Below are 188,051 nucleotides of genomic sequence, written 5' to 3'. Positions count from 1 at the left end.
CCAACAGCTCCAGGAACCGAACACGAGACGCAGAAGGGCGCCGCCCCCGATAGGGGCGACGCCCACCTTGATCCTGCATGGCAACTCCCGATCACTCAGGCGTTGCATCGACCCCTAGAACTCAAGTTCGGCGGGGGCCCTGAACGTTGCGCGAGACGTCCCGGCGGGAGCCGCGGCATCCGCACTCCCCCAGCTCAGCGGAAGTCCCGCGAACGATGCTGCACCCCCACCCTGAGGTCTTCGAACCGGTCGGCGAGCAGGTTCGTCACCCCTTCGACCGAGCGCTCGAGCACGCCGCGCACGATGAGCGCCGGCGCATCGCGCACGACCCGCCGGTACCTGTTCCACACTCCGACCGAGCAGATGACGTTGACGAGACCGTGCTCGTCTTCGAGGTTGATGAACGTGATGCCGGATGCCGTGGCCGGCCGCTGCCGGTGCGTCACGAGTCCGGCGACCTCGATGCGTCGCCCCGACTCATGCGTGCGGAGCCCGATCGAGGTGAGCACGCCCCGCGCATCGAGCCCGGACCGGTAGTGGGTCAGGGGATGATCGTCGGTCGAGACCCCCGTCGCCCAGAGGTCCGCGGCGAGCACGTCGTAGCTCGTCTGATCGGTGAACAGCGGCGGCTGCACCGACACGAGCGAATCGGGCAGGAACTCGATGCGATCCTGCGCCGCCGACCCCGCGAGCCAGATCGCCTCGCGCCGGGTGAGCCCGAGGCACTCGAAGGCCCCCGCCGTCGCGAGCGCCTCGAGCTGCGCGGCCGTGACGCCCGTGCGGCGCACGAGATCGCGGAGGTCACGGAAGTCACCCTCGGCATCGCGCGCGGCGACGATCCGCTCGGCGACCGGCGTGCCGATGCCCTTGACGGATGCCAGGCCCATCCGCACGGCGAAGGCGCCGTCGCGGCGATGGGCGGCGTCCTCGTTCGGTGCGGCGCGGTCGAAGAGGCCGACGGGAGGCTGGATGCGATGGGTGCAGGCATCCCTCCCGTCCTGTACGGCACCCTCGATGCCTTCGAGGACGGCCTCGACGCCCGAGAGGTGCAGATCGGGCCGACGAACCTCGACACCGTGATGACGGGCATCCGACACGAGGGTCGCGGGCGAGTAGAACCCCATCGGCTGCGCCCGCAGCAATCCCGCGAGGAACGCGCCGGGATAGTGCAGCTTGAGCCACGAGCTCGCGTACACGAGCAGTCCGAACGAGAGCGAATGCGACTCGGCGAAGCCGAAGTTCGCGAATGCCTGGATCTTGGCGTAGATCGCATCAGCCTCGTCGCCGACGAGCCCGTTCGAAGCCATGCCCTTGTAGAGCTTCTCTTTGAGCGAGTCGATGCGCTCGACTCCGCGCTTGGATCCCATCGCGCGGCGCAGGAGGTCGGCATCCTCCCCCGTCAATCCCCCCACCGCCATGCCCATCTGCATCAGCTGCTCCTGGAAGACGGGGATGCCGAGCGTGCGCTCGAGCACGGGCTTCAGCTTCTCGTGCGCGTACGTCACGGGTTCGAGCCCGAGCTTGCGTTTGACGAACGGATGCACCGCCCCGCCTTGGATCGGCCCTGGCCGGATGAGCGCGATCTCGATCACGAGGTCGTAGAACCTGCGCGGCTGCAGGCGCGGCAGCAGTCCCATCTGCGCGCGGGACTCGACCTGGAAGACGCCGATCGAATCCGCCCGGCACAGCATGTCGTAGACCCCCTTCTCCTCCTTCGGGATCGTCGCGAGCTCCCACGCCTCTCCCGTCGCACCGCGGATGAGATCGAAGCAGTACTGCAGGGCCGCCAGCATCCCGAGCCCCAGCAGGTCGAACTTGACGAGCCCCATCCACGCGGCGTCGTCCTTGTCCCACTGGATGACCGTGCGATCCTCCATGCGCGCGTGCTCGATGGGCACGACCTCGCCGACGGGCCGGTCGGTGAGCACCATGCCGCCGGAATGGATGCCGAGATGCCGCGGCGCCTTGAGCAGCTCGCCCGCGAACTCGAGCACGCGATCGGGGATGTCGTGCCCGGCGCTCGTCTCGAGCAGGGCGCCCCAGCCCTCGACCTGCTTCGACCAGGCGTCCTGCTGCCCCGGTGAGTGCCCGAGCGCCTTGGCCATGTCGCGGATCGCGTTCTTCGGACGGTACTGGATGACGTTCGCGACCTGCGCCGCGCGATCGCGTCCGTACTCGCGGTAGACCCACTGGATGATCTCTTCGCGCCGATCCGAGTCGAAGTCGACGTCGATGTCGGGCTCCTCCTCGCGCAGCGAAGACAGGAACCGCTCGAACGGCAGGTCGTAGGCGATCGCGTCGACCGCCGTGATGTCGAGCAGATAGCAGATGGCGCTGTTGGCCGCCGAGCCGCGCCCCTGGCACAGGATGCCGCGGCGCCGCGCCTCCTGCACGATTCCCCACACGATCAGGAAGTACCCGGGGAAGTCCTTCATCTCGATGACACCGAGCTCCTTCTCGATGCGGGCACGATCCTTCTCGTTCAGATCGGGATACTTGTGCTCCGCGGCCTCCCACACGAGCTGACGCAGATACGACATCGGCGTGTGGCCCTCGGGCACCTTCTGCTTCGGCAGGGCGGGCTTCGCGCGTCGCAGGGGGAAGGCGAGCTCGGCCGCGAGCGGGACGGTGCGGGCGACGGCATCCGGATGCCGCGCGAACCGCTCCGCCATCTCGGCCCCCGACCGCAGATGCGCACCCGCGTGCGCGGGCAGCCAGCCGTCGAGCTCGTCGAGCCCGCGATTCGCGCGGACCGCGGCGACCGCGGCAGCGAGCAGCTGACGCTGCGGCACGGCGTAATGGACGTTGTTCGTCGCGATGAGCGGGAGGCGCCGTTCGGCGGCGAGCCCTGCGAGCACGTCGTTGTGACGGGTATCGAGCGGATTGCCGTGGTCGATGAGCTCGACATGCACGGCATCCCTCCCGAACAGGTGCACGAGCCGGTCGAGCTCCTCCGCCGCGGCTGTCGGTCCGCCGTCTGCGAGAGCGCGCCGGACGGCGCCCTTGCGGCATCCCGTCAGGATCACGGCGTGATCGTCGAGCTGCGCGGCGAGCTCGTCGAGGTCGTACACCGGCCGCCCCTTCTCGGCCCCCTGCAGCTGGGCGTGCGTGATGGCGCCCGCCAGCCGGTGATAGCCCTCCTCCCCTCGTGCGAGCACGAGCAGGTGCGCGCCGACGGGGTCGGCCTCGCCGTTCTGGGGCCCCGGCAGCTCGAGCGACAGCTCGGCCCCGAAGACGGTCTGAAGGGCGAGGGTCTCGGATGCCTCGGCGAACCGCACGATGCCGTAGAACCCGTCGTGGTCGGTGATCGCCAGAGCGTCGAGACCCAGCCGCTCCGCCTCTTCGGCCAATTCTTCGGGCGAAGACGCCCCGTCGAGGAACGAGTACGACGAGTGCGCGTGCAGCTCGGCATACGGCACGGTCTCGACAGGACGCTCGATCTTCGGCGCGACGTACGGGCCCCGCTTGCGCGACCACGCCGGGCTGTCGCCGCCGTCGGCCCCGACCGGCGGACTCGCACCGGGGCGGCGGCGATCGCTGAGCACTCGCTCCATCTCGGACCACGGCACGGACGGATTGTTGAACCCCATCAGGCGTACCGCCTAGTCATAGCTGCCCTCGATCGTCCACGACCCCCGGTCGCACACGAGAAGCCAGGCGCCCCCGTCGTCGTCGACCACCTGGAACCGATGCGCGCGGCGAGCGCGTGCGGGATCCCATCCCCTCTCGACGACGGGCCACGGGCCCGCCCACACCTCGATCCGCCGCACGCGCCCGCCCTCGACGAGCACGGCCGGCACCGCCGTGACCGCGCCCCGGTCGTCGACCTCGACCGCGTACCCGCCGAGGGTCAGCACCTCGACCGTCGGCGGCTCGGCGAACACCGTCGTCGGCAGCGGATCGGGCAGGCTCCCCGGCCACGGCCGCGCGCGCTCCTTCGCGACGACGGCGCGATCGCCCCACGGCACGAGCACCTGCCGCTCGGTCAGCCATCTGCCGCCGCCGACCGCGGGCGTGACGACGGCGCGATGACCGAGCATCGCCTGCACGCGCGAGAGCGCGTGGTGCACCTTCTCTTCGGGCGCGGAGCCGAAGATCGCGGGGCGATGGTGGGATGCCGCATCCACCGCCTCGGGAGTGATCCGCACGAGCGTGACTCCGCTGCGCAGGCTCTCGGTGTCTTCGCCCAACTGCCAGCGCACGCGGTCGACGACCGCCGCCGCGTCGAACGAGGCGGGATGCAGCCACACCCGCTCGCTGCGCTCGCCCCGGTCGCCGACGAGCTCGACCCGCAGCTCGGTGCACACGAGATCGATCGCGCCGAGCCCCGCGATGAAGTCGTCGGCGACGACGCGCATGCCGAACGCGACCTGATCGGCGATCTCGAGCGGAGGCTCGAAGGCGACGTCGCGCTGCAGCTCGGGCGGAGGCGTGCGCGGCTGGACGGGTTGCGAATCGCGCCCGCCGGCGAGGGCATGCAGGCGGATGCCACGCCCCCCGAAACGCTCGCGCACGCGATCGGGAGGCATCGCGGCGAAGTCGCCGAGCGTCTGCACGCCGAGCCGGGCGAGGAGGCCCACGAGGTCGTCGCTCGCGGGGCGACGGCTCTCTGGGGCCCCGAGCGCTGCTTCTTCGAGCACCGCGACCGAGAGCGGCGCGAGGAATCCGGCCGCTCCCCCGGACGGCACGACGAAGACGGGATCGCTCCGCACGGCACCCGCTCTGGCCGCCTGCTCGGCCGTGAAGGGGCCGTCGGCGATCCCCGCACGAACGTCGCCGAACCCGATCTCGCGCAGCTCGGCGATCAGCATGCGCGCCGCTTCGCTCTCTCCGCCGTAGTAGCGGGCGGGTCCGCGTGCGCGCAGCGCGCAGAGCCCGGGGCGCACGAGCTGCACGCCCGGTGCCTTCTCTTCGATGTGCGCGATGACGGGTGCGAAGGCACGGTGATCCCGGGCGATGTCGGCGGGGATGATCCGCAGCCCCGGGCACCGCGACTGTGCGTCACGGCGGCGCTGCCCGCGCCGTACGCCCTCCGCCCGCGCCGCCGCCGAGCAGGCGACGACCGCGTTCCCCTCGACGACGGCGATCGGCAGGGCGGGATCGAGCGTCTGTACCTCAGGAGGGGGCGCAGGGGCGCGCACACGACCCCGTCGCGGCGGCTCGGACGCCGACGCGCGGGTGAGCGCCGTCACGGGCCAATCGGGGAACCACAGCACGAGACTGCGGACCGGAGCATCCATCACCGCACTCACCCCGCCCTCGACCACTCGACGCCGTGTTCCTCGACCGCAGGCTCTTCTCGGTGCTCGAACCGGGGCTCGATCCGGCTGAGGATCACCGGCGCCGTGTCGACCGCGCCCGAGGCATCCGGCAACAGCACACGCGTGCGCCGGGGAGTCGGCCACCGCCTGCTCGCGGAGGTGATGGTGATCCTGCGCTCCTGCAGATAGCCGTGCCCGCGGCCGATGCCCGTCCACGCCTGTTCGCCGAGTTCGAGCACCGCCTCGGTCTGCGGCCACGGACCCTGCACCAGCAGCACCGCTCCGCGGTCGCGCAGCCGCGCGGCGAGCCGCGCGACCTCGCCGTCGGGGGCTCGCCCGCTGGGACGGACGGCGACGACGGGGAGCACATCGGCGATCGTCGCGGTGACGGCGAGCCAGCGCGCGCCGGGATCGGGGATCAGCACGAGCCGAGACAGATCGACCCCCATCGCCTCGGCCGCTTCGGCGCCGAGCCGAGGCATCCCCACGACACCGCACCACGAGCCGTCTTGCGAGGCCTGCGCCATCAGGGCGAGCAGAAGCGACGTCGACCGCGGCAGCGAGTACGCCGCGCCGGGCTTGAGGCCACCGCCGGGCAGCAGATCGGCGAGGGGAGGGATGACAGGAAGAACGGGCGCGTCGAGTCGGCGGCCCTGCATACGATCGAGTTGTGCGCGCAGGCGCTGCACGTCATCGGCTTGAACCGGTGCGCGAGTAGCGGTCGCCAGCACGATGCCCCCCATCGATCTATCAGAACGTATGTTCTATTTCTGCGATGCTCCGACTGTACGCGGATCCGCAGACATTGCAAGATGTTCGAGCAATCTGTTGCAGATTCGAAGATAGATGCTATTCTGAACTCAGAAGTCGCGCAGTGCCCACATCGCGATCCCTCTTTCATCGGAGTCTCATGGGCACGCACATTTCGACACCCGGGTCATGGCCTGAGCTCGACGCGCTCGTCACCGAGATGGTCGAGACGCGCGCGGCGATCGCACGGTGCCAGGCTCGCGAATGGGAGTTGCTGTCCGCCGCCGTCGACCTGGCGGTCGCGCGCCGTCCGCATGCTCCCCGCAGCTCGGCCGACATCCCGATGCGTGAGATCTCGGCCGAGCTCGGCCTCGCCATGAGGGTCAGCGACCGCACGGTGCAGACCCGCATGGGCGACGCCGTCGCGCTCGAGACGAAGTTCCCTTCCGTCCTGTCCGCGTGGCGTGAGGGGCGGATGGATGCCGGTCACGTCAGCGCGATCCTCGACGCCGGCGCTGCGATCGAAGACGACGATGCTCGACGACGCTTCGAAGCCATGGTCATCGAGATCGCATCCGAGACCACTCCTGCGCTGTTGCGCGGCCACGCCAAGGCGATCGCGGCACAGCTCGATCCCGATGCCGCCGCCGAGCGCACTCGGCACGCGCAGGACGACCGAAGGGTGCGCGTGATCGATCTCGACGACGGCATGGCCCGCCTGCTCGCCGATCTTCCCGCCACCCTCGCCTACGCGATCGCCGACCGGCTGACTCAGATGGCGCGCACCGTGCAAGACGACGACCGTCAGGGTGAGGACGTCCGATCCGACGATGGATGCCACGGCACGAGCGCTCGCGCGGGCGGGAGCAACGCTTTCGGCCTCCCGGCCGGCGCTGGCCAGGCGCTCGACGAACAGAACGCAGACGCCGACCCCGCACATGCCTCGGAGGATCGCGTGTGCGACCAGGTCATGACTCGACCCGACGAGATCGCAGAGGTCCGCACGATCGACCAGCTGCGCGCCGACATCCTCGCCGATCTCCTCCTCGCCGGCGCTCCCGCCGCCCACGGCGACGGCGATGCCCTCGCGGCGATCACCGCTCACGTGCAGGTGACGGTGCCGGCGCTTTCGCTGGCAGGTGCCGACGATTCGCCCGCACTGCTCGCCGGCTACGGCCCTGTCGACCTCACGACAGCACGTCGGCTCTGCTCGAGAGCACCCGGGTGGGATCGCGTGATCACGCACCCGCTCACGGGGGCCGTGCTCGCCGTCGACCGCTACCGGCCGAACGCCGACATAAGACGCTTCCTCGCCGCACGCGACGAGCGCTGCCGCTTCCCCGGCTGCCGCCGACCCGCGCGACGCTGCGATTCAGACCACACGATCGATGCCGGTCTCGGGGGCGAGACATCCGTGTGCAATCTCGCGAACTTCTGCCGCCGGCATCACACCCTCAAGCACGCGACCGACTGGACCGTACGTCAGCTCGGCGACGGAGTCCTCGAATGGAGGAGCCCGACGGGCCGAACTTACCGAGATAGACCGCCATCGATGGTGCGATTCGTTTCATCGAGTCCCCCCGATCACGCACAGGCAACCCATGAGCACCCACCGTTCTGACGACGCACGGGCCTGCCGTCGCGCGGGCTCCCGGCAACCGAGATCAGTCGATGAGCGACGCGGTCGTCGCGATCGTCGCGAAGCCGCCGGCTTGCAGATCCAATGCGGTCGTCGCCATGAGCTCGTCCGCCGTGCGCGTCACGACACCCAGGCCGGCGACGTCCGTGGACAGGTCGAACGTGCGCGTGGCGTCGAGCGCGACCGTCACGTCGTAGCCGAGATTGCCCGCCATGCGCGCCGTAGTCTCGACGCACATGTTGGTCTGGATGCCGCAGATCACGAGCTCCGAGATCTCCTGCGACTTCAGCCACGCATGCAGATCGGGGTCGCCGTAGAACGCCGAGTTGACGTGCTTGCCCACCGTGAGCGCCGGTTCGATCGCGGCGACGACGTCGACGAGCGCGTTGCCGGGCTCGTCGGGGTTCAGGGGCGAGCCGGGCGAGGTCGAATCGTGGTGGACGACGACGATGGGTTCGCCCGTCCGCGTCCACTGCGCCGCGAGCGCCGCCACGTTCTCCTCGCACGCCGGATTGGTCGTCGGCCCCCAGAACGAGAGGTCGTCGAACGCGCGCTGCATGTCGATGACGAGAAGAGCTCGGGTCATGACCCCATCACATCATGCGCGACGGGGCTCGGCGCGCGCGGCGAGTGCCGTCTCGGGACGCAATTCTGCCGATCCGGTCCCGCGAGTGCGGCGACCGCGCACTCGAGAGCTCGGACCCGGGGCTCGAGACCGGCGTCCGGCGCGGGGGCAGAGAGCCGAGCACCACCCCGACCAGCACGAGCACGAGCCCGACCGCCTGCGAGAAGCCGAACCCCTCGCCGGCCACGATCACCCCGAGCACGACGCCCGTCACGGGGTTGAGCAGACCGACGATTCCGACCACCCCGGGGGACAGATGCCGCAGGCCCGCGAACCACGCGACGTAGGCGACCGCCGTAGCGACGAGCGTGACATACGCGAACCCGAGGCCCGACTCGAGCGTGAGCGCGGGCGGAGCACCTTCGACGAGCAGCGCGGCGGGAACAAGGACGAGGGATCCGCCGACGAGCTGCCACGAGGTCATCGTGAGTGCCGGGATGTCCGAGCCCCAGCGCACCGTGAGGACGAAGCCGATCGACGACGACACCATCGCGCCGAGCGACGCGGCGACTCCCACCGGGTCGGCACCGGAGCCGTCGAAACCGAGCATGACGCCGACCCCGACGAGTCCGACGCTCGCACCGACGACGGCGGCCAGCCGAGGGCGACGGTGCAGCAGCAGCCACGCGAAGAGGAGCATGCACGCGGCGGACGTCGACATCAGGGTGGATGCAAGACCCGACGGCAGGCGCTGACCGGCGACGTAGATCAAGACGAAGAAACCGCCCACGTTCAAGATGCCGAGCACGAGCGAGCGCCACCACCACGACCCCGTCGGCAGCCGACGGGCCAGGAGCAGCACGAGGAGTCCGGCCGGCAGCGCACGCAGCACCCCGCCCCACAGGGGATAGTCCGCAGGCAGCAGGTTGCGGGTCACGACGTACGTGCTCCCCCACGCAATGGGAGCGATCGCGGTGATCGCGATCCAACCGAATCGATTACCTTCCATGGAAGATATATTAGCTTGCCAGGAAGATAAACTGTCGCCATGGACCGCATCACCGAGATCCAGGCCGAGTGGCGCCGCGAGAGGCCCGATCTCGACCCCTCACCGCAGGGGGTGATCGGTCGCCTGCACCGCGTCGCGCTGCTCCTGACCGAACGCCTCGTCGAGGTGTACGCCCAGTACGGGCTCAGCGAGGGCGAGTTCGACGTACTCGCCGCACTTCGGCGGACGGGCGAGCCCTACGAGCGTGCGGCGGGCGAGCTCGCCGACCACACCCTCGTGACGACGGGAGGTCTCACCAAACGCGTGGACCGGCTCGTGGCGCGCGGCCTCGTCGAGCGGCGGGCCGAGGCATCCGACGCCCGTCGACGCATCGTGCGTCTCACGCCCGAAGGACAAGACCTGATCGACCGAGCGTTCGCGGCACACCTCGCGAACGAACATCGTCTCCTCGACGAGCTCGGCGGTCGCGAATCAGCCGCGATCGAGCCGATCCTCACTCGGTGGCTGTCACTGCTCGAGGAGCAGTGAACTCAGGCGGCGAGCGCCAGGTACGGCTCCCACCGCGGGTCGGTGCGGTCCGCGCCGCGGACCGTCCACTGGCCGCCGCGCGGCGCGTTCGGCACGAGACGGAGATCCCAGCGCATCTCCTCCGGAGTGCGATCGCCCTTGAGGTTGTTGCAGCGCAGGCAGCACGCGACGAGGTTCTCCCACGAGTCCGCACCCCCGCGCGAGCGGGGCAGGATGTGGTCGATCGTCGACGCCGACTTGCCGCAGTATCCGCAGCGGTGGGCATCGCGACGCAGCACGCCGCGTCTGGTGACGGGGATGCGGCGGCCTCCCGGCACTCGCACGTATCTCGTCAGCAGGATCACGGCGGGTCTGTCGTACGATCCGCGGGCTCCCCAGACGGGCTCGCCTTCGACGAGCTCGATCACCGTGGCCTTCTCGTTCATCACGAGCACGAGCGCTCGCTTGAACGACACGACGGCCAGCGGCTCATACCCCGCATTCAGCACCAGAGTGCGCATTCCTCATCCTCTCGAACGGCCGGGACGGCTTCTCGGTTGTTCGTTCTCGACGGGATCGAGCAGTTTCGGGGCATGAAAAAAGCGCCGTCTGATCACAGACAGCGCTTCGGCGCCACGGAAGAACCGTGGCATCCGCTCGTGCAATGCCGCAGGACATGACGTCCCAGCGCATCCATGGTTCGGATGCGTGGAGTGTTGCCAGTTCTGCCCACGGCTTCCCTCCGCTTCCTCTCAAGCGTCGGGATCAGGCTAACGCACGCTCACCGGACCGAGGGACGCGGGCGGGTAAACGCCGGATGGCGTGTCGGGGAAGCGATCAGCCGGCGTTGGCCTGCAGCCACGCCCACGGATCGGCGACGGTCCCGTTGATGTGGACCTCGAAGTGGAGGTGGTTGGCGGACGAGCTGCCGGTGCTGCCGACGAGGCCGATGAGCTGTCCGGCCTCGACCGTCTGGCCCGAGACGACCTGTCGGCTGCCGTACGTCATGTGCCCGTAGAGCGTCGAGACGCGCTGGCCGCCGATCACGTGCTCGATCGTCACGGCGACGCCGTAGCCGCCGAAGCTCTCCTGCGACGTCTTGACGACTCCGGCAGCGGTCGCGTAGATCGGCGTGCCGGCGGGCGCGAGCAGGTCGACGCCCTGGTGGTAGCCCGAGTCCCAGAGCCCGCGGCCCTTGGTGAAGTTGAGGATCGGCCAGCGCACCTCGCCGGTGCCCGGCGAGACGAGGTTGATGTTGACGAGCGCACCGGCGACGCTCGCGCTCTGGCGGGCGCGGGCGGCGGCGGCTTCTGCCGCCTTCTTGGTCGCGATCTCGGCCTCGGTCGTGGCCGCGTACCCTTCGCGGGTGAGTTCGGTCGACACGGCATCCGACGCGATCACCATGGACTGCGAGTCGTCGGCCGAGAACTGCTGGATCGTCTGCGCCGCTTCGACATCGGTGCTGCGCGACGCGGCGTAGGCCGGAAGTGCGACGGTGACGACGAGTCCGCCGACGACGCTCAGGATCACGAGGCTCTTCAGCGGCTTGCGGATCGAGGTCTTCGGTCGCGGCGCCTTGACGGGACGAGCGGCGACCGCAGCGGCACGCTTCGCGGCGGGGCGGTTGCGTACGCGTCGAGCGGGAGCGGTCTCTCCCTGCGGCTGTACCGCAGTGGGATCGTTCTCTTCAGCCAAGCTGTCCTCCGGCGCCTCTGCGCCGGGGCGCTGGCTCGTCAGCACTCAGTGTTCGGGGCACGATGTGCGGGTTTCACCACGTGGACGACGAGCCGGTGAGGCAATACCGCGTGGAGTCCGTCGGCGGGCTTCTCGCCTGTGGACTTTTCGAGGCTACCGGACGGTAACGAATCTGTCACGTTCAGGGCCTGGCAAAGCCCTGGACATCGGGAGTTCAGACGCGGTCGTCGACGAGGAAGATGTGCGATGCGACCTCGACGGGGAGCTCGAGACCCTCGTCGTTGCCGTCCATCTGGACGAGCACGTACCCCTCGCTGTAGCGGTAGTCCCCCGACGCCCCGGGCATCACACCGGCCGACTTCAGCTGCTGGAGCAGCTCGGGGTCGACCTGCGCGGGCTCCGCGAGCCGACGAACGGTGCCCGTGATGGGCTCTCCCGCCTCGTTCAGGCGACGCACGAGACCCACCACGCCCTGCTCGAACTCGATCGCCGGCACGTCGCCCAGCTGATCGAGTCCGGGAATCGGGTTGCCGTACGGGGACTCGGTGGGATGCCCGAGCAGCTCGATCAGGCGACGCTCGACCTGTTCGCTCATGACGTGCTCCCACCGGCACGCCTCTTCGTGCACGTAGGCCCAATCCAGACCGATGACGTCCGAGAGCAGGCGCTCGGCCAGCCGATGCTTGCGCATGACATCGACGGCCTTCTGGCGCCCCGCCTCGGTGAGCTCGAGTGTGCGGTCCTCAGAGACGACGACCAGGCCATCGCGCTCCATGCGCGCGACGGTCTGCGACACGGTCGGGCCGGAGTGGCCGAGCCGCTCTGAGATGCGCGCACGCAACGGCTGGATGTTCTCCTCCTCGAGCTCGAGGATCGTGCGCAGGTACATCTCGGTGGTGTCGATGAGATCTGTCATGCGGGGTCCTCGCGGAAGAAGAAGCAGGTAAGGACAGCCTATCCCGGGCACGACGACACACGGCGCAGTCCGGCGCGCGGCATCCCTAGAATCGAGCAATGGCCCACGTCACACTGCCCCGAGAGATCCTTCCTTCCGACGGACGCTTCGGGTGCGGCCCGTCGAAGGTGCGCGCCGAGCAGCTCGACGCGCTCGACGGTCCGGGTCGAGCCCTGCTGGGCACCTCGCACCGCCAGGCGCCCGTGAAGTCTCTCGTCGGTCAGGTGCGCATCCAGCTCGCCGATCTCTTCCGCGCGCCGAACGGCTACGAGGTCATCCTCGGCAACGGCGGATCGACGGCGTTCTGGGATGCCGCGGCCTTCGGTCTCATCGAGAAGCGCAGTCAGCACCTCGTGTTCGGCGAGTTCGGCTCGAAGTTCGCCGCCGCCGCGAAGACTCCGTGGCTCGAGGCGCCGGACGTGCGCGACGTCGCCGCCGGCACGAGCACGCGGCCCGAGATCGTCGAGGGTGTCGACGTCTACGCGTGGCCGCACAACGAGACCTCGACGGGCGTCACGGCACCCGTCGAACGGGTCGAGTCAGACGGCGCGCTCACGGTCATCGACGCGACGAGCGCCGCGGGCGGCATCAACTTCCGTGCGAGCGAAGCGGACGTCTACTACTTCGCACCGCAGAAGAACCTCGGCTCGGACGGCGGACTGTGGTTCGCCCTGGTCTCGCCCGCCGCCATCGAGCGGATCGAGCGGATCGCGGCATCCGGTCGCTACATCCCCGAGTTCCTGAGCCTCAAGAACGCGCTCGACAACTCCCGGCTCAACCAGACGCTCAACACGCCCGCCTTGACGACGCTGTTCCTGCTCGACAAGCAGCTCGAGTGGATCACGGCGAACGGCGGACTGCAGTGGGCCGATGCGCGCACCCGCGAGTCGTCGCGAGCGCTGTACGAGTGGGCCGAGGCATCCCCCATCGCCACTCCCTTCGTCGCCGACCCCGCGGACCGCTCCCCCGTCGTCGTCACGGTCGATTTCGACGACTCCGTCGATGCGGCGGCGGTCGCCGCGAGCCTGCGCGCGAACGGCATCGTCGACACCGAGCCGTACCGCAAGCTCGGCCGGAACCAGCTGCGGGTCGCGACCTTCGTCTCGATCGAGCCCGACGACGTGCGGCAGCTCATCCGCTGCATCGACTACACCGTCGAACGCCTGTAATCTCAGGCGGCGGAGGAATCATGGCAGGCAAGCCGCAAGCGCGCACGCTCGCGCGTCGCGAAGAGGTGCTGCGCGCCGCGATGAGCGTCTTCGGTCAGCGCGGCTACAACAAGGGCGCGCTCGTCGAAGTCGCCGAGCGAGCGGGCATGACGCACGCCGGCGTGCTGCACCACTTCGGCAGCAAAGAGGCTCTGCTCGTCGCCGTGCTGAAGTACCGCGACGGCGAAGAGGCCGCCGGCGTGCCCGGGCGCGCGCAGACCGAGGGACCCGCCTTCCTCGGCCACCTGCTGGACACGGTCACCGAGAACACCGACCGCCCCGGCGTCGTGCAGACCTACACCGTGCTGTCGGCCGAATCGGCCACCGACGGGCATCCCGCGCAGGAGTACTTCCGCGGGCGGTTCGCCGGATTGCGCACGAAGATCGCCGGAGTCCTCGCCGAGGTCACGGGGCGCGACGCCGACGATCAAGAGGTGAAGGACGACGCGGCCGCCCTCATCGCGCTCATGGACGGCCTGCAGGTGCAGTGGCTGCTGGATCCGGATGCCGTCGACATGCCGCGCATCGTCGAGAAGGTCATGGACGAACTCGTCGATCGCCTGACGACCCGCGCGGAGGCGCCGTCGTTCCCGCGGGCGACGGACTGAGCGGACTACTCCTCTTCTTCGGGAGCATCCTCGTCGGTCTCGTCCTCGTCGGTCTCGTCCTCATCGGAGAGCTCGTCGATGTCGACGCCGTCGACGTCGCCCGCGTGGAGGATCGACGAGCCGTCGGCGTCGAAGTCCGCGGCATCCAGATCGTCGATGTCTTCGTCGTCGTCATCATCGTCGGAGCCGTCGTCGGAGTCGTCGATGTCGGCGTCCTCATCGTCGGCGAGCTCTGCGAGCGCCGCCTGCGCAGCGTGGTACTCGGCGAGCCGCTCGGCCCAGGGAACCCACTCCGGCGCGACGAGCGCACCGCTGCCGGGCAGCAGTTCGAGCTCGAGCACCGTCGGCTCCTCGCCCTCGACGCGCGCGACGCTCACCGTCCAGAACCACCCGGGGTACCCCGCGAGGCGGTTCTCGAACCGCAGCGACACGACGCCGTCCGATTCGAGCCGGTACTCCGCGGGCGGGCCGACCGTCGAGGCGGGCGTGATCTCGTGAAGCGCGGCGAGCGCCAGATCATGGGCGCCCGTCAGGCTGGGATCGGGCTCAGGCTTCGAGGTCATCGGCGACCTTGCGCAGGACGGCCGCGACCTTCTTCGCGTCGCCGCCGCGCGGGTAGTGGCCGCGACGTAGGTCGCCACCGATGCCGTCGAGCAGCGTCACGAGGTCTTCGACGATGATCGCCATGTCGTCGGCGGGCTTGCGCGAACGCTTCGACAGGCTCACCGGCGCTTCGAGAACGCGCACCGACAGAGCCTGGAGACCGCGCTTGCCGTCGGCGACGCCGAACTCGAGGCGCGTGCCCTGCTTGGGTGCGGGCGTGCCCGCGGGCAGGGCCGTGGCGTGCAGGAAGACGTCCTGGCCGTCATCGGTGGTGATGAAGCCGAACCCCTTCTCCTCGTCGTAGAACCTGACCTTGCCGGTGGGCATTGCGAACCTCGCTGTCGTGACTGCGCCGCGCTGGCGGCATGACGGATGCGGGGCGAACCCCTCCGACAAGCCTAGGGCAACAGGCGGCGGGGGTAGGCTAGGGCGGATGAGCACGCGCACTCCTGGCGACGATGTCGCGATCAGCCGACTCGACCGAATCCTGTCGTTCATTTCGCTCGGGATGATCGTGCTGTCGATCGTCTGCTTCTTCGCGATCATGATCGCCCGGCCCGCCGGCGTCGAGGACTTCACGCAGGGCATCTGGCCGCTCGTGACGATTCTTCCGCTCCTGGCGCTGCCGCTCGCGTTCGTGCTGATTCTCGTGGTGCTCATCCGCGCCTTCATCCGTCGCGGCCGGGCGAACCGCGGGGGCTGAGTGATCTCGGGCGAGCGCGCGCTCGCGACATCGCTGTCGGAACTCGACGATGTCGCCCTGACCGCCACGCTCGAAGCCCGCGGAGTCTCGCCCACGATCGCGTGGCGCGACTTCTTCGACGCCGCCGCGGGGCTGCTGGATGCCGCATCCCTCGATCGGGTCCTCACACGCCTTCCGCGAGCGACGTTGATCGCGGTGACGGATGCCGCGGCATCCACCGTTCCCCCCACCCTCGCCCTGCTCGATGCGGCCGGACGCCCCTACGACGCCGTCGCGGCACGCGTATCCGCGCTCCGCACCGAACGCCCCGACGCGTTCGAGATGCCGGCAGCTCCGCCGCCCCGCTCCGTCGGCGGCGAGGCGGCCGCCGCAGAGCGCGCCTTCACGTCGTCCGGCGCCCTCGCCGACGTGCTGCTGGCCTGCCTGCACTCCCCGATCCAGCGGACGGGCGCAGGTGCGGTCAGCGCCGCTGATCGACGCCGACTCACCGAGGCGGGGGCCGTTTCGACGCCCGAAGAGCTCGAGGACCTCATGGCGTCGGCGGCCGCCGCGGGGCTCGCCGCCCCGGCGGCACGCGAGTGGGTCGTCACCGCAGCCGGCGAGCAGTGGATGGAGGCGCCGACGCTCGAACGGTGGCGCACGATCGTCGACGGCTTCCTGCGCGCCGTGCCCCAGGGCCTGCGCACCCCCGACGGCGGCATCGCCGACCCGGGCACGTGGCAGAGCGCGTATCCGCTCGATCCCGAGTGGCCCGAGCGCGCCTCCCGCATCGTGCGCACGGCGGTGCGCTGGGGACTCCTCGGCGAAGACGCCACCGAGCCGTCCTGGACGGCGCGGATCCGCCGTGGCGAGTCGCTCGACACGTCCGCGCTCGCGGAGCATCTGCCCGCCGAGATCGATCGCGTGTACCTGCAGGCCGACCTCACCGCGATCGCGCCGGGTCCGCTCGCGCCCGCGCTCGAACTGCGCCTGCGCGCGATCGCCCACCGCGAGTCCCGCGCGCAGGCCTCGACGTACCGGTTCACGACCGAATCCCTGGGATCGGGACTCACCGAGGGCGAGACGGCCGACTCCATCCGCGCCTTCCTCTCGGCGCTGTCGCTCACCGGCATCCCGCAGCCTCTCGACTACCTGATCGAGAGCACGGCGGCCCGCCACGGGCTCGTCCGCGTCGGTGTCGACCCGACCGCGGGGCGCACGCGCGTCGTCGCGGCCGAGCCGGGGATCCTCGACGCGATCACCGTCGATCAGGCGCTGCGCCCTCTCGGACTCGTCCGTGACGGCGACGACCTCGTCTCGCGCGCAGGGCGCGACGCCGTCTACTGGTCGCTCGTCGACGCGCGCTACCCCGTCGTCGCGCTCGACGCCTCGGGCGCCCCCGAGTCCCTCCACCGACGCACGAGCCGTCACGCCGTCGAGGCGGAGCGGAGCCCGAAGGAGCGGTACGCGGGGCTCGTCGCGACGTTGCGCGCGAGTCTCGGGGCGGACGGGGATGCCGCATGGCTGGGCCGCGAGCTCGACCAGGCCGTCCGCGCTCGGGCCGAGATCGTCGTCGTGGTGCGCATGCCGGATGGCACGGAGCGTCCGTTCACCCTCGAAGCGTCCGGCCTCGGCGGCGGACGCCTGCGCGGCCGCGACCGCGCCGCCGACATCGAGCGCACGCTGCCTGTGGCGAGCATCCTGAGCGTCCGCCCCGCCTGAGCTCAACTAGACTGGCACGTTATGGCTGACGGTCCCCTCATCGTGCAGAGCGACCGGACGGTGCTGCTCGAAGTGGCCCATCCGGATGCCGAGAACGCGCGCCACGAGCTCGCGATCTTCGCGGAGCTCGAGCGTGCCCCCGAGCACATCCACACGTACCGCATCACGCGGCTCGGTCTGTGGAACGCCCGTGCGGCGGGCCACGATTCCGACGACATGCTCGCGACGCTCGACCGGTGGTCGCGGTTCCCCGTGCCGCCGTCGGTGTCGATCGACATCCGCGAGACGGTGGGCCGCTACGGCCGACTCGTCATCGAGCGCACCGAGGACGGCGAACTCGTGCTGCGGTCGACGGATGCCGCGGTGCTCGCCGAGATCTCGCGCAACAAGCGCATCCAGCCCCTGCTCATCGGCAAGCCCACCCCCGAGACGTTCCTCATCGACGCGTGGGCGCGCGGTCACATCAAGCAGGAGCTCCTCAAGATCGGCTGGCCGGCGGAGGACCTCGCGGGCTACACGCCGGGGACCCCGCATCCCATCGACCTCGAAGAGAGCGGCTGGACCCTGCGCCCCTACCAGCGCCAGGCGGTCGACATCTTCACCGAGGGCGGCTCGGGCGTCGTCGTGCTCCCCTGCGGCGCGGGCAAGACGCTCGTGGGTGCGGCCGCGATGGCCGACACCAAGACGACGACGCTGATCCTCGTGACCAACACCGTCAGCGCCCGGCAATGGCGCGACGAGCTGCTCAAGCGCACGTCGCTCACGCCCGAGGAGATCGGCGAGTACTCGGGTCAGGTCAAAGAGGTCAAGCCCGTCACGATCGCGACCTATCAGATCCTCACGGCGAAGCGGAAGGGCGAGTACGCGCACCTCGCGCTGCTCGACGCGCTCGACTGGGGCCTCATCGTCTACGACGAGGTGCACCTGCTCCCCGCGCCCGTGTTCAAGCTGACCGCCGACCTGCAGGCCCGGCGCCGCCTGGGCCTCACCGCGACGCTCGTGCGCGAGGACGGCCGCGAGGGCGACGTCTTCAGCCTCATCGGTCCCAAGCGCTTCGACGCGCCCTGGAAGGAGATCGAGGCCCAGGGCTTCATCTCGCCCGCCGTCTGCTACGAAGTGCGCGTCGACCTGCCTGCGGGCGACCGACTCGAGTACGCGGCCGCGGCCGACGACGAGCGCTACCGCCTCGCCGCGACGGCCCACGCCAAGATCGGCGTCGTACGCCGCCTCGTGCAGCGCCACGCGGGCGAGCGCATCCTCGTCATCGGGCAGTACCTCGATCAGATCGACATCCTCGCAGAAGCGCTCGACGCGCCCAAGATCACGGGCGCCACCCCCATCGACGAGCGCGAGGAGCTGTACCAGGCCTTCCGCGAAGGGTCGATCGAGCTGCTCATCGTCTCGAAGGTCGCGAACTTCTCGATCGATCTGCCCGAAGCATCCGTCGCCATCCAGGTCTCGGGATCCTTCGGCTCGCGGCAGGAGGAGGCGCAGCGTCTCGGGCGCCTCCTGCGCCCGAAGGAGTCCGGCAACACCGCGAGCTTCTACACGCTCATCGCGCGCGACACGGTCGATCAGGACTTCGCGCAGAACCGCCAGCGGTTCCTCGCCGAGCAGGGCTACAGCTATACGATCCTGGACGCCGACGGCATCGCCGCCTGAGGCTCGACCGGCGGCACGGGTACCGCCACCGGCGCCGTGAGGCGGAGCGTCCGCGGCATCCCGGAGCGCCGGAACATCACCTCGACGAGCGCGACGTAGGCACCCACCATGACGGTCGAGACGATGAAGCTCAGGATGCCGGGCGAGGTCGCATTCACGTCGCTGAGACCGGCGAGCGCGAGCAGGAACGCCAGCAGGTTGTTGACGACGTGGATCGAGATCGCCGCTTCGAGGCCACCGGTCCGCCACGTGAGCCAGCCTGCCGCGACGGCGAAGACGCCGACGCTCACCTGACCGAGCGGGTCGTAGAGGTGGCCGAGGACGAAGAGCGGCACCGGGAGCAGGATCGCGAACGCGGGATGCCGCAACCACCGCCCGATCGCCTGCATGAGGTATCCGCGGAAGACGTACTCCTCGGACGCTGCCTGGAACGGCACGACGAGCAGCAGCACGATGAGCGTCGCCCACAGCTGCGGGTTGTCGCCCGGCTGGAGGACCTCTCCCCCGGTCTCTTCGGCCGGCAGCAGGAACGACAGCCCCGTGACCACCCCCGCCACCACGACCCCCGCGGCGGCGCAGAGCAGCATCCATCGCCATCTCAGGCGGCCGAAGGCCGACGAGACCAGCCCGACGCGACGGCCGTTGATGAGCAGCGACGCGAGCACGTACGCGGGGAGCATGAGCGCGATCGACCCGAGCACGACGGCCATGATGAGGGGGTCGGCCAGATCGAATGCGACGCCCTCGCCGATCGCCAGCAGCCTCTGCATGATCGTGGGGTCGACGAGCGACCACACGAGGAGCGCGACGACACCGAGCAGCGTGAGAACGACGTAGAACGCGAGCCCCACGAGTCCGACGACGAGCGGCGTCCACCATCCCGGGCGCCGGCGCGCGAAGACGAGGCGATGGAAGCCGAGACCGTCGGCGAAAGCGTCGGCGGGAGGCTGTGTCATCCCTCCATCCTGCCTGCTGTGATCGGGCTTTCCGGCCGATATCCAGACAGGGCATGGCATCCATCGCCATAATGAACCCATGACCGCACCGCGCATCCTGGTTGTCGACGACGAGCCGAACATCCGCGACCTGCTCATCACGAGCCTCCGGTTCGCGGGATTCCAGGTCAAAGCCGTCTCGAACGGCGCCCAGACGATCTCGGCCGTGCTCGAAGAGGAGCCCGACCTGATCATCCTCGACGTCATGCTCCCCGACATGAACGGCTTCAGCGTCACCAAGCGCCTCCGCGGTGCCGGGTACACGGCGCCGATCCTCTTCCTCACCGCGAAGGACGAGACCGAGGACAAGATCGAGGGGCTCAACGCCGGCGGTGACGACTACGTCACGAAGCCGTTCAGTCTCGACGAGATCGTCGCTCGCATCCAGGCGATCCTGCGTCGCACGATGCAGGCCGATGAGGAGTCGGTCATCCGGGCGGGCGAGATCACGATGGACCAGGACACCCACGACGTCGTCGTCGGCGATGCCTCCATCGACCTCAGCCCCACCGAGTTCAAGCTCCTGCGCTACCTCATGCTCAACCCCAATCGTGTGCTGTCGAAGGCGCAGATCCTCGATCACGTGTGGGAGTACGACTTCAACGGCGATGCGGGCATCGTCGAGAGTTACATCTCGTATCTGCGACGCAAGATCGATCCGCACTCGTCCGAGCCGCTCATCCAGACCAAGCGCGGCTTCGGCTACATGCTGAAGGCGGGCAAGACGGCCTGAGCCGCCTGAGGAAACGTGGCCGACAAGACCGACGCCGTCACCCGGTGGTGGCGCAGCATCAGCCTGCGCGCCAAGGTCACGGGCGCCTCGGTCGCCGTCCTCGCGATCGGTCTGCTCGGCGCCGGCATCGGCACGACGATGTTCCTGCGCGGCGCGCTGCTCGCCAACCTCGACACGCAACTCGTCCAGCTCGCCCAGACCGATGTCGCGGGCTCGCTCCTGGACATCTCGCTCGTGGACGGTGAGCTCGCCGCCGAGCCGGCCGAGAACGCGCCCCCCGCCGACTACTTCGTGGCGGTGTACGGCCCCGTGCACGGCGCCTTCCTCGGCTCGGCGGGCGGGACGGCGGAATCGCCGCCGAAGTTCCCCGAGACGATCGACCTGACCTACGCCGTCAACCATCCGCTGAGCCTCGAGACCCTTCCGTCGGAGGACGGGGACACCGAGTTCCGCACGGCGATCGCCGTGCAGGAGCTGCCGGGGACGGGGATCTCGTTCACGCAGCTCGTCGCCCTGCCGATCGGCCCCGTCAACCGCACGGTCGCGACGTCTGCGGGCATCTACAGCATCATCGCGGTCTTCGCGATCATCTTCGGTGCGGTGCTGACGCGCCTTCTCGTGACGTTCGCCTTCCGCAGCCTCGGGCAGGTCGAGACGACCGCCATGGCGATCGCGTCGGGCGACTTCGGCCAGCGCATGACCGACATCGAGCCGACCACGACCGAGGTCGGCCGCCTCAAGACCGCGATCAACGCGATGCTCGGTCGCGTCGACACTGCCATCTCGCAGCGGGACGCCACCGTGCGCCAGATGCGCCGGTTCATCGGCGACGCGAGCCACGAGCTGCGCACACCGCTCGTCACGGTCCGCGGGTACGCCGAGCTCTACCGCATGGGCGCCATCCGTGGCGACGAGGACGTCGCTCAGGCGATGGACCGGATCGAGAGCGAAGCCAAGCGCATGGGCGTGCTCGTCGAGGACCTGCTCGCCCTCGCACGACTCGACGAGCGACGGGATGTCGTCATCACGCCCGTGGACCTGCGTCCCGTCGCACGGGACGCTGCCCTCGATGTGCGCGCGACGTCTCCGTCGCGGCCCGTCACCGTGATCGACACGACCGCCGTCGAGCGGCACGAAGCTCCGCATGTGCCCGAACCGGGCCCCGAAACGACCAAACGCCCGTCGACATCGGCGATCGCGCGAGCCGGGGCATCCCTCTCGCTGCTTCGTCGCAAGCCGAAACCGATGCCCGCCACGTCGGCGACCGGCATGGGTGAGCCGGCGGTGCAGCAGCTGCACCTCGCGGCGGAGCCCGCGGCCCCCTCGACGGCACCCGCACCGATCGTCCTGGGCGACGAGAACCGCATCCGGCAGGTCGTGACGAACCTGCTCGGCAATGCGCGGAGGTTCACCGGCGAGGACTCGCCGATCGAGCTGCGGGTCGGCATCGACACGGCGATGGCGATGGGCTGGATCGAGATCATCGATCACGGCGAGGGCATTCCCGACCAGATCAAGGACAAGATCTTCCAGCGGTTCTGGCGCGCCGACAACTCGCGTACGCGCGAGACGGGTGGCACGGGGCTGGGGCTGTCGATCGTCGCCTCGATCGTCGAGGCCCTGCACGGCGCCGTGTCGGTCGCCGACACCCCGGGCGGCGGTGCGACCTTCCGCGTCTCGCTCCCGCTCGCCGAACCGCGGGATGCCTCGGAGCACCTGCACCTCGAGACCCAGCCGCTGCGTCGTCTGACCGATCCCGCCGAGTAGCGACTCCTCCACAGTCGTGGGCGGCGGGTCGACGTTCCACAGCCTTCCCTGACGGCTCAGGATGCCGCGGCCCGCGCTTCTAGCGTGGGACGCACACCCCGAACAAGGAGCTTTCCATGGCCGTCTTCTCCGTCGATTCCGATGCCGTCCTCTCCTCCACCGCCGTCGTGCGCGGAACGATCGATCGCCTGCAGGGCGAGGTGAACGCCCTCCTCAGTCAGCTGACGGGCCTGCAGTCGTCGTGGACGGGCGCGGCCTCCACCGCCTTCCAGTCCTCCGTCGAGCAATGGCGCGCGACGCAGCGCACGGTCGAAGAGAGCCTCGCCGGCATCAATGCCGCCCTGTCGCTTGCGGGGCGTCAGTACGCCGAGGCCGAGCAGGCGACGATGGGCCTCTTCCGCTGATGGACTTTGCTACGGTTGCTACACCTCTTGCTACGATTGCTACGCGATCGAAGGAGGCAACCGTGGCGAGGACCATCCCCCATCGCGAACTGCGCAACAACTCGAGCAAGATCCTCGAGGAGGTCCGAGGCGGCGAGACGATCCACATCACCAATCACGGCGAGGTCGTCGCGACGCTCGTGCCCCCGCCGCTCGCCCCGCAGGTCACGATCCGTCCGGCGAGGCGCCGCGGCGGGTGGCTGGACATCACACCGCAGCCGCTTCCTCCCGGCGTCACGACGCAGCAGATCCTCGACGACCTGCGCGGCGATCGATGAGCGTCTACGTGGACTCCTCGGCCGCTGTGAAGCTCATGGCAGAGGAGAAGGAATCGGACGCTCTCGCCCATGCCTTGGAGCAGGCCGCCGAAACGGGCACGGCCATCCGGTCCGCAGCGCTCCTCGAGACCGAACTGCGCCGGGCTGCCAACCGCCTCTCGCTGAGCCAGGAGGCCGTGACCGTCATCCTCGAAGGCATCGACCTCGTCGACATGCCCCGATCGGTGTTCGCCGAAGCGGGCCTCGTCGTCGGCGCCAACCTGCGCTCTCTCGATGCACTGCATGTCGTGACGGCGCTCCGCTGCGGACCCACGACCTTCATCTCGTACGACGCACGGCAGATCGAGGCCGCGCGTGCCGCGGGGCTTGCGGTCGCGTCCCCCGGCCGCTGACGCTCACCATGTGCAGAAGCGCCCCTCCTCTCGAAAGAGGAGGGGCGCTTCTTCGTGTGGGACTCAGAAGTCCATGCCACCCGTCGGGTCGCCGACGGGAGCGGCGGCCTTCTCGGGCTTGTCGGCGACGACGGCCTCGGTCGTGAGGAACAGGCCCGCGATCGACGCGGCGTTCTGCAGCGCCGAGCGGGTGACCTTCACCGGGTCGTTGATGCCGGCCGACAGCATGTCGACGTACTCGCCGGTCGCGGCGTTGAGGCCCTGGCCCGAGGGGAGCTCGGCGACCTTGTTCGCGACGACACCCGGCTCGAGGCCGGCGTTGAGGGCGATCTGCTTCAGCGGAGCCTCGATCGCGACGCGCACGATGTTCGCACCGGTCGCCTCGTCACCCGAGAGCTCGAGACCCGCGAAGGCCTTCTTGCCCGCCTGGATGAGCGCGACGCCACCACCGGCGACGATGCCCTCTTCGACGGCCGCCTTGGCGTTGCGCACGGCGTCCTCGATGCGGTGCTTGCGCTCCTTGAGCTCGACCTCGGTCGCGGCGCCGGCCTTGATGACGGCGACGCCACCGGCGAGCTTCGCGAGGCGCTCCTGGAGCTTCTCGCGGTCGTAGTCGCTGTCGGTGTTGTCGATCTCACGACGGATCTGCGTGACGCGACCCTCGATCTGGTCGGCCTCGCCGGCACCCTCGACGATCGTGGTCTCGTCCTTCGTGACGATGACCTTGCGCGCACGGCCGAGCAGGTCGAGCGTCGCGTTCTCGAGCTTGAGGCCCACCTCTTCGGTGATGACCTGGCCACCGGTGAGGATCGCGATGTCCTGCAGCTGCGCCTTGCGGCGGTCGCCGAAGCCGGGAGCCTTGACGGCGACCGACTTGAAGATGCCGCGGATCTTGTTGAGCACGAGAGTCGCGAGCGCCTCGCCCTCGACGTCCTCGGCGATGATGACGAGCTCCTTGCCGTCCTGGATCACCTTGTCGACGATCGGCAGGAGGTCCTTGATGTTGCCGATCTTCTGGTTGGCGATGAGGATGTACGGGTCTTCGAAGACCGCCTCCTGACGCTCCGGGTCGGTCACGAAGTAGGGGTTGATGAAGCCCTTGTCGAAGCGCATGCCCTCGGTGAGCTCGAGCTCGGTGCCGAACGTCTGCGACTCCTCGACGGTGACGACGCCTTCCTTGCCGACCTTGTCGATCGCCTCGGCGATGAGCTCGCCGATCTCGGTGTCGCCGGCGGAGATGGATGCCGTGGCCGCGATCTCCTCCTTGGTCTCGACCTCCTTCGCGTCCTCGAGAAGCTGCGCCGTGATGGCCGCGACGGCCTTCTCGATGCCCTTCTTGAGCGAGATGGGGTCAGCGCCGGCCGCGACGTTGCGCAGGCCCTCGCGCACGAGCGCCTGAGCGAGCACCGTGGCGGTCGTCGTACCGTCACCGGCGACGTCGTCGGTCTTCTTCGCGACCTCCTTGACGAGCTCCGCGCCGATCTTCTCGTACGGGTCGTCGAGCTCGATCTCCTTCGCGATCGAGACGCCGTCGTTCGTGATCGTGGGGGCGCCCCACTTCTTCTCGAGCACGACGTTGCGACCGCGGGGGCCAAGCGTCACCTTGACGGCGTCGGCCAGGATGTTGAGGCCGCGCTCGAGGCCGCGACGGGCCTCCTCATCGAAAGCGATGATCTTTGCCATGTGTGTTACGTCCTCCCAGGACGGGGCTTATGGATTAGCACTCAACGAACCGGAGTGCTAATCCATTCTGGCACTCGCCCTATGCGAGTGCAAGCCGCCGGAAACACGAAAGAGGGATGCCTCACGGCATCCCTCGTCCCGTCGGTGTCGTCGGCCTCAGACGACGCGCACAGCTTCCGCCTGCGGACCCTTCTGACCGGCGCCGACCGTGAACTCGACGGTCTGGCCCTCTTCGAGGACGCGGAAGCCGCTCATGTCGATGTTCGAGTAGTGGACGAAGACGTCCTGGCCGTCGGTGACGGTGATGAAGCCGAAGCCCTTCTCGGCGTTGAACCACTTGACGGTGCCTTGAGTCATGCGAATGTTCCGGTCATGCGAGATCTCCTGTAGTGCGGTGGGACATCGCCATCGTATGCACGCCGGAATCGTCGGATGTCGCCGGATGCCGGATGTTGACACGCGCGCATCGAAGTGTTTACGGGCGCGAAACACGCGGGCCCGGGAAGGCGCGTCAGGGCGTCGCGGAGGGCGAAGGCGGGTTGGCCGTGCGGTCGAGACCGATGACGATCGTGAGCTGGCGGGTGGCCGGATCGGCGGGCTGGTACGCCTCGCTCTGCTCGACCTTCGCGCCGCCGATGACGCCGGCGAGACCGAGGGCCGCTGCTTCGTCCTCGGGGGCGAGATAGTAGACGGTCGTCTCGGGGAAGTCCTGCGAACCGGCGCCACCCGCGAGGACGCTGCCGACGGGCCATCCCGCGCCGAGGACGACATCCTCCATCTGCGTCGCGAGGCCCTCTTCGGGGGTCGCGTTGAGGATCAGCACGCTCGTCGTCGTGTCGACGACGGGCGTCACCACCGGAGTGGGGGTCGGCGTCGGAGTGGGCGTCGGGAAGAGGTCGATGCGACCGGACACCAGGAGTGTGCCGAAGATACCCGCCGCGATCAGGACGATCGTCGCGAGGGCCGCCCACAGGAACACGACGCCGCCGCGCATGCGCGGGTTCTCGGCGCGGTGGGCGCCGACACGGCCTGCATCGGCCGGAAGGTCGTCGAAGCGATCCCGGGGGAAGGTCGTTTTCGGCACCCCCCGATGCTACCGTCCGGTCGCGGAAACCCGTGCCTCGCGCAGCCGCCGCAGGCGCTTGACGAGCATGGGGTCGTGCTCCTGCGCCTCCGCCGTCTCGATGAGGCGGCCGAGCAGCTGGTAGTACCTCGCGGGCGAGATGCCGAGGTCGTCGCGGATCGCCTCCTCCTTCGCGCCGACGTGCCGACGCCACTCCGCCTCGAAGGCGAGGATGGCGCGGTCGCGGTCGGTGAGTGGCACGAGCCCACGCTAACGCCCGGAGTCCTCCGCGCCGGCACGCCACTCCAGGGATGCCCCGAGCGGATCCACGTCGGCGAGCGGACGCCCGTCGCGCGACAGCGCGAAGCCGTCGCCGTGCACGCCTGGAGGGTCGATCGAGATCCACACCAGGTCGCGCGCGCGCAGCATCCCGATCAGTCGCTCCCGCGCGACGCGCGGGATGTGCGGCAGCACGCCGGGGGTCGTGACGACGAGGGTCGCGCCATCGGGCGCGGCGGCGAGTGCGGTGTCGAGGACGGCGGCCTCGGATGCGTCGCCCCGCCACATCACGGGCGGATCCGCCGCGGCGATGTCGAGCGCCCCCTCGATGCGATCCCGGCGGCCGGTCTCGCCCGGCCACACGAGCGTCGTGAGGAATCGGCGGTCGTCGGCCGACGCGGGGTCGAGGGGCGCGAGGTCGATCCCGCCCCGCCACACGACGTCGGGCAGCCGCAGGGGCGGCGCGCCCGTCACCGCGCACTCGAGCACGACGGTCGAGCTCGACGGCGGGTCCAGGTCGACCGCGACGTCGCCGCGATAGCGGTACGCGTACCGATCGGGGTACAGACACAGCCCCGCGCTCGCACCGATCTCGAGCAGCGCGATCGACCCGTCGACGGCGGCCAGGGCGGGCAGGAGCACGGCGCAGCGCATCGGCTCGTTGGTCTGCAGGGTTCGACGGGATGCCTCGGCGACGACGCTGTCGGCATGGCGCAGCATCCATTCCCGCCACGAAGCGAACCCGGATTCCGGCGAACCCAGCAGCCGCGCGACGGCGAAGACGAGCGGGGGCTGGCGGTGCGTCGCCGGAATGCGCGCCAGCAGAGCGAGGAGGTCGTCGTCGGATGCCGCGCCCGCGGCCCACTCCTCGTAGAGCGCCGACCGGCCGGGCGCCTCGTCCGCCGCGAAGCGCGCGTAGCGCTCCCGTGCGGAGTCGATGTCGGAGCTCATGCCTCCATCCTCCCGCAGTGCGGTTGAATGGAGGCATGACCTACGCAGTCGAGAAGTCCGACGACGAGTGGCGCGAAGAACTCACGCCCGAGCAGTACGCCGTCCTGCGGCAGGCGGGAACCGAGCGCGCTTGGACGGGCGAGCTGCTCGACGAGAGCCGCGCCGGTCTCTACACGTGCGCCGCGTGCGGATCGGAGCTGTTCAAGAGCGGCACGAAGTTCGATTCGCACTGCGGCTGGCCGAGCTTCTACGAGTCGATCCGCCCCGACGCGGTGCAGCTCCTCGACGACTCCAGCCACGGGATGCAGCGGACCGAGGTGCGCTGCGCGAACTGCGGCTCGCACCTGGGGCACGTGTTCCCCGACGGCTTCGGCACGCCGACGGGTGACCGCTACTGCATGAACTCCCTCTCGCTCGAGTTCACCCCGGAGTCATGAGCGGCGCACTCGAGGCCGTCCGCGACCGACGGTCGTGGTCGAAGGTCACCGACGAGGCGCCGACGCGTGCCGAACTGCTCACGTTCGTCTCGGCGGCGGGCCGCGTCGCCGATCACTCGTCGCTGCGGCCCTGGCGCCTCATCGAGCTGCGCGGCGACGACCGCGAGCGCCTCGGCGCCGCGATCGCGAAGGCCGAGGGCGACAAGAAGCCGTCGACGAAGCCGCTGCGCGCGCCGCTGCTGATCGCCGTCGTCGCCTCGTACAAGAAGAGCAAGGTCCCGCGGTGGGAGCAGGAGGCCGTCGCCTCGGGTGTCGCGCACGTGCTGAGCCTGCTCCTCGACGACGCAGGATGGGGCGTCTTCTGGCGCACCGGCAGTTACACCCGCTCGAAGGCCGTCGCGAAGGCGCACGGCCTCGGCAAGGACGAAGAGCTCCTCGGCTGGCTGTACGTCGGCGGAAAGCCGCCGCGCACGCGGCCGAGCCGCCGCCGGGCCGTCGACGCGAAGCACCATGTCTCTCGCTTGCCGCGCAAGAAGAAGCCCTAGCGACGCACCCTGCGCCACGGGGCCCCCGCGACGATGACGCCGACGAGCGCAACGCTCGCCATGAGCGACTCCTGCAGGATGCCCGGACCCGCGCTCGACGGCCAGATCGCGTCCAGCAGCACCGCGGTGATGAGCTGCCCGACGACGGAGCCCAGGCCGAACAGCAGCACGCCCGTGTAGGTGACGAGGGCCGCTGACAGGAAGATGTAGACGACGCCGATCGCTCCACCGAGATACAGCCACGGCTCGCTCGGATAGGACTCCGGTGCGCCCACGATCCCGACGTGGACGAGCGCCGCCGCGACCAGGAGCACGGATCCCCCGGCGAAGTTGACGAGCGTCGCGGTGAGAGGTGTTCCCACGCGCTGGCGCAGTCGCCCGTTCGTCGCCTGCTGCCACGCGATTCCCGCGCCCGCGAAGAACGGCAGGAGCAGCATCCAGAGCGGGATGCCGCGCACACCGTCGCCGACGAGCGAGAGCGCGACGGCGCACAGGGCGAGCGCTCCGCCGATCAGGCGGGGAACCGTGACGGCGACGACGCCCGCCGGTCCGTATCCCAGCCGGTCCAGCAGCAGGCCCGAGAGCGACTGCCCCGCGACGATGCCGACCGTGAAGAGCGAGACGCCGATGATCCCGACCGCGAGTCCCTGCGTCGCGACCGTGAACGCGCCCGCGGCGCCGCCCGCCAGCATCCACCACGGAATCGTCCGCTCGCGCACGCCGACGACGAGCGTGCGCACGCCACGCCGGCCCACCGGCAGCAGGACCGACAGCGCGACGAGGATGACGAGGCCCGAGCCGAACGAGATCGCCGCCGCGACGAAGCCGTCGTCGAGTGCCGTGCCGAGCGAGCCGTTGACGCGTGCCTGCAGCGCCGTCAGCACACCGACGAGGACGGCACCCGACAGCGCGAGCGAGGCGGGCAGACGCACGCGATCGCGAGAGTCTGCGGTCACGAGCCGGCTGCGGGACTTGAACCCGCAACCCCCTGTTTACAAGACAGGTGCGCTGCCAATTGCGCCAAGCCGGCGAAGTGGCCAGTCTACCGGCCGTGGGGGGACGATTACGGCGTCGGGGTGGGCGTCGGCGAAGCCGAGGCCTCCTTGTAGTACGCGTCGCTCGCGATCGTGAGCACGAACTGCGCGAACTCCTTGGGGTCGTCGAGCGCGCCGACATACGGCATCCCGTTCACGAGCACCATGGGGGCGCCCGTCAGCACGACGTCCTCGGTGTCGGGGATGCTCTCGAGGGCGCGCTCGGTCGCACCCTTCGCCCACGTCGCGAAGTCCTCGTTCTCGATGCACGCGCGCACGACCTTCGGCGACGTGACTCCCGACGCCTGGGCGAGGTCGGCGAGTTCGCTGTTGCTGTAGCCGTCGGAGTCGACATCGGGCTGCTGCGAGAGCACGGCGTCGTTGAAGGCCCAGAAGGCCTCGGGCGAATGCGTGCCGACGCACGCGGCGGCGCTCGCGGCGCGCAGGGAGTACTTGGTGCCGTTGGACTTCGCCGTGAGCATCGCGACCGGATAGTACGTGAGGGTCGCTGCGCCCTCGGTGACCCACTTCGACAGCTGCGACGAGTTGGCGATCTGGAACTCGCCGGACCCGGCGGAAAGGTAGTCCACGTAGACGCGGATGTCGACGGACGGCTGCTCCGTCGGGGTCGAGGTGGGCTCGGGCTCGGCGGCGGTCGGCGTGGGAGTCGCCGTCGGCGGAACCTCTTGCGCATCCGATGCGTCGGCCACCGTCACGGCGAACCCGTCATCGGTCGCATTGCCGGGCTGGAGCATCGGCTTCGAAGCGGCCGAGGACACGGCCCAGGTCACGACGAGCGCCGTGATGGCGACGACGGCGACGACGGATGCCGCGACCGTCGCCGTGCGGATGCGGTGCGTGCGCTTCTGGCGCGCCTGCACCTGCAGCGCCTTCTCGCGCACCGCGTCGCGGCGATCGCTCGGGGCGTTCGAAGACTCGTCGGTCGACATGGAACCTCTCGGAAGGACGCGGGCCGGATTCGGCTGAGCCGAGCCTCGCGCGCCGGACGGACGCGGTCCGCACGAGGGGGCCGTGGACGATGCTAGCCAGACACCCTGGGAAATGCCCAGACGACGCCCGGATGCCGGCAGGGTGCGAGCTGCGGCATCCATGTCATACTGTCACTTGCGCCCGACGAGGGGCGTACGGGGGAAGCCCCGTCATCCATCACTACGGATCGTCCGGCACGTACCTGCCGGTGAAGGAGAAGAAAACATGGCGTCCGTCACGTTCGACAACGCAACCCGCCTGTACCCCGGGGGCACGCGCCCCGCGGTGGACAAGCTCAACCTCGAGGTCGCCGACGGCGAATTCCTCGTCCTGGTCGGTCCGTCCGGCTGTGGAAAGTCCACGTCCCTGCGCATGCTCGCCGGCCTCGAAGAGGTCAACTCGGGCCGCATCCTCATCGGCGAGCGCGACGTCACCGACGTCCCGCCGAAGGACCGCGACATCGCGATGGTCTTCCAGAACTACGCGCTGTACCCGCACATGACGGTCGCCGAGAACATGGGCTTCGCGCTCAAGATCGCCGGCGTCGGCAAGGACGAGCGCGCCGCGCGCGTGCTCGAGGCCGCGAAGCTGCTCGACCTCGAGGAGTACCTCACGCGCAAGCCGAAGGCGCTCTCGGGTGGTCAGCGTCAGCGCGTCGCGATGGGTCGCGCCATCGTCCGCCAGCCGCAGGTGTTCCTCATGGACGAGCCGCTGTCGAACCTCGACGCCAAGCTCCGCGTCCAGACCCGCACGCAGATCGCGTCGCTGCAGCGCCGCCTCGGCGTCACGACGGTCTACGTCACGCACGACCAGACCGAGGCCCTCACGATGGGCGACCGCATCGCGGTGCTCAAGGACGGCCTGCTCCAGCAGGTCGGCACGCCCCGCGACCTGTACGAGAAGCCGAACAACGTGTTCGTCGCCGGCTTCATCGGCTCGCCCGCCATGAACCTGTTCCCGTCCGACCTCGCCGAGGGCGGCGTCCGGTTCGGCTCCGAGGTCGTGCCGCTCGACCGCGACACCGTCGGCCGCGCGCACGGCAGCCAGGTCACGATCGGCGTGCGCCCCGAGGACATCGAGGTCGGCCCCGCAGACGGCAAGGGCCTCGCGGTCGTCGTCGACCTGGTCGAGGAGCTCGGCGCCGACGGCTACCTCTACGGTCACACGGACATCGCCGGCAAGCGCGCCGACATCGTCGCTCGCGTCGACGGTCGCAACCACCCGAACGCGGGCGAGACGGTCACCCTCGCCGCGAAGGCCGGTCACGTGCACGCCTTCGACCTCGAGTCGGGCGAGCGTCTGAACGACAAGCCGGTCGTCTCGGCCTGACGTTCCCACCTCGCGAGGGCGCGGGCAGGCTCACCAGCCTCCCGCGCCTTCGCGCTTTCCCGGAGGACCCGTGCCCGACGCCCTGAGCATCACCGCGAGCGCGGTCGATCCCGCCCTCCTCTCGCTCCCCTGGTCCACTCCGCTGGGCGAGTGGCCGTCGAGCGCCATCGTCTCGCTGCCGAAGGGGCTCTCGCGCCATCTCGTGCGGTTCTCGAGCCTCTCCGGCCGTGTCGTGGCCATCAAGGAGACGACGGAGCAGATGGCCCGCCGGGAGTACGACATGCTCGGCAATCTCGCCCGGCTGGATGCGCCGTGCGTCGAACGTGTCGCCGTGATCGCGAAGCGGACGGACGCCGCGGGCGAGCCGCTCCCGGCAGCGCTCGTCACGGCGCACTTGAAGTTCTCACTCCCCTATCGGGCGCTCTTCACGCAGGTGCTGCGGCCCGACACCGCGACCCGGCTCGTCGACGCGCTCGCCGCCCTTCTCGTCCGGCTGCACAACGTCGGCTTCTTCTGGGGCGACGTCTCGCTCTCCAACACGCTCTTCCGTCGTGACGCCGGCGCGTTCGCCGCCTACCTCGTCGACGCCGAGACCGGCGAACTCCACGAGGCGGGCCTGACGCGCGGGCAGCGCGAGCACGACCTCGACGTCGCGCGCACCAACATCGCCGGCGAGATCATGGACCTCGAGGCCGGCGGGCGCCTCGAGGGAGGGGTGGATGCCGTGGCCATCGCCGACGGCATCGTCTCGTCGTATCACTCGCTGTGGGCCGCGCTCACCGATGCGCAGACCTTCACGGCGTCCGAGTCGTGGCGCATCACCGAGCGCGTCCGCCACCTCAACGATCTCGGCTTCGACATCGGCGAGATGTCGATCGAGCAGGCGCCCGACGGCACGAAAGTGTCGATCCAGCCCAAGGTCGTCGACGCCGGGCACCATCAGCGGCGACTCATCCGGCTCACGGGCCTCGACGTCGAGGAGAACCAGGCCCGGCGCCTGCTCAACGACATGGACGAGTTCCGCGCGCGCGTCTCGCGCCTCGACGACGAGGAGATGGTCGCCCACGAGTGGCTGACGCGCGTCTTCGAGCCCGTCGTGCGCGCGATCCCGTGGGACCTCCGCGCCAAGCTCGAACCCGCCGAAGTGTTCCACCAGGTGCTCGAGCACCGCTGGTACATGTCGCAGGCGCAGGGGAAGTCGGCCCCGCTCGCCGAAGTGCTCTCGAGCTACATCGACACCGTCCTGCGCCATCGCCGCGACGAAGCGACCGTCATGGGACCGCCGACCGAGACGATGGCGCTCCCCGTCATCACGGCGGAGCTGCCGGTGCAGGACGACGAGGACGACGAGGTCGACTGGCGCGACCTCGTGTGAAGACGAGATGACGCCGCGACGCGAGGTGGGCGGGGATTTCGGAGTCCCCGCCCGTGCTAGCCAAGTTGCGGACAGGACGGCTGCCTCGCCAAGTACCAGGTCCCGTTGAGCACTACCGCCATATTCCCGGGCACCTCGGAGCACTCGACGGGGCCCCGATCCTTCGAGATTTCGACTCTCGCGGGAAGCTCCACGCCGTCCAGCGGGAGCAACTCATCCCACCCGAGCCCCAACACGTATGGGGTTGGTGCTGACGACTCGTCCGTGCATGCAACGGTCTCTTTGCTGTCCACGTCCTGCGTATCGGCGACAGTCATTTCGGGAAGAACATCGAGATCAGGGGGGCAGGTCGTGGGCAGCTCCGCGTCGGACGCGGACGGTTGGATGGATGATGGATTATCGGCGGGCACCGGCTGGGTGCCGGCGGCGCATCCCGCGAGCAACAGAGCAGACGCAACCACGGCCAGTCCGGCGAATCGAGGCTTCATGGTGCTCCTAGTGATGCGGCTGAGTTCCACGCGCGGACGCCGCTGAGCTGCGTGCAGTAATTGGGCCTCGCTCCCCAGGCGGCACCGCTGATAGGCCGGAAGACTGGGACGTCGATCATCCCTCGGTCTCGGACGTGTGTCGGGGTTCCCTGCCGACTCGAGAGCTCGGCGAGGTCTTCCATCGAATCCTCACACGGCGACAGCGCCGTCATCCGACGTCGTGTGAAGACTAGTAGCCGACGGTGAAGCGCTCGCGCGAGTGCTTCGGCTCCTCGATCTCATCGATCACGGCGACGGCGAGGTCCGGTCCCGAGATGTACGACTCGCCCGCGGCATCCGTCACGAGCACATCGCCGCCGTCACGGTAGGAACCCGTCCGCTTGCCGGGCGCCCACACGCCGAAGCCGCCCGCGGGATGGACGTAGAACCAGTCGCGCGCCGCGGGACCGCTCTGGAGGTCCTCGAGGATGCCGATCGCCTCGAGGGCCTCGGGCTTGTACTCCTCGGTGAACGAAGGCTGGTCGACGAGGCGCCCACCGCCGGGCGCGACGAGGCTGCCGCCGGCGCCTCCGATGACGCCGATGCGCACGCTCTCGGGGAGTTCCGTGACGAGTTCGGCGACGTTCGTGCGCACCTGGCCGACCATGTCGCCGCGGGCGGGGACGGTCGACACCACGACATCCACGCCCTGCAGCTCGGCGACGAGTCCGGGGACGTCCAGCAGCGTGCCCTCGATGTACGTCGCCCCCTCGACACGTTCGGCCGGGACCGTGCGGGCGACCGAGACGACCGTGTGACCGCGGCTCACCGCCTCGGCGACGATGTTGCTTCCGGCGTAGCCGGTTCCTCCGATGACGGCGATGCGTGCCATGACGTGGTTCCTCTCAGACGGGTCTCCGTCGTGCAAGCGGCGCTTCCGGGGATTCATTCCCCAGAATGGAGATTCAGTGCGCGGCGCGCAGCGTGGAGACCTGGTACAGGGCGACGGATGCCGCGATGCCGGCGTTCAGCGACTCGGTTGCTCCGGTGATCGGGATCGACACGATCTGGTCGCACGTCTCGGTCACGAGCCGCGAGAGACCCTTGCCCTCGGAGCCCACGACGATCACGACGGGACGGTCGGCTAGTTCGAGCTGCGGCAGCGAGACATCCCCTCCGCCGTCGAGCCCGAGCACGAAGACGCCCTGCTTCTTGAAGTCCTTCAGCATCGCCGTGAGGTTGGCCGCGATCGCGACCGGGATGCGGGCGGCCGCACCCGCACTGGTCTTCCACGCCGCGCTGTTGACGGACGCCGACCGACGCTGCGGAAGGATGACCGCCTGACCGCCGAAGGCGGCCGTCGAGCGGATGATCGCGCCGAGGTTGCGCGGGTCGGTGATGCCGTCGAGCGCGATGAAAAGCGGCACCTCACCCTGATCGATGACCTTCTCGAGCAGATCCTGCGGGTGCGCGTACTCGTACGGAGGCACCTTGAGCGCGACGCCCTGGTGCACGCCGTCGAAGCCCGCCATACGGTCCAGTTCGGGCCGCGTGACCTCGAGGACCGGGATCTCGCGATGAGTCGCGATCGAGAGCATCTCCTTCACGCGGTCGTCCATCTCGACGCGCTGCGCGATGTAGAACGCCGTCGCGGGGATCTTGGCGCGGAGCGCCTCGAGCACGGAGTTGCGGCCGGTGACCGTCTCGGTGTCGTCGTCCTTCTTCGCCGGGCGGTTCGAGCGCTGCCCGCCGCTCTGCCCGGGCTTGCCCTTGCCGCCCGCCGCGGCGTAGCGCTCGGCCGCGGCCTTGCGCTTGCCCGCGGGATGCCACGCGCGGTCTTCCGCCTTGGGTGTCGGCCCCCGTCCTTCGAGGGAGCGCTTGTTCTTGCCGCCCGAACCCTTCGTGGGCCCCTTGCCGCCCTTCGCGGCGCCGGGGCGCCCTGGCTTACCGGCCATCGATCGATCCCTTCGTCGTCTGGCCGGCGAGCGACCAGTGAGTTCCGTCCGGAGTGTCCTCCAGAGTGATTCCCGCTGCGGCGATCGCGTCTCGCACGCGATCGGCGGCGGCCCAGTCCTTGGCCTGACGCGCCTCGGCGCGCTGGTCGATCATCGTCGCGATCAGCGCGTCGAGGGCGGATGCCTCGGCCGAGGCATCCGTCGTCCGCCACTGCGGGTCCTGCGGATTGAGCCCCAGGATCCCCACCATGCGCCCGACGGCGATCGACGCCCGCGCGGCCGCCTCGCGATCGCCCGCGTCGAGGGCGGCATTGCCCGCGCGCACCGTCTCGTGGACGACGGCGAGCGCCTGCGGCACGCCGAGGTCGTCGTCCATCGCGGCGGCGAAGGCCTCGGGGAGGCCTTCGACCGTGAGCCAGCTCGCGGCGCCGAGCACGCGTCCGGCGCGCTCCATGAACGTGCGGATGCGGTCGAGGGCGGCTTCGGCCTCGTCGAACGTCGAGGGCGAGATCGAGAGACTCGAGCGGTAGTGCGCCGCCGCGAGGGCATAGCGCACGACGAGCGGATCGTGCGCGCGCAGCACATCGTCGGCGAGCAGGAAGTTGCCGAGCGACTTCGACATCTTCTGATCGCCGACCGTCACGAGCCCGTTGTGCACCCAGTAGCGGGCGAACGCATCGCCCGCCGCCGTGGACTGCGCGAGTTCGTTCTCGTGATGCGGGAACCGCAGGTCGAGCCCACCGCCGTGGATGTCGAACTCGGGGCCGAGGTATCGCCGCGACATCGCGGAACACTCGATGTGCCACCCGGGGCGACCGGGGCCCCACGGCGACTCCCACGTGGCGGATGCCGGCTCGTCGGGCTTCGCGGCCTTCCACAGTGCGAAGTCCTGCGGCGCGCGCTTGCCCGCGTCGGTGTCGGGCGAGGACTCCATCGCGTCGGGGCGCTGATTCGTGAGCTCGCCGTACGCAGGCCACGAGCGCACGTCGAAGTAGACGCTCCCCTGCACCGCGTAGGCGTGGCCGTCGGCGATGAGTCGCTCGATGAGCTCGAGCATCTGCGGGATCGATGCCGTCGCCCGCGGCTCGTAGGTGGGGGGAAGGATGCCGATCGCGGCATACGCACGCGTGAAGGCGAGCTCCATCCGGTAGGCCAGCGCCCACCAGGGCTCGGACTCGGTCGCGTTCGCGAGAACCTTGTCGTCGATGTCGGTGACGTTGCGAACGAACGTCACGCGACCGAAGCGGTCTTGAACCCAGCGACGAAGGATGTCGAAACTCAGCGCTCCGCGCAGATGACCGATGTGCGGCCCCGACTGCACCGTCGGCCCGCAGACGTAGATCGTGACGTTCCGGGGGTCGATCGGCACGAAGTCGCGCAGGGCCTGCGCCTTGGTGTCATGGAGCCGAAGAGTCACCGCACCAGCCTACCGGCCGGGTCCGCGCCGGAACTGGGGTAGAAATGGGAGTCGTGCACGTTCTCGCCGTCCTCGCCGCCGCCCTGCTGTTCGGCACGACCGGAACCTCGCAGGCGCTCGGCCCCGACGGCACCACTCCCCTGTCGATCGGCGTCATGCGCATGGTCATCGGCGGGACGGGTCTCGCGATCATCGCGTTCACCCTCGCGGCGCGGCATCGGAGGCGGACGAGGGATGCCGCGCCCCGTCCGAGGCTCGACGCCAAGGCGCTCTCGCTCATGGTGCTGACGGGCGCGTGCCTCGCGCTGTACCAGCCGCTCTTCTTCCTCGGCACGGGTCGCAACGGCGTCGCCGTCGGCACCGTCGTCGCACTGGGCTCCGCCCCGATCCTCGCGGGTCTGCTCGAATGGGCGCTCACGCGCCGCATGCCCTCGCCCACGTGGATGCTCGCAACGGCGCTCGCGACCGCCGGCGTCGTCCTGCTGGGCTTCGGCGGCGAAGCCGGAGGCGCCGGGGGAACAGACCCGATCGGTCTTCTCGGATCCGTCGGAGCCGGAGCATCCTTCGCCGTCATCGCCAACGCGCAGCGCCGACTCCTCGACGCCGGCTGGGACCCGTTCACCGTCGTGGGCGCGATGGGGGCGAGCTCGGCCATCATCTTCGCGTTCTTCCTGCCCTTCGTCGACCTGCGCTGGCTCGGCACGACGAGCGGGGTCGTCATGGCGCTCTGGCTGGGTCTGGGCACCATCTCGGTCGCGTACGTCCTCTTCACGTGGGGGCTGAGCGGCCTCACCGCCGCGACGGCCGCCACCCTCACCCTCGGCGAACCGCTCACGGCCGCTGTACTGGGCATCGTCGTGCTCGGCGAGCGACTCTCGGCCCTCGCCGTCGTCGGTCTCCTCGTGCTCGCGGCGGGCCTCGCTCTGCTCGCGTGGGGCTCGCGCGCGCCGCGCGACCCGAAGCCCTACGCCGTGGAGGCCTGATGTCCCGCCCTTCCATCGAGATCCGCGTCGACGACCTGTCCGGAGCCCCGACGCAGGCGCTCATCACCCTGCACCTCGCGGGCATGCACGACACGTCCCCGCCGGAGAGCGTGCACGCGCTCGATCTGGACGGACTGCGGCATCCGTCCATCACCTTCTGGTCCGCCTGGATCGGCGGCGAGCTCGCCGGGATCGGCGCACTGAAGGCGATCGACGAGCAGCGCGGCGAGCTCAAGTCGATGCGCACCGATGACCGCTTCCGCGGATTCGGCGTCGGGCGTGCCCTGCTGCGGCACATCGTCGACGCGGCTCGTGGGCGGGGCATGACGAGCCTGTGGCTCGAGACCGGTACGCCCGACGACTTCGTGCCCGCCCAGCGCCTGTACGAGAGCGAGGGGTTCGTCGTGTGCGGTCCGTTTGAGGGCTACCGCGAAGATCCGTTCTCGGTCTTCATGACGCGCGAGATCTGAGCGTCACCACACGAGCGCGACCGCGTGGGCCTCGACGCCCTCGCCGCGGCCCGTGAACGCCAGTCCGTCGGTGGTCGTGGCCGTGACCGAGACGGGCGCTCCGCCGAGTGCGGCCGACAGCACGGCTTCGGCCTCGGCACGGCGGGCCGCGAAGCGGGGTCGGTTCGCCTGCACCTGGACCGACACGTTGCCGACGCGGAATCCCGCCTCGCCCAGCAACGCGTGCGTGCGCGCCAAGAATGCGGCGGCGTGCGCCCCGGCGAACTCCGGCCGATCGGTGCCGAAATGCGTGCCGATGTCGCCGAGCCCGGCCGCCGCCAGCAGGGCGTCCACGATCGCATGGGCGACGGCGTCCCCGTCGGAGTGTCCCGACAGCGCCCGCTCGCCCGGCCATTCGAGTCCGGCGAGCCACAGCGAGCCGTCACCGCCGTACGCGTGCACGTCGGTGCCGATGCCGACCCGCGGGATGACGGGTGCGTGCGTGAGCGAGGGAGCCGGTGATGGATGTCGCGACACGAGCCCCGCCGCGCGCACGAGGTCCGCAGGGGTCGTGATCTTGAAGGCGAGCGGATCCCCCGCGACCGCGGCGACCGGGTGACCCGCCTCGGCGACGAGTGCCGCATCGTCGGTGAACTCCGTCGCCGGGTCGTGATACGCGGCGTCCAGGATGTCACGACGGAATCCCTGCGGGGTCTGCGCGGCCGAGAGCTCGGCACGGTCGACGACACCGACGATCTCGCCGCCGTCGACGCGTTTGATCGTGTCGATGACGGGCAGGACCGGGATGGCTCCCGCGGCACCGCCGTCGATCGCCGCGACGACGCGCTCGAACACATCGGGCGGCGTCAGTGCTCGCGCGGCGTCGTGCACGAGCACGATCTCGACGTCGGGCCAGACGGCTACGAGGCCTGCGGCGACCGAGGCCTGCCGCGTCGCCCCGCCCACCACGACCGAAACGAGGTCGGAGCGGTCGTCGAACGCCGCGCGAGTCTCGGTCACGGCATCGCCCTCACGGCCCGAGGGCGCGACGACGACGACCTGGACGTCACCGACCAGGGCGACACCGTCGAGCGCGTGGCGGAGGATCGAATGCTCGTCGATTCCGACGAAGGCCTTGGGCGCGTCAGCGCCGAGGCGCGTACCGGAACCGGCAGCGACGACGATCACCGCGATGCGCGGCACAGGTGCGATTCCCACTCTTGAGAATCTAGACCGGTTCGGTCAGGAAGCGAGGACCTCGTCGAGGATGACGCCGGCCTTCTCTTCGTCGGTCTTCTCGGCGAGTGCGAGCTCGGAGATGAGGATCTGCTTCGCCTTGGCGAGCATGCGCTTCTCACCGGCCGACAGACCGCGGTCCTGATCGCGACGCCAGAGGTCGCGCACGACTTCGCTCACCTTGATGACGTCGCCGGAGGCCAGCTTCTCGAGGTTGGCCTTGTAGCGGCGCGACCAGTTGGTCGGCTCCTCGGTGAAGGGTGCGCGCAGCACCTCGAAGACCTTGTCGAGGCCTTCCTTGCCGATGACGTCGCGGACCCCGACGAGGTCCACGTTCTCGGCGGGAACCTCGATGACCAGGTCTCCCTGCGTCACATTGAGCTTCAGATACTTCTTCGTCTCGCCCTTGATGACGCGTTCCTTGACCTCGATGATCGTCGCGGCCCCGTGGTGCGGATAGACGACCGTCTCGCCAACCTCAAAAAGCATGCAGTTGTGTCCTTTCGGCAACCTCCAGGATACCACAGGCGACATACGCTAAGGTTCGCCGCCCACCCCTCGTCGACGCGGACGAAGAGGCACACGGCGGTGCGCCGGAGACCATAGAATGCAAGGGAACCGTCATCCACTCCGGGAGGATCCGTGAAACCGCGCCTCATCGCGTCGATCGTCGTGGGCGTCGCCGTCCTTCTCGGGACGAGCGGCTGCACCTTCATGACTCCCCAGTCGACCGAGATCCAGTACTCGGCCGCCGAGGGCGTGAACGTGTACAAGTCCGGTCCGCTGCAGGTCCGAAACGCCTTCATCGTCGCGAACGAGGACGGCACGGAGGGCAACTTCATCGCGGCGATCGTGAACGACACCGACGACCGGCACACGCTGACGGTCGAGATCGGCCCTGAGGGCGACACGATCCGCAAGACGATCCGGGTTCCCGCGAACTCCGTGCTGAGCCTCGGGTCCGACGAGACCGAGCCGATCCTGATCGAGGGCGTCGAAATGCTCCCGGGCGCCGACATCCCCGGCTTCTTCACGTCGGGCGACGGCGAAGGGGCGCTCGTTTCGCTGCCCATCCTCGACGGCAAGCTCGAGTACCTCGCCGACCTGGTGCCGTAGGGCCGCCGGGCGTTCAGCCCTCGAAGCGGTACCCCAGACCGCGCACCGTCACGAGCATCGTCGGGTCACCCGGCGTCTCTTCGATGCGCGAGCGGATGCGCTTGATGTGCACATCGAGCGTCTTGGTGTCGCCGAAGTAGTCGCTCCCCCACACGCGGTCGATCAGCTGGCCGCGCGTGAGCACGCGTCCCGCGTTGCGCATGAGCACCTCGAGCAGCTCGAACTCCTTGAGCGGCATGCCGATCTCGCGGCCGTCGACGGCGACGGTGTGCCGGTCGATGTCGAGCACGACGCGGCCCGCGTCGAGTACGCGGTCGTCCAAGTCGGTCTCGGCGGGCACGAGCCGGCGCAGCACCGCGCGCATGCGCGCGAGCAGCTCGCGTGACGAGTATGGCTTCGTGACGTAGTCGTCCGCTCCGAGCTCGAGACCGACGACGATGTCGACTTCGGAGTCCTTGGCCGTCAGCATGATGATCGGAACGGCCGAGGACGTGCGGATCTGACGGCACACCTCGGTCCCCGGCATCCCGGGCAGCATCAGGTCGAGCAGCACGATGTCCGCTCCGCGGTCGCGGAAGGCCGAGAGCGCGGCGGGGCCGTCCTCGGTGATCTCGACCTCGTAGCCCTCCCGGCGGAGCAGGTAGGCGAGCGGGTCGGCGAGGTCGGGTTCATCCTCGACGATCAGGACGCGGGTCATGCGGGATCTCCGATCTGGGGTGCCGTGCGCGACGCAGCGGTCTTCTTCGCGGCCGCGCGCTTCGGCTTCTTCTTGCGGGTCTTCTTGCCCGTGGGCAGGTCATCGGGTGCGGCGGCGAGCGGCAGGCGGATCGTGAAGGTCGAGCCGCGTCCGGGCTTGGACCAGACACTGACGTCGCCCCCGTGGCGCTGCACGGCGTGCTTGACGATCGACAGACCCAGACCCGTGCCGCCGGTGCGGCGCGCGCGGGCTGGATCAGCGCGATAGAAGCGCTCGAAGATGCGCTCCTGATCGCCTTCCGGAATGCCGATGCCGCGGTCGGTCACAGCGATCGCCACGACGTCGGCGTCATGCGACACCCCGATGCCGACGCTCGAACCACGCGGCGAGTACGCGATCGCGTTCGCGACGAGGTTGCCGACCGCCTCACCGAGCACCTGCACGTCACCGCGGACGTGGAGTCCGCGCGTGCCGCCGCGCGTCATCTTCACGCCCGCCGACTCGGCTTGGATCTCGTGGGCATCGACGGCGGACGCGACGATCTCGTCGACCGACACGATGCGGTCCTCGCTGAGCTCGTCCGAGGACTGCAGCTTCGACAGGCTCATGATCCGCGATGTGAGGACGGTGAGCCGGGATGCCTCGGCGATGAGCCGTCCAGCGAAGTTGCGCACCTGCTCGGGGTCGTCCGCCGCTGACTCGATCGCCTCTGCGAGCAGGCTCACGGCGCCGACGGGCGTCTTGAGCTCATGGCTCGTGTTGGCGACGAAGTCGCGGCGCATCTGCTCGACCCGCTCGCGCTCGGTGATGTCGCGCAGCACCAGGAGCGTCAGCCGCGGCGAGACGCGGGTCGCTCGGACGGCGACGAGCCGCGGCTCGGCCGGCGGCGCGCCGCGGCGCAGGCGCAGGGTCTCGGCCTGCGGCAGATCCGTTTCACGCGCGCGGCGCATGAGCGTCTTGAGCTCGTCCGAGGGCAGTACACCGCCCTCGCCGAGGTGGAAGGGCCCCGCGGGGCCCGAGGCCGCCAGGACGGTGGCGGACGCGTCGACCACGACGGCAGCGTCATCCATCCCGTGCAGCACTTCGCGCACGCCCTCGGGGATCGCGACCGAGGTCTCGACCCTGGCGCGGTCGCGCGCGCGCATCGCCGCGACGATGACGGCCGCGATCGAGCCGCCGACGACGACTCCCGCGAGAAGCGCGAGCAGCGCGAGCTGCATCGTGTCCATGGGTCAAGCGTAGGGTGTGGTGCACACGGGCGAACGGCGTCTGCCCGGGACCACGGGGCATCGCCGAGTACTATTCACCGCGGCGGCACCGTTCGTTAACCTTCGCTGACGACAATCGCGGAGGGTTGCGGGCCGTTGTCCGGCGAACAGCCTGCCCCCACTTACAGGAAGGTGCTGTCCATGCGCGAAGTGTTCCACCAGTCTCTGGAGGACGTCCAAGGGCGCCTCGTCGAGATCGCCGAGCTCGTGACGGTCGCGATCGACAAGGCGACGAGGGCGTTCGGCACGAGCGACGTGGCGCTCGCCGAAGAGGTCATCGAGGCGGATTCCATCATCGACGACAAGGCGATCGCGCTCGACGAGCTCGCCATCGAGATCCTCGCGCGACAGCAGCCTGTCGCCCGCGATCTGCGGATCGTCGTGAGCGCCCTGCGCATCAGCGCGTCGCTCGAGCGCATGGGTGACATCGCCGAGCACATCGCCCAGCTCACGCGCATGCGCTTCCCCGAGCGCGCGATCCCGAAGGGCCTGAAGTCGACCTTCCTCCAGATGGGCGAACTCGACGTCGAGGTGTCGCGGAAGCTGACCGACCTGCTTCGCACGGAGGACCTGTCGCTCACCGACGACATCCGCAATGCCGACGACAAGATCGACGACCTCCACGTCTCGGTCTTCGAGAAGGTGCTCAGCGACAGCTGGCAGGGCGAGGCGTCCGCCACCGTCGACGCGACCCTCGCGAGCCGATACCACGAGCGCTTCGCCGACCACGCCGTCTCGGTCGCGAAGAAGGTCGCCTACCTCTCGACGGGCGACTGGACGACCTCGACCGACACGATCGACGTGGTCGCGCCGGCCTGACGCCGACATGCGAAAGACCGGATGCTCTCGGAGAGCATCCGGTCTTTCGCGTTGTTACTTCTTGCCCTGCGAGGCGACGGCGGCGGCTCCCGCCGCGGCGGCCTCGGGGTCGAGGTACTCTCCCGCGCCGATGGGCTTGAGGTCCTCGTCGAGCTTGTACACGAGCGGGATGCCGGTGGGGATGTTGAGCTCGGAGATGTCGGCGTCGCTGATGCCGTCGAGGTGCTTGACGAGTCCGCGCAGCGAGTTGCCGTGCGCCGTCACGAGGACCGTCTTGCCGGCCTTCAGGTCGGGAACGATGTCGCTCTCCCAGTAGGGCAGGAAGCGGTCGATGACGATCTTGAGCGACTCGGTGCGGGGAACCTCGCCGTCGATGCCGACGTAGCGCGGGTCGCCGACCTGGCTCCACTCGCTGTCGTCGTCGAGCGGCGGCGGCGGCACGTCGAACGAACGGCGCCAGAGCATGAACTGCTCCTGGCCGAACTCCTCGAGCGTCTGCGCCTTGTCCTTGCCCTGCAGTGCGCCGTAGTGACGCTCGTTGAGGCGCCAGGTGCGCTTGACCGGGATCCACAGGCGGTCGGCCGCGTCGAGCGCGATGTTCGCCGTCTGGATCGCTCGGCTCAGCACCGACGTGTGCAGGACGTCGGGCAGGATGCCGGCCTCGGCCAGCAGCTCGCCGCCCCGGCGGGCCTCGGCCTTGCCCTGCTCGGTGAGGCGGACGTCGACCCACCCCGTGAAGAGGTTGAGCTCGTTCCACTCGCTCTGGCCGTGGCGGAGGAGGATCAGCGTGTACGTCATGGGTTCAGCCTAGCGAGCCGAGCCCTGCGATGATGAGGGGATGACGCCCCGCCGCGGCCCCGTCGGGCAGGCCACCCGCGGCACGACCGGCACGAACCGCCTGCGCCGCGTCGATCGATGGATCGCACGCCATCCCACCCTCCGGCGCACCGCGGATCCGCTCGTCGTCGACCTCGGTTACGGTGCGAGCGGCGTGACGGCCTTCGAGCTGCAGGCGCGGCTCGCACGCGCGCGCGCCGACGTCGAGGTGCTCGGGCTCGAGATCGATCCGGCGCGTGTCGCACGGGCGAACGCGCAGCTCGCGGAAGTGCGTGCGGGCAGCACCTCGTTCGCACCCGATGCCGCGGTGTCGTTCGCGATCGGGGGATTCGAGGTGCCCCTGCCCGAAGGACGGCGGCCCGCCGTCATTCGCGCCTTCAACGTCCTGCGGCAGTACGACGAAGGCGACGTATCCGCCGCATGGGCATCGATGGCCGCGCGGCTCGCGCCCGAGGGCTTCTTGGTCGAGGGCACGTGCGACGAGATCGGACGCGTGTGCACGTGGGTCGCGATCGATGCGTCGGGTGCACCGCAGACGCTCACCCTCTCGCTGCGACTCGCCGCCCTCGAGCACCCGTCGATCGCGGCCGAGCGCCTGCCGAAGGCGCTCATCCACCGGAATGTGCCCGGCGAGCGCATCCACGGCTTCCTCAGTGCTCTGGATGTCGAATGGGAGCGCGCGTCGGCGGTCGCGCCCTTCGGCCCCGTGCACCGGTGGCAGACGGCGCTGCGGGCGATGGATGCCGAGGGCTGGCCGCTGCGCGAGCGCGCGCGGTGGCGGCTCGGCGAGGTCACCGTCCCCTGGGATGCGGTCGCGCCGGTCGGTTGAGCGCTCAGATGCGAGGGACGGCGGCCCGGGCATCCCCCGCCGTCATCCCGGTCGCGACGAGCAGATCCACCACGAGCGGCCGCATCGCGCCGATCAGGTTGAGATCGCCGAGCGGCGCGCCGGGCAGGAGCTTCTCGGGGTCGAGATGCTCCGCCACGGCCATCAAGGTCGCGCGGGCCTGCGGCTCCAGCGTCAGATCATCGAGCGAGTCGGCGAGGGCATGCGCTGCGCGGAAGATCTCCGCGAGCAGATCGGCCGAGACGGGACGCGCTCGGCCGTCGTCGCAGAGGTACACCACCCGGCGTGCGACGACGCGGAGGTTGCGGTAGGCGAGCTCGACCGATGCGCGCACGCGCTCCTGACGCGCAAGCTCGAAGCGACGTCGGCGCAGGAACGGCGAGATCCGGGCGACGGCGGTTCCGGATTCGACCGACGACCGCCAGTCGTCGATGAGCGGCTGGATCGCCCGAGCCTTCTCGAGCCCCCGCTCGGCCCGCAGCCGATCACCGCGCCGGAGCGCCTGCACGAGCGCCGCCGCGGCGGAATCGAGGGCTGCGAAGACCGCTCGGGCGTCCCGCAGCGCCGCCCGATGCGGATTCCGCGGGATCAGCGCGGTGACCAGGAGGGCGGCGATACCGCCGATGACGCCGTCCACGAGACGGACGAAGGGGGCGCCGGCCGGGATGATCATGACGATGAGAGCCTGGATGCCGGCGGCGATCGCGAAGCTCGCCTGCGCCGACAGGAACCGCGCGACCGCGAGCGTGAGCCCCAGCGCGAGCGCGAGCTGCCACCACCCCGGTCCCGCGACGAGGAGCAGGACCTCGGCGACGAGGATGCCGACGAGCATCCCGACGACGGTCTCGAGCACGCGCCGCGGCCGGGCGTCGCGCACGAGGCCGAGGCTCGACACCGTCACGGTTGCGGCGAGGAGCGGCGCAGGATGGCCGAGGACGTAGGCCGCGAAGGCGTACGCCCCCGTGGCCGCGACGACGATCTGCACGATCGCGATGCCGGAGTCGCGCACGCGCAGGAGCGCGGGCCGCGGGTCGACGCGGCGACGCCACCCGGTCGGGATCGCCGTCGTCGATGGGGTGTCGGTCATCAGACCGGCGGCGTCGCAGCCTTGCGTCGGCCCAGTCGGGGCAGACGCGGGACGCCGGCGGTCGCGCCGGCATCGGGCGGCACGACGACCTCCTGCGCCGCCGCGATCAGTCCGTCGGCGGTGTCGACCGTGAGCTCGGCATCCACCGGCGCCTGACGACGCACGATCGCGAGCGCGATCGGCCCCTCTTCGAAGTGGAGCGCCGCAGACCGCACCTCGCCCACCTCGTCGTCGCCCGAGCGCACGATCGCGCCGCGCTCGGGGAGCACGCTGCCCGAGCCGTCGAGCTGCAGCGCGACGAGGCGCCGTGGCGGATGGCCGAGGTTGTGCACCTTCGCAACCGTCTCCTGGCCCCGGTAGCATCCCTTGCTCAAGTGCACGGCGGTGCGCAGCCAATCGAGTTCGTGCGGGAGGGTGCGCTCGTCGACGTCGCTGCGCCGAGGGCGCCACGCTGCGATGCGCAGGGCGTCCGCCGCGTCTGCTCCCGCGAGGGCGATGTCGCCTGCGACTGCGCGTGCGGCCAGCTCTTCGAAGGCGTTCCGCGTGAGGAGCGCCTCGGCCCAATCGCGATCCGCTCCGGGATGAGGATCGACGGCCGCGTAACCCCAGCCGCCCGGCGCGACGGACGGCCACGGGTCCGTCCAGACCAGCTCCGAGCCGAGCGCGGCGACGGCATCGGTCGTCCCGCCGACGACCGCGACCTCGTCGGAGGCGTCGCGAGGATCCACCCGCAGGCGGAACCTCATGCGCCGCAGCCACGCGAGGAGTCCCTCGGCGTCTTCGCGATCGACCAGGAGCCACGTCGTCTCGCCGTCGTCGAGCACTCCCGCGACGTGCTCGACACGGCCCTGCGGATCGAGCACGAGGAGTTCGGTGCTCTCCCCCGGCGCCAGCCGCGCGAGCGCCTGGGAGGTGAGCGAGTCGAGCCACGACAGGCGGTCCTCGCCCGGCACAGCGATGACCGCTCGATCGCCCAACGGCGCGACGGCGCGGCCGGTCGCGAGCAGCCGCTGTTCGCCGAGAGGGTTGCCGAGGTGTCGCAGCACGCCGTCGTCGACGACGGCGCCGGGCACGTTCGCGAACGCCGTGGTCATCACTCCGCCCGGGCGAGCCGCGCCGACGCGTGCGCGCCGAGTTCGGAGCCGAGGGCGGCGATGTCCCACGCCCAGAGCAGATGCCCGTCGACGAGACCGTACATGCGGGATGCCGCGGCATATTCCTTGGCGCCTGCCGGACGCACGACGGCATCGGTCGCGATGTCGATGCGCGGCCCCTTGATCTGGCCGAGGTAGAGCTCGCTCACTCCGTCGGAGTGGACGAGCGAGACCTCGATGTCGAAGCCGCCGTCGGCATTGCGCAGGGCTTCGATGTCGTCGGCCGTGCGCACGACGGTCGCTGCGCTCGCGGGGAGCAGACCTGGACCGGCGTCGGATGCGGAGTACTCACGCGAGAGGCGCCAGTAGCCGATCTCGGCGACGAGGGCCGTCCGCTCCTCGTCCTGCTCGCCGTGCAGCCACGCGTTCGCCGAGTAGTTGAGGTACGGCCCGCCGTCGTGACTGAAGCTCACGCGATGCGTGAACTCGCCCTGATAGCGGTGGCCGCCGGCTTCGTAGTCGATGACGCCCGTTCCCTCCCACACGCCGACGAGCCACGAGAGCGGCGCGAGATCGGCGGGGAGGTCGGTCGGCAGGTCGAACACGACGGGTGCCTCAGCGCTGGCCGCGGTAGAGGTTCTTCAGCACGACCACCGACACGAAGACGATCGCGAGCGAGGCGAGCGCCAGCAGACCCACGAAGAAGAGTTCGAGCGCGACGAGATCCATGCGCTCCACTTTAGCGGGCCCGCGACCCGGCTCAGGCGGGGGTGAGGGACGCCAGACCGAAGCCGAGGCTGATGATCCCCAGCACGAAGAGGGCGCCGAGGGCGCTCGCGGCGACCCGGCGGGTGAAGCCCTGCGATCTGCCCGACCACAGCTGGACGCCGAACGAGAGGATCACGCAGAGCCCCATTCCGACCGTGAGCCACGCGGCGCGCCCCTCGGACGGTACGAAGATCCCGACCACGGTGCCGATGACCAGCGCTGCGACCCAGACGATCACGAGACCGCCGATCGTGCGGCGGGGAGCGAGTTCGGGAGTGGCCACGCGCCCATTCTCCCGCATACGGCCGCCGACCGGTACACCCGCCGCCACGGCCTACACTGGGGTGCACGGCGCAGGACCGTGCGCCGGTGAGGACGACGTCTTGGCACAGCTTCTGGTTCTGAGCTCCACGCAGGGGGGCGGTCCCGTCCTGCCCTCGCTCGAGCTGCTGAGTCACCGCGTCCGCCAGATCCCGGCCGAGCCGGCGTCGCTCGTGAACGCGCCGAGCGCCGACGTGATCTTCGTCGACGCGCGCGTCGATCTCGTGGGCGCGAAGTCCCTGTGCAAGATCCTCAACACGACCGGCCTCGATGCTCCCCTCGTCCTGGTCGTGACGGAGGGCGGACTGACGGCGGTGTCGACGGATTGGGGCGTCGACGACGTCATCCTCGTGACAGCCGGACCCGCCGAGGTGGACGCCCGCATCCGCCTCGCGATCGGGCGGCAGTCCGCCGAGCAGGTGTCGACCCGCATCCAGACGTCCGGAATCTCCATCGACGAGTCGTCGTACTCCGCCAAGGTCCACGGCAAGCCGCTCGACCTCACGTACAAGGAGTTCCAGCTGCTGCACTTCTTCGCGACGCATCCGTCGCGGGTCTTCACCCGTGAGCAGCTGCTCAGCGAAGTCTGGGGCTACGACTACTTCGGCGGCACGCGCACGGTCGACGTCCACGTGCGGCGCTTGCGCGCGAAGCTCGGCGACCTCGAGCAGCTGATCGGCACGGTCCGCAACGTCGGCTACCGCTTCAACGTCTACGAGGACGACCAGCTGCCGGCGCCTCGCCAGCGGACGGACGCGTAGTTCACCTGCACGTCACGTGTCCCTGCAATGATGAGGGGATGATCGGACACGACGTGCTCGACGCCGGCCTCGGCGATGCGGATGATGACGACTTCGACCAGTCGGAGGATTTCGACGCGCAGCTGCCAGACGGTCGCTATCTCGACCGCGAGCTGAGCTGGCTCGCGTTCAACCAGCGCGTGCTCGAGCTGGCCGAGGACCCTGCACTGCCGCTGCTCGAGCGCGCGAACTTCCTCGCGATCTTCGCGAGCAATCTCGACGAGTTCTTCATGGTCCGCGTCGCCGGCCTCAAGCGCCGCATCATCACGGGGCTCGCAGTACCGACCAATGTCGGCCGGGCGCCCGCCGACGTCCTCGCCGACATCTCGGGCGACGCGCACGCGCTGCAGCTGCGGCATGCGGATGCCTGGACGTCGCTCGTCCAGCCGGGGCTCGCCGATTCGGGCATCGAGATCGTCGGCCACGATGCACTCGACGAAGAGGAGCGCGACCGGCTCTACGACTACTTCCAGGCGCAGGTGTTCCCGGTGCTCATGCCGCTCGCGGTCGACCCGGCGCATCCGTTCCCCTACATCTCGGGCCTCTCGCTCAACCTCGCGATCCGCATCCGCAACGCCCGCACGGGTCGCCAGGAGTTCGCGCGTCTCAAGGTGCCGCCGATGCTCCCCCGGTTCGTCGAGGTCTCGCGCGCGGGCGACAAGGTGCGCTACCTCCCGCTCGAGGAGCTGATCGCCCATCACCTCGAAGACCTCTTCCCGGGCATGGAGATCCTCGATCACCACACCTTCCGCCTCACGCGCAACGAAGACGTCGTGATCGAGGAGGACGAGACCGAGAACCTCATCCAGGCGCTCGAGGCCGAGCTGCTGCGGCGCCGGTTCGGTCCGCCGATCCGGCTCGAGGTCACCGACGACATGGACGACCTCACCCTCGATCTGCTGATCGATGAGCTCGACATCACGGAGCAGGAGGTCTACCGTCTGCCGGGTCTGCTCGACCTGCGCGCCCTGTTCGATCTGGGCAAGCTCGACCGGCCCGAGCTGCGCTTCCCGCCGCATGTGCCGACGACCGCGGTCGCCTTCCAGCCCGCCGAGCAGAACGGGCGCGCCGACCTCTTCGCCGCGATCCGCAAGGCCGATGTGCTGGTGCACCATCCGTACGAGTCCTTCGCGACGAGCGTGCAGGCCTTCCTCGAGCAGGCGGCCCGTGACCCGCACGTGCTCGCCATCAAGCAGACGCTGTACCGCACGTCGGGCGACAGCCCGATCGTGCAGGCGCTCATCGACGCGGCCGAGGCGGGCAAGCAGGTTCTGGCTCTCGTCGAGGTGAAGGCCCGCTTCGACGAAGCCGCCAACATCGTGTGGGCGCGCAAGCTCGAGAAGGCGGGCGTGCACGTCGTCTACGGCCTCGTGGGGCTCAAGACGCACTGCAAGCTCGCGCTGGTCATCCGAGAAGAGGACGGCAAGCTGCGCAGCTATTGCCACATCGGCACGGGCAACTACAACCCGAAGACGAGCCGCATCTACGAGGACTTCGGTCTCTTCACGACCGACGAACAGGTCGGTCGCGACCTCACGCGCCTGTTCAACGAGCTGTCGGGCTACGCGATCGAGAAGAAGTTCAAGCGCCTCCTCGTCGCACCCCTTCACCTGCGCAAAGGACTGCTGCGCCTCATCGACAAGGAGCGCCGCAACGCCCTCGCGGGCAAGCCCGCGGCCGTGCGGATCAAGGTCAACTCCATGGTCGACGAGCAGATCATCGACGCCCTGTACCGCGCGAGCCAGGCCGGTGTGAAGGTCGAGGTGTGGGTGCGGGGCATCTGCTCGCTCAAGCCGGGCGTCGAGGGGCTGAGCGAGAACATCACGGTGCGCAGCATCCTGGGCCGCTATCTCGAGCACTCGCGCATCTTCTCGTTCGAGAACGACGGCGACCCGCAGATCTACATCGGCAGCGCCGACATGATGCACCGAAACCTCGACCGCCGCGTGGAGGCTCTCGTGCGCGTCGTCGCGCCGACGCACCTGAAGGAGCTCACGGCCCTCTTCGACTTCGCGATGAGCGACTCGACCAGCTCGTGGCACCTCGGCCCCGACGGCGTGTGGACGCGGCACAACCTCGGCGAGGACGGCAAGCATCTCGCGGATCTGCAGGATCGCACGATGAGCAGCGTCCAGCGACGCCGTCGGGCGAGGGCCGTGCGATGAACGGGGCTCTGACGACGAGAGTGGTGCGATGACCGAGACCGCCGTCTACGCGGCGGGGGGCGTGGTCTGGCGACTCGTCGACGACAAGATCATGGTGCTGCTGATCCACCGGACGCGGTACCGCGACGTCACGCTGCCCAAGGGCAAGGTCGATCCCGGCGAGATGCTCGCCGAGACGGCGGCGCGAGAGATCTTCGAAGAGACCGGCATCCGTGTCGCGCTCGGCGTGCCGGTCGGCGTCTCGCGGTACCGTCTGCCCAGCAAGCGCACGAAGATCGTGCACTACTGGGCGGCCGAGGCGACAGAGCCCGCGATCCGCGCGTCGGCGTTCGTGCCCAACAAGGAGATCGCAGCGATCGAGTGGGTCGCGCTTCCGAAGGCCGCCAAGCGGATGAGCTACCCCGTCGACGTCGAGATCATCGAGAACTTCTCGCGACTCGTCGGCGACGGCATCCTGCGCACCTTCCCGCTCATCGCGCTGCGGCATGCGAAGGCGCTCCCCCGCGAGGAATGGGACGGCAAGGATGACGCGGCCCGCCCGCTCGCGCCCCGGGGCCGCCGGCAGGCCGACGCGATCGTGGGCCCTCTCCTGGCCTTCGGTGCTCGGAAGATCATCTCGAGCCCCGCTGTCCGGTGCGTCAAGACGGTCAAGCCGCTCGCGCTCGCCCTCGGCCGCAAGATCGACAAGACCGACCTCATCAGCCAGGACACCTGGGAAGAGGGGAAGTCCGACGCGCGCACCCTCGTGGGCCAGCGCGTGCGATCACGCAAACCCGCCGTGGTCTGCAGTCACGGGCCGGTGCTTCCCGACATCCTGAGCGAGATCGCTCTCGCCACCGGCACGCTGCGCGGCTCGTACCTCGGCAGTGCATCCGCATTGGAGCCCGCGGCCTTCTCGGTCGTGCATCTCTCGGTCGACAACCCCGGTTCGGGCATCGTCGCGATCGAGACGCACGCGCCCAAGGTGTAGATCCGCGCGTTCCATGCGCGCGAATCGACCCTGAGCCGTTCATCTCCCGTTCACCATCCGAGCGCACTCTCTTAAGAGTCCGCGCCTACGTTTCAGAGCGTGCCCCGCACCGGGCTCATCTCACGAGGCTCACCCGTGCCTCGTTCCCTGACACGTGAAGGATTCACACAGTGAAGATCTCCCGCATCGCCCAGGTGGGCGCTGTCGCCGCTATCGCGGCCCTCACTCTCGCCGGTTGCGCCTCGAACGAGGGCGGCACCGGCGGCGGCGAAACCGACGCCCCCGTCTCGGACCTCTCCGGCGAGATCGCCGGTGGCGGCGCGTCGTCGCAGGAGGTCGCGGTCCAGGCCTGGACCGCCGGCTTCCAGACCGCCAACCCCGACGTGACGATCACCTACGACCCCGCCGGCTCCGGCGCGGGCCGCGAGTCGTTCCAGGCGGGCGCCTTCGCGTTCGCGGGCTCGGACCGCGCGTTCACGACAGACGAGATCACCGAGGGCCCGTGGGACGCGTGCGTCGACGGCTCGGGCATCATCGAGCTCCCGACCTACATCTCGCCGATCGCGGTGATCTTCAACATCGAGGGCGTGGACGAGCTCAACCTCGACGCCGCCACGATCGCCGGCCTCTTCGCCGGCACGATCACCAACTGGAACGACCCGGCGATCGCCGCTCTCAACGAGGGCGTCACGCTCCCCGACCTCGCCGTCACGCCGGTCCACCGTCAGGACGACTCGGGCACGACCGAGAACTTCACCGACTACCTCTTCCAGGCAGCGCCCGACGTGTGGACCTCGGAGCCCGACGGTGTCTGGCCGCTCTCGAGCGGTGAGGCCGCCAACGGCACCTCCGGCGTCGTGACCTCGGTCTCGGGTGGCAACGGCACGATCGGCTACGCCGACGCGTCGCGCGCTGCCGAAGAGGGTCTCTCGACGGCCGCCGTCCAGGTCGGCGACGAGTTCGTCTCGTACTCGCCCGAGGCCGCTGCCGCGATCGTCGACGAGTCGCCGTTCGCCGAGGGCCGCGAGGACGGCGACCTCGCCATCGAGCTGCACCGCACCTCCGAGGCCGCGGGCGTCTACCCGATCGTCCTCGTCAGCTACATGATCGCGTGCAAGGAGTACGCCGACCCGGCCGTCGCCCCGGTCGTCAAGGGCTTCCTCTCCTACCTCGCGAGCGCTGAGGGCCAGGATGCCGCGGCAGCCGCGGCCGGCAACGCGCCGATCTCCGACTCGCTCCGCGAGCAGGTCGACGCCGCGATCGACCTGATCGTCACGGAGTAATCCTCTGATGCCCGGTCCGGCGGAGTCCGCCGGACCGGGCATCCTCCTGAAAGCACCCGCACCCGCGAAACGGAAGCCATGACGACGACAACCGCCCCGACCGCCCCGAAGGTCAAGACGCGGGCCGGCGACCGCTGGTTCTCGGGCACGGCGCTCGCTGCCGGCTCGATGATCCTCGTGACGCTCGCCGCCGTCGCGATCTTCCTGATCGTCCAATCGATCCCCGGCCTCTCGGCCACCGGAGAGACCGCATCGATCCTCAGCAGCGCCGACAACTTCTGGGCCTACGTCGGCCCGCTCGCCTTCGGCACCATCTGGGCATCCATCCTCGCCCTCGTCATGGCGGTGCCGCTCGCGATCGCCGTCGCGCTCTTCATCTCGCACTACGCGCCGCGGCGCCTCGCGCAGGGCCTCGGCTACGTCGTCGACCTGCTGGCCGCCGTTCCCTCCGTCGTCTTCGGCCTGTGGGGCATCCTCGTCCTCGCGCCCGCGGTGCAGCCCGTCTACGCGTGGCTCAACACCTACATGGGCTGGTTCCCCCTCTTCGGCGGAACCGTCTCGAGCACGGGCCGCACGATCTTCACCGCGGCGATCGTGCTCGCCGTCATGGTCGTGCCGATCATCACCGCCATCTGCCGCGAGATCTTCCTGCAGACGCCGGTCCTCCACGAAGAGGCCGCGCTCGCCCTCGGCGCCACGCGCTGGGAGATGGTGCGCATGGCCGTCTTCCCCTTCGCCCGCAGCGGCATCGTCTCGGCGTCCATGCTCGGCCTGGGCCGCGCTCTGGGCGAGACGATGGCCGTCGCGATGGTGCTCTCGATCTCGGGCCGCATCACCTTCCAGCTGTTCACGTCCGAGAACCCTGGAACGATCCCTGCGAACATCGCGCTGAGCTTCCCCGAGGCCTACGGCCTCAACATCAACGTCCTGATCGCGACGGGTCTCATCCTCTTCATCGTCACCTTCGCGGTCAACGCCGGCGCCCGCTGGATCGTCAACCGCCGCAAGGAATTCTCGGGAGCCAACTGACATGACCACGACAGCTCCTTCGCAGACCCCGTCGTCCCTCTCCCGACCGTCGGCCCGCCTGACCAGCGGTCACCTGCCGAAGTGGGGCACGTGGGGCGTCCTCGGCCTCGCCCTGGTCGTCTCCGGCATCCTCTTCGCGCTCACCGCCGTCGCAGGCGGCAGCGAGTTCAACGTCGCCGGCTGGCTCGTCGTCACGGCGCTCGCCTACCTCGTGCTCATCACGATCATCTCGAGCATGGTCGAGGGCCGCCGCAAGGGCGTCGACCGTCTCGTGACGGGCGTCGTCGCGACCGCCTTCCTCATCGCGATGGTGCCGCTCATCTCGGTCGCCTACACGGTCATCGTGAACGGCATCGCCGGCATCTCGGCCGAGTTCTTCACGAGCTCGATGCGCAACGTCGTCGGCGAGGGCGGCGGCGCGCTGCACGCGATCGTCGGCACGCTTCTCATCACCCTCGCGGCCGCCGTCATCTCGATCCCGATCGGCATCTTCACCGCGATCTACCTCGTCGAGTACGGCCGCGACAACCGCCTGGCGCGCGGCATCACGTTCCTCGTCGACGTCATGACGGGCATCCCCTCCATCGTCGCGGGCCTCTTCGCCTACGCCCTGTTCGTCGTGTTCTTCGGACCCGGCATCCGCATGGGCATCATGGGCTCGGTCGCCCTGGCCGTGCTGATGATCCCGGTCGTCGTGCGCTCGACCGAGGAGATGCTCCGCCTCGTGCCGAACGAATTGCGCGAAGCGTCGTATGCGCTCGGCGTGCCGAAGTGGCTCACGATCGCGAAGGTCGTGCTGCCGACATCCATCGCCGGCATCACGACGGGTGTCATGCTCTCGATCTCGCGCGTCATCGGCGAGACCGCTCCCCTGCTGTTGACGGCGGGCGTCACGACGTCGATGAACTACAACCTGTTCGAGGGACGCATGATGACCCTCCCCGTGTTCGCGTACACGCAGTACATGAACCAGGGAATCCCCGCGTGGGCCTACGTCGACCGCGCGTGGGCGGCCGCCCTGACGCTCATCGTCATCGTCATGCTGCTCAACCTCATCGCGCGGCTCATCGCCAAGGTGTTCGCGCCCAAGCTCGGCCGCTGATCGCAGCGACCGGCATTCATACGAAGCTTTCACCCGAAGAAGAACCAGAGGAATCGTGTCCAAGAGCATCGAAGTCAACGACCTGAACGTCTACTACGGCGACTTCCTGGCCGTCGAGGGCGTCTCGCTGAGCATCGAGCCGCGCAGCGTCACCGCCTTCATCGGCCCGTCCGGCTGCGGCAAGTCCACCTTCCTGCGCACGCTCAACCGCATGCACGAGGTCATCCCCGGCGCACGCGTCGAGGGCAGTGTGCTGCTCGACGGCGACGACCTGTACGGTGCCGCCGTCGACCCCGTGCTCGTCCGCCGCCAGGTCGGCATGGTGTTCCAGCGCCCGAACCCGTTCCCGACGATGTCCATCAAGGAGAACGTGCTCGCGGGCGTGAAGCTCAACAACAAGCGCATCTCGAAGGGCGACGCCGATGCCCTCGTCGAGAAGTCGCTGCAGGGCGCGAACCTGTGGAACGAGGTGAAGGACCGCCTCGACAAGCCCGGTTCGGGACTCTCGGGCGGTCAGCAGCAGCGCCTCTGCATCGCCCGCGCGATCGCCGTCTCGCCCGAGGTCATCCTGATGGACGAGCCGTGCTCGGCCCTCGACCCGATCTCGACCTATGCGATCGAGGAGCTGATCGGCGAGCTCAAGAGCGACTACACGGTCGTCATCGTGACGCACAACATGCAGCAGGCCTCGCGCGTGAGCGACAAGACGGCGTTCTTCAACATCGCCGGCACCGGCAAGCCCGGCAAGCTCATCGAGTACGACGACACAAAGACGATCTTCACGACGCCGAGCGTTCAGGCGACCGAGGACTACGTCTCGGGACGATTCGGGTAAGAACACCTGCTTCCTCGACGATGGCCCCTGCTCCGGCGGGGCCTTCGTCGTCGGATCACTCCCGGTGCGGTCCGATCGCCATTTCGAGGAGGGATGCCGCAAGCATCTCCGGCGTGTCCTGTCCGGGGCTCCAGCCGGTCGCGATGAGCTGCTGATAGCCGACGACGGCAGCGACGAGAGTCGTCGCTCGGCGACGCGACTCTGCCGCGTCGAAACCGAGTTGAGCGAGGACGCTCGCGACGAACGCGACACGTCGCTCCGTCACGCGCGCGACGGCGTCCACCACGCCGTTGCGCTCTGCAGCGGTGAAGAGGGTGGCTTCTCCCCCGCGGTCGGGGGTGCGCGTGGTCACGATCCGAACGAGCCGCTCGAGTCGTTCGCGAGGATCATCGCTCTCGTCGACGATCCCGATGACGGCGCTCGTCTCGCTGTCCTCCCAGCGATCGAGAACAGCATCGACGAGTTCGGCGCGGTCGGCGAAGTGCCAGTAGAACGAGCCCTTGGTCGCACCGATCTCGCGGGCGACCGGTTCGACACGCACGGCGTCGAGTCCGTTGTCCGCGAAGTGCCGGTACGCGGCATCCACCCAGTCCTCACGCGACAGCCTTGCCATGTCCGTACGCTACCGTATAGTCTCTTCCGCGCCACCATACGGGTGCGTATGCAAAGAGGAGGCACGGATGCGACAGCCGGCGTTCTGGTCGCTCGCCCTGGCCGAGATCACGGATCCCGACTTCACGCACGTCGCGATCGGGGTGCTCCCCGCGCATGCGACGGCCGACCCCGCCGCATGGGCTCGCGCGCTCCTCTCGCGCGACGCGCTCCCCCGCTGGATCGCCGGGCTGCTCTACCTGCACGGGATCGCGCTGCGCGCGGCGGGACGCTCGGCCCGCTGCGACCGCTTCCGCCTCGGCCGCGTCGAGGGCGACGAAGCGCTCATCTCGCTCGACGGGCGCCGCCTCGATCTGCGGGTCGGCGTCGGCGTCGACGAGGACCGCGCGCTCGTGCGCGTCGTGACGGCCGGCCGCATCAAGGGAGGACGAGCGTGGTCGTGGCCCGTGCGGTCCGTGCTGCCGATCCTCGTGCGGCGGATGATCGACAGGTCACGGCGCGACCTGTCCGGCGTGACGCGGTGACTAGTCCCGAGGAGTGAGGAGATAGCGGTTGAACGCCTGCGTGAGCCCGCTGTCGAGCTCGATCCGCGTGTCGTCGATCGCGGTCACGGGCGCGGCGAGGCGCACGCTCGAGACGAGCCAGGCGGCGTCGGCGCGGGCGAGGAGGTCGACCGGGATGAGCTCCTCCGCCGTCTCGTACCCCTCCTCGCGCAAGTGATCGAAGAGACTCTGCTGCGTCGTTCCGCGCAGGATGCCGCCGGTCGGCGCGGGAGTCGTGAAGCGATCGCCGAACTTGAGGATGAGGGATGCCGTCGGCGCCTCGAGCACGTAGCCGTCCGAGGTCACGAAGATCGCGTCATCCGCTCCTCGAGCCTTCGCCTCGCGGATCGCGGCCATGTTCACGGCGTACGAGAGCGTCTTGGCGCCCAGGAGCAGCCACGGTGCGCGGTCGGGCACGTCGCTCGCGTAGCCGCGATCGAGGGTCACGACGCGGATGCCCTGCGTGCGCGGCACGGTGAAGTCGGCGGCGGCGGATGCCGTCACCCACGCCGTCGGCGCGGGTCCGTGCTCGACACCGCGACTCAGGATGAGCTTGATGACGCCCTCGCCGCGCCGCTCGCCGTGCTCTGCGGCGCGTGCGACGGCCTGCCGCCATTGCTCGAGGTTGGGCGCGGGCAGGTCGCAGATCTCCGCCGAGTGGGCCAGTCGATCGAGGTGCGCGGCGACCTCCTGCGGGTGGCCGTCGACGACGCCGATCGACTCGAAGATGCCGTCCCCGCGCTGCGTGCTCAGTTCGCCCACGCTGAGCGCGGGCTCGGCCGGGTCGATCGTGCGGAAGGTGGCCGAGAAGTCGCGGCGGTCGTCGTCGACGCCTGCCGGCTGGATCACGAGCGCGAATCGCCAGGTCATGACACGAGCCTATGTGTTCGGGAATGCCCCGGGCACAGAAGTGCCGGGCCGCAGAACGCCTCTGTGCCGTCACCGGCTGCGCCGGGAGAGTCGCTCCGCGTCCCGGCGAAGAAAGTGCCGGGCCGCAGAACGCCTCTCGGCGCGGAGCCGCTCGTAGCGGCAGAAGATGGAGCCCGGGGTTACTGCGGCCCGGCTGAATCAGTGTAACGGAGCGGAGGGTGCGAGCATTCCCGCAGGGCGCTCACGTGAGCCCATCCCGGCGCCAGAGGCCCGCACAGGCCGTGAGGTCGCGCGCGTAGGACGACAGCCGCAACGCGCGCGTCGTAAGCGCCGAGGCGCGATCGGGTTCGGTGGGCTCGTAGTCGTCGGCGAGGTGCGTGGCACCGGATGCCTCGACCCGGCAGAACGCGGCGGCCCGTTCGAGCGCGATCGCGAAGTCGCCCTCGAAGACGCCCCGCAGGATCGTGTCGATGAGCGAGACGAGCTCGTCGGGGCCCGCGGGAGCGGGCGCTCCGGCGACAACCGGGTCGACCGAATCGAGGCGCACACGACCGCTCTCGTACAGCAGGGCGGCCGTCGCCGGATCGTCGTGGATCATGCGCTGAAGCAGATAGAGCCGCCACAGCGCACCCGGCAGCGACACGGCCGGTGACCGCGACCAGAGTTCGGCGATGTCATCCATTCCGTGCACATCGGTGAAGGTGACGAGCCGGTCGACCACGGCGCCGGACGCGTCGTGTCGCGCACGAGCGAGGAGCGCTTGCGCGGTCGAATGCGCGATGCGCGAGACCTCGGCGGGGTCGTCTCCCGCGTAGTAGCGGTCGAAGACCTCGGCCGGTCGGCGGACGGGCTTGTGGTAGTCCCTTTGCGCGTCGCTCACCGATCCAGGCTACGCCTGGTTGATGCGCACGTGGTTTCCGGCGGGGTCTCGGAACGCGGCATCGCGCGGTCCCCAATCCTGCACGATCGGCTCCTGCAGCACTTCGGCGCCCGCTGCGCGCAGGCGCTCGAACGTCGCGTCGAGGTCGTCGGTCGTGAAGACGTAGGGTCCGGGGCCGACTCCCTTCACCACGAGGCGCGTGAGCGCATCGCCGTCTTCGGGCGAGCGTCCCGCCCCGGGGTCCGAGATGACGAGCGCGGCGCCCGCCTGACCGGGCAGTCCGAAGCTCACCCAGCGGTGGCCGTCGTAGGCGACGTCGTTGACGATCTCGAGGCCGAGGCCGTCGCGGTAGAACGGAATGGCTGCGTCGACGTCGTCGACCGTGATGGGGCAGAAGGCGAGGCTGATGTTCGACATGCCTCCACGGTACGAGGGGCGCGACATCCGCGCTTCTTCGATCCTGCTCAGTCCGCAGGGCGCGGGGTCAGCACATAGCGCGTCGGGCGCGTGAGGATCTTCGCGATGCACAACGGCATCGCCTCGGCGGCGTCGTGATCGCGTGCGCGATACGCGCTGGGCGTCTCGCCCACGATCTCAGTGAAGGTCGAGCTGAACGACCCGAGCGACGTCGCACCGACGGCGGTGCAGGCATCCGTCACGCTGGATCCGGCGCGCAGCAGCGCCATCGCGCGCTCGATCCGCCGCGTCATGAGGTATGCGTACGGGGTCTCGCCGTACGCGGTCTTGAACTCGCGCGAGAAGTGCGCGGGCGACATGAGCGCCTTCGCTGCCATCGTGGGCACGTCGAGGGGCTCGGCGTAGTCACGGTCCATCAGGTCGCGCGCACGCCGCAGGTGCACGAGGGTCTGCGGGGACTGGGGACCGGATGCCACGTCCCCAACGGTACTCGGCGGATCAGGCCGTCGGGATCGCGACGATCGGCTCCGTCGTCGGCGTACCGCTGGGCGACCCGCCGGCCTGCTCGACCGTGATGGCGATCGTGTCGCCGGCCTGCATCGGCTCATCGAGCAGCGTCGTGGTCGAGGTGGGTCCGGAGGCATCGAACGTGCCCGCCGACACGGGTGTGCCGTCCTCACGCACGAACCACATCTCGAACGTCTCGCCCGTGGGGATGGACGCGAGACCGTCTGTGACCAGAACCGCCTTGCCCAGCGACTCCGACCAGTGAGCGGTCGCCGTGCCGCCGCCGGCCACCTCGGCGGTCGCGCTCAGGGCGTCGGGTGCGGACTCGATCTCGGCGAGCGCGACGACCGCGGGCGGCCGGTTCAGCCACTGTCCGAGCGATGCGGCACCGAAGCCGATGACGACAAGAAGGATGAGGGATGCCGCGAGCCCGAGGAGTCCGCGGGTCCAGTTGCGCCGCGAGACGGCCTGCATCATGGCCGTGTTCGGTGCCGGCTCGACGCTCCGCGTCTCGTCTGTGATCGGCGCGTCCGGCGTCGGTGCGGCCGGGATGACGTCATCCACCGTCTCGATCGGCTGTGTCTCGACGAGCACGACGTTCTGCGGGAGCGGAGGAAGCGGCGGCACGATCGGCGCGTCCGCAGCCGCGGGCGTGGAGGCTTCCTCGGGGGCGTCCTGCGGCGTGGAGGCGATCTGCGACAGAAGCGTTCCGCGCAGGGTGAGCGGCGGGGCGACCGGCGTGACGGACTCCGCGAGCAGTGTGACGGTCGCGGCATCCGCCTTGACGACATCGGCCCACTCCGGATGCTCGGACAACGCGCGCTCGAAAGCGTCGCGGTCCTCGGGCGACAACGCACCCAGCGCATACCCCGCCGAAAGATCGGCGAACTCTTCGAAGTTCATGTCGTCACCCCCATCTCGATTCGCAGGCGGGACAATCCGTCCCGCATCCTTGTCTTCACCGTGCCCAGCGGCGCCCCCACCAGGGCCGCGATCTCGCTCTGAGAGTAGCCGCCGAAGTAGGCGAGGGTCAGCGCTTCGCGCTGCACCTCGGGCAGGGCGGAAAGGGCCGTCTGGACCTTCTCCCCCTCGATCTTGAGTTCCACCTGCTCCGCGACGCCGTCATGGGCGACGTCGAGGTCTCGGAAGCCCACGCGGACGTCGCGATCGCTGCTCGCCTGCGACGACCGGACCCGATCGACCGCGCGGCGGTGAGCGATCGTGAAAACCCACGATCTCCCCTGACCTCTGTTCGGAGTGAAGCGCGCGGCGGATTGCCAGATCTCGAGGAAGACCTCCTGCAGCACCTCTTCGCTCTGCGAGCGATCGACGAGCACACGGAGGATGAGTCCGAAGACGCGCGCGGAGAGCAGGTCGTAGAGGCGAGCGAATGCTCCTTGATCGCCCTCGGCGACGCGCTGGAGAAGATCGCCCGCGCGATCTGCGGGCTCGGTGCCGTCATCGGGCACCTCGAGTCCGTCGATGACCATGGCACAAGCATGCCCTACTCCCCTCGGATCCCCGTGTTCCGCCGCGAACCCTCGCGTCATCCGAGCGGTGCGGGTATGCTGTCTGCCCTTTTTCGCGCGCGTGAACCCGCGCGCGAGCGCCATCGCTCCCGACGAGTCTCCAATCCGTTCCCGCCCCCGTGGCGAACCCCTGTTGTGCGCCGCTTCCCGGTGCTTCACACAGCGAATCCCCTCGGGGTTTCAACCACACGGAGGAAGACTCATGCTCAGCAAGAGGAAGAAGATCTCGGCGGGCCTCGCTCTCGCATTCGGAGCGGCGCTGGCACTTTCGGCCTGTTCGATGGGCGGAACCGCTGCCCCGTCCGAGTCCGCGCCGATGGCCGAGGAGACGATGGCGCCCGAGACGATGGATCCGGCGGCGAACCTCGTCGGTCCCGGCTGCGCCGCCTACGCCGAAGCCGTTCCGGACGGCGCCGGCTCCGTCGCGGGCATGGCCCTCGACCCCGTCGCCACGGCGGCATCCAACAACCCGCTCCTCACGACGCTCGTCGCCGCGGTCAGCGGGCAGCTCAACCCCGAGGTCGACCTCGTCGACACGCTCAACGGCAGCGAGTTCACGGTCTTCGCACCGGTCGATGAGGCCTTCGCCAAGATCGACCCCGCGACGATCGAGGCGCTCAAGACCGACTCGGCCACACTGTCGTCGATCCTGACGTACCACGTCGTCCCCGGCCAGATCGAGCCCGGCGACATCGCCGGCACGCACACGACCGTCCAGGGCGCCGACCTCGAGGTCACCGGTTCGGGCGACGACCTGATGGTCAACGGCTCCTCCGCTGTGATCTGCGGTGGCGTGCAGACCGCCAATGCGACCGTCTACCTCATCGACACGGTGCTGATGCCCCCGATGTAAGACGGCCCTGCCGACCCTTCCGGGGGGCTCGGTCGGCGGCAAGAGGCCCGTGGTGATCTTAAGACACCACGGGCCTCTCGCCGTGCCCGGCGTGAGCGCGAGAACGCCAGTTGTCGCCCGCGCGAGTGAGCGTGGCGATCGCGTGGCAGTTGCGGCAACGCACATCGCATTTCGCGATCTCCGCCTCGACCTTCGCGAGGGAGTAGCCGTCCTTGACCATGCGCATGACGTCGAGCCGCTTCTCGGTCCCCGGGCGATGATCGAAGTCGAGCACCCGTATGTCGGCGTTGCCGCAGTCGACGCAAGGGTGCTCACGCAGGTACGCGGCGAGGAAATCCTTGGATGCACGACGCTGCTCGGCCGTGCGTGCCACGATCGTTCTGACGTGCTCCTCGCGGTTGCGTTCGTAGTACCGCCGAGACGCTTCGCGGTTGCACTCACGGCACACTTCCTGCAGGCCGTCAGGGCGTGACGCTTTTCGGTTGAAGTCCGTGAAAGGCTTAGACTGCCGACACGTGCCGCAGGTCTTCATCGGCACCATTCCTGACGCCCCCGTAGCTCAGAGGCAGAGCAACCGGCTTTTAACCGGTGGGTCGAGATATCGTAATTCTCCGGGGGCACGCGTCCGTTCTACGCCCGGCATCCGACACCCGCTCAGTCGAGTTCGATCTCGTAGTGCACGAAGCCCGTGTCGGTCGCGACCCTGTCGTAGAGGGTGCGTGCGGTCGTGTTGTGCGATTGCGTGAGCCAGTAGACCTTGGATGCCGCGGCAGATCGCGCCCAGTCGGTCACCGTCCCGATGAGCGCGCGACCGACTCCCCCGCCGCGGACGTCGGGTGCGACGAAGAGGTCTTCGAGGTAGACGTAGGGGCCGACGCTCCACGTCGCGGGATGCGCGAACCAGTGCACGATGCCGACCGCTCTGCCCGCGTCATCCCGGGCGATCGCGCCGTGAATGGGATGATCGGGATCCGTGATCCGCTCGAACGTCAAGGCGGTCTGCTCAGGCGAGAGCGAGGACTCGTAGAACTCGAGGTAGGCGAGCCACAGGGGCAGCCAGTCGTCGCGGTCGGCGGTGATGAGAGGACGGATGCTGGTCACGCCCCGAGATTACCCGCGCCTCGTCGATCCATTGCGGACAATTTCTGTCCTGTATGCGCGAGACGATGATCGTGTCAGAGAGGAACCCCATGACCGACCAGCCGACTTCCGTCCCCGCGGCCCCCGCCGGATCGAACACCGTCAACCCGTTCATCATGACCGACGACGCCGCGGGCCTCATCGCCTTCGTGGTCGGCGTCTTCGGCGCGATCGATGTGCCCGAGGCGCGCACGCTCGAGGCCGACGGGCTGATCCTGCACTCCGAACTGCTCATCGGCGACTCCATGATCACGATCGCCGATCGTCAGACCGACTGGCCGTACACGCCCGCATTCACGCGGGTGTACGTCGACGACGTTCCCGCGACGCTCGAGCGGGCGGTCGGGCTCGGCGCGCGCATCGTCACCGAGCCGACCGACTTCTGGGGCGACGTCTTCTCGCGGTTCGCCGACCCGTTCGGCAACCTCTGGTGGGTCTACTCGCACACGCCGGCGGACGACGCCGCGGGCGAGTGGGGTGCAGAGCCGGACGCCGAGCAGGAGGATGCCTCGTGGGAGTCGTTCACTTCGCCCGAGCTCGAGTACATCCACTCGACTCTCATCGACGCGATGCGGGCTCTGAAGGACCCACGGGCCGGCTCAGAGGGCTGATCGCGCGGTCCGGTGGGCGTGCGCGCTCAGGTCGCTCCCCCGCCGCGCGAGGAAGTCTTCGAGCCGCGCGGGATCGACGCGTCCGATCTCGCGCAGCGCGACGCCGACGTTCGTCTGCACGAGGTGCTCCGGATCGCCGGCGAGGATCTCGCACAGCGCGAGGGGATCATCGAGGTCGCGCGCGCGGATGATCCAGAACGCCGCCGTGATCGCCATACGGCGGTGCCAGCGGTCCGTCGATCGCGCGAGGTCGAACAGCACATCGCGCGGCTTGTCGAGCAGGTAGAGGCCGACGACGCGGGGCGCGGCGCGATCGATGTAGTCCCACGTGTCGATGCGATCGATGTTGCGCATCCACACGTCGTAGAGCGCCGCGCGATCGACCCCCTTCGTCCGAGCCTTGAAGTCCAGGATCGACACGCCGACCATCCGCTCCTCGTACGCGTCGGAAGCGAGCAGAACCTCCACCTCTCCAGCGGCATCCCGGAATTCCGCTTCGCGATATCGAACACCGTCCCCATCCGCACGCCGATGACCCGCGTGGCGTCGTCGGTCATGCGCTTGCGGATCTTGGTGCGTTCGTCGATGGATGCCTCGGCTTTCAACTCCGCGGTCACCTCCGCCGCCGTCGGCTCGCTCATGGGCGCTTGAGCATCTCGATCTCGAGGCCGATCGGCCCGTGGATCGTCCGACCCGTGGGCTCGTAACCGAGCTTGCGATAGGCCTGTTGCGCGCGCATGTTGCGCACGTGCGTGTCGAGCGAGAATTCCGCGGACCCGAGACCGGCGGCCCATGCCTCGCCGGCGGCGAACAGCTCGCCGAGCAGTCCCGTGCCGCGATGATCGTCGGCGACGTACACGGCGACCATCTGGGCTCTGCCGGACGGATTCGCGCGGCCGAAGTAGTCCTCGGCACCGGGCTCCGGGCGCAGCACCGTGACGGTCCCGACCAGCCCGGCATCCGTCTCGGCGACGAACTGCGCGACGCGTTCGCTCGTCGCACCGGATACGGCGCGGTCCTCCCAGAAGTCATCGTCGCGGGCCGCTGCCTGCGCGCGCGTCTCGAGGAAGGCGATATCGGCGGCGGGGTCCAGGAGCGCGCCCAGCCGCAGCTCGCGGATGGCGGATGCCTCGTCGGCGCGGATGCGACGGACCTCAGGCACCGGACTGGGCGAGTTCTGCTCCGGCGTGCGCGAGCTCGGCGAGCGCCGCGTCGCTCGACTCGGGAGCGACGCCGGCCACGAGGTCGGTGAGGATCCGCACGTGCCGCCCATGCTCGATGGCATCGAGCGCCGACGCACGCACGCAGTAGTCGGTCGCGATGCCCACGACATCGACGTCGACGACGCCGTTCTCCTCGAGCAGGTGGGCGACCGATTCGCCGTCGTCGGTGACGCCCTCGAAGAGCGAGTACGCGGGCTCGCCCTGCCCTTTCTTGACGTGGTGGGTCACGGCATCCGTCGACAGCGCCGGGTCGTACTCCGCGCCCTCGGTGCCGCTCACGCAGTGCACAGGCCACGTGTCGACGTAGTCGGGTTCGTGGTGGAAGTGCCCGCCGTTGTCGCCCTGCGCATCGTGCCAGTCGCGGGATGCCACGATCACGGCGTAGTCGTCCGCGTGCGCCTCCAGGTGCCGCGTGATCGCCGCGGCGACGGCATCCCCGCCCTGCACACCGAGTGCACCGCCCTCGGTGAAATCGTTCTGGACGTCGACGATGAACAGCGCCTTGCTCATGAGTCGAGCGTACGCCGGTACTCCGCACGGGTCAGCGGGTGGCCGTCTTCGGCGGCCGGCTGCGTCGCCGAAGGCGGGGTCTCAGCGACCGCGTCGCGCTTCGAGAGCTTCGACGGCCACCAGATCGCGCGCCCGATGTCGTACGACAGCGCGGGCACGAGGAGCGAGCGCACGACGAAGGTGTCCAGCAGCACGCCGAAGGCGACGATGAACGCGATCTGCGCGAGGAACAGGATCGGGATGACGCCGAGTGCCGCGAATGTCGCGGCCAGCACGAGCCCCGCCGACGTGATCACCCCGCCCGTCGCGACGAGCCCGCGCAGGATGCCGGGTCTCGTGCCGTGCACGAGCGACTCCTCGCGTACGCGCGACATCAGGAAGATGTTGTAGTCCACACCGAGCGCCACGAGGAAGACGAACCCGTAGAGCGGCACGGCGGGGTCAGCCCCCGGGAAGTGGAAGACGCCGTCGAAGACCAGCGCGCTCACCCCCAGTGCCGTGCCGAACGACAGGATGACGGTGCCGATGAGCAGCAGCGGTGCAACGAGAGAACGCAACAGCAGCATCAGGATCAGCAGGATCACGAGCAGGATCACCGGGATGATGACGGTGCGATCCCGGATCGAGGTGTCGTTCGAGTCGATGTCGGTCGCCGTCTCGCCGCCGACGAGGGCGTCGGTGCCGTCGAGTGCCGCCCGCAGCTCTCGCACCGTGTCCTCCGCGGCGACGGAGTCCGCGGCATCCGTCAGCGTGCCGATCACGAGCACGTCGCCGTCCGACACCGCAGGCGTGGGCGCGGGCGTCCCCGGCGGACCCTGCGCGGCGAAGACCGGCTGGCCGTCTTCGATCGTGACGGACGCCTGACCGGAGGGCGCGTCGTCGGATGCCACGGCCACCGACTCGACGCCGTCGCTGTCCTCCAGCACCGAGACGGTGTCGACGAGCTCGTCCTGGGGGACGATGACGTAGACGGGGCTGCCCGACCCGGCGGGGAAGTGCTCCGCGAGCACATCCTGCCCGTCACGCGCCTCGGACGCCCCCAGCACGAGATCGCTCGAGGGCACGCCGTCGGCCTTGAGCTGCGTCACGCCGACGGCGCCGGCGAGCAGCACGACGGTGCAGACGATCCACACGGTGCGGGCGTGACGCGCGACGAAGCGCGCCTGACGCGGCCACAGACCCTTGACAGGCTGAGTGAGATCGTCGGGGATCGTCGCGAGCTCGTGCTTCGGGATGAACGGCCAGAACGCCGCGCGGCCGACGAGAGCGAGGAGGGCCGGCAGGAACGTGAGCGCCGACAGGACCGAGAAGGCGATGCCGATCGAGGCGATCGGTCCGAGGGCGCGGTTGGTCGCGAGATCGGACAGCAGCAGGCACAGGAGGCCCGCGATGACCGTTCCGCCGGAGGCGAGGATCGGCTCGAAGGATCCGCGCCACGCCTGGACCGTGGCATCCCACCTGCGCGCGCCGGTCGCGACGGCCTCGCGGAACCGCGCGACGTACAGGAGAGCGTAATCGGTCGCCGCGCCGATCACGAGGATGAACAGGATGCCCTGCACCTGCCCGTTGAGCACGACGATGCCCGCGTACGCCAGCCACCACACGGTCAGGAGGGCCACGCACAGCGCGAAGACGCTCGTCAGGAGCACGAGGATCGGCAGCAGCGGCGAGCGGTAGACGATCACGAGGATGATGAAGACGGCGATCAGCGCGACGCCGAGCAGCAGCCCGTCGATGCCGAGGAACCCCTCCACGAGGTCGGCGGTGAAGCCCGCGGGTCCGGTGACCCAGGACTCCAGTCCGCTCGGCAGCTCGTCCGCGAGCAGTGCGCGGATGTCCTCGACCGTCTGGGGCACTTCACCCGTCGAGTCGATCGGGACGAAGATCTGCGCGGCGTCGCCGTCGTCCGAGACGATCGGCGGCGACACGCCGTCCTGCACGCCGTCGAGCGCGGCGATGTCGTCGGCCACGGTCTGCAGATCGGCGAGGTCGTCGTCGGCGAGTTCCTCCTCGCCCGTGACCACCACGACGGCCGGGATGCTGTCGGATCCGAGGAAGTCGGGCAGTCGCTCGGAGACCTGCGTCGCATCCGCGCTCTGCGGCAGGAACGACGAACGGTCGTTGGTCGAGACCTCGTCCACTTTCCCGAAGAAGGGTCCGCCGATGGACCCGCCGACGAACCAGAGCAGGACGAGAAAGACCGGGATGCCGATGCGCAGCCAGCGGGTGGGTGCCTTCGACGCGTGGTGAGGTTTCGCCATATCGCTAGCTTATCTAGCGAAATGGCCGTTCGCGAACACTCTCTAGGCTGATCGGATGCTGTCCGCCGTCATCGCGCTCGTCGGAGCCGTCGTCTACGGTTCCGCCGACTTCTTCGGCGGGCTCGCCGCTCGTCGGCTGCGTTCGATCGTCGTGACGGCGATCTCGGCCTTCGCAGGACTCGTCGCCCTCGTGATCGCTCTACCGGTCATGGGCGGCGCGTGGTCCCTGGAAGATGTGCTGTGGGGCGTGCTCGCCGGCGGATTCGGCATCGTCGCGATCGCCCTCCTGTACGCGTGCCTCGCGATCGGACCCATGAGCATCCTCTCGCCCCTCACGGCGGTCGTCTCGGCGATCGCACCCATGGTCTGGGGGCTGACGATCGGTGGCGAGACTCTTCCCCCGCTCGGCTACGCGGGGCTGGCGGTCGCGCTCGTCGCCGTCGTACTGGTGGGCTTCATCCCGGGCGAGAAGGTCGTGCGCCCGCAGGCGCGCGGCGTGCTGATGGGTATCGGTGCGGGCCTGGCGATCGGCGCCTTCCTCATCGTGATGGACAACACGGGAGGCGACAGCGGGATCGTTCCGCTGCTCATGAGCCGCGTCACGAGCACCGTCGTCACGACGCTCATCGTGACAGCCCTCGTGATCGTCGCGGTGCGTCGGGGCCGGGCTGCGGCGACGGTGCTGGATGCCGCGGGCGCGCCGCTCGGATCGACGCCATCAGGGCGAGCCGACCTCGAGCACGTCGAGACGCCGACGCTCTCCGTGCAGATCACCCGCGTGCGGGCCCTGTGGTTCGCCGTGATCTGCGGAGTGCTGGATGCCGCGGCCAACGCGCTCATGCTCGTGGCGCTGCGCCTCGGCGATCTGTCGATCGTGTCCGCGCTCACGGCGCTCTACCCCGCGGGGACGATCCTCCTGGCCGCCGTCGTGCTCCGCGAGCGCGTCGCGCCCGTGCAGTGGATCGGGCTCGCCCTCGCCCTCGTCGCGGGAGGGATGCTCGGCGTCGCGTGAGCGTCAGCGCACGAAGAGCATCACGATCGATCCCACCGCGGCGATCGCGCCGACGGCGATGAGGCCGATCGCGAGCCACATCAGCAGTCGGACCAGCGGCGAGCCCTTCGTGAGCCGCATCCGGTCGTCACGGCCGAGGCGGACGAAGACGTCGCCCGTCTCGCGCCCGGCCAGCGCCTTCTCCTGGTCGTGCGTGAGCCGCGCCGAGCCCACGCGACCCTCATGACCGAACCAGCGCGCGATGCGCCCGTGCGGGTCGTCGGCGAGGACCGCCTGCGCGGGAACCCATGTTCCGTCGGCGAGCTTCGCGATGATCGCGAGCAGTGCGACGAACGCCCCCGCACCGAGACCCACCCACGTGAAGATCTCGAAGATCGCGTCGATCGCGTGATCGGGCACGGCGCTCCTCGGTCTCGGGATACGCAAGAGGCCCGGAAGTCCGGGCCTCTCGTGGTCTGAGCCACCTGTGGGAATCGAACCCACGACCTATTCATTACGAGTGAATCGCTCTGCCAGCTGAGCTAAGGCGGCGCACATCACTCACGCGATGCACGATCAACCATCTTACAGGGTCGAGGGAGCACTCGCGAACACGAGGAGCGTCAGTGCCCGCGGCATCCGCCCGTCACTCGCACGTGATGTCGGACTCGGGAACCGTTCCGTCGAGCAGGTACGACTCGACGGCGTCGTCGACGCACGCGTTGCCCTTGTTGAAGCCCGTGTGGCCCTCGCCGACGCGCGTGACGAGCACGCCTGACGCGAGCTGCTCGGCGAGCGCGACGGACCACTCGTACGGCGTCGCGGGATCGTTCGTCGTGCCGACCACGAGGATCGGCGCGGCACCTTCGGCCGCGATCGGCTCACGCACTCCCGTCGGCGGGTACGGCCACACCGAGCACGAGTCGGGGCCGAACCAGTAGGGCGCGACGGTCGGCGCCTCGGCCTCGAGCGTCGCCTGCGCCGCCGCGAGGTCTGCGTCGTCGGAGTCGACGGGGTAGTCCATGCAGTTGTACGCGCGGAAGGCCTCGGACGAGTTGTCCTGGTAGACGCCGTCGACGCGGTCGTAATAGAAGTCGACGAGGACCCAGGCGAACTCGGGGTCGCCGCGCAGCACATCCGTCAGAGCCTGGGTGAGGTACGGCCAGTTGTCCTGTGTGTACAGCGCCGTGACGATCGCCTGCAGCAGTGCGTCCGCGCCGAGCATGCGGCCGTCGGCGGCCTCGAGCGGTCGCTGGTCGACGCTCGCGAGGAGAGCCCCGAGGTCGGCCATCGCCTCGTCGGTCGTGCCGCGGAACGGGCAGTCGCTCGTCGTGAGGCAATCGGCCATGTACGCGCGCAGCGCCGACTCGAAGCCGATGCCCTGGGTCACGTTGACGTCGAGGCCCGACACGGCGGGGTCGATCGCGCCATCGAGCACGAGCCGCCCGACGCGCTCGGGGAACAGCTTCGCGTACGTCGCGCCGAGGAAGGTGCCGTACGAGTACCCGAGGTAGTTCAGCTGCTTGTCGCCCAGCACGCCGCGGAGGAGATCCATGTCGCGCGCCGCCTGATCGGTCGTGATGAACGGCAGGATGCCGTCACTGTTCGCGTCGCACGCGTCGGCGAAGGCCTCGTGCTTCTCGATGAGCGCATCGCTCCACTCGTCGGAGCCGCGGGCTCCCGGCACGAGGTCGAAGAGGTAGGCATCCATCTCGGCGTCGTCGAGGCACGTGACGGCGGTGGACTCCCCCACACCGCGAGGATCGAAGCCGATGACGTCGTAGCGCTCCTGGAGCGCGTCGCCGACGGCGAAGTCGACCGAGTCGCGGATGAGCGAGACGCCGCTCGCCCCCGGCCCCCCGGGGTTCGTCAACAGCGAGCCGATGACGTCGCCGCCCGTCGCGCGGTGGCGGATGACCGAGAGTTCGATCTCGCCGGCATCGGGGCTCGTCCAATCGAGGGGCGCGGTGACCGTCGTGCAGTCGAATCCGCTCCCGCAGTCGGTCCATGCGAGCTCCTGCTCGTAGAACGGCAGCAGATCCGCGTCGATGCCCTCGGTGTCGGGCGCGAGGCTCGACCCCGGCCGCGCGCCCGTCTCGGGGATGAGTGCGTAGAGGCAGCCGCTGAGAGCGAGGGATGCCGCGGCGAGCCCCGCCACGACGGCGGCGGTGCGTCGCAGACGCGCGGAGAGGGTGTGACTCACGGGGTCCTTCCGCTCGCGACGGTCACGAGCATGCTTTCGAGGGCGAGGGTGGGGGCGACGTTCTGTTCGAGGTTGCGCCGCGTCTCGGCGATCCGGTCGACGACGACGAGCGTCCGCTCGACGGGCCATGCGGAGGCGACCTGTCGCAGCTCGGCGTCGAGCTCGCGGTTGATGAGCTCGTCGTCGCGCCCGAACTGGAGCATCAGAACGTCGCGGAAGAGGGACTGCAGATCGGTGAGCACGCGGTCGATCCCGTCGCGCAGGCTGCGCGTCGCGCGCCGCTTCTGCTCCTCTTCGAGGGCGTTCAGCTGCGCGCGGACGGCCGGCGGAACGGCTCCGCCCTCGGGGATCCCGAGGGTGCGCAGCAGACCCGAGCGCTCGGCGTCGTCGCGCTCCGCGGTGAGTGCTTTCGCGTCATCCGTCGCGACCTGCACGATGCGGCCGGCGACCTCGACGGCGCCGTTGACGCCGCGGACGCCGAGAACGGCGCGCAGCGTCTCGTCGCGGCGCTCGCGGGCCGCGGCATCCGTCGCCAGTCGCTGCGCCATGCCGATGTGGCGCTGCGCGTGCCGTGCCGACCGCTCCGCGATGCCGGCATCGACGCCGGTGCGCTCGACGATGAGTCGCGCGACGTCCTCGACCTCGGGATCCCGCAGCCGCAGCGTGCGCACGCGCGAGCGGATCGTCGGCAAGAGATCCGCATCGCTCGGGGCGCACAGCACCCAGACGGTGCGCTCGGGCGGCTCTTCGAGGGCCTTGAGCAGCACGTTGGAGGTGCGCTCGGCCATGCGGTCGGCGTCCTCCATGACGATCACGCGATAGCGGCCGAGCGAGGGCGAGAAGTACGACCGCTCGACGAGCGCACGTGCGTCCTTGATCGAGATGATGACGCCCTCGGTGCGGAGTGCCGTGAGATCGGGATGCGTGCCGGCGAGCACTTGGCGCATCGCCGGCTCGTCCCCGGGCTCGGCGATCAGGGCTGCCGCGAACGCGTAGGCGAGCGTCGAGCGGCCCGAGCCCGGAGGGCCGGTGATGAGCCAGGCGTGCGTGAGATCGGCGGGATCGGATGCCGCGGCGCGCAGCGCCTGGACGGCGTCGCTCTGCCCCCACACTGCACCCCAGGGCAGCGTTCCCGAGGATTCAGGGACCACACGGTCGGCGAGGGCCTCGGCATCCATTCGTTCAGCCTAATCGCGACCGGCGACGTCACCGCCGCCCAGGAGACCCGCCACACGCTCGCGGATCGCCGAGGCGATCTCAGCCGCGGGACGGGACGCGTCCAGCACCAGGAAGCGCTGGGGCTCGGCCGCGGCGAGGGCGAGGAACTCCGCCCGCACCCGCGCGTGGAAGTCGTCCTGCTCGGATTCGAGACGGTCGAACGGCTTGTCGTCGGCGTCCAGCCGCGCGCGAGCCGAGGAGGGATCGAGGTCGAGCAGCACCGTGAGGTCGGGCAGCAGACCGCCCGTCGCCCACAGCGAGAGGTCGCGCACCTCGTCACGGCCGAGGACGCGCCCCGCGCCCTGGTAGGCGACCGAGGAGTCCAGGTAGCGGTCCTGGACGACGATGTCTCCCCGGGCGATCGCGGGGCGGACGACGGTCTCGACGTGGTGCGCGCGATCGGCCGCGTACAGGAGTGCCTCGGCGCGCGGAGCGACCTCGCCGCGGTGGTGCAGCACGATGTCGCGGATGAGCACGCCGACCTCGGTGCCACCGGGTTCGCGCGTGCGCACGACGGTGCGACCGAGCGCCGTCAGCCACTCCTCGAGCAGGGTCGACTGCGTCGTCTTGCCGGCGCCGTCGCCGCCTTCGAGCGTGAGGAAGAGGCCGGGCTCCGTCACTTCTTCGCCGGGGCCTTGCGCGTCGTCGTGCGACGCGCGGCCGTGCGCTTGGGAGCGGGGCCCTTCGCGCGCTTGTCGGCGAGCATCTGGACCGCGATCTCGAACGTGATGTCGTCCGGCGTCTGGCCGCGCGGGATCGTGACGTTGGTGGTCCCGTCGGTCACGTACGCGCCGAAGCGGCCGTCCTTGATCTTGATCGGCCTCTCGCTCACGGGATCGTTCTCGAACTCCTTGAGCGCCGATGACGGCCTGTTGGCGCCGTACTTCGGCTGCTCGTAGATCGAGAGGGCCTGCTCGAGCGTGATGTCGAAGATGAGCTGCTCGCTGTCGATCGTGCGCGAATCCGTGCCCTTCTTGATGTACGGGCCGTAGGGGCCGTTCTGCGCCGTGATGACGGTGCCCGACTCGGGGTCGGTGCCCACGACGCGCGGCAGCGCGAGCAGCTGCATCGCGGTGTCGTAGTCGATCGTGTCGGGCGACATGGTCTTGAACAGCGATGCGCGGCGCGGCTTGGGCGCGGCATCCTTCTTCGTCGTCCGCTTCTTCGGCGCATCGATGACCTCGCCCGTCACCGGGTCGACGCCGACGGGCTCCTCGGGGATCTCCTCCTCGAGGTACGGACCGAACCGGCCGTCCTTGACGACGATGAGCCGGCCGTTCTCTGGATTCTCGCCCAGGACGCGGTTGCCCGCGACGGGTGCGTCGATGATCTCCTGCGCCTTCTCGGCCGTGAGCTCATCCGGTGCGAGGTCGTCGGGGATGTTGACCCGGCGGGGGTCTGCCTCGGGGTTCGTCGGGTCGACGACGTCGAGGTACGGCCCGTAGCGACCGAAGCGGAGGGTCGCGACATCCGAGATCTTCGTCGCATTGAGCTCGCGGGCGTCGATCTCGCCGAGGTTGTCGACGATGTTGCGCAGGCCGACGTGCGATTCGGAGCCGAAGTAGAACTCGTTCAGCCACTCGGCGCGCTTCTGCTCGCCGCGGGCGATCGCGTCGAGGTCGTCTTCGAGCGCCGCCGTGAAGTCGTAGTCGACGAGGTCGGCGAAGTGCTCCTCGAGCAGGCGCACGATCGAGAACGCGAGCCAGCTCGGCACGAGCGCCTGACCGCGCTTGGTGACGTACCCGCGGTCGAGGATGACGTCGATGATGCTCGCGAAGGTCGACGGGCGGCCGATGCCCTTCTCCTCCAGCGCCTTGACGAGCGATGCCTCGGTGAAGCGCGGCTTGGGGCTCGTCGCGTGGCCCTTCGGCTCGACCTCCTTGAGACGCAGCACGTCGCCCACAGCCATGACAGGCAGCGACTGGTCGTCGGCCTTGTCGGCGTCGGCGCGCTTCTCGTCGCGGCCTTCTTCATACGCCTCGAGGAAGCCCTTGAAGGTGTAGACGGTTCCGGATGCCGTGAACTCGACCTTCTCACCGGCGGCCGAGAGCGCGAGGGTGACCGTCGTCGTCTCGTACTTGGCGTCGGACATCTGGCTCGCGATCGTGCGCTTCCAGATGAGGTCGTAGAGGCGCTGCTCGTCGCGGTCGAGCTGCGACGACACGGACGACGGCGTGCGGAAGTCCTCGCCCGACGGGCGGATCGCCTCGTGGGCCTCCTGCGCGTTCTTGGCGTTGTTGCGGTACGTGCGGGGGTTCGGGGGCACAGCCTTGTCGCCGTAGAGCGCGACCGCCTGCGCACGGGCCGCCTGCACGGCCTGCGTGCTCAACGCCGTCGAGTCGGTGCGCATATAGGTGATGAAGCCCTTCTCGTACAGGCGCTGCGCGACGCCCATGGCGTGCTTCGCGCTCATCGAGAGCTTGCGGCCGGCCTCCTGCTGCATCGTCGAGGTCGTGAAGGGCGGTTTGGGGCTGCGCGTGCCGGGCTTGGACTCGAGGTTCTCGACGGATGCTTCGCCCACCGCCGCGATCGCTACGGCGAGCGCCGTCGCCCGAGCCTCGTCGAGCACGACGACGGCCTTCTTGAGCTGGCCGCGGTCGTCGTAGTCGGTGCCGCGCGCGATCGGCGCACCCTCGAGGCGCACGAGGCGCGTCGTGAAGCCCTGTTCGCCCTTGACGGCGAGCGCTTCGAGGTCCCAGTAGGAGGCCGAGATGAAGGCCATGCGCTCGCGCTCGCGCTCGACGACCATGCGCGTCGCGGCGGACTGCACGCGACCGGCGGACGTGCCCTGCCCGACCTTGCGGCGCGTGACGTCGGAGACATCCCACCCGTACAGCCGGTCGAGGATGCGACGGGTCTCCTGGGCGTCGACGAGCGCGAGATCGAGCTCGCGCGTGTTCTGCACGGCGGCCTGGATCGCGTCCTTCGTGATCTCGTGGAAGACCATGCGCTTGACGGGGACCTTGGGCTTGAGCGCCTCGAGCAGGTGCCACGCGATGGCTTCGCCCTCGCGGTCCTCATCGGTCGCGAGCAGGAGCTCGTCGGCGTTCTTCAGAGCCCGCTTGAGCTCCGTGACCGTCTTCTTTCCACGCTCGGACTCGACGTAGAAAGGAGTGAAGCCGTTCTCGATGTCGATCGAGTACTTGCCGACCGACGTCTTCTTCAGCTCGGCGGGAATGGACTTGCGGTCGGCGAGATCACGAATGTGACCGACCGAGCTCAGCACCTCGTAGCCGTCGCCGAGGTACCCCTGAATCGACCGCATCTTGGTCGGGGACTCGACGATGACGAGCTTCTTGCCTTCTGCCAACGGGGGCCGTCCTTTCTCCGACGCACACCATACACGCCGTATTACAGGGCGAGCGCTGTGAGGCCCGCTGAACCGCGCTCTCACGGCGGCGGACCTGCCCGCGCGGACGCGACGGCGGGGAACGCTCCGAATCGTCCGCCGACGCTCACCGTGGCGACGAGATCGATGACCTCGCAGGTCTCGAGCGAGGCTCCGGATGCCGCGGCCAGCTCGGCCGCGCGCTCGCACGGCGCACCGGAGACCGCTCCGGATGCCGCGTCCGCCGCGGCAAGCGCGGCGGCATCGGCCGCACCCGCGAGCCGCTGCCCGAACACCGCGGCCGCGCCCGCGGTGGTGAGTCCCACGGCGAGCACGGCGGTGGCCGCGACCACGCCGACCGACAGCATCGAACCCGGCATCACCAGCCCCCCGCGAGCGCGCAGCTCGTCGCCGAGACGCGCACGGGGAGGGCGACCGTCGCCGACGCCGTGACGCAGACGAGATCACCCCGATGCTGGATCCCCGCCGTCGCCCCCGCCGCTGCGGACGCGACCGCATCGTGCACCCGCGCCTCGGGCTCGCCTCGTGCGGCAAGACGAGCGGCGTCGGCCGCGGCATCCTGCAGCCGCACGTTCTGGGCAGCGACCCCGAGGCCGCCGGCGCCGAGCAGCAGCACGAGCGCGACGGCGGGAAGAGCGACGGCGAACTCGGCGACCACCGCGCCGCGGTCGCCCAGGCGGCGCGGACTCATGCGACCGTGAGCGCGCGGCGGATGAGGTCGGTCAGGATGCCGCGCACCTCGTCCGACTTCATGATGACGACCAGCAGCCCGGCGAACGCGACCGCCGCCATCGTCGCGATCGCGTACTCGGCGGTCGCGGCGCCGGTGTCGTCGAGGAGCGCACGGCGACCCGGTGACCGGAAGAGCCGCTCCGCGCGCTCTCGCGTGAGCGGCGGAAGGTCGGTGGCGCGTGCCGTCGGAGGAGCGGCGTCGGCCAGCACTCGGGCGAGCAGGGGACGGAGGGGACGGGTTTCGATGTCGAACATGGGACCACCGTTTCTAGTGAGGAGAGGTATGGGCACGGTCAGAGGCTCAGCGGCACGACCGACACGACGCTGAGAAGCATCGGCGCGACGCCGAGGAGCAGGAAGGCGGGCAGTGTGCACACGCCGAGCGGAAGGAGCAGCCGGGACGACAGGCGCACAGCGCGGAGTCGCCCGTCGACGCGCGCGCGATGTCGCGAGAGAGACGCCGCCGCGCGGAGCAGTTCGACGGCCGGGACGCCCGCGGAGCGGGAGAGCGCGAGCACCGAATCTGTCGACGGATCGACGGGCGCACCCGTCGCCGCCGCCACGAGGGTGCGCGCGCGGTCGATCGAGGCACCGCCGCTGAGCGCGATCGCGAGCACGTCGGCGTCGAGCCCGGGGACGGCATCCTGGGCTCGCGCACTGCGGACCAGCACGCTCGTCCAGCGGCGCGCCACCAGGATGAGCACGATTCCTCCGACCAGGCACGCGATGCCGATCGGGCTGCCCACGAGCACGGCGAACGTCTCGAAGCCGAATGCCGCACCGAGCGCGACCGCGACGAGCGGCAGCCACGCGAGCAGTCGTGCCGTGCCGGCGGGCTCGGCGAGCGCGATGCGTACGTCATCCATCGTCCGCTGGGCATCGCGCAGCGCGTCGGCGAGCGAACGCAGCGCGTCGGCCAGCGGGGCGCCGACGGTCGTCGCGACGCGCCACGCCGCCGCGACCTCGTGCCATGGGCCGGGTGACGCCGTCGTGCCTTCGATGGCGTCGGCGAGGGTGAGCCCGTCTTCGAGCCGGCGGCGCACGCCTTCGGCGAGGGGCTCACCGGTGTCGGCGAGGTGGATCCATGCCCGCGCGGGCGGCAGCCCGGCCTGCAGCAGGACCGCGAGCTGCAGGAGGATGTCGGCGACCGTCGCGTATTCGGGTGCCGTGTTCCTGCACGCACGCAGACGCGGGATTCTCATGCGGACTCCTCGATCGACAGCCGCCCATCGCCGTCGAGCACCGGACGCCCGATGCCGGCGAGCCGACGGACGCCGTCTGCCGATCGCTCGACGTGCACGACGACGCCGATCGCGCTGCACACCTGCCGCGCGAGTGCGTGGGGATCGAGGTCGGCGAGGACGCCGAGCGCCTCGAGCCGCGCGGGCACGTCGGCGAGGCTGTTCGCGTGCAGCGTGCCTGCTCCGCCGTCGTGCCCCGTATTGAGCGCGGAGAGGAGCTCCCGCAGCTCGGCGCCGCGGCACTCCCCCACGACGAGTCGGTCCGGGCGCATGCGCAGCGCTTCCCGTACGAGCCGCGCGAGGTCGAGTCCCCCTGCTCCCTCGAGGTTCGCCTGTCGTGCCTCGAGCGTCACATGGTGCGGATGCGCGATCCGAAGCTCGGCGACGTCTTCGATCGTGACGATGCGCTGGCTCTGCGGAGCGGATGCGAGCAGTGCCGCCAGCAGAGTGGTCTTGCCCGCCCCTGCGGCCCCCGTGACGAGGAGGTTCTCGCGTCGCGCGACGAAGTCGTCGAGCCTGACTCGGGTCTCGGTGTCGAACATGCCGCGCGCCTGGAGGGCGTCGAGGCTCGGATGCTCGAACCGTGGCACGCGAATCGAGATCGCCGTCCCCTCGGTCGCGATCGGCGGGAGGACGGCATGCACCCTGAGCCCGCCGTCCAGCCGGACATCGACTGCGGGAGCTGCATCGTCGATGTGGCGACCGCCGGCGCCGATGAGCTCTACGGCGAGATCACGGACGTCCTCCGCGCTCGCGCGCCAATGCGGCACGGGCACAGCCCCCGCTCCCCGATCGACGAAGAGCCCGGACCGGCCGTTGATGAACACGTCGGTGACATCGGGGTCTTCGAGATACTCGGCGAGCGGAGCGAGTGCCGGATGCCACGACCGCGCGATCCTCGGACGCACCGGCACCTGCTCCTGCGCGCGAGCCGACGCGGCTCGGGGCTGTGCGACGAAGGGCTGCGGCATCCCTCGACGCTAGGAGTGCCCCGGCCCGCGTCGGGGCCGAGAGCGGCGGGCGGTGGACGAACTCGCGCTGACCTCGACTGTGGAGGAGGCAAGCGAGGACCGACGCAACAAAAAAAAGGGGCGGCATCCCATGGGGGGAATGGGATGCCGCCACGCGCAACACCACCGGTTCGGGGGGTGAGTCGGGGGTGTCGCAATGCCAGAATCGAAATGTTCGGCCGAGGGACAGCATAAGCGACGAGGGTGTGCCGTCCAAACAATCTCGGCACATCTGTGCACTGATATATCAGCCTGGGTTCAACAACGCGCTCCACCCACTATCGGAGGTAGTCCCGAGGCTCGAGCGCTCAGTAGATTTCACGCAAGCTCGCCGGACTCCGGCATCCTTCCCACGCCGCAAAGGAGCGCGCACCGTGACCGACACCACGAGCAGCCAGATCGACCACCTGTTCAACGAGGACCGCCGCTTCGCGCCCTCCGACGCCTTCGCCGCCGACGCCGTCGCGACGAAGGAGCTCTACGCCGAGGCCGAGGCCGATCGCGAAGCGTTCTGGGCGGAGCAGGCGCGCGCGCTGCACTGGCACAAGCCCTTCACCGAGGTGCTCGACTGGTCGACGCCCCCGTTCGCGAAGTGGTTCGACGACGGCGAGCTCAACGTCGCCTACAACTGCCTCGACCGTCACGTCGAAGCAGGCAACGGCGACCGCGTCGCGCTCCTGTGGGAGGGCGAGCCCGGCGACGAGCGCAAAGTCACCTACGCCGAGCTCACGGACGAGGTCAAGCGTCTCGCGAACGTGCTGGGCGATCTCGGGATCGGCCACGGCGACCGCGTCGCGATCTACATGCCGATGATCCCCGAGGCGATCGCGGCGATGCTCGCCGTCGCACGGATCGGCGCCATCCACTCGGTCGTCTTCGGCGGCTTCTCGGCCGACAGCCTGCGCTCGCGCATCGACGACGCCGGTGCGAAGCTCGTCATCACGGCCGACGGCGGCTACCGCAAGGGCAAGGTCTCACCGCTCAAGCCCGCGGTCGACATGGCGCTGGCCGACCGAAACGGATCGGGTGTGCAGGAGACGGTGGAGCACGTGCTCGTCGTGCAGCGCGGAAAGAACGCCGTCGAGTGGACCGAGGGCCGCGACGTGTGGTGGCACGACGTCGTGCCCCAGGCGTCGGGCGAGCACGAGGCGCAGCCGTTCCCGGCCGAGAATCCTCTGTTCATCCTCTACACGTCCGGAACCACGGGGAAGCCGAAGGGAATCCTGCACACCTCCGGCGGCTACCTCACGCAAGCCGCGTTCACGCACAAGGTCGTGCACGACATCCACCCCGAGACGGATGTCTTCTGGTGCACCGCCGACATCGGCTGGGTCACGGGACACAGCTACGTCACGTACGGCCCGCTTGCCAACGGCACGACGCAGGTGCTGTACGAAGGCACGCCCGACACCCCGCACCCCGGCCGCTGGTGGGAGCTCGTCGAGAAGTACGGCGTGACGATCCTCTACACGGCGCCCACCGCCATCCGCTCCTTCATGAAGCTGGGCCGCGCCATCCCGAAGAAATTCGACCTGTCGTCGCTGCGACTGCTCGGCTCGGTCGGCGAACCCATCAACCCCGAGGCGTGGATGTGGTACCGCAAGATCATCGGCGGCAAGACGACGCCGATCGTCGACACGTGGTGGCAGACGGAGACGGGCGCCATGATGATCTCGGCACTCCCCGGTGTGACCGAGACCAAGCCGGGTTCGGCGCAGGTGCCACTGCCCGGCATCGCGATCGACGTCGTCGACGAGGACGGCACGCACGTCGGCAACGGCAACGGCGGGCTCCTCGTGATCACCAAGCCGTGGCCGAGCATGCTGCGCGGCATCTGGGGCGACCCGGAGCGGTTCGTCGAGACCTACTGGGAGAAGTTCCAGAAGCAGGGCTACTACTTCGCGGGCGACGGCGCCCGGCTCGACGACGACGGCGACGTCTGGTTCCTCGGCCGCGTGGACGACGTCATGAACGTGTCGGGCCACCGCCTGTCGACTACAGAGATCGAATCCGCCCTCGTCGCGAACGAGGCCGTCGCAGAAGCCGCCGTCGTCGGGGCTTCCGACGAGACCACGGGTCAGGCCGTCGCCGCGTTCGTGATCATCAAGCAGAGCTACCTCGCGGCGAACTCCCCCGACGGACTCGCGCAGACGCTTCGCCTGTGGGTCGGCGAGCAGATCGGACCGATCGCCAGGCCGCGCGACGTCTACATCGTCGAGGAGCTCCCCAAGACCCGCTCCGGCAAGATCATGCGCCGTCTGCTGCGTGATGTCGCGGAGGGTCGCGAGGTCGGCGACACGACGACCCTCGCCGACACCGCGGTCATGTCGGTCATCTCGGCCCAGGTCCGGTGACCGGACGGATGGATGCCGCGGGTGCGGCGGCATCCATCCCCCTCACGCGAAGGTGAAGACGACCTCGACCTCGACGGGCGAGTCGAGCGGCAGCACGGGCACCCCGACGGCGGAGCGCGCGTGCTTGCCGGCGTCGCCGAAGACCTCGCCGAGGAACTCGCTCGCGCCGTTGATGACACCCGGCTGACCCGTGAACTCGGGAACGGATGCCACGAAGCCGGTGACCTTGAGAACGCCCGTGAGGCGGTCCGCGCCACCGACCGCTGCCGCCGCGGCGGCGATCGCATTGAGCGCGCACTGCCGCGCGTAGGTCTGGGCGTCGGATGCCGGGACGAGCCCGTGGCCGTCGCCGACCTTGCCCGTCGCGGGCAGCGCACCCGAGACGAAGGGCAGCTGGCCGGCGGTGTGGACGAGGTCGCCGTGGGCCTTCGCCGGCACGTAGGCGGCGACGGGCGGTACGACGGAGGGGAGCTCGATGCCGAGCTCGGCGAGACGCTCGGAGACGGTCATGCGCTCACTCCTCGAACTGGCGTGCGGCGACGGCGGCGGCATCCAGTCCCGCATTCGCCGACCCACCGCCCGACGGACGCTTGAAGTAGGCGACGAGGCCGCCCTCGGGGCCGGGGACGACCTGGACGAGTTCCCACCCCTGCTTGCCCCAGTTGTTGAGGATCGCGGCGGTGTTGTGGATGAGCAGGGGCGTCGTGAGGTACTCCCACGTCGTCATACGGACTCCTCGAAGAGCGCGGACTGATGCGAATCGAGTCCTGGTGAGACTGGGAAACAGCCGTCTGGGCGGTGCCGTGTCGGGGTTTCGCCCAGGTATCTCCCTTACGATCTAGCCTATGCCTGATACGAAACGAACGACCAGTGGTGTGCTCGGCGGTCTCGCCGGCCTCGTCGGTCTCAGCGCAGTCGCCGGCGTCCTCATCACTGCGACCGTCACGCCGGCCATCGCCGTGTCGGGCTACGCGGCCTCCAGCGCCATCACGATGTTCGACAATCTGCCGAGCGCGCTCGACATCGAGAAGCTCATGCTCCCGTCGACACTCATCTACACCAACCCCGACAACGGTGAAGAGGTCGAGTTCGCGACCTTCTACGATCAGAATCGTTCTCCGGTCGACTTCGATCAGGTTGCGCCGGTCATGTACGACGCGATCCTGTCCTCGGAAGACCCCCGCTACTACCAGCACGGCGGGGTCGACCTGATCGGCACGACGCGCGCCATGCTCTCGAACCTCCGCGGCGGAGGCGAGACGCAGGGTGGATCGTCGATCAGCCAGCAGTACGTCAAGAACATCCTCGTGCAGAAGTGCGAGTCGAACGCCGAGGCCGAAGCGCGCAGCCAGCTGACCGACGAGGCCGAGAAGGCAGCGGAGGCCTCCGGTGAGGACGTCGTCCAGCCGACCGGCGACGAGGTGGTCGCGCGCCGCGATCAGGTGCTCGCGCAGTGCTGGACCGATGCCACCACCGCGGCGGGTTCCGAGGGCATCCAGCGCAAGCTCCAGGAGATGCGCTACGCCATCGCCCTCGAGCAGAAGTATTCGAAGAACGACATCCTCCTCGGGTATCTGAACATCGCGAACTTCGGCGGCCAGACCTACGGCATCGACGCAGCCGCCCAGTACTACTTCGGCGTGCCCGCATCCGACGTTTCGATCGCACAGGCCGCGACCCTCGCCGGCATGGTCCAGAACCCCAACACGTACCGCATCGACAAGCCGGAAGGCTCCATCTCGAATTCCGACGGATCCGTGATGTACAACAAGGCCCCCGACGGGCTCATCGACGACATCAACACGTCGATGTTCGGGCCGCTCCAAGCGCTCGTCGACGACGGCACGATCACGCAGGAGCAGTTCGTCGCGGCTGCGGACGGCTACAGCGCAACCAAGGGCCGTCAGCTCTACGTCCTGAGCCGGCTCCTCGGCGACGGCAAGATCAACCAGGAGCAGTACGTCGCGGCCGTCATCGAGCCGATCACGCCCAACGTCCAGGCGCCGAAGACCGGGTGCGAGCCGGCCGGCGGCGCTGCCTACTTCTGCCAGTACGTCAAGAACACGGTGCTGTCGGACAAGGCGTTCGGCGAGACGCAGGAGGACCGCAACCGGACTCTCCAGCGGGGCGGCCTGAAGATCTACATCACGATGGATCCGCGCTTGCAGATCAACGCCGAGGCCGCGATGTCGCAGATCGTTCCGACGTCGATCGAGGGCTGGACGGGCGCCGAGACCGGCCGCCTCGGATCGGCGACGGCGAGCATCGACAACACCACCGGCCGCGTGCTCTCGATCGCGCAGAACACGAAGTTCAGTGAGAACGCCAACCTCGCGAGCGACCCGAACTACTCGTCCCTGGTGTATGCCGGCAACAGCGTGACCGGCAAGTCCGGCGGGTTCAACGTCGGATCGACGTTCAAGCTCTTCACCCTCATCGCGTGGCTCGAGGCGGGTCACTCCGTCAACGAGTCGCTGAACGGCGTGAACCGCGTCTTCCCGAAGATGACCAACTCGTGCACCGGCGATTGGACCAACACCGCGAAGGACAAGATCGGCAACTTCGGCGGCGTCGGCGGATTCGTCGGCACTCCGATGCGGTTCACCTCCACCTCGCTCAACTCCGGCTACCTCGCGATGGCCGAGAAGCTGGACCTCTGCGACATCGCCAAGGTCGCCGCCAAGATGGGCGTGACCCGCGGCGACGGCAGCCCGATCGAGATGAAGTACGCCAACAACGTCATCGGTGACGACAACATCTCGCCGATCGCGATGGCCGGTGCCTACGGCACCGTCGCGAACAACGGCGTGTACTGCCAGCCCAAGGTCATCGACCGCGTCGTCGACCCCGAGGGCGTCGAGCTGCCGATCCCCGAACGCACGTGCACGCAAGTCATCGATCCGAAGGTCGCCGCCGCTGCCGCACTCGCCCTCCAGGGCGTCATGAACGGCGGAACGGGCTCGGGGGGTAATCCCGGCAACGCGCCGATGCTCGGCAAGACGGGCACGCACGAGGCGATCCAGTCCTGGCTGGTCGAATCCTCGACGCACGTCGCGACCGCCGCGTGGGTGGGCAACAGCACGGGCAAGGGCGACATCTTCCGCCGCTCGGCCAACGGCTACCAGCTGTCGAACATGCGCTACGCGCTCGCACGTCAAACCCAGTCGCTGGCCAATGCGCTCTACCCGGCCGGTCCCTTCTCGACCGACTTCGGCGATCTGACGCGACAGGTCCTCGCCGACCTGCCGAACGTCGTCGGGATGCCGGTGGACCAGGCCCAGAAGACCCTCGAAGAGGCCGGCTTCCAGGTCACGGTCGGCGCGCCCGTCGACTCGACCGAGGGCGCGGGAATCGTCGCCGCGCAGGATCCGGGAGCGGGCAAAGCACCGGGCGGATCGATGATCACGATCTCGCCGAGCAACGGTGAAGGACTCGCGGTGCCGGATGTCGCGGGCAGCTCCCTCGACAAGGCCAAGAGCGACCTGCGTGCCGCCGGCTTCGGCAGAGCGGGCAACGGCACGTGTACGGTTGACGCCACACTGGAGGGCAACGAGACCAAGGCGACGGGCACCGATCCCGCCGCCGGCACGGTCACCAACCGGAACACCCAGGTCTCAGTCAACTACACCGCACGCGAGTGCCGGTGACCCGAGCCCGAACGACTGCCCTCACCGCCCTCGCGGCGGTGGGGGCAGTCGGCGTCGGCGCCGCCGTCTGGGGCATCGGCATCGAGCGGTACTTGTTCACCCTGCGCACGCATGAGGTGAAGGTCCTCCCCGCCGGCTCGCCGCGGCTGACGGTCCTGCACCTCTCCGACGCCCATATGGCGCCCTGGCAGCGGCGCAAGCAGCGCTGGATCGCCGCGCTCGCCGAGCTGAAGCCCGACCTCGTCGTGAACACGGGCGACAACATGGGTCATGTCGACGGGCTCACCGGGCTCCGCAGCGCATTCGACCCGCTGCGCAGCGTGCCCGGCGTCTTCGTCCACGGCTCGAACGACCACGCGGCACCCTCGCCGCGCAACCCGCTCAGGTACTTCACGGGTCCGTCGAAGTCGCACACCACCGCGGAGCCACTGGACACCGGCGCTCTCGACTCGTACTTCCGTGACGAGCTCGGGTGGCTCGATCTGAACAATGGCGTGGGTTCGCTCGTGGTCAGCGGGCAGAGAGTGGATGCCCTCGGCGTGAGCGACGCGCATCGTCACTGGGACCGCCTGGAGGCGCTGCCCGGTCCGCTGGAGCGCCTGCGCGCGACGGGCGATGCCGCGCTGACGATCGGCGTCTCGCACGCGCCCTATCGCCGCGTCCTGGACGGCTTCGTCGATCTCGGCGCGGACGCGATCTTCGCGGGGCACACGCACGGCGGCCAGGTGCGCCTGCCGGGCTATGGCGCGCTCGTCGCCAACTGCGACATCCCACTCGATCAGGCACGGGGATTGAGCGAGTGGTCGCACGGCGGACGCACCGTGCCGCTCAACGTCAGTGCGGGCCTCGGGCATTCGATCTACGCACCCGTTCGTTTCGCGTGCCGACCCGAGGCGTCCTTCATCACGCTCCTGCCCGTGGACGGATAGCGAACGAGGATCGGGTAGACTCGTGGGGTTGCCGTTCGAACGGCGACGGGGTGTGGCGCAGCTTGGTAGCGCGCTTCGTTCGGGACGAAGAGGCCGCAGGTTCAAATCCTGTCACCCCGACCAGTACGAGAGGCTCCACCGCGAGGTGGGGCCTTTCGCGTAGAGAGGAGCATGCCCCGTGACCACTCCCCGCCTCGTCGCTTTCGACCTGGACGACACCCTCGCACCCTCCAAGAGCGCGATCGATCCCCGCATCGGCGATCTCCTGGTCGAGCTCGCTCGCCGCGTCGAGGTCGCGATCATCTCGGGTGGGCAGCTCGCGCAGTTCACGTCGCAGGTCGTCGACAGACTGCCGGATGCCGCAGCATCCGTCTCGACGCACTTCCACCTCATGCCCACGTGCGGAACCCAGTACTACCGCATCGGCGCGGGCGGAATCGAGACGGTCTACGCGCTCTCGCTGACCGACGACGAGAAGTCCCGCGCTCTCGCGGCCGTCGAGGAGGAGGCACGTCGCCTGGGCCTCTGGGAGTCCGAGACCTGGGGCGACATCCTCGAAGACCGCGGATCGCAGATCACGTTCTCGGCACTCGGGCAGCGCGCGCCGCTCGAGGCGAAGGTCGCGTGGGACCCGACGGGCGCCAAGAAGAGCGCACTGCGCGCCGCTGTGGCCGACCGCATCCCGGATCTCGAAGTACGTTCCGGCGGCTCGACCTCGGTGGACATCACACACCGCGGCATCGACAAGGCCTACGGCATGAACAAGCTGGTCGAGCAGACCGGCATCCCCCTCGATGACATGCTCTTCGTCGGCGACCGCCTCGACCCCGACGGCAACGACTACCCCGTGCTGGCGATGGGCGTGGCATGTCACGCCGTCGAGGGGTGGGAGGAGACCGCCGCGTACCTCGAGGCGCTCCTGCCCACCCTCCCCGAGCGCGCTTAGCTCTTCGCGGCCGCGCGAGCGCGCGGGGCGCGGGCCGGCGCGGGCTGACCCACCGGCACGAGGCGCGAGAGCTGCGTCACGTGACGCGGTTCGAGTTCGGCGAGCGACGAGACGCCCAGGAGCTTCATCGTGCGCTCGATCTCGGTGCGCAGGATCTCGATCGTGCGGTCGACGCCCTGGCGCCCCCCGGCCATGAGCCCGTAGAGGTACGCACGGCCGATGAGGGTGAACTTCGCACCGAGGGCGATGGATGCCACGATGTCGGCGCCGTTCATGATGCCGGTGTCGATCATGACCGTGGCGTCCTTCCCGACTTCGCGCACGACCTTCGGCAGCAGGTGGAACGGGATCGGCGCGCGGTCGAGCTGACGGCCGCCGTGGTTGGACAGGATGATCCCGTCGACGCCGAGGTCGACGAGCTTCTTCGAGTCCTCGACGTTCTGCACACCCTTCACGACGATGTTGCCGGGCCACAGCTCGCGGATGATCTCGAGGTCGTCGAAGCTGATCGTCGGGTCCATCGCGGCGTTGAGGAGCTCGCCGACGGTGCCCCCGGTCGTCGAAAGCGACGCGAACTCGAGCTTCGGCGTCGTGAGGAAGTCGATCCACCACCACGGGCGCGGGATCGCGTTGACGATCGTGCCCACCGTGAGCTGCGGCGGGATGGCGAAGCCGTTGCGCTTGTCGCGCAGGCGCGCACCGGCGACCGGGGTGTCGACGGTGAACTGCAGCGTGTCGAAGCCCGCCGCGGCTGCGCGCTTGACGAGGCCGTACGAGATGTCGCGATCGCGCATGACGTACAGCTGGAACCAGTTGCGCCCGTGCGGGTTCGCCTTCTTGACGTCTTCGATCGACGTCGTGCCGAGCGTCGAGAGCGTGAACGGGATGCCGGCGGCACCGGCGGCACCCGCACCCGCCGTCTCGCCCTCGGTCTGCATGAGGCGCGTGAAGCCGGTCGGTGCGATGCCGAAGGGCATCGCGGACGGGCCGCCGAGGATCTCGGTCGACATGTCGACCGAGGCCGCGGGCCGCAGGATGTCGGGGTGGAACTCGATGTCCTCGAAGGCCTGACGCGCCCGCGAGAGCGACAGCTCCCCCTCGGCCGCGCCGTCGGTGTAGTCGAAGGCGGCCTTGGGCGTGCGGCGCTTCGCGATCGTGCGGAGGTCGTAGATCGTGAGTGCGGCGTCGAGCCGGCGCTTGCGCCCGTCGAGCTCGGGCTTCTTGAACTGCATGAGCTCGAGGAGCTCTGCGACCTTGGGGAGTTGGCGCTGGACCATGAGTGCTTCTTTCTCGGGCGTCAGGTGCGGGCGAGGCCCGCTTCGGAGTAGTAGCCCGTGATGTGGGCGTGGACGAGTGTGCGCGCGCGCGTCGCGTCGCGCGCGTCGATGGCTTCGAGGAGCGCGCGGTGCTCTGCACGCAGGCGCGCGGCCGTGGCATCCCACGCCGGAATGCGCTCGGCGCCGGCCTGCACGTATGACTCGATCGCGGTGCGCAGGCCCGTCATCGTGGCGGCGATGACCTGATTGCCGGATGCCTCGGCCAGCGCGAGATGCAGCTGCGCGTCGAGGGCGAGGAACTCGGCGGGAGTGAGGTCCTGCTGCTCCATGGCCTCGAGCACGACGCGGGCGTCGCCCGTCGCGGGCTCGGGAGCGCCGGCGAGCGCCTCGACGACGGCGGCTTCGAGCACGAGGCGCGTCGCGACGACGTCGTCGAGCGGAAAGCCGTGGGCGGCGACCTGGAGCCGCAGGACGGCTGACAGGCCCCCCTGCGGGGTGGCGGTGATGATCGCGCCGGCGTTGGGACCGGAGCCCGTTCCCGTGCGGATGAGACCCATGACCTCGAGGACGCGCAGCGCTTCGCGCACGCTCGAGCGGCCGACGCCGAGCGACGCCGAGAGGTCGCGCTCGGAGGGCAGGCGATCGCCCGGACCGAGTCGGCCGTCGAGCAGGTCGGCCTCGATCGTCTCGAGCACGGTGCGCCAGGCGCGGGTTGATTCGCTCACGCGACTCCTTTGTGGTCTGACCACATTAGCCCATGGTCTGACCACACTCAACCAGTAGCCTGATCGGATGGATCCCCTCCTCCTCGTGCTCCTCGTCTTCGCTGCGACCTGCGCCTTCTGCTGGATCGCGTCGCTCATCACGAAGGACACGTCGTGGGTCGATCGCATCTGGTCGATCGTGCCGGCCGTCTACGTCTGGATCTTCGCGATCGCCGGCATCGTGGACGGGAAGGATCCCGCGCGCCTGATCGTCATGGCCGTGCTGGTGACGGCATGGGCGGCGCGCCTCACGTTCAACTTCGCCCGCAAGGGCGGCTACACCGGCATGGAGGACTACCGGTGGGCGATCCTGCGCGGCCGGATGAAACCGTGGCAGTTCCAGGTCTTCAACCTGCTCTTCATCGTGCTGTACCAGAACGCGCTCCTGGTGCTCATCACGCTGCCCGCCTTCATCGCGTGGGAGAACCCCGCTGCATTCGGCGTGTGGGACGCGATCTTCGCCGTCCTGTTCGCGGCGTTCCTGGTCGGCGAGTTCATCGCCGACCAGCAGCAGTGGGACTTCCACCGGGCCAAGCGCGCCGGCACGGCCGAAGGCTTCCTCACGGCGGGGCTCTTCTCGTGGAGCCGCCATCCGAACTTCTTCTTCGAGCAGGCCCAGTGGTGGGCGTTCTACGCCATCGGCGCGACGGCCGCCGTCGCATCCGGTCTCGCATTCTGGGGCGGCGCGCTCAACTGGACCATCATCGGCGCGATCCTTCTCACGATCCTCTTCATCGGTTCGACGATCTTCACGGAGTCGATCTCGTCGTCGAAGTACCCCGCGTACGCGCAGTACAAGCGCACGACGTCGATGCTCGTCCCGCTGCCGCCGCGACGCGCGAAGGCGAAGGCGGGTGCGAAGACCGGAGCGAAGAAGGCGAAGGGCTCGAAGCCCAAGCCGGCGACCAGCCCCGCTTAGGCGGTCGCGAAGCCCTGGGGGTTGCGGGACTGCCAGTTCCAGGCATCCCGCGTCGCATCGTCGATCGTGCGCACAGCGACCCAATCGAGCTCTCGTGCCGCTTTCGCGGGATCGCAGTACGACGCCGCGACATCACCCGCCCGTCGGGGCAGGATCTCTCGCGGCAACTCGCGCCCGACTGCGCGTTCGAACGCCGAGACGAGTTCGAGGACGCTGACGGGCCGCCCCGTGCCGAGGTTGTAGATCGCGAAGCCGGGCTGCGCCTTCTCGAGTGCCGCGACGTGACCGAGTGCGAGGTCCACGACGTGGATGTAGTCGCGCAGACCCGTGCCGTCGGGGGTGTCGTAGTCGTCGCCGAAGATGCCCACACGCTCGAGTGCACCGACGGCGACGCGCTGCACGTACGGCATGAGGTTGTTCGGAATGCCGGACGGATCTTCGCCGATGAGGCCCGACTCGTGCGCGCCCACCGGATTGAAGTAGCGCAGGATCGTGACGTTCAGATCAGGATGCACGCGCGCGACGTCTTCGAGCACGACCTCGTTCATGCGCTTGGACTTGCCGTAGGGGTTCGAGAGGTCGACGCTCGTCGTCGCCTCCTCGGTGAACGGCAGGTCGGCGGGGTCGGCGTACACCGTGCCCGAACTCGAGAACACGAAGGACCGGATGCCGTGGTCGATCCCCGCACGCAGGAGCGCGAACGTCGTGTCGAGGTTGTTGGAGTAGTACTCGAGGGGCTTCTGCGTCGACTCGCCCACGGCCTTGAAGGCCGCGAGGTGCACGACCGCGTCGATCGGTCCGTGCTCGTCGAACACACCGGCGACGACCACCGGGTCGGAGGCGTCCCCGACGACGAGCTCCACGGTCTTGCCGGTGATCTGCGCGATGCGCTCGGCGGCGATCGCCGAGGTGTTGGACAGATCGTCGAGCAGAATCACCTCGTGGCCGGCGTCGAGGAGGGCGACAGAGGTGTGGGCACCGATGAATCCGGCACCGCCGGCGAGCAGAACGCGCATGACACGAGTCTACGAGGGGCGACGGCTCAGCCCAGGCGTCCACCCGACTCGCGCAGATAGCACTCCGCGCACATCGACTCGTAGGTCACGCGGTCGGTGGAGAGTTCGTCGATCGCGACCTGGTCGCCGTCGAAGACGAACCGACCGCCGACGAGTCGGGCGTTGAACAGCGCCTTGCGCCCGCAGCGGCAGATCGTCTTGAGCTCCTCGAGGCTGTGGGCGAGTTCCATGAGGCGCCGGGAACCCGGGAACGCCTCGGTACGGAAGTCGGTGCGGATGCCGTAGGCGAGGACCGGGATGCCGTCGAGCACGACGATCCGCAGGAGGTCGTCGACCTGCTCGCGCGTGAGGAACTGGGCCTCGTCGACGAGGAGACACGCGACATCCGCCGCTCGCCCCGTCTCGGACGGCACGAGAGCCTCGATCGCCTCGTGCTTGATGCGGGAGCGGTGCGCTGCGAACAGCTCGTGCACGTCGTCCCCGGGCCTGATCAGGAAGTCGACCGGTCGCGTCATACCGAGCCGGCTCGAGATCCTGTCCGCGTCCTTCGTATCGATCTCGGGCTTGGCGATGAGCACGCGCTGGCCGCGCTCCTCGTAGTTGTACGCGGCCTGCAGCAGCGACGTCGACTTGCCCGAGTTCATCGCGCCGTAACGGAAGTAGAGCTTGGCCACGTGTCGAGATTAGTCGGTTCGTCAGCGTCCGCCGAAGCCGCCTCCGCCGCCTCCGCCGCCCGAGAAGCCCCCGCCCGACGACCCGCCCGAGAACGACCACCCCGAGCTCGACGACGAGCCCCCCGAGCTCGACGAGCCGCGTGAGACGGGCGTCGCGGCGAGTCGGCCGATCGAGCCCGACGCATCCGACAGCGAGTCCGACACCACGATGTCGAAGAGGGACACGCGCGCAGCCACGATCGCCGCCGGCGCCACGGCGCGGATGACCTCGATCCACTGCCGCTCCATGCCGAACAGCACCGCGTATGGCAGGAGCCGCTCGTACAGGTTCACGACGTCGGCGCCGGGCGCGTTCGGCTCGTCGCCGTACGTGCGGCGGCCCGACGTGACGAGATCCGCCGTCTGCGGCGACTGCGCGGCACGCAGGCGGTCCTCCTCGGCGAGGCTCAGATACTCGCGGATGCCGTCGAGGTAGGTGCGATGCATCCCGCCCGCGAGCGTCAGCACCGTCGTCGGGAGGCTGAACATCGGAAGGATGAACCCCGCGAACAGGCCGCTGCCGATCGCGAGGAAGAAGAGCGTATTCCCGAGCTGGCCGATGTCGTCCAGGACCGAGAACGCCTCGCTCGAGAAGAAGAACAGCGCGAACGCGAGGCCGAGGCCGCCGAACTGGAACGCGGCGCGGATGAGATCGATCCCGTCCGGCCGCTTCGCGCGGTAGCCGCGCTGCAGCGTGAAGTCGTCGATGCGACGCACGTAGGTGACGGCGCGGGTCGGGGGCTTGCGGGCGAACGCACCCAGATCGACCTCGGTGCCGGGAGCGGAGGACTTGCCGAACAGCGTGTCGACGACGCGCTTGTCGTCGTGTTCGAGCTCGGATCGGTTACTCAGCACGAGAGTGAAGTCCCCCGGCTCGTGACGATCGCCGGACGCCCGGATCTCGAGGCGGTCCCGCACCGCGAGGTCGACGACATGCGCCGCGAGCGCACGCTCGGGAACGTCGAGCACACCGGCCGACAACGTGAGCGATTCGTCCTCGGGCGGCGAGTACTGCACGATCACGGGTGAGCGATCCGGGTTGCGGCGGAGCACGATCTTCATGACGATCACGAAGATCAGGCCGCCGATGCCCGACAGGATCGCCAGGACCGGCACGATCCATTCCCACCACGGATACGGCGGAGGCGGAGGCGGGCTCGGAGCGGCGAACGTCCCCTGCGCGAAGCCGATCGCGAGCGTCACGCCCTCGTAGGGTCCCAGCGCTCCCCCGTCCGCGGTGATCGTGACCGCCCCGGCCGCGGCATCCATCGATCCGTTCGACGACGCCCACGCGTTCACAGCGTCCGGCCACGACGCGGCGGGTGTCGGCGGCGAGATCTCGCACTGGTCGGTCGAGCCTGCCGCGCCCCGGTAGCAGTACGCCCGGCCGTCGAGCCGGCCGTCCGCCGCACCGCCCGCGACGTGGACGCGCGAGGTCACGCTCGCGAACGGCTGCGCGTGATCCGTGCCGACGGTGTCCCAGAAGAACTCGTCGGCGTCCGTGTCGTCGTAGCGCAGCACGACGTCCTGCATCGTGTACGAGATGACATAGGTCTGCACGCCGCGCACGTAGTCGTCGTTCCCCGTGAGGACGTAGATCCAGTCGTCGTCCGACTCGGTCCACCACGGGATGGATGCTCCGTCCGCACCGGTGACCGAGGTCACGGTCGTCGCGAGGTCGATCCCCGAGTCGGTGCGCGGCAACCAGCGCACGATGCCGCGGTTCTGGTCGAAATCCGGGAACCGGGCGACGAGGGTCTCGGTCGTGTAGAGCGCGCTGCGTCCGCCGCCGTCGCGGATCAGCCAGTGGTCGGCCTCGAACGAGTCGTACGAGAAGTCGTCGACGTCGGCGGATGCCGGGGCCACCGACAGCACGACGAACACCGCCACCGCGAGTGCGGCGAGCACCCCGCGCATCCATCGCCCCATGCGTACAGAGTAGGGGCGGGATGCGTCAGGCCGTGAGGGCCAGCGTCTCCGCCGTCTCGGCGAGGGACTCCTCGGCAACCTCGGGGCGCGTGTTGAGGGTCTCTCCGTAGCTCGGGATGAGCTCGCGCAGGCGGGGCTGCCATCCCTCGATCTGGTCGGGGAAGCATGTCTTGAGCAGCCCGAGCATGATCGACACGGCCGTGGACGCACCGGGCGATGCGCCGAGCAGGCCCGCGATCGAGCCGTCGGATCCCGTGACGACCTCGGTGCCGAACTGCAGGATGCCGCCCTTCTCGGGGTCCTTCTTCATCACCTGGGCGCGCTGGCCGGCCTGGATGAGCTCCCAGTCCTCGTCTTTCGCGGTCGGCATGAAGGTGCGGAGGCTGTCGACCTTCTTCGCATGGTTCTTCAGCAGCTCGCCCACGAGGTACGTGATGAGCGACGGATTGTCGATCGCGACCTTGAGCATCGGGCCGAGGTTGCCCCAGCGCACCTGCGAGACGATGTCGAACAGCGAGCCGTTCTTGAGGAACTTCGGGCTGAAGGTCGCGAACGGGCCGAAGAGCAGCGACGCCTCGCCGTCGACCACGCGCGTGTCGAGGTGCGGCACCGACATGGGCGGGGCGCCGACCGACGCCTGCGAGTAGACCTTGGCCTTGTGCTGCGCGACGACGGCGGGATTGGTCGTCTTGAGGAACTGACCGCCGATCGGGAACACGCCGTAGCCCGAGATCTCGGGGATGCGCGAGGACTGCAGGAGCTTGAGCGCCCATCCGCCCGCGCCGACGAAGACGAACTTCGCATCGGTGTGACCCGGCGTGCGGCCGATCGTGTTGCGCCAGTTGAGTCGCCACGTGCCGTCCTTGCGGCGACGGATGCTGCGCACCTCGCGGTTCGTGACGAGCTGCACTCCACGGGTCTGCAGGTTGTCGAAGAGCTGATGCGTCAGCGCACCGAAGTCGACGTCGGTGCCGGCGGGCACGCGCGTGGCCGCGAACGGCTCGCCCTTGCGGCGCTTCTGCATGAGAAGCGGCGCCCACGTGTTGATGACGCGGGAGTCCTCGGAGTACTCGATGCCCGCGAACAGGGGCTCCTGCTTGAGGGCTTCGTAGCGCTTCTTGAGGTACGCGACATCCTTCTCGCCCTGCACGAACGTCATGTGCGGAGCCGAGTTGATGAAGGTCGAGGGAGCGTCGAGCACGCCTTCGTCGATGAGCGTCGACCAGAACTGCCGGCTCTGCTGGAACTGCTCGTTGATCGAGATCGCCTTCGCGGGGTCGACCGAGCCGTCCTTGCCCTCGGGCATGTAGTTCAGCTCGCACAGGGCCGCGTGCCCCGTGCCCGCGTTGTTCCACGCGTTCGACGACTCGAGCGCGACATCGTGCAGGCGCTCGTAGACGACGATCTTCCAGTCGGGCTGGAGTTCGGAAAGGAGGGTGCCCAGGGTGGCGCTCATGATGCCACCGCCGATGAGCACGACGTCGACGGGTTCACTCACAACTGACAAGTCTAAGCCGTGGCAGGTGCGCCGGATTCCACGTGTCAGCCGTCGCCGTCGATGTCGATCTGCGGGATGAACTGGTCGATCACCTCGAAGATGTTTCCCGCGAGGTACGCGAGGACGGCGATGAACAGGCCGATCGTGATGGAGCGAGCGACAGCCTTGACGGGGTGCCCCGTCCCCGCTCGCGCCGACACGAGTCCCGTGACGGTGAGTGAGACGATCACCACCAGGAGCGAGATCGGCAGCCGCCAGTCATCGGGGAGGAACACGACGGCTGCGGTCAGCGGAAGCGCACCCGAGACGAACGCGAAGAAGCCCCGGAAGGCCACGCCCCACGGTTTCGTCGCCGGGGCGGCGCCCTCCAGCATCCCGTATTCGACCTCGAGGGATGCGCCGAGCGGATCGCTCCTCATGAGCTGATCGGCGACCTGATCGGCGAGCTCCGGGTCGAGGCCCCGCCGCACGTAGTGGTCGCGCACCTCGGCGCGTTCCTCATCGGGGCTCAGCGCGAGCTGGCGCTCCTCCTCCTCGATGATCGCGAGCTCGGCCGCGCGGTCCTGCGCCGCCTCGGCATACGCGGCGCCGGCCAACGAGAGGCCGCCCGTGATCATGAGCGTCATGGCGGCGAACAGCACCGTCTCATCGTTGGCGCCGGCTCCGGCGAAGCCCTGGACGATACCCGTCGTCGAGATGATCCCGTCGTTGGCATCGAGCACCCACTTGCGGACGACGGCGGAGTCGACCACGGGATGCCTCGGGTCAGGCGTTCGCGCCGAGCGACGCCGCGACGACCTCGGCGATCTGCACCGCGTTGAGCGCAGCGCCCTTGCGCAGGTTGTCGTTGCTGATGAACAGCACGAGCCCCTTGCCCTCGGGTGCGGACTGGTCCGCGCGGATGCGACCCACGAAGCTCGGGTCCTTGCCGGCCGCCTGCAGCGGCGTGGGCACCTCTTCGAGCACGACGCCGGGCGCCGAGCTCAGGATCTCGCGGGCGCGGTCCGGCGTGATGTCGTCGCGGAACTCGGCGTGGATGCTGAGCGAGTGGCCCGTGAAGACGGGAACGCGCACGCACGTGCCGGCGACCCGGAGGTCGGGGAGCTCGAGGATCTTGCGGCTCTCGTTGCGGAGCTTCTTCTCCTCGTCGGTCTCGTTCCAGCCGTCGTCGACGAGGCTGCCCGCGAGCGGGATGACGTCGAACGCGATGGGGGCGACGTACTTCTCGGGCTGGGGGAAGTCGATGGATGACCCGTCGTGCACGAGTCGCAGGGTGTCGCCCTGCGCGAGCACGCCCTCGACCTGACCGAGCAGCTCCTCGGCGCCGGCGATTCCCGAGCCCGAGACGGCCTGGTACGTGCTCACGATGAGCCGGTCGAGGCCGGCCGCGGCATCCAGCACCTTCAGCACCGGCATGGCGGCCATCGTCGTGCAGTTCGGGTTGGCGATGATGCCCTTGCGCGCCTCGGCGATCGCGTGCGGGTTGACCTCGCTCACGACGAGCGGCACGTCGGGGTCCATGCGCCATGCGCTGGAGTTGTCGATGACCACGGCACCGGCTTCGGCGAAGCGCGGGGCGTGCGCGCGGCTGCCCGTCGCACCGGCCGAGAAGAGCGCGATGTCGATCCCCGACGGGTCGGCGGTCGCGACGTCTTCGACGATGATCGTCTCGCCGCCGAACTCGACGGCCGTGCCTGCGGAGCGCGCGGTCGCGAAGAGGCGGAGCTCGCGGAGCGGGAAGCCGCGCTCGGCGAGGATGTCGCGCATGACGGTGCCGACCTGGCCGGTGGCGCCGACGACGGCGACGGAGAGTCCGGAATCGGAGATGCGGGTCATGGCGGTGCTACCTCGTTCGTGTGGGATTCGCCCGATTCTATCGGCGACGCGGATGCCGCGGCCCGCATATTGCGACGGTCAGCCCACCGGGTTCAGCGCCGCGGCACCGAACGACACCGAGAACTGCACGCACCACAGGTCCACGGCTCGGAAGACCGCGAGGTCGACGTCGGCGGGGATGTCGTAGAGCTGGTTCCCCTGATTGCCTTTGATCGGCCCCAGGTCGACCGCCGGGTGGCCTCCGGCCGTGAACCACCCGTCGAAGCCCTCGATGACCGGGCCGGCGCTCAGCCACACGTGGACGTCGGGTCCGTTCGACGTGTCGAGATTCTCGAGCGCCAGCTGCCGCGTGCCGTCGGGATGCTGGATGACGCGCGCCGAGCCCGTCGTCGCGTGCTCGTGACTCACGAACACCCCCGTCGACAGATCGACCGGTCCGGTCGGGGCGGGTGGAGTCGGCGCCGCGGTCGTGCTCGCCTGCGGGTCCGCGCCAGGACTCGCGGTGGCGTCGGGCGCGGGATCGGCGGAAGCCGTCGCCGTGGGGATCGCCTCGTCGACGCGCACGTCGACGAACAGCAGCCACGGCTGGAAGACGAAGAGGCCCACGGCGATCGCTGCGGCCGCGATAGCGCCGACGATCCACGGCCAGATCCTTCGGCGCGGCCGCCCGGAGCGTGGCTGTGCGGTCTGCTCGGTCACGGCATCCACTCTCCCCCCGCTCGGTGTCGCGAGGCTAGTGGTCGAGGCTGGGTCCCGGCTGTGGCCGAGCGTCAGCGGCCGGTGCCGGCGTGGACGACGGCGTCGCTGGCGCCGTCGAGGCCGTAGGCGGTGTGGACGAGACGCGCCGCTTCTGCGAGGTCGTCGCCGCGCAGGACGACCGAGATGCGGATCTCGGAAGTGGAGATCATCTCGATGTTGATGCCCGACACGCTGAGCGCCTCGAACAGCGTCGCCGAGACGCCCGAGTGCGTGCGCATGCCGGCTCCCACGACAGAGAGCTTTCCGATCTGGTCGTCGTGCACGAGGCTCTCGAACCCGATCTCAGGCTGGTCGCCCGCGAGCGCCTTGAGCGCCGCGGCCGCGTCGGTCTTGGGCAGGGTGAACGAGATGTCGGCGCGGCCGGTGGCTCCGATCGACACGTTCTGCACGATCATGTCGACGTTGGCGCCGGACTTCGCGACGACCTTGAAGATCTCGGCGGCCTTGCCCGGCACGTCGGGCACACCGATGACCGTGATCTTGGCCTGCGTGAGGTCGGTCGCGACTCCCGCGACGATCGGCTCTTCCATCTCTTCTCCTTCGCCGTCGGGGAGCGTCATCCCCGGGCCCAGCACATAGGTTCCGACGCTCGATGAGAACGTCGAGCGCGCCTGGATCAGCACGCCGTGGCGGCGCGCGTATTCGACGGCGCGGATGTAGAGCACCTTCGCCCCGTTCGCCGAGAGCTCGAGCATCTCCTCGCTCGTGACGACGTCGAGCTTGCGCGCCTTCGGCACGACGCGAGGGTCGGCCGTGTAGATGCCGTCGACGTCGCTGTAGATCTCGCAGACGTCGGCGTTCAGTGCCGCCGCCAGCGCGACAGCGGTCGTGTCGGAGCCGCCGCGGCCGAGGGTCGTGATGTCCCGGGTGTCTCGGTTGAAGCCCTGGAAGCCGGCCACGATGACGATCGCGCCCTCGTCGAGCGCCTCCTTCAGCCGGACCGGGGTGACGTCGACGATGCGCGCGGCGCCGTGCGTGGCATCCGTGATCATGCCCGCCTGGCTGCCCGTGAACGAACGGGCCTCGAAGCCCATCGAGTGGATCGCCATCGCGAGCAGCGCCATCGAGATGCGCTCGCCGCTCGAGAGGAGCATGTCGAGCTCGCGCGGCGCGGGGATCGGCGCGACCTGACCCGCGAGGTCGAGAAGCTCGTCGGTCGTGTCGCCCATCGCACTCACGGCGACGACGACGTCGTGGCCGGCGCGACGGGTGTCGACGATGCGCTTCGCGACCCGCTTGATGCTCTCGGCATCGGCGACCGACGAACCGCCGTACTTCTGCACGATCAACGCCACGTTGGAACTCCCCGAACTGCGGACGCACGGATGCCGCGCCCACCGGATCATCTTACGGATCGCTTCATGACCCACAGGCCATGTGACGGCTTCGCTAGAGTGCACGCATGGAGGGATACCTCGAAGGCTGGCACGACTTCAACGTGGCGCTCATGGGCGCCGTCGCCGCCCTCGCCGGTCTGCTAATCGTCGCGTCGAGCGTCAACATCGCCGAGATCGTCAAGGCTCCCGCCGTCGCCTCGCGACTGGCCGCGGGGCTCGCGGGGCTCGTGCTCGCGATCGTCGCGTGCGCGTTGGGGTTGATTCCGGGCATCCCGCCGCTCGCATACGGAGCAGGTGTCATCCTCGCGGCCGTGGGAGCAGCGATCATCCAGTGGCGCGCGACGCAGCGCATCTACGGCAACGCCGATCCCGCCAACCGGTGGAAGGCCGGAAAGGCTGCGCTGGGGTTCGTCTCCCCCCTCGCGTATCTCGCAGGCGGTGTGCTGCTCGTGGTCGGGATGCCGAGCGGTCTGGTCGCGTTCGCGATCGGGGCCATCGCATCCATCGTCGCGGGCATCCTCATCTCGTGGATCGCCCTCGTCGAGATCCTGCGCTGACCGCGTCCGCCCGGGCGCTCGTCGAACCCGACGACTCTCGTCGAACCAAGCGTGCTGCGCATCGGGTTCGACGAGATCACTCGGGTTCGACGCGTCCGCGCGCGCGTGCGACTGCCCGGCGGGCGACTGCCCGACGGGCGGGCGCGCCGGGCGGGCTTCTACGGGGTCGCGATCGGGGGAAGGTCGCCGGGCGGCTTGCGCGTGCGGATCGTGCCGCCCGTCGCGGCGAGCCAGCAGCCGAGGATCACGAGCGGGAAGCCGACGATGAGCCCGACCGTGATCTCCTCACCGAGGATGATCGCACCCAGAGCGATCGCGACGACGGGGTTGACGTACGTGAAGAGCGGAGCCCGCGCGGGGCCCACGGTGTCGATCAGCGCGAAGAACACGATGAACGCGACGGCGGTGCAGATCACGCCGAGCAGGACGAGAGAGACGGTGCTGGATGCCGTCGGCACCTCGTGCTGCGTCAGCAGCGCGATCGGAAGGTAGAAGAGCCCGACGGCCGCGAGGGCGAGGGTGATCGACCCGAGCGAGGGGACGTCCTTGAGCTTGGTCGCGATGATGAACGGCGCGATCGCATAGCAGATCGCCACGAGCAGCAGCTCCCCGATCGCGAGCAGAGCGCCCGGTCCGCCGACGGCGAGTCCCGGGCCGGCGACGATCACCGCGACGCCCCCGAAGCCCACCGCGAGCCCAATCGCGCGCGACGGACGCAGGACCGATCGGTCGCCGCGCGTGAAGGCGATGATCGCCGCGAACAGCGGCACCGTCGCGACGAGCAGCCCGGTCAGACCCGAGGGCAGCGTCTGCTCGGCATGGCCGAGCAGCAGGAAAGGACCTGCGATCTCGATCGCCCCGAACGCGAGCACCCAGCCGATCTTGCGCCAGGCGGGGCGCAGTGCCTTCGCGCGGATCGCGAAGGGAAGCAGGATCAGTGCACCGATGAGCGTGCGTCCGGCGACGATGGATGCCGGAGAGTACGAGTCCACGGCCTGCTTGATGAACAGGTACGGCAGACCCCAGATGATCGCCATCGCGGCGAACAGGATCCAGGCCCGCGTCGTGAAGCGGCCCGCCGCAGCGGCGGTCATCAGATCGACCGGCGCCCTTCGAAAGCCCGACCGAGCGTGACCTCGTCGGCGTACTCGAGGTCGCCGCCGACGGGGAGCCCCGACGCCAGGCGCGTCACGGCGATCTCGAGGGTGCGCAGCAGTCGACTCAGGTAGGTGGCCGTCGCCTCGCCCTCGAGGTTGGGGTTGGTCGCGAGGATGACCTCCTGCACCGTGCCGTCGGCGAGCCGCTGCATGAGCTGCGTGATGCGCAGGTCGTCGGGGCCGATGCCCGCGATGGGGCTGATGGCGCCGCCGAGCACGTGGTAGAGCCCGCGGAACTCGCGGGTGCGCTCGATGGCCGCGACGTCCTTCGCGTCTTCGACGACGCAGATCACGGTCGCATTGCGCCGCGGATCGCGGCAGATGCTGCACCGATCCTGCTCGGACACGTTGCCGCACACCTCGCAGAAGCGCACGCGCTCGCGTACCTCGGCGAGGAGTTCCGACAGCCGGGCGACATCGAAGGTCGGCGTCTGCAGGATGTGGAACGTGATGCGCTGCGCCGACTTGGGGCCGATGCCGGGGAGCCGGCCGAACTCGTCGATCAGATCTTGGACGATGCCGTCGTACATGGCTAGCTGAACCTCGTCGGCGGCTCGTAGGGCTCTTCGCGCACGAACGTGGCGCCGAGCACCTGTCGCACGACGGCCTCGCCGTAGCGCTGCACGCCGTCGTTGCGCACGGTCGTCGTGACGCGCGGTGCGACGACGGGCGGCACGTTCCGCGGCGCGTCCGCGATGGTCTCGGCCTCGGCTTCGTCCTCGTCGGGCTCGATCGACGGCTCGACCTCGGCCGCGGGCAGCACGTCGCCCTCACGGACGGGCGCCGCTTCGCGGACGGGGACGGATGCCGCATCCTCGGGCTCGTCGTCGACCGCGAGCGCGGCGGGCACGCGCGCTGCAGACGGCGCGCCGTCGGTCGCCGTGGTCGGAATCGGCGCGACGGCCCACTCCGTGACCGGAGCGGCTGACGCCGAGGCCGTGACGGGAGCGGCCGAGGCGGTGGCGGCGCGGGCCCCCGACAGCGGAGTTCGCGGAGGCGCCGATTCGGACCGCGGACGAGCGGGTCGCTCGGAGCGAGGCGCCGGGCCGGGGTCGGCCGGGGGTGGCGGCGCGTCGTCGTCGGCAGGCGGAGGTTCGTCGACCGGCGGTGCAGCGTCGACGGCCGGCGGTGTGTCGCCGCCCCGACCGCTCGCGCCGTCGCCCGGCCCGTCGAGGCGGGGGCGGAACTTGACCTGGACGCCGAGCACGTCGGCGATCGCCTGGCGGACGTCGACGTAGGCATCGGTGCCGCCGTGCGTGCGCGGCTTGAACTTCTCGATGTCGGCCGGGCTCTGGAACGCCAGTGAGACGTTCGGGTTCTCGGGGTCGCCGTCGAGGTCGACGACGCGCGTCGCCGAGGCGATCAACCAGGACGAGCGGCTGAGGTTCTCGAGCCGGCCGAGCACCTCGGGCCATGCGTCGCGCATGCGCTGCGCCGTGATCGGGCCGGACGGGACGGATGGTGCGGGAGCCGCTTCGACCGGCTCAGCGGCCGGGGTCGTGTTCGCAGCCGCCGCGGATTCGACGGCCGGAGCCGGCGCGGCCGGCGCGGCGGGGTTCGGCGCCGCGGGAGGGGACGAAGCGGAAGCCGGAGCGGTCGTGGCGGCAGAAGCCGCAGGGGCGGGAACAGCGGCCGGGACTGCGGGGACCGCGGCATCCGTCCCCTGCGCCAGCACCCGGGCGATCATGAGCTCGAGCTGCAGGCGAGGCGAGGTCGCACCGGTCATCTCGTCGAGTGCGGAGATCACGACGTCGGCCGTGCGCGAGAGGCGCGCCGCGCCGAACGCCGTCGCCTGACGGGTCATGCGCGCGAGATCGTCGGCCGAGACACCGCGGAGCACCGCCGCAGCACCCTCGCCCGTCGCCGCGATGACGATCAGGTCGCGCAGGCGCTCGAGCAGGTCGTCGACGAACCGCCGGGGGTCCTGCCCGGTCTGCACGACGCGATCGACCGCGGCGAAGGCGGCGGCGGCATCGCCCGCCGCGAACGCGTCGGTGACCTCGTCGAGCAGTTCGGCGTGCGTGTAGCCGAGGAGCGATACGGCACGGGCGTACTCGACCCGCGAGGTCTCGGAACCCGCGATCAGCTGGTCGAGGAGCGAGAGCGTGTCACGCGGCGAACCGCCCCCCGCTCGCACGACGAGCGGAAGCACGCCCGCCTCGACGTCGACGCCCTCGGCCGTGCAGAGCTCCTGCACGTACTCGAGCATCGCGGCGGGCGGCACGAGCCGGAACGGATAGTGGTGCGTGCGCGAACGGATCGTGCCGATGACCTTCTCGGGCTCGGTCGTGGCGAAGATGAACTTCACGTGATCGGGCGGCTCTTCGACGAGCTTGAGCAGAGCGTTGAACCCCTGCGGCGTCACCATGTGCGCCTCGTCGAGGATGAAGATCTTGAACCGGTCGCGGGCGGGCGCGAAGATCGCGCGCTCGCGCAGATCGCGGGCGTCGTCGACGCCGTTGTGGGATGCCGCGTCGATCTCGACGACGTCGAGCGACCCCCCGCCGCCGCGCCCGAGCTCGACGCAGCTGTCGCACGTGCCGCACGGTGTGTCGGTCGGCCCTTCGGCGCAGTTGAGGCAGCGCGCGAGGATGCGTGCCGATGTCGTCTTGCCGCAGCCGCGCGGGCCCGAGAAGAGATATGCGTGACCGACGCGATCGCCGCGCAGCGCCGTCATGAGCGGATCGGTGACCTGCGCCTGGCCGATCATCTCGCCGAAGGACTCGGGCCGGTAGCGGCGGTAGAGAGCGGTGGTCACGTCCTCCAGCCTAGGCGGTGGCTACGACACCGCGGCGGGCTCAGGCATCCACTCCCGGCTGGGTGCCGTCATCCAGCCCGATGATCGGGATCGTCGACGTCACCGTCGGCACCGACGCCACGAGCAGCGTGCCGTCCTCGCGACGCGAATCGGCGAGGTGACGCAACGACGGACGGCCGGCGATGACGGGCCCCTGGTCGGTGAGCGGCACGACAACCTCTTCCCCGTCGCCGATCGCGAAGGCCGCTCCCCGCACGCTGAACACGACGGGCTCGCCGCCGCTCGCGGCGACGGTCAGGGCATCCGTCGTCACCGTCACCTGGAGTCTTGTGCCGTGCCAGTGCAGCACGTACGACAGCGACGGCCAGTCGGCGGGCAGGCGCGGATCGAACGAGAGTTCGCCGAAGTGATCGCGCATGCCGCCGAAGCCCGCGACAAGCGCGGTCCACACACCGCCGGCCGACGCGACGTGCACACCGTCGGACGCGTTGTGGTGCAGGTCGGCGAGGTCGACGAAGATCGACTGCTGGAAGTACTCCAGCGCGAGGTCCTGGTACCCCACTTCGGCCGCGAGGATCGCCTGCACGACCGCCGACAGCGTCGAGTCGCCCGTCGTGAGCGGGTCGTAGTACTCGAAGTCGGCCAGCTTGTCCTCGGCCGAGAAGTGGTTGCCCTGCAGGAACAGCGCGAGCACGACGTCGGCCTGCTTGAGCACCTGATACCGGTAGATCACGAGCGGGTGGTAGTGGAGCAGGAGCGGCCGCTTCTCGGGCGGCGTGTGCTCGAGATCCCAGATCTCGCGTTCGAGGAACACGTGATCCTGAGGATGGATGCCCAGGGCCGGGCTGAACGGGATGTGCATCGCCTCGGCGGCGCGGTCCCAGCCCTCGGCCTCCGCCGGATCGAGGCCGAGGCGCTCGACCATGTCGCGATAGGCGTCCGGCGCGTCATCGGCCATCTCGCGGACGGTGCGCGCCGCGAAACGCAGGTTGAACCGCGCCATGACGTTCGTGAACAGGTTGTCGTTGACGACCGTCGTGTATTCGTCCGGTCCCGTCACGCCGTGGATGTGAAACGACTCGACCTCGATGTCGCCGTCGCTCGAGCGCCAGAAGCCGAGCGTCGACCACAGGCGCGCCGTCTCGACGGCGATGTCGACGCCCTCGCGGTGCAGGAATTCGACGTCGCCCGTCGCGCGCACGTACTTCGCGAGCGCGAAGCTGACGTCGGCGTTGATGTGGTACTGCGCGGTGCCGGCGGCGTAGTAGGCGGACGCCTCTTCGCCGTTGATCGTGCGCCACGGGAAGAGCGCGCCCGCTTCGTTGAGCTGGAACGCCCGCCGGCGCGCCGCCGGGAGCATGAGATACCGCATCCGCAGCGCGTTGCGCGCCCACAGGGGCGTCGTGTACGCCAGGAACGGCAGGACGTAGATCTCGGTGTCCCAGAAGTAGTGGCCGCTGTAGCCCGAACCCGAGAGCCCCTTCGCGGGGACGCCCTGGCCGTCGGCGCGGGCCGCCGCCTGCGCGAGCTGGAAGAGGCACCACCGCGTCGCCTGCTGCAGGTCGTCGTGCCCGCCGATCTGCACGTCCGAGCGCTCCCAGAAGCCGTCGAACCACGCGCGCTGCCGCTCGAACTGATGGGCGACGCCCTCGGTCTCCGCACGGTCGAGCGTGCGACGGCAGCGATCGACGAGCTCCCGCGCCGGCACGCCGCGCGACGTGTGATAGCTCACGAGCTTCGTGACGGTCGTCGGCACCCCGGCCTTCGCCTGCACCCGGAAGACGTTCTTGGCGATGTCGGGCTCGATGAGCCGGCGGTCGGTGTGCTCGTTCGCGGTCTCGATCAGGTGGTCCGCGACGACGGCGAGCGTCATGCCCGACTCGGTGACGCGGTACGAGAGCGCGGAGCGTCCGGCATCCTGCCAGTACTCCTGCGGCTGCAGCACGCGCTCCGAGATGCGCTCGGCCTTGCGCGGATCGAATCCGGCCTTCTTGGGGGCGTTCGGCGTGCCGCCGTAGACGTTCTCGCCGTCCTGGCGGTTGATGATCTGGCAGCTGATCGTGACGGGCGCATCGGCGTTGAGCACGGTGACCGTCAGCGAGAGCACGGCGAGGTGCTTCTCTTCGAACGAGACGAGCCGTTCGTCCTCCATGAGGACTTCCTTGCCCGACGGGGTCACCCACAGGATGCGTCGGCGCAGCACGCCGTCGCGCATGTCGAGCGAGCGCTCGTACTCGCGGACGTCGGCGACGTCGAGCGACAGCGGCTCGTCGTCGACGTAGACGCGCATGACCTTGGCATCCGGCGCGTTCACGATCGTCTGCCCGACTTCGGCGAAGCCGTACGCCTGCTCGGCATGCCGGATCGGGAACGTCTCGTGGAAGCCGTTGATGAACGTGCCGTCCTCGTGGGCGTGACGGCCCTCGACGTGGTTGCCGCGCAGGCCGACGTAGCCGTTGGCGACGGTGAAGAGCGTCTCGGTCACCCCCGCATCGTCGATCGAGTAGTTCTTCTCGACCAGTCGCCACGGGTCGACGGGAAAACGGTCGCGATCGATCACACGAGCTCCTGGAGGTCGTCGACGACGAGGTGCGCCCCGGCGTCGGAGAGAGCGGATGCCCCGACCCCGCGATCGACGCCGATCACGAGCGCGAAGCCGCCGGCCGCGGCCGACTGGACGCCGCTGATGGCGTCCTCGACGGCGACCGAGCGCGCGGGATCGACCCCCAGCATCCGGGCGCCCTCGACGAAGACGTCGGGGGCGGGCTTGGAGGCGAGGTGGTCGCGCTCGGCGATCACGCCGTCCATCACGACGGGGAAGCGCTCGCGCAGGCCCGCGACACGCAGGACCTCTTCGGCGTTCTTCGAGCTCGACACGACCGCGATGGGGGTGCCGGCCGCAGCGAGCACGTCGAGCAGTGCGACCGAGCCGGGGTAGGGCGCGATGCCATCGGCGCGGAGCACGCGCTCGAACACGACGTTCTTGCGGTTGCCGATGCCGCAGATCGTGTCCTTCTCGGGCGGATCCGACGGATCGCCCCACGGGATCTCGACGTCGCGACTGCGCAGCAGGCTCGCCACACCGTCGTAGCGCTTCTTGCCGTCCAGCGACGCGAAGTAGTCGTCGTCGGTGTACGGCGGGGTGATGTCCCACGCCGCGAAGAGCTCCTCGAACATCGTGCGCCACGCGTGCATGTGCACTTCTGCGGTCGGTGTCAGCACACCGTCGAGATCGAACAGAACGGCGTCGTACGCGGTCAGATCGGGCTTGTCAGCGGTGGTCACGAGGCCCCTTCGCTCGGGTCGGGAAAGCGGGCACGGTCCGCCTTCGCACCGTCCATCCAGCGTAGTGCGCAGCCGTCACGCGTCAACGACGCCGAGGGTCTGGCGCGCGATCTCGAGCTCTTCGTCGGTTGGGACGACCAGCACCGTGACACGCGACGCATCCGTGGAGATGATCCGGATGCAGCGGCCCGCGGCCGTGTTGCGCTCGGGGTCGATCTCGATCCCCGCGAAGCGGAGGGTCTCGAGCGCATGCGCGCGCACGAGCGGCGCGTTCTCTCCGACGCCGGCGGTGAAGGAGATGACGTCCACTCCCCCGAGCTGCGCGAGGTAGGCGCCGGCGTACGCGCGCAGCCGGTGCACATAGACCTCGTACGCGAGAAGCGCCGCCTCGTCGCCGGCTTCGATGGCCGCCTTGATGTCGCGGTTGTCCGACATCCCCGCCATCCCGATCAGGCCACTTCGCTTGTTGAGCAGGTGGTCGAGGTCATCGATCGACATGCCCTCGCGACGCGCGAGATGGAAGAGCACAGCGGGGTCGATGTCGCCCGACCGCGTGCCCATGACGAGGCCTTCGAGAGGCGTGAAGCCCATCGAGGTCTCGACGGAGCGTCCGCCGTCGATCGCCGTGACCGACGCGCCGTTGCCGAGGTGGAACACGATCTGCCTGAGTTCGGCGAGCGGGCGACCCAGGAAGGCCGCGGCGGCCTCGGAGACGAACTTGTGCGACGTGCCGTGGAAGCCGTAGCGGCGGATGCGGTGCTTCTCGGCGAGCGCCGCATCGATCGCGTACGTGTAGACCTCGGGCGCGAGCGTCTGGTGGAACGCCGTGTCGAAGACGGCGACGTGCGGGAGGTCGGGGAACGCCGCCTTCGCGGCCCGGATCCCCTGCAGCGCTCCCGGGTTGTGCAGCGGTGCGAGGACCGAGAGCTCGTCGATGTTGATCTCGACGAGCGGCGTGATGAGGGTGGGCTCGAAGAAGCGCGCGCCGCCGTGCACGACTCGGTGCCCGACAGCGACCGGCGGCCGCTCGTCGAGGGACGGCCCGTGCTGCGCGAACGCGTCGAGCATGACTTGGAATCCCGCGGTGTGGTCGGGGATGGGCAGCTCTTCCTCATAGGTCGCCTGCGATGCCGTGACGGCGGGGCCGTCGGCGTGGAACGAGACCTTGTGCACCGCGTGCCCGAGGGACTCGCCGATGCGTTCGACCAGACCCGACGCAAGGACCTGCTCGGTCGTCATGTCGATCAGCTGGTACTTGAACGACGACGAACCGGAGTTGACGACCAGGACGACGCTCACGAGGCATCCCCCTGCGCCTGGATCGCGGTGATCGCGATCGTGTTGACGATGTCCTCCACGAGCGCGCCTCTCGACAGGTCGTTGATCGGCTTGTTCAGGCCCTGCAGCACGGGTCCGATGGCGATCGCGCCCGCGGAGCGCTGCACCGCCTTGTAGGTGTTGTTGCCCGTGTTGAGGTCGGGGAAGATGAACACCGTCGCGCGCCCGGCCACTTCGGATCCGGGCATCTTGGCCGCGGCGACCGCGGCGTCCGCGGCGGCGTCGTACTGGATCGGGCCTTCGACGAGCAGTTCGGGCGCACGATCGCGCACGAGCGCCGTCGCGCCGCGCACCTTCTCGACGTCGGCGCCCGACCCCGACTCCCCCGTCGAGTACGACAGCATCGCGACCCGCGGATCGATCCCGAACTGGGCCGCGGTCGCCGCCGACGAGATCGCGATGTCGGCGAGCTGCTCCATCGTCGGGTCGGGGATGACGGCGCAATCGCCGTAGACGAGCACGCGGTCGGCGAGCGCCATGAGGAAGACGGAGGAAACGACCGAGACCCCCGGCGTGGTCTTGATGATCTCGAACGCCGGGCGGATCGTGTGCGCGGTCGTGTGCGCGGCGCCCGAGACCATTCCGTCGGCGAGCCCCAGGTGCACCATGAGCGTTCCGAAGTACGAGACGTCGGTCACGGTGTCGGCCGCCTGGGCGTATGTCACGCCCTTGTGGGCGCGGAGCTTCTCGTACTCCCGGGCGAACTTCTCGACGTGCACGGCGTCGAAGGGCGAGAGCACCTGCGCACCGCGGATGTCGATGCCCAGCTCGATCGCGCGCGAGCGCACCTCGATCTCCTCGCCCAGGATCGTGAGGTCGGCGATGCCGCGCGCGAGCACCGTCGCGGCCGCGCGCAGCACGCGGTCATCGTCGCCCTCGGGCAGCACGATGCGCTTACGCTGCGTGCGCGCCCGCTCGATGAGTCCGTACTCGAACATCAGCGGCGTGACGACGGTGGGCGCCGCGACGCCGATCGCCCGCAGGAGCTCCTCGCTGTCGACGCTGCGCTCGAAGAGCGCGAGCGCCGTGTCGTAACGGCGTTGCGAATCCGCGGCGAGGCGGCCGCGCGTGTTCATGATGCGGGCGGCCGTCTCGTACGTGCCGAGCCCCGTCGTGATGATCGGCACGCTCGAGGCGAGGCCGTCGATCAATCGCGTGATGGGCTCGGGCAGATCGAACCCGCCGTTGAGCACGACCCCCGAGATCGAGGGGAAGGTGCCCGACGCGTTCGCGAGCAGCGTCGCGAGCAGCACTTCCGACCGGTCGGCCGGGATGACGACGACTCCCCCGTCGATGAGCCGCGGCAGCACGTTGACCATCGACATGCCCGCGACGACGACGCCGAGCGCCTCGCGGGTCAGCAGGTCGGGGTCGCCCGACAGCAGCTCGCCGTCGACGGCTCGCATGATGCCGCGGATCGACGGTGCGACGAGGTAGCGGTCCTCGGGGATCGCCCACACCGGCACCGCCGCGTGGCCGGGGCGGAGGGATGCCGCGGCCGACCGCTCGATGGCGGCGATCGCCCCGGGCACCGCCTCCGGCTCGGCGCGGTTCACGATGACGGCGAAGAGGTCCGCCCTGCCGTGCACGAGCTCGGCGAGCGCGAGATCGGCGATCTGGCCCATCTCCTCCGCCGTACGGGGCAGCGACGATCCGAGCTGCTCGGGCTGCGTCTGGTCCTGCCCCGATCGTCCGCTCAGCACGAGCAGCACGGGCGCGCCGAGGTTCGCGGCGATGCGGGCGTTGTAGGCGAGTTCGGCGGGGCTGCCGACATCCGTGTAGTCGCTTCCGACGATCACGACGGCGTCCGACTGCGCCTCGACGGCCTTGAACCGCTCGACGATGACCGCCAGTGCCGCATCGGGATCCCGACGCACGTCGTCGTACGTGACTCCGATGCAGTCCTCGTAGGCGAGGTCGACGCCGTCGTGGTCCAGGAGCATCTCGAGCACGTAGTCGCGCTCGACCGTGGAGCGCGCGATCGCGCGGAACACGCCGACCCGCGGCGTCGCACGGCTGAGCGTGTCGAGCACCCCGAGCGCGATCGTGGACTTGCCCGAGTGCCCTTCGGCCGACGTGATGAAGATGCTCTGCGCCACGTGTCAACCCTACGGGCGGGGTGGATGCCGCGGCCAGGCCGCAGCCGTGACTAAGCTCCGATCATGACCGATCGCCCCGGCATCGACGTGCCCGACCACCGCGGCAGAACCGGGCTCGATCGCGCGGGTCTCGAGCTCGATCGCAATCCCGGTGTGAGGGTCACGGATGTCGAGGTGCTCGCCTCGGCGTGGCACGTGCTGCGACGCACGACCCTCGAGTACCGGGCGCCCTCGGGCGCGTGGGAGACCCAGCAGCGCGAGACGTACGATCGCGGCAACGGTGCGACAGTGCTGCTGTACGACCCGGCGCGGCGGACCGTGCTCCTGACCCGCCAGTTCCGCTATCCCGTGTACGTCAACGACCACCCCGACGGCATGCTCGTCGAGACGGCCGCCGGCCTTCTCGACGACGATCATCCCGAGGCCGCGATCCGACGCGAGGCGGCCGAGGAGACCGGCGTCGAGATCGGCGAGATCGAGCACCTGTGGGACGTCTACATGAGCCCCGGGTCGGTCACCGAGCGTCTCCACTTCTACGCAGCGCCGTATGACTCGACGGCCCGTACCGGCGACAGCGGCGGGCTCGAAGAGGAGGGCGAGCACATCGAGCTGGTCGAACTCGACATCGAGGAAGCGCTGTCGATGGTGCGCAGCGGCTCGATCCAGGACGCGAAGACGATCATGCTGCTGCAGTGGGCCGTTCTCGACGGGCCGTTCCGTCGCTGAGCCCCGGGAAAAGTAAGACTCTCCGCGAACCCGGCAGAGCCTGGTTACCCTTGCTACGTTTCCGTCCTGGGGGAGTTGGCCTGGATGCCGCCTCGCGGAGAGCTGAGGACAGTCTACGCGACGAGCGGGGCGAGTCGTTCTGCCATCGGTGAGAGCAGCCGCACGAGATCACCGGGCTCCTCGACCCGGTGCATCGGGCCCGAGAAGCCCAGCGCTCCCGCGAGGGTGCCCTGCGCGTCGCGGAGCGGCAGGGCGAGGCATCCGTATCCCGGCACCAGCTCGCCGATCTGCCGTGTCGCACCGAAACGGGCGAGATCGGCGGCGGCGCCCGCGTCCGGCCCGGAGTGGCGTCGCTCCACGAGCAGGAGGCGCCCGACCGCGTACCGCTCGGGCTCGCGCGCCAGGCGGATCTCGTCCGAGAAGGGGAAGTCGGGGTCGGCGTCGACGACGACGGGGCGGTCCTGAACGTAGAACACGACGTGGATGCCGCCCCGCACCGCGGCGCGCGCATCCGCCACGACGGCACGGGCCGCCGACGTGAGCCGCATCGGCGGAGCGACGACGGCCGCGAGCTGAGCGACCTTCGCGCCGAGCGCGAACCCCGAAAGGTCGGGCGTGCGCACGAGGTATTCGTCCTGCACGAGGAGGTTGAGGAGGCGATAGGCCGTCGCGCGCGGAAGGCCGAGCTCGTGCGAGATCTCGCGGGCGGTGACGCCCGCACCGAGACCGGCGACGGCTTCGAGCACCGTGAGCGCGCTGTGGATCGCCCGCGGCTGGCGCGCCGTGACCGAGGGCGCGGCTCCGTCAGCCATGCGACGGCCGGTCTTCTCGCGCGACGCCGCCGAGCACCTGCGACGCGAGGGGCTCGTCGTAGGACCCCATGCGATCGAGCGGACGGGCGGTGCTGCGCAGACGTACGGCGATGAGCGCGCCGGAGACGACCGCGGCGCCCGCCACGATCCAGACGGCGAGACTGCCGGTCCGGGCGTCGACGATGAAGAAGACGACGAGAGCCGCGGCGAGCGCGACCGCCGAGAATCCCGCGATCACGGCGGCGCGCAGCGTGAGTTCGCCGATGCGGTGGAGGAAGAACGGCGCCGCCACGCATACGAGCACGTAGGCCACGATGTACCCGGCACCGCCCACGGCGATCGTCGCGTGCATCGCGTCGCGGATCGGGATGCCGGCGAGCGTGACGATCAGCGGTACCCCCGCGATGATCGGCAGCGACAGCAGGACCGCACCGACCGGAGTGCCGAAGCGCGGGTGGGCGCGGCCGGCGATGCGCGGGAGCACCCCGTCGCGTCCCATCGTGAACAGGACCCGCGTGAGCGCGGTCGTCGATCCGATCGCGCATGCGAGGAAGGAGGCCGCGATGCCGATGTCGGCGACGACTCCCCAGCCGGCGAGTCCGTACGCCGCGGCCAGGTCGTTGATGGGAGACGTGCTCGCTCCGAGTTCCGCGCCGATCTCGGCGAAACCGGCGACCTGGGCGAGAGCTGCCAACACGTAGAGGCCCGCCGACAGGACCACCGTCCAGACGATCGCGCGCGGGACGGTGCGCAGAGGCGAGACCGCCTCGACGCCGAGCGTGGCGGCGCTCTCGAATCCGACGAAGGCTGTCAAGGCGATCATGGATCCCGCCGCGATCATGGCGGGGTCGAAGGAGCCGGCCTCGAACACCGCGCCGGGATCGATGGGCCCGATGCGCACGAGGAGCACGATCAGCAGCACGACGATGAGCAGCACCGAGATTCCCTCGACGACGAGGGCGATGCGCGACGAGAGGCGGATGCCTCGCACGAGCACGAGCGCGACGAACGCGATCTCGACCACGAGCACGCCCGCGATCGTCGAGGTGTCGACGAGGTCGGGCCACAGGCCGCGCAGCAGGAACGTGACGTAGTACGCGCCGCCGAGGAGCGCGAACATCGCGATCGCTCCGTGGCCGAGCACGATGGCCGCCCCCGCCGCGAGACCGGCGCCCTGCCCGAGTCCGCGGGCTGTATAGGTGTAGGTCGACCCCGCCGCGGCGAGGCGGCGGGCGAACTGCGAGATCGTCTGCGCGACGAGGAAGCTGAGCAGTCCGGCGACCAGGATCGACGGCACCGTCGCGTGGGGCGCGACCCCCGCCACGAGGAGCACGACGGTCGTGGCGGCGGCGGCGGGCGCGACGGCTGCGACGGACTGCGCGAGGACGTCGGAGAACCCGACGCTGCGTCGATCGAGACCCTCCAGAGGCGACCTGGACCCGAACCCGCGCACGGGCTCAGGTCTCGCGATCGCGCGTTCGAGTGCGGTCATGGCTCCTCCCGATGCGCGAGACGTTACGCCGTCGCCGTTGCCCGGGAGGGTCCCTCGTGTTTCCGGTTCGTGTCGCCCGAATGAGACACCCGGCGCGAGAGTTCCCACTCGCGTGGGGCGAGGTTTCACACGTGGGGAACGGCCGTGCAACAGCCGGGCGGGAGGGTCGAGGCATCCTGCTCCGCCCGACATCCACCCGGAGGATCTCATGACACAACTCGAATCGAAGGGAGTCGAGGCTTCCGCGAAGCGGACCCTCCACGGCTCTCTCGGCGTCACCGCCATCGTCTTCATGGTCGTCGCGGCCGCATCCCCGCTCACGGTCATCGGCGGAGCGGCGCCGCTGGGCATGCTGCTCGGCAACGGCATCGGCTTCCCCGCGCTCTACGCGATCAGCGCCGTGATCCTGCTGCTGTTCTCGGTCGGCCTCGCCGCCATGACGAGGCACGTGCCGAAGCCCGGCGCGTTCTTCACGTACGTCGGCTACGGCCTGGGCCGCTCGACGGGACTCGCGAGCGCATGGATCGCGATGCTGACCTATACGACGATCCAGGTGTCGGTCTACGGCTACATCGGCTACATCCTGTCGGTCACCGTGCAGTCGCTCGGCGGTCCGGCAGTGCCGTGGTGGCTCATGTCGCTCGTCACGATCGCGATCGTCGGCGTGCTGGGCTTCCGTCACATCGATCTGTCGAGCAAGGTCCTCGGTGTACTGCTCGTCGCCGAGGTCGGCATCGTGCTCGCGATGGTCGTGGTCGTCGTCGCGAGCGGAGGCGCTGCGGGTCTCGATCTCTCCTCGTTCGAACCGGCGAACGTCGCGAGCGGCTCTCCCGGCGTCGGCCTCATGTTCGCGATCGCGGCCTTCATCGGCTTCGAGGCGACGGCGATCTTCCGCGACGAGGCACGCGATCCGAACCGCACCATCCCGCGTGCGACCTACGCGGCCGTGATCGGGATCGGCGTGTTCTACACGCTCGCCTCGTGGGGCCTGGTCATGGCGTGGGGCGCGGATGACGTCATCGGCGTGATCGCGGAGGACCCCGGCACCTTCATCATCGCGACGATGTCGCGCTATCTCGGCGTCTTCGGCGAGGTGGCGGTCAACATCCTCCTCATCACGGCGATGTTCGCGTGCGTGCTGTCGTTCCACAACGTCGTCACCCGCTATCAGCACTCCATGGCGAACGCCGGCGTGCTGCCCGACAAGCTCGGCGCAGTGCACGCGAAGCACCTGTCGCCTCACGTCTCGTCGATCGTCCAGACCGCGACGGCCGCGGTGCTCATCGCGATCTTCGCGGTGCTCGGACTCGATCCGGTCCTCCAGGTCTTCACGTGGTTCGCCGGCGTCGCGACACTCGCGATCGCGATCCTCATGGCGATCACGTCGGTCGCCGTCATCGTGTACTTCGTCAAGACGAAGAAGGACAAGCGCCTGTGGAACACCGTCATCGCGCCGGCACTCGGCTTCATCGGACTCGTCCTGTCGGCGGCGCTCATCGTCGCCTACTTCCCGATCATGGTCGGCGACGTGGATGCCGACGGCAATCCCGTCTTCGCGGCGGTGAGCTGGTTCCTGCTCGCGCTGGTCGTGATCTTCCCGATCATCGGCTACGTCCAGGCCCGATGGATCAAGGCCCGCCGCCCGGCCGCCTACGCCAAGCTCACCGACTCGATCGCCGGCTGACCCGCCGCATCCCGAAAGGATCATCATGACCATCACCTCCGCAGACCCCGCCGCCGGCTTCGCGACTCCCCCGATCGCCGGTCACCCGCTCGCCTCGCTCACGGCGGCCGAGATCGAGGCCGTCCGCACGATCGTGCTGGCGCTGCCGACGACCTCCGACGCGACGCGCTTCGCCTACGTCGGGCTCGAGGAGCCACCCAAGCCCGAGGTGCTCGCGTGGGAGCAGGGCGGTGCCCTGCCGGAGCGGCGCGCCCGGGTGCAGCTGCTCGACATGCGGACGACCCACTCGCTCGACCTGGTCGTTTCGCTCGCGACGGGCGAGGTCGTCTCGTCGGTCGAGCTGGACGGCACGGCGGGACAGCTCCCGATCCTCGACGCGGAGTTCGAAGAGGTCGGGATCATCGCGAACGACAGCGCCGAGTGGGTGGCCGCGCTCGCCGCGCGTGGCCTGACGCCCGCCGACGTCGTGCTCGTGCCCCTCTCGGCGGGCAACTACGGGTACGCGGAGGAAGAGGGACGCCGCATCCTGCGGACGTTCGCCTTCCGCCAGGACCATCCCGCCGACCACCCGTGGGCGCACCCGGTCGACGGCCTCACGGCGTACATCGACGTCGCGACCCGCGCCGTGCTGAAGATCGTCGACACTCCCGGCTTCGCCGTCCCCGAGACGAGCGGCAACTACGACGACCCCGCTCTTCAGGGTCCGCCGCTCGAAGGGCTCAAGCCGATCGTCATCACGCAGCCGGAGGGATCGAGCTTCACCGTCGACGGCGAGCACGTGACGTGGGGCGAGTGGGACCTGCGGATCGGCTTCGACACGCGTGAGGGCCTGATCCTCCGGCAGCTGTCGTTCGCGGGGCGGCCGGTCATGTACCGCGGGTCGATCAGCGAGATGGTCGTGCCCTACGCCGATCCCGCTCCGAACCGCTTCTGGCAGAACTACTTCGACACCGGCGAGTATCTCTTCGGCCGCTACACGAACGAGCTCGAACTCGGCTGCGACTGCGTCGGAGACATCACCTACGTGGATGCCGTCCTCGCAGACGAGCTGGGCAGCCCCCGCGTCGTGCGCAACGGTGTGTGCATGCACGAAGAGGACTTCGGGTCACTGTGGAAGCACACCGACCTGTTCACGGGCGCGTCCGAAGTGCGGCGTTCGCGGCGCCTCGTCATCTCGTTCTTCACGACGGTCGGCAACTACGATTACGGGTTCTTCTGGTACCTCTACCTCGACGGCACCATCGAGTGCGAGGCGAAGCTCACCGGCATCCTGTTCACGTCGTCGTACCCGGGCGAGGACTACGCCTACGCATCGCAGGTCGCCCCGGGGCTCGGCGCGCCCTACCACCAGCACCTCTTCTCGGCACGGCTCGACATGACCGTCGACGGCACCGCCAACGTCGTCAACGAGATCGATGCCGTGCGGGTGCCGATCTCGCCCGAGAACCCGGCGGGGAACGCCTTCACGAAGCAGGTGACGCCGATCCGCTCCGAGAAGGAGTCCGGCCGACTCGCCGACGGCGCCCGCAATCGCGTCTGGCAGATCGCGTCGACCGACAAGTCGACGTCGCTCGGTCAGCCGACCTCCTACGTGCTGTTCCCGACGGAGACACCCGTGCTGCTCGCCGACGACGCGTCATCCATCGCCTCGCGCGCCGCCTTCGCGACGAAGAACCTCTTCGTCACCAAGTACGACCCCGCCGAGCGGTACGCGGCGGGCGACTTCGTCAACCAGCATCCCGGTGGCGGAGGCATCCCCCAGTTCATCGAGGGCGACGAGCCGCTCGTGGGCGAGGACGTCGTGCTGTGGCACACGTTCGGACTCACGCACTTCCCGCGCAACGAGGACTGGCCCGTCATGCCGATGGACTACGCCAAGTTCACCCTCAAGCCGTACAACTTCTTCGAGCGCAGCCCCGTGCTGAACGTGCCGGCTCCCGAGTCGGCGCACTGCTCGGCCGGGACGGGCGCGACACACGCGTCGATGGGCGGGTACGGGCCCACCGGCGGCGCGCACGACCACGGTTCCCAAGACCACGGCGCGCACGGCCACCACCACTGAGCGTGACCGAGATCCTCCACGCCTGGGCCATCGCACCGGCCGCGATCGGGACCTGCTGTCTGGCAGCCGATCGTCGGCGGGTGCGGTGGCCCGAGGTCGCGGCATCCCTTCTCATGATCGTCGCGATGCTGGATGCCGCGCTCACCCGTGCCCTGCCCGCGGTGGTGTGGGCCGCGGTCCTCGTCGCCACGGCGATGTCGTTCGCGGCCGTCAGACGCTCCCGCGGCAGGCGGACGGCGCGCGGGCTCGACGCCATGACCCTGCACACGACGGTGGGCATGATCGCGATGGCCGCTCTGCAGCTCGCGATGACACCCGCCGGCGACGGCGCCGTCTCTGCGGGGCACGTTCACGGCGCCGGCGGTGGAGGGTTCGCGTTGCTGTTGTGCGTCGGTGCCATCGCGTACGCGGTGGCATCGATCGTCATGCTCTCACGTGCCCACGGTGCTCTCGACCGCATCCAGTACGCCGCGATGGGTGCCTCGATCGGGGTCATGGGGGTCGCCGCACTCCTGTGAGAAGGGGGGAAGTCCAGGGTTCTCCCAGAGCCCTGCGTCCGCCTCGAGGGTTACGATCGAAGGAAGGGCGATGGAGCCCTTCACTTGTACCCACCGCCGCCCGGCGGACCCGAGGAGGTCGCAGTGACGGACACCGCAACGACGGCAGACGCCGATGCGATGACGGCCGAGGGGTTCGCGCGCGCCACCGACGGCATCCTCGCCTCGGTCGGGACCGTGATCGACGGCAAGGCGGATGCCGTGCGTTCCGCACTCGTGTGTCTGCTCGCCGAGGGGCACCTGCTGATCGAGGACGTCCCCGGCGTCGGCAAGACGATGCTCGCGCGCGCGCTCGCGGCGTCCGTCGATGCGACCGTGCGTCGCATCCAGTTCACCCCCGACCTGCTGCCCGGCGACGTGACGGGCGTCAGCGTGTTCAATCCCGTCGATCGCGAGTTCGAGTTCAAGCCCGGCGCGATCTTCGCCAACATCGTGATCGCCGACGAGATCAACCGTTCCTCCCCCAAGACGCAGTCGGCCCTCCTCGAGGCGATGGAGGAGGGGCAGGTCACGGTCGACGGGCGCACGCATCCGCTTCCCGATCCGTTCCTCGTCGTCGCGACGCAGAACCCGCTCGAGATGGAGGGCACGTACGCCCTGCCCGAAGCGCAGCGCGACCGCTTCATGATGCGCATCTCGATGGGCTACCCCGATCCCCGCTCCGAAGCGCTCATGCTGCGCCAACGCGACGCGGTCAATCCGCTCGACGCGATCGTGCCGGTCGCGACGAGCCGGCAGGTGTCGGCGCTCATCGCCTGGGCTCGTGCCGTGCATGTCGCGCCCGCGCTCGAGGACTACGCGGTCGCCCTCGCCGCAGCGACGCGCTCCCACGCAGATCTGCGGCTCGGCGCGAGCCCGCGCGCGACGCTGCAGCTCGTCCGCGCGGCCAAGGTGTGGGCCGCGCTCGACGGTCGTGACTTCGTCATCCCCGACGATGTCACGGCGCTCCTCGTTCCGGTGTTCGCGCACCGGCTCATCCCCACCCGATCGGCGGGCGGCGCCCGCTCACGCGGCGGCGCCGACGCCGTGACGACGGTCCTCGAGCGGATCGCCTCGAGCGTGCGGGTGCCCATCGCCTCGCGCCAGTGACCCCACCATCATGAAGCGCGTCTGGCCCCTGACCGTCCGTGGCACGGGCGCGCTCGTCCTCGCCTTGGCGTGCTTCATCATCGCGAACGAGGCGGGGATCATCGAGCTGCTGTACTTCGGCGTGCTTCTGATCGCGCTGCTCGCGGCATCCCTCGGCGCGCTCTATCTCGCGCGCCCGACGGACGCCGTCGTGCGGTCGCTGCATCCCGACATCTCGACCGTCGGCCGCGAGACGCTCGTCGACGTGCGGGTCGGGGTCCGTTCGGCGTTCCCGACCCCGTCGGGCACGTGGACGGACGGCATCCCGAAGGCGCTCCGCGGCAAGGCTCAAGGCACGTTCCCGGCCCTCGGCTCGGGGCTGCTCGGCGGCTCGCGCGCCGGTGCCCGCACGGTCGATCTGTCCTATTCGGTCGTCGGCGTGCGCCGTGGCGTGCACGCACTCGGACGGCTGTCGGTGCGCTTCGCCGATCCGTTCGGGCTGGTTCGGCGCAGCATCCTGCTCGGCGATCGCACTCCCGTCACGGTCGCGCCGGCGATCGTCGACCTCACGCCGCTCGTCGACTACGCGGGCGAGGCCGGCGGCACGCTTCACACCACGACGAACCAGCTCGGCCAGGGCGCCGACAACCTCGTCGCTCGGCCCTACGTGCCGGGCGATTCGATGCGTCGCATCCACTGGCGGGCGACCGCTCACCGCGACGAGCTCATGGTGCGCCAGGAGGAGCAGGAGTCCACTCCCGAAGCGAGCGTCGTGCTCGATCGTGGTGTGCTGCGCTGGTCGTCCGAGGCGCTGAGCTCGACCGGCGCGGACGCCGGCTTCGAGACGGCCGTGTCGATGTGCGTCTCGGCCGTCGCGCGGCTCGTACACGACGGCTACGCGGTCGAGGTCCTCGACAGCGACGGGACGCTGCTGGCCGACCGCATCGACGGCGGCGACATGGACGCGGTGGAGACCCTGCTGACCCAGTTCGCGACCCTGACCGCGCAGCGCGACGATCACCTCGGCAAGCTCTCGCGGCTGTTCGCCGGGGTCAACACGGGGCCGCTCGTGCTCATCGTCGGCCGCTTCGACTCCGCCGACGCCGATGCGATCGCGGCCGTCGCGCACCACAGCACGCTGCCGCTCCTGTTCTCGACGTCGCCGGTCGGCGACGCGCTCGATCACGCCGTCGACGCGGGCTGGCGCGCGCACGCGCTCGAGCCCGACGGCGACCTCGCGTTCGCCTGGAGCGCGGGCGTCGGGAGGGGGGTGCGCGATGTCGTCTGACCTTCGGACGCGGCCACAGGCCGACCCCCACCCCGCGCTGTCGTACGCGCAGCGTCCAGGACCCGTCGACGAGAACCCCGCCCGTCGGCGCGATCTCGCCGTCACGATCGGCCTCTTCGCCGCACTTGTCTCGGCGCTCCTGCCGGTGCTCCCCGTCGTCCAGCCGGGAGGATGGATGCTGGGCGCCGTCATCCTGGCCGGGCTCATCCTCGCTGCGGGCTACCTCGCCCGTCGTCGGCGCATCCCCGCGGTCGGGGTGAGCCTCATCGAGGCCGCCCTGTGGGTCATGTTCATGACCGGCGTGTTCCTGAACTCGACCGCGATCCTCTGGGTCATCCCCACGCTCGACACGTTCGCCGAGGTTTCCGCCCTCGTCGATCGTGCCGTCATCGAGATCGCGAACGGCTCGGCGCCGCTGGATGTGTCGCCGTCGCTCTCGATCCTCATCGTGGGCGCGATGGGTCTGCTCGCGATCATCGTCGACCACGTCGTGCTCACGGCGCGCATGCCGCTGCTCGCATCGGTCGGGATCATCGCCGTCTCGCTCATCCCGTCGATCGCCGTGCCCGGAGACCTCGACGTCATGGCGTTCGTGCTGCTCGCGGCATCCATCCTCTTCCTCATCCGCGCCGAGACGAGCTCGCGCGTCCCTCCGCTCGCCCGCGCCGTCGAGCGTTCGGCCGGCGTACCCGCGACGGCGATCGGCATCGGCGCGATCGCCGTCATCGTCGCGCTCGTCGCCACACCGTTGCTGCCCGCTCCGATCCCGCGCACGGGCGCGGGCGTCGGCAACGGACCAGGCATCGACGCGAGCCTGCAGCTCGGCGACGATCTGCGCAGGCCGATCGAGATCGAGGTCATGCGCGTGCGGACCTCGGGCTCCGAGGCGCCGTATCTGCGGGCGACGACGCTGTCGCGCTTCGACGGCGCGGTGTGGGAGCCCGACAACGTGCGGACCGAGCCCCTCGATCGCGACGGGGATCTGGGCGCGCTCGACATCGACGACGACGTGCGGCTCGTCGAGTCGACGACCGACGTCGAGGTCGTCAACCTCGCATCCATCTGGGCGCCGATCCCCTATCCCGCCCGCTCGGTCACGGGCCTCGAGGGCGGTTGGGTCAGGGTGCCGTACAACCGCACGGTCGTGTCGCAGGCCGGCACAGCGCAGGGGCAGCAGTACGAGGTCGTCGCCGACACGCCGCGGCCGACGCTCGAGCAGATCCGGGCCACGAGCGCCGACAGCGCCGAGCAGCGCGAAGAGCTCACGGCGCTTCCCGAGGATCTTCCACCGGTCATCGCGGAGACCGCGGCCACGGTGACCGCGGGGGCGGGCAACGATTACGACGCCCTCATCGCGCTCCAGCGCTGGTTCCGCGGCAGCGAGTTCCGCTATTCGCTGAGCGCGCCCGTCGAGGAGGGCTTCGACGGATCGGGCGCCGAGGCCGTCGCGTCGTTCCTCGAGGTGAAGGAGGGGTACTGCATCCACTTCGCCTCAGCCTTCGCGCTCATGGCGCGCACCCTCGACATGCCGACCCGGATCGTCGTCGGCTATCTCCCTGGCGTGCCGACGGCCGAGCGCATCGACGACGAGACCGTGTACAGCGTGCCGAGCTCCCTGCTGCACGCGTGGCCCGAGGTGCACTTCCAGGGCATCGGCTGGATCGGCTTCGAGCCGACCAACGGCCTCGGGAACCCGACGTCCTTCCTGCCCGCGTCGGTCGCTCCCGGCCAGGTCGGAGCCCCCGGAGAGACCGATCCGCAGCCGTCCGCCTCGCCCTCGACCGGTCCCTCCGGTGGTCCGCTCGACGCCGAGGATCCGCGCGCCGGAGAGACCGCCGGCGACGCCGTGCGGATGGTCAACCCCCTGCCTACCCTCGGCGCCGTGCTGGCGATCCTGCTCCTGCTCGCGGTGCCCGCGCTCGTGCGCGAGGTCCGCCGACGCCAGCTGGCCGCCGCTGCCGAGAACGGTGATTCCGCGGCCGCGTGGATGACGGTCCAGGATGCCGCGATCGACGTCGGCATCGCCGTGCCCGCGAGCGAGTCGCCCCGCGCGTTCGCCGCCCGCCTCGTGGCCGATCACGGCGCTCCGGCCCACGAGCTCGGCGTGCTCGCCCGCGCGATCGAGCGCGCGAGCTACGCATCGTCAGCGGTCGCCGGGTACTGGCACGGAAACGACGTCGCGGATGCCGCGGCCGCCGTGCGCGCGGCACTTCTGCGCACCGCGCCGCCGGCTCGCCGTGTGCTCGCGGTCGTCGCCCCGCGATCGCTCATCATCCGCCCCGGCAGTGCGTACGCGGCCGGTGCAGGAGCGCGCGTGCGCGCAAGGTAGGATGTTCCGTGGCCCTCCGGGGCCCTGGAGGATTCGCCTAGTGGCCTATGGCGCACGCTTGGAAAGCGTGTTGAGTGAAAGCTCTCAGGGGTTCGAATCCCCTATCCTCCGCCGCTCCGATCCCAGTGTTTATGCGGGATTTTCGACCCTTCGAACTTCCGTGGCACAGTTGGTGGCACAGTTAACGCTCACTAACAGCCCTTTTCCGGGTTGAAGGTTGAGGGTTTCCGACCTCTTGGTGCGCGCTCGGAGCGGCGCGTCATCGCCCCGTTTTGCCGCGCTCTCGAATTCTCAGACGTCGCGTCTGGAATCCGGCCGTCAGCCCCAGGACGAGGCACACCACGGCGATGGGCACCGCGATCGCCGTCCATGCAGCGCCCATCAGCAGGTTCGCGATCAGGACAGTGACCCCCAGACCATTGAATGTAAGTGCAAGGTAGGCGAATTGGAGAGATGTCCAGGGCTGACGGCCCCCAGGACTGCTTGACGACACGGTGTTCCATTCGACGAGACGGCTCCCTGACGATACCTCGCCGACACGGGTGCGTTCGCTGATTGATCAGTCGTGGCTGTATAGTCACCATGTGCTGACCATTGCATCTCGTCTCGACGTCATGAACCGCCTCGGCCGTGCCATGGCAGATCCCACCCGGTCGCGGGTCCTCCTGGCCCTGCTGGATGGGCCGGGCTACCCGGCTGAACTTGCGCACGACCTCGAGTTGACGCGGACGAACGTGTCGAATCATCTGGCGTGCCTTCGTGGCTGCGGGTTGATCGTCGCTGCTGTTGAGGGGCGACGCACTCGCTACGAGATTGCTGATCCACATCTGACGCAAGGCATGCGACAGCTCCTCGAGGCGGTCGTCGCGGTCGACGAAGGCGCTCCCTGCGTCGATGACGCGTGCGAGTGCTGCGCATGAGCGAGGAGTGCTGCGGTCCCGACGAGCCCCGCAAGACCCCTGCCGTCCGCCGGATCGAGTTCTCCCGCAACCAGCCAGCTGCCGACGCATGCTGCGCGCCGGAGCAGACCGCTACCTCGACAGGTCACATGGAGGGCGACGCGTGCTGCGGCCCCGACATCATCTCGACCGACGGGCCCGTCGAGGTTGAGATCCGTCCGGCGTGGTGGCGTGATCCCGCCCTGCTGCCGTCAGCGATCGCGGGCGTCCTCCTCCTCGCGGGTTACATCTTCGAGTGGACTGGTCTGCCGATCCCGGCCGTCGTCCTTCAAGGTCTGGCGTTGGTCGCCGGCGCCTACACCTTCGTTCCCGGCGCAATCCGACGCCTGATCCGGGGGCGTCTCGGCGTCGCCCTGCTGATGACGATCGCCGCGATCGGTGCGGTGCTCCTCGGACATGTCGGCGAGGCGGCGACGCTCGCGTTCTTGTTCTCGCTCGCAGAGGCACTCGAAGATCGAGCGATGGACCGCGCAAAGGAGGGTCTGCGCGCATTGCTGTCGCTGATCCCGGAGACGGTTCGCGTCTCCCGGCTATCCGGTGACGTCACCATCCCCGCAACCGACGTGCGCGAACTCGACATCCTTGTCGTCGGTGCGGGCGAACGCGTCGCCACCGACGGCGTCGTGGTCGAGGGCCGCTCCAGCCTGGACACCTCCGCGATCACGGGCGAATCGATCCCGATCGAGGCCGGTCCCGGCGATGCGGTCGCCGCCGGCTCGGTAAACGGCTCCGCGACGATACGGATCGAGGCCACCGCTGACGGCCGAGACAACTCCCTGACGCAGATCGTCGCCCTCGTGGAACAAGCGCACGCACGCAAGGGCGAGCGAGCGCGACTCGCCGACCGGATCGCTCGCCCTCTCGTCCCCATCGTTCTGATCGTCGCGGCCCTCGTCGCGCTCTTCGGATTCCTGATTGGCGACCCCTCAACGTGGATCGAGCGCGCCCTCGTCGTCCTCGTCGCGGCCTCCCCGTGCGCTTTGGCGATCGCGGTGCCGGTCACCGTGATCAGCGCGATCGGATCGGCATCGAAGTTCGGCATCGTGATCAAGTCCGGCGAGGCCTTCGAACAGTTCGGGACCATCCGAACGGTCGCGCTCGACAAGACCGGCACGCTCACCCGCAATGAGCCGGCGGTCGTCGACGTCATCACCGCCCCCGGCATCTCACGCGACGAGGTGCTGGCCTGGGCGGCCGCACTCGAAGCATCCAGCACCCACCCACTCGCCGCGGCGATCACCGCCGCCGCGCCCACCCGCACGATTGCGTCGGACGTGGTAGAGGAAGCGGGGCGCGGCATCACCGGTCGCGTCAAAGGGAGAGCTGTACGGGTCGGCAACGATCGGTGGCTCGACGCCGGCGCGCTCCGCGTCGCCGCTGATGCAATGGCGTCGAATGGCATGACGATCGTCGTCGCCGAGGCCGACGGTGTGATCGTCGGCGTCATCGGCGTCCGGGACGAGCTGCGACCGGAAGCGGCGGAGACCATCCGGATGCTCGTTGCGGAAGGCATCGATGCCGTCATGCTGACGGGAGACAACGCCCGCACCGCCCGCGCGATCGCCCAGGAAGCCGGGATCACCGACGTCCGGGCCGAACAGCTCCCCGCTGACAAAGCCACCGCCATCGACGAACTCGTCGCAATTCGACCAACCGCGATGGTCGGCGACGGCATCAATGACGCCCCTGCCCTGGCCACCGCGACGGTCGGCATCGCCATGGGCGTCAAGGGGGCTGCTGCCGCCGTCGAGTCAGCCGACATCGCCTTCACAGGACACGACCTGCGCCTGCTCCCCGCGGCCATCGCCCACGCGCGGCGTGCGCGTCGCATCATGACCGTCAACATCGGCCTCGCACTTGCGATCATCGTCGTGCTCTTCCCGCTCGCCCTGTTTGGCGTGCTGGGGCTCGCGGGCGTCGTTCTGGTGCACGAAGTCGCCGAGGTCATCGTCATCCTCAACGGCGTCCGCGCCGCGCGCCGCCCGGCGAGGCTCTCCAAGCTCGCGTCCGACGCGGCCGTCGCGCTCGAGTCGTCGCGCGTTTGATCGCGCTTCGACCCTTGGTATCCTTGGCCTGACATGCTCCCCTCAGCACGCACCCGACCGCTGAGAGTCCTGAGCGAGCGTCTGCTGATAACGAAGATCATTACCGGGCTGGGCCTCGCCCTACTGCTGATCGTCGCTGCGTGGTCCGCGTCACACTCCGAAGCAGACGGCACCCTCTCGTCGGCCGGAGCTTCAGTCGCTGTCTCGCAGATCGTCTCGGATGCTGTCGCGGGGGACGCCGCGGTTGTTCCGAACGCCGACCAGGACCTGGTGGCGGTGACCGAGTGGGCCGACGTCGGAACCGTCTTGGCGGGGACAGCGGGCTGCCTGCTCGGCATCTTCTGCACGATCCTGCTCATCGCCTTGATCCGCTACTTCGTGCTGCCCCGAACCGCGCCCCGTCTGGGCGGGATTGCGCGCACGCTCTCGATACTCATCTCCGCTGACCGTCCGGTGCTCCGACCGGTCACGCTCTCCGAGCTCTCCATTTCCCGCACCTGAGACAGGTAAGCCGTCCTCGACGACGGCCACGTTCCGGCGCATCGCGCCGGGAGTCCGACCTGTCCCCTGTGTTTGGAGTACCCGTTGAACCGATCCCTGAAGGTGACTGTCGTCACCGGCACCATCCTCGGCCTGCTGATGCTAGTCGGCCTGATCTTCTTCCTCGTCAACCAGAGCCTCACCTCACCCCCTCAGGCGGAGGGCGAGGAGCCGCAAGTCGTCCGCGCTAGCTCACACGTGCTCGATGAAGGAGGCGACGGCGCCGTCACGATCGTGGAGTTCTTGGACTTCGAATGCGAAGCGTGCGGCGCGTTCTACCCGCTGGTGGAGGACCTGCGCGAACAGTACGCGGGGAAGATCACCTACATCGTCCGCTACTTCCCCCTGCCTGGGCACACGAACTCCACCAACGCGGCGCTGGCGGTCGAGGCGGCAGCGCAGCAGGGCCGGTTCGAGGACATGTACCACCGTCTCTTCGAAACCCAGACGGAGTGGGGAGAGGCGCAGGAGTCCCGCGCGGATGTCTTCCGCGACTTCGCCGAAGAGCTCGGGCTCGACATGGACGCGTACGACACGGCCATCGCAGATCCGGTGACGCTCGCACGGGTCAAGCTCGACTTCGACGAGGGCAGCGCGCTCGGAGTTCGCAGCACACCCACCTTCTTCCTCGATGGCGAACAGCTCACGATCGAAGACTGGGACGACCTCCCCAACGCGATCGAGGATGCCGTCAACGGAGCCGGTCGATGACAGTAGGCCTGTCGCACCGACGCGCGATCATCGTCGGAGCGGGACAATCCGGACTCGCGGTCGCAGCCGCGCTGATCGCCGAGGGGCTGCGTCCACAGCAGGACTTCGTCGTGGTAGATGCCGCGGACACACAGCAACGGAGCTGGTCAACCCGCTGGCACTCGATGAGCTTGCTCAGCGACGCCCGGCACAGCGCGCTGCCAAACCATCCGCACTCGGGCGACCAGCGACGCGCAATTCGCGCCGACGAGATGGCGGACTACCTTGCAGACGTCGAATCCACGCTCGGCGTCGAAACCCAATGGGGAGTCAGCGCCCGAAACGTCGAGCGTCACGGGAGCGGCCCGACGCTGTTCCTTGCCACCAATCTTGGAGATGTACAGACCCGGAACATCGTGTGCGCGACCGGCGCCGCGGCTCGAGCGCACATGCCCGAATGGGCAATCAAACTGGTCGTGCCGGGATCTGCGATGCATTCGAGCCAGTATCAATATCCGCGCCAGATCGCCGAGGGCGACGTGCTCATCGTCGGTGGCGGCAACAGCGGCGTGCAACTCGCCCGCGAGCTGTCGGCATCCCACGCTGTCACCCTCTCGGTGCGAGGGCCGCGACGGCACCGTGCCGTCGAGCGACACAGCGCCTATACGGACAGCCGCGGCAGATGGTGGCGTCGTCCGCAGGCGGAGCCGATCTTCGGGGAGTCCCTCTCGCAGCTCCGCCGGGCGGGCGTGAACCTCGTACCCGATGTTGTGGACGCTCATGGAGCTGAGGTTGTGTACGCGGACGGATCGCGCTCAGCGCCGCACTCGATCATCTACGCGACGGGGTTCACGCCGGCGAACCGGTGGCTTCCGCCCCGAAGGGGTCAGCGGCCACTCCGTGCGACACTCACCGACCTTCCTGGTCTCTTCGTCGCCGGCGACCCCGCACACGGCAGCCCCGCCTCAGGGACCATCGCAGGCGTTGGGCGAGATGCCACCGCGATCGCGCACCACATCGTCAATCGCCCCTGAAAGGAGCAGAGCATGGGAGCAGATCACAGCCACGGCGCCGGCGCGACCGCGACACCGCGGAACCGTCTGATCATCGCGTTCTCGATCACCGCGTCAGTGTTCGTCATTGAGGTCTTCGGCGCGATCATCACAGGGAGCCTTGCTCTCTTGGTCGACGCGACCCACATGCTCACTGACGTCATCGGCCTCGCCCTCGCCGTGACGGCGGCACACCTGATGAACCGACCACCGTCCGATAGACACACGTGGGGGTTGCGACGAGCCGAGGTTCTAGGGGCGCTCGCGCAGGCGGCACTGCTGCTCGGCGTCGGGATCTTCGCGCTCGTCGAGGGCATCCGGCGGCTCTTTGAACCACCCGAGATCGCGTCTGGGAGTCTGCTGTTCTTCGGCATCGTCGGTCTCGTCGCCAACGTCATCTCACTCGTGGTGCTGATGGGGGGCCGCAAGCAGAACCTCAACATGCGGGCCGCGTTCCTCGAGGTCATGAACGACGCCCTCGGATCGGTCGCGGTAATCATCAGCGCGATCCTGATCGCGACGCTCGGCTGGTATCAGGCAGACGCGATCGCCGGCATCCTCATCGCCCTGCTCATCATTCCCCGCACCCTCATCCTGCTGCGAGCATCGGGGAGCGTTCTGCTGGAGAGCACTCCTCCCGGCCTGGACCTCGCAGAAGTGCGCCGCCACATCTTGGCGCTGCCGCACGTCATCGCGATCCACGATCTGCACGCGTCCCAAGTCTCCACCGATCTGCCCACCCTGAGCGCTCACGTCGTCGTCGACGACGGTCTCTCTGCCGACGACAGCGCGCGACTCCTGACATCACTCCAGGAGTGCGTCGCCGACCACTTCCCCGTCAGCGTCGAGCACTCCACATTCCAACTCGAACCACAGTCGCATCCCGGAGAACACACCACCCATGCCTAACCACGCACGCCGCACGCTGGCCATGCTCACCGCCGTTCTCCTCGGCGCGTCCTTTGCCCTCGCAACGGCCGCTCCCGCGGACGCGCACGACGAGCTCGTCTCGACATTCCCAACCGCCGACTCGACCGTCGACAGCTCACCGGCAGAGATCACACTCACCTTCAGCGCCGCGCTCAACTCCGACCCGGCCACGATGGTCATCGAGGTCATCGGGCCGGATGGTGCCAACTACACCACCGATCCGCCGTCGGTAGACGACGAGATCTTCGTCACGCAGCATCTCCTCGACGAGGCGCCCAACGGCCTGTTCACCGTGAGGTGGAAGGTCGTCTCCAGCGACGGTCACCCCATCAGCGGGGAGTACTCGTACACGGTCGCAGCAACGATCGCTCCTGCGCCCGCCCCGACCGAGGGCGTGGCGGAGACAGCGACGCCGGAGCCCTCAGTCGCGGTGAATAACGACACGGGCGCGGAAGGTCACGGCGAGAGCACAGGCGGTGGGGCTCTCCTGCCCGTCCTCGCGGTGGTGACCGGCGCACTCATCCTCGGGGGCGGCGCCATCATCGTGCTGATGGTCGGTCGAGAACGCCGCCGCCGCGACCGCGAAGGTGCGCAGACCGGTACCGACGATGAATAGCCGGAGACTGCGCCTGTTCGCCGTCGGGTGCATCGTGGCAGCCGTCGCCATCCTCATCGACCAGGCGACAAAGGCTGCGGCGCTCAGCGCACTCAGCGAGACCGACCGCATCCGCCTGGTCGGCGACCTCCTCGGCCTGCAGCTCGCGTTCAATCCGGGTGCGATCCTGTCTCTCGGTTCGGGAGTCACCTGGCTGCTCACGCTCCTTGGCGTCGGCGCTGTCGTCCTGATTCTGATCGCGACCACACGGGCCCGAACCGCGATCACAGCGGTCGCGCTCGGCCTCATCCTCGGTGGCGCCGTGGGCAACCTGATCGACCGACTCTTCGCCCCGCCGGCGTTTGGGCGCGGGCACGTGGTCGACTTCCTCGCCTACGGCGACCTCTTCATCGGCAACCTCGCCGACGTCGCGCTCGGTGCCGGAGTCATCCTCCTGCTGATTGACACATTCCGGCGACGTCGAACCGCCAGCCAGTCCGTGGACGACGCGAGGTCGGAAGCGCAGTCAACGATCGAGGTAGAAAAGTGAGCAAGCCGAAACGCGAACCCTCCCCGTACCAGCGCAACGCTCTTGCCCCGAGCCTCGTCGCCGCCGCCGTCCTGTTCCTCGCACCCGTCCTCCTCAACAACGGCTGGGCGGCCCTCGTCCTGTTCGTCGTCTCGATTCTGGCCGTGATCATCGGGTGGTTCGCCATCCAAGCCCGGCAGTGGTGGTGGTTGCCTGTCTTTCTCGCCATCGCGGTGATCTGGAACCCCGTCCTCCCGTTCCCCTTCGCGGGCATCGTGTGGACCATCGCGCAACCAGTTGCAGCCCTCGTCTTCCTCGCTGCTGGCGCACTGATCAAGATTCGACGCCCGTGAACGGCTCACGCATGCGCTCCGCGGCAGTATGTCTGGTCGCGCTCACCCTCGCTCTGGTCGGGTGCTCCCGCGATGACTCTCTGGCCGATCAATACCGAGCGGGGGACAACAAGGGCTACATCGCCGGAGACTTCCGTGTCGTCGAAATCCCCGTTGCGGAACGAACCGACCCCGTGGAGTTCGACGGCGTCATCGAAGACGGCACGCCCGTTTCCAGTGATGACTTTCGCGGCAACGTGTTGGTTGTGAACTTCTGGTACGCCGCATGCGGGCCGTGCATCGCCGAAGCGCCCCTCCTCGAGGAGGTGTGGCAGCAATACAAAGAGCAGGGGGTGCAGTTCCTGGGCGTGAACACATACGACTCGGCCGCGAGCGCGACTGCCTTTGCTGATGACAACAACGTGACCTACCCCAGTGTCATCGACGCCGGGGACGGCCAAGTGAAGTTCGCCTTCGCGCAGGTCACACCCATCCAGGCCACACCGACCACGCTCGTCCTCGACCGGGACGGGCGCGTCGCGGCGCGCATCATCGGACAGCTCGCCAGCGCCTCCATCCTGTCCACACTGGTCGACGACACTCTCGCCGAGGCCGGATCGTGAACCCCGGATCTGCCGTGATCGACGGCGCGCTGTGGGTCGCGATCCCGGTGGCGATCCTCGCGGGACTCATCTCATTCGTGTCACCCTGTGTGCTGCCGCTCGTTCCCGGGTACCTCGGTTATCTGGGCAGCGCCACTCCCCGGAGCACGGCGCCGACAGGAAGCGTGCCCGATTCCAACGCGGACCGGCGGCGACTCCTGCTGGGCGTCTCACTCTTCATCGCAGGTTTCACCGTCGTTTTCGTCGCGGTCACCGTCCTGGGTGGCACATTCGGTCTCTTGCTGCTGCAGTACGCGAACGTCCTGACCCGCGTGTTCGGGGTCGTGATCATCGCGCTCGGCCTGGTCTTCCTCGGCTTCTTCGGGATCGCCCAGCGAACCTTCCGACCCACAACCCAGAGCCGAGCGGGACTCATCAGCGCGCCACTGCTCGGATTCGCCCTCGGGGTCGGTTGGACGCCTTGCATCGGCCCGACTCTCGCCGCGATCATCTCGATGTCCTGGAATCTTGGCGACCCTGCCAGAGCTGGTCTCCTCGGACTGGCATACTCGCTTGGCCTTGGCATCCCGTTCCTGATCCTTGCCGCGGGATGGGGCTGGGCTACTCGGTCCGTCGACGTCCTGCGCCGTCACATTCGCGCGCTGAACATCGTGGGCGGCGCGCTCCTGATCCTTCTCGGCCTACTGATGGTGACCGGACTGTGGACGGCCATCATGTCGCAGATGCAACAACTCATGCTCAGCGTGCCACTCCCGCTATGAAAGACGACTGATGGCTGACCACATCGCCTCTCCGGAAGGCGCCCTCTCCACCGGGGCGACAACAAGGCGTTCGCGGCGCCACCGGACGCCGCCGCACACATCGACGACAGTGGCAACCGTCCGGGCAGCACAGGGAGATGCGTCTCGACGTTCGCGTCCGGAGCGCAGCCGCCAGGCTCGAACGCTCGTCGTTTTCGCGATGGTATGCGGCCTGATAGCGACCGTCGCCTTGCCCGCGTACGGAGCGTGGCGCACACCCGAGTCGCCGACGAACACCCTGCATCAGGTCGCGTCTGATGACGCACAATCTCTCGTCATCGCCTCCGACGTATCCGCCTCACCGTTTTCCCGCGAAGGCTACGCGGCAACTACGCAGGAGGAGATCGACCAGAAGAAGGCCGCCGAAGCGGCGGCGGCGCGCGCCCGAGCATCGGCGCGCAGCGCGGCTGTGCCGTTCGACTACAGCATGGTTACCCCTGGCAGTGGGCTGGTGCGCTGGCCAGTCGGCGGGCCTTTTACCGTCGGTGACGGCTTCGGGGCGCGAGGCGGCGCCCACATGGGCACGGACATGCTCGCTGCCGGTGGCACACCCGTGTATGCGTCCGTTGACGGGGTCGTGAGAATCTCTCAAGACAGTTACGGCGCCTACGGTGTGACCGTCGTGCTCGAGTCCGTCCTCAACGGTCAACGGCTGAGCACGGTCTATCCACACTTGCAGACGGGAAGTCGACAGGTCACGAGCGGACAGACCGTCACCGCGGGTCAGCTCGTCGGCCTTGTGGGAAGTACTGGCCGATCTACCGCCAGCCACCTCCACTTTGAGGTCTACGTCGACGGTCGAGCGTTGGACTCTCTCGCCTGGCTCCAAACGAACGCCGGCTGACCTCGCCGCGAAAAAGGAGCGTGATGACGACGCAGCAGGAGCTCGCCGAACGATACGGCCGCCGTCCCCGTCCGCACCGTCGGCGAGCGTTTTGGATCGCCGTCGCCCTGGTCGCTGTGACGTCCATCGCGGGGCTCGCCGGGCTGACGATCTCGAACTCGATGGACGAAGTCGGCTTCGACGAAACCGGGTTTGACTTGATCGACGAACGCACGGTGACAGTGTCATTCCAACTCACGCCACCGACCGGCGCGAGTGCCGCGTGTGCACTGCAGGCCCTTGATGAAGATTTCGGCGTCGTGGGCTGGCTCGTGGTCGAGTATCCCGCGTCTGAGGCAGTCACACGAACTCTCACCGAGACCATCCCGACCGTTGCCGAGGCGACCACGGGCACGGTCCACTCCTGTTGGGCCACCTAGTGGCAGGCGAGTCTGCGTCGACCGGCACCGCTCCGACCGCCGGAGTGTAGCGATCGGTCCGCACTCCGTTCCGGGCTTTCGCGGCATAGCCTCGCCGCTCCGCGTCGAGGTATTCCACGGTCCCGGCACTGCACGCTCCCCGACCGCTGGGGAGGCTGATGTCGGCGACGCCGCGGAGTGAGCGTCAGATGGCCAACGGAATCGAGCGCTCGTCCGGCACCGGAGCTAGGAGCTGCCCCACCAGATCCGCCGCGCCCCGCTGCAGCGTCCGCACCGCGTGCGAGTACGTGTTGAGCGTCGTCTGGATGTCGGCGTGACCCAGCCGCTCGGAAACGATCTTCGGGTGCACGCCGGCGCGCAGAAGCAGGGTCGCGTGCGTGTGCCGCAGCTCGTGCAGGTGAAGCTCGTCGAGATCGGGATGCGCGGCGACGGCCTTGAGCACTCGCTCGCGCCACTGGCGGGAGAACTGTGTCGGGTTGTGCGGTTGCCCGAACCGGTTGCAGAAGATCAGATGCTCGCCGCGAGCCATGTCGGGTGACACTGCGCGCAGCATGTCGCGCTTGGATCGGAACGCACCTGCGAGACGAAGATCGATATCGACGTTGCGTACCCGGCCGCTCTTTGTCGCCTTGAAGTCGATGATCGGCTTCTTGCCGGCCTCCTTGACGTACGACATCGCGCGGGCGATCGTGATGACGTTGTTGTCGAGGTCGAGATCCTTCCAGCGCAGGCCAAGGATCTCGCCGCGACGCATGCCCGTGCCCAGCAGTGTGAGCCAGGCGAGCCAGAGGTAGTCCCCCATCGACTCCGACCACTCCAGGAACAGGCGCGCGTCCTCCGCGGACCAGGTCGCCATCTCGGGCGGAGCAGCCTCGAGCTTTGTGGGAGGAGACGCCCGTTTCGCCGGATTGAATCGGATAAGGCCGTCCTCGAGCGCGTGCTGGAGCACCTGCGAGATCAGCACGTGGATGTGCCGCACCGTCGCCGCACCCAACGGGTCGCCGATGTGCCCGCGGTCCTTCCGGCCGTTGCGCTCGGGCTGCCGGTAGAAGCGGTTCAGCTGGTCCTTGGAGATGTCGGAGATCGGCGAACGGCCTACAGACGACGGCAGCACATGGACGCGGTAGTGCTTGCGATAGCCGGCGAGCGTCGTCGCACGTACTCGGAGCGAGTCGAAGTACTTGTCGGCGTAGCTGTTGAGGGTCTGCCGCGTCTCCTCGATGTGGTCGCCGCGGCGGATGTCGACCTGCACCTCGACGAGCGCGTCGAGCGCCTGCTTCTCCGTCGTGTACCCGCGCTTGAATCGTCGCGCAGTGTCGCCGTCCGCCCGCGTCACCCAGTAGGCGATCCGATAGAGAGTCTCGCCCTCTTTGGTCTTGTACGACGAGACGGTTCCGTCGAGGTTCGGCCTGCGCAGCATCCTGTTCTCCTCCTCAGCCGATCGAGGGCCCGCCGGACGTCGCCGGCCCGACGAACGGACCCGGCGCGTGCGCGCGCCTTGGATCGTCCGCCGCTCGGGGTTCCGGCAGTTCCACACCGCCAGCGAGGCCTTCCTGGCGAGCTCGGTTCATCAGACGTGTCGCGGTGCTCTGACTGACGCTCAGGCCGTCCGACACGGCTCGTAGTGGCGGAAGGTTGATGGCCGCCGCGAGCTGGTACAGCCGAGTGGCATCCATCAGGCTCTGCCACGTATTTCGGTTCGTCCGGTCGCGCATGCGCTGGATGTACTGGCTGCCCGTCGCGAGTGGCTGATCTGGCTCAGAGACCGTGGAAACCTTGAGCCCACCCACCTGCAGCGCCCACTGAACCCGCACCTCCCGCAGCGTCAAGCTCGTCACTTCCTCGCCAGCCCCGACGCGAAGGGCTCGAACTTCCGTCGCGACCACGCGCCTGAGCTCGGCGTCATACTCGGCTCGCACCGCGACGACTCCTGGCACCTCCGGCTCATCTTTCAGCTCGACGACCCACGTACGCGGAACGCTCACCCCATCTCCGACGAACACCCGCTCGTCACTCACGTCGCTCGTCTGGATGCTCACGGTGCTCCAGCGTCACTCATGCGCGAATCTGCGCGGCCCGGCATTGCCATGACGCAATCTTGACACATCTGGCTCACGGAGTGCTACGGTGTGCACATGCGCTGACAAAGGTGGCTCACGAAGGAGAAGATGATGAACCGCTCGCAGACCTCACTCGCACTGACGTACAAGGATGCCGCGGTTCTCGTCGGCGTCGAGTACCGCACGATCAAGCTGGGCGTGGAGCGCGGCACGATCCCCACGGTGCAGCTCGGGCCCCGACGGATGATTCCCCGCGCGGCATTGCTGCGCGTCTTCGGCGTCGAGTCCTGACCTCACTTCGCGGAGCCCGTCGTGGTCGACGCACGCCTCCCCGCCGAGTGGCTGGGGAGCATCCGCATCGACAACCTGAGTGACCGTGCCTTCCGCGTCCTCGCCGGCGCCCTCATGTGGTGCAACGGGCAGGGCACGGACGGCTCCATCCCCGCGCGATACACGAAGTATCTTCATCCTGACGGCGACGATCCGGCCGCGTTAGCGGAGATCGAGCGTGCGGGAATCTGGACTCGGACCGAGGACGGCTACGTCATGGACGGCTGGTCGACGGGCCTTCGTCAGTCCACCGCGGCCCAGGTTGCGGAATACCGCGAGGGGTCTCGCCAACGCCAGAAGCGCTATCGCGATCGACAGCGAGAGGCTGCCGCCTCGCATGTGGATCCGTCGAACGCCACGGGCGACGTTACGCGTAACGCGACGCGTGAGGTTACGGCGAACGTAGGCTCAGGCTCCCTTAGTGAGACGAGAAAGAAGAGCGCCTACGCTTCGCGCAACATCACGCGTAACGCGGACTCCCCCTTTTGCCGGGAGCACCCCGAGGGCACCACGGAGCCCTGCGGAGCCTGCGCACGCGCCAGAGTGGCGCACGCGGCGCGCCAGAGCACCATTCCCGGTCTCGGCTGGGACTGCACGATCGACGGCCACAAGCTCGTCGTCGATGGCACGTGCGCCGTCTGCGACTACCGCCCGGAGCAGTCGGTCGCCTGAGAGGAACGCGGGCGCGACAGCTACACCGCCGGCACCTTCAGCTCATCGACGAGTGCGCGAATCTGCGCCGCGATCGCGTCGCGCATCGAGCGCACACCGACCAGATCCCACTGTTCTGGGTTCGGGAACTCCCACTCGATCCGTCGGCCGACGACGGGTCCAGGCAGCTGAAGTCCCGGCTTCATCGTCACCACCACATCAGCCGCCGACAGGTCTCCGACGGTCACCTGTCGAGGCTTCGCAGCCGTCGTGTCGGCGCCGGCTTCCTCCAGGGCCTGCGCGACGATCGGGTTGATCTCGTCGGCGGGGTTGAGGCCGGCGCTCGTGCTCAGGAACGCCCTAGGGGCGACCAGATCGAGTAGATGCGCGCCCATCTGCGAGCGGCCCGCGTTGTGCTGGCAGATGAAGAGAACGGTGGGTGGCGTGGTCATGCGGTCCCTCCAGTGGTGTGGTGCGTGCGGGTCCAGGTCTGTGCTGCCGTCTGAACGGCGTCCCATGGCGACCCGAGCGGTGGGGTGTACGAGAGATCCAGGTCGCTGATCTGCTCGACGGTGAGGCCGGCGAAGAGGGCGGCTGCGTAGGTGTCGACGCGCTTCGCGGTCTCCGTGCCAAGTCGTCCGACGAGCTGCGCGCCGAGCAGCAGGCCGTTCTGACGGTCGCCGGTGATGCGAATGCTGATGGATTGGGCTCCCGGGTAGTACCGCTTGTGGTCGTCGGCGACGGTCTGCGTCGTCAAGGGGTCGTGGCCGGCTGCCCGCGCTTCGTGCTCGCGCAGTCCCGTGCGAGCGGCGACGACGTCGAAGACCTTCACGACCTGCGTGCCGACAGAGCCTGCGAAGCGCGCTGCTCCTCCGAGGGCGTTCTCCCCCGCGATCCGGCCCTGCTTGTGCGCGGTCGTCCCGAGCGGCAGATACGTCACCCCGAGGAGGCGATGGTGAGTGACGATGCCGTCGCCTGCTGCGAAGACATGCGGGATGCCGGTACGCATCTGCTCGTCGACGACGACCGCGCGACCCACTCCGAGCTGCGCGCCGGCGGTCTCGAGCAGGGAAGTGTTGGGACGCACGCCGACGACGGCGAGGACCAGATCGGCGGTGTGAGCGACCGGCTCGCCGTGGTGCTCCGCGTGGACCACGAGGCCGTTGCTCGACTTCTCGACGCCCTTCACGACCGTGTGCGTGCGCACGTCGACGCCGTGCTCGACGAGTTCGTCGTGCACGATCGAGGCGAGGTCGGGGTCGAGCGTGGAGAGCACTTCGGGTCCGCGCTGAAGCTGGGTCACGTTCATCCCGCGGGCGCGGAAGCCCTCGGCCATCTCGAGGCCGACGTAGCCGGCGCCGATGATGATCGCTGTCCGGGGGTCGCGATTGGCGAGGTGGGCGTCGAGTGCGAAGGTGTCTCCCATCGAGTGGATCACGTGCACGCCATCGTCGGGTCCAAGTTCTCCGAGGCCGGCGATGCCGGCGCATGAGGGGAGCGCTCCGGTGCCGACGACCAGCTCGTCGTAGATGATCTCGGATTCGCCGTGCTCGTCGCGGACCGCAAGACGCCGTGCCTGCGGGTTGATGCGGGTCGCGAGGGTGTTGAGCTGCAGCCGCATCCCCGTCGCTTCGAGGTCGGCGTGGGTGCGGTGGGCGAGAGATTGCCACGGCTGGACATCCCCGGAGAAGTAGTACGGGATGCCGCAGATGGAGTAGTTCGGGTAGGCGTCGGCGACGACGACGGTCACGTCGACGGTCGGGTCGAGTTCACGGGCGCGCAGCGCGGCGGAGATGCCCGCGTCGCTGCCGCCGATGGCGACGATGTGCATGGTGGGAGTTCCTGACTCGGGTCGGTGGCAGACGGGTATGTCAGCGCTGAGGATGGAGCGGGCGGTTCAGTGCAGGGTCGCGAGCTCTTCCTGCGCGAGCTCGACTTGGTCGTTCGTGAGCGGAACGAACAGCGCGCGGGCGGCGATGTCGAGCGCGTTGTCGACGTAGAAGTCGACGAAGGCGCGGACGTCGGGCCGGTCGGCGTAGGCCGAGTTCTTGACGTAGATGAAGACCGGACGGCTGAGGGGCGAGTAGCTGCCGTCCTGCACGGTGTCAGAAGTGGGAGCGACCCCGTCGATGGATGCCGCGACGATCGCGCCTTCGTTCTCTTCGACGTAGCTCAAGCCGAGGAATCCGGTCGCGCCGAGGTTCTTGCTCACTCCTTCGACGGTGCTGTTGTCGTCTTCGGAAGCGCTGTAGTCGCCTCGGATCGCATCTTCCTCACCCGTGATGGCGGCCGTGAAGAAGTCGAGAGTGCCCGAGTCGACGCCCGGCCCGAAGAGGGTGAGCGGCTCGTCAGGGAACGAAGGATCGATCTGGCTCCACGTGGTTACTTTGCCCTCCGACTCCGGTGACCAGACGGTCGCGAGCTGTTCGACGGTGAGATCGGTCGCCCAGTCGTTTGCCGGGTTGAGGATCACCGTGATGCCGTCGTTGGCGACGACGATTTCGGTGTAGTCGACGCCGCCCTCGTCGCAGGCGGCGATCTCGTCGTCGGTGATGGCGCGGGAGGCGTTGGCGATGTCGGTGGTGCCGTCGCAGAACGCGCGGAAGCCAGCGGTCGTGCCGGTCACGGACACCTTGATCTCGACGTCCGGCTGGGTGGCTGCGAACAGGTCTCGCGCAGCATCCGTGAGCGGCGCGACCGTGGACGACCCGTCCGTGAGGATCGTGCCCTCCAGCGCGCCCTCCTCAACTGCGTTGCCTGAGACGCAGCCGGTCAGGGCGAATGCTGCCGAGAGGACGAGCGCACTCCCGCCCACGAGCGTCCGACGGCGGTGGTGCGACGACCGGGCGCGGACGCCGGCCGTACGGGTGTTCACGCCGCGTCTCTCGTGGGCAGCAACTCGGACAGAAGGATCTCGACGCGGGAGCGGATCTCGTTGCGGATCGGGCGCACCGCCTCTATCCCCTGACCTGCGGGGTCGTCGAGCTCCCAGTCCTCGTAGCGCTTTCCGGGGAAGATCGGGCACGCGTCGCCGCATCCCATCGTGATCACGACATCGGACTCGCGAACCGCGTCGACGGTGAGGATCTTCGGAGTGTTGTCCGCGATGTCGATGCCCTCTTCGGCCATCGCCTCGATCGCGACGGGGTTGATCGTGTCCTTGGGTGCCGAGCCGGCAGAGAGGACCTCGACTGCATCGCCGCCGAGCGCGCGAAGGTAGCCCGCCGCCATCTGCGAGCGACCGGCGTTGTGGACGCAGACGAATAGCACTGTGGGCTTTGAGCTCATGACGGACTCGCTTTCTCTCACGAGAAAGCATAGACCACCATCTATCTATCTGCCAGCGACGACAGGCTCGGAAAGGAGTTCGGCAAGAAGTTCGCGCACGCGGGCTTCAATGTCTTCGCGGATCGCACGCACCTGCTCGAGCGGTTTGCCGACGGGGTCCTCGAGGTCCCAATCGAGATACCGGCGGCCGGGGTAGACGGGACACGCGTCGCCACAGCCCATTGTGACGACGACGTCGGCGGCGCGGACGGCCTCATCGGTGAGGGGTTTGGGGAACTCTCCGGCGAGCGGTATCCCGATCTCTTCGAGCGCCGTGGCGATGGACTGCCGCACATCCCCCGCGGGTGCGGAGCCCGCGGTGCGAACGATGAGCCGGTCGCCGGCGAGTTGCCGCAGAATCCCCGCGGCGAGCTGTGACCTGCCGGCGTTCTGCACGCAGACGAAGAGCACGCTCGGGGTGCCGTGCGGTGATCCTTCCGCACGCGCGAGCGCTTCCAGCCGGGTTGACGCGAAGGTGGCGACGCGGCTGCCGAGGGTGGACGAGGTGCCCGCACGTGCGAGAAGCGTGTAGCTGTCGTCGACGGTCGCGCGGACGGTCTCGGGACCGAAGACGCCCCGGAACCGCAGGGCGAGATCGTCGGAGATGCGTTGCAGATCCGGCGGTGGGGCCGAGCCGGGACTGCCACCGAGGAGCGCGTCCACGCGCTCGGCATGCTCCGGCGCGATCGAGTACCAGACGCGCCGACCGTCTGGCTCGCGGACGACGATGCCCTCGTCGTGCAACGCCTTCATGTGGTGGCTCACGGTGGGCTGGCGCAGTTCGAGAACGGTGGCGAGGTTGCCGACCAGCGCACGGCCGTCGTCGGACTCGCGGATGAGGCGCAGGATGCGCGCGCGCGTGGGATCGCCGAGGGTGGTGAGCCCGACGTCAGCGGCGCGATTCATAGACCTCAGTCTATCGGCGAAGAGCGACACCCCGGCGATCAGCGACCTCGAGCGTACGCTGCCCGGCGTCAGTGACTTCGAATCCGCCATCTCGGCCGGCGATCCATTCGAGGTTCTCCAACTGCCAGAGGAGCTGGTCGACCGCGCGCGTGTTCCAGTCCGCGCCACGGCTGATTCCACGGAACGCGTGTGACCAGGCGGACAGAATCTCGTCTCGGCTGGCGCAGTGCGATTCCCGCACAAGCTCGAGCATCGCGACGCGACTTGCCGAGAGGTGCCGACGGATGACGGCGTCGTCCATCTCAGTCAGCTCCAGTGATGGCGCTGCGTCGTTCGATCAGCAGGGTGTCCCGCCAGGCGCCTGCGTGAGGCCCCACACCCGCACGGGCGATGCGTTCGCGACGTCCCACAACTCGGAATCCGGCGGCCTCGTGAAGCCGGGCACTGGCGGCGTTCTCGGGGAAGATGCTGGACTGGATGGTCCAGACACCGGCGGCCTCGCACGCGGTCACGAACGCGGCGAGGAGGAGCTTTCCAACGCCTCGCCCGCGGCCGGACCGCGAGATGTAGACGGAGTGCTCCACGACACCGACGTAAACGGGTCGTGAAGAGACGGCCGATGCCGCGATCCACCCGATGATGAGCCCGTGTTCGTCGACGGCGACCAGCCGCCCGATATCGAGCTTGCCAGCATCGAACACGCCCCAGTCGGGCGTGTGGGTCTCGAAGGTCGCTTCGCCGTCGGCGATGCCCTCCGCGTAGATCCGCTCGACGTCGGGCCAGTCCGACGCCTGCATGGAACGCACCGTCGTCACGAGCAGCATCCGCCTCCGCTACCGCTGTCGGTGGAGCACACACCCGTCGCGGGAAGCACGAGGTCCACCTTCGACGCGGAGGTCATGTCGCCTGCGAGCCACGCGGTCACGGAGCGAACCTGCTCGTATCCGGTCGCGAGCAGGAACGTGGGCGCACGACCGTACGACTTCATGCCGACGATGAAGAAGCCCGGCTCGGGGTGGGTGAGTTCGCGGAACCCGTGAGGTTCGACCGTGCCGCACGAGTGCAGGTTCGGGTCGATGAGCGGGGCGAGCCGCTTGGGGGCCTCGACGATCTCGTCGAGCTCGAGCCGGATCTCGCGAAGCATGTCGAGGTTCGGACGGAACCCGGTCGCGTTGACAACGACGTCGGTGCGATGGGTGACGACCTCGCCGCGCTGGTGTCCGACGAGTTCGACACCGTCGGACGTGCGGCGGCCGCGGATGATCTCGAATCCGTCGGTGAGCGCGATGGCACCGGATGCGACGGCCTGATCGACGCGGCTGCCGAGGCGCGCACGATCGGCGAGCTCGTCGTCGGCCGAGGACGACACCCGCACCGCCTGTGCGTTCCGGATGAGCCAGGTGACGCTAGTGCCAGGCTCCTCGCGCACCAACTGCACCAGCGCAAGCAGGGTGTTCGCGGCGGAGTGTCCGGCGCCGACGACTGTCACCCGACGGCCGGCGAACAGGTCGCGGTCGCGACCGAGGACGTCCGGCAATGCGGGAGTGACCCGGTCGGCGATCTCTGTCATTCCCAGCAGCTCGAGCCCGCTCGAGGACAGGGAGTTCGGTGAAAGGTACGTGCCCGATGCATCGATCACGGCGCGTGCCGCGACATCTTCAACGGATCCGTCGGCCAACCGCACGCGGACGCTGAACGGCGTCGCCGCACGCCCGGTGGTGCGGGTGCGGTCCATGCCCTCGCGGGTGACGCCCTCGACCCGAACGCCGACGCGGGTGCGCGTGGCGATCGCATCGACGGCGGCGAGGGGTGCGACGTACTTGTCGACGAGTTCGGCTCCCGTCGGTGCACGCTCCGCATCGGGCAGCTCCCAGCCCTGCGCGTCCAGCAGCCGACGGGAGGCGGGGTCGACGAGGTGCTTCCAGGGCGAGAAGAGTCGCGTGTGCCCCCACGACCGAACGCTTGCTGCGACTTCTCCTCCGGACTCGAAGACGAGGAAGTCGATGCTCCGCTCCGCGAGGTTCGCCGCCGCCGCCAGTCCGATCGGTCCGGCGCCGATGATCACGACCGGCAGGGTCGCGGTTCGCTCGCTTGTGGTGACGCGGGGCGTCAGGTCGAGAAGGGTCACAGCAGCCTCCGACAGATATCGATGAACGTCGATGTCCGATTCTTATCGATGTATCGACATCTGTCAATATCGACTACTGTCGATGCATGGCCACGATGCTTGAGGTGACGGACGTCACCGCTGAGACCTGCTGCACACCACTCGTGCGCGAACCGCTCACGGCTGCGGAGGCGGACCAGCTGGCGACCACGATGAAGGCGTTGGCCGATCCGACACGTCTGCGGCTTCTGTCTATCGTCGCGGCCTCCTTGGACGCCGAGGCCTGCGTGTGCGACCTCATCGAGCCGGTCGGGCTGAGCCAGCCGACCGTCTCCCACCATCTCAAGGTCCTCACCACCGCGGGCTTCCTCACCCGCAGCAAGCGCGGCACCTGGGCGTACTTCAAGCTCGTCCCTGGCGCGCTTGATCGCGTCTCTCAACTCCTCGTCGCTTCGTGAACCGCACCGTTCGCGCTGGCGCGGGCGAGTTGCTCGGCAGCGCCGGCTTGACCGTGGTCGTCGTGGGGTCCGGCATCGCCGCCCAGCGCCTGTCCCCGACCGACGTCGGACTCCAGCTCTTCGAGAACGCCTTCGCCACCGCGTTAGGCCTGACGGTCTTGATCCTCGTCTTCGCTACGGTCTCCGGTGCCCATTTCAACCCGGTCGTAACCGTCGTCGACATCCTTCTGCATCGACGCCCGTGGTCGGTCGCCGCCACATACCTGCCCCTGCAGATCGTCGGTTGCATCGTCGGCGCGATCCTGGCGAACCTCATGTTCGCCCAACCTGCCGTCAGCTGGAGCACGACCGACCGCGGTGGATGGAACCTGCTTCTCGCCGAAGTCATCGCGACCGCGGGACTGATCGTCGTGATCTTCGCGCTCGTCCGCACCGGCCGCTCGCACCTCACCGCGCTCGCCGTCGGCGCGTACATCGGCGCGGCGTACTTCTTCACCTCTTCGTCCAGCTTCGCCAATCCCGCCATCACCATCGGTCGAATGTTCAGCGACAGCTTCGCCGGCATCGCGCCGGCTTCCGCGCTGCCCTTCATCGGCGCGCAGTTTGTTGGGGCGGCGATCGGGTGGCTTGTCGTTCGGGTTCTCTTCCCGGTCGCCTCCTCTGAACCTGTCACACTGCACGACTGATTACGGGTCGAAGGATCGACTGCACCGCTCACCAGAACGACGAAGATCCAAGAGCGAGTCCGACGATCGTCCTCAAACCGAACCCGTACGAACGAGCCGAACGAGGGGAACAGGTGATGCACGCAGGCACTAAAAGTGTGCACGCTCAGATCCCTTGTGTGAACTGGTATCGCGTGTCAACCTGGTTGCATGACTCGAGGACGCCACCAACAGCGGAAATCCGTGACTTTGCGATCCTCGACCTCCCTTTCCGTTCCGCCTCCGAGGACTGCGGACGTCGGCAACGACGGTGTCAACGAGACAGCGTCAGCGTCGCCCGCTGCGCGCATGGATGGAAGCTCGTTTCGACGATCCGCGCCCAGTGACTCGCCGGACCCAGCGCGCCCTGCATCGGTACGTGCGCCGCGCGCCGCTCGGTCCACACCGGCGGCACCTTGGGAGAAGAAGAGCGCACGGCTCGCAGGGCTGAGCCGCCTTGGCGAGATCTCGAAATCTCTGGCGAAACTGCACCGCGAGGAAGTCGCGTTGCTGAAGGAACGCGACGCTCTGATCACGCAGCTCAGAAGCGAAGATGTCTCGTGGGCGTTGCTCGCCACGCGCACGGGCATCAGCCGACAGGCGCTCAGCAAGCGCGCTGGCTGAGCACCTCCCGGCCGAGCCAGTCAAAGTCCTTCAAGCAGCTCCTGCATGGTGGCGATCTCCGCCGTCTGTGTGTCGATGATGGTCTGCGCCATCGCGATCGCGTCCGGGTTATGCCCGTTGTCGACTTCGTCCTGCGCCATATCGATGGCGCCTTCGTGGTGCATCGTCATCTGCTCGAGGAACAGTCGTGACGCCTCCGCGCCGGTAGCGGAATCCAGCGCCGTCATGTCGTTTTCGCTCATCATGCCGCTGGCATGACCCATGTCGCCCATGGCGCCCGTGTCGCCGTCGGCACCCCACGCATCCAGCCACTCCTGCAGCTGGTCGATCTCGGGCTGCTGGGCGGCTTTGATGTCCTCCGCCAGCGTGATCACGTCCTCGTCGATGCCGTCTTTGGCGAGGATCATGTCGGACATCTCGACGGCCTGCTCGTGGTGCGGAATCATCATCTGCGCGAACATCACATCCGCATCGTTGAAGTCCGTGTTCGGCGCGGAGGCGGCCGAACTGGCGCCGTGATCCATGCCCGGCATCGAGTCCGAGCCGGAGCCGGTGGCGCCGGCGCAACCGGTCAGCGTGAGCGCGGCGAGAAGGGTGAGTGCGGCGGTTGCCGCGGTAGGGATCTTCATCAGGGTTCTCCAATACAGAAATACGTGAAAGCAACGCCGGTTGGGGTGACGGGCGTGCGGATGCGGGAGCCGGGCACAAAGGTTCGGCACGAACGCGTCACGTACGGCTGATGCAGAGAACGGTGAGCAAAGGAGGATGCAGCCTCGCGCGGGGTCGCGCGGGCACGACCGAGGGCCTCGGCCGGGTAAGAATCGACGACCGCCTCATGCCGGCGCCGGGCCGGACCAGCAGCAGCACGGTCGCCAGCAGCGCCAGCACGCACGCCATAGCGAGCATGTTGGAGTGCCCGCTGCCGCAGTCCGCGCACGGTTCATCGGCTGCGACGGTGTCGGCACGGTGATCACCGGCACCTGTCGAAGCAGAAGCGGCGACGGTGGTCCGGTGTCCGACCTCGGTCGCGGTGTGGGCGTCGAGGGTGTGGGCGTCAAGGGAGTGCATGGCCAGCAGGCCCACGATGACCGCGCCGGTACCCACGATGAGCAGCAGCATCGTGCGGGCCATCGATCGGCCGGTGCGGACCCGGTCCGTCAGTGCGATCAGCGACATTGTCACTTCCCTCCTCCTGCGGTACGTCACACCTGTCGGCGACGGATAACCGCGTCGGGGCTGAGATCCAGGCGCCGGAGCAGTTGAGCGTTGAGGGCGACGACGATGGTCGACAGGGACATCAGGATCGCGCCGACCGACATCGGCAGTACGAAGCCGATCGGGGCGAGGATCCCGGCGGCGAGCGGCACCGAGATCAGGTTGTACCCGGCAGCCCACCACAGGTTCTGCTTCATCTTCCGGTAGCCGGCGCGGGACAGCTCGATAACCGACAGCACTGATCGGGGATCGTCGCTGGCGAGGATCACCCCGGCCGAGGCGATCGCGACGTCGGTGCCGGCGCCGATGGCGATACCGACGTCGGCCTGTGCGAGAGCGGGCGCGTCATTCACCCCGTCCCCAACCATCGCAACCTTGCGGCCCTCGTCCTGCAGCTGCTTTACCTTGGAGGCCTTGTCCTCCGGTCGCACGCCCGCGAAGAACCGGTCGATGCCGATCTCAGCCGCCACGGATGCTGCTACCGCTTCAGCGTCACCAGTGATCATCACGACCTGCACGTTGCGCGCGCGCAGGGCGTCGATTGCCTGCCGGGACTCGGGACGGATCTCATCGGCCAGCCGGAGCGCACCGGCGACCTTCCCGTCGATGAGGACGTGCAGGATGATCGCACCCTCCTGACGCCAAGTCCCCACAATGGGCAATTCTTGAACTTCGGTCTGCTCGAGCAGGTACGGTCCGCCGACCTGCACCACCTGGCCGTCGACGGTCGCGCGGACGCCGACCGCCGGTGAGGATTCGAAGTCCGTCGACGCCGGCACGGAAAGCTTCTGCTCGCGCGCGGCGGTCACGATGGCACGGGCCAGCGGATGCTCGGAGTCGGCCTCCGCAGCGGCCGCGAAGGCCAACAGCCAGTCCGCGTCGACCCCGTCGACCGGTTCAACAGCGGTGACGGCGGGAGCGCCCTTGGTGAGGGTGCCGGTCTTGTCGAACAGTACAGTGTTCACTGTCCGCATGCTCTCCAGCGCCAGACGGTCCTTGATCAGCACCCCGCCGCGGGCGGCGCGCTCGGTGGCGATGGACACCACTAGTGGAATCGCGAGGCCCAGGGCGTGCGGGCAGGCGATCACCAGCACTGTGATCGTGCGGATCACCGCATCATCGGGGAGCCCGACGATGGTCCATACAACAGCAGTGATCGCCGCGGCGATCAGCGCGAACCAGAACAGCCACCCGGCGGCACGGTCGGCGAGGCGTTGCGCTTTCGAGGACGAGTTCTGTGCCTCGGCGACCAGGCGTTGGATACCGGCAAGTGCGGTGTCCTCACCCACCGCCGTGATCTCGACGCGGATGCCGGAGTCGGTGGCGACGGTACCCGCGACGACCGCGTCCCCGTCGCTGCGGCGGACGGGCTTCGATTCGCCGGTGATCATCGACTCGTCCATGCTGGCCGAGCCCTGCACGACGCGACCGTCGGCCGGGACGCGTCCGCCCGGACGAACCACGACGGTGTCGCCGACCTGCAAGTCTGCGGGCGCCACGGTGACAGTGGTGTCCCCCTCCGTCTTCTCCGCCTCGTCTGGGAGGAGTGCGGCAAGGGAGTCCAGTGCGGAGATGGTCTGCGCGAGCGATCGCATCTCGATCCAGTGACCGAGGAGCATGATGACGATCAGCAGCGCCAGCTCCCACCAGAAATCCAGCTCGTGATCCAATAGCCCGAGGCTGGCGCCCCACGATGCGACGAACGCGACGGTGATCGCCAACCCGATCAGGAGCATCATCCCGGGCTTACGGGCACGCAGTTCGCTGACCGCGCCAGTGAGGAACGGGGCGCCGCCCCATGCATACATCACGGTGCCGAGGACCGGAGAGATCCAGGCCACCCAGACCGCGTCGGGCAGCGGATACCCGAGCAGCATCGAGAACATGCCCGAAAACGCCACTACCGGAACAGCGAGGATCAGATTGATCCAGAACAGTCGACGGAACCGTGCGACATGGTCTGGGCCGTGCCCGGCGTGACCGCCGTGGTCGCCGTGATGAATCCCCGTCCGCGCACCGCCGTGTCCCTCATGGCCACTTTCCTGCGCGGCCTTGTGGCTGGCGTGCGCGTCATCCACCGTGTCACCTTCGCGAGTGTCGGTCGACATGGGGTGGTGATGTGCGTGGTGGTCGTGCTGGCTCATGCTGAGCTTCCTTCCACTGTTCGCATCCGACAGATGCGGGTCAGACCTGGCAAGAACGCTGGTCACTTCGGGGGTGGTGACCGTCGAACTCCGTGGTGGGTACCGATCGCGCGGCGGTAACGCCCTCACGTCGATCGCGCTCAGACGGAGCGGCCGGTCACCGCGTAGCCGGCCTCTTCCACCGCCGCCTCGACGATTGCTGGGGCGATAGGCGTCGAGCTGCGGATCGTCACCCGGGACGCGCCGCCCGCTTTCAGGTCGACCGAAACACCCTCCACCCCGTCGATCGCGAGCAACTCCTCAGTGACACTCGACACGCAGTGTTCGCAGGTCATCCCCGTCACCTGCACATCGGAAGTAACCGCGCCCGTCGCGGCGCCCGCGTTCCCGGGAGTCGACGCAGTTGCGCAGCACGCGCAGCCAGCGCCCGCTTCCTTCAAGCCCAGGTCTATACGCTTCTCGGTGTTCATCTCTGTCTCCTCGTGATGAGCGGGTAGATGTGTCAGGAACGAACCATCCTGGCGATCGCCTCGTTGGCCTCACGGATCTTCTCTTCCGCGACCGCGCCGCCCTCGGCACTGGCTTCGGCAACGCAGTGCGAGAGATGGTCCGCCAACAGCGACAACGCGACGGACTCCAGCGCCTTCGTAGCAGCGGAGACCTGCGTGAGGATGTCGATGCAGTACTTGTCCTCCTCGACCATCCGCGCGATGCCACGAACCTGGCCCTCCGCTCGTCGCAGCCGCTTGAGCAGGTCTTCTTTACTCGCCGTGTAGCCGTTCACAGCAGATACCATACCCCCCTACCGTATAGAGGACAAGCGCTCGGTCATCTATTGAGCGCAGCGCGAGTGGCACCGGCGCGGGTGAGGAGCGATGGTGGCCTCGGGCTGACGTCACAAACGCTGCAATGAGCAGTCCGGCCGGCGAGCTCGCCGGCCCGCGCTCTGCGACACGGTGTCGATCGACAAGAGGGAGAGTTCGGCACCACAGGCGAGGTTGCACAAAATCTGTTGCAGGGGCAACGCGAAGTGGAGAGCTTCCACGGCGCGCTAACCCGGTTCAGCGGTCAAATCGTCCGCGCATTCGCGTTGCCCTGAGCCACCCCAAGCATGCGTGGCTCTCCCGTGGCACAGTTAAGGCACAGTTACCGAAATCCACCCGCGTGTTTACTTGCATCTTCAGGCAGGGGGATGCTGGTGTGCCACGAGAGCGACTCGGCGAAAACCGCGTAATTACGCGGCAAAACGGGCCATTCGCAGGTGGCAAAATGAGAGTTCGAATCCCCTATCCTCCGCCGAGTAGTAATCAAGTCTGACCAGGCTTTTTCTCGCCTAGGTTCACCGCCTTCGACCTCGCATGCAACGAGATATGCAACAGCGCTCATCGCAGCAGCTCCGCGAACCGGTCAGCGGCGCTCCGCTGCATCGTCGGCGTGACGTGGCTGTAGATGTTCATCGTCGTCGAGATATCCGCGTGCCCGAGGCGCTCCTGCACGACCTTCGCGTGCGTGCCTGCCTCGAGCAACAAGGTCGCGTGCGTGTGCCGCAGGCCCTTCAACGTGAGCCGCGGCACGTCGATGCCCGCGCGCTGAGCGGTCGCGACGCGGTAGACCCAGCGCCGGCTGATCTCATTCGGCGCGCGCAGCTCGCCGCTCATGTTGCCGAAGGCGAATGCGTCGGCGTGCGCGTGCGGTAGGTGCACCTGCCCTCGTAGCGCTTTGTACGCGCGCAGGACAGCGACCGTCGCGGGGTCGATGTCGATCGCGCGGCCACCGCCCGTCTTCGTCGTCTTCACCTCACGCGCTCGCGCCGTGTCGGCCGCGCGTCGCACACTGATACGGCCGTGCACGATGTCGACGTCGCCCCACCGCAGCGCGAGCGCCTCGGACCGCCGCATGCCGGTGTACGCGATCGCGTGCCACAGCGAGTACAGATCATCGCGATACACATCGCGGTCCCACGCCAGGAAGGCCGCGAGCTCTGCGGCGCTCCACGTCGCGACCTCGGGCCGCTGAGTCCGTACCTGCTTGCTCGTGGGCGCTTGCACGGTGCGGCGCTTGCGGGCGACGTTGACGGAAATGAGCCCGTCCTCGATCGCGGCATCGAGCAGAGCACCGATGACAACGTGCACCTTGTTCACCGTGTTTGCAGACAGTGGCTCGCCCCAATGCTTGCCGTCGCGGCGTCCCTCACGCTCCAGGAATCGATAGTGCGTGCTCAGCCTGGACGACGTAAGTCGGTCCAGTCGCGTCGCGCCGAGCTGGGGCACGACGTGATTTCGCACGATGCGGGTGTAGCCCTGGATCGTCGATGCTTCGAGACGCAACCCATCGAGCCACTGAGCGGCGAACGCCCCTACGGTCGGCGCTCCGGCCGCCGTCACTCGCACGTGCTCTCGCAACTTGCGACGTGCGTCCTGTAGGCCGGCGTCGGCTGCCTTCATCGTGGCGTAGCCGGCCTGCCCAGCCTGCCTTGTGCCAGCGTCGGCGTTCTCGGGATCGATGGGGACGCGCAGTTGCCAGCGCCAGCGCTCCCCCGCCGTGGTCCTATAACGGGTGATAGACCCGACGCCCCGCCGCCTGGTCACTCGGGTGCCTTCAGTTCGCCAGTCGGGTCGAGGATCGTAGGCACTTCGACCCCCATCGCAATCAGACGCTCACGGACCGCCCGCAGCCGATCAAGTTGAAGCTGCACACGCTCGGTCAAGACAGTGCGCTCAACCCCACTCGTCTCAACGGCCTCCAGATAAGCCTCCTGGAATCGGAGCAGTTCCACTTCGTAGCGCCATCGCATCTGATAAGCGTCCGTGACGGCATACCAGCCTTGAAATCCAGCATCAGCTTGCGTCACCACGTCGGAGACGTTGTTGCTGTCGCCGTTGAACCACCCGATGGCATCCCATGCCGTCATGAACCGACCAGGCAGAACCTCTATGAACGCCGTCTCCGTCAAAGGGGCGAGGAGCGCGAACGGCGGCACGTTCAAAGCGCGCGATAGCACGAACAGGTCACCCAGCGTTACCGATGCCCGCTCACCATTCTCCAGTTTTGCGATCACGGAGCGATGGACGGCATGCCCTAGCTCACGCGTGATGTTCGACAGCGCCTGAGCGCTGAGAGACGGAGTCGATGCCTGACGCAACTTTCGAACGTTGTCCCCGACCGCTCGCGCAAGTCGTGCATCCCACGAACTCTGATCGACTGTCACGATTCAGAACATACACCACTTCGGCGTGGCGTACTTGATCTATTCAATGGCAATCCGTACAGTGGCGATCATCGGAACGAAATGGTCACTCAGTCGGCTGGCTTGTTCCGAAAATTGACAGTCATCGATTGGAGGAGTGATGGACACGCAGCTGCCACAGCGCGCGGTCAGTCCTGAGGGAGCCGCTCACTATCTGAGCATGCCGCCCGCGACGCTCGCCTACTGGCGCTCCATCGGCGTTGGTCCGAGCTGGGTGCGCCTCGGCCGCCGCGTTCGCTATGACCTTGCGGATCTGGACGCGTTCATCGAGCGCAACAAGCAGCATGCGCAGGCGTCGTAATGGGCATCGAGGAACTTCGCGCATCCCCGCAGGCGACGATCACCATTAAGGACGCCGCGGCTGTTCTGGGCATCAACACGCGGACGTTGACCTCTGCGCTGTCAATCCACGGCGGCGACATCCGCGCTGTTCGAGTCGGTCGAAGGGTCATCATTCCGCGGGATTCCTTTCTCGCCTGGCTCGACGGTGCAGACCACACTGAGGCGGATCAGACCGCCAGCGCGAGCGCGGGACCCGACGCTACGGCGATCATCCGCGCCAAGCTCATCGAACTACTCGGCGAGCTGGAGAGCGTGGCCTGAAATGGGGGCTCGCCTCGTGGGAGAAGCGATCGCGTACGCGGTCGACGTGCCGTTGACTGGCAATGAGTATCGGCTACTCATCGGCATGTCTCACACTGCACTCGACGGTGCGATCGACGACCCCCGCGAATCCCGTCGCTACTTCGATAGCCGCGATGCAATGTGCCTGGCCATCGGCCGGCGCGTCAACGACCACGACGCCACTGACCGCGCCGCGGCGTTCGAGGCGGTACGGGTCGCCCTCAGGGGCCTCGTATCGCTGGGCGCAATCGAGCAGCTCAAGCGTGGCCAGTCCGGGCAGCGTGCCGAATTCAACCTCGTGATCGAGGCGGAACAATCGCGGACGACCGCTGAGTATCGCCGACGTGCGCTGTCAAAGCGAGCGCGGCCGAGGCCGCCAAAGCCCCAGGCTCAGCCTGGCCCTGCACCCCAGGCTCAGCCTGGCCCTGCACCCCAGGCTCAGCCTGGCCCTGCACCCCAGGCTCAGCCTGGCCCTGCACCCCAGGCTCAGCCTGGCCCCAAGGAACCACAGAGGAACCACAGAGGAAAGACACGAGGAATCACATCGACTCACAGCACCGTCTCACTTGCATCTGTGGACAAGTCGATCGATGTCGATGAGAGCGAGGCGGCGGCATGAGAGCGTCCACCATCCCGGATGACACTCGGTCCGTTTTTTTTGAGACTGAGTTTCACGACTCACGCCTCCGGCTCCATGTTTTCCCCCCGAGAACCGACCACACATCAGCCACTCGTATCAAGAGATCCCTGAATCCCCTAGACACCTGGAGCGCTGCCCGACCAGCGCGCCAGGCCCCCACCAAACCCGCAGCACCGCCAAAACCGAAAGAGAGACACACAATGAGCATCTTCCGTCAGCCGATCCCCACCATCGTCGATGGCCGGCACCCATTGCCCGAGCTTTGGATTCCCGATGAAGAGAGCGAACGAGCGAGCGCGTTGCGCAAGCAGTTCAAGAAGACATTCAAGGCCACAGGTAACGACCACGCCACCTGGCGCGAGTTCGTCGGCATCCGCCTGCCCGCCCACGTTCACGAGTACTTCGCCGCGTTCCCTGCACTCTCGGCCGCTGAAAGCGATGACAGTCAGCGCGTACTCGATCCCTTCGCCGCGACGACGAGCGTGATCCGCCAAAACGGAAGCCCGATGCCCACCCAGCTATTCGTAACGCGTGCCGCGGTCGACCAGGCTCACCCCGCAGCGACCCCGCAGCCGACGGCGCTCGTGCAGGAAATCACAAGTGACGGCGACCGGTCCTGGGACGCGTACCTGACCCTCCGAGCGGTCGACGACGCACGCGCCGAAGCGCGGGCAGCTGCCGAGGCGGCTCGACAGGAACAGCACATGCGCGCAACCCTCATGTGCCCCGTCTGCGAGCAGGTGCCCGACTCGGCTGGCCAGACCGTCCGGGCGCGTTTGCTCGTCCCGGTCCAGGGCGCGGCGCACGTCCCTAGCATTCGGTCGTGTGTCCCGTGCTGGGCCGTCGCCAGCGCACAGTACGTCGCCGAACTCGCGTCGGCCCCACTCGCGGCCGGCAAATCGCGCACGCGCGGCCAGGCCGTCGCCGAACACTTGCGGCGGGCCCAGTGACCACCGGAGCGCCGCAGCGCGCAGCGCAGGGTGCTGACGGGTTGGCCTGCGCCTGTGGCGCTCCGGTCTACATCCGCAAGAGCGGCGAGTGCCGCAATTGTTACCAGAGCCGCTGGGATCACAACCGAGCCAAGCCGCCGCGCGAGTGCGTCGACTGTGCTCGGCCCGCAAGCTCACCGACCGCCCGATACTGCGATCCGTGCCGCCGTAGACGCGCCCAGAGCCGTCGCCCATTTCTCGCCGACCCGAGCACCTACAGCACGGCACACGCGCGAGTGCGGCGAGCTCGCGGCCGCGCAGCCGACTGGCGCTGCCTCGACTGCCAGAAGCGCCAGGCCAAGCAATGGGCCTACCGCGCGGGCAGCCCACGCGAGCGCGTCACCCTCGAGCTTCACGCCGGCCGAGCGCACCGTCACGTATGGTCACCGGACCCTAACGACTACGACCCGCTGTGCCTCTCCTGCCACATCGCCCGCGACCGCGACCCCCGTCCCGGATACCGCCACGATGACGCGAGGCGACGAGAACTCCGCCAGGCCTGGAGCCGCGACCACTACGAGAAGCAGACCGGCTCCGACGACGGCCGAGCAAAGTACCGCGAGCGGAAGCGCACTGAGAAGCGAAACCGAAGCCAGGCGTTTGAGATCCGCACATGGGCCGCAGAACACGGACTCACCATCAGCGCCTCTGGGCGACTGCCAGACGCCGTTCTGAGCGACTGGAACGCCGCACGGCACACCGAACCCCACCACCCCGACCACCGCATCAAATCCGCCGTCAAGAAGAACTTGACGGCAAACGCAGGAAGGTAACCCGATCACCATGGCCAGGACTTATGAAGTCGCCGTAGGGGCAGACGGCAAGCAGTTCAACAAAGCGCTCAAGCAGGACGTCATCAAACCAGTCGAAGATGCAGCGAAGTCCCTCGACGAACTCGGCGACGAAGGCGACCAGAGCGGGCGCAAGCTCGAAGCCGCCCTACGCGATGCGTCGCGAGCGTCCGACAAGCTCGACCGCAGCGTCAAAGACACCAGCAAAGGCGTCGACGACCTGAAGGGCGAAGCGAACCAGACCGGCCGCGAAATGGCAGCATCCTTCAAAGAGCCCGCAGACGCGCTCGACGCCGTACAGGAGCTCGCCGCCAACGCCTTCCAAGGGTTCGGCCCCGCCGGCGCGGTTGCGGGCCTCGCAGCGGCCACCGGCATCGGGCTCGTGACATCCGAGATCATCCGGCAGCAAGAGGAAGCGGAGAAGATGCGGGAGCGTCTCACCAGCGCCTACGCCGACGCTGCCGAGGAAGGCCGGAAGTATCTCGACCAGGCACAGATCACCGCCGACGTGCACGACCTCATGTTCAACCCCGACCGCGCCAGCGAATGGAAGCAGATTCAGGCTGACGCACTGCGACTCGAACTCGACCGCGGCACGCTCTACGCCGCCAACGCCGGTGACCTCGATGCTCAACGCATCGTCAACGAGCGCATCCGCGACCTGATGAAGGAGCAGGTCGACGCACAGAAGGCGAATGCCGAGGGTGCGGTCGCGGTCGACCCCGAGCTACAGAAGATCGTCAGCCGGTGGGATGCGGTGCTCGACGCAACCAACAAAGCGAAGCAGGGGACGGAGGAATACTCAGCCTATGTCGCCGCTAGCGAGGCCGCGAACCGTGAGCAGATCGACAAGACTGCCCGCGTCGCCGGGGAGCGCTACGCCGAACTCGCCGCACAGTACGGAGCGGGAATCACGGTGCCGGTCAGAGCGGATCTCTCGCAGTTCGAGGCGTCGGTGAAAGCCGCCATGCGCCGCTCATACGAGACGACGATCGCCGTACGGGGCGGCGGGAGGTTCATGGAATGAGCAGCGTGCTCGACTCCGCCACCGCAGGCCTAGTCGCGTCGGTCGTTGATCGGTTGGCAGCACTCGGTGACGTCAAGTGGTCACCTGAACGCGAGCAGATCCTGTCGCTAATGCTCGGAGAGTTGCGACGAGACGAAGCGACACTCGCCGTCATGACGCTCGTGCTCGCCCACGTCGCGATCGTCCGGAACGCCGACCCGCACGTGAGCCAGGATGATGCGCTGAATCTACTCCGCAACGTCGTCGGCCAACTCTTGACTCCTTGACGCGACCGTCTCGACGAGCGTGAGGCCGGCCCGAGCGCCCCCCGGTCGATCAGAGCGGCTTGTGTTCGAAGGGCAGCGAGCCCTTGGCGCGAGCGGTTCGCTTCACTTCGTCGACGAAGGCTTTGGCGAGGCGGAGTGTGCCAGCTTGGGCGTGGAGGTCGAGTTGGATGATGGCTTCGTTGGTGAGGGTGGGACTGCAGGCTTCGAATGGGAGTGTGAGGATGTCGTTGCCGACGATGGTGGTGACATCGCGTGTGCCGGTGAGGATTCCGACGCTGACGCGGGAGTTGGCATGTGCGGGCAGCGGTGTCTCGGTGCTCAGGTGCGCGGTGGCGTATTCGACTAGGTTGTCGGTGGCCGTTGGCGTAAGATCCATCTCTCCTTCCCAGTAGACGGGGTAGGCGACTTGGACGGTGGCGGCGTTCCGGTTGGCAAAGGCTTGCAGTCGCTCCTTCACAGCTCGTCGGAGGTATTCGCCGACGCGAGTTAGGACGATCTGCAGGGGCTCAGTGTTCTGTCCTTCTTGGGCGGCGAGGATCTCGGCGAGTTGCGCGCTGAGGCTGTCGAAGCTGACTTCTTCGCGTGCTTCGATGAGGTGTCGACGCCAGGCAATCACGCTTCGAATCCGCCCGAGGGTGTAGCCGATGAACGCCCTTGGTTCGCCGGCGTCTGCTTCGTCGAGTGCTTGGAGGTATGCGTTCTTCTGGTCCTTGAACACGAGGACGGGGACGTCGTTGCCTCGGATGGTGGGGATGGATGCGACGATGCGCGCGACGCGACCGTTGCCGTCCTCGAAGGGGTGAATGTGTGCGATTGCCCAGTGGAGGAGGGCGGAGAGCACTCTGGCTTTGTCTGTGGGGGCAGCGTTACGTGTTTCGAGTTCGCGGTAGATGTCGATGGTGGCTCGGAGTTCGGCGGGGAGCCGCTCGTGTGGGCAGTACCACTTTCGGCGGCCGAAACGATCGACGACGTAGTTGGCTGATCGTTTGTATTCGCCGTGATGAAGGGGTTTGGGGCCAGCGTCGGTGTCGTATGTGGTTTGGCTGGCGGTGGCGATCGTGTGGACCTCGCGAATGAGGGCCTCGTTGATGGGGTGTTCTCCTGCGCCGTGGGCGTAGTCGCGGGCAAACTCGTAGGCGTTGAGTTGGTCCTTGAAGTGGTCGCCGGCGCCGGCGCCGGCGTGGGCGAGTGCATCTTCCCACCCCTCGTCCTCCTCGGCGATCATGCGCGTGGCGCCGCGTTCAGACTGGTAGAGATCCTCGACAGCGCCGGTCTCGAAGGCGGCGGCGCGCAAAAGCGTCTGCAGCGCATCCTGGTCGTCGGTGGGCTCGTTCTCCATCGTGTCGGGGAAGTACGAGATCTCCGCTAGCCAGCCGTCGCGGTAGGAGGTGATCTCGCGGTAGGGGAGATCTGGGCGCTCGGTCATGTCGCTATCCTTCCATCGCGTGCCACCCGCTGAGGCTGGCTGTTACTTCACCTCTGCCGATTCCCCTCGACGAGCTCGATGGCGTCGGCGAGTGCGCGCAGAATTCTGATGAGATCCGTCATGCTGGCCGCTGTCGCCAGCTCCATCTTGTCGTTCACGAGCATCACAGACCCGGGACCGGCGCCCTCCTGAGACTGGTAGAGAATCGCACCGTGCGGCAGATCGATGCCGTCGTCGTCGGCGTGGAGCCACCGCTCAGGCGGCTCTCCATCGCCGCCGTGATCGAGCCACCGACCTGAACACCAAGTCACAGGGCAATCGATCCTCCGCGCGAGCGCCGCTTCGTCCTCGGGTGACAGTTCGAGGCTCATCGACCGTTCACCGCCTCGACGAGGGCGCGCATGCGGTCGTCGGCAACCTGAACATAACGTTGCGTCGTGGCCGGCGAAGCATGGCCAAGCAGCTTCTGAACTGTGAATACATCGCGATCGACGTTGTACGCCTTCGTCGCAAACCGATGTCTCAGCGCGTGCATCGTCACTCCGGCTGGGAGCAGCTCGGCGAGCCGCTTACCGACATACCTCGGCGACAAATGCCCCTCGGCGCTCACGTGGGCCTGTCGCTCGACAATTCGGCCGGGGAACACATAGCCCGGGCCGTGCGCCCGCACCGCCGCAGCGAGCGACCAGGGCATCGGTACACGCCGAAGCTTTGAGCCCTTGCCATGTACGGTCAACCACGTCGCTCCGTTTCCGTCGTCCACAAGATCACTCGTGTGAACCCGCGCGACCTCGGCCCGCCTGAGCCCGAGCTCAGCCGCCAACCGAAGCGCGAGCCCCCATCGTGGATCCGCGTCGCCGAGAGCAGTGGCATACTCAGCGTCGGTCGCGGGCCGCGCCACCGGATCGCCTGCCTTCACCTTCGGCAGCTTCAGCGTCGGATTTTCGGTTGTGCGCTCCGTCTCGACGGCCCATGCATAGAACGTCCGCAGCATCGACTTACGGCCGCGGCGAGTCTCCCTCGCCCAACGCTTGCCGGCCATCCACTCGTAGAGGTCATCGACGGTGACGGCGAACGGTTGCAGATGTGCATGGTCCCGCGCGAACGCTCGCAGACCGTCGCCCCAAGCGCGCACCGTCGAGGGCGACGTACCCTGCGCCCATAGAGAGCGCTCGAAAGCAAGAATAGGCGCGTCCCATTGCTCGGGCACTGGCCTGCGCAACATCTTGTGTCCGGTGTGAGCCGTGGGGTCGGCCGTCACGCGCTGACTGGCCATCGCCCACCTGTAGAAACATCGCACGTCCCCCGTCATCGCTGTGCGCGTCGACGGGGCGAGCGGCGCGAGCGAGGCGCACCAGGCGTCAACGAGATCGCGGGACACGTGCCACGGTGACACCTTCGCGAACAGTGCGAAGCGGCGCACATGCCTCAACCGTCGACGGCGCATCTGTTCGCTCACGTGCCCCTGAGCTACCTCAAACGCCTCCAGGGCTTCCGCCCAGCGCGCTGCTGTCGTCGCGTCCAAATGCTTCGCTCCGTGCCACATGCCCTCCGTGCTGGGCGGACTAGTGATCATGATGTTTCCCCCTCTATGCAACAGCCCATGCAACACCGCCGTTGCACAGCGCTGGTTCTCGGTGTCGCGGCTGATCGGCGGACAAAGCCGAGATCCCTTGTGCGGACTGGCCAAACGACCCCTCTACGCACCTGGCTACGCAAGGAGAGAAGACAGTTCGAATCCCCTATCCTCCGCCAACTACTTCTTGACTCCGACCTGGATTTTTCTGTCCCAGATTCAGTGCTGAGCCCGCCTGTTCCAGAATCCATGCAACATCCGGAACACCGGCCGCAAGGCATCCCGCGATGAACGTCGGCTCCGTCGTGATCGCGGCTCAGTCACGTCGAGGCGAGCCGCCGGGCGATGCGTCCGCGGCGGATGGCCTTCTCGACCTCGACGAAGAGGGGCACGACGAGGGCGAGGGCGATCGCGATGAGCCATTCGTTGCCCGTGAGCGAGACCGTGCCCACCAAGCGCTGCAGGAAGCCGATCTCGACCGCCGCGACGGTGAGGGCGGTCGGGATCGACAGCCATTTCACCGCGGCGAGGATCGGGGCGGTCAAACCTGACTCGGGGTCACGGCGCATCGCGAGTCCGCCGAAGATGGCGCCGAACGCGGCGACGACGAAGGTCATCGTCACGGGCGCGTTGGGCTGCGTGGAACTCAGCTGATCGGGGAACAGGAGCAGCGGCACGAGTGTCATCAGGAACAGCACGCCGCCGTACGCGAACCAGAGGACGACCGCGCCGCCGTTCGCGATCGTCTTCTTCGGGTCGCGCGGCGGCAGCAGCATGATCCCCGCGGGTGCGGGGTCGAGCAGGATCACGATGACCGGGAAGATCGAGATGAAGAAGTTGAGGAACAGGATCATGATCGGCGTGAGCGGCACGCCGTCGTTGATGTCGAACAGACTCGCCACCAGGAAAAGCAGCACGAGGGAGAAGAGCTGCGACATCTGATAGCGGACGTAGCTGACGATCTTGTCGTAGATCGAGCGTCCCAGCCGCACGGCGGTGACGAGCGTGCCGAAGTTGTCGTCGACGAGGATCATCTTGCCGGCCTGCTTCGTGACCTCGCTGCCCGAGCCCATCGCCACGCCGATATCGGCCTGCTTGAGCGCGGCGGCGTCGTTCACAGCATCTCCGGTCATCGCGACGACCGCGCCGTCCTCTTGCATGAGTCGCGCGAGGCGCAGCTTGTCCTCGGGCGTGACCCGCCCGAACACGTGCAGGTTCGGCAGCGCCGCCTTGAGCTCATCGTCGCTCATCGCCTGGATCTCAGCGCCGCTCGCCGCCCCGGGGCCGAGTCCCAGCTTCGCTCCGATCGCGGCGGCGGTGATCGCGTGGTCGCCCGTGATCATGCGCACCTCGATGCCGGCCTCGTGCGCGATGCGCACGGCCTCCTTCGACGACGGGCGGAGCGGGTCGATGATGCCGACGAGGCCGACGAGTTCGAGGTCGGTCACTTCCGCCATAGGATCAGCTGGCACCGGCGCACCGGCCGGCAACCGGCGGATCGCGAACGCGAGCACCCGCAGTCCTTGCTCTGAGAGCCGCCGGTTGGCTCCCAGCACGACGTCGCGCTGCGTGTCGATCGAGACCGGGCCGTCGGCGGTGGCGACCGTCGAGCAGCGGTCGAGGACGACATCCGGTCCGCCCTTGACGAGCACGACTCGAAGGGTCGAGTCCCCGCGCGGGACATCGTGGAAGGTCGCCATGAACTTGTACGCGGAGTCGAACGGCACCTCGGCCAACCGGGGATACGTGGCGCGCGTGAGCTCGGCATCCGCCCCCATCTTCGCCGCGAGCACGACGAGCGCCGCTTCGGTGGGGTCGCCGATGACGTCCCCGTCGTCGGATACCGTCGCGTCGCTGCACAGGGTCAGTCCGAGCGCCAGCGGCGAGAAGTCGGGGTTGGGCTGATCAGCCACCTGGCGGATCTCGCCGACCTTCTCATAACCGGTGCCGCCGACGGAGTACCACTCGCCCGCGAGGTAGAGCGACTCGACCGTCATCTCGTTCATCGTGAGGGTGCCGGTCTTATCGGAGTTGATCGCGCTGGTAGCCCCGAGCGTCTCGACGTCCGTGAGGTTCTTGACCACGGCATTGTGCTCGGCGAGCTGCCTGGAACCATAGGACAGCATCGCCTGCACGAACGAGGGCATGCCCGTAGGGATGGCCGAGATCGCCATCGAGATGCCGAGCAGGATGACCGACGCGATCTCTTGGCCGCGGAGCAGACCGGTCACGACGATGATCGCGACGGCGCCCCAGGCGATCCACCCGAGAACACCCGTCAGTGAGTCGAGTTCGCGCTGCAATGGAGACTTGGCCGGCTTGACCGCCGACAGCATCGAGGCGATCTGCCCCATCTGCGTGTTCATGCCGGTGTCGGTGATCACGACGGTCGCCGTCCCGCGCGTCACCATCGTGTTCTGGAACACCATGTCGGTACGATCGCCCAGAGTTGTTTCGGGGTCGCCGATCGTGCCGGCGTCTTTGGCGATCGGCGCGCTCTCTCCGGTCAGGGCGGCTTCCTGTGTTTCGAGGGTGGCTGAGCGGAGGATGCGTCCGTCCGCGGGGACGATGTCGCCCGCCTCGAGCGCCACGACATCGCCCGCGACCAGATTCGTGGACTCGATCTGCAGGAGCGAGCCGTCCCGCACGACCCTCGCCTTCGGGATCTGCATCTTCGACAGTGCGTCGACCGACGCCTTCGCCTTCATCTCCTGGCGCGTTCCGAGGAACACGTTCAACACCACGAGGGCGCCCACGACGATGCCCACGCTCACCTGGTTGATGAAAAGGCTGATGATGGCCACGATGACCAGCATCACGTTCATCGGATCTATCAGCTGGCGGAAAGCCACCTGCCAGATCGACGGCTGAGGTTCGGACGCGATCGAGTTGGGACCGTGCTCTGCGAGTCGGCGCGCGGCCTCCGCACCCGTGAGCCCCGTGCGGGCGTCCGTGCCGAAGGCCGCGACGACCGCATCCGCGTCTTGCGTGAACCAGGGAGCGGACGGGGCGGCTTCCGCGATGCTCATGATGAGAAGGCCGCCGCTATGCGAGCGCCTTGGCCTTCAGCGTGTCGTACTCGGCCTGCGTGATCGCGCCGGAGTCGAGGAGCTTCTTGGCGGATTCGATCTCGCCGGCCGGGGACGACGTGCCGGCCACGCTGCGGATGTAGTCGTTGGTCTCGCTCTGCGCTTGCCCGCGTCGTTCGAGCTCACGTTGCGCCATACCGCGACCGCGGGCGATGAGGTAGATCAGTGCCGCGAGGAACGGGAAGATCACGAGGAAGATCACCCAGCCGGCCTTCGCCCACCCGTTCAGAGTGTGGTCGCGGAACAGATCGATGATGATCGTGATGAAGATCCAGATGCATGCGAAGAGGATGTAGAACCAGAAGATCCACAGGAGGAAGTCCCAAAAGCTGCCGGTCATCATGATCTGCCTTTCGTTCGATCGGAGCGAGCGCCATCCGTGGGGTCGCCCGCCAGGGCCCACTGTCCTCTTCCACTGGGCGGCGGTCATCACCCCAACAGGATGATGACCCCGGGAAGGCTCCCGGGGTCATCGATTCGCGGTTCCGGCGATCGAGTTAGGAGTTGATCTGCTCCACGACGTCGTCGGCCGATTCTTCGAGCGCTTTGCGCAGCTTGTCGTAGTCGTCGGAGTCGATCGCCTTGCTGATGCGCTTGTCCGAACGCGTGAGCGCGTTCTCGACACGGTCGGCCCACTTGTCGTCGACGACCGCCACAACCGCCGACGTCCCGGGCGCGAGATATTCGTCCACATCGACGCCGAATCGCTTCTCGTCGCGGCTCTTCTTGATCTTGCCGAGGATCGCGCCGATACCCGCACCGACAGCGGTCGCAGCGAGCAGGGGCGGCGCGAAGAGCCCGACCACCACTCCAGCGCCCGCTCCCCACGCCGCCCCGTGGCCCACCGAGTGCGCACCGTGCTCCTTCACCTGCACTTTGCCGTCCTTGTCGCGGACGAGCACGACGGCGCCGATGATCTCATATCCGCCGGAATCCTGGCCGCTTCTGAGGGCTTCGTAGTCTTCGGATGCTGCGGCGGTGTCGTCGTACGATCCGACCACCAGCGCGAGGTTCTTGCTACCCATCGTTCTCTCCTTCGAGGTCGAGCTCGAGGGCGACCCGGCAGATCACCACGAGCTCCGCTTTCATCACGGTGCGGTGATCGTATGCGTGTGCGATGACGCGGCACGTCATCCTGTTGGGGGGATATGGATGCCGGCAGGCTCGGGAGCGGAGCTATGCACTGGTGGCCGCCACGGTCGACCGTCTGATGACCACGGGTGCTCCGGCGAGCCGCACGATCGCCCATCCGAAGATGATGCACACCGCGCCCATACCGACGGCGAAGAGCGATACCCCGTAGGCCACGACTGAGGTGAACAACGACGCCCGCAGGAAGGATGCCTGCATGACCGTCGCTCGTGCCGGGTCGTCCTGATCTAGTTCCGCATAGGTCTTGCCGCCCGACGCGCTGAGGGCGTGCGTGTTGATGATGTCGGCCTGCACGTAGGCGGTGAATGGCCCCGTGACCTGCTGCCCCTGGAACGCGATGGCGTCGTCGGGGATGGTGATCTTCTCGGCCGTCAGCTGATTCGTCACACCGATCCAGGCGACGACGCCCACCACGATCAGCAGGACGCCGATGATCATGCCGACGACCCCGGCAGCTTTGACGAGTGTGAGCTTCGTCCGTCGAGGTTCGATGGTCGCCGACTCTTCGTTCATGTCGTCCTCCTAGACGATCTCAGTGATTGCGGGGTTCTGGGTTCAGCCCAAGAGGGTCTCTGTGCCCGATCCGGAGGGTTTGGGGTCCGGAACGCGCCGCATTCGGAGCGCGCCGATCACGCCGACGAGCGCCGCGAAGATCGGGATGAGGAGGGCGATCTGGAGGGCGATGGGACGTGCCACCGTGTTGATGCGGATGACCTCCCCCTGTATCGCCTCCGGCTGGTCGACGAGGAGTTCGGCGAGCAGTTCGTTGGACATGATCTGCGCGTCCTCCTCGAGCACTTGGGCCACCTGCTGTTTGTCCTCGGCGGGGAGCACGGAGCTGGAATCCGCGAGGAAGGTGAAGACGAGAGCGAGCGAAGCGAGCATGATCGCGCCGGCGAACGCGAGCCCGAAAGACAGCCCGAACGATCCGGCCGCGGAGTTGACACCTGCCGCTTCGCTGACTCGTTCGTCCGAGATCGGGGACAGGGTGTAATTGTTCAGTTGCGACACAAGGAGCCCCAGACCCACGCCCGCGATGACGAGCGGCCCAAGGAGAAGCCATCCGGATTCGGCGCGCGGAACGACGAAGACCAGCAGCACCAGCCCGACGATGAGAAGGACGAAGCCCCAGAGGACCAGCGTCGCCGGCCTCCGCGAGCGCTTCGCCCTGCCCGCGAGCAACGCGATCGCGAACATGCTCAGCGACAGCGGCGCGATGGAGAGTCCCGCCTGCAGCGCGTTGTAGCCGAGCACCATCTGGAGATAGATGGGCAGAACGATCATGGTGCCGCCCAGCGCGATCTGCTGCATCATCTGCTGGGTCACTCCCAGCCGGAACGGCTTGGAGAAGAAGAGGGTCGGATCGAGCAGGGTCGCCTTGCCGGCGCGCTTACGTCGAATCAACCAGTAAGCGAGACTTCCCAAGCCAAGCAGCCCCACGGCGATGAGGAGAAGCACCGGGCCCTCACCCTCCTGCCACACCAGGATGCCGATGACCACGCCGCCCATGCCGACGACGGACAAGATCGAACCGACGACGTCGATCCTGCGGCTGCCCGTGTACGGGACGTCGTGGATGAGTTTGATGCCGAGCAGGACGACTCCGATGACGATCGCCTCGAGCAGGAAGGCGATCCGCCAGGAGAGGAAGGTCGTGATGAATCCGCCGATGAGCGGCCCGACGGCCGCAGCGATGGCAGCAGAGCCGCCCACAAGCGCATAGACCCGCTTCTGGGCTGCTCCTTCGAAGTTCCCGTGGATGAGCGACTGCATTGATGGGAGGAGAAGCGAGGCGCCGAGGCCGCCGACGAACGCCCAGAAGATGATGATGGGAAGAAGTGATTGTGCCAGCGTCATCGCGATCGCACCGGCGGCGTAGCAGAGCAGCCCGATGATGTAGGCGCGCTTCCGACCGATGAGGTCGCCGACTTTGCTGCCGATCAGGATGAAGGCCGCCGACACCAGCGCCTCGAGGGCGATCGCGGACTGAACGCCGCTGACCGTGGTGCCGATGTCGCGCACGACTGCCGAGATCGAGACGTTCATGATCGACGTGTCGACGACCAGGACGAACATCGCCATGGCGAGCAGGATCGCGAGCCGTCGGTTGAAGGTGGCTGCGCTCGGGCTCTCGGCACTCATCGCATCGTCTCTCGCGGCGCAGGGTTCACGCTGATGATCTCGACATTGAGACTGCCGAACATGTCCAACAGACCCACGAGTTGCGGTTGATCAGCTACCGAACCGACGATTGTCGTGCGACCATCGGCGTCGGCATCGACCGTGAAGTCATCGAGCGCGGCGAGAACAGACGGCCATAGCGGTCCGCGTACGACGATCTCCACCACCTGCGCGGTCATTTCCATCTCCCGGGTACGTGTCGTTGCCGTGCTGTGCACATGGTGACGCGCACCGGGTGCGGATCTCGTCATCCCGATGGAATGATTCGCCCCGCTCTGGCCACCGGCGTATCGGGCGAGGCGAGCAATATCCCCCATATGGGGTGATGAGGAGACGACCACCCGTGGGACTACGGTGACCCATGCTCTGCGAGCCGCAGAGACCCCACACACAGAACGGATCGACCAAATGAGCACAGTCGCACGAAGCAGTTGGACAGGCTGGGTCGTCTTCGCGGGCGTCCTTCTCCTCATCAGCGGAATCTTCAGCATCGTCCAGGGGCTGGTCGCAGTGATCGGCCCCAACTCCTACTACGTCCTCACCGCGGGATCGCTCTGGCTGTTCGACGTCGCCGGGTGGGGATGGTGGAACTTGATCATCGGCGTGCTGCTCGCCCTTACCGGGCTTGCCGTGATCGGCGGCCAGACCTGGGCCCGGGTGGTCGCCATCATCCTGCTGATCCTCAGCGCGATCGGCCAGCTGCTGCTGATCCCGGCGCAACCGTGGTGGTCCCTCATCGTGATCGCGATCGACATCCTCGTCATCTACGCACTCATCGTCCACGGGCGCGAGCTGCGCGAAGAGTCGTGACGAACCGAACATGACCGAAAGCGCGGATGCCTCGCCCGCACCTCCCGAGCGGGCGAGGTCCCTCGCCGCGGCGCCGCGGCGAGGCATCCTCGCGATCATCGACCATCCGCTCATCGTCGCGTTCACCGCGACGATCGGCGTGCTCGGCGCCCTGCTGCTGGGGTCGGCGATCGCACAGATCTCGACGATCCTCATCTACGTCTTCCTGGCGCTCTTCATCGCGCTGGGACTGGATCCGATCGTCCGCTGGCTGGAGAGAAAGGGGCTGAAACGCGGAACCGCGATCACGCTCGTGTTCTTGGCGTTCGCGCTGGTCGCCTCGGCGTTCCTGCTCGTGATGCTGCCGCCCGTGCTGGAACAGATCGGCGAGTTCGTCGCCTCGATCCCCGTGGCGATGGCCGAGATTCAGCACACGGACTGGTATCTGAGTCTCCCCGCTAACGCGCAGTCGGCGATCGGCGGAGCGCTCGATCAGCTCGCCGCGCTCATCGCACAGCCCAGCACCGTCGCGGCGATCGGCGGTGGTGCGCTCGCCGTCGGTGTCGGCATCGTGAACTTCATCACCGGCATGTTCATCGTGGTCGCCCTCACGCTCTACTTTCTCTCGTCACTCACCGCCATGAAAGACGCGTTCTACTCGATCGCTCCCGCAAGAAGTCGTCCGCGACTGGCCGTCATGACCGAGCAGATCACCGCATCCGTCGGTGAATCGCTCATCGGCTCGGTCGTGCTCTCAGCGATCAACGCGGCGGTCGTCCTGCTTCTGCACCTGTTCATCGGACTGCCGTTCCCGGCGCTGATGGCGTCGATCGCATTCGTGATCACGCTGATCCCGCTCTTCGGTTCCGTGATCTTCTGGCTCTTCGCGACCGCTGTCGCGCTCTTCTCCAGCCCCACACAGGCCCTCATCTTCGGAGTCTGCTACCTGGTCTACATCCAGGTGGAGTCGTACGTCGTCAGTCCCCGCGTCATGAACCGGGCCGTCTCCATCCCCGCCGCGCTGGTCCTGATCGGCGCGCTCGTGGGCGGCGCGCTCGCCGGCGTTCTCGGGGTACTGCTCGCCTTGCCGATCATGGCGTCGCTCCTGATGATCATCCGCGAGGTGCTGGTTCCTAGACAAGACCTGAAGACCTGATCGACATCTGATCGCGGAAGGTCGATGTGTAAGCCGACGCACCGTATTACTCCACATGTCGCCTGCCTCCTGTCGGGACCGTCCACGGCGTGCAAGGATTCGATCGTCCGAGCACTGCAGGACGTGAGGCCCCCCGCCATGACCGAAGTTCGTCGGTTCCCGCTGCACGCGGTTGACCGGCCCTCATTGAGGGCGCAACTCGATGTCGGTGCTACAGCACCGATAACTCTGCTCGTCGCGCCTGCCGGCTCCGGCAAGACTGTCCTGCTCGCGCAATGGATGGATGCCCGCATCGGCCACTCGGTGGCTTGGCTGGACGTCTCTCGGTCGGACCATGACGCATCGATCTTCAGCCGCCATCTCATCGAGGTCATCGCCGCGGTCGATCCGCGGTTGAGTTCCTTCGATGTTCCGATCGGAACGCCCGAAGGGGGGCTGGGCGAACCGTTCATCGAAGCGTTCGCGGTCGAAATGAGCAGCCTGGACGACGTGGTGGTCGTGTTCGACGACCTCCACAACCTCGCCGGCAGCGCGATCGTCGCCGACCTGTGGCGCCTGGTGGACCGCCTGCCACCGAATGTGCACTTCGTGTTCGCATCGCGGGTCGACCTGCAGATCGGTCGCAGTCGACATCGCGTCCGACACGGTCTGGTGGAGATGCGGCAGGCAGAACTTGCCTTCACGCCGGAGGTGACCGCTCGAGTGCTTGAGAGCATCACGGGAGCGGATGTCTCGCTCGCCACAGCGGCGGCGGTGACCCATCACACCGAGGGGTGGGCGGCCGGGGTTCAGCTCAGCGGACTGTCGATGAGGTTCCAAGAGCATCCTGAGCGGTTCATCGAGCACCTCGATGCATCGAACCGGCTGATCGTCGACTACATGTCGGAGGAAGTGTTCGACGCACAGCAGCCGGAACGACGTGAGGCGCTCCTGCGACTGTCGGTCCTGGACGAAGTATGCGCCGGCCTCGCCGAGTCAGTGGCGGGCGTCACGGACGGCGATGGATACCTGCGGCAACTGGAGCGAGACTCCATGTTCATCGTCAGCATTCCTGGCCGCATCGGGTGGTATCGGTTCCACCACCTGTTCCGCGACCTCCTCCGTTTTCGAATCCGCGCGGAGAGCGACGACCGTGAGTCCGCACTGCTTCGAGCCGCAGCCGCCTGGCACCTGCAGCGCGGCGAGACAACGACCGCCGTCGAATACCTGCTCCGTGCGAGGGCCTGGGATGACGTATGCGACATCGTGTTGGCCAGCGGGCCGAAGACCTACGAGCAATTGCGCACGACTACCGTCGCGCGTTGGCTCTCACTGGTTCCCGACGAGGTGCGGTGGGCGAACCCGCGGGTCGAACTGCTCTACGGCATGGTCGTCGGGATGAGTGGCCGTGGCGCCCTCACCGTCGAGATCATGCAACGGCTCCTGACCGCCGGCGTACTCGACGTCGGTGGCCAGCAAGTCGCTCTCAGCTATCTCGCCACGTGCGTCTACTTCCAGCCGCGGCCCGACCAGTTCCTCGGCGTCGCGCGACGGTCGCTCACCCTGCTCGCCGACAATCCACACGCAGACCCGCCAAACCTTCTGGGGCTCACCACTCCCGCCCTGCTCGAGACCGTGAGTCGCGTGGCACTGAGCCGCGCGCATTTTCTTCAAGGGGACATCCCCGAAGCGCGGGGAGCGATCCAAGCCGCCCTGTCCAGCGAAGGAAGTGGCTACGGCCCCTATCGAGTTCAGATTGTCGGCACGTTCGCCCTCATCGAAGCATGGAGCGGCCGCCTCGATCATGCGACGACGCTGGCGGGAGACGCGCTGGAACTCGCACGCGAGCTCTCCCTCCTCTCGCACCCCTCGCCGGCCGAGGCCCATATCGCACGAGCGATCGTCGCCGTCCAACGCGGCGAGTCGGAAGCCGGGGCCTATTCCTTGCACGAAGGCAACATTCGAGCGGCAGTGAACCAGCGAGCGCCGCTGATGTGGGTCGCCCACCTTGCCGCCGCGCTCGTCGACCCTCGGGGAACCGAGTCCGCCGCGATCGAGCCCCAGGGAGCACCCCCGCCCCTCGTCGCGCGCGGTTTGTCGGCGCTGGCATGGCGGACCGCGCGACTCAGCGGCGCGCCCCGCGATCCACGCCGGCATCTCGAATCGCACTGGTCGACGATCGCGTTCGAGCAGGTCGCTTCTCTCATCGAACTGGGCCTCATCACGGAGGCGCGCAGCCTGATCGATGGCGTGTGTTACGTCGCCGATGCCTCGCTCCCTTCCGCCGCCGTCGAGTACGGCCTTGCGTCTGCGTGGCTCGCATCGGCGGAGGGTCGTGGCGTCGAGTCGCGGCGGCAGCTGAGCGACGTTCTGAATCTCGCGGAGCGCGAGAACCTGAAGTACCCGATCCTCGCGGCCGGGCGTGCCGTTATCGAACTCGTCAAAGCACTCCCCGGTCCGACAAGTCACTTTCGCGAGCAGCTCATCCGTATGGCCAGACCTTCGAGTGCGGGGACGGAGTCGCTGCCTACAGCTCTGACCGCGAGGGAGGTAGAGCTCCTGGATCTTCTTCCCACGCGACTCACCAACGTGGAGATCGCCGACCGATGGTACGTCTCGGTCAATACGATCAAATCTCATCTGGCGCATATGTATCGGAAGATGGGCGTCGCGGATCGGAACGCTGCAATCGTCCGCGCCCGGCAGCTGGGCCTCCTGGCGGCCGACGGCGCACCGTCCAGGAATTCGCCTTCCGACCTGCAGTGAGAGTCTCCTGACACGCGCATCGAGGTCATCCAACAAGGGTGATGCCGACGGTGGTGGGGCGTCGGACAATCCTGTGTATGACTCAGCGCGAGGTGCTCATCGACCGGACGATCGTCCAGGAGGTCTGCAATGTCCTCGTGGTCTTCCTCGCACCCGGGTTCGCGACGGCTGAGGCGGAGTACGACGCTGTCGGCGACCGCAGTTTCGCCCGCCTCACGCTGCACACACGCTCGGCGGAAAGCCAAGAGATTGCCGTGCCCGAACACGCCGAGAATCTGTTGAAGGAACTGCGCGACAAGATGTACGAACCGGGCAAAGGAACATGGTGGAGCGCGACTATCCGAATCGATCGCGCCGGCTCCTATTCCGCCCGGTTCAACTATGAGCAGCCGCCGCCCTTTCCGGATGGTCTGCCGAGCGCGGCGGAGTTCGCCGTTGACCACCGGCGGTACCCTCGGGATCCCGAACACCGCCCTCCCTGGCTGGGATCAATGCTCCCAGGCGCGGGGGCAGCCGAGAACTGAGCGAGTCACCGCCCGATGCGTCCACTCAGGGGGTGGGCGAAGCGCTCGGCTCGGGCGTCGGCGCCATCAGCTCGGCCAGCGCGGCCTCGAAGGCCGTGATGGTCGCGGCATCCACCGTTCCCGTCGGTTCGACGCCGAGCTCGATCTGGAAGTCCTTGACCGCCTCGGTCAGCTCGGGCGTCCACACGCCGTCGACGGGGCCGTCCCAGAATCCCGCGAGCGCTAGGGTCTGCTGCACGGCCGCCGTCGTGGCGAGCTCGGCCTGCTGCGTGGCACCGTCGATGACGAGGAGGCTGGTGTGCAACGCGTCCGCCGTCGCGCTGTCTACGGTCCCGGTGACCGGCAGGCCGTTGGCCGTCTGCAGTGCTTCGACGGCGGCCACGGTCTCGGGCCCGTAGATCCCGTCGATCGTCCCGGCGTAATGGCCGGCGGTCGCGAGGTCGAGCTGAAGCGCGGTGACATAGGCGGTCACCGCAGCCTGCGTCTGCAACGCCTGCTCATCGGAAGGGCAGCCGGCATCGGTGAAGAGCGCCAGCCACGCCCACTCCAGTGAGACGACGGCGGCGTTGAACTGTTCGGATGCGTCGGTGAGCGGCGTCTGCTCGGTGATGCCCGCTCGGGTCGCATCGAGGTCGGACTGAGCTTGCTTGACGCGCTCGACCGACGCGGAAGAAGCGAGCGGCTCCGGCGTGGGCACGGGCGAGCTCTCGGCGACGGGAGCTCCGGATGCCTCGACCCTGGCCAGTTGCGCCTGCGCGTCGGCGAGCTCCTGCTGGGCTGCCGTGAGCGACAGCTGGGCTTCGACCGCGGCATCGGCGCTCGTCGCGACATCCTCCTGCGGCTCTTGGAGGTCGGTGCCTGCCGCGGTGACGTCCCCCACCGTCGGCGCCGTCGACCGCAACACGTCGCCGTAGCGGTCCAGCGCGAGGACGTAGGTCTCGGCTCCGTCGCAGAATGCTGCCGACGCGGTTGCGAGCGATGCCTCGGCATCAGCGACAGCCTTCTCCTTGGCCGTGACGCGCGCCTGCGCGCGATCACGTTCGGATGCCCCGCCCGCGCAACCCGCAAGTGCTCCCACCGTCAGCAGCGACACGGCGAGTAGTCCGCCGAGCCGGACACTCGGCTTCGCCGATCGAATCGTCACGTGCGACCTCCATCACTCGACTGCGTCGGGGACACGCTATGGAGGCACACCGGATGCCGCATCATCCTCCATGGGGGATTCCCGCTGGATGCCGCCCGCCTCACCTTCGCGCAGCACGACTGCCGGCAGGGAAGAAGCTTCAGGTCTCACGAATGTCGGCGCGACGCGTCAGCAGGGATTCGGGCGCGAGCGTACGAGGCCTGCGGAAAAGGACGAGCAGCGCGATCGCGAGCATGCCGCCCAATGTTCCCGCGACGATGTCGCGCATCGTGTCCTCGAGTCCCGACTGGGACACGGTGCCGATGAGGATGTCGCTTGCGAACTCGCAGATCTCCCATGCTGCGGCGAACGCCATCGGCGTGAACAGAATGACGGTCAGGGAGAACCAATGAGGGAGAGGCGCATCGGCCGACTCCTCTGCGCGCCGAACCAGCAGCATCCCGAGCCAAGCCAGCATCACCCCGGAGTCGAAGTGGATGAGGCCGTCCCAGACCGGTAGCGCCCCGTACAGATTGAGAGCGCTGCCCGCGAAGGGGCCGCCGATCATGAACAGGATGTAGTGGAGCTGCAGCGCCCAAGGGATGGTCGTTCGCAGAAGCAGCTCGGCCGCGGCCGGCGCCCACAGCGCCACGGCCAGGAGGACAGCAAGCCAGGGCTGTGTTGCGAGTCCTACCCATCCGAGCACCACGGCCAGCAAGACGCTGCCCACCTGGAAGGGCAACGCGCGAAGTGCGGAAGATCGCGCTCGCACGGCGGGTGATGGTTGGGGTGCCGCTGGGGCTCTCGACATACCGTCTCCGACCGTAGAACGTGTGTGCGTCATCGCGTGCGGATCAGCGTAGACCCCCTGGGATGAGCACTACAGATTTCTACCCAGTTCGATCGCCCCGGACCTACTCCGAGTCGACTTGGGAAGAACGTCAAGCGCGATCTGGAAGAAGAAGGCAAACACCGCGAGGAGGCCGCGCTGCTTCGAGAGCGGGATGAGTTGATCGCACAGTTGCGGAGTGAGGATGTCCCCTGGTCAACGCTCACGATGCGAACAGGACCTAGCCGACAGGCGTTGAGCAAGCGAACCTCACAGGCAGCTGCAAGGTACCTCCAACGGGGCCTGAAGACGATGACGAGCGCGGATGTCCTCACCGCCCAGTCGGATTCGAGGAACTCGGCACGACTCGGGCGGCGCAGCTCTTGCGCGCGTAATCGAGGTATTATCTACTTAGATAAGTCTGGAGGTTGAACATGACGATCGTTGATTCGCTCCGCCGCGCACGACGCAACTCAGAAGTCAGCCTTCGTGATGTTGCGCAGCGATCCGGCGTGGGCGAAACGAACCTTTCGGCGATCGAGCATGATCGACGCACTCCAACGACCGCCACCGCCGAGCGAGTCGCGGACGCACTTGGCGTGACCTTCGTGCCGGTCTCTGTCCGCGGTCGCACACCCGCCGCTCTAAGCGCTGCGGCGATCGCGGCGGCAGACGACAGTGGCGACCACCGGCTCGCCTACCGGCAATTCATCCAGCTCGCCGATGACCTCATCGCAGTGGACCCGGTCACACGCGTCATCTTGTCCGCCGAGGAACCCGAACGAACCGGCAAGCGATGGGATGACGCGGTCGCGGCACTCGTCGAGTATCGACTCACCGAGGCCGGCGCGCCGCTGCCCGCGTGGGTCACGCGCAGACAGGGGAACCCGGATGTGACGTGGGAGCCTCAGCGATCATCCCGCCCACTGCCGATCCGAGCCGACACTGAGAAGGTCGCTGATCCTTTCCGGCGTCGTGGCATCCTCATCGAAGAGAACGAGTTGCTGAGCGCGTAGGCGCCCAGAAGGGACTTCGCTCGCCGTGCCGACCACGCTCTCCCGAGACGATGTCATCGCCGGACTCCGTACCATCGTCGAGCGGTTGCGAACCGCCGGCGAGGCGGCCACGATCCAGCTCGTCGGGGGTGTAGCGATCTCACTGACCATCGACGCCGACCGACCTCCGACGAAGGATGTGGACGCGCTGGTCTCCCCTCCTGTTCGTGTCCGCGCGATCGCGAACGATGTGGGAGTTGAGCGCGGATGGCCGGACGGCTGGCTGGATGAGGATGCCGCGATCTTCCTGCCGAACCAGTTCGGCCGCGGCGAGGAGTGGGTGACTGTCTACGACCAGGAAGGGATCGTTGTCCAGGTCGGAAGCCCTCGCATGCTCCTCGCGATGAAGTTCCTCGCGATGAAGTTGCTCGCGGTCGAGAAGCGACCGCTCCGCGACGCCGACGACGTTGCCATCTTGTTGTCCGTGGTTGGGATACAGACCGCCTCTGACGCCGACGACCTTCTCGAAGAGTTCTATCCGGGCGACAACCTCTCACCGAACATCTACGCGCTCGTCGAGCACCTCCTCGCGGACGCCATTCCAGCGCCGGCCGCGCCAACGTTGGATCTCTCCTAGCGTCGGCGTCGGCGTCGGCGTCGGCGTCGGCGTCGGCGTCACGTATCCGTGAGTCTGTCCGGAGAGCACACGCGTCGCATCACGGGCCGAGCCGAGTCTGCATGCCTGGCTCACCCGTGGCACAGCTAAGGCACACTTACCGAAATTCACCCGCGTATTTACTTGCATCTTCAGGCAGGGGGATGCGGGTGTGCCACGAGAGCGACCTCGCGAAAACCGCGGAATTACGCGGGAAAACGGGCCATTCGCACCTCAGAAAATGAGGGTTCGAATCCCCTATCCTCCGCCAAATTTGAACGCCTCATCTGGGCTTTTCTCCCCCACTGTCGGCAGTGAGCTCAGCAGCGCCGCTACTCGCGCGCGGATCTCATTGCGGATCGACCGGACTTCCTCGATGCCGCGGCCGGCGGGGTCGTCGAGCTCCCAGTCCTCGTAGCGCTTGCCGGGGAAGATCGGGCAGGCGTCGCCGCATCCCATCGTGATCACGACATCGGATTCGCGCACCGCGTCGACGGTCAACACCTTCGGGACGTGGCCGGCGATGTCGATGCCCTCTTCCGCCATCGCCTGAACAGCGATCGGATTGATCTCGCCTTTCGGCTCGGAGCCCGCGGAGAGGACCTCGACGCGGTCTCCGCCGAGCTCGCGGAGGTATCCCGCGGCCATCTGGGATCGTCCCGCGTTGTGCACGCAGACGAACAGCACGGTCGGCACGTGGGTCATGACTGCACGATATCCCGCTGAGGCAGCCGCGCCCGCACTTGTGCACAGACGTGCATCCCGACGACCGCGCGACGCCGCGGCATGAGACGATGCGTCACGATGCATGAGATCGACGACGCCACGCAGGATGAACTCCGCGCGCTCCGAGTGCGCGCATACGGGCCCTCTGCCGACATCCATCGAGATCCCTCCGCTGCTGAACGCCTTCGCGAGCTCGAGTCCCGCTCCGCTGCTCCCCCCGTCGTCGAACCCCCCGTCGCTGCGCCGAGGGAGCCGGCGATGGATGCCGCGCCTCCCGCCCCCGTGCCGTCCGAGCCGATCCCCGTGCCGTCCGAGCCGGTCGCGGTGCCCGCTGAGCCGGCGGTCGCCCCCACCCACGCGGACGTCGCGCCCCGCGGCATCCCCCGACTCACCAAGATGCTGTGGGGACTGTCGGTGGCCGTCGCCGCGGCCGCGGCTGCGGCGATCACGTTCTCGCTGACGTACATCGCACCCGTCTCGGACTCGGGCGGCGCGACGCAGATCGCGACGCTCGAGCCGACATCGGCGACCGTGCCCGTCGGCTACATGGGAGCGGGTCCCAGTTCGCGCTCGTTCGAGTTCTACGGATACACGATCTTCGAGACGGCGGGCGGGTACTCGTACTTCGGCATGCAGGGCTCGAACTGCTTCTCTATGGCCCCGACCGATCAGATCCCCGAGGAGTTCGACTCCCAGCAGGGCTACTCGATCGACTTCACCGTCCTCGGAGGGTGCGGCGCGGGCGCGTTCCCCGCCATCGCGCAGTTCACGGTCGGCCCGGCCTCGCCCGAAGAGCTGCGCGCGCAGTTCCCCGACGACACCGCTCTGCGGATCGCGTATGACGGCGAGCGCGTCGGAGTCTTCCTCGCGGACGAGTAGCCGCGCGGCATCCATCCATTCCCCCGCCACCTCCGAACAACTCCTGACCCGACGGCAGGAGACCCTCGTGAACACGAAGCGCGGCCGCTGGACGGCCCTCCTCCTCGCGGCGCTCGCCGGCGTTGTGAGCGGCGCGGTCTTCCTGGCTGTGGCCGAACTCCTGGCCCTGCTCGTCGCACGCGACGCGAGCCCTGTGCTCGCCGTCGGCTCGTTCGTGATCGACATCGTGCCGCAGCCGTTCAAGGAGTTCGCGATCGCGACCTTCGGCGAGTACGACAAGATCGCGCTGCTCGCAGGGCTCGGTCTCGCCGTCGTCATCGCCTCGGCGATCGCGGGAGTCCTGCAGTTCCTGCGACCCCCGCTCGGCATCGTGGCACTCGGGATCGCGGGCGCGCTCTCGATCGCGGCGATCGTGACGAGGGCAGGTGTCACGCCGCTGTCGTTCGTGCCTCCGGTGATCGGGGCGGTCGCGGCATCCATCGTCCTCGCGATCCTCTGCCGGCGGCTGCGAGAGTGGCGCGAACGGACGCCCGAGAGTGGCATGGACCGCAGGCGCTTCTTCGTGATCGCAGGGATCGCCGGTGCATCCGCCGTCATCGTCGGAATCACGGCACGCGTGGTCAGCATGGCGACGTCGTCGGTCGATGCGGCGCGTCGGGCGCTGAATCTTCCGGCTGCGAGGTCGACGGTCACGATCCCGGCGGGCGCCGAGCTCGACGTGCCGGGCATCACCCCCCTGTTCACTCCGAACGCAGATTTCTACCGCGTCGACACCGCGCTCACGGTGCCCTCGATCGACCCCGGCACCTGGCGTCTCGTCATCGACGGCATGGTCGAACAGCGCATCGAGCTCACGTTCGACGATCTCGTCGGCATGGGTCTCGACGAGTACGCCATCACGCTGACGTGCGTCTCGAACGAGGTCGGCGGCGAGCTCGCCGGAAACGCGATGTGGCTCGGCGTGCCGATCCGCGACATCCTGAGCATGGCCGGCCCTCGATCGGGCGCGGACATGGTGCTCTCGCGGAGCGTCGACGGCTACACCGCGAGCACCCCGCTCTCGGCTCTCACCGACGATGGTCTCGACGCGATCCTCGCGGTCGCGATGAACGGCGAGCCGCTGCCCCTCGAACACGGCTTCCCCGTGCGCATGGTCGTGCCGGGCCTCTACGGCTACGTATCCGCCACGAAGTGGCTCACGGAGCTGAAGGTAACCACATTCGCGCAGGACGAGGCCTACTGGACGCCGCGCGGCTACAGCGCCGAAGCGCCCATCAAGTTCTCGTCGCGCGTCGACACCCCCAAGATCGGCAAGCCCGTCGCCGCCGGGCGCATCCCGATCGCGGGCGTCGCCTGGGCGCAGTCCGTCGGCATCGAACGCGTCGAGGTGAGCATCGACGACGGTGAATGGATGCCGGCGACCCTGTCCACTCCGATCAACGAAGACACCTGGGTGCAGTGGGTCATGGAATGGGATGCGACGCCCGGCACCCACTACGTCGCCGTGCGCGCCGTCAACAAGAACGGCGACCTGCAGATCGAGGAGCGCGCACCCATCGCACCGAACGGCTCGTCGGGCTGGCAGCGGTCGTTGATCTCGGTGACGTGATCGGTCCGCGTCCGAGGCCATTCCCGGGGTGACGACTTCTCCACAGATCCCGCCCGACCGTCCCGCGGGCCTCTGGGGTGCGGCACGATGACCGAGGAGGACGGACCGAACGGAGTGGGATGACGCTGCACGACGAGTCCCGCGAGGAGTTCGCCGAGCTCGACGAGCTCATGGCGACGGGTGCCGGGGCGGTCGCCGTCGACCCGCAGGTGCGCCGGAGCCGCCGCATCCGGGCACTCATCGTCACGGGCGTCATCGTCGCCGTCGTGCTCGCGTCGATCGGCGGGTACGTCGGTTGGGCACTCACGGCGCCTCTGCCCGCACCCGAGGCCTCTACCTCTACACCGGTCGATCGTGCCTGGGATCCTGCCGCGATACCCCTGCCGACCGACGGGTCGACCGCGATCAGCGTCTCGGGCGGCGAGGAATACCTCGGCGAGTCGGCCAGCGGGATCTGGCTCTCGAGCGGCACGACTGAGCCGCGCTCGATCGCGAGCATCACGAAGATCGTCACGGCGCTCGTGATCCTCGATGCCCACCCGATCCCCGAGGGCGAAGCGGGGCCGAACATCACGTTCAGCAAGGCCGACCACGATCTGTACGACAAGTACTACGTGATGGGCGCGACGATCGCCGCGATGCCGACAGGCGCCACGATGCCCCTGCGCTCGGCGCTCGGCGCCATGATCATCCCGTCCGCATGCAACTACGCCGAAGCCGTTGCCAACTGGGCGTTCGGCTCGCAGAGCGCGTTCCTGGAAGCCACGCGCGCGTGGCTCGCCGCGCACGGCCTGACCGGAACCACGATCGTGGAGCCCACCGGCATCAGCCCCGGCAACACGAGCACGCCGGCCGACGTCCTCGCGATCGGCAAGCTCGCCGCGGCGAACCCCGTCGTCGCCGAGATCGCCGCGACGCCGTCCCTCCCACAGCTCGGAGGCGCGCCCACGACGAACGCGCTCCTCGGCACCTCGGGCATCACGGGGCTGAAGACGGGCAACCTCGGCGACGGCAGCTACAACTTCCTCTACACCGCGACGCTCGACGTGGGGATCGACGAGCCGCTGCAGGTGACGGGTGTCGTGTTGGGAGGGCAGACGCGCCAGTCCGTGAACAACGGCGTCATCGGCGTCCTCGACGGAATCCGCGCGGGGTTCAAGCGGCTGGCCGTCACCTCCGAGGGCGACCAGCTCGGCGCCCTCACGACGCCGTGGGGCTCCTCGGCGCGCATCGTCGCCGGTGCGGACGCCAAGATCCTCGTGTGGTCCGATACCACGGCCACCGCGTCCGTGAAGATGCAGACGCCGAGGACCTTCGCCGAAGGCGAGGTCGTCGGCGAGCTCACCTGGACCGCCGGACCGAGCTCCGTCCGCGTGCCGGTCGTCATCGACGGCACGATCGAGCCGCCGACCGACTGGTGGCGGCTCACCCACCCGGGCGAACTGGGCGGGTGACGGGCGGCGCCGGGGCTCCTATGATGTCCGCGTGGATACGCTGAGGGCCGATGTCGTGCAGGACATCCGCTTCGCGCGCTCGACGGACGGCGTCGGGATCGCGTACGCGGTCCACGGATCGGGACCGCCCCTGCTGATCGATGCGTGCTGGCTGAGCCATCTGCAGTTCGACTGGGAGAGCCCCGTCTGGCGCCACTACCTCGTCGAGCTCGGCAAGATCGCCACCGTCATCCGCTACGACGAGCGCGGCCACGGCCTGTCCGACCGCGGCGTCACCGACCACAGCCTCGACGCCCGCGTCGCCGACCTCGAGGCGGTGGTGGAGGATGCCGGGCTCGACCGCTTCGCGCTCATGGCGATGGCGCAGGGCGGCCCCGTCGCGATCGAGTATGCGGCGCGGCATCCGGATCGCCCCACGCGGCTCGCGTTCTATGGAAGCTACTCCGGCGCGCACGCGGCGGCGACGCCCGAAGACCTCGAGATGTACGCGGCCTTCGAGGCGCTCATCCGCGTCGGCTGGGCGCGACCGACGTCGGAGTTCCGTCGCGTCTTCAGCAGCATGATGATCCCAGATGGCACAGAGGAGCAGATGCGCTGGATCGACGATCTGCAGCAGCGCGCGTGCGACGCCGAGACCGCGGTCATCTCACGGTCGCAGCGGCAGACGCAGGACTCGACGTGGCGCCTGCCGGAGCTGGACCTGCCGACACTGGTCATCCACAGTCGCGAGGACCACATGAACGAGTTCCACCACGCGCGGGCCCTCGCGTCGCAGATCCGCGGCGCCCGTCTCGTCGGGCTCGACAGCAGCAATCACATCGTGCTCGCTGACGAGCCCGCATGGCCGGTCTTCATGCGTGAGATGACCGCCTTCCTGCAACCCGATCGCGCGGTTGCGCGTCCTGTCGTCGACTCCGACGACGTCGCCTCCCTCGTGTCTCCGCGCGAGCTGGACATCCTGCGGCTGGCCGCCGCAGGATTCGACAACGACGCGATCGCGGCCGAGCTCTTCCTCTCCGTGCGCACGGTCGAGCGGCACCTGCAGAACGTCTACGCCAAGCTCGGGCTGAGCGGTCGGACGGCTCGCACGGCGGCGGTCGCGCGACTGCTCTCCACCTCCTGAGCAGCGCGCAACGCGTACGCGTCAGCCGCCATCCGGCACCTCGGAGCGACGGGGCCGTTGCGCGTCGGCGCCGATGTGCGGGGGCATGCCCGATTCCTACCGTGGAACCACCAACCACAACAGGAGGAATCGAGATGTCATCCTTTTCCAGCACCACCCACATCATCACGGCGACTGATGAGGACCGCGCACTCAAGGCGAAGCACGCTGCGATGTGGGCGAGCGGCAGCTACCCCACGGTCGTCGACGAAGTGGTCCACACGCTCGGCGGCGTCCTCGTCGAGGCCCTCGACGTGCAGCGCGGACAGCGTGTGCTCGACGTCGCCGCCGGCACGGGCACCTCGGCGATCCCGTCTGCTCGACGGGGCGCAGAAGTCGTCGCGACCGACCTGACGCCCGAGCTCCTCGCCGTCGGCCGCTCCGACGCCGAGTCCGAAGGGCTCGAGATCGTCTGGCAGACGGCGGATGCCGAGGCTCTGCCGTTCGCGGATGCCGACTTCGACGTCGTGATGTCGAGCATCGGCGTGATGTTCGCTCCGCACCACCAGCTGGCAGCGGACGAACTCGCACGCGTCTGCCGACCCGAAGGAACCATCGGCGTCCTCAGCTGGACTCCGAGCGGCTTCATCGGACAACTCTTCGCGACCATGAAGCCCTACGCACCGCCGCCCCCCGCGGGCGCCTCGCCCGCCCCACTGTGGGGCAGCGTCGAGCACGTGCGGGAACTCTTCGGCGACCGCGTCGAGGACGTCGTCGCGCACCAGCAGGCGCTCATCGTCGACCGGTTCGCGAGCGGCGCGGAGCTGCGGGACTTCATGAAGGCCAACTACGGGCCCACGATCGCGGTCTACCGGTTCATCGCCGACGACCCCGAGAAGGTCGCGGCGCTGGATGCCGACATGGCAGCGCTCGGCGATCGCTTCTTCGAGGGCGACGTCATGCCCTGGGAGTACCTGATCGTCACCGCGAAACGCCGGAAGGAGTGAATCATGCACCCCCTGATGTACGGCTACTTCCTGCCCGACAGTGTCGAGGTCAGCCGCGAGGCCGCCGAGCGCCACGCACGACGGACTCGCCCCGAAGAACGCGCACGCGCGCTCTTCCCCCAGCGTCTCGCCTTCCGCGTCGCGCTCCAGCACTGAACACCACACTCGAGAGGAGGCCCGAGATGGCATTCATCTTCTTCGTCGCGATCGTCGGTCTGGTCGGAGCGATCGCCACGATCGCCGCCATGGGCGGTGATCCGTCCAGCCCCATCCCGACCGTCATGGACTACGACACCCGTCGTCCACTGCCATGACATCCGAACTCGGAGCCCCGCATCCCGTTCCCATCGGGATGCGGGGCTTCCTGGTGCACGGAGTAGCCTGCGCGGATGGGCTTCGCATCCGACCTCATCACCACCGACGCACCCGAAGACACCGAACTTCAGCTCTTCGCGCCGTTCATCGGCAGCTGGCGCGTCCGCAACAGCCTCTACTCCGAGGCCACCCGCGAATGGACCAAGAGCGAACTCGACTGGTCGTTCTCGTGGATCATCGGCGGTCGCGGCGTGCAGGACGTGCTGACGAATGACGATGGTGAGGCGATCGGCACGACGGTGCGGACGTGGGATGCGCGCGTGGGCTGGCGCGTCGTGTGGTTCTGCCCGCGCGCGGCCGAGCACGTCGTCCTGAGCGCCGAGGCGGACGGCGACGACATCCGCCTCCAGGGAGTGCAGGCGGACGGCCGCATGGTGACCTGGATGTTCCACGACATCACCACGGAGTCGTTCGAGTGGGACGGCTGGTGCTCGAACGACGGCGGCGACACGTGGTGGCACGAGCAGCACATGGACGTGCACCTGCTCGAGCGCTGATCATCGCAGAGCGGTCAGCGGTAGAACCCGTCGCGCAGATTGATGCCGTGCTCGACCCAGACCTTGAGGGCCGACAGCATCCCGGTCCATCCTTCGCAGTTGCCGAATGCCATCTTCGCCCCGGCCTCGGTGGCTTGCCACGATGACTCCGTGATCGTGACGAGCGTGCGGGCACCGTCGTCGATCGATTCGAATGCGAAGGTGGTCGTCGTCTTGCCGTCGCCGGCCGCGGTCGCTTCCCCGTCCCAGCGGATGACGATCCGGTTCGGTGGATCGGCCTCGATGACATCGACGGGGAACGCCCCAGGGAAGTCCTGGAAGTCCCAAGTGACGTCGGCGCCGGGTTCGAGTCGGCCCCTCGCCCCGCCGGTTGTGAAGTATCTCGACAGCTGAGCGGGATCGGCGACCGCTTCGTAGACCTCGGCGATCGGCTTCGCGATGCGCCCCGACACGGTGAACGAGAGTTCGGTGAGTTCGCTAGACATGTTGTATTTTTATAACATGATGGATGCCGCGCGCAAGCCCCTCGCCGATGACGACGAAGTCTTCAAAGCGCTCGCCTCGCCCGTCCGTCGGCGCATGCTCGACGTGCTCAAGGAGTCGCCGCGCACGACCGGCGCGCTGTGCGAGCTCTTCTCCGAGATCGACCGCACGACGGCCCTGCAGCATCTTCGCGTCCTGGAAGCCGCTGACCTCGTCACGGGTCGCAAGGTCGGGCGCGAGCGGCACCTGTCACTTGCCCCACTCCCGATCAAGCGCATCCACGATCGCTGGATCAGCGACTACACCGCCGCCGCCGTCCAGCTGCTCGCCGACCTCGACGAGCGGTGATCACCACATCTCCGCGAGCGCGTCGGCGAACACCTTCTCGGCGTCCGCGTCGAAACCCCGGCGCGCGAACCATGTGCACACGTTCACGACGTCCCGGTAAAGGAAGTCGGCGCCCGCGGGATTGAACGACAGATCGACCACTTGCGGCAGGTCGATCACGATGACCCGGTCGCCGTGCAGCAGGAGGTTGTAGGCCGAGAGGTCGCCGTGCGCGAACCCTCCGCGTGCGAAGGAGAGCAGGATGTCGCGCACCTGGGCGAAGGGCCCTTCGAGCGCAGCGCCGCGCAGGCGGGTCTGCGCGAGCCGCGGCGCGGCCGTGCGGCCCTCGCCCAGGAACTCCATGAGCACCTCGGTGCCCGTGATCTGCACGGGGTACGGCACGGGCACGCCCGCATGCCAGGCGCGCGTGAGCGCGTCGAACTCGGCGAGCGCCCAGTGGGCGGCGGCGACGGATCGCCCGTAAGCGGACTTCTTCTGGACGGCTCGCGAGTCGCGAGAGCTCTCCATGCGCCTGCCCTCTTCGTAGCGCCCCGAGCGATGGAAGTCGCTGTGATCGGTTCCGCGATAGCGCTTCGCGGCGAGGAGGACCCCGGGTTCGCCGGGCACGGCGCGTTCGATCAGGAAGACATCCGCCTCCTTGCCCGTCTTCACGATGCCGAGTTCGGTGTCCCACGCCGCGGACTCGGTCACGAGCCAATCGGGATGCGGCAGCGGACCGCGCTCCGTGGGGGCGCTCGACGGCCAGGTCGACCATCGCTGGTCCGGTCCCGGTTCGTCGGGCATTTCGAGCAGGCCGAAGTAGTCTTCGAACGCCTGCGAGGGTCGTCGTTCGTTCATGGTGGATGATCTCCGGAAGGGGAGGTCATCTACTATGCGTCAGCGGATGACCTCGGGACTGTGTTCTTCAGAACAAGGTGGTCGTGGGAGTGAACGGCACGCACGACAAAGACTGTCGACATCATTCCTCCCTCCGGACGGGCACCGACGGTGCGATCGAGGCATCACGCTACACCCCGATGCGCACGCGAAGAAACGATCCATTCACCGGAATGGATGCCGCGGCGCTACCGTTGCGTACGACATGCAGCGCTTCGGAACCCTCTCCTTCGGCCACTACGGCCCCCTCGGCGGCGGGCGACAGCTCACCGCCGGCGACTCGATGCTCCAGGCGATCGACCTGGCGCAGGGCATGGACGAGCTCGGTGTGAACGGCGCGTACTTCCGCGTGCACCACTTCGCCCGGCAGCAGTCGTCTCCCATGCCGCTCCTCGCCGCGATCGCGGCGCGTACTCAGCGCATCGAGGTCGGCACGGGCGTCATCGACATGCGATACGAGAACCCGCTGTATCTCGCGGAAGAAGCGGCATCCGTCGACCTCATCTCCGGTGGCAGGCTCGCACTCGGCGTCTCGCGCGGCTCACCCGAAACGGTCGTGCGGGGCTACGAGGCGTTCGGCTACACCGGCTCGGAGGACCCTCGCGGCGCCGACCTCGCACGTGAGCACTTCGACCTGTTCCTGCGGGCGATCGACGGCGAGGGGCTCGCCTCGGGTGACCCGTCATCGCCCTTCGGCGGCGCGTCGGGGCCGCAGCGGATCGAGCCGCACTCCCCCGGCCTGCGTTCGCGCGTGTGGTGGGGCGCGGGCAACCGCGACTCGGCCGAGTGGGCGGGCCGCGTCGGCGTCAACCTGATGTCGTCGACCCTGCTCACCTCCGCCGACGGCCGACCGTTCGACATCCTGCAGGCCGAGCAGATCGACGCATTCCGGGCCGCGTGGCGGGAGGCAGGACACGCCGGCGAGCCGCGCGTCTCGGTCAGCCGGTCGATCTTCCCTCTCGTGACGGCGGAAGACCACATGTACTTCGGTGGGCGGCAGGACGGCGATCAGATCGGGATCATCGACGGCATGCGCTCGACCTTCGGCAAGACGTATGCGGCCGAGCCCGACGTGCTCATCGAGCAGCTGCAGCAGGATGCGGCGATCCAGGCCGCCGACACGCTCATGCTGACGATCCCGTCTCAGCTCGGTGTCGCGTTCAATCTTCGGGTGATCGAGACGTTCGCGACGCACGTCGCGCCGAGCCTGGGGTGGACCCCCGCGGTCTGATCGCCCGGGTTATGCCGTACGCGAAACCGCAGACCGCGAACGGTGACCGGCGGGTCCGACCGGTAGCGTGAGCATCGTGTTCGATTCGCTGAACGCCGCGCTGCACCTGCTGCTCGCGACGGTGCACCTCGCCGCGACACCCGACGTCGCGGCTTTCGGTGCGCTCGGCATCGCGATCGCACTCGTTGCCGCGACGGTCGTCGTCGCGACGATCCTCGCGGTCGCCGTCCCCCACGCCGAGAGCGCCTCACCCGCGCACCCCGCGCGCGCGATCGACGTCTCCTCCCCGCTCGCGCAGAGCGATCCGGACGCCTCGGGCCATCCACGCCCCCGAGCCCCGGGTTTCGCGGCCTCGGCCGCGTAGCCCGAGTCCGCGCGCCACCCCTCGAGGGTGGGCCGCGGCATCCCTTCGTGGTCGATTGAATCCCTGATCGCTTCCACGAACGGACACTCCCTTGGACCTTTTCGCCTTTCCACCCATCGCCTTCATCCTCGACCTCGCCTATTCGGGGCTCGTCGGGCTCAGCACCCTCCTGTCGCCGCTCACCGCGGCATCCGCCGCCCTCGCCGTCGTCCTCGTGACGCTCCTCGTGCGGGCTGCCCTCATCCCCACCGGCATCTCGCAGGCCAAAGCCGAGCAGACGCGCGCACGGCTCGCGCCGCGACTTCGCGAACTGCAGAAGCGCTGGGGCAAGAACCCCGAACGCCTGCAGCGCGAGACCATGCAGCTCTACCGCGATGAGAACACGTCGCCGTTCGCCGGCTGTCTGCCGATCCTCATCCAGGCGCCCATCGTCGGCGTGCTGTACGCGATCTTCCTGCACCCCATGATCGCGGGGCACCCGAACGCGTTGCTCACCGAGACGCTGTTCGGCGTGCCGCTCGGGTCGAGTCTCGCCGGCACGCTCGCCGGAGGGGCGATGGATGCTTCGTCCATCACCGTCTTCGGAGTGCTCGTGCTGCTCATCGCCGGTGTCGGCGAGCTCACGCGGCGCCTGCTCCGGCCCGAGCCCGTACCGCCCGTCGAGGGATCGTCGATCCCGTCGATCCCCATCGGGCTCATCGGGGTGCTGCAGTTCGCGACCGCCGTCGTGGCGATCTTCGTACCGCTCGCCGCGGGACTCTACCTGCTGGTCACCGTCGCGTGGACGCTCGGGCAGCGGCTCGTGCTGCGCCGGGTGTTTCCGCCGACGCCCAGGAATGCGGCGTAGGCTCGTCGTCGTGAACGATCAAGTGATGCCCGCGGGCGTGAGGAGGCTGTCGACGCGCTCTGCGTCGATGGTGCAGCGAGCCTGAGGCTCGATTCCCTTCTCCTTCACTCTTCACATCCAGAAAGCTCTCTCATGCGTCCCATCGACGACGCCCGCATCCGGGCATCCTTCCTGAACGCCTCCCAACGCGAACGTGCACAGCTGACCCTCCCCGATCTCGATCTGATCGACTGGGAGAAGCGCGAGTTCCTCGGCTGGCGCGACGCGAAGTTCGACAACCTCGGCTACGTCGTGCTCGAGCTCGACGGCGAACTCGCGGGTCTGATCCTGCGGCAGTTCTCGCGGGCGCCGAACGCCCGCGCACAGTGCTCGTGGTGCAACGACATCGAGCTGCCGAACGAGGTCGTCCTGTTCAACACGAAGCGGACCGGGGATGCCGGCCGCAAGGGCGACACCGTCGGGACGCTCGTCTGCGCGAACTTCGAGTGCAACAAGAACGCCCGCAAGCAGCCGCGCGAGGCCTACCTCGGCTTCGACGTCGAGGCGGCCCGGCAGCGACGCATCGACACGATGCGCGAGAACGTCGAGCGGTTCGCCCGCGGCATCCGCGACGGCAGGTAGCTGCAGACGGTACGGTGGGCGCCATGACCGCGCCGGGCGTCGAGCTGTCGTTCCCGTTCACGGGGCGGTGGATGGCGCAGAACAGCCCGGCCGACCACGTGCCGAGCCATGGCACCCACCTGTTCGCGACGACGTACGCGATCGACTTCGTCGCCCTCGACGAGCGCGGGCGCACCGCGCCCCGCTCGTGGCGGTCGGCGTTCTCGACCGAGGCACCCGAGATCTTCCTGGGCTTCGGAGTCGACCTGCTCTCGCCGCTGTCGGGCACCGTCGTGGCGACCCACGACGGTGAGGAGGACCACATCGCCCGGCGGTCGCCCTTCGCCCTCGCGGCTTACGCGCTGACGCAGTGGGAACGCGTACGGGGCGGCGCGGGTGCGATCGCCGGCAACCACGTGGTGATCAAGGATGCCCGGCGGTTCGTGCTGCTGGCGCACTTGCGCCGCGGGTCGCTCGTCGTCCGCCCTGGCGACGATGTCGTGGTCGGTACGCGGATCGGCGCGTGCGGCAACTCGGGCAACAGCACCGAGCCGCACGTTCATGTGCAGGCGATGGATGCCGCCGACGCGACGATCGCGCGCGGTCTGCCGATCACGTTCGCGACGCCGGCAGGGCACGTGCTCCCGCGCAACGGCGAGCCGTTCATTGCGTGACGAGTTCCGCGGGTTCCGATTCGTACCGCGTCACTTGAGGTTGTCGATGATGTCCTGCTGAGTCTCGCTCGTCTTCTTCATCGTGTCCGACAGCGTCTCGAAAGCCTTCGACCGCCGATCCATGATCGACTGCAGGTGAAGCGCGTCCGTCTCGGAGAGGTCCGCTCGTCCGGCGAGCAGTGCGTCGTGGGCCGCGGCGATCTCGTCGGCGCCGCCCGGTTCGTTCGTGCCTTCGCGCTCGGTCATAGGGCGAACCTACTCCGCCGTGGTGCGGTCGTCACGCGTACCGCCGAGTGACCGCGTCAGGCCAGGGGCAGGGGAAGCTCTCGAGTGTCGTCCCACGGCTCGGTCCAGCCGAGGCGATCGAAGAGTCCATCGAGGAGCATGCCGGTGAAGCCCCACACGAGCTGATGACCATCGCCCTCGGGCACGAGGAAGCCCGGCCCTCGGTACTCCTGCCCGCCACGACGGATGATGATCGAGCCGCGGTTCGCGGGGTTGAGCAGGTCTGCCACAGGCGTACGGAAGACGGCGGAGGACTCCGCGACATCGACGACGTGGACGGGCGAGGGATGCCGCCACCACCCGACGACCGGAGTCACGAGGTGTCGCGAGTAGTCCAGGGGAATCTGCTCGAGCGTGCCGAGGATCTCGACCCCGGCCGGATCGAGTCCCGTCTCCTCGCGCGCTTCGCGCAGAGCGGCCGCGACGACGTCCGCGTCGCCCGGATCGATGCGTCCGCCGGGGAAGGCGACCTGACCCGGATGCGAACGCAGCGTCGTAGCGCGGGCCAGGAGCAGCACGTCGAGATCGCGGGACACCGCGGCATCCATCGCCTCATGACCGCTGTCCTGAGAGTCGAGCACGCCGAACAGCATGAGCACGGCCGCCGGCCGAGCGTTGGTGCGCGGACCGTCGTACGCCCGCGGACGGCCCACGACCGCGGCGAGCTGCGATCGTGCCGCTTCGGCGACGTTCGACTCGGGGGGCATCCGATCAGGCTACGTGCAGGAGCGGACGACCGGGGTCACGCGGCGCGGAGGATCTTCTCCATCTGCTTGCCCTTGGCGAGCTCGTCGACGAGCTTGTCGAGGTAGCGGATCTTCTGCATGAGGGGGTCCTCGATGTCCTGCACGCGGACGCCGCAGATGACACCCGTGATGAGCGAGGCGTTCGGATTGAGGTCCGCATCGGCGAAGAAGTCCTCGAACGTCGTGTGCTCGGAGAGGTGCCGCTCGAGCTCATCGTCGTCGAAGCCGGTGAGCCATTCGATCACCTCGTCGAGCTCGGCTTTCGTCCGGTTCTTGCGCTCGACCTTCTGGATGTAGAGCGGATAGACCGAGGCGAAACTCATCGTGTAGATGCGGTGCACGGGGCCAGCGTAGCCGTGGCTCAGGGCCGGCGCGCTCACACGGATCACCCAGGAAACGCACCCGAACCGTCCAGACTCGGCGGGCAGACTCGCTGACTTGTGTCCGCACGAGCGGCCGCGAACGCGCCTGCCCGAGGCGCGGCCTACGATACGGAACCAGATTTCATGCGCTCGATGACGCCCTTCACTCCTGCCCGCCGCACTCTGCGCCTCGCCGCGCGACGCGCCCGCCGCCGCCCCGCGATCATCATCGGCGGACTCGCCATCGGGCTGGTCGCGACCCTCGGTGTGACGACCGCGGTCCCGGTCTCGGGGGCGGAGGCATCGGGTCTCGGGGCGTACGTGTACGCGTCGTATTC

Annotated in this window: 197 protein-coding genes, 5 tRNA genes, 1 other RNA gene and 1 pseudogene (1 of these 204 running past the window's edge); 93 read left to right on the top strand and 111 right to left on the bottom strand. The window is 68.5% G+C overall.

Annotated elements, in window-relative coordinates:
- Nucleotides 1-194: 194 nt before the first annotated feature.
- Genes MA876_RS17365 through imuA' form a run of 3 tightly spaced genes read right to left on the bottom strand, consistent with a single transcriptional unit; the run spans nucleotide 195 to nucleotide 6,004 of the window.
- A complete protein-coding gene (locus tag MA876_RS17365) occupies nucleotides 195-3,590 on the bottom strand; it encodes an error-prone DNA polymerase (protein ID WP_248152515.1) in 3,396 nt (1,131 codons plus the stop codon).
- Between the two features lie 12 nt (nucleotides 3,591-3,602).
- Nucleotides 3,603-5,240 carry a DNA polymerase Y family protein gene (locus tag MA876_RS17360; RefSeq protein WP_248152513.1) on the bottom strand — a complete coding sequence of 546 codons (1,638 nt, stop codon included), beginning with the start codon at nucleotides 5,238-5,240 and terminating at the stop codon, nucleotides 3,603-3,605.
- A gap of 8 nt (nucleotides 5,241-5,248) precedes the next feature.
- The gene (gene imuA' / locus MA876_RS17355; protein WP_248152511.1) at nucleotides 5,249-6,004 is read right to left on the bottom strand and encodes a DnaE2-dependent mutagenesis accessory factor ImuA'; all 756 of its coding nucleotides are present in this window, start codon (nucleotides 6,002-6,004) and stop codon (nucleotides 5,249-5,251) included.
- 167 nt (nucleotides 6,005-6,171) lie between these two features.
- On the opposite strand from imuA', the gene MA876_RS17350 reads away from it, so the two are divergent.
- On the top strand, nucleotides 6,172-7,632 hold the full coding sequence (locus MA876_RS17350; RefSeq protein WP_248152510.1) for an HNH endonuclease signature motif containing protein: 1,461 nt from the start codon (nucleotides 6,172-6,174) through the stop codon (nucleotides 7,630-7,632).
- Nucleotides 7,633-7,675: 43 nt separating this feature from the next.
- On the opposite strand, the gene MA876_RS17345 is transcribed toward MA876_RS17350, so the two are convergent.
- On the bottom strand, nucleotides 7,676-8,236 hold the full coding sequence (locus MA876_RS17345; RefSeq protein ID WP_248152508.1) for a cysteine hydrolase family protein: 561 nt from the start codon (nucleotides 8,234-8,236) through the stop codon (nucleotides 7,676-7,678).
- Nucleotides 8,237-8,243: 7 nt separating this feature from the next.
- Nucleotides 8,244-9,224, bottom strand: a complete 981-nt coding sequence (locus tag MA876_RS17340; RefSeq protein WP_248152507.1) for a DMT family transporter — start codon at nucleotides 9,222-9,224, stop codon at nucleotides 8,244-8,246.
- Between the two features lie 39 nt (nucleotides 9,225-9,263).
- Here MA876_RS17340 and MA876_RS17335 point away from each other — a divergent pair, with 39 nt between their 5' ends.
- Nucleotides 9,264-9,752 (top strand): MarR family winged helix-turn-helix transcriptional regulator, encoded by a 489-nt coding sequence (locus MA876_RS17335; protein WP_248152503.1) that lies wholly within the window; start codon nucleotides 9,264-9,266, stop codon nucleotides 9,750-9,752.
- 2 nt (nucleotides 9,753-9,754) lie between these two features.
- On the opposite strand, the gene MA876_RS17330 is transcribed toward MA876_RS17335, so the two are convergent.
- From MA876_RS17330 to MA876_RS17320, 3 genes are all read right to left on the bottom strand, one after another.
- A complete protein-coding gene (locus tag MA876_RS17330) occupies nucleotides 9,755-10,252 on the bottom strand; it encodes an HNH endonuclease (RefSeq protein WP_248152497.1) in 498 nt (165 codons plus the stop codon).
- Between the two features lie 316 nt (nucleotides 10,253-10,568).
- Nucleotides 10,569-11,426 carry a M23 family metallopeptidase gene (locus MA876_RS17325; RefSeq protein WP_248152496.1) on the bottom strand — a complete coding sequence of 286 codons (858 nt, stop codon included), beginning with the start codon at nucleotides 11,424-11,426 and terminating at the stop codon, nucleotides 10,569-10,571.
- Nucleotides 11,427-11,640: 214 nt separating this feature from the next.
- A complete protein-coding gene (locus MA876_RS17320; protein WP_248152493.1) occupies nucleotides 11,641-12,342 on the bottom strand; it encodes an iron-dependent transcriptional repressor DtxR in 702 nt (233 codons plus the stop codon).
- A 98-nt stretch (nucleotides 12,343-12,440) separates the two neighbouring features.
- Here MA876_RS17320 and serC point away from each other — a divergent pair, with 98 nt between their 5' ends.
- The gene (serC, locus tag MA876_RS17315) at nucleotides 12,441-13,550 is read left to right on the top strand and encodes a phosphoserine transaminase (RefSeq protein ID WP_248152491.1); all 1,110 of its coding nucleotides are present in this window, start codon (nucleotides 12,441-12,443) and stop codon (nucleotides 13,548-13,550) included.
- A 20-nt stretch (nucleotides 13,551-13,570) separates the two neighbouring features.
- The gene (locus MA876_RS17310) at nucleotides 13,571-14,197 is read left to right on the top strand and encodes a TetR/AcrR family transcriptional regulator (RefSeq protein ID WP_248152490.1); all 627 of its coding nucleotides are present in this window, start codon (nucleotides 13,571-13,573) and stop codon (nucleotides 14,195-14,197) included.
- 5 nt (nucleotides 14,198-14,202) lie between these two features.
- Here MA876_RS17310 and MA876_RS17305 read toward each other — a convergent pair whose 3' ends face one another.
- Together MA876_RS17305 and MA876_RS17300 are read right to left on the bottom strand one after the other, a co-directional pair.
- Nucleotides 14,203-14,760, bottom strand: coding sequence for a DUF3027 domain-containing protein (locus MA876_RS17305; RefSeq protein WP_248152488.1), 558 nt, complete (start codon nucleotides 14,758-14,760; stop codon nucleotides 14,203-14,205).
- Nucleotides 14,744-15,127, bottom strand: a complete 384-nt coding sequence (locus MA876_RS17300) for a cold-shock protein (RefSeq protein WP_248152486.1) — start codon at nucleotides 15,125-15,127, stop codon at nucleotides 14,744-14,746. The genes MA876_RS17305 and MA876_RS17300 overlap by 17 nt, the downstream gene beginning before the upstream one ends.
- A gap of 106 nt (nucleotides 15,128-15,233) precedes the next feature.
- Between MA876_RS17300 and MA876_RS17295 the strand changes: the two genes are divergently transcribed.
- Genes MA876_RS17295 through MA876_RS17285 form a run of 3 tightly spaced genes read left to right on the top strand, consistent with a single transcriptional unit; the run spans nucleotide 15,234 to nucleotide 18,866 of the window.
- A complete protein-coding gene (locus MA876_RS17295) occupies nucleotides 15,234-15,503 on the top strand; it encodes a multidrug ABC transporter ATPase (protein ID WP_248152484.1) in 270 nt (89 codons plus the stop codon).
- On the top strand, nucleotides 15,504-17,204 hold the full coding sequence (locus MA876_RS17290) for a helicase-associated domain-containing protein (protein ID WP_248152483.1): 1,701 nt from the start codon (nucleotides 15,504-15,506) through the stop codon (nucleotides 17,202-17,204).
- A gap of 21 nt (nucleotides 17,205-17,225) precedes the next feature.
- Nucleotides 17,226-18,866, top strand: a complete 1,641-nt coding sequence (locus MA876_RS17285; RefSeq protein ID WP_248152482.1) for a DNA repair helicase XPB — start codon at nucleotides 17,226-17,228, stop codon at nucleotides 18,864-18,866.
- On the opposite strand, the gene MA876_RS17280 is transcribed toward MA876_RS17285, so the two are convergent.
- Nucleotides 18,830-19,822 (bottom strand): CPBP family intramembrane glutamic endopeptidase, encoded by a 993-nt coding sequence (locus tag MA876_RS17280; protein ID WP_248152481.1) that lies wholly within the window; start codon nucleotides 19,820-19,822, stop codon nucleotides 18,830-18,832. The genes MA876_RS17285 and MA876_RS17280 overlap by 37 nt on opposite strands.
- Nucleotides 19,823-19,901: 79 nt before the next feature.
- Between MA876_RS17280 and MA876_RS17275 the strand changes: the two genes are divergently transcribed.
- From MA876_RS17275 to MA876_RS17255, 5 genes are all read left to right on the top strand, one after another.
- Nucleotides 19,902-20,594: a response regulator transcription factor gene (locus MA876_RS17275; RefSeq protein WP_248152480.1), complete on the top strand. Its 693-nt coding sequence runs from the start codon at nucleotides 19,902-19,904 to the stop codon at nucleotides 20,592-20,594.
- A gap of 138 nt (nucleotides 20,595-20,732) precedes the next feature.
- Complete coding sequence (locus tag MA876_RS17270; RefSeq protein WP_248152547.1) at nucleotides 20,733-22,361, top strand: sensor histidine kinase; 1,629 nt, start codon at nucleotides 20,733-20,735, stop codon at nucleotides 22,359-22,361.
- Nucleotides 22,362-22,477: 116 nt separating this feature from the next.
- On the top strand, nucleotides 22,478-22,765 hold the full coding sequence (locus MA876_RS17265) for a WXG100 family type VII secretion target (protein ID WP_248152478.1): 288 nt from the start codon (nucleotides 22,478-22,480) through the stop codon (nucleotides 22,763-22,765).
- A 62-nt stretch (nucleotides 22,766-22,827) separates the two neighbouring features.
- The gene (locus MA876_RS17260) at nucleotides 22,828-23,082 is read left to right on the top strand and encodes a type II toxin-antitoxin system Phd/YefM family antitoxin (RefSeq protein WP_248152477.1); all 255 of its coding nucleotides are present in this window, start codon (nucleotides 22,828-22,830) and stop codon (nucleotides 23,080-23,082) included.
- Nucleotides 23,079-23,474 (top strand): type II toxin-antitoxin system VapC family toxin, encoded by a 396-nt coding sequence (locus MA876_RS17255; RefSeq protein WP_248152475.1) that lies wholly within the window; start codon nucleotides 23,079-23,081, stop codon nucleotides 23,472-23,474. The genes MA876_RS17260 and MA876_RS17255 overlap by 4 nt, the downstream gene beginning before the upstream one ends.
- Nucleotides 23,475-23,537: 63 nt before the next feature.
- Here the strand turns inward: MA876_RS17255 and groL are convergent, their stop codons facing one another.
- The 5 genes from groL to MA876_RS17230 form a co-directional block, all read right to left on the bottom strand.
- Nucleotides 23,538-25,157 carry a chaperonin GroEL gene (gene groL / locus MA876_RS17250; protein ID WP_248152473.1) on the bottom strand — a complete coding sequence of 540 codons (1,620 nt, stop codon included), beginning with the start codon at nucleotides 25,155-25,157 and terminating at the stop codon, nucleotides 23,538-23,540.
- A gap of 156 nt (nucleotides 25,158-25,313) precedes the next feature.
- Entirely contained in the window at nucleotides 25,314-25,514 is a 201-nt protein-coding gene (locus MA876_RS17245) for a cold-shock protein (protein ID WP_248152471.1), read from the bottom strand.
- Nucleotides 25,515-25,668: 154 nt separating this feature from the next.
- A complete protein-coding gene (locus MA876_RS17240; protein ID WP_248152468.1) occupies nucleotides 25,669-26,241 on the bottom strand; it encodes a LytR C-terminal domain-containing protein in 573 nt (190 codons plus the stop codon).
- A 9-nt stretch (nucleotides 26,242-26,250) separates the two neighbouring features.
- Nucleotides 26,251-26,481 carry a DUF3263 domain-containing protein gene (locus MA876_RS17235; protein ID WP_248152467.1) on the bottom strand — a complete coding sequence of 77 codons (231 nt, stop codon included), beginning with the start codon at nucleotides 26,479-26,481 and terminating at the stop codon, nucleotides 26,251-26,253.
- 9 nt (nucleotides 26,482-26,490) lie between these two features.
- Nucleotides 26,491-27,450 (bottom strand): DUF2332 domain-containing protein, encoded by a 960-nt coding sequence (locus tag MA876_RS17230; RefSeq protein WP_248152465.1) that lies wholly within the window; start codon nucleotides 27,448-27,450, stop codon nucleotides 26,491-26,493.
- Between the two features lie 35 nt (nucleotides 27,451-27,485).
- On the opposite strand from MA876_RS17230, the gene msrB reads away from it, so the two are divergent.
- Together msrB and MA876_RS17220 are read left to right on the top strand one after the other, a co-directional pair.
- The gene (gene msrB, locus MA876_RS17225) at nucleotides 27,486-27,887 is read left to right on the top strand and encodes a peptide-methionine (R)-S-oxide reductase MsrB (protein WP_248152463.1); all 402 of its coding nucleotides are present in this window, start codon (nucleotides 27,486-27,488) and stop codon (nucleotides 27,885-27,887) included.
- Nucleotides 27,884-28,432: a nitroreductase family protein gene (locus tag MA876_RS17220; protein WP_248152460.1), complete on the top strand. Its 549-nt coding sequence runs from the start codon at nucleotides 27,884-27,886 to the stop codon at nucleotides 28,430-28,432. Before msrB ends, MA876_RS17220 begins: the two co-directional genes overlap by 4 nt.
- Here MA876_RS17220 and MA876_RS17215 read toward each other — a convergent pair.
- The 3 genes from MA876_RS17215 to MA876_RS17205 form a co-directional block, all read right to left on the bottom strand.
- Nucleotides 28,429-29,388 (bottom strand): DMT family transporter, encoded by a 960-nt coding sequence (locus MA876_RS17215; RefSeq protein WP_248152458.1) that lies wholly within the window; start codon nucleotides 29,386-29,388, stop codon nucleotides 28,429-28,431. The two genes, MA876_RS17220 and MA876_RS17215, sit on opposite strands and share 4 nt — an antisense overlap.
- Nucleotide 29,389: 1 nt before the next feature.
- Nucleotides 29,390-29,462: transfer RNA gene (locus MA876_RS17210), tRNA-Thr, on the bottom strand.
- Between the two features lie 33 nt (nucleotides 29,463-29,495).
- Nucleotides 29,496-30,416, bottom strand: coding sequence for a DsbA family protein (locus tag MA876_RS17205; protein ID WP_248152456.1), 921 nt, complete (start codon nucleotides 30,414-30,416; stop codon nucleotides 29,496-29,498).
- 265 nt (nucleotides 30,417-30,681) lie between these two features.
- Here MA876_RS17205 and MA876_RS17200 point away from each other — a divergent pair, with 265 nt between their 5' ends.
- A complete protein-coding gene (locus MA876_RS17200; RefSeq protein WP_248152455.1) occupies nucleotides 30,682-31,785 on the top strand; it encodes an ABC transporter ATP-binding protein in 1,104 nt (367 codons plus the stop codon).
- Between the two features lie 70 nt (nucleotides 31,786-31,855).
- Nucleotides 31,856-33,160, top strand: a complete 1,305-nt coding sequence (locus tag MA876_RS17195) for a DUF4032 domain-containing protein (RefSeq protein ID WP_248152454.1) — start codon at nucleotides 31,856-31,858, stop codon at nucleotides 33,158-33,160.
- Between the two features lie 717 nt (nucleotides 33,161-33,877).
- Here the strand turns inward: MA876_RS17195 and MA876_RS17190 are convergent.
- The 3 genes from MA876_RS17190 to cysS form a co-directional block, all read right to left on the bottom strand.
- Entirely contained in the window at nucleotides 33,878-34,519 is a 642-nt protein-coding gene (locus MA876_RS17190) for an NAD(P)-dependent oxidoreductase (protein ID WP_248152453.1), read from the bottom strand.
- A gap of 73 nt (nucleotides 34,520-34,592) precedes the next feature.
- Entirely contained in the window at nucleotides 34,593-35,582 is a 990-nt protein-coding gene (gene rlmB, locus MA876_RS17185; RefSeq protein ID WP_248152452.1) for a 23S rRNA (guanosine(2251)-2'-O)-methyltransferase RlmB, read from the bottom strand.
- Entirely contained in the window at nucleotides 35,572-36,999 is a 1,428-nt protein-coding gene (cysS, locus tag MA876_RS17180) for a cysteine--tRNA ligase (protein WP_248152451.1), read from the bottom strand. Before cysS ends, rlmB begins: the two co-directional genes overlap by 11 nt.
- Before the next feature lie 44 nt (nucleotides 37,000-37,043).
- Between cysS and MA876_RS17175 the strand changes: the two genes are divergently transcribed.
- Together MA876_RS17175 and MA876_RS17170 are read left to right on the top strand one after the other, a co-directional pair.
- Entirely contained in the window at nucleotides 37,044-37,982 is a 939-nt protein-coding gene (locus tag MA876_RS17175; RefSeq protein WP_248152446.1) for a DMT family transporter, read from the top strand.
- A complete protein-coding gene (locus MA876_RS17170; protein WP_248152444.1) occupies nucleotides 37,982-38,452 on the top strand; it encodes a GNAT family N-acetyltransferase in 471 nt (156 codons plus the stop codon). Before MA876_RS17175 ends, MA876_RS17170 begins: the two co-directional genes overlap by 1 nt.
- 3 nt (nucleotides 38,453-38,455) lie before the next feature.
- On the opposite strand, the gene ispD is transcribed toward MA876_RS17170, so the two are convergent.
- Together ispD and MA876_RS17160 are read right to left on the bottom strand one after the other, a co-directional pair.
- On the bottom strand, nucleotides 38,456-39,649 hold the full coding sequence (ispD, locus tag MA876_RS17165; protein WP_248152441.1) for a 2-C-methyl-D-erythritol 4-phosphate cytidylyltransferase: 1,194 nt from the start codon (nucleotides 39,647-39,649) through the stop codon (nucleotides 38,456-38,458).
- A 24-nt stretch (nucleotides 39,650-39,673) separates the two neighbouring features.
- Entirely contained in the window at nucleotides 39,674-40,156 is a 483-nt protein-coding gene (locus MA876_RS17160; protein WP_248152437.1) for a CarD family transcriptional regulator, read from the bottom strand.
- A gap of 153 nt (nucleotides 40,157-40,309) precedes the next feature.
- Between MA876_RS17160 and MA876_RS17155 the strand changes: the two genes are divergently transcribed.
- Nucleotides 40,310-40,783, top strand: coding sequence for a DNA modification methylase (locus MA876_RS17155; protein ID WP_248152435.1), 474 nt, complete (start codon nucleotides 40,310-40,312; stop codon nucleotides 40,781-40,783).
- Nucleotides 40,784-40,796: 13 nt separating this feature from the next.
- Here the strand turns inward: MA876_RS17155 and MA876_RS17150 are convergent, their stop codons facing one another.
- Nucleotides 40,797-41,480, bottom strand: coding sequence for a response regulator (locus tag MA876_RS17150; protein WP_248152433.1), 684 nt, complete (start codon nucleotides 41,478-41,480; stop codon nucleotides 40,797-40,799).
- Nucleotides 41,477-42,709, bottom strand: a complete 1,233-nt coding sequence (locus MA876_RS17145; RefSeq protein ID WP_248152427.1) for a sensor histidine kinase — start codon at nucleotides 42,707-42,709, stop codon at nucleotides 41,477-41,479. The genes MA876_RS17150 and MA876_RS17145 overlap by 4 nt, the downstream gene beginning before the upstream one ends.
- A gap of 180 nt (nucleotides 42,710-42,889) precedes the next feature.
- On the opposite strand from MA876_RS17145, the gene phoU reads away from it, so the two are divergent.
- Nucleotides 42,890-43,567: a phosphate signaling complex protein PhoU gene (phoU, locus tag MA876_RS17140; RefSeq protein ID WP_248152425.1), complete on the top strand. Its 678-nt coding sequence runs from the start codon at nucleotides 42,890-42,892 to the stop codon at nucleotides 43,565-43,567.
- A 54-nt stretch (nucleotides 43,568-43,621) separates the two neighbouring features.
- On the opposite strand, the gene MA876_RS17135 is transcribed toward phoU, so the two are convergent.
- A complete protein-coding gene (locus MA876_RS17135) occupies nucleotides 43,622-44,365 on the bottom strand; it encodes a phosphoglyceromutase (protein WP_248152423.1) in 744 nt (247 codons plus the stop codon).
- 40 nt (nucleotides 44,366-44,405) lie between these two features.
- Between MA876_RS17135 and MA876_RS17130 the strand changes: the two genes are divergently transcribed.
- Entirely contained in the window at nucleotides 44,406-45,233 is an 828-nt protein-coding gene (locus MA876_RS17130) for a class I SAM-dependent methyltransferase (protein WP_248152414.1), read from the top strand.
- Nucleotides 45,234-45,237: 4 nt separating this feature from the next.
- On the opposite strand, the gene MA876_RS17125 is transcribed toward MA876_RS17130, so the two are convergent.
- The 4 genes from MA876_RS17125 to MA876_RS17110 all read right to left on the bottom strand — a co-directional run bounded on the left by MA876_RS17125 (nucleotide 45,238) and on the right by MA876_RS17110 (nucleotide 48,483).
- The gene (locus tag MA876_RS17125; RefSeq protein WP_248152412.1) at nucleotides 45,238-46,338 is read right to left on the bottom strand and encodes an FUSC family protein; all 1,101 of its coding nucleotides are present in this window, start codon (nucleotides 46,336-46,338) and stop codon (nucleotides 45,238-45,240) included.
- Nucleotides 46,338-47,432: a CAF17-like 4Fe-4S cluster assembly/insertion protein YgfZ gene (gene ygfZ, locus MA876_RS17120; protein WP_248152410.1), complete on the bottom strand. Its 1,095-nt coding sequence runs from the start codon at nucleotides 47,430-47,432 to the stop codon at nucleotides 46,338-46,340. The genes MA876_RS17125 and ygfZ overlap by 1 nt, the downstream gene beginning before the upstream one ends.
- Nucleotides 47,432-48,037 carry a heme-binding beta-barrel domain-containing protein gene (locus tag MA876_RS17115; protein ID WP_248152406.1) on the bottom strand — a complete coding sequence of 202 codons (606 nt, stop codon included), beginning with the start codon at nucleotides 48,035-48,037 and terminating at the stop codon, nucleotides 47,432-47,434. Before MA876_RS17115 ends, ygfZ begins: the two co-directional genes overlap by 1 nt.
- A 155-nt stretch (nucleotides 48,038-48,192) precedes the next feature.
- A complete protein-coding gene (locus tag MA876_RS17110) occupies nucleotides 48,193-48,483 on the bottom strand; it encodes a hypothetical protein (RefSeq protein ID WP_248152404.1) in 291 nt (96 codons plus the stop codon).
- Nucleotides 48,484-48,583: 100 nt separating this feature from the next.
- On the opposite strand from MA876_RS17110, the gene MA876_RS17105 reads away from it, so the two are divergent.
- The 7 genes from MA876_RS17105 (at nucleotide 48,584) to pstB (ending at nucleotide 56,705) form a co-directional block, all read left to right on the top strand.
- Nucleotides 48,584-49,282, top strand: a complete 699-nt coding sequence (locus MA876_RS17105) for a winged helix-turn-helix domain-containing protein (protein ID WP_248152400.1) — start codon at nucleotides 48,584-48,586, stop codon at nucleotides 49,280-49,282.
- 38 nt (nucleotides 49,283-49,320) lie between these two features.
- Nucleotides 49,321-51,486 (top strand): RNA degradosome polyphosphate kinase, encoded by a 2,166-nt coding sequence (locus tag MA876_RS17100; protein ID WP_248152398.1) that lies wholly within the window; start codon nucleotides 49,321-49,323, stop codon nucleotides 51,484-51,486.
- 28 nt (nucleotides 51,487-51,514) lie between these two features.
- A complete protein-coding gene (locus MA876_RS17095; RefSeq protein WP_248152391.1) occupies nucleotides 51,515-52,456 on the top strand; it encodes an NUDIX hydrolase in 942 nt (313 codons plus the stop codon).
- A gap of 170 nt (nucleotides 52,457-52,626) precedes the next feature.
- Complete coding sequence (gene pstS / locus MA876_RS17090; protein ID WP_248152389.1) at nucleotides 52,627-53,739, top strand: phosphate ABC transporter substrate-binding protein PstS; 1,113 nt, start codon at nucleotides 52,627-52,629, stop codon at nucleotides 53,737-53,739.
- Nucleotides 53,740-53,817: 78 nt separating this feature from the next.
- Nucleotides 53,818-54,768: a phosphate ABC transporter permease subunit PstC gene (gene pstC, locus MA876_RS17085; RefSeq protein WP_248152387.1), complete on the top strand. Its 951-nt coding sequence runs from the start codon at nucleotides 53,818-53,820 to the stop codon at nucleotides 54,766-54,768.
- 1 nt (nucleotide 54,769) lies between these two features.
- Nucleotides 54,770-55,870 carry a phosphate ABC transporter permease PstA gene (pstA, locus tag MA876_RS17080; RefSeq protein ID WP_248152385.1) on the top strand — a complete coding sequence of 367 codons (1,101 nt, stop codon included), beginning with the start codon at nucleotides 54,770-54,772 and terminating at the stop codon, nucleotides 55,868-55,870.
- Between the two features lie 55 nt (nucleotides 55,871-55,925).
- Complete coding sequence (gene pstB / locus MA876_RS17075) at nucleotides 55,926-56,705, top strand: phosphate ABC transporter ATP-binding protein PstB (protein WP_248152384.1); 780 nt, start codon at nucleotides 55,926-55,928, stop codon at nucleotides 56,703-56,705.
- 55 nt (nucleotides 56,706-56,760) lie between these two features.
- Here pstB and MA876_RS17070 read toward each other — a convergent pair whose 3' ends face one another.
- Nucleotides 56,761-57,318 (bottom strand): TetR/AcrR family transcriptional regulator, encoded by a 558-nt coding sequence (locus MA876_RS17070; RefSeq protein WP_248152369.1) that lies wholly within the window; start codon nucleotides 57,316-57,318, stop codon nucleotides 56,761-56,763.
- A gap of 67 nt (nucleotides 57,319-57,385) precedes the next feature.
- Here MA876_RS17070 and MA876_RS17065 point away from each other — a divergent pair, with 67 nt between their 5' ends.
- Complete coding sequence (locus MA876_RS17065; protein ID WP_248152367.1) at nucleotides 57,386-57,841, top strand: DUF2867 domain-containing protein; 456 nt, start codon at nucleotides 57,386-57,388, stop codon at nucleotides 57,839-57,841.
- On the opposite strand, the gene MA876_RS17060 is transcribed toward MA876_RS17065, so the two are convergent.
- The 6 genes from MA876_RS17060 to sigK form a co-directional block, all read right to left on the bottom strand.
- Nucleotides 57,842-58,729 (bottom strand): aminodeoxychorismate lyase, encoded by an 888-nt coding sequence (locus MA876_RS17060; protein ID WP_248152365.1) that lies wholly within the window; start codon nucleotides 58,727-58,729, stop codon nucleotides 57,842-57,844.
- A 241-nt stretch (nucleotides 58,730-58,970) separates the two neighbouring features.
- Nucleotides 58,971-59,609 (bottom strand): DNA-directed RNA polymerase subunit beta, encoded by a 639-nt coding sequence (locus tag MA876_RS17055; RefSeq protein ID WP_248152364.1) that lies wholly within the window; start codon nucleotides 59,607-59,609, stop codon nucleotides 58,971-58,973.
- A gap of 9 nt (nucleotides 59,610-59,618) precedes the next feature.
- On the bottom strand, nucleotides 59,619-60,026 hold the full coding sequence (locus tag MA876_RS17050) for a VOC family protein (protein WP_248152362.1): 408 nt from the start codon (nucleotides 60,024-60,026) through the stop codon (nucleotides 59,619-59,621).
- Between the two features lie 47 nt (nucleotides 60,027-60,073).
- Entirely contained in the window at nucleotides 60,074-60,442 is a 369-nt protein-coding gene (locus MA876_RS17045; RefSeq protein WP_248152546.1) for a helix-turn-helix transcriptional regulator, read from the bottom strand.
- Between the two features lie 82 nt (nucleotides 60,443-60,524).
- A complete protein-coding gene (locus MA876_RS17040; RefSeq protein WP_248152361.1) occupies nucleotides 60,525-61,436 on the bottom strand; it encodes an anti-sigma factor in 912 nt (303 codons plus the stop codon).
- Complete coding sequence (sigK, locus tag MA876_RS17035) at nucleotides 61,433-62,023, bottom strand: ECF RNA polymerase sigma factor SigK (protein ID WP_248152360.1); 591 nt, start codon at nucleotides 62,021-62,023, stop codon at nucleotides 61,433-61,435. Before sigK ends, MA876_RS17040 begins: the two co-directional genes overlap by 4 nt.
- 241 nt (nucleotides 62,024-62,264) lie before the next feature.
- Here sigK and MA876_RS17030 point away from each other — a divergent pair, with 241 nt between their 5' ends.
- The gene (locus tag MA876_RS17030; protein WP_248152357.1) at nucleotides 62,265-62,915 is read left to right on the top strand and encodes a fasciclin domain-containing protein; all 651 of its coding nucleotides are present in this window, start codon (nucleotides 62,265-62,267) and stop codon (nucleotides 62,913-62,915) included.
- Nucleotides 62,916-62,973: 58 nt separating this feature from the next.
- Here the strand turns inward: MA876_RS17030 and MA876_RS17025 are convergent, their stop codons facing one another.
- Nucleotides 62,974-63,456 (bottom strand): hypothetical protein, encoded by a 483-nt coding sequence (locus tag MA876_RS17025; RefSeq protein ID WP_248152354.1) that lies wholly within the window; start codon nucleotides 63,454-63,456, stop codon nucleotides 62,974-62,976.
- 7 nt (nucleotides 63,457-63,463) lie between these two features.
- On the opposite strand from MA876_RS17025, the gene MA876_RS17020 reads away from it, so the two are divergent.
- Nucleotides 63,464-63,535, top strand: a tRNA-Lys gene (locus tag MA876_RS17020).
- 34 nt (nucleotides 63,536-63,569) lie between these two features.
- Here the strand turns inward: MA876_RS17020 and MA876_RS17015 are convergent.
- Nucleotides 63,570-64,016 carry a GNAT family N-acetyltransferase gene (locus tag MA876_RS17015; RefSeq protein WP_248152352.1) on the bottom strand — a complete coding sequence of 149 codons (447 nt, stop codon included), beginning with the start codon at nucleotides 64,014-64,016 and terminating at the stop codon, nucleotides 63,570-63,572.
- 89 nt (nucleotides 64,017-64,105) lie between these two features.
- Here MA876_RS17015 and MA876_RS17010 point away from each other — a divergent pair, with 89 nt between their 5' ends.
- Entirely contained in the window at nucleotides 64,106-64,666 is a 561-nt protein-coding gene (locus MA876_RS17010) for a VOC family protein (protein ID WP_248152350.1), read from the top strand.
- Here the strand turns inward: MA876_RS17010 and MA876_RS17005 are convergent.
- The 4 genes from MA876_RS17005 to MA876_RS16990 all read right to left on the bottom strand — a co-directional run bounded on the left by MA876_RS17005 (nucleotide 64,655) and on the right by MA876_RS16990 (nucleotide 68,660).
- Nucleotides 64,655-65,134: a DNA alkylation repair protein gene (locus tag MA876_RS17005; RefSeq protein ID WP_248152347.1), complete on the bottom strand. Its 480-nt coding sequence runs from the start codon at nucleotides 65,132-65,134 to the stop codon at nucleotides 64,655-64,657. The two genes, MA876_RS17010 and MA876_RS17005, sit on opposite strands and share 12 nt — an antisense overlap.
- Nucleotides 65,135-65,303: 169 nt before the next feature.
- A complete protein-coding gene (locus MA876_RS17000; protein WP_248152344.1) occupies nucleotides 65,304-65,828 on the bottom strand; it encodes a GNAT family N-acetyltransferase in 525 nt (174 codons plus the stop codon).
- On the bottom strand, nucleotides 65,821-66,399 hold the full coding sequence (locus tag MA876_RS16995) for an isochorismatase family protein (RefSeq protein WP_248152342.1): 579 nt from the start codon (nucleotides 66,397-66,399) through the stop codon (nucleotides 65,821-65,823). Before MA876_RS16995 ends, MA876_RS17000 begins: the two co-directional genes overlap by 8 nt.
- Nucleotides 66,396-68,660: an MMPL family transporter gene (locus MA876_RS16990; RefSeq protein ID WP_248152338.1), complete on the bottom strand. Its 2,265-nt coding sequence runs from the start codon at nucleotides 68,658-68,660 to the stop codon at nucleotides 66,396-66,398. The genes MA876_RS16995 and MA876_RS16990 overlap by 4 nt, the downstream gene beginning before the upstream one ends.
- A 55-nt stretch (nucleotides 68,661-68,715) precedes the next feature.
- On the opposite strand from MA876_RS16990, the gene MA876_RS16985 reads away from it, so the two are divergent.
- Complete coding sequence (locus MA876_RS16985; RefSeq protein ID WP_248152335.1) at nucleotides 68,716-69,672, top strand: EamA family transporter; 957 nt, start codon at nucleotides 68,716-68,718, stop codon at nucleotides 69,670-69,672.
- 3 nt (nucleotides 69,673-69,675) lie between these two features.
- Here MA876_RS16985 and MA876_RS16980 read toward each other — a convergent pair whose 3' ends face one another.
- The 11 genes from MA876_RS16980 to MA876_RS16930 all read right to left on the bottom strand — a co-directional run bounded on the left by MA876_RS16980 (nucleotide 69,676) and on the right by MA876_RS16930 (nucleotide 79,365).
- A complete protein-coding gene (locus MA876_RS16980) occupies nucleotides 69,676-70,071 on the bottom strand; it encodes a hypothetical protein (RefSeq protein ID WP_248152333.1) in 396 nt (131 codons plus the stop codon).
- A 59-nt stretch (nucleotides 70,072-70,130) separates the two neighbouring features.
- Nucleotides 70,131-70,203: transfer RNA gene (locus tag MA876_RS16975), tRNA-Thr, on the bottom strand.
- 94 nt (nucleotides 70,204-70,297) lie between these two features.
- The gene (locus MA876_RS16970) at nucleotides 70,298-71,854 is read right to left on the bottom strand and encodes an alpha/beta hydrolase (protein ID WP_248152330.1); all 1,557 of its coding nucleotides are present in this window, start codon (nucleotides 71,852-71,854) and stop codon (nucleotides 70,298-70,300) included.
- Complete coding sequence (locus tag MA876_RS16965) at nucleotides 71,851-73,032, bottom strand: DNA polymerase III subunit delta' (RefSeq protein WP_248152326.1); 1,182 nt, start codon at nucleotides 73,030-73,032, stop codon at nucleotides 71,851-71,853. Before MA876_RS16965 ends, MA876_RS16970 begins: the two co-directional genes overlap by 4 nt.
- Nucleotides 73,033-73,041: 9 nt before the next feature.
- Nucleotides 73,042-73,692 (bottom strand): dTMP kinase, encoded by a 651-nt coding sequence (gene tmk, locus MA876_RS16960; RefSeq protein ID WP_248152325.1) that lies wholly within the window; start codon nucleotides 73,690-73,692, stop codon nucleotides 73,042-73,044.
- Complete coding sequence (gene topA, locus MA876_RS16955) at nucleotides 73,689-76,382, bottom strand: type I DNA topoisomerase (RefSeq protein ID WP_248152324.1); 2,694 nt, start codon at nucleotides 76,380-76,382, stop codon at nucleotides 73,689-73,691. Before topA ends, tmk begins: the two co-directional genes overlap by 4 nt.
- An 80-nt stretch (nucleotides 76,383-76,462) precedes the next feature.
- A complete protein-coding gene (locus MA876_RS16950; RefSeq protein WP_248152323.1) occupies nucleotides 76,463-76,780 on the bottom strand; it encodes an Rv3654c family TadE-like protein in 318 nt (105 codons plus the stop codon).
- Entirely contained in the window at nucleotides 76,780-77,112 is a 333-nt protein-coding gene (locus MA876_RS16945) for a TadE family type IV pilus minor pilin (RefSeq protein ID WP_248152322.1), read from the bottom strand. The genes MA876_RS16950 and MA876_RS16945 overlap by 1 nt, the downstream gene beginning before the upstream one ends.
- Nucleotides 77,109-77,360 carry a DUF4244 domain-containing protein gene (locus MA876_RS16940; protein ID WP_248152545.1) on the bottom strand — a complete coding sequence of 84 codons (252 nt, stop codon included), beginning with the start codon at nucleotides 77,358-77,360 and terminating at the stop codon, nucleotides 77,109-77,111. Before MA876_RS16940 ends, MA876_RS16945 begins: the two co-directional genes overlap by 4 nt.
- Nucleotides 77,361-77,446: 86 nt before the next feature.
- A complete protein-coding gene (locus MA876_RS16935; protein ID WP_248152321.1) occupies nucleotides 77,447-78,355 on the bottom strand; it encodes a type II secretion system F family protein in 909 nt (302 codons plus the stop codon).
- On the bottom strand, nucleotides 78,352-79,365 hold the full coding sequence (locus MA876_RS16930; protein WP_248152320.1) for a TadA family conjugal transfer-associated ATPase: 1,014 nt from the start codon (nucleotides 79,363-79,365) through the stop codon (nucleotides 78,352-78,354). The genes MA876_RS16935 and MA876_RS16930 overlap by 4 nt, the downstream gene beginning before the upstream one ends.
- A 413-nt stretch (nucleotides 79,366-79,778) precedes the next feature.
- Here MA876_RS16930 and acs point away from each other — a divergent pair, with 413 nt between their 5' ends.
- On the top strand, nucleotides 79,779-81,758 hold the full coding sequence (gene acs / locus MA876_RS16925; RefSeq protein ID WP_248152318.1) for an acetate--CoA ligase: 1,980 nt from the start codon (nucleotides 79,779-79,781) through the stop codon (nucleotides 81,756-81,758).
- 42 nt (nucleotides 81,759-81,800) lie between these two features.
- Here acs and MA876_RS16920 read toward each other — a convergent pair whose 3' ends face one another.
- On the bottom strand, nucleotides 81,801-82,268 hold the full coding sequence (locus MA876_RS16920) for a RidA family protein (protein ID WP_248152316.1): 468 nt from the start codon (nucleotides 82,266-82,268) through the stop codon (nucleotides 81,801-81,803).
- A 4-nt stretch (nucleotides 82,269-82,272) separates the two neighbouring features.
- Nucleotides 82,273-82,485: a Sp36 family protein gene (gene sp36, locus MA876_RS16915; protein WP_248152313.1), complete on the bottom strand. Its 213-nt coding sequence runs from the start codon at nucleotides 82,483-82,485 to the stop codon at nucleotides 82,273-82,275.
- A 118-nt stretch (nucleotides 82,486-82,603) separates the two neighbouring features.
- Between sp36 and MA876_RS16910 the strand changes: the two genes are divergently transcribed.
- From MA876_RS16910 to MA876_RS16895, 4 genes are all read left to right on the top strand, one after another.
- Nucleotides 82,604-85,405, top strand: coding sequence for a transglycosylase domain-containing protein (locus tag MA876_RS16910; RefSeq protein WP_248152312.1), 2,802 nt, complete (start codon nucleotides 82,604-82,606; stop codon nucleotides 85,403-85,405).
- The gene (locus tag MA876_RS16905) at nucleotides 85,402-86,334 is read left to right on the top strand and encodes a metallophosphoesterase (protein WP_248152311.1); all 933 of its coding nucleotides are present in this window, start codon (nucleotides 85,402-85,404) and stop codon (nucleotides 86,332-86,334) included. Before MA876_RS16910 ends, MA876_RS16905 begins: the two co-directional genes overlap by 4 nt.
- 46 nt (nucleotides 86,335-86,380) lie before the next feature.
- Nucleotides 86,381-86,457: transfer RNA gene (locus MA876_RS16900), tRNA-Pro, on the top strand.
- A 55-nt stretch (nucleotides 86,458-86,512) separates the two neighbouring features.
- Nucleotides 86,513-87,280, top strand: coding sequence for an HAD-IIB family hydrolase (locus MA876_RS16895; protein WP_248152309.1), 768 nt, complete (start codon nucleotides 86,513-86,515; stop codon nucleotides 87,278-87,280).
- Here the strand turns inward: MA876_RS16895 and MA876_RS16890 are convergent.
- Both MA876_RS16890 and MA876_RS16885 read right to left on the bottom strand, forming a co-directional pair.
- Nucleotides 87,277-88,557: an alpha-hydroxy acid oxidase gene (locus tag MA876_RS16890; RefSeq protein ID WP_248152307.1), complete on the bottom strand. Its 1,281-nt coding sequence runs from the start codon at nucleotides 88,555-88,557 to the stop codon at nucleotides 87,277-87,279. The genes MA876_RS16895 and MA876_RS16890 overlap by 4 nt on opposite strands.
- Before the next feature lie 20 nt (nucleotides 88,558-88,577).
- Complete coding sequence (locus tag MA876_RS16885; RefSeq protein ID WP_248152304.1) at nucleotides 88,578-89,282, bottom strand: FadR/GntR family transcriptional regulator; 705 nt, start codon at nucleotides 89,280-89,282, stop codon at nucleotides 88,578-88,580.
- Nucleotides 89,283-89,349: 67 nt separating this feature from the next.
- Here MA876_RS16885 and MA876_RS16880 point away from each other — a divergent pair, with 67 nt between their 5' ends.
- Complete coding sequence (locus tag MA876_RS16880; protein WP_248152292.1) at nucleotides 89,350-90,240, top strand: DUF1295 domain-containing protein; 891 nt, start codon at nucleotides 89,350-89,352, stop codon at nucleotides 90,238-90,240.
- Here MA876_RS16880 and galE read toward each other — a convergent pair.
- The 8 genes from galE to MA876_RS16840 all read right to left on the bottom strand — a co-directional run bounded on the left by galE (nucleotide 90,237) and on the right by MA876_RS16840 (nucleotide 99,286).
- Nucleotides 90,237-91,256 (bottom strand): UDP-glucose 4-epimerase GalE, encoded by a 1,020-nt coding sequence (gene galE, locus MA876_RS16875; protein ID WP_248152290.1) that lies wholly within the window; start codon nucleotides 91,254-91,256, stop codon nucleotides 90,237-90,239. The two genes, MA876_RS16880 and galE, sit on opposite strands and share 4 nt — an antisense overlap.
- 26 nt (nucleotides 91,257-91,282) lie before the next feature.
- Nucleotides 91,283-91,930: a thymidine kinase gene (locus tag MA876_RS16870; protein WP_248152288.1), complete on the bottom strand. Its 648-nt coding sequence runs from the start codon at nucleotides 91,928-91,930 to the stop codon at nucleotides 91,283-91,285.
- Nucleotides 91,931-91,951: 21 nt separating this feature from the next.
- A complete protein-coding gene (locus tag MA876_RS16865; protein WP_248152284.1) occupies nucleotides 91,952-93,898 on the bottom strand; it encodes a DUF2207 domain-containing protein in 1,947 nt (648 codons plus the stop codon).
- 25 nt (nucleotides 93,899-93,923) lie between these two features.
- Complete coding sequence (locus tag MA876_RS16860) at nucleotides 93,924-95,396, bottom strand: malate:quinone oxidoreductase (protein ID WP_308221673.1); 1,473 nt, start codon at nucleotides 95,394-95,396, stop codon at nucleotides 93,924-93,926.
- Nucleotides 95,397-95,440: 44 nt separating this feature from the next.
- Complete coding sequence (locus tag MA876_RS16855) at nucleotides 95,441-96,148, bottom strand: VIT1/CCC1 transporter family protein (RefSeq protein WP_248152282.1); 708 nt, start codon at nucleotides 96,146-96,148, stop codon at nucleotides 95,441-95,443.
- 13 nt (nucleotides 96,149-96,161) lie between these two features.
- Nucleotides 96,162-97,232 carry an aspartate-semialdehyde dehydrogenase gene (locus MA876_RS16850; protein ID WP_248152273.1) on the bottom strand — a complete coding sequence of 357 codons (1,071 nt, stop codon included), beginning with the start codon at nucleotides 97,230-97,232 and terminating at the stop codon, nucleotides 96,162-96,164.
- Between the two features lie 78 nt (nucleotides 97,233-97,310).
- The gene (locus MA876_RS19365) at nucleotides 97,311-97,931 is read right to left on the bottom strand and encodes a DM13 domain-containing protein (RefSeq protein WP_248152267.1); all 621 of its coding nucleotides are present in this window, start codon (nucleotides 97,929-97,931) and stop codon (nucleotides 97,311-97,313) included.
- Between the two features lie 71 nt (nucleotides 97,932-98,002).
- Nucleotides 98,003-99,286 (bottom strand): aspartate kinase, encoded by a 1,284-nt coding sequence (locus MA876_RS16840; protein ID WP_248152264.1) that lies wholly within the window; start codon nucleotides 99,284-99,286, stop codon nucleotides 98,003-98,005.
- Nucleotides 99,287-99,393: 107 nt separating this feature from the next.
- Between MA876_RS16840 and MA876_RS16835 the strand changes: the two genes are divergently transcribed.
- On the top strand, nucleotides 99,394-99,885 hold the full coding sequence (locus tag MA876_RS16835) for a hypothetical protein (RefSeq protein WP_248152263.1): 492 nt from the start codon (nucleotides 99,394-99,396) through the stop codon (nucleotides 99,883-99,885).
- A gap of 158 nt (nucleotides 99,886-100,043) precedes the next feature.
- Here the strand turns inward: MA876_RS16835 and MA876_RS16830 are convergent, their stop codons facing one another.
- From MA876_RS16830 to pta, 7 genes are all read right to left on the bottom strand, one after another.
- Entirely contained in the window at nucleotides 100,044-100,979 is a 936-nt protein-coding gene (locus MA876_RS16830; RefSeq protein ID WP_248152261.1) for a DMT family transporter, read from the bottom strand.
- A complete protein-coding gene (gene recR / locus MA876_RS16825; RefSeq protein ID WP_248152259.1) occupies nucleotides 100,979-101,572 on the bottom strand; it encodes a recombination mediator RecR in 594 nt (197 codons plus the stop codon). Before recR ends, MA876_RS16830 begins: the two co-directional genes overlap by 1 nt.
- Nucleotides 101,573-101,574: 2 nt before the next feature.
- On the bottom strand, nucleotides 101,575-103,800 hold the full coding sequence (locus tag MA876_RS16820) for a DNA polymerase III subunit gamma and tau (protein ID WP_248152257.1): 2,226 nt from the start codon (nucleotides 103,798-103,800) through the stop codon (nucleotides 101,575-101,577).
- Between the two features lie 40 nt (nucleotides 103,801-103,840).
- A complete protein-coding gene (locus tag MA876_RS16815) occupies nucleotides 103,841-106,360 on the bottom strand; it encodes a glycoside hydrolase family 65 protein (RefSeq protein WP_248152256.1) in 2,520 nt (839 codons plus the stop codon).
- Nucleotides 106,357-107,085 (bottom strand): HAD family hydrolase, encoded by a 729-nt coding sequence (locus tag MA876_RS16810; RefSeq protein ID WP_248152255.1) that lies wholly within the window; start codon nucleotides 107,083-107,085, stop codon nucleotides 106,357-106,359. The genes MA876_RS16815 and MA876_RS16810 overlap by 4 nt, the downstream gene beginning before the upstream one ends.
- Before the next feature lie 75 nt (nucleotides 107,086-107,160).
- Nucleotides 107,161-108,384 (bottom strand): acetate/propionate family kinase, encoded by a 1,224-nt coding sequence (locus tag MA876_RS16805; RefSeq protein ID WP_248152254.1) that lies wholly within the window; start codon nucleotides 108,382-108,384, stop codon nucleotides 107,161-107,163.
- A complete protein-coding gene (pta, locus tag MA876_RS16800) occupies nucleotides 108,381-110,522 on the bottom strand; it encodes a phosphate acetyltransferase (protein WP_248152253.1) in 2,142 nt (713 codons plus the stop codon). Before pta ends, MA876_RS16805 begins: the two co-directional genes overlap by 4 nt.
- 63 nt (nucleotides 110,523-110,585) lie before the next feature.
- Between pta and MA876_RS16795 the strand changes: the two genes are divergently transcribed.
- Nucleotides 110,586-111,248 (top strand): NUDIX domain-containing protein, encoded by a 663-nt coding sequence (locus MA876_RS16795; protein WP_248152243.1) that lies wholly within the window; start codon nucleotides 110,586-110,588, stop codon nucleotides 111,246-111,248.
- A gap of 10 nt (nucleotides 111,249-111,258) precedes the next feature.
- Here MA876_RS16795 and ffs read toward each other — a convergent pair.
- The 3 genes from ffs to MA876_RS16780 all read right to left on the bottom strand — a co-directional run bounded on the left by ffs (nucleotide 111,259) and on the right by MA876_RS16780 (nucleotide 113,552).
- Nucleotides 111,259-111,355: signal recognition particle sRNA small type (ffs, locus tag MA876_RS16790), an RNA gene on the bottom strand.
- Nucleotides 111,356-111,361: 6 nt separating this feature from the next.
- Complete coding sequence (locus MA876_RS16785) at nucleotides 111,362-112,060, bottom strand: helix-turn-helix domain-containing protein (RefSeq protein WP_248152234.1); 699 nt, start codon at nucleotides 112,058-112,060, stop codon at nucleotides 111,362-111,364.
- Entirely contained in the window at nucleotides 112,053-113,552 is a 1,500-nt protein-coding gene (locus tag MA876_RS16780) for an APC family permease (protein ID WP_248152232.1), read from the bottom strand. The genes MA876_RS16785 and MA876_RS16780 overlap by 8 nt, the downstream gene beginning before the upstream one ends.
- A 208-nt stretch (nucleotides 113,553-113,760) precedes the next feature.
- Between MA876_RS16780 and MA876_RS16775 the strand changes: the two genes are divergently transcribed.
- The 20 genes from MA876_RS16775 (at nucleotide 113,761) to MA876_RS16680 (ending at nucleotide 132,898) form a co-directional block, all read left to right on the top strand.
- Nucleotides 113,761-115,236: an APC family permease gene (locus MA876_RS16775; RefSeq protein ID WP_248152230.1), complete on the top strand. Its 1,476-nt coding sequence runs from the start codon at nucleotides 113,761-113,763 to the stop codon at nucleotides 115,234-115,236.
- A 25-nt stretch (nucleotides 115,237-115,261) separates the two neighbouring features.
- Entirely contained in the window at nucleotides 115,262-117,298 is a 2,037-nt protein-coding gene (locus MA876_RS16770; RefSeq protein WP_248152228.1) for a primary-amine oxidase, read from the top strand.
- A gap of 2 nt (nucleotides 117,299-117,300) precedes the next feature.
- Complete coding sequence (locus tag MA876_RS16765; protein WP_248152226.1) at nucleotides 117,301-117,816, top strand: hypothetical protein; 516 nt, start codon at nucleotides 117,301-117,303, stop codon at nucleotides 117,814-117,816.
- Between the two features lie 159 nt (nucleotides 117,817-117,975).
- Entirely contained in the window at nucleotides 117,976-118,944 is a 969-nt protein-coding gene (locus tag MA876_RS16760; RefSeq protein WP_248152542.1) for an AAA family ATPase, read from the top strand.
- Nucleotides 118,945-118,954: 10 nt separating this feature from the next.
- Complete coding sequence (locus tag MA876_RS16755; protein ID WP_248152224.1) at nucleotides 118,955-120,211, top strand: DUF58 domain-containing protein; 1,257 nt, start codon at nucleotides 118,955-118,957, stop codon at nucleotides 120,209-120,211.
- A complete protein-coding gene (locus MA876_RS16750) occupies nucleotides 120,201-122,540 on the top strand; it encodes a transglutaminase TgpA family protein (RefSeq protein ID WP_248152221.1) in 2,340 nt (779 codons plus the stop codon). Before MA876_RS16755 ends, MA876_RS16750 begins: the two co-directional genes overlap by 11 nt.
- A 26-nt stretch (nucleotides 122,541-122,566) precedes the next feature.
- Nucleotides 122,567-122,651: transfer RNA gene (locus MA876_RS16745), tRNA-Ser, on the top strand.
- A gap of 473 nt (nucleotides 122,652-123,124) precedes the next feature.
- Nucleotides 123,125-123,460 (top strand): Cd(II)/Pb(II)-sensing metalloregulatory transcriptional regulator CmtR, encoded by a 336-nt coding sequence (cmtR, locus tag MA876_RS16740; RefSeq protein ID WP_308221672.1) that lies wholly within the window; start codon nucleotides 123,125-123,127, stop codon nucleotides 123,458-123,460.
- Between the two features lie 128 nt (nucleotides 123,461-123,588).
- Nucleotides 123,589-125,544 carry a heavy metal translocating P-type ATPase gene (locus MA876_RS16735; protein WP_372491543.1) on the top strand — a complete coding sequence of 652 codons (1,956 nt, stop codon included), beginning with the start codon at nucleotides 123,589-123,591 and terminating at the stop codon, nucleotides 125,542-125,544.
- Nucleotides 125,545-125,577: 33 nt separating this feature from the next.
- A complete protein-coding gene (locus MA876_RS16730) occupies nucleotides 125,578-126,045 on the top strand; it encodes a hypothetical protein (protein ID WP_248152219.1) in 468 nt (155 codons plus the stop codon).
- A gap of 84 nt (nucleotides 126,046-126,129) precedes the next feature.
- Nucleotides 126,130-126,795, top strand: a complete 666-nt coding sequence (locus MA876_RS16725) for a DsbA family protein (protein WP_248152215.1) — start codon at nucleotides 126,130-126,132, stop codon at nucleotides 126,793-126,795.
- Nucleotides 126,792-127,808, top strand: coding sequence for an NAD(P)-binding domain-containing protein (locus MA876_RS16720; protein WP_248152213.1), 1,017 nt, complete (start codon nucleotides 126,792-126,794; stop codon nucleotides 127,806-127,808). Before MA876_RS16725 ends, MA876_RS16720 begins: the two co-directional genes overlap by 4 nt.
- A gap of 12 nt (nucleotides 127,809-127,820) precedes the next feature.
- The gene (locus MA876_RS16715; protein ID WP_248152210.1) at nucleotides 127,821-128,735 is read left to right on the top strand and encodes a cation diffusion facilitator family transporter; all 915 of its coding nucleotides are present in this window, start codon (nucleotides 127,821-127,823) and stop codon (nucleotides 128,733-128,735) included.
- A complete protein-coding gene (locus MA876_RS16710) occupies nucleotides 128,728-129,372 on the top strand; it encodes a copper resistance CopC family protein (RefSeq protein ID WP_248152207.1) in 645 nt (214 codons plus the stop codon). The genes MA876_RS16715 and MA876_RS16710 overlap by 8 nt, the downstream gene beginning before the upstream one ends.
- 34 nt (nucleotides 129,373-129,406) lie before the next feature.
- The gene (lspA, locus tag MA876_RS16705) at nucleotides 129,407-129,901 is read left to right on the top strand and encodes a signal peptidase II (protein WP_248152206.1); all 495 of its coding nucleotides are present in this window, start codon (nucleotides 129,407-129,409) and stop codon (nucleotides 129,899-129,901) included.
- A complete protein-coding gene (locus tag MA876_RS16700; protein ID WP_248152205.1) occupies nucleotides 129,898-130,233 on the top strand; it encodes a DUF6804 family protein in 336 nt (111 codons plus the stop codon). Before lspA ends, MA876_RS16700 begins: the two co-directional genes overlap by 4 nt.
- A gap of 11 nt (nucleotides 130,234-130,244) precedes the next feature.
- On the top strand, nucleotides 130,245-130,835 hold the full coding sequence (locus MA876_RS16695) for a TlpA family protein disulfide reductase (RefSeq protein ID WP_248152534.1): 591 nt from the start codon (nucleotides 130,245-130,247) through the stop codon (nucleotides 130,833-130,835).
- On the top strand, nucleotides 130,832-131,596 hold the full coding sequence (locus tag MA876_RS16690) for a cytochrome c biogenesis CcdA family protein (protein WP_248152203.1): 765 nt from the start codon (nucleotides 130,832-130,834) through the stop codon (nucleotides 131,594-131,596). The genes MA876_RS16695 and MA876_RS16690 overlap by 4 nt, the downstream gene beginning before the upstream one ends.
- A 10-nt stretch (nucleotides 131,597-131,606) precedes the next feature.
- The gene (locus MA876_RS16685; RefSeq protein WP_248152202.1) at nucleotides 131,607-132,479 is read left to right on the top strand and encodes a M23 family metallopeptidase; all 873 of its coding nucleotides are present in this window, start codon (nucleotides 131,607-131,609) and stop codon (nucleotides 132,477-132,479) included.
- A 23-nt stretch (nucleotides 132,480-132,502) separates the two neighbouring features.
- Nucleotides 132,503-132,898, top strand: a complete 396-nt coding sequence (locus tag MA876_RS16680; protein ID WP_248152201.1) for a DUF4307 domain-containing protein — start codon at nucleotides 132,503-132,505, stop codon at nucleotides 132,896-132,898.
- Between the two features lie 184 nt (nucleotides 132,899-133,082).
- Here MA876_RS16680 and MA876_RS16675 read toward each other — a convergent pair whose 3' ends face one another.
- Both MA876_RS16675 and MA876_RS16670 read right to left on the bottom strand, forming a co-directional pair.
- Complete coding sequence (locus tag MA876_RS16675; protein ID WP_248152198.1) at nucleotides 133,083-134,318, bottom strand: site-specific integrase; 1,236 nt, start codon at nucleotides 134,316-134,318, stop codon at nucleotides 133,083-133,085.
- A 13-nt stretch (nucleotides 134,319-134,331) separates the two neighbouring features.
- Nucleotides 134,332-134,937 (bottom strand): hypothetical protein, encoded by a 606-nt coding sequence (locus MA876_RS16670; RefSeq protein WP_248152195.1) that lies wholly within the window; start codon nucleotides 134,935-134,937, stop codon nucleotides 134,332-134,334.
- 132 nt (nucleotides 134,938-135,069) lie between these two features.
- Here MA876_RS16670 and MA876_RS16665 point away from each other — a divergent pair, with 132 nt between their 5' ends.
- Together MA876_RS16665 and MA876_RS16660 are read left to right on the top strand one after the other, a co-directional pair.
- Nucleotides 135,070-135,249, top strand: coding sequence for an excisionase family DNA-binding protein (locus tag MA876_RS16665; protein ID WP_248152185.1), 180 nt, complete (start codon nucleotides 135,070-135,072; stop codon nucleotides 135,247-135,249).
- A 21-nt stretch (nucleotides 135,250-135,270) separates the two neighbouring features.
- A complete protein-coding gene (locus MA876_RS16660) occupies nucleotides 135,271-135,960 on the top strand; it encodes a hypothetical protein (protein WP_248152182.1) in 690 nt (229 codons plus the stop codon).
- 20 nt (nucleotides 135,961-135,980) lie between these two features.
- On the opposite strand, the gene MA876_RS16655 is transcribed toward MA876_RS16660, so the two are convergent.
- The 7 genes from MA876_RS16655 to MA876_RS16625 all read right to left on the bottom strand — a co-directional run bounded on the left by MA876_RS16655 (nucleotide 135,981) and on the right by MA876_RS16625 (nucleotide 142,300).
- Nucleotides 135,981-136,391 carry an arsenate-mycothiol transferase ArsC gene (locus MA876_RS16655; protein ID WP_248152180.1) on the bottom strand — a complete coding sequence of 137 codons (411 nt, stop codon included), beginning with the start codon at nucleotides 136,389-136,391 and terminating at the stop codon, nucleotides 135,981-135,983.
- Nucleotides 136,388-137,770, bottom strand: coding sequence for an FAD-dependent oxidoreductase (locus tag MA876_RS16650; RefSeq protein ID WP_248152175.1), 1,383 nt, complete (start codon nucleotides 137,768-137,770; stop codon nucleotides 136,388-136,390). Before MA876_RS16650 ends, MA876_RS16655 begins: the two co-directional genes overlap by 4 nt.
- A 66-nt stretch (nucleotides 137,771-137,836) precedes the next feature.
- The gene (locus MA876_RS16645) at nucleotides 137,837-138,814 is read right to left on the bottom strand and encodes a PstS family phosphate ABC transporter substrate-binding protein (protein WP_248152173.1); all 978 of its coding nucleotides are present in this window, start codon (nucleotides 138,812-138,814) and stop codon (nucleotides 137,837-137,839) included.
- Nucleotides 138,811-139,227, bottom strand: a complete 417-nt coding sequence (locus MA876_RS16640) for an arsenate reductase ArsC (protein ID WP_248152172.1) — start codon at nucleotides 139,225-139,227, stop codon at nucleotides 138,811-138,813. Before MA876_RS16640 ends, MA876_RS16645 begins: the two co-directional genes overlap by 4 nt.
- A gap of 45 nt (nucleotides 139,228-139,272) precedes the next feature.
- Nucleotides 139,273-140,172 (bottom strand): metalloregulator ArsR/SmtB family transcription factor, encoded by a 900-nt coding sequence (locus tag MA876_RS16635; RefSeq protein WP_248152169.1) that lies wholly within the window; start codon nucleotides 140,170-140,172, stop codon nucleotides 139,273-139,275.
- A 302-nt stretch (nucleotides 140,173-140,474) separates the two neighbouring features.
- Complete coding sequence (locus MA876_RS16630) at nucleotides 140,475-140,996, bottom strand: GNAT family N-acetyltransferase (RefSeq protein ID WP_248152162.1); 522 nt, start codon at nucleotides 140,994-140,996, stop codon at nucleotides 140,475-140,477.
- Nucleotides 140,984-142,300: an NAD(P)-binding domain-containing protein gene (locus MA876_RS16625; protein WP_248152160.1), complete on the bottom strand. Its 1,317-nt coding sequence runs from the start codon at nucleotides 142,298-142,300 to the stop codon at nucleotides 140,984-140,986. The genes MA876_RS16630 and MA876_RS16625 overlap by 13 nt, the downstream gene beginning before the upstream one ends.
- A gap of 86 nt (nucleotides 142,301-142,386) precedes the next feature.
- On the opposite strand from MA876_RS16625, the gene MA876_RS16620 reads away from it, so the two are divergent.
- Nucleotides 142,387-142,737, top strand: a complete 351-nt coding sequence (locus MA876_RS16620; RefSeq protein WP_248152158.1) for an ArsR/SmtB family transcription factor — start codon at nucleotides 142,387-142,389, stop codon at nucleotides 142,735-142,737.
- Complete coding sequence (locus tag MA876_RS16615) at nucleotides 142,734-143,423, top strand: aquaporin (RefSeq protein WP_248152151.1); 690 nt, start codon at nucleotides 142,734-142,736, stop codon at nucleotides 143,421-143,423. Before MA876_RS16620 ends, MA876_RS16615 begins: the two co-directional genes overlap by 4 nt.
- 662 nt (nucleotides 143,424-144,085) lie before the next feature.
- Here MA876_RS16615 and MA876_RS16610 read toward each other — a convergent pair.
- The 7 genes from MA876_RS16610 to MA876_RS16580 all read right to left on the bottom strand — a co-directional run bounded on the left by MA876_RS16610 (nucleotide 144,086) and on the right by MA876_RS16580 (nucleotide 150,632).
- Complete coding sequence (locus MA876_RS16610) at nucleotides 144,086-144,694, bottom strand: DUF305 domain-containing protein (RefSeq protein WP_248152149.1); 609 nt, start codon at nucleotides 144,692-144,694, stop codon at nucleotides 144,086-144,088.
- Between the two features lie 97 nt (nucleotides 144,695-144,791).
- Nucleotides 144,792-145,241: a DUF6153 family protein gene (locus tag MA876_RS16605; RefSeq protein ID WP_248152147.1), complete on the bottom strand. Its 450-nt coding sequence runs from the start codon at nucleotides 145,239-145,241 to the stop codon at nucleotides 144,792-144,794.
- 26 nt (nucleotides 145,242-145,267) lie between these two features.
- Nucleotides 145,268-147,424: a heavy metal translocating P-type ATPase gene (locus MA876_RS16600; protein ID WP_248152139.1), complete on the bottom strand. Its 2,157-nt coding sequence runs from the start codon at nucleotides 147,422-147,424 to the stop codon at nucleotides 145,268-145,270.
- A 140-nt stretch (nucleotides 147,425-147,564) separates the two neighbouring features.
- Nucleotides 147,565-147,894 carry a heavy-metal-associated domain-containing protein gene (locus tag MA876_RS16595; RefSeq protein WP_248152136.1) on the bottom strand — a complete coding sequence of 110 codons (330 nt, stop codon included), beginning with the start codon at nucleotides 147,892-147,894 and terminating at the stop codon, nucleotides 147,565-147,567.
- A gap of 32 nt (nucleotides 147,895-147,926) precedes the next feature.
- Nucleotides 147,927-148,208, bottom strand: a complete 282-nt coding sequence (locus MA876_RS16590) for a metal-sensitive transcriptional regulator (RefSeq protein ID WP_308221671.1) — start codon at nucleotides 148,206-148,208, stop codon at nucleotides 147,927-147,929.
- A 598-nt stretch (nucleotides 148,209-148,806) separates the two neighbouring features.
- A complete protein-coding gene (locus tag MA876_RS16585) occupies nucleotides 148,807-149,808 on the bottom strand; it encodes a tyrosine-type recombinase/integrase (protein ID WP_248152131.1) in 1,002 nt (333 codons plus the stop codon).
- Nucleotides 149,809-150,008: 200 nt separating this feature from the next.
- Nucleotides 150,009-150,632, bottom strand: a complete 624-nt coding sequence (locus MA876_RS16580; protein WP_248152129.1) for a helix-turn-helix domain-containing protein — start codon at nucleotides 150,630-150,632, stop codon at nucleotides 150,009-150,011.
- 139 nt (nucleotides 150,633-150,771) lie between these two features.
- On the opposite strand from MA876_RS16580, the gene MA876_RS16575 reads away from it, so the two are divergent.
- Together MA876_RS16575 and MA876_RS16570 are read left to right on the top strand one after the other, a co-directional pair.
- A complete protein-coding gene (locus MA876_RS16575; protein WP_248152128.1) occupies nucleotides 150,772-150,972 on the top strand; it encodes a helix-turn-helix transcriptional regulator in 201 nt (66 codons plus the stop codon).
- On the top strand, nucleotides 150,972-151,274 hold the full coding sequence (locus MA876_RS16570) for a helix-turn-helix domain-containing protein (RefSeq protein WP_248152126.1): 303 nt from the start codon (nucleotides 150,972-150,974) through the stop codon (nucleotides 151,272-151,274). Before MA876_RS16575 ends, MA876_RS16570 begins: the two co-directional genes overlap by 1 nt.
- A gap of 73 nt (nucleotides 151,275-151,347) precedes the next feature.
- Here the strand turns inward: MA876_RS16570 and MA876_RS16565 are convergent, their stop codons facing one another.
- A complete protein-coding gene (locus MA876_RS16565) occupies nucleotides 151,348-151,611 on the bottom strand; it encodes a hypothetical protein (RefSeq protein ID WP_248152123.1) in 264 nt (87 codons plus the stop codon).
- 524 nt (nucleotides 151,612-152,135) lie between these two features.
- Between MA876_RS16565 and MA876_RS16560 the strand changes: the two genes are divergently transcribed.
- Genes MA876_RS16560 through MA876_RS16550 form a run of 4 tightly spaced genes read left to right on the top strand, consistent with a single transcriptional unit; the run spans nucleotide 152,136 to nucleotide 155,008 of the window.
- Entirely contained in the window at nucleotides 152,136-152,885 is a 750-nt protein-coding gene (locus tag MA876_RS16560; protein WP_248152120.1) for a hypothetical protein, read from the top strand.
- Nucleotides 152,768-153,697, top strand: coding sequence for an Lsr2 family DNA-binding protein (locus MA876_RS19420; protein ID WP_425561211.1), 930 nt, complete (start codon nucleotides 152,768-152,770; stop codon nucleotides 153,695-153,697). Before MA876_RS16560 ends, MA876_RS19420 begins: the two co-directional genes overlap by 118 nt.
- 10 nt (nucleotides 153,698-153,707) lie before the next feature.
- On the top strand, nucleotides 153,708-154,742 hold the full coding sequence (locus tag MA876_RS16555; RefSeq protein WP_248152110.1) for a hypothetical protein: 1,035 nt from the start codon (nucleotides 153,708-153,710) through the stop codon (nucleotides 154,740-154,742).
- Complete coding sequence (locus tag MA876_RS16550) at nucleotides 154,739-155,008, top strand: hypothetical protein (protein ID WP_248152107.1); 270 nt, start codon at nucleotides 154,739-154,741, stop codon at nucleotides 155,006-155,008. The genes MA876_RS16555 and MA876_RS16550 overlap by 4 nt, the downstream gene beginning before the upstream one ends.
- Before the next feature lie 49 nt (nucleotides 155,009-155,057).
- Here MA876_RS16550 and MA876_RS16545 read toward each other — a convergent pair whose 3' ends face one another.
- The 9 genes from MA876_RS16545 to MA876_RS16505 form a co-directional block, all read right to left on the bottom strand.
- Nucleotides 155,058-156,434, bottom strand: a complete 1,377-nt coding sequence (locus tag MA876_RS16545; protein ID WP_248152104.1) for a Fic family protein — start codon at nucleotides 156,432-156,434, stop codon at nucleotides 155,058-155,060.
- Nucleotides 156,435-156,481: 47 nt separating this feature from the next.
- A complete protein-coding gene (locus MA876_RS16540) occupies nucleotides 156,482-156,805 on the bottom strand; it encodes a hypothetical protein (RefSeq protein ID WP_248152100.1) in 324 nt (107 codons plus the stop codon).
- Nucleotides 156,802-157,893, bottom strand: a complete 1,092-nt coding sequence (locus MA876_RS19360) for a tyrosine-type recombinase/integrase (protein WP_248152099.1) — start codon at nucleotides 157,891-157,893, stop codon at nucleotides 156,802-156,804. The genes MA876_RS16540 and MA876_RS19360 overlap by 4 nt, the downstream gene beginning before the upstream one ends.
- A gap of 437 nt (nucleotides 157,894-158,330) precedes the next feature.
- Complete coding sequence (locus tag MA876_RS16530; protein WP_248152097.1) at nucleotides 158,331-161,039, bottom strand: cation-translocating P-type ATPase; 2,709 nt, start codon at nucleotides 161,037-161,039, stop codon at nucleotides 158,331-158,333.
- Nucleotides 161,040-161,055: 16 nt separating this feature from the next.
- Nucleotides 161,056-161,439, bottom strand: coding sequence for an SHOCT domain-containing protein (locus tag MA876_RS16525; RefSeq protein WP_248152095.1), 384 nt, complete (start codon nucleotides 161,437-161,439; stop codon nucleotides 161,056-161,058).
- 157 nt (nucleotides 161,440-161,596) lie between these two features.
- A complete protein-coding gene (locus tag MA876_RS16520; protein WP_248152093.1) occupies nucleotides 161,597-162,124 on the bottom strand; it encodes a DUF1269 domain-containing protein in 528 nt (175 codons plus the stop codon).
- A 151-nt stretch (nucleotides 162,125-162,275) separates the two neighbouring features.
- Nucleotides 162,276-162,764, bottom strand: a complete 489-nt coding sequence (locus MA876_RS16515; protein WP_248152090.1) for an aromatic ring-opening dioxygenase LigA — start codon at nucleotides 162,762-162,764, stop codon at nucleotides 162,276-162,278.
- Nucleotides 162,765-162,806: 42 nt separating this feature from the next.
- Nucleotides 162,807-164,393 (bottom strand): MFS transporter, encoded by a 1,587-nt coding sequence (locus tag MA876_RS16510; RefSeq protein ID WP_248152087.1) that lies wholly within the window; start codon nucleotides 164,391-164,393, stop codon nucleotides 162,807-162,809.
- Nucleotides 164,390-164,611, bottom strand: a complete 222-nt coding sequence (locus MA876_RS16505; RefSeq protein WP_248152083.1) for a DUF8691 family protein — start codon at nucleotides 164,609-164,611, stop codon at nucleotides 164,390-164,392. The genes MA876_RS16510 and MA876_RS16505 overlap by 4 nt, the downstream gene beginning before the upstream one ends.
- A gap of 229 nt (nucleotides 164,612-164,840) precedes the next feature.
- Between MA876_RS16505 and MA876_RS16500 the strand changes: the two genes are divergently transcribed.
- From MA876_RS16500 to MA876_RS16485, 4 genes are all read left to right on the top strand, one after another.
- A complete protein-coding gene (locus MA876_RS16500) occupies nucleotides 164,841-165,242 on the top strand; it encodes a DUF7144 family membrane protein (RefSeq protein WP_248152079.1) in 402 nt (133 codons plus the stop codon).
- Nucleotides 165,243-165,252: 10 nt separating this feature from the next.
- Nucleotides 165,253-166,377 carry an AI-2E family transporter gene (locus MA876_RS16495; protein WP_248152076.1) on the top strand — a complete coding sequence of 375 codons (1,125 nt, stop codon included), beginning with the start codon at nucleotides 165,253-165,255 and terminating at the stop codon, nucleotides 166,375-166,377.
- Between the two features lie 138 nt (nucleotides 166,378-166,515).
- Nucleotides 166,516-169,122 carry a winged helix-turn-helix domain-containing protein gene (locus MA876_RS16490; protein WP_248152074.1) on the top strand — a complete coding sequence of 869 codons (2,607 nt, stop codon included), beginning with the start codon at nucleotides 166,516-166,518 and terminating at the stop codon, nucleotides 169,120-169,122.
- Between the two features lie 77 nt (nucleotides 169,123-169,199).
- Nucleotides 169,200-169,646 (top strand): hypothetical protein, encoded by a 447-nt coding sequence (locus MA876_RS16485; RefSeq protein WP_248152073.1) that lies wholly within the window; start codon nucleotides 169,200-169,202, stop codon nucleotides 169,644-169,646.
- A gap of 25 nt (nucleotides 169,647-169,671) precedes the next feature.
- On the opposite strand, the gene MA876_RS16480 is transcribed toward MA876_RS16485, so the two are convergent.
- Nucleotides 169,672-170,790, bottom strand: coding sequence for a peptidoglycan-binding domain-containing protein (locus tag MA876_RS16480; protein WP_248152072.1), 1,119 nt, complete (start codon nucleotides 170,788-170,790; stop codon nucleotides 169,672-169,674).
- 139 nt (nucleotides 170,791-170,929) lie between these two features.
- Nucleotides 170,930-171,511, bottom strand: a complete 582-nt coding sequence (locus MA876_RS16475; protein ID WP_248152070.1) for a DUF2238 domain-containing protein — start codon at nucleotides 171,509-171,511, stop codon at nucleotides 170,930-170,932.
- Nucleotides 171,512-172,032: 521 nt separating this feature from the next.
- On the opposite strand from MA876_RS16475, the pseudogene MA876_RS19415 reads away from it, so the two are divergent.
- The 3 genes and pseudogenes from MA876_RS19415 to MA876_RS16465 form a co-directional block, all read left to right on the top strand.
- A pseudogene (locus MA876_RS19415) lies at nucleotides 172,033-172,194 on the top strand (helix-turn-helix domain-containing protein); the annotation flags it as partial.
- 3 nt (nucleotides 172,195-172,197) lie between these two features.
- The gene (locus MA876_RS16470; RefSeq protein ID WP_248152068.1) at nucleotides 172,198-172,614 is read left to right on the top strand and encodes a hypothetical protein; all 417 of its coding nucleotides are present in this window, start codon (nucleotides 172,198-172,200) and stop codon (nucleotides 172,612-172,614) included.
- A 25-nt stretch (nucleotides 172,615-172,639) separates the two neighbouring features.
- Nucleotides 172,640-173,230, top strand: a complete 591-nt coding sequence (locus MA876_RS16465; RefSeq protein ID WP_248152062.1) for a hypothetical protein — start codon at nucleotides 172,640-172,642, stop codon at nucleotides 173,228-173,230.
- Between the two features lie 276 nt (nucleotides 173,231-173,506).
- Here MA876_RS16465 and MA876_RS16460 read toward each other — a convergent pair whose 3' ends face one another.
- The gene (locus MA876_RS16460; protein ID WP_248152058.1) at nucleotides 173,507-173,953 is read right to left on the bottom strand and encodes an arsenate reductase ArsC; all 447 of its coding nucleotides are present in this window, start codon (nucleotides 173,951-173,953) and stop codon (nucleotides 173,507-173,509) included.
- A 99-nt stretch (nucleotides 173,954-174,052) separates the two neighbouring features.
- Between MA876_RS16460 and MA876_RS16455 the strand changes: the two genes are divergently transcribed.
- The 8 genes from MA876_RS16455 (at nucleotide 174,053) to MA876_RS16425 (ending at nucleotide 180,897) form a co-directional block, all read left to right on the top strand.
- Nucleotides 174,053-174,853: a hypothetical protein gene (locus tag MA876_RS16455; RefSeq protein WP_248152057.1), complete on the top strand. Its 801-nt coding sequence runs from the start codon at nucleotides 174,053-174,055 to the stop codon at nucleotides 174,851-174,853.
- 67 nt (nucleotides 174,854-174,920) lie between these two features.
- Entirely contained in the window at nucleotides 174,921-176,462 is a 1,542-nt protein-coding gene (locus MA876_RS16450) for a molybdopterin-dependent oxidoreductase (protein ID WP_248152056.1), read from the top strand.
- Nucleotides 176,463-176,581: 119 nt separating this feature from the next.
- Complete coding sequence (locus tag MA876_RS16445; protein ID WP_248152055.1) at nucleotides 176,582-177,916, top strand: D-alanyl-D-alanine carboxypeptidase family protein; 1,335 nt, start codon at nucleotides 176,582-176,584, stop codon at nucleotides 177,914-177,916.
- A gap of 31 nt (nucleotides 177,917-177,947) precedes the next feature.
- Nucleotides 177,948-179,039, top strand: coding sequence for an alpha/beta fold hydrolase (locus tag MA876_RS16440; protein WP_248152052.1), 1,092 nt, complete (start codon nucleotides 177,948-177,950; stop codon nucleotides 179,037-179,039).
- Nucleotides 179,040-179,173: 134 nt separating this feature from the next.
- Nucleotides 179,174-180,025 carry a class I SAM-dependent methyltransferase gene (locus MA876_RS16435; protein WP_248152050.1) on the top strand — a complete coding sequence of 284 codons (852 nt, stop codon included), beginning with the start codon at nucleotides 179,174-179,176 and terminating at the stop codon, nucleotides 180,023-180,025.
- 3 nt (nucleotides 180,026-180,028) lie between these two features.
- The gene (locus MA876_RS16430) at nucleotides 180,029-180,181 is read left to right on the top strand and encodes a hypothetical protein (protein ID WP_248152048.1); all 153 of its coding nucleotides are present in this window, start codon (nucleotides 180,029-180,031) and stop codon (nucleotides 180,179-180,181) included.
- A gap of 26 nt (nucleotides 180,182-180,207) precedes the next feature.
- Complete coding sequence (locus MA876_RS19160) at nucleotides 180,208-180,339, top strand: hypothetical protein (RefSeq protein WP_275563291.1); 132 nt, start codon at nucleotides 180,208-180,210, stop codon at nucleotides 180,337-180,339.
- A 75-nt stretch (nucleotides 180,340-180,414) separates the two neighbouring features.
- Nucleotides 180,415-180,897, top strand: coding sequence for a hypothetical protein (locus MA876_RS16425; protein WP_248152045.1), 483 nt, complete (start codon nucleotides 180,415-180,417; stop codon nucleotides 180,895-180,897).
- Between the two features lie 14 nt (nucleotides 180,898-180,911).
- Here the strand turns inward: MA876_RS16425 and MA876_RS16420 are convergent, their stop codons facing one another.
- Nucleotides 180,912-181,382 (bottom strand): SRPBCC family protein, encoded by a 471-nt coding sequence (locus MA876_RS16420; RefSeq protein WP_248152041.1) that lies wholly within the window; start codon nucleotides 181,380-181,382, stop codon nucleotides 180,912-180,914.
- A 16-nt stretch (nucleotides 181,383-181,398) separates the two neighbouring features.
- Between MA876_RS16420 and MA876_RS16415 the strand changes: the two genes are divergently transcribed.
- A complete protein-coding gene (locus MA876_RS16415) occupies nucleotides 181,399-181,728 on the top strand; it encodes an ArsR/SmtB family transcription factor (RefSeq protein ID WP_248152038.1) in 330 nt (109 codons plus the stop codon).
- On the opposite strand, the gene MA876_RS16410 is transcribed toward MA876_RS16415, so the two are convergent.
- Nucleotides 181,729-182,565 (bottom strand): serine protein kinase RIO, encoded by an 837-nt coding sequence (locus tag MA876_RS16410; protein WP_248152035.1) that lies wholly within the window; start codon nucleotides 182,563-182,565, stop codon nucleotides 181,729-181,731.
- A 244-nt stretch (nucleotides 182,566-182,809) separates the two neighbouring features.
- Between MA876_RS16410 and MA876_RS16405 the strand changes: the two genes are divergently transcribed.
- The 5 genes from MA876_RS16405 (at nucleotide 182,810) to MA876_RS16385 (ending at nucleotide 186,320) form a co-directional block, all read left to right on the top strand.
- On the top strand, nucleotides 182,810-183,835 hold the full coding sequence (locus MA876_RS16405; protein WP_248152033.1) for an LLM class flavin-dependent oxidoreductase: 1,026 nt from the start codon (nucleotides 182,810-182,812) through the stop codon (nucleotides 183,833-183,835).
- 76 nt (nucleotides 183,836-183,911) lie between these two features.
- Complete coding sequence (locus MA876_RS16400) at nucleotides 183,912-184,199, top strand: DUF6412 domain-containing protein (protein ID WP_248152030.1); 288 nt, start codon at nucleotides 183,912-183,914, stop codon at nucleotides 184,197-184,199.
- 91 nt (nucleotides 184,200-184,290) lie between these two features.
- Entirely contained in the window at nucleotides 184,291-185,046 is a 756-nt protein-coding gene (locus MA876_RS16395) for a YidC/Oxa1 family membrane protein insertase (RefSeq protein WP_248152026.1), read from the top strand.
- 132 nt (nucleotides 185,047-185,178) lie between these two features.
- Nucleotides 185,179-185,667, top strand: coding sequence for an FBP domain-containing protein (locus tag MA876_RS16390; RefSeq protein WP_248152024.1), 489 nt, complete (start codon nucleotides 185,179-185,181; stop codon nucleotides 185,665-185,667).
- Between the two features lie 23 nt (nucleotides 185,668-185,690).
- Nucleotides 185,691-186,320, top strand: coding sequence for a peptidoglycan DD-metalloendopeptidase family protein (locus tag MA876_RS16385; protein WP_248152021.1), 630 nt, complete (start codon nucleotides 185,691-185,693; stop codon nucleotides 186,318-186,320).
- Between the two features lie 30 nt (nucleotides 186,321-186,350).
- On the opposite strand, the gene MA876_RS16380 is transcribed toward MA876_RS16385, so the two are convergent.
- Genes MA876_RS16380 through MA876_RS16370 form a run of 3 tightly spaced genes read right to left on the bottom strand, consistent with a single transcriptional unit; the run spans nucleotide 186,351 to nucleotide 187,692 of the window.
- Complete coding sequence (locus MA876_RS16380; protein WP_248152018.1) at nucleotides 186,351-186,566, bottom strand: hypothetical protein; 216 nt, start codon at nucleotides 186,564-186,566, stop codon at nucleotides 186,351-186,353.
- Nucleotides 186,567-186,622: 56 nt separating this feature from the next.
- Nucleotides 186,623-187,312, bottom strand: coding sequence for an NUDIX hydrolase (locus MA876_RS16375; RefSeq protein ID WP_248152014.1), 690 nt, complete (start codon nucleotides 187,310-187,312; stop codon nucleotides 186,623-186,625).
- Nucleotides 187,313-187,347: 35 nt separating this feature from the next.
- On the bottom strand, nucleotides 187,348-187,692 hold the full coding sequence (locus MA876_RS16370; RefSeq protein WP_248152011.1) for a DUF2200 domain-containing protein: 345 nt from the start codon (nucleotides 187,690-187,692) through the stop codon (nucleotides 187,348-187,350).
- Nucleotides 187,693-187,866: 174 nt separating this feature from the next.
- On the opposite strand from MA876_RS16370, the gene MA876_RS16365 reads away from it, so the two are divergent.
- Nucleotides 187,867-188,051, top strand: the 5' portion of a protein-coding gene (locus tag MA876_RS16365; protein ID WP_308221670.1) for an aggregation-promoting factor C-terminal-like domain-containing protein. It continues 754 nt past the right edge of the window; the window shows 185 of its 939 coding nt (coding positions 1-185); the start codon lies at nucleotides 187,867-187,869; its stop codon lies off the right edge, out of view.

The organism is Microbacterium aoyamense, assembly GCF_023155855.1.
In the GTDB taxonomy this organism is placed as follows: domain Bacteria; phylum Actinomycetota; class Actinomycetes; order Actinomycetales; family Microbacteriaceae; genus Microbacterium; species Microbacterium aoyamense.
This window is presented reverse-complemented; position numbering and strand designations above follow the sequence as displayed.

Coding starts and splice junctions, on each gene's coding strand:
- MA876_RS16545 (WP_248152104.1), bottom strand. CDS start 156,434: ATGACCGAGCGCCCAGATCTCCCCTACCGCGAGATCACCTCCTACCGC.
- rlmB (WP_248152452.1), bottom strand. CDS start 35,582: ATGGCCGGTAAGCCAGGGCGCCCCGGCGCCGCGAAGGGCGGCAAGGGG.
- galE (WP_248152290.1), bottom strand. CDS start 91,256: ATGCGCGTTCTGCTCGCCGGCGGTGCCGGATTCATCGGTGCCCACACC.
- MA876_RS16390 (WP_248152024.1), top strand. CDS start 185,179: ATGCGTCCCATCGACGACGCCCGCATCCGGGCATCCTTCCTGAACGCC.
- MA876_RS17305 (WP_248152488.1), bottom strand. CDS start 14,760: ATGACCTCGAAGCCTGAGCCCGATCCCAGCCTGACGGGCGCCCATGAT.
- MA876_RS16750 (WP_248152221.1), top strand. CDS start 120,201: ATGTCGTCTGACCTTCGGACGCGGCCACAGGCCGACCCCCACCCCGCG.
- MA876_RS17295 (WP_248152484.1), top strand. CDS start 15,234: ATGAGCACGCGCACTCCTGGCGACGATGTCGCGATCAGCCGACTCGAC.
- phoU (WP_248152425.1), top strand. CDS start 42,890: ATGCGCGAAGTGTTCCACCAGTCTCTGGAGGACGTCCAAGGGCGCCTC.
- ygfZ (WP_248152410.1), bottom strand. CDS start 47,432: ATGACCACGGCGTTCGCGAACGTGCCCGGCGCCGTCGTCGACGACGGC.
- MA876_RS17270 (WP_248152547.1), top strand. CDS start 20,733: ATGTTCCTGCGCGGCGCGCTGCTCGCCAACCTCGACACGCAACTCGTC.
- MA876_RS16680 (WP_248152201.1), top strand. CDS start 132,503: ATGACGACGCAGCAGGAGCTCGCCGAACGATACGGCCGCCGTCCCCGT.
- MA876_RS16950 (WP_248152323.1), bottom strand. CDS start 76,780: ATGCCGGGTTCGATGCTGTCGGTCGGCGTGGTCGCGGCCACCGCCGTG.
- pstC (WP_248152387.1), top strand. CDS start 53,818: ATGACGACGACAACCGCCCCGACCGCCCCGAAGGTCAAGACGCGGGCC.
- MA876_RS17045 (WP_248152546.1), bottom strand. CDS start 60,442: ATGGACCGTGACTACGCCGAGCCCCTCGACGTGCCCACGATGGCAGCG.
- MA876_RS16460 (WP_248152058.1), bottom strand. CDS start 173,953: ATGACCCACGTGCCGACCGTGCTGTTCGTCTGCGTGCACAACGCGGGA.
- MA876_RS17070 (WP_248152369.1), bottom strand. CDS start 57,318: ATGGCAAGGCTGTCGCGTGAGGACTGGGTGGATGCCGCGTACCGGCAC.
- MA876_RS16945 (WP_248152322.1), bottom strand. CDS start 77,112: ATGAGTCCGCGCCGCCTGGGCGACCGCGGCGCGGTGGTCGCCGAGTTC.
- MA876_RS16695 (WP_248152534.1), top strand. CDS start 130,245: ATGCGCTCCGCGGCAGTATGTCTGGTCGCGCTCACCCTCGCTCTGGTC.
- MA876_RS16780 (WP_248152232.1), bottom strand. CDS start 113,552: ATGACCGCACTCGAACGCGCGATCGCGAGACCTGAGCCCGTGCGCGGG.
- MA876_RS16730 (WP_248152219.1), top strand. CDS start 125,578: ATGCTCCCCTCAGCACGCACCCGACCGCTGAGAGTCCTGAGCGAGCGT.
- MA876_RS17010 (WP_248152350.1), top strand. CDS start 64,106: ATGACCGACCAGCCGACTTCCGTCCCCGCGGCCCCCGCCGGATCGAAC.
- MA876_RS16710 (WP_248152207.1), top strand. CDS start 128,728: ATGCCTAACCACGCACGCCGCACGCTGGCCATGCTCACCGCCGTTCTC.
- MA876_RS16570 (WP_248152126.1), top strand. CDS start 150,972: ATGGGCATCGAGGAACTTCGCGCATCCCCGCAGGCGACGATCACCATT.
- MA876_RS17285 (WP_248152482.1), top strand. CDS start 17,226: ATGGCTGACGGTCCCCTCATCGTGCAGAGCGACCGGACGGTGCTGCTC.
- MA876_RS17350 (WP_248152510.1), top strand. CDS start 6,172: ATGGGCACGCACATTTCGACACCCGGGTCATGGCCTGAGCTCGACGCG.
- MA876_RS16445 (WP_248152055.1), top strand. CDS start 176,582: ATGACGCTGCACGACGAGTCCCGCGAGGAGTTCGCCGAGCTCGACGAG.
- MA876_RS16515 (WP_248152090.1), bottom strand. CDS start 162,764: ATGAACGAAGAGTCGGCGACCATCGAACCTCGACGGACGAAGCTCACA.
- MA876_RS16510 (WP_248152087.1), bottom strand. CDS start 164,393: ATGAGTGCCGAGAGCCCGAGCGCAGCCACCTTCAACCGACGGCTCGCG.
- MA876_RS17200 (WP_248152455.1), top strand. CDS start 30,682: ATGGCGTCCGTCACGTTCGACAACGCAACCCGCCTGTACCCCGGGGGC.
- MA876_RS16675 (WP_248152198.1), bottom strand. CDS start 134,318: ATGCTGCGCAGGCCGAACCTCGACGGAACCGTCTCGTCGTACAAGACC.
- MA876_RS16430 (WP_248152048.1), top strand. CDS start 180,029: ATGCACCCCCTGATGTACGGCTACTTCCTGCCCGACAGTGTCGAGGTC.
- msrB (WP_248152463.1), top strand. CDS start 27,486: ATGACCTACGCAGTCGAGAAGTCCGACGACGAGTGGCGCGAAGAACTC.
- MA876_RS16610 (WP_248152149.1), bottom strand. CDS start 144,694: ATGAAGATCCCTACCGCGGCAACCGCCGCACTCACCCTTCTCGCCGCG.
- MA876_RS17050 (WP_248152362.1), bottom strand. CDS start 60,026: ATGTCGAACATCAGCCTCGCCTTCTGCCCCATCACGGTCGACGACGTC.
- MA876_RS17130 (WP_248152414.1), top strand. CDS start 44,406: ATGACGCCCCGCCGCGGCCCCGTCGGGCAGGCCACCCGCGGCACGACC.
- MA876_RS16795 (WP_248152243.1), top strand. CDS start 110,586: ATGACCGATCGCCCCGGCATCGACGTGCCCGACCACCGCGGCAGAACC.
- MA876_RS17345 (WP_248152508.1), bottom strand. CDS start 8,236: ATGACCCGAGCTCTTCTCGTCATCGACATGCAGCGCGCGTTCGACGAC.
- MA876_RS16555 (WP_248152110.1), top strand. CDS start 153,708: ATGGCCAGGACTTATGAAGTCGCCGTAGGGGCAGACGGCAAGCAGTTC.
- MA876_RS17100 (WP_248152398.1), top strand. CDS start 49,321: ATGATCGGACACGACGTGCTCGACGCCGGCCTCGGCGATGCGGATGAT.
- MA876_RS16500 (WP_248152079.1), top strand. CDS start 164,841: ATGAGCACAGTCGCACGAAGCAGTTGGACAGGCTGGGTCGTCTTCGCG.
- MA876_RS16525 (WP_248152095.1), bottom strand. CDS start 161,439: ATGACCGGCAGCTTTTGGGACTTCCTCCTGTGGATCTTCTGGTTCTAC.
- MA876_RS16650 (WP_248152175.1), bottom strand. CDS start 137,770: ATGCACATCGTCGCCATCGGCGGCAGCGACGCGGGCATCTCCGCCGCG.
- MA876_RS17190 (WP_248152453.1), bottom strand. CDS start 34,519: ATGGCACGCATCGCCGTCATCGGAGGAACCGGCTACGCCGGAAGCAAC.
- MA876_RS16385 (WP_248152021.1), top strand. CDS start 185,691: ATGACCGCGCCGGGCGTCGAGCTGTCGTTCCCGTTCACGGGGCGGTGG.
- MA876_RS16620 (WP_248152158.1), top strand. CDS start 142,387: ATGGCCACGATGCTTGAGGTGACGGACGTCACCGCTGAGACCTGCTGC.
- MA876_RS16435 (WP_248152050.1), top strand. CDS start 179,174: ATGTCATCCTTTTCCAGCACCACCCACATCATCACGGCGACTGATGAG.
- MA876_RS17025 (WP_248152354.1), bottom strand. CDS start 63,456: ATGGTGCCGATGAAGACCTGCGGCACGTGTCGGCAGTCTAAGCCTTTC.
- MA876_RS16755 (WP_248152224.1), top strand. CDS start 118,955: ATGAAGCGCGTCTGGCCCCTGACCGTCCGTGGCACGGGCGCGCTCGTC.
- MA876_RS17065 (WP_248152367.1), top strand. CDS start 57,386: ATGCGACAGCCGGCGTTCTGGTCGCTCGCCCTGGCCGAGATCACGGAT.
- MA876_RS16865 (WP_248152284.1), bottom strand. CDS start 93,898: ATGGGGCGATGGATGCGCGGGGTGCTCGCCGCACTCGCGGTGGCGGTG.
- MA876_RS16410 (WP_248152035.1), bottom strand. CDS start 182,565: ATGAACGAACGACGACCCTCGCAGGCGTTCGAAGACTACTTCGGCCTG.
- MA876_RS16930 (WP_248152320.1), bottom strand. CDS start 79,365: ATGCCGCAGCCCTTCGTCGCACAGCCCCGAGCCGCGTCGGCTCGCGCG.
- MA876_RS17310 (WP_248152490.1), top strand. CDS start 13,571: ATGGCAGGCAAGCCGCAAGCGCGCACGCTCGCGCGTCGCGAAGAGGTG.
- groL (WP_248152473.1), bottom strand. CDS start 25,157: ATGGCAAAGATCATCGCTTTCGATGAGGAGGCCCGTCGCGGCCTCGAG.
- MA876_RS16990 (WP_248152338.1), bottom strand. CDS start 68,660: ATGGCGAAACCTCACCACGCGTCGAAGGCACCCACCCGCTGGCTGCGC.
- MA876_RS16495 (WP_248152076.1), top strand. CDS start 165,253: ATGACCGAAAGCGCGGATGCCTCGCCCGCACCTCCCGAGCGGGCGAGG.
- recR (WP_248152259.1), bottom strand. CDS start 101,572: ATGTACGACGGCATCGTCCAAGATCTGATCGACGAGTTCGGCCGGCTC.
- MA876_RS16920 (WP_248152316.1), bottom strand. CDS start 82,268: ATGACCGTCTCCGAGCGTCTCGCCGAGCTCGGCATCGAGCTCCCCTCC.
- MA876_RS17230 (WP_248152465.1), bottom strand. CDS start 27,450: ATGAGCTCCGACATCGACTCCGCACGGGAGCGCTACGCGCGCTTCGCG.
- MA876_RS16505 (WP_248152083.1), bottom strand. CDS start 164,611: ATGACCGCGCAGGTGGTGGAGATCGTCGTACGCGGACCGCTATGGCCG.
- MA876_RS16455 (WP_248152057.1), top strand. CDS start 174,053: ATGCATGAGATCGACGACGCCACGCAGGATGAACTCCGCGCGCTCCGA.
- MA876_RS17320 (WP_248152493.1), bottom strand. CDS start 12,342: ATGACAGATCTCATCGACACCACCGAGATGTACCTGCGCACGATCCTC.
- MA876_RS17170 (WP_248152444.1), top strand. CDS start 37,982: ATGTCCCGCCCTTCCATCGAGATCCGCGTCGACGACCTGTCCGGAGCC.
- MA876_RS16835 (WP_248152263.1), top strand. CDS start 99,394: ATGGAGGGATACCTCGAAGGCTGGCACGACTTCAACGTGGCGCTCATG.
- MA876_RS16720 (WP_248152213.1), top strand. CDS start 126,792: ATGACAGTAGGCCTGTCGCACCGACGCGCGATCATCGTCGGAGCGGGA.
- MA876_RS17160 (WP_248152437.1), bottom strand. CDS start 40,156: ATGCTTTTTGAGGTTGGCGAGACGGTCGTCTATCCGCACCACGGGGCC.
- MA876_RS16965 (WP_248152326.1), bottom strand. CDS start 73,032: ATGGATGCCGAGGCCCTCGCCGACCGTGTGGTCCCTGAATCCTCGGGA.
- MA876_RS16850 (WP_248152273.1), bottom strand. CDS start 97,232: ATGACCCGCATCTCCGATTCCGGACTCTCCGTCGCCGTCGTCGGCGCC.
- MA876_RS16830 (WP_248152261.1), bottom strand. CDS start 100,979: ATGACCGCCGCTGCGGCGGGCCGCTTCACGACGCGGGCCTGGATCCTG.
- MA876_RS16715 (WP_248152210.1), top strand. CDS start 127,821: ATGGGAGCAGATCACAGCCACGGCGCCGGCGCGACCGCGACACCGCGG.
- MA876_RS17220 (WP_248152460.1), top strand. CDS start 27,884: ATGAGCGGCGCACTCGAGGCCGTCCGCGACCGACGGTCGTGGTCGAAG.
- MA876_RS16560 (WP_248152120.1), top strand. CDS start 152,136: ATGAGCATCTTCCGTCAGCCGATCCCCACCATCGTCGATGGCCGGCAC.
- MA876_RS16630 (WP_248152162.1), bottom strand. CDS start 140,996: ATGCTGCTCGTGACGACGGTGCGTTCCATGCAGGCGTCGGACTGGCCC.
- MA876_RS17265 (WP_248152478.1), top strand. CDS start 22,478: ATGGCCGTCTTCTCCGTCGATTCCGATGCCGTCCTCTCCTCCACCGCC.
- MA876_RS17255 (WP_248152475.1), top strand. CDS start 23,079: ATGAGCGTCTACGTGGACTCCTCGGCCGCTGTGAAGCTCATGGCAGAG.
- MA876_RS17335 (WP_248152503.1), top strand. CDS start 9,264: ATGGACCGCATCACCGAGATCCAGGCCGAGTGGCGCCGCGAGAGGCCC.
- MA876_RS16600 (WP_248152139.1), bottom strand. CDS start 147,424: ATGAGCCAGCACGACCACCACGCACATCACCACCCCATGTCGACCGAC.
- MA876_RS16485 (WP_248152073.1), top strand. CDS start 169,200: ATGACTCAGCGCGAGGTGCTCATCGACCGGACGATCGTCCAGGAGGTC.
- MA876_RS17030 (WP_248152357.1), top strand. CDS start 62,265: ATGCTCAGCAAGAGGAAGAAGATCTCGGCGGGCCTCGCTCTCGCATTC.
- MA876_RS17275 (WP_248152480.1), top strand. CDS start 19,902: ATGACCGCACCGCGCATCCTGGTTGTCGACGACGAGCCGAACATCCGC.
- MA876_RS16665 (WP_248152185.1), top strand. CDS start 135,070: ATGAACCGCTCGCAGACCTCACTCGCACTGACGTACAAGGATGCCGCG.
- MA876_RS16910 (WP_248152312.1), top strand. CDS start 82,604: ATGCCTGATACGAAACGAACGACCAGTGGTGTGCTCGGCGGTCTCGCC.
- MA876_RS17135 (WP_248152423.1), bottom strand. CDS start 44,365: ATGACGTACACGCTGATCCTCCTCCGCCACGGCCAGAGCGAGTGGAAC.
- MA876_RS16425 (WP_248152045.1), top strand. CDS start 180,415: ATGGGCTTCGCATCCGACCTCATCACCACCGACGCACCCGAAGACACC.
- MA876_RS16605 (WP_248152147.1), bottom strand. CDS start 145,241: ATGTCGCTGATCGCACTGACGGACCGGGTCCGCACCGGCCGATCGATG.
- MA876_RS17040 (WP_248152361.1), bottom strand. CDS start 61,436: ATGAACTTCGAAGAGTTCGCCGATCTTTCGGCGGGGTATGCGCTGGGT.
- MA876_RS16405 (WP_248152033.1), top strand. CDS start 182,810: ATGCAGCGCTTCGGAACCCTCTCCTTCGGCCACTACGGCCCCCTCGGC.
- MA876_RS16655 (WP_248152180.1), bottom strand. CDS start 136,391: ATGACCACGCCACCCACCGTTCTCTTCATCTGCCAGCACAACGCGGGC.
- MA876_RS16520 (WP_248152093.1), bottom strand. CDS start 162,124: ATGGGTAGCAAGAACCTCGCGCTGGTGGTCGGATCGTACGACGACACC.
- MA876_RS17365 (WP_248152515.1), bottom strand. CDS start 3,590: ATGGGGTTCAACAATCCGTCCGTGCCGTGGTCCGAGATGGAGCGAGTG.
- MA876_RS16995 (WP_248152342.1), bottom strand. CDS start 66,399: ATGAGCAAGGCGCTGTTCATCGTCGACGTCCAGAACGATTTCACCGAG.
- MA876_RS16490 (WP_248152074.1), top strand. CDS start 166,516: ATGACCGAAGTTCGTCGGTTCCCGCTGCACGCGGTTGACCGGCCCTCA.
- MA876_RS17095 (WP_248152391.1), top strand. CDS start 51,515: ATGACCGAGACCGCCGTCTACGCGGCGGGGGGCGTGGTCTGGCGACTC.
- MA876_RS16575 (WP_248152128.1), top strand. CDS start 150,772: ATGGACACGCAGCTGCCACAGCGCGCGGTCAGTCCTGAGGGAGCCGCT.
- MA876_RS16880 (WP_248152292.1), top strand. CDS start 89,350: ATGGATCCCCTCCTCCTCGTGCTCCTCGTCTTCGCTGCGACCTGCGCC.
- MA876_RS17245 (WP_248152471.1), bottom strand. CDS start 25,514: ATGACTCAAGGCACCGTCAAGTGGTTCAACGCCGAGAAGGGCTTCGGC.
- MA876_RS16760 (WP_248152542.1), top strand. CDS start 117,976: ATGACGGCCGAGGGGTTCGCGCGCGCCACCGACGGCATCCTCGCCTCG.
- MA876_RS16635 (WP_248152169.1), bottom strand. CDS start 140,172: ATGAATCGCGCCGCTGACGTCGGGCTCACCACCCTCGGCGATCCCACG.
- MA876_RS17340 (WP_248152507.1), bottom strand. CDS start 9,224: ATGGAAGGTAATCGATTCGGTTGGATCGCGATCACCGCGATCGCTCCC.
- MA876_RS17145 (WP_248152427.1), bottom strand. CDS start 42,709: ATGGACACGATGCAGCTCGCGCTGCTCGCGCTTCTCGCGGGAGTCGTC.
- MA876_RS16640 (WP_248152172.1), bottom strand. CDS start 139,227: ATGAGCTCAAAGCCCACAGTGCTATTCGTCTGCGTCCACAACGCCGGT.
- MA876_RS16890 (WP_248152307.1), bottom strand. CDS start 88,557: ATGGTCCAGCGCCAACTCCCCAAGGTCGCAGAGCTCCTCGAGCTCATG.
- MA876_RS16595 (WP_248152136.1), bottom strand. CDS start 147,894: ATGAACACCGAGAAGCGTATAGACCTGGGCTTGAAGGAAGCGGGCGCT.
- MA876_RS17125 (WP_248152412.1), bottom strand. CDS start 46,338: ATGACCGACACCCCATCGACGACGGCGATCCCGACCGGGTGGCGTCGC.
- MA876_RS17205 (WP_248152456.1), bottom strand. CDS start 30,416: ATGTCGACCGACGAGTCTTCGAACGCCCCGAGCGATCGCCGCGACGCG.
- sigK (WP_248152360.1), bottom strand. CDS start 62,023: ATGGTCATCGACGGACTCGAGGTGCCCGATGACGGCACCGAGCCCGCA.
- MA876_RS17300 (WP_248152486.1), bottom strand. CDS start 15,127: ATGCCCACCGGCAAGGTCAGGTTCTACGACGAGGAGAAGGGGTTCGGC.
- MA876_RS19160 (WP_275563291.1), top strand. CDS start 180,208: ATGGCATTCATCTTCTTCGTCGCGATCGTCGGTCTGGTCGGAGCGATC.
- MA876_RS16380 (WP_248152018.1), bottom strand. CDS start 186,566: ATGACCGAGCGCGAAGGCACGAACGAACCGGGCGGCGCCGACGAGATC.
- MA876_RS16550 (WP_248152107.1), top strand. CDS start 154,739: ATGAGCAGCGTGCTCGACTCCGCCACCGCAGGCCTAGTCGCGTCGGTC.
- serC (WP_248152491.1), top strand. CDS start 12,441: ATGGCCCACGTCACACTGCCCCGAGAGATCCTTCCTTCCGACGGACGC.
- sp36 (WP_248152313.1), bottom strand. CDS start 82,485: ATGACGACGTGGGAGTACCTCACGACGCCCCTGCTCATCCACAACACC.
- MA876_RS16685 (WP_248152202.1), top strand. CDS start 131,607: ATGGCTGACCACATCGCCTCTCCGGAAGGCGCCCTCTCCACCGGGGCG.
- MA876_RS17060 (WP_248152365.1), bottom strand. CDS start 58,729: ATGACCTGGCGATTCGCGCTCGTGATCCAGCCGGCAGGCGTCGACGAC.
- pstA (WP_248152385.1), top strand. CDS start 54,770: ATGACCACGACAGCTCCTTCGCAGACCCCGTCGTCCCTCTCCCGACCG.
- MA876_RS16530 (WP_248152097.1), bottom strand. CDS start 161,039: ATGAGCATCGCGGAAGCCGCCCCGTCCGCTCCCTGGTTCACGCAAGAC.
- MA876_RS16735 (WP_372491543.1), top strand. CDS start 123,589: ATGGAGGGCGACGCGTGCTGCGGCCCCGACATCATCTCGACCGACGGG.
- MA876_RS16775 (WP_248152230.1), top strand. CDS start 113,761: ATGACACAACTCGAATCGAAGGGAGTCGAGGCTTCCGCGAAGCGGACC.
- MA876_RS17360 (WP_248152513.1), bottom strand. CDS start 5,240: ATGGATGCTCCGGTCCGCAGTCTCGTGCTGTGGTTCCCCGATTGGCCC.
- MA876_RS17330 (WP_248152497.1), bottom strand. CDS start 10,252: ATGCGCACTCTGGTGCTGAATGCGGGGTATGAGCCGCTGGCCGTCGTG.
- imuA' (WP_248152511.1), bottom strand. CDS start 6,004: ATGGGGGGCATCGTGCTGGCGACCGCTACTCGCGCACCGGTTCAAGCC.
- MA876_RS16935 (WP_248152321.1), bottom strand. CDS start 78,355: ATGAGAATCCCGCGTCTGCGTGCGTGCAGGAACACGGCACCCGAATAC.
- MA876_RS16375 (WP_248152014.1), bottom strand. CDS start 187,312: ATGCCCCCCGAGTCGAACGTCGCCGAAGCGGCACGATCGCAGCTCGCC.
- MA876_RS17150 (WP_248152433.1), bottom strand. CDS start 41,480: ATGACCCGCGTCCTGATCGTCGAGGATGAACCCGACCTCGCCGACCCG.
- MA876_RS16770 (WP_248152228.1), top strand. CDS start 115,262: ATGACCATCACCTCCGCAGACCCCGCCGCCGGCTTCGCGACTCCCCCG.
- MA876_RS16540 (WP_248152100.1), bottom strand. CDS start 156,805: ATGAGCCTCGAACTGTCACCCGAGGACGAAGCGGCGCTCGCGCGGAGG.
- MA876_RS16415 (WP_248152038.1), top strand. CDS start 181,399: ATGATGGATGCCGCGCGCAAGCCCCTCGCCGATGACGACGAAGTCTTC.
- MA876_RS17175 (WP_248152446.1), top strand. CDS start 37,044: ATGGGAGTCGTGCACGTTCTCGCCGTCCTCGCCGCCGCCCTGCTGTTC.
- MA876_RS16420 (WP_248152041.1), bottom strand. CDS start 181,382: ATGTCTAGCGAACTCACCGAACTCTCGTTCACCGTGTCGGGGCGCATC.
- MA876_RS16785 (WP_248152234.1), bottom strand. CDS start 112,060: ATGGCTGACGGAGCCGCGCCCTCGGTCACGGCGCGCCAGCCGCGGGCG.
- MA876_RS16985 (WP_248152335.1), top strand. CDS start 68,716: ATGCTGTCCGCCGTCATCGCGCTCGTCGGAGCCGTCGTCTACGGTTCC.
- MA876_RS17280 (WP_248152481.1), bottom strand. CDS start 19,822: ATGACACAGCCTCCCGCCGACGCTTTCGCCGACGGTCTCGGCTTCCAT.